Origin of the sequence: Bradyrhizobium sp. BR2003 (genome assembly GCF_009720285.1) — a bacterium.
In the GTDB taxonomy this organism is placed as follows: domain Bacteria; phylum Pseudomonadota; class Alphaproteobacteria; order Rhizobiales; family Xanthobacteraceae; genus Bradyrhizobium; species Bradyrhizobium elkanii.
In genome coordinates this window covers 1-181545 of the sequence record NZ_SMYJ01000017.1, presented here as the reverse complement: position 1 = coordinate 181545, position 181545 = coordinate 1, and the positions used below count along the sequence as shown (strand labels likewise).

The 181545-nt window shown below is 63.5% G+C and carries 178 protein-coding genes and 6 pseudogenes; 125 read left to right on the top strand and 59 right to left on the bottom strand.

Going from position 1 to position 181545, the window contains the following annotated elements; translation table 11 throughout:
- Nucleotides 1-1097: 1097 nt before the first annotated feature.
- Complete coding sequence (locus E2I15_RS12470) at nt 1098-1355, bottom strand: hypothetical protein (RefSeq protein ID WP_137479183.1); 258 nt, start codon at nt 1353-1355, stop codon at nt 1098-1100.
- A gap of 233 nt (nt 1356-1588) precedes the next feature.
- Here E2I15_RS12470 and E2I15_RS12465 point away from each other — a divergent pair, with 233 nt between their 5' ends.
- Nucleotides 1589-1816, top strand: a complete 228-nt coding sequence (locus tag E2I15_RS12465) for a hypothetical protein (protein ID WP_137479182.1) — start codon at nt 1589-1591, stop codon at nt 1814-1816.
- A 220-nt stretch (nt 1817-2036) separates the two neighbouring features.
- On the opposite strand, the gene E2I15_RS12460 is transcribed toward E2I15_RS12465, so the two are convergent.
- Nucleotides 2037-2381, bottom strand: a complete 345-nt coding sequence (locus E2I15_RS12460; RefSeq protein ID WP_137479181.1) for a hypothetical protein — start codon at nt 2379-2381, stop codon at nt 2037-2039.
- Between the two features lie 464 nt (nt 2382-2845).
- On the bottom strand, nt 2846-2995 hold the full coding sequence (locus E2I15_RS12455) for a hypothetical protein (RefSeq protein WP_155262340.1): 150 nt from the start codon (nt 2993-2995) through the stop codon (nt 2846-2848).
- 35 nt (nt 2996-3030) lie between these two features.
- On the opposite strand from E2I15_RS12455, the gene E2I15_RS12450 reads away from it, so the two are divergent.
- Nucleotides 3031-3219, top strand: a complete 189-nt coding sequence (locus E2I15_RS12450; protein ID WP_155262339.1) for a hypothetical protein — start codon at nt 3031-3033, stop codon at nt 3217-3219.
- Between the two features lie 75 nt (nt 3220-3294).
- Here the strand turns inward: E2I15_RS12450 and ligD are convergent.
- A pseudogene (gene ligD, locus E2I15_RS12445) lies at nt 3295-4214 on the bottom strand (non-homologous end-joining DNA ligase).
- 156 nt (nt 4215-4370) lie between these two features.
- On the opposite strand from ligD, the gene E2I15_RS12440 reads away from it, so the two are divergent.
- Nucleotides 4371-4592, top strand: coding sequence for a hypothetical protein (locus E2I15_RS12440; protein ID WP_137479179.1), 222 nt, complete (start codon nt 4371-4373; stop codon nt 4590-4592).
- A 918-nt stretch (nt 4593-5510) separates the two neighbouring features.
- Nucleotides 5511-6080: a peptidase S14 gene (locus E2I15_RS12435; RefSeq protein WP_137479178.1), complete on the top strand. Its 570-nt coding sequence runs from the start codon at nt 5511-5513 to the stop codon at nt 6078-6080.
- A 236-nt stretch (nt 6081-6316) separates the two neighbouring features.
- Here the strand turns inward: E2I15_RS12435 and E2I15_RS12430 are convergent, their stop codons facing one another.
- Complete coding sequence (locus E2I15_RS12430) at nt 6317-6511, bottom strand: hypothetical protein (RefSeq protein WP_137479177.1); 195 nt, start codon at nt 6509-6511, stop codon at nt 6317-6319.
- Between the two features lie 699 nt (nt 6512-7210).
- The gene (locus E2I15_RS12425; RefSeq protein WP_137479176.1) at nt 7211-7474 is read right to left on the bottom strand and encodes a hypothetical protein; all 264 of its coding nucleotides are present in this window, start codon (nt 7472-7474) and stop codon (nt 7211-7213) included.
- 429 nt (nt 7475-7903) lie between these two features.
- Between E2I15_RS12425 and E2I15_RS12420 the strand changes: the two genes are divergently transcribed.
- On the top strand, nt 7904-8236 hold the full coding sequence (locus tag E2I15_RS12420; RefSeq protein ID WP_137479174.1) for a nuclear transport factor 2 family protein: 333 nt from the start codon (nt 7904-7906) through the stop codon (nt 8234-8236).
- 204 nt (nt 8237-8440) lie between these two features.
- Here the strand turns inward: E2I15_RS12420 and E2I15_RS39845 are convergent, their stop codons facing one another.
- Both E2I15_RS39845 and E2I15_RS12415 read right to left on the bottom strand, forming a co-directional pair.
- Nucleotides 8441-8542 (bottom strand): hypothetical protein, encoded by a 102-nt coding sequence (locus tag E2I15_RS39845; protein WP_422109842.1) that lies wholly within the window; start codon nt 8540-8542, stop codon nt 8441-8443.
- Nucleotides 8543-9033: 491 nt separating this feature from the next.
- Nucleotides 9034-9400 (bottom strand): annotated as a pseudogene (locus tag E2I15_RS12415) (hypothetical protein).
- Between the two features lie 107 nt (nt 9401-9507).
- Here E2I15_RS12415 and tnpA point away from each other — a divergent pair.
- Both tnpA and tnpB read left to right on the top strand, forming a co-directional pair.
- Nucleotides 9508-9903 carry an IS66-like element accessory protein TnpA gene (gene tnpA / locus E2I15_RS39840; protein ID WP_137479173.1) on the top strand — a complete coding sequence of 132 codons (396 nt, stop codon included), beginning with the start codon at nt 9508-9510 and terminating at the stop codon, nt 9901-9903.
- Nucleotides 9900-10265 carry an IS66 family insertion sequence element accessory protein TnpB gene (tnpB, locus tag E2I15_RS12405; protein WP_137479172.1) on the top strand — a complete coding sequence of 122 codons (366 nt, stop codon included), beginning with the start codon at nt 9900-9902 and terminating at the stop codon, nt 10263-10265. The genes tnpA and tnpB overlap by 4 nt, the downstream gene beginning before the upstream one ends.
- 49 nt (nt 10266-10314) lie before the next feature.
- Here the strand turns inward: tnpB and E2I15_RS12400 are convergent, their stop codons facing one another.
- Nucleotides 10315-11265: a LysR family transcriptional regulator gene (locus E2I15_RS12400; RefSeq protein WP_246668089.1), complete on the bottom strand. Its 951-nt coding sequence runs from the start codon at nt 11263-11265 to the stop codon at nt 10315-10317.
- Nucleotides 11266-11557: 292 nt separating this feature from the next.
- On the opposite strand from E2I15_RS12400, the gene E2I15_RS12395 reads away from it, so the two are divergent.
- From E2I15_RS12395 to E2I15_RS12345, 11 genes and pseudogenes are all read left to right on the top strand, one after another.
- Nucleotides 11558-12733, top strand: a complete 1176-nt coding sequence (locus tag E2I15_RS12395) for an ABC transporter substrate-binding protein (protein WP_246668115.1) — start codon at nt 11558-11560, stop codon at nt 12731-12733.
- Nucleotides 12709-13434, top strand: coding sequence for a nitroreductase (locus tag E2I15_RS12390; RefSeq protein WP_137479171.1), 726 nt, complete (start codon nt 12709-12711; stop codon nt 13432-13434). The genes E2I15_RS12395 and E2I15_RS12390 overlap by 25 nt, the downstream gene beginning before the upstream one ends.
- Before the next feature lie 27 nt (nt 13435-13461).
- On the top strand, nt 13462-14001 hold the full coding sequence (locus E2I15_RS12385) for a 4-hydroxylaminobenzoate lyase (protein ID WP_137479170.1): 540 nt from the start codon (nt 13462-13464) through the stop codon (nt 13999-14001).
- 428 nt (nt 14002-14429) lie between these two features.
- Nucleotides 14430-15365 (top strand): NADP-dependent oxidoreductase, encoded by a 936-nt coding sequence (locus E2I15_RS12380; protein WP_170991545.1) that lies wholly within the window; start codon nt 14430-14432, stop codon nt 15363-15365.
- A gap of 69 nt (nt 15366-15434) precedes the next feature.
- Entirely contained in the window at nt 15435-16085 is a 651-nt protein-coding gene (locus E2I15_RS12375; protein WP_137479168.1) for an HD domain-containing protein, read from the top strand.
- A gap of 142 nt (nt 16086-16227) precedes the next feature.
- On the top strand, nt 16228-16677 hold the full coding sequence (locus E2I15_RS12370) for a cupin domain-containing protein (RefSeq protein WP_137479167.1): 450 nt from the start codon (nt 16228-16230) through the stop codon (nt 16675-16677).
- Between the two features lie 138 nt (nt 16678-16815).
- A pseudogene (locus E2I15_RS12365) lies at nt 16816-16992 on the top strand (phosphohydrolase); the annotation flags it as partial.
- Nucleotides 16993-17278: 286 nt separating this feature from the next.
- Nucleotides 17279-18253: an AraC family transcriptional regulator gene (locus tag E2I15_RS12360; RefSeq protein ID WP_137479166.1), complete on the top strand. Its 975-nt coding sequence runs from the start codon at nt 17279-17281 to the stop codon at nt 18251-18253.
- Nucleotides 18254-18357: 104 nt separating this feature from the next.
- Nucleotides 18358-19038, top strand: a complete 681-nt coding sequence (locus E2I15_RS12355; RefSeq protein ID WP_137479165.1) for a nitroreductase family protein — start codon at nt 18358-18360, stop codon at nt 19036-19038.
- 34 nt (nt 19039-19072) lie between these two features.
- On the top strand, nt 19073-19618 hold the full coding sequence (locus E2I15_RS12350) for a carboxymuconolactone decarboxylase family protein (RefSeq protein WP_137479164.1): 546 nt from the start codon (nt 19073-19075) through the stop codon (nt 19616-19618).
- Nucleotides 19619-19667: 49 nt separating this feature from the next.
- The gene (locus E2I15_RS12345; RefSeq protein ID WP_137479163.1) at nt 19668-20585 is read left to right on the top strand and encodes an NADP-dependent oxidoreductase; all 918 of its coding nucleotides are present in this window, start codon (nt 19668-19670) and stop codon (nt 20583-20585) included.
- A gap of 615 nt (nt 20586-21200) precedes the next feature.
- Here the strand turns inward: E2I15_RS12345 and E2I15_RS12340 are convergent.
- Nucleotides 21201-21485 (bottom strand): annotated as a pseudogene (locus tag E2I15_RS12340) (SDR family oxidoreductase); the annotation flags it as partial.
- Nucleotides 21486-21851: 366 nt separating this feature from the next.
- Here E2I15_RS12340 and E2I15_RS12335 point away from each other — a divergent pair.
- Genes E2I15_RS12335 through E2I15_RS12305 form a run of 7 tightly spaced genes read left to right on the top strand, consistent with a single transcriptional unit; the run spans nt 21852 to nt 29453 of the window.
- Complete coding sequence (locus E2I15_RS12335; protein ID WP_246668088.1) at nt 21852-22628, top strand: enoyl-CoA hydratase-related protein; 777 nt, start codon at nt 21852-21854, stop codon at nt 22626-22628.
- Nucleotides 22629-22660: 32 nt separating this feature from the next.
- Nucleotides 22661-23521 carry an FAD binding domain-containing protein gene (locus E2I15_RS12330; RefSeq protein WP_137479161.1) on the top strand — a complete coding sequence of 287 codons (861 nt, stop codon included), beginning with the start codon at nt 22661-22663 and terminating at the stop codon, nt 23519-23521.
- Between the two features lie 10 nt (nt 23522-23531).
- Nucleotides 23532-24008 (top strand): (2Fe-2S)-binding protein, encoded by a 477-nt coding sequence (locus tag E2I15_RS12325; RefSeq protein ID WP_481128104.1) that lies wholly within the window; start codon nt 23532-23534, stop codon nt 24006-24008.
- Complete coding sequence (locus tag E2I15_RS12320; RefSeq protein ID WP_137479159.1) at nt 24005-24766, top strand: N-acyl homoserine lactonase family protein; 762 nt, start codon at nt 24005-24007, stop codon at nt 24764-24766. Before E2I15_RS12325 ends, E2I15_RS12320 begins: the two co-directional genes overlap by 4 nt.
- Nucleotides 24759-27149 carry a xanthine dehydrogenase family protein molybdopterin-binding subunit gene (locus tag E2I15_RS12315; protein WP_137479158.1) on the top strand — a complete coding sequence of 797 codons (2391 nt, stop codon included), beginning with the start codon at nt 24759-24761 and terminating at the stop codon, nt 27147-27149. The genes E2I15_RS12320 and E2I15_RS12315 overlap by 8 nt, the downstream gene beginning before the upstream one ends.
- Nucleotides 27149-27898 (top strand): SDR family NAD(P)-dependent oxidoreductase, encoded by a 750-nt coding sequence (locus E2I15_RS12310; protein ID WP_246668087.1) that lies wholly within the window; start codon nt 27149-27151, stop codon nt 27896-27898. The genes E2I15_RS12315 and E2I15_RS12310 overlap by 1 nt, the downstream gene beginning before the upstream one ends.
- Before the next feature lie 10 nt (nt 27899-27908).
- Complete coding sequence (locus E2I15_RS12305) at nt 27909-29453, top strand: class I adenylate-forming enzyme family protein (RefSeq protein ID WP_137479156.1); 1545 nt, start codon at nt 27909-27911, stop codon at nt 29451-29453.
- 11 nt (nt 29454-29464) lie between these two features.
- Here E2I15_RS12305 and E2I15_RS12300 read toward each other — a convergent pair whose 3' ends face one another.
- Entirely contained in the window at nt 29465-30442 is a 978-nt protein-coding gene (locus E2I15_RS12300; protein WP_246668086.1) for a winged helix-turn-helix transcriptional regulator, read from the bottom strand.
- Nucleotides 30443-30686: 244 nt separating this feature from the next.
- On the opposite strand from E2I15_RS12300, the gene E2I15_RS12295 reads away from it, so the two are divergent.
- The 3 genes from E2I15_RS12295 (at nt 30687) to E2I15_RS12285 (ending at nt 34057) form a co-directional block, all read left to right on the top strand.
- A complete protein-coding gene (locus E2I15_RS12295) occupies nt 30687-31913 on the top strand; it encodes an ABC transporter substrate-binding protein (RefSeq protein WP_137479154.1) in 1227 nt (408 codons plus the stop codon).
- A 66-nt stretch (nt 31914-31979) separates the two neighbouring features.
- The gene (locus E2I15_RS12290; RefSeq protein WP_137479153.1) at nt 31980-33533 is read left to right on the top strand and encodes a 4-hydroxyphenylacetate 3-hydroxylase family protein; all 1554 of its coding nucleotides are present in this window, start codon (nt 31980-31982) and stop codon (nt 33531-33533) included.
- Between the two features lie 83 nt (nt 33534-33616).
- Entirely contained in the window at nt 33617-34057 is a 441-nt protein-coding gene (locus tag E2I15_RS12285) for an SRPBCC family protein (protein WP_137479152.1), read from the top strand.
- Between the two features lie 311 nt (nt 34058-34368).
- Here E2I15_RS12285 and E2I15_RS12280 read toward each other — a convergent pair whose 3' ends face one another.
- Genes E2I15_RS12280 through E2I15_RS12270 form a run of 3 tightly spaced genes read right to left on the bottom strand, consistent with a single transcriptional unit; the run spans nt 34369 to nt 35625 of the window.
- Nucleotides 34369-34782 (bottom strand): MAPEG family protein, encoded by a 414-nt coding sequence (locus E2I15_RS12280; RefSeq protein ID WP_137479151.1) that lies wholly within the window; start codon nt 34780-34782, stop codon nt 34369-34371.
- Between the two features lie 44 nt (nt 34783-34826).
- A complete protein-coding gene (locus tag E2I15_RS12275; RefSeq protein WP_137479150.1) occupies nt 34827-35312 on the bottom strand; it encodes an SRPBCC family protein in 486 nt (161 codons plus the stop codon).
- Nucleotide 35313: 1 nt separating this feature from the next.
- Entirely contained in the window at nt 35314-35625 is a 312-nt protein-coding gene (locus E2I15_RS12270) for an ArsR/SmtB family transcription factor (RefSeq protein WP_137479149.1), read from the bottom strand.
- 422 nt (nt 35626-36047) lie between these two features.
- Here E2I15_RS12270 and E2I15_RS12265 point away from each other — a divergent pair, with 422 nt between their 5' ends.
- The 12 genes from E2I15_RS12265 to fahA all read left to right on the top strand — a co-directional run bounded on the left by E2I15_RS12265 (nt 36048) and on the right by fahA (nt 49431).
- The gene (locus tag E2I15_RS12265; protein ID WP_137479148.1) at nt 36048-36923 is read left to right on the top strand and encodes an AraC family transcriptional regulator; all 876 of its coding nucleotides are present in this window, start codon (nt 36048-36050) and stop codon (nt 36921-36923) included.
- A 139-nt stretch (nt 36924-37062) separates the two neighbouring features.
- Nucleotides 37063-38259, top strand: a complete 1197-nt coding sequence (locus E2I15_RS12260; RefSeq protein WP_246668085.1) for an ABC transporter substrate-binding protein — start codon at nt 37063-37065, stop codon at nt 38257-38259.
- A 25-nt stretch (nt 38260-38284) separates the two neighbouring features.
- Nucleotides 38285-39163, top strand: coding sequence for a branched-chain amino acid ABC transporter permease (locus E2I15_RS12255; protein WP_137479147.1), 879 nt, complete (start codon nt 38285-38287; stop codon nt 39161-39163).
- Nucleotides 39160-40158, top strand: a complete 999-nt coding sequence (locus E2I15_RS12250; RefSeq protein WP_137479146.1) for a branched-chain amino acid ABC transporter permease — start codon at nt 39160-39162, stop codon at nt 40156-40158. The genes E2I15_RS12255 and E2I15_RS12250 overlap by 4 nt, the downstream gene beginning before the upstream one ends.
- Nucleotides 40155-40904: an ABC transporter ATP-binding protein gene (locus E2I15_RS12245; protein WP_137479145.1), complete on the top strand. Its 750-nt coding sequence runs from the start codon at nt 40155-40157 to the stop codon at nt 40902-40904. The genes E2I15_RS12250 and E2I15_RS12245 overlap by 4 nt, the downstream gene beginning before the upstream one ends.
- Nucleotides 40891-41592, top strand: coding sequence for an ABC transporter ATP-binding protein (locus E2I15_RS12240; RefSeq protein WP_137479144.1), 702 nt, complete (start codon nt 40891-40893; stop codon nt 41590-41592). Before E2I15_RS12245 ends, E2I15_RS12240 begins: the two co-directional genes overlap by 14 nt.
- Before the next feature lie 47 nt (nt 41593-41639).
- Nucleotides 41640-42860 (top strand): CaiB/BaiF CoA transferase family protein, encoded by a 1221-nt coding sequence (locus tag E2I15_RS12235; protein WP_137479143.1) that lies wholly within the window; start codon nt 41640-41642, stop codon nt 42858-42860.
- Nucleotides 42853-43593, top strand: coding sequence for an SDR family NAD(P)-dependent oxidoreductase (locus E2I15_RS12230; protein WP_137479142.1), 741 nt, complete (start codon nt 42853-42855; stop codon nt 43591-43593). The genes E2I15_RS12235 and E2I15_RS12230 overlap by 8 nt, the downstream gene beginning before the upstream one ends.
- A gap of 1 nt (nt 43594) precedes the next feature.
- Nucleotides 43595-44242 carry a glutathione S-transferase family protein gene (locus tag E2I15_RS12225; protein ID WP_137479141.1) on the top strand — a complete coding sequence of 216 codons (648 nt, stop codon included), beginning with the start codon at nt 43595-43597 and terminating at the stop codon, nt 44240-44242.
- 1801 nt (nt 44243-46043) lie between these two features.
- Nucleotides 46044-46361 carry a DUF485 domain-containing protein gene (locus E2I15_RS12220; RefSeq protein WP_170991536.1) on the top strand — a complete coding sequence of 106 codons (318 nt, stop codon included), beginning with the start codon at nt 46044-46046 and terminating at the stop codon, nt 46359-46361.
- The gene (gene actP / locus E2I15_RS12215; protein WP_137479139.1) at nt 46358-48052 is read left to right on the top strand and encodes a cation/acetate symporter ActP; all 1695 of its coding nucleotides are present in this window, start codon (nt 46358-46360) and stop codon (nt 48050-48052) included. Before E2I15_RS12220 ends, actP begins: the two co-directional genes overlap by 4 nt.
- A gap of 23 nt (nt 48053-48075) precedes the next feature.
- Nucleotides 48076-49431, top strand: a complete 1356-nt coding sequence (gene fahA, locus E2I15_RS12210; protein WP_137479138.1) for a fumarylacetoacetase — start codon at nt 48076-48078, stop codon at nt 49429-49431.
- 130 nt (nt 49432-49561) lie between these two features.
- On the opposite strand, the gene E2I15_RS12205 is transcribed toward fahA, so the two are convergent.
- Complete coding sequence (locus tag E2I15_RS12205; protein WP_137479137.1) at nt 49562-50638, bottom strand: AraC family transcriptional regulator; 1077 nt, start codon at nt 50636-50638, stop codon at nt 49562-49564.
- A 248-nt stretch (nt 50639-50886) separates the two neighbouring features.
- Here E2I15_RS12205 and E2I15_RS12200 point away from each other — a divergent pair, with 248 nt between their 5' ends.
- Together E2I15_RS12200 and E2I15_RS12195 are read left to right on the top strand one after the other, a co-directional pair.
- The gene (locus E2I15_RS12200) at nt 50887-51654 is read left to right on the top strand and encodes an enoyl-CoA hydratase/isomerase family protein (protein WP_137479136.1); all 768 of its coding nucleotides are present in this window, start codon (nt 50887-50889) and stop codon (nt 51652-51654) included.
- A 2-nt stretch (nt 51655-51656) separates the two neighbouring features.
- The gene (locus E2I15_RS12195) at nt 51657-52868 is read left to right on the top strand and encodes a CaiB/BaiF CoA transferase family protein (RefSeq protein ID WP_137479135.1); all 1212 of its coding nucleotides are present in this window, start codon (nt 51657-51659) and stop codon (nt 52866-52868) included.
- A 1195-nt stretch (nt 52869-54063) separates the two neighbouring features.
- Here E2I15_RS12195 and E2I15_RS12190 read toward each other — a convergent pair.
- A complete protein-coding gene (locus E2I15_RS12190; protein ID WP_137479133.1) occupies nt 54064-54663 on the bottom strand; it encodes a TetR/AcrR family transcriptional regulator in 600 nt (199 codons plus the stop codon).
- A 342-nt stretch (nt 54664-55005) separates the two neighbouring features.
- Between E2I15_RS12190 and E2I15_RS12185 the strand changes: the two genes are divergently transcribed.
- The 13 genes from E2I15_RS12185 (at nt 55006) to E2I15_RS12125 (ending at nt 67743) form a co-directional block, all read left to right on the top strand.
- Nucleotides 55006-56202, top strand: coding sequence for an LLM class flavin-dependent oxidoreductase (locus E2I15_RS12185; protein WP_137479132.1), 1197 nt, complete (start codon nt 55006-55008; stop codon nt 56200-56202).
- Nucleotides 56203-57057: an enoyl-CoA hydratase/isomerase family protein gene (locus E2I15_RS12180; RefSeq protein WP_137479131.1), complete on the top strand. Its 855-nt coding sequence runs from the start codon at nt 56203-56205 to the stop codon at nt 57055-57057. It abuts the gene before it with no gap.
- Nucleotides 57058-57079: 22 nt separating this feature from the next.
- Entirely contained in the window at nt 57080-58987 is a 1908-nt protein-coding gene (locus tag E2I15_RS12175; RefSeq protein ID WP_137479130.1) for an AMP-dependent synthetase/ligase, read from the top strand.
- A gap of 13 nt (nt 58988-59000) precedes the next feature.
- Nucleotides 59001-59777 (top strand): creatininase family protein, encoded by a 777-nt coding sequence (locus E2I15_RS12170; protein WP_137479129.1) that lies wholly within the window; start codon nt 59001-59003, stop codon nt 59775-59777.
- 38 nt (nt 59778-59815) lie between these two features.
- On the top strand, nt 59816-60271 hold the full coding sequence (locus tag E2I15_RS12165) for a flavin reductase family protein (RefSeq protein ID WP_246668084.1): 456 nt from the start codon (nt 59816-59818) through the stop codon (nt 60269-60271).
- A gap of 95 nt (nt 60272-60366) precedes the next feature.
- Nucleotides 60367-61161 (top strand): enoyl-CoA hydratase/isomerase family protein, encoded by a 795-nt coding sequence (locus E2I15_RS12160; protein WP_137479127.1) that lies wholly within the window; start codon nt 60367-60369, stop codon nt 61159-61161.
- Between the two features lie 65 nt (nt 61162-61226).
- Nucleotides 61227-62453 (top strand): ABC transporter substrate-binding protein, encoded by a 1227-nt coding sequence (locus tag E2I15_RS12155; protein WP_137479126.1) that lies wholly within the window; start codon nt 61227-61229, stop codon nt 62451-62453.
- Between the two features lie 731 nt (nt 62454-63184).
- Nucleotides 63185-63916, top strand: coding sequence for an autoinducer binding domain-containing protein (locus E2I15_RS12150; protein ID WP_137479124.1), 732 nt, complete (start codon nt 63185-63187; stop codon nt 63914-63916).
- A 196-nt stretch (nt 63917-64112) separates the two neighbouring features.
- Nucleotides 64113-64751, top strand: a complete 639-nt coding sequence (locus E2I15_RS12145; protein ID WP_246668083.1) for an acyl-homoserine-lactone synthase — start codon at nt 64113-64115, stop codon at nt 64749-64751.
- Nucleotides 64752-64783: 32 nt separating this feature from the next.
- Nucleotides 64784-65317: a cysteine hydrolase family protein gene (locus E2I15_RS12140; RefSeq protein ID WP_137479123.1), complete on the top strand. Its 534-nt coding sequence runs from the start codon at nt 64784-64786 to the stop codon at nt 65315-65317.
- 391 nt (nt 65318-65708) lie between these two features.
- Nucleotides 65709-66704 carry an ArdC family protein gene (locus tag E2I15_RS12135; RefSeq protein WP_137479322.1) on the top strand — a complete coding sequence of 332 codons (996 nt, stop codon included), beginning with the start codon at nt 65709-65711 and terminating at the stop codon, nt 66702-66704.
- A gap of 205 nt (nt 66705-66909) precedes the next feature.
- Nucleotides 66910-67056 (top strand): hypothetical protein, encoded by a 147-nt coding sequence (locus tag E2I15_RS12130; RefSeq protein WP_155262338.1) that lies wholly within the window; start codon nt 66910-66912, stop codon nt 67054-67056.
- 258 nt (nt 67057-67314) lie between these two features.
- Nucleotides 67315-67743: a thermonuclease family protein gene (locus E2I15_RS12125; RefSeq protein WP_349629375.1), complete on the top strand. Its 429-nt coding sequence runs from the start codon at nt 67315-67317 to the stop codon at nt 67741-67743.
- A 76-nt stretch (nt 67744-67819) separates the two neighbouring features.
- Here the strand turns inward: E2I15_RS12125 and E2I15_RS38715 are convergent, their stop codons facing one another.
- Nucleotides 67820-68161, bottom strand: a complete 342-nt coding sequence (locus E2I15_RS38715) for a hypothetical protein (protein ID WP_170991534.1) — start codon at nt 68159-68161, stop codon at nt 67820-67822.
- Nucleotides 68162-68425: 264 nt separating this feature from the next.
- On the opposite strand from E2I15_RS38715, the gene E2I15_RS12115 reads away from it, so the two are divergent.
- From E2I15_RS12115 to rlxS, 7 genes are all read left to right on the top strand, one after another.
- On the top strand, nt 68426-69235 hold the full coding sequence (locus E2I15_RS12115; protein ID WP_246668114.1) for a DUF2285 domain-containing protein: 810 nt from the start codon (nt 68426-68428) through the stop codon (nt 69233-69235).
- Between the two features lie 157 nt (nt 69236-69392).
- Nucleotides 69393-69611, top strand: a complete 219-nt coding sequence (locus E2I15_RS12110) for a helix-turn-helix domain-containing protein (protein ID WP_035633119.1) — start codon at nt 69393-69395, stop codon at nt 69609-69611.
- Nucleotides 69601-70140 (top strand): S26 family signal peptidase, encoded by a 540-nt coding sequence (locus tag E2I15_RS12105; protein ID WP_196238901.1) that lies wholly within the window; start codon nt 69601-69603, stop codon nt 70138-70140. Before E2I15_RS12110 ends, E2I15_RS12105 begins: the two co-directional genes overlap by 11 nt.
- 421 nt (nt 70141-70561) lie before the next feature.
- The gene (locus E2I15_RS12100; protein WP_137479120.1) at nt 70562-70972 is read left to right on the top strand and encodes a hypothetical protein; all 411 of its coding nucleotides are present in this window, start codon (nt 70562-70564) and stop codon (nt 70970-70972) included.
- 89 nt (nt 70973-71061) lie between these two features.
- Nucleotides 71062-71313, top strand: a complete 252-nt coding sequence (locus E2I15_RS12095; RefSeq protein WP_170991532.1) for a PilZ domain-containing protein — start codon at nt 71062-71064, stop codon at nt 71311-71313.
- 836 nt (nt 71314-72149) lie between these two features.
- On the top strand, nt 72150-72461 hold the full coding sequence (locus E2I15_RS12090) for a DUF736 domain-containing protein (RefSeq protein WP_137479117.1): 312 nt from the start codon (nt 72150-72152) through the stop codon (nt 72459-72461).
- A 587-nt stretch (nt 72462-73048) separates the two neighbouring features.
- Complete coding sequence (rlxS, locus tag E2I15_RS12085; RefSeq protein WP_137479116.1) at nt 73049-75016, top strand: relaxase/mobilization nuclease RlxS; 1968 nt, start codon at nt 73049-73051, stop codon at nt 75014-75016.
- Nucleotides 75017-75040: 24 nt separating this feature from the next.
- On the opposite strand, the gene E2I15_RS12080 is transcribed toward rlxS, so the two are convergent.
- Together E2I15_RS12080 and E2I15_RS12075 are read right to left on the bottom strand one after the other, a co-directional pair.
- The gene (locus E2I15_RS12080) at nt 75041-75631 is read right to left on the bottom strand and encodes an RES family NAD+ phosphorylase (protein WP_137479115.1); all 591 of its coding nucleotides are present in this window, start codon (nt 75629-75631) and stop codon (nt 75041-75043) included.
- Entirely contained in the window at nt 75628-76290 is a 663-nt protein-coding gene (locus E2I15_RS12075; RefSeq protein ID WP_137479114.1) for a hypothetical protein, read from the bottom strand. The genes E2I15_RS12080 and E2I15_RS12075 overlap by 4 nt, the downstream gene beginning before the upstream one ends.
- A gap of 189 nt (nt 76291-76479) precedes the next feature.
- Between E2I15_RS12075 and E2I15_RS12070 the strand changes: the two genes are divergently transcribed.
- The 14 genes from E2I15_RS12070 to E2I15_RS12005 all read left to right on the top strand — a co-directional run bounded on the left by E2I15_RS12070 (nt 76480) and on the right by E2I15_RS12005 (nt 89309).
- A complete protein-coding gene (locus E2I15_RS12070) occupies nt 76480-76737 on the top strand; it encodes a hypothetical protein (protein ID WP_137479113.1) in 258 nt (85 codons plus the stop codon).
- Nucleotides 76738-76844: 107 nt separating this feature from the next.
- The gene (locus E2I15_RS12065; RefSeq protein ID WP_137479112.1) at nt 76845-78872 is read left to right on the top strand and encodes a conjugal transfer protein TraG; all 2028 of its coding nucleotides are present in this window, start codon (nt 76845-76847) and stop codon (nt 78870-78872) included.
- A gap of 12 nt (nt 78873-78884) precedes the next feature.
- Nucleotides 78885-79439, top strand: coding sequence for a CopG family transcriptional regulator (locus E2I15_RS12060; RefSeq protein WP_137479111.1), 555 nt, complete (start codon nt 78885-78887; stop codon nt 79437-79439).
- Nucleotides 79432-80415 (top strand): P-type conjugative transfer ATPase TrbB, encoded by a 984-nt coding sequence (trbB, locus tag E2I15_RS12055; RefSeq protein ID WP_170991531.1) that lies wholly within the window; start codon nt 79432-79434, stop codon nt 80413-80415. Before E2I15_RS12060 ends, trbB begins: the two co-directional genes overlap by 8 nt.
- A 19-nt stretch (nt 80416-80434) precedes the next feature.
- Nucleotides 80435-80791, top strand: a complete 357-nt coding sequence (locus tag E2I15_RS12050) for a TrbC/VirB2 family type IV secretion system protein (RefSeq protein WP_137479110.1) — start codon at nt 80435-80437, stop codon at nt 80789-80791.
- Nucleotides 80791-81048 carry a VirB3 family type IV secretion system protein gene (locus E2I15_RS12045; protein WP_028343946.1) on the top strand — a complete coding sequence of 86 codons (258 nt, stop codon included), beginning with the start codon at nt 80791-80793 and terminating at the stop codon, nt 81046-81048. The genes E2I15_RS12050 and E2I15_RS12045 overlap by 1 nt, the downstream gene beginning before the upstream one ends.
- Nucleotides 81042-83603 (top strand): conjugal transfer protein TrbE, encoded by a 2562-nt coding sequence (gene trbE, locus E2I15_RS12040; protein ID WP_137479109.1) that lies wholly within the window; start codon nt 81042-81044, stop codon nt 83601-83603. Before E2I15_RS12045 ends, trbE begins: the two co-directional genes overlap by 7 nt.
- A 26-nt stretch (nt 83604-83629) precedes the next feature.
- Nucleotides 83630-84382, top strand: a complete 753-nt coding sequence (trbJ, locus tag E2I15_RS12035; protein ID WP_137479108.1) for a P-type conjugative transfer protein TrbJ — start codon at nt 83630-83632, stop codon at nt 84380-84382.
- An 11-nt stretch (nt 84383-84393) separates the two neighbouring features.
- The gene (trbL, locus tag E2I15_RS12030; RefSeq protein ID WP_137479107.1) at nt 84394-85551 is read left to right on the top strand and encodes a P-type conjugative transfer protein TrbL; all 1158 of its coding nucleotides are present in this window, start codon (nt 84394-84396) and stop codon (nt 85549-85551) included.
- Nucleotides 85552-85554: 3 nt separating this feature from the next.
- Nucleotides 85555-86259 carry a conjugal transfer protein TrbF gene (gene trbF, locus E2I15_RS12025; protein WP_137479106.1) on the top strand — a complete coding sequence of 235 codons (705 nt, stop codon included), beginning with the start codon at nt 85555-85557 and terminating at the stop codon, nt 86257-86259.
- On the top strand, nt 86256-87281 hold the full coding sequence (gene trbG, locus E2I15_RS12020) for a P-type conjugative transfer protein TrbG (protein ID WP_137479105.1): 1026 nt from the start codon (nt 86256-86258) through the stop codon (nt 87279-87281). Before trbF ends, trbG begins: the two co-directional genes overlap by 4 nt.
- Nucleotides 87282-87367: 86 nt before the next feature.
- Complete coding sequence (locus E2I15_RS12015; RefSeq protein ID WP_246668079.1) at nt 87368-88567, top strand: TraB/TrbI/VirB10 family type IV secretion system protein; 1200 nt, start codon at nt 87368-87370, stop codon at nt 88565-88567.
- Nucleotides 88568-88570: 3 nt separating this feature from the next.
- On the top strand, nt 88571-88798 hold the full coding sequence (locus E2I15_RS12010) for a DUF2274 domain-containing protein (protein ID WP_137479103.1): 228 nt from the start codon (nt 88571-88573) through the stop codon (nt 88796-88798).
- Nucleotides 88799-89093: 295 nt separating this feature from the next.
- A complete protein-coding gene (locus E2I15_RS12005; RefSeq protein WP_137479102.1) occupies nt 89094-89309 on the top strand; it encodes a hypothetical protein in 216 nt (71 codons plus the stop codon).
- A gap of 368 nt (nt 89310-89677) precedes the next feature.
- Here E2I15_RS12005 and E2I15_RS12000 read toward each other — a convergent pair whose 3' ends face one another.
- Nucleotides 89678-90775: a site-specific integrase gene (locus tag E2I15_RS12000; protein WP_170991530.1), complete on the bottom strand. Its 1098-nt coding sequence runs from the start codon at nt 90773-90775 to the stop codon at nt 89678-89680.
- A 148-nt stretch (nt 90776-90923) separates the two neighbouring features.
- On the opposite strand from E2I15_RS12000, the gene dusA reads away from it, so the two are divergent.
- Nucleotides 90924-91919 carry a tRNA dihydrouridine(20/20a) synthase DusA gene (dusA, locus tag E2I15_RS11995; protein ID WP_137479101.1) on the top strand — a complete coding sequence of 332 codons (996 nt, stop codon included), beginning with the start codon at nt 90924-90926 and terminating at the stop codon, nt 91917-91919.
- A gap of 69 nt (nt 91920-91988) precedes the next feature.
- Here the strand turns inward: dusA and E2I15_RS11990 are convergent, their stop codons facing one another.
- The 5 genes from E2I15_RS11990 to E2I15_RS11970 all read right to left on the bottom strand — a co-directional run bounded on the left by E2I15_RS11990 (nt 91989) and on the right by E2I15_RS11970 (nt 96407).
- The gene (locus E2I15_RS11990; RefSeq protein ID WP_338134468.1) at nt 91989-92906 is read right to left on the bottom strand and encodes a LysR family transcriptional regulator; all 918 of its coding nucleotides are present in this window, start codon (nt 92904-92906) and stop codon (nt 91989-91991) included.
- 165 nt (nt 92907-93071) lie between these two features.
- A complete protein-coding gene (locus E2I15_RS11985; RefSeq protein ID WP_137479100.1) occupies nt 93072-94250 on the bottom strand; it encodes a muconate/chloromuconate family cycloisomerase in 1179 nt (392 codons plus the stop codon).
- 66 nt (nt 94251-94316) lie between these two features.
- Nucleotides 94317-95186, bottom strand: coding sequence for an intradiol ring-cleavage dioxygenase (locus E2I15_RS11980; RefSeq protein ID WP_137479099.1), 870 nt, complete (start codon nt 95184-95186; stop codon nt 94317-94319).
- Nucleotides 95187-95256: 70 nt separating this feature from the next.
- Nucleotides 95257-95781, bottom strand: coding sequence for a flavin reductase family protein (locus tag E2I15_RS11975; RefSeq protein ID WP_137479098.1), 525 nt, complete (start codon nt 95779-95781; stop codon nt 95257-95259).
- Nucleotides 95778-96407 (bottom strand): FAD synthetase, encoded by a 630-nt coding sequence (locus tag E2I15_RS11970; protein WP_246668077.1) that lies wholly within the window; start codon nt 96405-96407, stop codon nt 95778-95780. Before E2I15_RS11970 ends, E2I15_RS11975 begins: the two co-directional genes overlap by 4 nt.
- 272 nt (nt 96408-96679) lie before the next feature.
- On the opposite strand from E2I15_RS11970, the gene E2I15_RS11965 reads away from it, so the two are divergent.
- Nucleotides 96680-98257, top strand: coding sequence for a 4-hydroxyphenylacetate 3-hydroxylase N-terminal domain-containing protein (locus E2I15_RS11965; RefSeq protein WP_246668076.1), 1578 nt, complete (start codon nt 96680-96682; stop codon nt 98255-98257).
- Between the two features lie 108 nt (nt 98258-98365).
- Nucleotides 98366-98656 (top strand): muconolactone Delta-isomerase, encoded by a 291-nt coding sequence (catC, locus tag E2I15_RS11960; protein ID WP_137479097.1) that lies wholly within the window; start codon nt 98366-98368, stop codon nt 98654-98656.
- A 21-nt stretch (nt 98657-98677) separates the two neighbouring features.
- Here the strand turns inward: catC and E2I15_RS11955 are convergent, their stop codons facing one another.
- The 3 genes from E2I15_RS11955 to E2I15_RS11945 all read right to left on the bottom strand — a co-directional run bounded on the left by E2I15_RS11955 (nt 98678) and on the right by E2I15_RS11945 (nt 101349).
- The gene (locus tag E2I15_RS11955; RefSeq protein ID WP_137479096.1) at nt 98678-99268 is read right to left on the bottom strand and encodes a TIGR02281 family clan AA aspartic protease; all 591 of its coding nucleotides are present in this window, start codon (nt 99266-99268) and stop codon (nt 98678-98680) included.
- Between the two features lie 25 nt (nt 99269-99293).
- Nucleotides 99294-99497, bottom strand: coding sequence for a DUF1289 domain-containing protein (locus tag E2I15_RS11950; protein ID WP_026192618.1), 204 nt, complete (start codon nt 99495-99497; stop codon nt 99294-99296).
- A gap of 244 nt (nt 99498-99741) precedes the next feature.
- Nucleotides 99742-101349 carry a sensor histidine kinase gene (locus tag E2I15_RS11945; protein ID WP_137479095.1) on the bottom strand — a complete coding sequence of 536 codons (1608 nt, stop codon included), beginning with the start codon at nt 101347-101349 and terminating at the stop codon, nt 99742-99744.
- Nucleotides 101350-101696: 347 nt separating this feature from the next.
- Between E2I15_RS11945 and E2I15_RS11940 the strand changes: the two genes are divergently transcribed.
- Complete coding sequence (locus tag E2I15_RS11940; protein WP_155262337.1) at nt 101697-103091, top strand: ISNCY family transposase; 1395 nt, start codon at nt 101697-101699, stop codon at nt 103089-103091.
- Nucleotides 103092-103358: 267 nt separating this feature from the next.
- On the opposite strand, the gene E2I15_RS11935 is transcribed toward E2I15_RS11940, so the two are convergent.
- Nucleotides 103359-104231, bottom strand: coding sequence for an NAD(P)-dependent oxidoreductase (locus tag E2I15_RS11935; RefSeq protein WP_137479564.1), 873 nt, complete (start codon nt 104229-104231; stop codon nt 103359-103361).
- 200 nt (nt 104232-104431) lie between these two features.
- On the opposite strand from E2I15_RS11935, the gene E2I15_RS11930 reads away from it, so the two are divergent.
- The 7 genes from E2I15_RS11930 (at nt 104432) to E2I15_RS11900 (ending at nt 111728) form a co-directional block, all read left to right on the top strand.
- The gene (locus E2I15_RS11930) at nt 104432-104869 is read left to right on the top strand and encodes a VOC family protein (protein WP_137479565.1); all 438 of its coding nucleotides are present in this window, start codon (nt 104432-104434) and stop codon (nt 104867-104869) included.
- A 109-nt stretch (nt 104870-104978) separates the two neighbouring features.
- Entirely contained in the window at nt 104979-106109 is a 1131-nt protein-coding gene (locus tag E2I15_RS11925; RefSeq protein ID WP_170991574.1) for an Mrp/NBP35 family ATP-binding protein, read from the top strand.
- Between the two features lie 216 nt (nt 106110-106325).
- Nucleotides 106326-106562: a hypothetical protein gene (locus E2I15_RS11920; RefSeq protein ID WP_137479567.1), complete on the top strand. Its 237-nt coding sequence runs from the start codon at nt 106326-106328 to the stop codon at nt 106560-106562.
- Nucleotides 106563-106869: 307 nt separating this feature from the next.
- Nucleotides 106870-107958, top strand: a complete 1089-nt coding sequence (locus tag E2I15_RS11915; protein WP_137479568.1) for a TRAP transporter substrate-binding protein — start codon at nt 106870-106872, stop codon at nt 107956-107958.
- Nucleotides 107959-108253: 295 nt separating this feature from the next.
- Nucleotides 108254-109342, top strand: a complete 1089-nt coding sequence (locus E2I15_RS11910; protein ID WP_155262345.1) for a TRAP transporter substrate-binding protein — start codon at nt 108254-108256, stop codon at nt 109340-109342.
- 377 nt (nt 109343-109719) lie between these two features.
- A complete protein-coding gene (locus E2I15_RS11905) occupies nt 109720-110394 on the top strand; it encodes a response regulator transcription factor (RefSeq protein ID WP_137479569.1) in 675 nt (224 codons plus the stop codon).
- A 2-nt stretch (nt 110395-110396) separates the two neighbouring features.
- A complete protein-coding gene (locus E2I15_RS11900; RefSeq protein ID WP_137479570.1) occupies nt 110397-111728 on the top strand; it encodes a sensor histidine kinase in 1332 nt (443 codons plus the stop codon).
- 153 nt (nt 111729-111881) lie between these two features.
- Here E2I15_RS11900 and nhaD read toward each other — a convergent pair whose 3' ends face one another.
- The 6 genes from nhaD to E2I15_RS11870 form a co-directional block, all read right to left on the bottom strand.
- Nucleotides 111882-113159 (bottom strand): sodium:proton antiporter NhaD, encoded by a 1278-nt coding sequence (gene nhaD, locus E2I15_RS11895; protein WP_137479776.1) that lies wholly within the window; start codon nt 113157-113159, stop codon nt 111882-111884.
- Between the two features lie 69 nt (nt 113160-113228).
- Nucleotides 113229-114884, bottom strand: a complete 1656-nt coding sequence (locus E2I15_RS11890; RefSeq protein WP_137479571.1) for a TRAP transporter large permease — start codon at nt 114882-114884, stop codon at nt 113229-113231.
- 29 nt (nt 114885-114913) lie between these two features.
- Nucleotides 114914-115495: a TRAP transporter small permease subunit gene (locus E2I15_RS11885; protein ID WP_137479572.1), complete on the bottom strand. Its 582-nt coding sequence runs from the start codon at nt 115493-115495 to the stop codon at nt 114914-114916.
- Nucleotides 115496-115671: 176 nt separating this feature from the next.
- Nucleotides 115672-116706, bottom strand: coding sequence for a GTP 3',8-cyclase MoaA (gene moaA / locus E2I15_RS11880; RefSeq protein ID WP_137479573.1), 1035 nt, complete (start codon nt 116704-116706; stop codon nt 115672-115674).
- A gap of 256 nt (nt 116707-116962) precedes the next feature.
- A complete protein-coding gene (locus tag E2I15_RS11875) occupies nt 116963-117448 on the bottom strand; it encodes a PEGA domain-containing protein (protein ID WP_018271062.1) in 486 nt (161 codons plus the stop codon).
- A 161-nt stretch (nt 117449-117609) separates the two neighbouring features.
- Nucleotides 117610-118293, bottom strand: a complete 684-nt coding sequence (locus tag E2I15_RS11870) for an HAD hydrolase-like protein (protein ID WP_246668145.1) — start codon at nt 118291-118293, stop codon at nt 117610-117612.
- Nucleotides 118294-118366: 73 nt separating this feature from the next.
- Here E2I15_RS11870 and E2I15_RS11865 point away from each other — a divergent pair, with 73 nt between their 5' ends.
- The 6 genes from E2I15_RS11865 (at nt 118367) to E2I15_RS11840 (ending at nt 123216) form a co-directional block, all read left to right on the top strand.
- Nucleotides 118367-119200 (top strand): SDR family NAD(P)-dependent oxidoreductase, encoded by an 834-nt coding sequence (locus E2I15_RS11865; RefSeq protein WP_137479574.1) that lies wholly within the window; start codon nt 118367-118369, stop codon nt 119198-119200.
- 107 nt (nt 119201-119307) lie between these two features.
- Nucleotides 119308-120006 (top strand): ribose-5-phosphate isomerase RpiA, encoded by a 699-nt coding sequence (rpiA, locus tag E2I15_RS11860; RefSeq protein WP_137479575.1) that lies wholly within the window; start codon nt 119308-119310, stop codon nt 120004-120006.
- 23 nt (nt 120007-120029) lie between these two features.
- Nucleotides 120030-120563 (top strand): DUF2059 domain-containing protein, encoded by a 534-nt coding sequence (locus tag E2I15_RS11855; RefSeq protein ID WP_016848262.1) that lies wholly within the window; start codon nt 120030-120032, stop codon nt 120561-120563.
- A 171-nt stretch (nt 120564-120734) separates the two neighbouring features.
- On the top strand, nt 120735-122120 hold the full coding sequence (gene gor / locus E2I15_RS11850) for a glutathione-disulfide reductase (RefSeq protein WP_137479576.1): 1386 nt from the start codon (nt 120735-120737) through the stop codon (nt 122118-122120).
- Between the two features lie 475 nt (nt 122121-122595).
- Entirely contained in the window at nt 122596-122805 is a 210-nt protein-coding gene (locus E2I15_RS11845; RefSeq protein WP_137479577.1) for a DUF2934 domain-containing protein, read from the top strand.
- A 57-nt stretch (nt 122806-122862) separates the two neighbouring features.
- Nucleotides 122863-123216 (top strand): cupin domain-containing protein, encoded by a 354-nt coding sequence (locus E2I15_RS11840; RefSeq protein WP_137479578.1) that lies wholly within the window; start codon nt 122863-122865, stop codon nt 123214-123216.
- A 266-nt stretch (nt 123217-123482) separates the two neighbouring features.
- Here E2I15_RS11840 and E2I15_RS11835 read toward each other — a convergent pair whose 3' ends face one another.
- Entirely contained in the window at nt 123483-124409 is a 927-nt protein-coding gene (locus tag E2I15_RS11835) for an alpha/beta hydrolase family protein (protein WP_137479579.1), read from the bottom strand.
- A 151-nt stretch (nt 124410-124560) separates the two neighbouring features.
- Between E2I15_RS11835 and E2I15_RS11830 the strand changes: the two genes are divergently transcribed.
- From E2I15_RS11830 to E2I15_RS11820, 3 genes are all read left to right on the top strand, one after another.
- A complete protein-coding gene (locus E2I15_RS11830) occupies nt 124561-125949 on the top strand; it encodes a class II 3-deoxy-7-phosphoheptulonate synthase (RefSeq protein ID WP_137479580.1) in 1389 nt (462 codons plus the stop codon).
- Nucleotides 125950-126002: 53 nt separating this feature from the next.
- The gene (locus tag E2I15_RS11825; protein ID WP_137479581.1) at nt 126003-126356 is read left to right on the top strand and encodes a diacylglycerol kinase; all 354 of its coding nucleotides are present in this window, start codon (nt 126003-126005) and stop codon (nt 126354-126356) included.
- A gap of 149 nt (nt 126357-126505) precedes the next feature.
- On the top strand, nt 126506-128257 hold the full coding sequence (locus E2I15_RS11820; protein WP_137479582.1) for an NAD+ synthase: 1752 nt from the start codon (nt 126506-126508) through the stop codon (nt 128255-128257).
- 7 nt (nt 128258-128264) lie between these two features.
- On the opposite strand, the gene E2I15_RS11815 is transcribed toward E2I15_RS11820, so the two are convergent.
- Both E2I15_RS11815 and E2I15_RS11810 read right to left on the bottom strand, forming a co-directional pair.
- A complete protein-coding gene (locus E2I15_RS11815) occupies nt 128265-129434 on the bottom strand; it encodes a DUF2865 domain-containing protein (RefSeq protein WP_155262335.1) in 1170 nt (389 codons plus the stop codon).
- A 143-nt stretch (nt 129435-129577) separates the two neighbouring features.
- The gene (locus E2I15_RS11810; RefSeq protein ID WP_170991582.1) at nt 129578-129901 is read right to left on the bottom strand and encodes a hypothetical protein; all 324 of its coding nucleotides are present in this window, start codon (nt 129899-129901) and stop codon (nt 129578-129580) included.
- A 294-nt stretch (nt 129902-130195) separates the two neighbouring features.
- Between E2I15_RS11810 and cysS the strand changes: the two genes are divergently transcribed.
- From cysS to E2I15_RS11790, 4 genes are all read left to right on the top strand, one after another.
- Complete coding sequence (gene cysS, locus E2I15_RS11805; RefSeq protein ID WP_137479584.1) at nt 130196-131611, top strand: cysteine--tRNA ligase; 1416 nt, start codon at nt 130196-130198, stop codon at nt 131609-131611.
- The gene (locus E2I15_RS11800; RefSeq protein ID WP_016846291.1) at nt 131608-132114 is read left to right on the top strand and encodes a GNAT family N-acetyltransferase; all 507 of its coding nucleotides are present in this window, start codon (nt 131608-131610) and stop codon (nt 132112-132114) included. The genes cysS and E2I15_RS11800 overlap by 4 nt, the downstream gene beginning before the upstream one ends.
- Nucleotides 132111-133709 carry a citramalate synthase gene (cimA, locus tag E2I15_RS11795; protein ID WP_137479585.1) on the top strand — a complete coding sequence of 533 codons (1599 nt, stop codon included), beginning with the start codon at nt 132111-132113 and terminating at the stop codon, nt 133707-133709. Before E2I15_RS11800 ends, cimA begins: the two co-directional genes overlap by 4 nt.
- A 101-nt stretch (nt 133710-133810) precedes the next feature.
- The gene (locus E2I15_RS11790; protein ID WP_137479586.1) at nt 133811-134188 is read left to right on the top strand and encodes a VOC family protein; all 378 of its coding nucleotides are present in this window, start codon (nt 133811-133813) and stop codon (nt 134186-134188) included.
- Nucleotides 134189-134341: 153 nt separating this feature from the next.
- Here E2I15_RS11790 and E2I15_RS11785 read toward each other — a convergent pair whose 3' ends face one another.
- On the bottom strand, nt 134342-134947 hold the full coding sequence (locus E2I15_RS11785) for an LOG family protein (protein ID WP_018271077.1): 606 nt from the start codon (nt 134945-134947) through the stop codon (nt 134342-134344).
- 213 nt (nt 134948-135160) lie between these two features.
- On the opposite strand from E2I15_RS11785, the gene E2I15_RS11780 reads away from it, so the two are divergent.
- From E2I15_RS11780 to E2I15_RS11765, 4 genes are all read left to right on the top strand, one after another.
- On the top strand, nt 135161-137149 hold the full coding sequence (locus E2I15_RS11780; RefSeq protein ID WP_155262334.1) for an ABCB family ABC transporter ATP-binding protein/permease: 1989 nt from the start codon (nt 135161-135163) through the stop codon (nt 137147-137149).
- 53 nt (nt 137150-137202) lie between these two features.
- Nucleotides 137203-137901, top strand: coding sequence for a phosphatidylserine decarboxylase (locus tag E2I15_RS11775; RefSeq protein ID WP_016846296.1), 699 nt, complete (start codon nt 137203-137205; stop codon nt 137899-137901).
- A 77-nt stretch (nt 137902-137978) separates the two neighbouring features.
- Complete coding sequence (gene pssA / locus E2I15_RS11770) at nt 137979-138860, top strand: CDP-diacylglycerol--serine O-phosphatidyltransferase (RefSeq protein WP_137479587.1); 882 nt, start codon at nt 137979-137981, stop codon at nt 138858-138860.
- Between the two features lie 297 nt (nt 138861-139157).
- Nucleotides 139158-139877, top strand: coding sequence for an RraA family protein (locus tag E2I15_RS11765; RefSeq protein ID WP_026192631.1), 720 nt, complete (start codon nt 139158-139160; stop codon nt 139875-139877).
- Between the two features lie 59 nt (nt 139878-139936).
- Here the strand turns inward: E2I15_RS11765 and E2I15_RS11760 are convergent, their stop codons facing one another.
- Together E2I15_RS11760 and E2I15_RS11755 are read right to left on the bottom strand one after the other, a co-directional pair.
- Nucleotides 139937-140569, bottom strand: coding sequence for a TerC family protein (locus E2I15_RS11760; protein ID WP_018271081.1), 633 nt, complete (start codon nt 140567-140569; stop codon nt 139937-139939).
- Between the two features lie 178 nt (nt 140570-140747).
- Nucleotides 140748-141041, bottom strand: a complete 294-nt coding sequence (locus E2I15_RS11755) for a hypothetical protein (RefSeq protein WP_028344571.1) — start codon at nt 141039-141041, stop codon at nt 140748-140750.
- Nucleotides 141042-141369: 328 nt separating this feature from the next.
- Here E2I15_RS11755 and E2I15_RS11750 point away from each other — a divergent pair, with 328 nt between their 5' ends.
- Entirely contained in the window at nt 141370-142197 is an 828-nt protein-coding gene (locus E2I15_RS11750) for an SDR family NAD(P)-dependent oxidoreductase (protein ID WP_016846301.1), read from the top strand.
- Here the strand turns inward: E2I15_RS11750 and pdxR are convergent.
- Nucleotides 142175-143626, bottom strand: coding sequence for a MocR-like pyridoxine biosynthesis transcription factor PdxR (pdxR, locus tag E2I15_RS11745; protein WP_137479588.1), 1452 nt, complete (start codon nt 143624-143626; stop codon nt 142175-142177). The two genes, E2I15_RS11750 and pdxR, sit on opposite strands and share 23 nt — an antisense overlap.
- 88 nt (nt 143627-143714) lie before the next feature.
- Here pdxR and E2I15_RS11740 point away from each other — a divergent pair, with 88 nt between their 5' ends.
- The gene (locus E2I15_RS11740; protein ID WP_137479589.1) at nt 143715-144122 is read left to right on the top strand and encodes a cupin domain-containing protein; all 408 of its coding nucleotides are present in this window, start codon (nt 143715-143717) and stop codon (nt 144120-144122) included.
- Nucleotides 144119-144559 (top strand): annotated as a pseudogene (locus E2I15_RS11735) (carboxymuconolactone decarboxylase family protein); the annotation flags it as partial. The gene E2I15_RS11740 and the pseudogene E2I15_RS11735, both read left to right, overlap by 4 nt.
- Before the next feature lie 20 nt (nt 144560-144579).
- On the opposite strand, the gene E2I15_RS11730 reads toward E2I15_RS11735, so the two are convergent.
- From E2I15_RS11730 to E2I15_RS11715, 4 genes are all read right to left on the bottom strand, one after another.
- On the bottom strand, nt 144580-145182 hold the full coding sequence (locus E2I15_RS11730) for a GrpB family protein (protein ID WP_246668146.1): 603 nt from the start codon (nt 145180-145182) through the stop codon (nt 144580-144582).
- The gene (locus E2I15_RS11725) at nt 145183-145779 is read right to left on the bottom strand and encodes a DUF2889 domain-containing protein (protein WP_137479590.1); all 597 of its coding nucleotides are present in this window, start codon (nt 145777-145779) and stop codon (nt 145183-145185) included. It abuts the gene before it with no gap.
- Between the two features lie 193 nt (nt 145780-145972).
- The gene (locus E2I15_RS11720; protein ID WP_137479591.1) at nt 145973-147529 is read right to left on the bottom strand and encodes an acyl-CoA synthetase; all 1557 of its coding nucleotides are present in this window, start codon (nt 147527-147529) and stop codon (nt 145973-145975) included.
- Nucleotides 147459-148274 carry a TetR/AcrR family transcriptional regulator gene (locus E2I15_RS11715; protein ID WP_137479780.1) on the bottom strand — a complete coding sequence of 272 codons (816 nt, stop codon included), beginning with the start codon at nt 148272-148274 and terminating at the stop codon, nt 147459-147461. Before E2I15_RS11715 ends, E2I15_RS11720 begins: the two co-directional genes overlap by 71 nt.
- A gap of 94 nt (nt 148275-148368) precedes the next feature.
- On the opposite strand from E2I15_RS11715, the gene E2I15_RS11710 reads away from it, so the two are divergent.
- From E2I15_RS11710 to E2I15_RS11690, 5 genes are all read left to right on the top strand, one after another.
- Nucleotides 148369-149553, top strand: coding sequence for a lipid-transfer protein (locus E2I15_RS11710; protein WP_137479592.1), 1185 nt, complete (start codon nt 148369-148371; stop codon nt 149551-149553).
- Between the two features lie 8 nt (nt 149554-149561).
- A complete protein-coding gene (locus E2I15_RS11705; protein ID WP_137479593.1) occupies nt 149562-150017 on the top strand; it encodes a MaoC family dehydratase N-terminal domain-containing protein in 456 nt (151 codons plus the stop codon).
- Complete coding sequence (locus E2I15_RS11700; RefSeq protein ID WP_137479594.1) at nt 150014-150418, top strand: MaoC family dehydratase; 405 nt, start codon at nt 150014-150016, stop codon at nt 150416-150418. The genes E2I15_RS11705 and E2I15_RS11700 overlap by 4 nt, the downstream gene beginning before the upstream one ends.
- Before the next feature lie 8 nt (nt 150419-150426).
- Nucleotides 150427-151254 (top strand): SDR family NAD(P)-dependent oxidoreductase, encoded by an 828-nt coding sequence (locus E2I15_RS11695; RefSeq protein WP_137479595.1) that lies wholly within the window; start codon nt 150427-150429, stop codon nt 151252-151254.
- 79 nt (nt 151255-151333) lie between these two features.
- Nucleotides 151334-152479, top strand: a complete 1146-nt coding sequence (locus E2I15_RS11690) for an acyl-CoA dehydrogenase family protein (RefSeq protein ID WP_137479596.1) — start codon at nt 151334-151336, stop codon at nt 152477-152479.
- A gap of 147 nt (nt 152480-152626) precedes the next feature.
- Here E2I15_RS11690 and E2I15_RS11685 read toward each other — a convergent pair whose 3' ends face one another.
- A complete protein-coding gene (locus E2I15_RS11685; RefSeq protein WP_137479597.1) occupies nt 152627-154117 on the bottom strand; it encodes a methyl-accepting chemotaxis protein in 1491 nt (496 codons plus the stop codon).
- An 878-nt stretch (nt 154118-154995) separates the two neighbouring features.
- On the opposite strand from E2I15_RS11685, the gene E2I15_RS11680 reads away from it, so the two are divergent.
- Nucleotides 154996-156657 carry a thiamine pyrophosphate-binding protein gene (locus E2I15_RS11680; protein WP_137479598.1) on the top strand — a complete coding sequence of 554 codons (1662 nt, stop codon included), beginning with the start codon at nt 154996-154998 and terminating at the stop codon, nt 156655-156657.
- Between the two features lie 42 nt (nt 156658-156699).
- The gene (locus E2I15_RS11675) at nt 156700-157971 is read left to right on the top strand and encodes an NAD(P)/FAD-dependent oxidoreductase (protein WP_137479599.1); all 1272 of its coding nucleotides are present in this window, start codon (nt 156700-156702) and stop codon (nt 157969-157971) included.
- A 20-nt stretch (nt 157972-157991) separates the two neighbouring features.
- On the opposite strand, the gene E2I15_RS11670 is transcribed toward E2I15_RS11675, so the two are convergent.
- Nucleotides 157992-158225, bottom strand: coding sequence for a hypothetical protein (locus E2I15_RS11670; RefSeq protein ID WP_137479600.1), 234 nt, complete (start codon nt 158223-158225; stop codon nt 157992-157994).
- Between the two features lie 186 nt (nt 158226-158411).
- Here E2I15_RS11670 and E2I15_RS11665 point away from each other — a divergent pair, with 186 nt between their 5' ends.
- Entirely contained in the window at nt 158412-158759 is a 348-nt protein-coding gene (locus E2I15_RS11665) for a hypothetical protein (RefSeq protein WP_246729384.1), read from the top strand.
- Here the strand turns inward: E2I15_RS11665 and E2I15_RS11660 are convergent.
- Both E2I15_RS11660 and E2I15_RS11655 read right to left on the bottom strand, forming a co-directional pair.
- A complete protein-coding gene (locus E2I15_RS11660; RefSeq protein WP_137479601.1) occupies nt 158752-158940 on the bottom strand; it encodes a hypothetical protein in 189 nt (62 codons plus the stop codon). The two genes, E2I15_RS11665 and E2I15_RS11660, sit on opposite strands and share 8 nt — an antisense overlap.
- An 808-nt stretch (nt 158941-159748) precedes the next feature.
- On the bottom strand, nt 159749-160729 hold the full coding sequence (locus E2I15_RS11655) for an NADPH:quinone oxidoreductase family protein (RefSeq protein ID WP_137479602.1): 981 nt from the start codon (nt 160727-160729) through the stop codon (nt 159749-159751).
- Nucleotides 160730-161103: 374 nt separating this feature from the next.
- On the opposite strand from E2I15_RS11655, the gene E2I15_RS11645 reads away from it, so the two are divergent.
- The 7 genes from E2I15_RS11645 to E2I15_RS11615 all read left to right on the top strand — a co-directional run bounded on the left by E2I15_RS11645 (nt 161104) and on the right by E2I15_RS11615 (nt 169587).
- A complete protein-coding gene (locus E2I15_RS11645) occupies nt 161104-161877 on the top strand; it encodes a motility protein A (protein WP_016848416.1) in 774 nt (257 codons plus the stop codon).
- Nucleotides 161878-161905: 28 nt separating this feature from the next.
- Nucleotides 161906-162736: an OmpA/MotB family protein gene (locus E2I15_RS11640; RefSeq protein ID WP_028334286.1), complete on the top strand. Its 831-nt coding sequence runs from the start codon at nt 161906-161908 to the stop codon at nt 162734-162736.
- 112 nt (nt 162737-162848) lie between these two features.
- A complete protein-coding gene (locus E2I15_RS11635; protein WP_137479604.1) occupies nt 162849-164747 on the top strand; it encodes a potassium transporter Kup in 1899 nt (632 codons plus the stop codon).
- 153 nt (nt 164748-164900) lie between these two features.
- Nucleotides 164901-166826 carry a potassium transporter Kup gene (locus E2I15_RS11630; RefSeq protein ID WP_137479605.1) on the top strand — a complete coding sequence of 642 codons (1926 nt, stop codon included), beginning with the start codon at nt 164901-164903 and terminating at the stop codon, nt 166824-166826.
- Nucleotides 166827-166963: 137 nt separating this feature from the next.
- Entirely contained in the window at nt 166964-167293 is a 330-nt protein-coding gene (locus E2I15_RS11625; RefSeq protein ID WP_137479606.1) for a rhodanese-like domain-containing protein, read from the top strand.
- An 8-nt stretch (nt 167294-167301) separates the two neighbouring features.
- Nucleotides 167302-168471, top strand: coding sequence for an aminotransferase (locus E2I15_RS11620; RefSeq protein WP_155262332.1), 1170 nt, complete (start codon nt 167302-167304; stop codon nt 168469-168471).
- Nucleotides 168472-168477: 6 nt separating this feature from the next.
- Nucleotides 168478-169587, top strand: coding sequence for a polyamine ABC transporter substrate-binding protein (locus tag E2I15_RS11615; protein ID WP_137479608.1), 1110 nt, complete (start codon nt 168478-168480; stop codon nt 169585-169587).
- Between the two features lie 141 nt (nt 169588-169728).
- Here E2I15_RS11615 and E2I15_RS11610 read toward each other — a convergent pair whose 3' ends face one another.
- The 6 genes from E2I15_RS11610 to E2I15_RS11585 form a co-directional block, all read right to left on the bottom strand.
- Nucleotides 169729-170664: a lipid A biosynthesis lauroyl acyltransferase gene (locus tag E2I15_RS11610; RefSeq protein ID WP_137479609.1), complete on the bottom strand. Its 936-nt coding sequence runs from the start codon at nt 170662-170664 to the stop codon at nt 169729-169731.
- 17 nt (nt 170665-170681) lie between these two features.
- A complete protein-coding gene (locus tag E2I15_RS11605; RefSeq protein WP_137479610.1) occupies nt 170682-171959 on the bottom strand; it encodes a beta-ketoacyl-ACP synthase in 1278 nt (425 codons plus the stop codon).
- A gap of 27 nt (nt 171960-171986) precedes the next feature.
- Nucleotides 171987-173171, bottom strand: a complete 1185-nt coding sequence (locus E2I15_RS11600) for a beta-ketoacyl-ACP synthase (protein ID WP_137479611.1) — start codon at nt 173169-173171, stop codon at nt 171987-171989.
- Nucleotides 173164-173640, bottom strand: a complete 477-nt coding sequence (locus E2I15_RS11595) for a 3-hydroxyacyl-ACP dehydratase FabZ family protein (protein ID WP_137479612.1) — start codon at nt 173638-173640, stop codon at nt 173164-173166. Before E2I15_RS11595 ends, E2I15_RS11600 begins: the two co-directional genes overlap by 8 nt.
- 9 nt (nt 173641-173649) lie before the next feature.
- Nucleotides 173650-173949, bottom strand: coding sequence for an acyl carrier protein (locus tag E2I15_RS11590; protein ID WP_024582229.1), 300 nt, complete (start codon nt 173947-173949; stop codon nt 173650-173652).
- 181 nt (nt 173950-174130) lie between these two features.
- Nucleotides 174131-174472, bottom strand: coding sequence for a hypothetical protein (locus E2I15_RS11585; protein ID WP_137479781.1), 342 nt, complete (start codon nt 174470-174472; stop codon nt 174131-174133).
- Nucleotides 174473-174893: 421 nt separating this feature from the next.
- On the opposite strand from E2I15_RS11585, the gene E2I15_RS11580 reads away from it, so the two are divergent.
- A complete protein-coding gene (locus E2I15_RS11580) occupies nt 174894-175520 on the top strand; it encodes a ParB-like protein (RefSeq protein WP_137479613.1) in 627 nt (208 codons plus the stop codon).
- Here E2I15_RS11580 and E2I15_RS11575 read toward each other — a convergent pair.
- The 3 genes from E2I15_RS11575 to E2I15_RS11565 form a co-directional block, all read right to left on the bottom strand.
- Nucleotides 175481-175993 carry an MgtC/SapB family protein gene (locus E2I15_RS11575; RefSeq protein ID WP_137479614.1) on the bottom strand — a complete coding sequence of 171 codons (513 nt, stop codon included), beginning with the start codon at nt 175991-175993 and terminating at the stop codon, nt 175481-175483. The two genes, E2I15_RS11580 and E2I15_RS11575, sit on opposite strands and share 40 nt — an antisense overlap.
- A gap of 8 nt (nt 175994-176001) precedes the next feature.
- Nucleotides 176002-176580 carry a peroxidase-related enzyme gene (locus tag E2I15_RS11570; RefSeq protein WP_137479615.1) on the bottom strand — a complete coding sequence of 193 codons (579 nt, stop codon included), beginning with the start codon at nt 176578-176580 and terminating at the stop codon, nt 176002-176004.
- Between the two features lie 98 nt (nt 176581-176678).
- Entirely contained in the window at nt 176679-178427 is a 1749-nt protein-coding gene (locus tag E2I15_RS11565; protein WP_137479616.1) for an ATP-binding protein, read from the bottom strand.
- A gap of 493 nt (nt 178428-178920) precedes the next feature.
- Here E2I15_RS11565 and E2I15_RS11560 point away from each other — a divergent pair.
- Both E2I15_RS11560 and E2I15_RS11555 read left to right on the top strand, forming a co-directional pair.
- A pseudogene (locus tag E2I15_RS11560) lies at nt 178921-180711 on the top strand (putative bifunctional diguanylate cyclase/phosphodiesterase); the annotation flags it as partial.
- Between the two features lie 180 nt (nt 180712-180891).
- A partial coding sequence (locus E2I15_RS11555) for a VOC family protein (protein WP_155262329.1) occupies nt 180892-181545 on the top strand: 654 nt, incomplete at its 3' end.

The window sequence follows — 181545 nt, the reverse complement described above, 5'->3', positions numbered from 1 at the left end:
GCCTGGCGCTCGTCATGGCAAGCCGAGAGATGATACTTTCCAGCACCGTCAACATTCGAGTTTCGAAAGTCGTTGAAGATAAGCGATGCCATGGCCTGTGAGTTCCTCGGGATCGTCCTCGCAGACCTTCCGCCCTCGCAGATGACGTTCGAGCAAGCTGCGGCGACGATCCGATTCATCGATGTCACGCTGCGTTGCGCAATAAATCGTCCACGCCGCATCTGTCGCTATTTCTGAGCGCTATTTCCTGGCACAGCGTATCTCCGAGCAACATCCGTCCAACGTTTCGTTGCGTGGAAGGTTGCCACTTTATCCCGGAGCGCGTTGGGTCTGTCGCTTCAATGCTCGGAATTTGGGCGCCAGAGTCTCGGCTTAGAATCGCGGCTCGATCATCACTCCAGACGGCGGACGTGGCCAGCAGCGGGGCTCAATCTAACCTATGTCAATGTAAGTTGTAGGAGCGGGCGGCAGCACCGGCGTGGGCCGTGCATCTGGGCGGCCGGCGAGAAATGATCGCGCGTCAGTCAGGAGAGCAGAGGTAGGCATGCTGACACCGGATGATTCCGCCGGACGGGCAGCTCGGTGGGCTGATGGTGAGAGAAAATCCCGTGGCGGCCGTTATCCGGCCGGACCATTTTGAGCAAGGTGTCGGTGGTCATCCGGCTGTCCTGGACGTCCGTGACGTTGTTTTTCAGCCGGTCGAGGAGAAGCCGACGAGTGCCGGAGCATAGCAGAAGGCGTTGAAGAAACTGTACGGCGCGAGGTTGACGTTTGCCCTTTGCGTGACACGAGGAACCCAGTCGACGGGTCGCGACGCCACGATGGCGTCGAAGGGCCGTGCTTCAGCCCGTGTCCCTTCGCCGGCTCTTAGAAGGGTACCCTCCGACTTACCGATGTCCCCTCAAATGGTTACCAAGTAAATAACGTGAGATGGTTGCAGGTCCAGGATCTGAGTCTACTCGCGCTCTAGACCGCGAGCGGTAGCGCTTGTCTCGACGCTCTCCGGCTTCGAAGATCTGCTCGCTGAGGCAAAGCGGACGAGGGCAGGGCGACGCCAAGCTTTTTATGACCCTTGGCGGACCGCACGCGAATGCCCCTCATGCGAAGCCGTCAAAGTCTTCAGGCACAGCATGACCATCTTCCTGGTCGAGCGTCACGAACTCGATCTCGTGAATAGACACACCAGGCCGGTCATGTTCTCGCCACCAGCCGTTCGCGATGGACGTCCGAAAGACGCCGCGCGCGGCCGCAATCGTTGGCGCAACGTCATTCGAACCTGCGACATCGAGCCCATAGCCGAAATCCTCCTCGATCAGTTCGACCGGAAACTGCAGCGAGAAGTCGCCGGCCAGCATGCTGCCCGACAGATTGTTCGCGGCCGCACTCCAGCTCGAAGCGGTTCTGGGCAAAGCTTGTAGAGGATGATCGCTGCGGGCCGCTGTCTGATTCGGGTAAAATCGGCAATCGGTCTACCGCTGCGGCCACATTGCCTCGATTGCCGATTGATACGGACCGGGAAAATTAGGAACCTTCGACCTAAGTTGTTGTTGGCAATGGCTACTTTGAAGTCCATTGGAGGAGACTGGAAATGAAGAAGCTCATTGTATGCGGTGCCCTCGCAGCGTTCGCATTTGCTGCGCAGTCCGCTAGCGCAGCTGAGTTCTATATCGTGCGCGACGCCAGCACCAAGAAGTGCACCGTGGTCGACAGCAAGCCAACAACCACAACCACGACCGTGGTGGGCGATGGCGTTTACAAGACGAAGACGGAAGCCGAGTCCGCAGTGAAGACCACGAAGGTCTGCACCGAGCAGTAAACCCTTCTCGCCCATAGTGGAGACTTAGAAATGCCCGTAATCTTGTTGTGGGGGATCCCCACGCTTATTGTTGTTGGCGGTGCTGGATACTGGTTAGTTCACATGCACTGATGCTATTCGATTAGAAGCGGCTTGTCCTGAATGGACGGGCCGCTTCGGCGCGCGAGGGTGTTGCCGCAGCTCGGGCGGTTGTGACAGCGCGTCAGCTAAGAGTTAGTCTCTATGGCTTTGGGCTTGGTGAAGGTGTGGGCGAAAGTGGCTGAGGCGCCGGCGCGGGTTGATCCAGAGAGGTGATTGGTTGATCCGTGCCATTATGCGGAATGCAGGTCCCGGCATTCGCCAGTTTCCGGACGGCTTCCTCTCGAGCTCGGCGGTGGTGGCGGCCACGGCGCCTGTCGAATTCGTCGTTATCCATCATTGAGCGTTGACTCAAGGCGCTGTATGCGTTCGCATAGGTTTGTTGCAGCTGCTCCTCGGCGATCAAGCAATCGGAGAGCTTCTCGAACACAAGATCGGTCTGAACCGGCGCAACGCCACCAACCAATACGACTAGAATCCATTTCATGTCTTCGCGATCCCACGGTCGGGCCTCCCCCGCAAACGCTCGGAGCAAGCGTATCTTTAAGCAATGTGGCTCCAACGGAAGTCATGCCTGCTCAAAAAGGAATGGGCACCATATTGAAAATGAGAAAGGCCGCCGACGTGGGCGGCCTTGAATGCCTAATAGCAGCTAGTCGCAACGGCGGATCCTGCGCACTGATCCGTCGTCACGTTCGATCGTGACGGTGCGGCAACCGCGATAGCCGCGATCGTATCCGTAAGCACGATAAGCCGGCCGATCGTAGTCGCGGTAATACCCTCGCTGCGGTCCCACCGCCACTCCACCAAACGGGGTCTCAACTGCAACTTGAGCCGATGCAGGTGTGGTGGTGATTGGCGGGACGACAGCAAACCCCGTAACCGCCAACACGCCTGTTAGCAAAAACGTTCTCATGGTGCTCCTCCTGGTCATTGAACCGCCGTGTAACATCAAAGGTCGAGCAAAGTTCCCGTGGTCCGATCACCTGCGATGGTGGTGGTGATGTCCCCATCCATAATGATGCCCTCGGTGCCACCCGCGGTGGTGACCGTGGCCCCAGCCGTAGTGATAGCCTCGGCCGCCATGATGACCCCAACCATGTCCGTGTCCGTGCCCATGTCCGCCTTTGACTTGAATGACGGCACTGTCGTCGCCGGTCAGCGAATTTGGTGTTGCAACGGGTGGTGCAGCTGCTGACATGACCGGTGCCAGCAAAAGAACGCAGGCGGAAAACCCGCTAATCAAAATTCTCTTCAACACAGAACTCCCTCCCTTGATTGCAGCCGTCAATGATCTTCCGTTCAGCTACTACAACGACGGCTGAACGGTGCGTTCAGGCGGCGTTCAGCGAAGGCAGGACAAGGGGAGACATTGCCCTCCGGTTCGGTCGATAGCTCATTCATAAGTCCTCCCGCACACCATGAAAGAACGGGAGGCGCACCTTGCCCTCGGCGGATTTGGCCCGATACTCGATCTCAGCCAGCAGCTTCGGCTCGACCCAGATTCCGTTATGCTTGATGCGCTTTGAATAGGGCTGGGTCTTTCGGATCGGTGGCGTCAAGCGTTTGCGAAGGTCGGCGGCCGAGGCCTTGTCAAAGCCATGATCTACTTTGCCGGCATAGATCAACGCGCCACCCTGGCGCCGGCCGACGAAGATGCCGTCCCAGTCGTTGCCATCGAGCGCGAAGCCGGCGATTGCCAGCGTCTCGCGCTGGGCGCAGGTCTTCTTGACCCAGTCGCGGCTGCGGGTGCCGGTCGGGTAGGCGCTATCCGCTACCTTCGACACCACGCCCTCTTAGCCGAGCTTGCAGGTATGGGCGAACTTCTCGGGCCCGTCGACCTCAAAGCTCTCGCTGAACTGGATGTCCATGCCAGCGACGAGTTTCTTCAGCACGGCCTTGCGTTCGGTCAGCGGCAGCTTCCGCAGATCGCGGCCGTTGAGATAGAGCAGATCGAAGGCCACCAGCACGATCTTGGTCGAGTGCCGCGTAGCTCGTTCTGTAGCACCGAGAAGTCGCGCCGTCGACCGCCGGCACCACAATCTCGCCGTCGATAATCGCCGATGCGGCCGAGATGTGCCAGGCGTCCTCGGCGACTTTCTTGAACCGCTTGGTTCAGTCGTGACCACGGCGGGTGCAGATCTTCACCCTCGTCGTTGGCGAGGTGGACCTGGACGCGGTAGCCGTCGAATTTGATTTCGTGGATCCAGCGTGTGCCACGCGGCGCCTTGTCGATCGGCGACGCCAGCGGCGGTGCGATAAAGCCGGGAAGGAGCGCCTTCGTCCCGACCGCCGCCAACTTCTTCCGCTGAAACGCCACAACGCAACTCCACAAACGACGAGCTGATTCAAGCGGGCATGGTCGCGATCGTTCGGCCGGAGGTGCGCAATTGGAACTGGCGATCTTGCCTTGCGTTTCGAAGCTGACCGGCAGGCCGACGCGGAAGTCCGCCTGACCTGTAAATAGGAGAGCCGCATGGATATGAAAGAAGCCTCGGCGATGACAGAAGCTTCGGGCCTAACCGAGGAGCAGGACGGCACCGATCGGACTTCCGAAGCGCCTCGTCGACAGCCGTACCTCTCGCAGGACGTTTCGCTGCGCTTGGGCGAGCGGTTGCGTGAGGTTACCGTGAAAGCGCCCTTGCAGTCGCTCTTCGTTGCCTTCCTGATCGGCATCTGGGTTGCGCGCCGGAGCTAACAGAATGCGCGAACGGGCCCGCCCCGTGGCCAGCCAGCTCATAACGTTCAGAGCCCATAGGTCTCAGCCGCTGCATCGCTGACCAATTGACGCGGTCCAGGACGTTCGCGAGATGGTCAAGAATGTCGCGGCTCAATGGCATCGTTCCGGCCGGCGGGCGCGCGTATCACACGTCCCGAATGAACGGCCCCGGCGTTCTTTGGAGCCGGGGCTATAATTTCAGGTCAGGGTATCACTACATCGATCTCTTATGACGCTTGTGGCGCTTATGAGGACTGCTCTTCATGCCCGCTCCGCTCCTCATCCCACCCTTTTCGGCAGTGTCATTGGCCGTTGCGCCGGGATTTGCCGACGACGGGCTGCTCGAAGCGCCCTGACCGCTCTTTTGGGAGGGCGAGTTGCCTCCACCACCACCACCTTGAGCGGACGCGGCTGCAATTGATCCAAAGATAAACGCAGTCGCCAGAACCACTTTCGTAATTCTCATAGGTATCCCTCCGAATGTGCCCCATCCGGCAAACCGGTAGGGTTCGAGTCGTTCCTAAAAGGGCCAGTGAAGGGAGCGCAGCACGGCATGGCTAACAGCCGCACGCGCCGCCGGGTACTTTGGAGCCACCGCTAGCGCTGCGTCCCTCTTATCACTCTGGAACGGTCCGGACGCTGATGAATTTTCCGGTCATGAGCGCGGACAATTTTCTGGAGAGGGCAGAACACTACCCGCGGGCCAAAGAGACCGCCGACGACACGTTCACCCGCCATCTTCTAGAGCGGATGGAGCGCAGCTATCGGGTCTTGGCTGCCAGCGAATCAGCCTTGGCGGCTTCGCAAGAAGTGGAAGAGGAATTGAGCAATCGACACGACGGACAGGACACTTCAGCCGCAGTTAGTCAGAGACCAAAGCCGCGAAAGGATTGTTAGATGCAACTCGCAACGCTACCGGCCACCGCCTTCAAGTCGCCGGCCATTAGCCTCTCTGGCATTGTTGACTATAATATGTACACCGCCTTTCGAACGCAGTTCGACAACGCGGCCGATAAAGACCTTGTCGTGATCGAACTGTCGACCTTGGGCGGCGACCCCGAGGTCGCCCGAATGATGGGGGAGGACGTGCGGTTCGCGAGTGAGACGGAGCCGCAACGTCGCTTCGTATTCCTCGGTAAGGCTGTGATTTATTCGGCCGGCGTTACGTTCATGAGCTTCTTCGCGCGGCCGAACAGATACCTCGCCCGCGGCACGCGACTGATGATCCATGAACGCAAGCTTTCGAAGAGCCTGGTCATCGATGGCCCTTTAACAACATGCATTGCGGTTGTGAGAGCGACGCTCAACGAAATCGAGTGCTCGATCGCCATACAGAATGAGGGCTTTCAAAATCTAATCCTGGGCTCGAACGTGACAATCGATGAGGTCATGCAGAAGGCGCCGTCAAACTGGTATTTGGAGGCGCAGGAGGCGAAGACGTTGGGTCTGATCGAGACGGTTCTGTAACGGGTCTGATAGACACGGTTCTGTAACGCCCCGACACGATGCGACAACGTGGTAGCAGCGAGGCCCCGAGTAGGGGCTTCGCCCGTCGTTGCTCCGCGGACGCTGCAATGGAATCCTGTCGCTCACAAATCGAATCGGACCGAATACCGCTGCTTCAGCCTCAATTCGGTGGTCTTTACCGACATGAGGACCTGCGCTTGACCAGCGCCATCACGCATGACTGGCTGCCCTGCCCGTCACATCCCCGCAGGCGACGACAGCCATTCCGTCATGCTCGCGCCAGCCTCAGCCTGGTGTGCCCGTTTCAGCAGCGCTTCCTTCTCGATACCCGGGGCGAGCGTTTCGGCCTGATCGCGCAGCTCTTTGGCTCGCTCGATAAGACGCTCTTCAAGCGAGTTGGTTTGTTTGACGCGACGGCGTACTTGACCCATGTATTGCCCTCTAGGTTCCTGCGCGGACGGGAATGTAAGTTCGGTGTAAGCCGGAGGTTCCTCAATCTTTGGACCGAAACCCATTCAAGGTGCGCTCGACCTCATCGGCCAACGGCCGGTGACGTTCGGCCAGTTTGGCGAACAGCTCTTCTTTGTGGGGTTGGTCGCCAGCCTGCTAATTAGCTCGCGCTCTTCCGCTTCGACGCGTAGCTTCTCCAGGTCCGCTCTCACGTCCTGCATTGATGCCTACCCGCCCCTCGATCGTGGGCGTGCGGAGCCAATCTTAGCGTGCGCCCCGAAAGACCGGAACTCCGTTCACCCACGGAGAACCCCGGTGATCCACTATGGAATGAGAACGAATGGGGGGCGATCAGAATCTATATGCCTAGAGGAAAGATCATGCCACTCGGTGGTCCTAGTGCGACACCGGCCAAGCTACAGTGTCCGTTCGCTTATTCCGAACTAGCACACTCCCAAAATCGACTTAAGGCGCTGAGGGGGCAGTACGCGTGCGGCCTTCTTTCATTCGGCGGCGGGCGAACGGCTCAGCTGGGCCGCTTCCATGATCCGGACGGCACCGGCCTGGCCCGGGTAGGGGCATCGAGGCCTCGCCTTGCGGCGGTGGCGCCCCGGCCTTGGAAGAGCTGGGCAGATGCTATCCCAAGCTTCTTCCGGCGGCCCGTCAAGAACTCGAAAGGATTACGCGAGGAGGTCCTTGCCTGGCTGGAGCACCCTCACGAACGTCCCGCTCTCGTGGTACTCGAGCCAGCCCTGGTCCCTGGCGTACTGCAAGCCAGCCCAGTATTCGGCCGGCGTAGCCTTGTCCCGATAGAGCATCGGATAGTTGATCTTCTCGATGTAAATCCGACCGTCCTGGATCGGCTCGAACGCTCGCGCGTGCTCCATGATCCGGCGGGCGGCTTTCTCGGGGTCGGAGTAGGGGCGGCCGCCGGCGTATCTCATTCTCGCTTGGCCTTAGTTGATGGAAGCACCGAAGCGATTCTCCATTCGATGTAGTCGTAGAGCCCGGCCCAGTGGTGAACAAGCTTTCCGCATTGCCGGCAAGCAAAGGACCCGGACGTGTTGGTGTGGGTCGCACTCCGCTCCTGGACCGCTGAATAGAGGATGCCGCAGTCGGTACAGCTAAAATGAATGGTGACGAGAGGTGCCATAATGGCTGCAAAACTATCGAACTCACTTAGGGTTCCTCAAATCGGCCGAAGCGTCCCTTTGCCCGTTGCTCTTCATCTAGAGTGAGCATGAAGCGCTGGAGTGCGGCAGCTGCCTGTTAGAGAGCCGAAACAAAAAGTCAGACCGCACTCGGGTTTATTCGGTATGCGATTCTTATAGAAACGTTCTAAGCTTGCCTCTTAGGGCACTGAGGTGAGGGATATGTCCTGTGACCCGATGGCCGCTACGGTGAACTGGCTTGATGCTTACCGCGCTGGCGACCTTGAAGAAATCCTTGGCATGTTTGCCGACAACGCAGTGATCCATTGTGATTGCGGAGGCCAAAAGACCCTGACTGGTAAGAACGCGCTCCGAGCTTATTGGTTGGACCGGCTAAAGCGCTATCCGGCCTTCGGGCTGAATGACCTGAAGCCAAAGCACGGTGATGTGGCGATATCGTACATTACCACCAGCGGCATTGTTGGTGCCGTCCTGACGTTCGACGCAACTGGGCGGATCAAGTCTGTTAGCTGCGGTCCTGCAGTCCGAGATTGACCACGAGATCTTTGTCGGGGTCAGTCGACAATCCGTACGCGACGGCGCAGGCTACGCGCTTGCGCAACTCCAACACCATCGCCGGTAGGGGCGCTGGTGTTTCATGAAAGCGCTTCGTTCGCTGACATGGTCAATGCTTTAGATGGCTCATCTCTAACGTGAATGCTGCTTTGAAGATAAAGCCGCGTTCCGTGCGGACTTCAATTACAACGTCCGTGCGTTCATCGTCTGGTTCAACGTCTTGACTATCTCGCCCAAGGTGCGGGCGGCCTCGATTTCTGCCGCTCGCGGGTCGTCAAACTCCATGCCCCTCTTCATCGGGATACAGGCCCGTCATCCGTGATGTCGAAAAAGTAGCGCGTCATTCGGACCTCCATTTGCGGAGACGGATGCTAGCCAGCCGGGGCACGGAAAGCTTTGTTCCTGGCCCGATTAAGAGGGGTAGCTATTAGGATCTAAAGGGCTCTGTCCGTAATCCGCTTGAACAGAAAGGGACCGGCTCAGAGGGCAGCAGCACGCGTCTGTCTTCCGGATGCTCGTCAATAGTCTTCTTTGCTACAGCTATTGCTTGCCGCGTACTTTGATAGGTCATCGTTCTGATGATTTGACTGCCCGCTAGAGGCGCGATCTCAACCAAGAACCCGCCGCCGGGTTGCTCGACGACCACCAGCCGGTTCGCTGAATATTCGAGATTGTCTCTCACGTCCGTGGTCCCGTTCCGTGTCAAACAAACAATTGCTAGGGGCGTAGGGTTCCTGCCGAGTGGGCATGCTTCGTTGCGGCGGCGCCGCAATTCGTCACCGCTCTCCCGGCCACCAGGTCCACGGCGGGTTCATGGTCGAGATCTTCGTAGTCCGCAGCGCCACCAGGTGGCTGCGCTTGAACGGATGACCGGCGCGTCGGGAACATTCCTTGCGCCGCATGTACCGGTCCAGCTCGTCGATCGGCGTCCACTGGGGTCGGCGGACGATATCCAAGGCGACCGTCTGATGGGTTTCGCAGCCGAGGCACTTCACCTCGAGATAGCGATAGCCGGCGTTGAGGGCATCGCCGAGTGCAGGGACGGTTGGGGCCAGCATGCGGGCATTCCAAGCCTGGCAGGCGAGCGTGTCGGCACCCGGCGTGCCTCTGTTCAGCCAGATGCCAGACGGTGTCGCCGGACATGTATTCCCGAGATTTCGATCGTATCTCTCCGGCGAAGGCCGCCTTGTGTAGTTTGCGAGGCGGCCTGAGGATTTGGCCTTAAGTCTAGCTTTAAGGTCACATCAGGAATGCAGGTCAATGTGTTGGGCGCCGAACGTCGGCGGCGATGGAGTTACGACGAGAAGGTCCGCCTTGTCGAAAAGACCTTGCAGCCCGGCGAGACGGTTTGCGGGGTGGCACGCCGGCACGGGGTGGCTCATAGCCTGCTGTTCACCTGGCGTCGACAAGCGCGCCAGGGGCGACTGGGCGGAGATCCTGCGCCTGCTCTTGTTCCCGTCGAGATCACGCCTGTAGCGGCTCCGATATCGAGCGGCGCACCACAACTGGCGTCTTCACCGCCTGCGCAGCGTGCAAGGGCTGGAATCATTGAGATTGAGCTCGGGGGCGGCTGTCGTGTTCGCGTTGACCGTGACGTGGACGTTGAGGCGCTGCAGCAAATTCTTGAGCTCTTGCGACGACGATGATCCCGATTCCGAGCGGCGTCAGGGCCTGGATCGCCACTGGCCACACCGATATGCGTCGCGGCATGCGAAGCCTGGCTCTAACAATTCACGAGAGCCTGAAGCGCGATTCTCATGCTGGCGATCTCTACATCTTCCGGGGTCAGAGCGGCGATCTGGTCAAGATTCTTTGGCATGATGGCATGTGGCTCTATGCCAAGCGCCTGGACCGAGGCAAGTTCTTGGGCGCGGTATCGATCTCTGCGGCGCAGATGGCGTACATGATGGATTGGAGCGAGAGTGCGGGTCTTTCAATCGGTTTAGAAGGCAGCGAGTGCACGACATGTGCACGGGAGTTCAAGAGAAATCTTCGCAAGCCAATGTGAGGATGGCTTCCAAATCGGGGTTGCCGCTCGATCGGAAGCCGCAATCCTCCTAGCGCCCGCGTCTGAGGTCCTCGGCCGCGCGTCGGAGGATCTCGTGAAGCCAGTCGTGCGATGGTTCACCCTCGACACGTTCATGCCACAACAGGCGGACTTCGACCGCCGTAGTGGTGTAGGGCAGCTCGTAGGTCGCAATTGCATGATGTTGCGCGAGCGCCGCTGCTAGTGGACGCGGGACGATGGCCGCCAATTCGGAATCCTGGAGCAGCGCGGGCAGGGCAAGAAAATGCGGCAATGAAACCGCGATCCGCGGCGGTCGGTCGCTTTCGGAGAGCGCCCGCTCAAGCGCCGCGCGGTCATACATCTCAGAGCGCCGGGCAAGACCTCTCTCCGAAATGAAGCCGTCGATCGCGCCCTCCTGCTCACCACCGAAGGAGACGACGACGAGCGACAGGCGCGCAAGTGTTGCTTTGTCCAAACGGCCGAGTTTACGTTTTCCGCCGACAATCAGCACGTCGTCATACTCGAATAACAGCGACGTGCGGAAGCGGCTCGGCGGAGCCGAGAAGACCCCGATAGCGACGTCGATGCGAGCGAGATCGATCTGCTCGGCAAGGTCGATCCGGGTCACCGGCTTGATAGCGAGGTCGACGAATGGAGCTTCCCGGCTGAGTAGTTTCAGGAGGGGAGACGCTAGGACCATCGTCGTGAAGTCGTTTGCGGCGAGCGTGAACTGCTTGGTTGACGTCGCCGGAACGAAATTCGGCAGCTCGACCGCCGCCTCGAGGCTTCGCAGCGCTTCGCGAACTTGGGGTGCCATCGTCAGCGCGCGGGCCGTGGGCTGCATGCCGGTGGCCGTGCGCACGAACAGATCGTCCTCCAGCATCTCGCGAAGCCGGGCAAGCGAATGACTGACGGCGGACTGGCTCAGCGCAACCTTCTGGCTGGCGCGCAGCACGCTGCGTTCCTCCATCACGGCGTCGAACACCTTGAGCAGGTTCAAGTCTAATGCCTTGAAGGAAACGGGCACGGCGAGGATCCTGTCGTCAGCCAGCCGCGTGCGCACATGCCGCGGTGGAATCCAGTTAAAGCCAGCCGCACGCTGGAAGCAACCGTGGAGCCAGCGTAGACATGCTGCCGCCCGTGCAACCAATCTGAAGGATGTTCAGGACATATCTGCAAAGGTTTCACTTCCGTCGCTGTTCGATCCCGTCATTATCCCCTTGCCTCTCTGGAGGAGGGGCGTAATGGGATCCAGCGAGATGTCGGGTGTCAGGCGCAAGATGGTCGTTGCGATGGTGGCGGCGCTGGTTGGGATATCATCGGCGGATGCGCAGGATGCTCCTCTCAAGCTCGGCGTCCTGACCGACATGTCCTCCCTTTACGCCGACAACGGCGGCCAGGGCTCGGTCGTCGCGGCGCAGATGGCTGTTGACGATTTTGGGGGCAAGGTGCTCGGGCGATCTATTGAGATTGTCGCCAGCGACCACCAGAACAAGGCGGACGTCGGTGCGGCGATCGCACGGCGCTGGTTCGATAACGAGGGCGTCGAGGCGATTCTTGACGTGCCGAATTCCGCTGTTGCGCTTGCGGTCCAAGGCATTGCGCGTGACAAGAAGAAGCTGTTTCTTGCCACAGGCGCTGCAACATCGCGCCTGACGGGAGACGAGTGCTCGCTCACAGGAATTCACTGGACCTACGATACCTATGCCCTGTCTCAGGGCACAGCCAAGGCGATCTCACGTCTTGGCGCAAAGAGCTGGTTCTTTCTCTCGGCAGACTATTCGCTCGGCGCGCAGCTCGAGGCCGACAGCCGCAAGGTTATCGAGGCGACCGGCGGCAAGTTCATCGGCGCAGTCAAGCATCCGGTCAACACGCCTGATTTCTCTTCCTTCCTGCTGCAGGCGCAGTCTTCAAAAGCGGACGTGATCGCACTTGCCGATGCCGGGGGAGATTTCATCAACGCGGTCAAGCAGGCCGGGGAATTTGGAATCACGCGTCAACAAAAGCTTGCCGGTCTGATCGTCTTTATTGCCGACATCCATAGTCTTGGATTGCAGACTGCCAAGGGCTTGATGCTCAGTTCGGCATTCTATTGGGATCTCAACGATGGGACGCGGGCCTGGTCGAAGCGTTTCATCGAGAGGACGCAGAAGGTCCCGACAATGATTCATGCCGGCACCTATGGAGCGGTGATGCACTATCTGAAGGCGGTTGAAGCGGCAGGCACGCTGGATGGAGCGGCGGTGGCCGCCAGGATGCGCGAAATGCCGGTGAACGATTTCATGACGAAAGACGGCCGCATTCGGGAGGACGGACGGCTGGTCCGCGACATGTATCTTTTCCGCGTCAAGTCACCAGCAGAGTCGAAATATCGGTTCGACTACTACGAGTTACTCGCGACCATTCCCGGGGAGGAAGCGTTCAGGCCGATGGAGGAAGGAGGATGTCCGCTCCTGACGAAGCCGTGACTGGCGAAAGCGTAGTGCCGCTTGCCCATAGGGGCATCGACGAGATCATGATGGGCCGAACCGCATGCCGCGAATTCTGCGGCGATCCGGTCCCGCGGCGGACCTTAGAGCAGATTCTCGGCGCAGCGCGGTTCGCACCAAGTGGCGCGAACATCCAGCCCTGGCAGGTCTATGTGCTCGCGGGCGCGGTCAAGGACAGGGTGTCGGCGGCTCTTCTGGAGGCGCACCAGACGTCGCGCGACGAGCACGTGTCAGAATACAAATATTACGCCGGCGACCTGCCTGAGCCGTACCTCAGGCGCCGACAGCAGTTCGGTCAATTGTTCTATGGCGCGCTCGGGATCGCGCAGACTGACTCCGAGGGTCGGGCAAAGCAGACCGCGAAAAACTATACGTTCTTTGGCGCGCCGGTCGGACTGATCGTAACCATCGACCGCCGTCTGGAAGTCGGAAGTTGGCTCGACCTCGGAATGTTCGTGCAGAACGTGATCCTAGCAGCGGCAGGGCGCGGCCTTCAGTCCTGTCCGCAGGAAACTTTCGCAAAATACCACCGGATCCTGCGCCCGCTGCTGTCGATCCCGGCGGAGCAAATGGTGGTCTGCGGCGTTTCGATCGGCCGTGCCAAGGTTGTGGGGGCGGAAAGATTGATGCCGCGAGCGGACGTGAACGAGTTCGCTACGTTTGCGGGCTTTGAAAGGTGAGATCCAATCGAGAAGGAGGACAGGACCATGGGAAGCCGGGAAGAGCTAATTCAACGCAGTATTCCGTTCTTGCGGGAGGTCAAGGATATGACGCCGGGCGCCGAGATGGAGCGCTGGCTCAACGAGAAATACGGCGAGCAAAGCGCGCTCTACCAGGATCTGAGCCGCCTCGTTAAAATCGGGGTCGAGGAGGGCTGGGCGGCGAACCAGGAAGTCGACGGTCCGAACTACCGGCGCAGCCGTATCCTGGAGCCAACCCCCGAGACGTTCCAGTTCAGCATCACCGCCGTGTACATGAATAGCGCCGATCCGCGTCGCTTCAAGGACGAGGATGATAGCGACGTTCTACGCGGCCAGTATCACGGCCACCCCTATGGCGAGCTCAATCTCGTGGCGCCGCTGAACAAGGGCGCACAGTTGAAGGGACTGCAGGGCTGGCAAGGACCCGGCTGGACGGCGCCCGACCCTGGCAGCCGGCACTATCCGGAGGTGAGGGGTGGCGCTGTCATCGCTTTGTTCTATCTGCCAGCCGGACGCATCTCGTACGATTTCAAGGCTCCGGCCTGACGGCCGAGCCATCGTGCGCGGCCACCTGTACGACCAGGGTGACCGAACACGCTCGTCTAAATCGGCCAAGCGAATGTCCATGAACTCGAGCGGCGTCGGATGCTGGTCCCAGTGATCAACATAGCTGCGGGTTCTAGCCAGCCGGCCGCCAGAAGCGGCCGGCGTTATCGGTCAGAGCCCCCATCGACCGCCGTTGTCAGGAAACGACGTACGCCTGTCCTGATCCAAAGGATGCCGTTTCTTGTCCCAAGCAGGATTGATTGCAAAATATGGGGCAGAGCTATTCGTCAATTCCATTGGGGAAGGCTCCGCCCATTGCACTCTTCAGGACGAGCATGGGCGATAGTCACGGCGAGCGGAAGGGAGCGAGTGAGATGACCCCCGGCAGCGTCAATCCTCAGGCTAGTCACGAGCAAACTCGTTCAACAATGATGGCCTGGCGTGTCCACGAGTTTGGGCCACCTGAGGTCATGAAATTCGAGCGCGTCCCGCGGCCGGAACCCGGCCCTGGCGAGGTCCTGGTCAAGGTTGAAGCCGCAGCGGTCGGGCCGTGGGACGGATGGATCAGGGCCGGAAAGAGCGCTCTGCCGCAACCGCTCCCTCTCACGTTGGGCTCTGACCTTTCGGGGGAAGTCGTTGATGCGGGCCCCGGCGTTTCCGAGCTGCGCGTGGGAGATCAGGTTTATGGCGTTACGAATCCGAGGTTTGTCGGGGCTTACGCCGAATACGCGTTGGCTTCTGCCGGAATGGTCTCTAACAAGCCCGCTTCGCTGACCCACGTTGAAGCCGCTTCTGTTCCCGTCATTGCCGTCACCGCGTGGCAGGCTCTGTTTGATCAGGCCCAGCTCAAGGAAGGCCAAAAGGTGCTCATCCATGGAGCGGCAGGGAACGTCGGGTCCTATGCGGTTCAATTGGCCCGGCGCGCAGGTCTGAAGACCATCGCGACTGCCGCGGCTCACGACATTCCATTGGTGCGCGACCTCGGCGCAGATGCCGTGATCGACTATCGCGCTCAACGGTTTGAGGAGCACGTTCACGAGGCGGACGCGGTCATCGATCTGGTCGGCGGCGAAACACAAAGCCGTTCATTCGAGGTGATCCGTCGCGGCGGCAAACTGATCTCCGCGGTTTCTCATCCGGATCAGGATCTTGCAAAGCGCCACGGTGTCGAAGCCAGCTTTTTTCTGGTCAACGTAACGAGCCGATATCTGATGCAGATCGCCCGCCTTGTCGAAGATGGAAAGTTGCGAACCAAGGTAGGAGCTGTCTTGCCCCTCGCAGATGCGCTTGAAGCTCATTTAATGCTTGAGCGCGTGCGGCCCCAGCCGAAAGGAAAAATCGTCCTTGCGCTTACTTCCACTTGATCACAGGCGTTGGGCTCGCGAGCCATTGTGTGCCGTCTGCCCTCGGCCGCTCCTGAAAGGAAAAATGAAATGACCACGCGTAATATCGCCCGTCCTCCCCTCATTCCCGATTCCGTGCTCGCGAAAGAGGCGACAGACGTTCTACGTGAGAATTCAACCGATCTGCTGTTCAATCACTCGATCCGCGTCTACCTGTTCGCGGCTGAGCAGGGGCATCAAAGAAAGCTCAGCTTTGACCCCGAGCTCCTTTACGTCGCCGCAGCATTTCACGATCTCGGCCTGATCAAAAAGTTCTCGAGCCCGGACGAGCGCTTCGAAGTTGATGGGGCAAATGCCGCCCGTCAGTTCCTCAGCACCCACAATATCCCTGAAGATCAGGTACAGACCGTCTGGGAGGCAATCGCGCTGCACACGACGCCCGGCATCCCAAAGTATATGCGACCGGAAGTCGCGCTCCTCAATTCAGGTGTTCTTCTCGATGTGATCGGGGTGGGATTCGATCAGTTTCCCGCGGATGTCCTGCAAGAAATCATCGCCAAGTACCCGCGAACGAACTTCAAGAACGGCTTCATTCAGGAGTATTTCGCGGGGTTTGCGCATAAGCCGGCGACCACGTACGGCACGGTTAACGCCGCCGTCTGCGAGCGTTTCATTCCGGGGTTCAAGAGCCCGAACGCGTGCGATCTGATTGCTGCATCTCCCTTGCCGGATTCTCCATAACGACGTTCAACATCATAAACAGGAAAGTGTGATGCTCCTAGAACTCATATCCGCGTACGGGCGAATTGCCAGCAGCGAGGGACTGGCGTTTCTTCGCTGGCTAACTCTGAGCGCGTTTTCTGTCGACACAAAGTGTTACAACATGACCGGGCTGCTGGCCAGAAGTGCGGTGCGAGCAGCGGCTGCTCCGCTGCTGGCATCAGCGATCGCTCTGGCAACCTCTCCCGCGATCGCTCACGACGGGGAGCAGGTGAAGGTTGTCTTCGAGCACGCAGTGCCTAATCTCGAAGGAAAGAGATTGGTTTCGGTCCTTGTGAGTTATCCGCCCGGAGCAAAATCGCCGGCTCATCACCACGCGGCGTCCGCATTCATCTACGCTTACGTACTGTCGGGAGCGATCCGCAGCCAGGTCGATAATGACCCGCCGAAGGTCTACCATCAAGGGGACGCGTTTTACGAGATGCCGGGCTCACATCACACGATCAGTGAGAACGCGAGCAAGACGGAGCCCTCCAGTTTACTCGCGATTTTCGTCGTCGATGCCAAGGACGATGCCTTGACGACACCAGACAAGGCGTCAGGATCGCCATAAAGCGCCTCAAGCGGGCGTCCCGGATCGCGCCAGCCCCTTTGCAGTATCCGGACGACTTGCACAAATGAGGACGCCAGACTGGAGAGGCAGTAAGGAGTGCCTGTACAAGCTGTTGCGATCGTAGTCTACGAGGGGGTCCATCCGCGGGAGGCCAACTTCAAGGAGAACATCATCGATCACTTCGCCAACGGCATCATCAAGAAGCCTCTTACAACGTTCGGAAACGTCAAGGCCGACGTACTGTCCCTGAAGGAGATGAACTATGTGCGCGGAAACTTCTGCTCGATCATCCTTAGCTCGGCATGGCCGAACTGAAGGTCGTTGCTGGAGTGCAGCAAGGGCGCAAATCGCAGCTCTTGGCTCGGCGGCGACAGAATCGGCAACCGCCGCCGGGCCGACCGCTGCCCAACCCAGCTTCGCGCGCACGGGACATTCAGGGACGCGGGTCTCAATCCCAAGACGGCGGCGGCCGCAGACGGCAGTCAGCAAGTGAGCGTCCCGGCCTTCATCGCCCCGATCGATGAAGGCGGAACGCCAATCGTTTCGCCGAGCGGCCGCTAAATTGGTATCCTGCATCGGCGATTCACCTTCTCGAGGTGTCATGTCTCAAGCCGACTGGTTAAGTCATCTCCTGCATATCATAACCGTTACCGGCCAACTCGAGGTCCGCTGCGCGTATGGCGCACCCTGGCGTATTATGTGGCCCAGGGCAGCAGCGAACGAGATCCCCTACCACGTCATCGTCAAAGGCCATGCCATCCTCGAGGACCCTGATTCGAGAACGGTGCGGGAGCTGGGAAGCGGCGATATCGTGCTGCTCCCGCACGGTTCAGCGCATGTGCTGCACGACGGCAGCGGCGAAACGCCAATCAGCACGCACGAAAGCACGCGCTCTGCAGGATGGGTGTTGAGCGAGAACGATGGCGGGAGTGAGCAACTGGATCTGCTGTGTGGACGGTTTTTCGTTGTGCCACCCCATGATCGGCTGGTCCGCAACTACCTGCCGGCAAATCTGGTGGTGCGCGCCAGCGGAAGCCAAGGAGAAGATGACAGCTCGTCCGCATCTCGTCAGCTTTCTGGACTGGTCGGCCTGATGCGAATGGAATCCGCAGGTGACAGAGCCGGAGCGTGCGCCATTCTCAACGCGCTCTCCGCGGTCCTGTTCACTCTGGTTCTGCGCGCCGTGAGTGAAGCCGGGAAATCAACTGAAGGCTTGCTGGCGCTTGCCGGCCATCCAAGATTGGCACCTGCCATTGCTGCGATGTTCGCTGATCCGGCGCGACCCTGGAAGCTTCCCGATCTGGCCGATTTATGTGGCATGTCACGCGCGACATTCATGCGCCATTTTCAGGACAAGCTGGGTCGCTCCGCCCTCGACCTGTTGACCGATCTTCGCATGAGCATGGCCGCCAACGAACTCAAGAACCCAAGGATCAGCACAGAAGCTGTGGCCGAGACGGTCGGGTATCAATCCGTTGCGGCCTTCCGGCGTGTATTTACGGACAAGATGGGGATGACACCGGCGGACTGGCGCCGGCTGGTGCAGAGCGGCGAACAGTCGCGGAACGCTTTCTAACGGCACGATGATCCTTTTGAGCATCAGTTTGAGCAAATCGAGGCTCGAAATAATCAACTGCATCAGTAGGTTCGCTCCGTAATCACTTGATGAGGAGTCACCCAATGCACAACACCGCCGCAACCGCTGCCAATCGCGAAACCTCCCGGTGGCTCGCGGGACCGCTGCCGACAAACGCCGTCATCGAAACCATTCTGAGCCGCAGCGCTGCGAAGTACTATGACTCGACTGTCACCCTGAGCGATGAGCAGATCCGTGATCTGGTGCGGATCGGTACTTCTGCGCCGACATCTTTCCATCTGCAGAACTGGCGCTTTATCGCGGTGCGCTCAACCGAAGCGAAGGCGCGGCTGCTTCCGATTGCCTGGAATCAGCCCGCAATCAGCGAAGCAGCCGTTACCTTCATCATCATCGGCCAATTGGCGGATGCAAGCACGGTCCCTGAGCGCCTGGCGCCCGTCGTAGAAGCCGGAATCATGCCGGCTCATATGGTGCCGGAGTGGGAGGGGCCAGCTCGCGGCCTGTATGACAATCACCCGCAGCGCCAGCGCGACGAGGCCGTGCGCTCCGCCACCTTCGGCGCTGCAGCTATCGTCTATGCAGCCCGCTCGCTCGGACTGGGATCGACACCGATGATCGGTTTCGATGCAGAGGCCGTGCACAGAGAGTTCAGCCTGGCCGAACACGAAGTCCCGGTCATGCTGCTGACGGTCGGGCCAGAGCGGCCTGGCAATTGGCCGCAAAAGCCGCGCCTGCCCGTGGCCGATGTGCTGCGCTTCGCCTAACCAACCTGAAGCCAATCATTCAAGGAGAAATATCATGGCCAGAGCTGCCGCTCTGAAGCCGGAACAGGTGCCGGCCGCTTCGAAACCGACGCTGGACATGTTTACCAAGAACATCGGGTTCACGCCAAACATGATGGCGACCTTAGCCCAAAGCCCGATCGCGTTTAACGCATGGGCCGCTCTGCTCGGCTCCTTGAGTAAGGCGCTCGACGTCAAGACCCGCGACAGCATCGGACTTGCCGCCTCAGAAGTGAACGGCTGCGACTATTGCCTGACGGTGCACAGCTTCACGGCGGAGCGCATGGCCAAGCTCCCGGCCGAGGAGATCATTCTCGCCCGAAAGGTGCATGCCCCCGATCCAAAGCGGGATGCAGCCGTTCAGTTTGCCCACAAGATCATCGAGAGCCGGGGCCATGTCACGGAGGCAGATCTGCAAGCCGTCCGCGACGCGGGCTACACGGATGCGAATATCATGGAGATCGTCGCGCTTGTGGCCATGTACTCGCTAACGAACTTCTTCAACAACGTGTTCCACCCCGACAAGGACTTCCCCGCGGTGGCACCGGCCGGCTCGATCTGAGCAGGATCGGGAAGTTCAATCTGAAAAATCACACCGAAAGGAGTCGAAGATGAAAGCGATTATTGTAACGGACCAAGCTACCGGCTTTGCCGGGATGAAGCTGGTGGAACGGCCCGAAGCTCAACCAGCGATAAACGACGTTATTGTAGAGGTTCACGCATCGGGATTCGTTCCGACCGAACTGGAATGGCCCTCGACATGGACCGATCGCCGCGAACAGAACCGAACTCCGTCGATCCCTGGGCACGAATTCGCCGGCATTGTCACCGCTCTTGGCTACGGCACGACGGGGCTGTCGGTCGGGCAACGCGTATTCGGCTTGGCCGACTGGTATCGCGATGGCACGCTCGCTGAATATATTGCCATCGAGGCGCGCAATCTGGCGCCATTGCCCGGTGACGTCGATTTCACGGTAGGCGCCAGCCTGCCGATCTCGGGCTTGACCGCGTGGCAGGGGCTTTTCCAGCACGGCCGCCTTCAGGCAGGCCAAAGCGTGCTCGCACATGGCGCGGCGGGCGCGGTCGGCTCTATGGTAGTTCAACTCGCACGAGAAGCGGGCGCCTATGTCATCGGAACAGGACGCGCGGCCGACCGACAGAAAGCGCTCGACTTCGGCGCGAACGAATTCGTCGACCTGGAGCACGACGTTCTCAAAGATGTCGGCAGCGTCGATCTTGCATTCGACGTCATCGGCGGCGACATCCAGAAGCACTCTGCAGCCATTGTCAAAGCCGGAGGGACGCTGGTGACTGTCGTCGGCCCGGCGCAGGCTCGGCCGGCGGACGGTTTGGCCATCGACTTCGTTGTGGAAGCCGATCGAAGTCAATTGAGTGAAATCGTCCAGAGGGTACGGGACGAAAGACTGCGGACAAACATTGGAAAGGTCTCCTCCTTCCACGACGCCATCGCTACCTTCAACTCAGCCCAGCGCCGCCAGGGCAAGACGATCATTCAGGTTCGCTCGTAAGAGCTCAGGCGGGAGGAGGGTTCTCCCCAAGGAGTTTATCGTTCCGCTTCTGGATCGTGGCGAGTGCCTTGGCACGATCCAGACGGAAGAAGCAACTGAGCGGTGGGCAGAGATGTCTGGACAAGCAACGCCGATGTTCGATTGACTCCCATGGTTGGCGGGATCGCCAACGATGCCGTCGGCTCGGATTTCCTGTGAATTCAGGACCCACAAGATGCGGCGGGCATACCGTCGGGATTTATCCGTCAGACCTGGAGATTGCACTTGCAAATCAAGGATGAAGCTTCGTCCAAAATGATTGAGTGGGAGCAGGGCGATCGGCCGTTGTTGCGCGCCTTGGAGTAGTCAGAGCGGTGGTCTCGTTTGCTTTGCTCCGACATTCCGGCGCTGAGGAGTTCTGGGTCTCGACTTAACGGATCCGAACCGGCATTTCAGCTCAGTTTCGCTGACCGCGTACTGTGGCGAAGCTTAGCGTGCAGAAAGGCTGAGGGCGTGGACGGCTTTTTGGAGGAGTAGCGCACGCGACGCTAACCCGTGCGGCAGGACGATGTCATTGCCGCGCTCGCTACGTTCGAAGCGGCACCGCGATCATGCGCGCGGGATATCTAGCGAAACTCAGCTTCCCGCGCTCTGTCCGCCATCGACATGCAGGATCTCGCAAGTGGTGAAGCCTGCTCCCTCGAGGTACATCACCGCATCGACAATTTCGCTCACTTCCCCCATTCGTCCGATCGGATGCAGCCCGGCCACGAACTCATGCATTTCAGGCGCATGCATGGGCGTTTTGGTCGCGCCCGGCGCCACGGCGTTGACGCGGATTCCTCGACTTGCATATTCAACTGCGAGCGACTTCGTTGCTGCGTTCAAGCCGCCTTTCGTCAAGGCTGCCAAGACGGACGGCGCGCGCCTGACATTGCGCGACATTCCGGTCTTTAGTCAGGCGCTAAGCTGTCGGCCAGAAGGGCGACATGTAACCTAGCGATCGATGACCCTAACGATGCGGGTGGGGTGCGTCGGAGAGCAGCGGAAAATCGCTTCGAATGTGTCGAGCGGACAAATTGGGCTCTACCTAGCTGTGGGTTGCGGTGGCGATCCGCCGGTTCCGGTAAATCCGACCGGCCGATCATCTACTTAATTGGAAGCGAGGCAGAGTAACCATTGCAACTTGACGCGGGCAATCGAAATAGTCTATTTATGCAAGTAACAATTTGAATGGTCGACTACGAGAAAACCATAGTTTCGTCGGCCAAATGCCAAAGAGGTTACGTGTCGGAGGAAATTTACATCGAGCGGCGCGACGGCATCGCCCACGTCGTTCTGAACCGGCCCTCGGCCAAGAATGCCGTGACGCTTGCGATGTGGAGCGAAATGGCCGCGATCTTCTCGGGCCTGGCCGGCGAAGGGGAGGTCCGCGGCGTCGTCCTGAAGGGTGCGGGAAAGGACTTTTCCGTCGGCGCCGACATTTCCGAATTCGAGAGCATCCGCGACGACAGGCACCAAAGCGCCGCCTATGAAGTGGAGGTCGATGCCTGCTCGAGCGCGATCGCCGCGCTCGGCAAGCCAGTCGTGGCCGCGATCTCCGGCTACTGCCTTGGCGGAGGCTGCCACCTTGCTTTGGCGTGCGACTTTCGTTTCGGCGACCGCACCGCGACGGTCGGGATACCCGCAGCCAGGCTGTCGATCGTCTACGGCCTGCACAGCGTGCAACGGCTGCTCGCCCTCACGGGCGTTTCGAATGCGAAGCGTATCCTCTACTCGGCGGACCGCCATTCCGCCGAGCAAGCCATCTCGGTGGGGCTGCTCGACGAATTGCACGAGAATCCCAGTCTCGCGGCCGAGCAATTCCTGCGGCGGCTTTCCGTCAACGCACCGCTGTCGATCGCCGGCGCGAAGCACATGCTGAACGGTCTTTCGATGGGCGTCGGCGGACTCGATCGGGCCGCGGTACAGCGGCTGATCGACGAAGCCTCCGACAGCGAAGACTTCAGGGAAGGCCGCCGCGCGTTCGCGGAGAAGCGGCCGCCGCAGTTCCGCGGCGCGTAGGTCCGGAAACGAGCAGCCCTGGAGGGCATCGGATGAAGCCTGCGCAGTTCGAATACGTTTCACCGTCGACGATCGACGCCGCCATCGCGGCGCTGGTTGCGTCGAACGGCGAGGGCAAGGTGCTGGCCGGCGGTCAGAGCCTGCTGCCGCTGCTGAACTTCCGGATGGCTCGTCCCGCCGTGCTCGTCGATCTCAACGGCATCGATGGATTGTCGTACATCGAAGACCGCGGTGACCGTATCGCTATCGGCGCGCTGGCCCGCCATCGTGAGCTGGAGCATTCGCTGCTGATCGCGTCCAAACTGCCGGTGATGTCGGCGGCGATGCGCCACGTCGCGCATCTGGCGATCCGCAATCGCGGCACCATCGGCGGCAGTCTGTCGCATGCCGATCCCGCCGCCGAGCTGCCGATGCTCGCGACGTTCTACGAGGCTGAAATCTCGGTGCAGGGGCCGTCGGGCCGCAGGACGATCGCGGCAGGAAACTTCTTCGTCGACGCCCTGACGAATTGTCTGGAGCCCGAGGAGATTGTGGTCGAGGTCGAATTCCCGGTCCTGAAGCAGGATGGCTGGGCGTTCGAGGAAGTCGCGCGGCGCTTCGGCGACTTCGCGCTCGCGAGCATCGCCGTCTCGGTCCGCCGCGGACCGGCCAGGTTGGAGGCCGCGCGCGTCGCGGTGATGGGTGTGGCCGACACGCCGCGGCGGCTGAGGGAGGCTGAGGACGAGCTCGTTGCGATGGCGCTCGACGACACGACGCCGGATCGTTTCGCGGAGATTGTCGTCTCGCTGGTCGCCCCGAACGACGATCTGCATGCGTCGGCCGATTACCGCAAGCATCTGCTCGCGCAACTCGCCAGGCGCGCGTTGCGGACCGCATTGGCCATGAAGGGCTGATCCGATGACGATGCACGTATCTGTGACCGTGAACGGCGAGACATACGACGTCTCTGATGTCGAACCGCGCATGCTGCTTTCCGACTTCCTGCGCGACCGGCTCGGACTGACCGGGACCCATGTCGGATGCGAGCATGGCGTGTGCGGCGCCTGTACGGTGCTGGTCAACGGCGACAGCGTGCGCGCCTGCCTGATGCTGGCGGTCCAGGCCAACGGCGCCGAGATCGTCACGGTCGAAGGACTCGGATCACCCCATGAGCTCAATATGCTGCAGGCCGAATTCCGAGAGCATCACGGGCTGCAGTGCGGCTTCTGCACGCCCGGCATGCTGATGACCGGCGAAGATCTGCTCCGGAAATATCCGCTCGCGACCGATGAAGACATTCGCGAGGGGCTCTCCGGGAATCTCTGCCGCTGCACCGGATATCAGAACATCGTCGCGGCGATCAGAAGCGCCGCGGCCAAGCGCACGGAGAAAGCGTCATGAAGCTCAATTTTCTCCCCGCCGGCCGCGTCCGCATGAAGAAGAGCATCTACGTGCCGGGCGCCGCTCGCAGCGAAACCATCGACCTTCCTGTCAGCAGCGCGCTGATCCGGCACAAGCAGGGCAATGTGCTGTTCGACACCGGCTGTCATCCCGCGGCGGTCGACCATGCAGAGGAGCGTTGGGGACCGCTCGCCAAGGTCATGAAGCCGCTGATGAGCGCGGAGGAAATCTTGCTGCCGAGCCTGGCATGCACCGGGCTCGGGCCTGATGACATCGACATTGTCGTCAACTCGCACTTCCATCCCGATCATTGCGGCTGCAACCAGTTCTTCAGGAAGGCGACGATCCTGGCGCACGCGAAGGAGATCGAAGCCGCGCAGGCTCCGAACGCGGAAGCGGCCGGCTATCTCAGGAACGATTGGGACTACGGGCAGCCGATCGATGCGCTGCATGGAGAGAAGGATCTGTTCGGCGATTCCAGCGTCGTGCTGCTGCCACTGCCGGGCCACACGCCGGGGATCGTCGGCGCGCTCGTCAGCCTCGATCGCGATGGCCAGTTTCTGCTGGCGTCCGACTCGGTCAGCCTGCGGCTGCATCTCGACACCGACACGCCGCCGCGCAACACCTGGAACGTCGACCTTCAGTTGAAGACCTATGCGGAGGTTCGCCGGTTCAAGAACAGCGGCGCCACCGTGGTCTGCGGCCACGACGACACGCAATGGCAAGGCCTGCGCAAGGGATCCGAGGGCTATGAGTAGCGACTGGCGCGTAAGTCCCTCCGATGTCGTGAGGCCGCGGAACGTCGGTGCGCCGATTAAGCGCACCGAGGACCCGCGTCTTCTGACCGGCAATGGAGAGTATACGGCCGACCGGAAACCGGATCGGCTGTTGCATCTCGCGTTCCTGCGCAGCGGTCAGCCTCACGCGCGGATCGTGCGGATCGACGCCGCCGACGCGCGGATGGCGCCGGGCGTGGTCGCCGTATTTGCCGCGGAGGACATCGCCGACGACTTCAAGCCGGTCGTTCCATTCTCCCGGATGCCGAACTACTACGCGACTCCGATCCTGCCGCTGGCGTCCGGGAAAGTCCGCTACGTCGGCGAGGCCGTGGTCGCTGTCATCGCCACCTCGCGCTACCTTGCCGAGGACGCGCTCGACCTGATTGACGTCGACTATGAACCGCTCGGCGCGCTCGCCTGCGCCGAACTGGCGCTCGCCGATAACGCTCCGCTCCTGCACGAAGCGGCCGGCACCAATGTCCTGATCGCGCGCGAATTCAGGAAGGGCGACGTCACAGCCGATCTCGCGGCCGCGACGGTCAGGGTGGGCGGGCGCTTTGAAATGACGCGCAAGGCGCCGCTGGCCATGGAGCCGCGCAGCTACGTGGCGGAGTACGACAAGGGCCGCGATGCCATCACGCTCTACACTTCGTCGAACATTCCCGGCATCGTTCGCGACGCCGTCTCGGAATCGCTGGGTGTCCCGGGACACCGCATGCGGGTGGTCGCGCCTGACGTGGGCGGGAGTTTTGGTTCGAAGGGCTCGCTTTATCCGGAAGAGCTTCTGATCTGCATCGCCGCCCGAAAACTGCGCCGGTCGGTCAAGTGGACGGCGGACCGGCTTGAGGACGTGAGCAGCAGCAGCCAGGCCTTCGCCGAGATCGTCGATGCGGAGATGGGGTTCGACGCCAACGGCATCGCGACGTCGCTGCAGGCTGACGTGATCGGGGACGTCGGCGCCTACTCGATCTATCCCTGGACCTGTGGCCTGGAGCCCGTGCAGGTCGCGAGCTTTCTGCCGGGGCCCTACAAGATCGGATCCTACAGGGGCGCCGTGCGCGGCGTCGCGACCTGCAAGCCGCCGACCGGTCCCTATCGGGGTGTCGGCCGGCCGATCTCGACCTTCGTCGCCGAGCGTCTGATGGATCTCGGCGCGGCGGCGCTCGGGATCGATCCGCTGGAGATCAGGCGGCGCAATCTGGTCCGGGCCGAGGAGTTTCCGTACCGGATCGCGTCCGGCATCATCTGGGACAAGGCAGGCTTCATCGAGTGCCTGGATGCCGCCGCCGAAGCGGCCGGTTACGACCGGCTGCGCAAGGAGCAGGCCGAAGCGCGCACGCAGGGGCGACTGTTCGGCATCGGCATTGCATCCTATGCCGAGCTGACCGGCATCGGGTCCCGGATCGCGGTGGCGCCGGGCATGCCGATCAACACCGGCTCGGAAACGGCGAAGATCACGATCGACTCGACGGGCGCCATCACCGCGGCATTCGGTGTCGCGTCCCACGGCCAGGGGCTTGAGACTACGCTGGCCCAGATCGTCGCCGACGATCTCGGCGCCCGGTTCGAGGATGTGCGCGTGATCCAGGGCGACAGCGACGAAGTCCCGATGTCGACCGGAACCTACGCCAGCCGCAGCGCCGTGCTCGGCGGCGGCGCGGCGAAGCACGCTTCGAAAATCCTGCGGGAGAAGATCAAGCGGGTCGCCTCGCATCTGCTCGAAGCCAACGCTAACGACATCGAGGTCACCGAGGGCCAGGCCGTCGTGCTCGGCACCGATCGCGCGGTGAGCTTCAAACAGATCGCTAAGGCGGTCTATTCCGACATGAAGACGCTGCCCGTCGAGGCGCGCGAGGAGCTGAGCGCGACCTATACCTACGATCCGGTCAACGGAACGACCGCGGCCGCCACCCACATCGCCGCCGTCGAGATCGATCCGGCGACATGCTTCGTGCGGATCCTTAAATTCGTCGTCGCCGAAGACTGCGGCCGGATCATCAACCCGATGATCGTCGATGGCCAGGTGCATGGCGGGGTGGCGCAAGGCATCGGCGCGGCGCTGTTCGAGGAACTGATCTACGACGAGGACGGCCAACTGCTGACCGCGAGTCTCGTCGACTACATGATCCCGTCCGCGCCCGAAGTGCCGGTCATGGACGTCGTCCATGTCGAGAGCGAATCCGCCGTTGCCGGCGGCTTCCGGGGCATGGGCGAGGGGGGAACGATCGGCGCGCCCGCTGCGATCGCGAACGCGATTGCCGACGCGCTGTCGCCACTCGACATCGGCGTCTCGATCCTTCCGATGACGCCGGAGCGCATCTTCAGGCTAATGGAACTAGCTAAAATCAAGAGGAAGAGCTGATGAGTGACTTGAAAGGACGCGTCGCGCTGGTGACGGGCGGTGGACGAGACGTGGGTGCAGCCATCGCCACGATGCTCGCTGAACGTGGTGCAAGCGTTGCGGTGAACTACCACAGCTCGAAGGCCGAGGCGGAAGCGGTGATCTCCGAGATCGAGAAGGCCGGCGGCCGGGCGAAGGCCTATCAGGCCGACATCGCGGACGCGGATATCGTCAGGAAGATGGTCGCGGATATCAAGAGCGACTTCGGTGGCCTCGACATTCTGGTAAACAACGCCGGCCTGGTGTTCCGCAAACGCTTCAGCGAGAGCACGCCCGAGGATTGGAAAAAGCAGATCGATACCTGCCTCTACGGCGCGCTGAATTGCTGCCACAGCGCGGGCCCGCTGCTGGAGGCGTCGGGCCGCGGACGGATCATCTCGATCATGGGCGACTCCTCGAGGGTCGGCGAATCCGGGCTGGCGCTCGCGGCCGCGGCGCGCGCGGGAACGATCGCGCTGATGAAGTCGCTGGCGCGCGAATGGGGGCGTTCGGGCGTGACCGCCAACTCGATCTCGCTCGGCCTGATCGAAACCGCGCACGACAAGACCTGGGTCGATGCGAACCGCGACAAGCTGGTCAAGGCCTACGCGATCCGGCGGCTTGGCCTGCCGTCCGATGTCGCTCCGCTGGTCACGCTGCTGGCCTCCAATGCCGGAAGCTGGATCACCGGGCAGGTGATCAGCGTCAACGGCGGATACAGCATGGTCTAGGGAGGCAGGCATGCTTCACGTCGATCTGATCGCACCCGTCTCGACACTGCTCGAACGCCACGCGACACAGCGTCCCGACAAGGTCGCGTATTGGGACTCGTCGCGATCGGTCACTTACGCGGACCTCGCCCGGCGGACTGCTTCGATCGCGGCCAACCTGACCAGGGCTGGTCTGCGAGACGGCGATAGGATTGCAATCTATCTGCCGAACGGCGTGGATTGGATCGAAGCATGCTTTGCCGCGTTGCGCGCCGGCGCGGTCGTGGTTCCCATCAGCTATGATGCGGCAGAAGGCGAGATCAGCTATCGCCTGACCGACGCGGCTTGCGGATACGTCCTCACGACGGCCACGCGGAAGGATCTGATCGACAAGGTCTGCCGTGATGCTGCGATCGCGCCGATCTCGATCTTCGCGGGTCCGGACACAGAGAGGGCGGGCGTCTCACTGGAGGCGCTCGCATCCACTGGTCCCGCGTCGCCCTCCGATCCCGACGACATCGACCGTTCGTCCTTCATCATCTACACGTCCGGAACGACCGGGCGGGCGAAGGGCGTGCTGCTCTCGCTGCGCGGCATGTTGTGGATCGCCGCCTCGTGCTGGGCGCCGATCGCGGAACTGAGCGAGAAGGACATCGTGCTGTCGCCGTTGCCGCTGTTCCACTCCTACGGCCTCAATCTGTCCGTGCTCGGCGTGCTCGCCGTGGGCGCGAGCCAACGCATCATGGAGAAGTTTTCCCCGCAACAGGCGCTCGATCTGCTGCGGACTGGAACGTATTCGGTTCTTCCGGGCGTGCCGACGATGTTCCACTATCTCCTGCTCCGCGCGCAGGAGAGCGGCGTCGAACGCCTCGGTGGACTCCGTCTTTGCATCTCCGCCGGCGCAATCATGCCCGCGACCCTGAACAGGGCGTTCGAGGAGCGCTTTTCGATCCGGCTGCTCGACGGGTACGGCATTACCGAAACCTCGACCATGGTGACGATGAACTGGCTGCACGGCGCGAGGCCGATGGGCTCGTGCGGCCTGCCGGTGCCGGGTCTTGCCGTGCGCATCGTCGATCCTTCGTCGGCCGAGGACGTACCGATCGGCGAGGAAGGCGAGTTGATCGTCCGCGGCCCGAACCTGATGCAGGGCTACCACAACAAGCCGGCGGAGACGGCGTCGGCGCTGCGCAAGGGCTGGTATCACACCGGTGATCTCGCAAAGTCTGATCCGGCTGGCTACCTGACCATCACGGGAAGGATCAAGGAGTTGATCATCCGCGGCGGCCAGAACATCGCGCCCGCCGAGATCGAGGAGGTCGTGGTTCGGCATCCCCAGGTCAGGGATTGCGCCGTCGTCGGCTTGAAGCACGCGACGCTGGGAGAGGTGCCTTGCCTGTTCGTCGTGGCAAAGGAGAACGGGTTGGACGTCGCTTCGCTGATGGATCACTGCCGGGCGCAACTGTCGGCCTACAAGATTCCCGAGGCGACCCATCTTGTCGGCGAAATTCCGCGGACCGGCTCGGGGAAGATCATGCGCTTCAAGCTGGTCGAAATGCTGAGCCAGGCGTCGTAGGTCGAGACCGCTCAGTCGACCGACCGCGGCGCCGAGGCACCGAACGATTTTGGATCGTACGCCAGTCGGTAGCGCATATCGGCGGCGACGATCGGCTTGTGGCAGCGATCGCAGTCCACCGAAGGCTCGAAGTCGTGTCCGCACTTGAGATGGGTCAGGATCAGCGGCGGCTTGCCCTTGGAGAGCCAGCGGTCGCCCCACCTCAGCATCGCGATGAACGGACCGTAGAGATCGCGTCCCATGTCGGTGAGAAGGTATTCGTAGCGATCCGGCGAGCGCTGATATTGCCGTCGCTGGAAGACGCCGCTGGCGACCAGGCGGTTGAGCCGGTCGGTGAGGATGTTCGGCGCGATCGCGAGCTCGTTCAAAATCTTGTCGTAGCGGCGATTGCCGAAGAAGCCCTCGCGGACGACCATGAAGCTCCATTTGTCGCCGATGATCTCGAGCGCGCGCGACACCGAGCTCGGGCGGCCGCGGACGAATTGGCTTCCGTCGGAAGCCCGCCTGGTGTTGCGGCCCGGCTTGGCGGGGCAGCGTCCTGCACCGGGGCCGTCGCGATATTTCGCGTCGCGCGCGCCGACGCTCTCGCCGCAATGGGAGCAGGTGACGACCGGATGGCTGTCGCAGCCGCATGTCGCATGGATCAGCGTCAGCGGAGGAGGCTTGCCCTTGGACAGCCAGCGGTCGCCGAATTGCATGAGCGCGATGAAGCTCGGATAGAGATCAAACCCCATTTTGGTCAGGCGGTATTCCTTGCGCAGGGATGATCCGGGCGCGACCTGACGGAAGATGGCGAGCTGGGTCAGCTTCCTCAGCCGATCGGTCAGCGTGGCCCGCGGGATACCCAGCGCCGAGCGGAACGCTTCGAACGTCTGCGTCCCGAAGAATGCCTCGCGAATAATCAGGAACGCCCACGCGTCCGAAACGATGTCCAGGGTGCGCGCGACCGAACAGTTGCGCTCGGTCCGCGCGTCGACTTTCCGGGCCACGGGCTCTGCGGCCCGCGGCTTCGCAGATGGTTTCGTCGTCTGGATCTTGGCGGCGGCAGGCATTTTCAAATCAGTCCGTTCACGCGGCCGCGTGACGGCGGCCTTCGAAGGTTGCGCACCACTAGCACAACGGTGCCGTTGACTCGTTGGAAAAATAAGTCTAGTTATGCAAGTAACATTGGTCTAGTTATGCTAGTGATAAGAGCGCGAACGCGCAAGCCGAGCAACCCTGGGGAGAAGTGACATGAAGCTGAATATTCGAAGCGTCCTGGTTGCGACAGCGGCGATCCTGATGTTCGACAATGCGGCGGACGCGCAGACCGCGCGCATCTCGGACGACGTCGTGAAGATCGGCGTGCTCACGGATATGTCGGGACAATTCTCCCACGAATCCGGCGAAGGCGCAGTGACGGCGGTCAAGATGGCCGTCGAGGATTTCGGCGGCAAGGTGCTCGGAAAGCCGATCGAGGTCCTCGTCGCCGATCACCAGAACAAGCCCGATACCGCCTCGGCGCTGGCGCGAAAATGGTTCGACGTGGACCGTGTCGACATGATCGCCAACCTCATCAATTCCTCGATCGCGCTCACCGTGTCCGGTCTCGCGAAGGAGAAGAGCCGGATCGCCATCATCAACGGCTCCGGGTCGTCGCGTCTGACGGGAGATGCATGTACGCCCAACAGCATTCATTATGCCTACGACACCTACGCGCTCGCGCGCGGGACCGGCGCTGCGCTGGCCAAGGCAGGCAAGAAGTCGTGGTACTTCCTGACGGCAGACTACGCGTTCGGGCACGCGCTCGAAGCCGACACCTCGGCGGTCGTCAAGTCGTTGGGCGGCGAGGTTGTCGGGGCGACCCGTTATCCGCCTGACGCGTTCGACCAGTCCTCGTTCCTGCTGCAAGCGCAGTCCTCGAAAGCGCAGGTCGTGGGGCTGGCCGGCTCCGGCAACGTGCTGGTGAACTCGATCAAATCGGCGCACGAATTTGGCATCCCGGATGGCGGCCAGACTCTCGCCGGGCTGCTGGTCTGGATCACCGACGTCAAGAGCCTGGGGCTCTCGGCCGCGCAGGGGCTGGTTCTCACCAATGCGTTCTACTGGGACCGCGACGATGAAACCCGAGCCTGGTCCAAGCGCTTCTACGAACGCATGAAGCGGATGCCGCACATGGGCGACGCCGGCGACTATTCGTCGACCATGCACTACCTCAAGGCGATCGAAGCCGCGGGCACCGACGAGGCCCAGGCGGTGATGAGCAAGATGCGCGAGCTTCCGATCAACGATTTCTTCGCCAAGGGCGGACGGATCCGCGAGGACGGGCGCATGGTGCACGACATGTACGTCTACGAGGTCAAGAAGCCGTCCGAATCCAAGGCCGACTGGGATTTCTACAAGCTTCGCGAAGTGATCCCCGGCGACCAGGCGTTCCGTCCGCTCAAGAACAGCGCCTGCCCGCTGGTCAAGAAGGATTGACGCAGGTCGACGACACAGGGCCCGGATGCGGTCGCATCGCGGGCCCGCACCAATGGAGGCATCGAGATGGATCAGGACGTCTTAACAGCGGGCTCGGCTCCGTCGCGGAATCCGATCCGGTCCGGTGCCGAGTACATCGAGAGTCTGAGGGGCCGGAAGCTCAAGGTTTATCTGATGGGCGAATTGGTCGCGGAACCGGTCGAGCATCCCATTATCAGGCCGTCGATCAACGCAGTTGCGGAGACCTACGATCTCGCCAACGAGGAGCCCGAACTTGCGTCGGCCGTCTCGCCGCTCACGGGCGGGCGCGTGAACCGCTTCCTTCACATCTCCGGCAGTGCCGGCGACCTCGTCATGCAGAACAAGATGCAGCGCCGGCTCGGGCAACTGACCGGCACCTGCTTCCAGCGCTGCGTTGGCATGGACGCGCTTAACGCGTTGCATTCCGTGACACACGATCTGGACCGGAAGTACGAGACCGATTACCACGCCCGGTTCGAGCGGTTCCTTGCGCGCGTGCAGAGCGCCAACCTGGTCATCGGCGGCGCGATGACGGACGTGAAGGGCGATCGCGGCAGGTCGCCGTCGCAGCAGGCCGATCCGGATCTCTTCCTTCACGTCGTGCGCCGCACGTCCGAAGGCGTCTACGTCAGCGGCGCAAAGGCGCATCAGACCGGCTGCCTGAATTCGCATTGGCTGATCGTGATGCCGACCATGAGGCTGGAGGCGGCCGACAGGGACTACGCCGTCGTCGGCGCGATCCCCGTTGACGCCGAGGGCATCACCTACATCTACGGCCGGCAATCCTGCGACACCCGCAGCGCCGAAGGCGGCGACATCGACGCCGGCAACGCGCGCTTTTCCGGCCAGGAGGCGATGATCGTGTTCGACAACGTGTTCATTCCGCGTGAGCTCGTCTTCCTCGACGGCGAGTTCGAATTCGCCGCCACGCTGGTCGAACGCTTCACCTGCTATCATCGCCGCAGCTATGTCTGCAAGACCGGCGTCGGCGACGTCCTGATCGGCGCCGCGGCGACGATTGCGGACTACAACGGCGTCGAGCGCGCCTCGCAAGTCCGTGACAAACTGGTCGAGATGACCCATCTCAACGAGACGATCTACGGCGCCGGCATCGCCGCGAGCCATCAGGGCATCGCGATGAAATCCGGAGCGTACCTGCCGGACGAGATGCTCGCGAACGTCTGCAAGCATCACGTAACGAAAATCCCCTATGAGATCGGGCGGCTGGCGCAGGATCTCGCCGGTGGATTGATGGTGACGCTGCCGTCGGAGCGGGAGCTGCGGCACGACACCATCGGACCGATCGTCGAGAAATATCTCAAGGGACGGCCGGAGATCGCGACCGAGGACAGGATCCGCATCCTACGCCTGGTCGAGAATATGACGCTCGGCCGCAATGCCGTCGGCTATCTGACGGAATCCATGCACGGCGCCGGATCGCCGCAGGCGCAGCGCATCCAGATCGCCCGATCGATGCAGCTCGATTTCAAGAAGGAACTTGCGAAGTCGCTGGCCGGTGTGGCCGCCGCGTCGCGCGCCGAGATCGTGGATGACCTGTCGACCTACATGGCGCGGGTATTCGCGCCCGTCGCGGAATGACCCGCTGCCGCCGTTACATCCCAGCTTCGAGGCGTCATCGTTGAAGGAGACGCCGGAGCCCGACGAACCTTGGAGACACTTCGATGGCGATGACGATGATGGGCGAGATCGAGCTTGCGGCGCCGCGCGAAGTGGTCTGGGCGAAGCTGAATGATCCGTCCGTTCTGAAAGTCTGCATCCCGGGTTGCGAGGAGCTGGAGCCGACCGAAGACGGCGGCTTTCGCGCCGTTGCGAGGATGAAGGTCGGGCCGGTCTCCGCGCGCTTCAAGGGCAGGGTCGCCTTGAGCGATCTCGATCCGCCGAACGGCTACAGGATATCGGGCGAAGGCGAGGGCGGCGTTGCAGGTTTCGCGAAGGGCGGTGCCACGGTCGCGCTGGCCGACAAGGACGGCGGCACGCTCCTGAGCTACAGCGTCGAAGCACAGATCGGCGGCAAGCTGGCGCAGCTCGGCCAGCGCCTGATCAACGGAACGGCCAAGAAGCTTGCCGACGAGTTCTTCGCCAATTTTGCGCGAGCGCTTTAGCGAGGGTAGGTTAGCGGCAGCTTGAATGCGCCATGTGACCTTTATGTACGATGCAATGTGCCACTGTACTCACCTGTCGCAAGCAGGATGGAACTCCAACCGCGATACAATGGTGTGGAAGTCACCAATTTTGAGAGCGCTCCGCCGACACGCCGTATACGCCGACCAATACCAGCCCGCGTGATGCACAGCTTGGCTGGCCCATCTTGGGTGGAGGGGAGGCGGCTCTTGGCGAAAAGCGGACAGCGGGACGAATGCGGGGAGAGCAAGTAGCCAAATTTGTCGCGATCTCAGTAGCCGCACTGTTTATTTCAACGGATAGCTGCGACGGTGGTCGTAGCAATGAGAATAACAGTTACGAGCGCTCCCGAAACATAGAGAATGGTTCTGACGCTGCCGCCTTTGGCAGCTTTGCCGCCGCGCAAATAGACCACAACGTGTATCAGACGAATCGCAACGTAGATCCATACGAGGGCCGCAAGTATACTTGGTCTGACTCCCACCATCATGGCCAACAGTGCTGGCACGACAAAAGGTGGCAGCGCCTCCACCACGTTCATGTGCACGCGATCAATCCGGTATAGCAAGTTTTCGTCGTCGGCCGGCAGGACAGGTCCGGAGAGGACGCCCGCTCTGCCTTTGGACGATCCTGAATGAATCGCCAGCAAAATGGAAACGAGGCAGAGGACAAGCACTCCGATCACACTAAAAGAATAGGCTGCCATAAGGGCCTCCGCATTATGATAGGGGCGCATGGGGAAGGCGAGCATCATGGCTCGCTGGCGATCCGCTCGGCGAACCTTTTCAGATAGAGCCGCCAGCCCTGTTCGCCCTTGATGCCTTCGCGCACGCCTTCCCAACCTTCGCCATGGCGTTCGAGGTGACGATGCTCAAGCTCCAGGCGGGTACGGTTTTGCGTCTCGGCGATGAACCGCACCTCCCACTCACTGGTCTTGTCGGGATTGGTTTCGAGTAGCCAACGCGGGCTGATGTCCCAGCTCAGAAGCACGCGATTAGGCGGCTCAAAAGCCAACACTCGCGCCCAGCGGCACTCGCTGCCATCGACACCTCGATCATAAATGTGACCGCCCACACGTGGCTCGAACACCGTCTCTGCTATGGGAACAGAGAGCAGATTGTGCTCGCGCGGCTTGAAGCTGCCGAAATCTTCAGTGAAAACCTTGAACGCACGCTCGATAGGGGCATCAACCACGATAGATTGTTTGATAGGGGCGGCCGATATGTGTCTGCTCATGTTAGTCCGCTCGTGATTTCTCGACAGCTACCTTGTAGGCCGCCAGCGTGTTGCTCCAGAACCGGTCGAGCCAGGCGCGCATCTGGCCGAGCCCGACTGGATCAATGTGATAGACGTTGCTGGCACCTTTCGGCTCGGCACGCACCAGACGAGATACGCGCAGAACCTTGAGGTGTTGGGAGACGGCTGATTGGGAGACAGTTAGTTCTCGAGTGATTTCAGCGACAGTGCGAGGCCGCGTTCCCACGAGTTCGAATATTCGCCTTCGCGTGGGATCCCCCAGAGCGGCAAGCTGCGCATTATCTTTGACCATGGCTAAGCTCTGATGCCGGCAATCGGGGAGAGGCCTTGTCCATCGCCAAACTGCATTCTTTGGAATGTTATAAGCTGTCACTAATGATTAGCATACACTGATTATCCGGTCAAACGGGGCTGAATTGCACGCGCGAACAGCCCTGGGTCGATGGTCCCTCCTTTGACTGCGGGGGTAGGGCTGACAGAGCGCGCTTGGGTCCGCCTGAAAAAATATTGCGCGGGCGTGTCACGAAACCGGCGTCCACCTCGCCAGTGTTTTTGATCAAGCGCTGTCCCTTCCGTGTTTCGGAGGTTTAGATTTGTCGAGGGGACGTGCGTGCTGATAAATAACTGGATTAGTGAGTGATTTTGTGCATTCTATATTGGAACTGACGTCGGCGTAGCGATCCCAAAGAAGGACGCGTCGAAAGGGAGGAAGGCATGACCGCGTTTCATGCGCCCAATTCATTCGTGCGGTTGGTCGGGGGTGATCTCGTTTCGTCGAAGATCACCAACACCGATGCCATGCGGATCGAGGTTCTGCGTCGGGTTTCACGGCCAAAGATGGAGTGGCACTTCCGGCAGCCAGAGGTCACGCTGTTCTGGTTTCGACGTGGCGCCGAGAATCTCAAAGGTATGATCGACGGATGCAATGCCGTCCATCGTTTCAGCGGAAGAGCTAATCTCGCGCTGTTTCCGGCCGGTATGGAGATCCAAGGTCAATGGAGCGTCGGCCCGTCGCTCGACTACGTCGTCGTATTTCTCGATCCGGAGTTCGTGCATGGCCGCCTCAAGGCCAACATCGATCGTCCGCTGGTGGGCTTTGCCCACGAGCAGTTGACGAGGGGCCTGGAAGAGCTTTGCCGGGAAGCTTTGGCGCCGGACAATGTGTTTGAACTTTTTGCTGAGGGATGGGGTGCCCAGGCCTTGGCCCATTTGGCGCGGGTCACCCAGATCGCCGGCGCGGAAAAGATCGTGTCGCGTGGCGGCCTGAGCGCGCGGGTTTTGGCGCAACTGGATGAGTATATCAGGGTTCGTCTGTCGGAGCCCATTTCGCTGGAGGATTTGAGTGGCGTTGCCGGGCTGAGCAAGCGCCACTTCCTCCGAGCCTTCCAGGAAAGCACGGGGACAACCCCGCACCGTCACGTGCTCAATCTGCGAATAGAAGACGCCAAGCAGCGGCTGACAGGCTCGGACGCAGATCTTACGAGCATTGCCTGCGCATCCGGCTTCAGTCATTCACAGCACTTTTCCACCAGTTTCCGACGTGCAACGGGAATGACTCCATCGGCGTTTCGCCGAAGCCGGCTGTCCTAAGCACGAGGTCCCTTTGCGGCGCTTTTTGGCAAATGGCGGCACTCTGACGGAAGTATTGCTTCACTTGTCCTTGTAGAGCTCGGACGTGGCAGCCCGCAGAAGACGGGCAACACGGGAGATGAGCTGCAGGAGGACGCGGATGAAGCGTACAGGCGTTTTGGTGGCTTCAATGCTGTTTGCCGCGGGGCCTGCGTCGCAGGTCGCGCTTGCCGCGGATCTGCCTCCCCTGAAGATCGGCCTCATGCTTCCGTACAAGGGGGTTTACGCGGTTCCAAGCGAAGGAATCGATCGAGGCTTCCAGGTCGCTCTCGCCGAGTACGGAAACAGTGTCGGAGGTCGACGCATTGAAGTTATTCGGGCCGATGACGAATTGACACCGAACGTGGGCGTTCAGCAGTTCAATCGCCTGATTCAACTTGAGAAGGTCGACCTGGTCGCGGGTGTGGTCAGCTCGAGCGTTGGCATCGCGGTTTCGGGATTGGCAGATAAGGCGGCAACGCCGCTGGTTCTCGTGAACACTTTCGCGGACGAGATCACAGCCAAGTTCTGTAGCCCTTACGTGGCCCGCACCTCGTTCAGCGCCAACGGGTTTCAGTATAACTCGGGCAAGTACTGGGCGACCCACGGCATCCGTACCGCCGTTGTCATGGGACCCGACTACTCCGCAGGACACTCTTTCCTTGATGCGTTCAAGCGCGGTTTTCAGGAAGCAGGTGGCAAGGTCGTGCAGGAAATCTGGACGCCGTTCCAGAAAACCAAGGATTGGGGCGCAGCGCTGACCCAGGCGAGCAATTCGGGCGCGCAAATCATCTACTCGTTCTACGCCGGTGCTGAGGCAGTCCAGCTGGTCAAGCAACATGCCGACTTCGGTTTGCGCGAGAAGCTCCCGCTGGTGGGCGATCACTGGATATACGACCAGCTCAACTGGTCGGCTCTTGGCGATCTGATCGTTGGGCCGGAATTCATCACAACCTACCTCTCGACCGCCAAGAACGAGGCGAACGAAAAGTTCGTCGCGAGATACCGCGAGATGTTCAACCAGGATCCGGAAGTCAATGCCGAACTCGGCTACGACAACGGAAAGGCCATCATGCTCACCCTGGAGAAGCTGGGCGGCAGGATGCCGGCGGACAAATCTCAGTTCATCGCGACGATGCGAAGCCTTGTCTTCGAGTCCCCGCGGGGAAAGCTCCGCTTCAATGCGAGCAATAGCGCGCTGCTTGAGAAAGTCTACGTCGTGAAGATCAAGAAGGATTCGGCAGGCAATCTCCTGCCGACATATGTGGACGAGTTCGCGGGCGCCGAGGATCTGCCGGGATGCACGAAGTCGTTCTGAACCGACTGCAAGAAAGCGCAGCCAAATGCAGGTGTTCCTGACACAGGTACTGAATGGCCTCCAGCTCAGTATGCTGGTGTACCTTCTTGCCGTGGGCCTCACCTTGATTTTCGGTTTGATGAACATCCTGAATCTCGCGCACGGTGCGTTTTTCACGCTGGGGGCCTATTGCGGCGTTGTCGTTGCAAATGCCACGGGCTCATTCTGGCTCGCGTTGCTGCTGGGGCCGCTGTTGCCGCTTGTGCTGGGTGCCGTCCTCCAGTCGATGCTTTTGCAGCCGCTCGCGGAACGTGGTCGATCCACCCATCTTGATCTCGCGCTGCTCACGTTCGGCCTGCTGTTCGCGACGGCCGGGGCCGTTGAATGGTTGTTCGGGTCCGCTTTTCTTGCCGTTCCGACTCCGCCGGTGCTGGCGGGCCATGTTAGCCTGCTTGGTATTTCCTACCCGGTCTACCGCCTGTTCATTATCGGCGTCGGACTCGCGGTCGCCACCGGGGTGACCTTCGTCTTCGACCGGACGCTGCTCGGGGCAACGCTGCGCGCCGGTGTCGACGACCGCGCGATGGTGACCGCGTTGGGCGTGAACATCAACGCGCTGTTTGCGGTGGTCTTCGGCCTCGGCGCGGCCCTGGCCGGCCTCGCTGGGGTCATCGCTGCACCGCTCACCAGCGTCTATTCGCAAATGGGTATCACCATTGTGGTCGAGACGTTTGTCGTGGTGGTGGTTGGCGGTCTGGGCAATCTCAGAGGCTCGTTCTATGCGTCGCTGATCGTCGGGATGACGAATGCGATGTCGCAGGCCTATCTGCCCGAGGTCGAGATGTTCGCGATCTATGCCCTTTTGATTGGCGTCATGATCGTCCGCCCGCAGGGCATGTTCCGCAATGTGGAGCGCGTGGCATGAGCGACGAGGTCACCATCGTTCAAACGACGGCGCCAGACAGAATCTCTCCCGCGGCCCAAGTCCGCCGAGCTACGCTTGTGCTGGCCGCTTCGGCCGTTCTGGGCGCACTGGCGCTTCCCTGGCTGTCGACCTCCTACGCCACAACGCTGGCGATCGAGATCATGGTCGCAGGAGTATTTGCTTCGGGGATAAACCTGCTTGTCGGCACCACCGGGCTGGTTTCGTTGGGGCAGGGAATGTTCCTGGGCCTCGGCGGCTACGGCATCGGACTCGGGACGACAGTGCTCGGGCTGCCGTTGTGGCTATCGGTCCCTGCGACCCTGGTTCTGGTTGCGCTGCTGGCAGCCGGGATTGGCGCCGTCTGCACGCGTACCCGCGGCGTCGAATTCCTGCTCATTACGCTCGCGTTTTCGCAGATGATCTACGGTGCCGCGATCAAGCTCCGGTTGACCAACGGTTCGGACGGAATGTCGGGCATCCCACGCCCCGATCTTGGCTTCCTTGGGCTGAATGCCGATAGCCCGGTGGTCTTCTACTACTACATTCTCGTGGTTACGGTTCTAGCCGTCGCAGCCGTTTGGCGGGTCGTGGAGTCGCCGTTCGGGAGCGTCCTGGCCGCCATCCGCGAAAGCGAACGACGCGCGGTAGCCATGGGGTACACGGTGAGCAGCTACAAGATCGGCGCCTTCGTTGTTGCAGCCGTCACCTGTGCCGTCGCCGGCATCCTTCAGTCTCAATATACCTACTTCATCAATCCGGATTCGATGAGCTGGCAATTGAGCGGCGAGGGCGTCCTGATGGTCATCATCGGCAGTACGACGACGGTGGCTGGTCCGCTGGTTGGCGCGGCCGTCTTCGTCCTGGCGAAGCAGGGGCTCAGCGTCCTTACCACCGAGTACATGCTGTTCTTCGGGATTTTCTTCATGCTGGTGGTCGCGTTCTTTCGCAATGGCGTGGTTGAGGCATTGAAATCGGCCTTTCGGAGCAGGCCATGAGCACGCTCGAGGTCAGAAATCTGCACAAGGCGTTTGGCGGGCTCGATGTCATCTCGAACCTCAATTTGGCGGTACCGCCAGGGCAGCGGCGCGCCGTGATCGGGCCGAATGGCGCGGGAAAGACCACCTTCCTCAACCTGATCACCGGTTGGCTGACACCGACCAGCGGTGAGGTGCTGGTTGACGCGCAAGTCGTCGCAACTCATCCGGAGAAAGTAACCCAAGCCGGCATTGCACGCTCGTTCCAGCGCAACATGCTGCTTGAGAATCTGACCGTTATGGAGAATCTCAGGGTCGCCTGCCAAGCCTTTGATCCGCGCCGCCGCGTCTTCTGGCGTTCGAAGCGAGAATTCGGAGGTCTGTTCGAGAAGGCCCGGCAGGCCGCAGAACGGATGCACCTGGCCGACATCCTCGAGGTACCGGTCACACATCTTTCCTACGGCCAAAAGCGGCAGCTCGAGGTGGCGCTGGCACTGTGTGCGAATCCCAAGATCCTGCTCATGGACGAACCCGCGGCCGGGACTTCGCCGCAAGAACGGGCCCGGCTGATCGATCTTATCAATAGATTGCCGAAGGAGCTGACGATCCTGCTGGTCGAGCACGACATGGATGTCGTTTTTGCGACCTGCGACATCATCACCGTGCTCAGCTATGGCAAGGTGCTGGCCACAGGCACCCGTCGCGAGATTCAGGAGAATCCGGCAGTCATCGAGGCTTACCTGGGGCGCCGTCATGCTAGAGGTTGAAGACCTCCACGCCTATTACGGCGACAGTCATGTGGTCCAGGGCGTGTCACTTAGCGTCGCCTCGCGCGAATGTGTGGCGCTTCTGGGCCGCAATGGGGCCGGGAAAAGCACGACCCTGAAGGCCATCGTCGGCCTCGTTCCGTCACGCAAGGGCAAAGTGGTGTTTGGCGATCGCCGGATCGAGCGGTTGCCGACCTATCGGGTTGCGCGGACAGGCATTGCTTATGTCCCGGAAGATCGCGGCATCTTTCCGTCGGTAACGGTCGATGAACACCTCGGCATGGCGCTGAAAGCGGCCCGCGGTCGCCGGTCGAGAAAGACCGCGGAGTATGTCTACGGGCTATTCCCGCGGCTCGCCGAGCGGCGCAGCAGTCTCGGCGGCCAGTTGTCTGGCGGGGAGCAACAGATGCTGGCGATCGGACGGGCACTTGTTTGCGGTCCCGACCTTCTCATCCTGGATGAGCCGAGCGAAGGATTGGCGCCGGTGATCGTCGACCATCTGGCCGACGTCCTTAAACTGATCAGGGACGAGGGCACGCCCATTCTGCTGGTCGAGCAGAACTATCAGCTCGCACTGCGGCTCGCGCGCCGAGCCTATGTGCTGAGCCAGGGTTGCGTTCAATTCGCCGGAGCGATGGCTGCGCTGGATTCCGATGAAGCACTGCGCCGCACGTATCTGAGCATCTGACAATTCGAGGCACTTACAGAGTTCTGAAGCCAAAAAAGGAGAGTTCAATGCCGGGACCACTGAACGGCGTTCGTGTGCTGGACCTGACCGGTGTCGTATCCGGGCCATTTGCGACGATGTTTCTCGCAGATCAGGGGGCCGATGTCCTGAAGATCGAGCCGATCGGAGGCGACATCACGCGCCGCAGCCGGGCGACCATTGACCGGGCGGGCGAGTTTTCCGCGCTGTTCATCTCTTCCAACCGAGGCAAGCGCTCGCTCTCCGTCGATGTCAAGTCCGGCGCTGGGCGCGACATCCTGGCGCGGCTGGTCGCCCAAGCGGATGTCCTGGTACAAAATTTCCGCCCGGGAACCATGGAGCGGCTCGGCCTCGGCGCGGACGACCTGCGGACGCGCCATCCCCGCTTGATCTACGTGTCGATCAGCGGGGTGGGGGACCATGGCCCCTACGTCAAGAAGCGGGTTTATGACCCGATCGTCCAGGGCCTGTCCGGCTTCGCGGACATCCAATCGCAGCCGGTGACCAACCGGCCGCAGATGATCCGCACAATCGTCTGTGACAAGACGACAGCGGTGATGACCGCGCAGGCCGTGGCCGCTGCTCTGTATGCGCGGGAAAAATCGGGACATGGGGATCACATCCAGATCGCGATGCTGGATGTCATGATCTCCTACCTTTGGCCGGAGGGCATGATGCAGTACACGGTCGTCGGCAAGGAGCAGACCGCCGCCGACCCCAACGACCGGCCCGATCTGGTCTTCAAGACGCTCGACGGCTTCCTGACCTGCGGCACCATCTCGGACTCGGAGTGGCAGGGGTTCTGCAACGCCTCGGGCGATCCGGAACTCGTCAAGGACGAGCGCTTCGCGACGCCGACCGCTCGCTCGTTGAATGCCACGGCGCGGATCAACAAGATGCAGGAGTATATCGGCCAGCGCACCACGGCAGAATGGCTCGAGCGGCTAGACGCGGCTGATGTGCCGTGCGCGCCTATCCTGCGCCGGTCGGAAATCGTCGAGAACGAGCAGGTGGTCGCCAGAGGCATCATTACCGAGTTCGAGCAACCGGGCGTTGGGCGTGTTCGGCAGCCGAAGCCAGCTGCCCAGTTTTCTTTGAATCAATCCGCGATCGGCGGACCGGCGCCGCGGATCGGCGAGCACAGCCGCGAGGTGCTTTCCGAGCTCGGATATTCCGATGCCGAGATCGAAAGAATGATCGCGGACAAGGCCGTACGGGTTGCGATCATAAAGGAGCACGAACATGCCTGAGGCAAAAAAAGTTGCATTGCTGGTGGGCGCAGGCGACGCCATCGGAGCTGCCGTCGCAAGGCGCTTCGCGCTGGGCGGCTTTGCCGTCTGCGTGGCGAGGCGGGATGCCGCGAAGTCGGATCAACTCGGCGAAGAGCTCAGGCGTGAGGGCTCTGACTTCCGGGCCTTCTCGGTCGATGCGCGCAGCGAGGAGGCGGTCCAAGGACTGTTCACGAAAGTGGAACAGGAGGTGGGACCAATCGAGGTCTGCCTGTTCAATGCCGGATCAAACGTGAACAAGCCGTTGCTCGAAACCACCGAGAAGCTCTTCACCAGAGCTTGGGAGCTCGCCTGTTACGCCGGATTTCTCGTCGGCCGGGAAGCCGCACGGCACATGATCCCGCGCGGGCGCGGTACGATCCTGTTTACGGGGGCGACCGCCAGTCTGCGCGGCGGAAAGGGCTTTGCGGCGTTCTCCGCAGCCAAATTTGGACTGCGAGCCGTTGCGCAGGCCATGGCCCGTGAACTTGGGCCGAAGGGCGTTCACGTCATGCACCTCATCATAGACGCAGGCGTCGATAGCGCGGCCATCCACGAACGCATGAAAGCTGCGGGTGTGGATCTCGCCACCATCAAACCTGACAGCTTGACCAGAACATCCTCGATCGCTGAGGCTTATTGGTTCGCCCATCAGCAGAGCCGCGATGGCTGGACGCATGAGCTCGACTTACGGCCGAGCGTGGAGGCCTGGTGACATGGATCCCAATATCATCCTTTGGGGAGTCGGGACGTCTCGCACGATCCGCCCGCATTGGGCGTTGCATGAGCTCGGGCTCAAATACGAAATGCGCCCCATTCAACCGCGCACGGGTGAGACCAAGACGGCTGAATTTACCGCACTTAGTCCGCGACAGAAAATTCCACTGCTTCAGGACCACAACCTCACAATCGGCGAAAGTGCCGCGATCGTTGCCTACCTCGCGCGTCGCTATGGGACCTGCGAGAATCCGCTGATGCCGCTGGATGCCGATGGTTACGCCAAGTGGCTGGAGTGGTGCTTCTTCATCGTCACCGAGCTCGATTCAACGAGCCTGTATGTGATGAGGCGGCATGGTACGGTGAAGGGGTTGGCGCACATCTACGGTCATGCGCCAGAGGTCGTGCGGCAGGCCGGTGAGTACTTTCGTGGCCAGCTACGAAACGTCGATGTCGCATTGCGCGATGGGCGAACCTATCTCATGGGCGACCAATTCACGACGGCGGACATCCTTCTCACGACGTGCCTTACCTGGGCGATCGACTATGGCGTAGGGATTTGCGATAGCGCAGTCCCATACCTTGAACGAACAACAGCGAGGCAAGCTTACCTCGCCAGTGAGAAGACGAACTGTGCGGCATCATAGGTGGCTTCTTGATGGACTCGAGCGCGGGCTTAAGCTCGATCGGTTAGGAGGACCCGACTTCACGACGTGTGCACCGGTAGATCAAGAGCAATCTCACGACAGCCAACGTGAGCAGGCTGGTGACACATGTGCAGGACCTAAATTTCTAACCTCTGGAAGTCGCGCGCCGGGTGTCGGCGGATCATCGGAAGCGCGGGTTTGACTCCCACTCTTCCCGTCCCAGGACGCATCTTGCACGGTCCAAAGCCCAAGCAGCAGGGGTGCAGCAGGGGCGGCCTAGCGATTGGAATCGGGACTCAGAGCTGGACCGTGCAACGTGCTAGAAACCATCATGTCGGTTGGTAGCCGACCCAAAGCAGACATCCGGGCCAGTAACGATTGTTAGTCGAAGCAACGCAGGTATCCGCCCACGTCTCCCTACTTTCGTCAATTTTGTTGGCCAAGTCAGATGCGGACCTTTTGCCGTAGCGTGGCCGTTGAAATCACGCGATCGATGTTTTCATTCCAAATGATTTGCAGGACGGATAATGAGGAACGCAACACTGGTTGCCCTCGGCTTGCTGGCGGCGGGAATGTGGTCACAAGACAGCGCGAGATGTCAGACCTCGCTTTCCCCTCCGCTTTCGATTGCGCCGCCGCCGTCGAACGAGGGAGCGGCATCTAGGGCCGCAATTAACAGCGTCTGGGCCCCGACAGCGACTGCCAAGAGTTCGGCGCCCCGAGCCGCTCAAGATTTACTGCCGCGCTCGACTGTCCCACGATCTGCCACTGTCGAGCAAACGCCCTTGGAGCCCGACAGCGCTCTGCAAGCACAAGTGACCGATAGGTCGCCGCCGTCGGCCAAACTTGCCCCCGATTATGATGGTTTTAGCGTCGGCATCGACGACGATACGTCAGGCCGGGCGACGCGGCCGGTTAGCTCGCACCGGGCAAAGCGTCCCGCGCTCGACCAAGAAGCCGATCATGTCTCCGGGGACCAATCGGTCGATTCTGGGGACGATAACAAGCTAAAGGGCAAGCTCACGATTTGCCGCGGCTGCAAGTAATAGGTGTCGCTCCAGGCTGAGGGTAGATTGGCCCCTCATTGTTCTGGAAGTCTTTTCGGCGCGCGAGTTATCGCGCGGAGCGGATTTCGAAGCGACTACGGGGCGTCGCTTGTTGACTCAACGAGCCCCGTTGTTTCCTCGATGGGGAACAAGTTTCCAATAGATCACAGCCATCCGAGGGAATGTCGGTTGCTCGCTTTCTCGTGGCGGCGCTCTCGTTCGCGGCCTATTGGTGGAGGACTGCAATCAATGATTTTGAGTCCAGTATTTTCGTTCTGACGTGCTGACTGATCACAGCGGGAAATGACAACGGGGCCAATTCCTTCGAGCCGTGGGGCAAATCGCGACATGAATTTTGAAGCGCCAGCGCACTGGGCACCACCTGCGTGCCAACGTCGCCCCCCTTGCGTCAGTTGGGGCGGTGCAGCGGTTTGTCGGAGAATAGACCTGAAGTAATTGGCCGATGCAAAGACAAAGCGACTGATGCAGTGCGGACGTCAACCCGCCTGCTTATCCCACCTTCTCAGGCAAAATCGTGGGGCGCGGAAAAGCGCCTCGCTGGTCCAGACAGCGCAATGGCACACCCGGCATGGCATGAAATCACCCGGAGTTTGGCAGGATATCACCTTGCCGGATGGGGTCCGTATTCTAATGCTCCGAGCCTGGAGAGGAGACAGCCCGAGCCTTGAATCTAAGCGGCGTAACGCGCGCAGATGGGCACGGCGATCAGCAAATGTCTCGGGAGGAGGAATCGGATGCTTCAACTGTCGCCGGACCGCACGCGAAAAATCCTTGCCGATGCCGCGTTCAGGGAGCTCGTCTCGGGACGCGCGCGGCTGCGGTGGGGGCTGTCCATCCTGACGCTGCTCATGTTCTTCGGCTTCATCGCCTTAGTCTCGGCCGCGAACGCCGCGCTCGGCGCGAGTGTCGCCGGTAGCGCGATGCCGCTCGGCTTCGCGCTCGCGCTTCTCATGGTCGCGGCGGTCATCGCTTTCACGGGCTTCTATGTTCAACGCTCGAACACGCACTTCGACGAACTCGCGCGCACCGTCAGGCGGGAGCTCGGACTATGATCGCCAGATCGCTGCTGATCGCGCTGAGCGTGGCGTTTCCGTTTGCCGCGGCGGCTGACGAAGTATCCCCTGCAAGGGCGCGCGGGCCCGACTGGATCGCGGTCGCAATGTTTCTCATGATCGTCGCCGTCACGCTCGTCATCACCTGGCGCTCGGCCGGCAGCACCGGATCGAAGGCCGGCTTCTACACCGCCGGACACGCGATCACGCCGGTGCAGAACGGCCTCGCGACCGCCGGCGATTTTCTGTCGGCGGCAGCCTTCCTTGGCATATCCGCGCTGGTCTATGCCAACGGGTTCGACGGCTTCATCTACGCACTCGGGTTTCTCACGGGATGGCCGATCGTGCTGTTCCTGATGTCGGAGCGGATGCGCAATCTGGGCAGCTACACGTTTGCGGATGCTGCCGCGTTCCGCCTGAAGCGGACACCGGTCCGGCTGGTCGCAGCGACCGGAAGTCTCGTCGTCGTCCTGTTCTACCTGATCGCGCAGCTGATCGGGGCCGGCAAGGTGATCCAGCTCCTGTTCGGCATCAACTACATCTTCGCCGTGCTCGGGGTCGGCGTGCTGATGATCCTCTATGTGATCGTCGGCGGTATGCAGGCAACCACCTGGGTGCAGATCACCAAGGCCGTGCTGCTGCTGTGCGGCGGAACGCTACTCGCGCTGGCGGCGCTGTGGCATTTCGACTTCAGCCTCGGACGGCTGCTTTCGGCCGCAAGCCACGTCCATCCCAAGGGGGCTGCCATTCTCGTCCCGGGCGGCCTGTTTGCCGAGCCGGTGTCCGCCATCTCGCTTGGTCTCGCTTTGGTATTCGGCACAGCCGGCCTGCCGCACATCCTGATGCGGTTCTTCACGGTGAAGGATGCCGCGGCCGCCCGCAAATCGGTGTTCTATGCGACCGCCTGCGTGGCGTATTTCTGCTGGATCATTCCGGTTCTGGGCTTTGCCGCCGCGGCGATCCTGATGACCGAACCGAGCTACTTCAATGTCGCGGCGTCCGGGCAGTTCAACAAGATTGCCGACTTGGTTGGCGGGCCGAACATGGCGTCGATCCATCTCGCCCATGCGATGGGCGGCCCGCTGCTGCTCGGGTTCATCTCGGCCGTGGCATTTGCGACCATCCTCGCCGTCGTCGCCGGCCTGACGCTCGCCGGCGCGTCCGCCGTCAGCCATGACATCTATGGCCAGGTGCTAGCGGGCGGCAAAGCACCGGAAGCGCGCGAGTTGTTGGTCTCGAAGATATCGGCCGTCGCCATCGGCGTCGTTGCGGTTCTCCTCGCCTATGCCTTCGAGAACCAGAACGTGGCGTTCATGGCAGGACTTGCGTTGTCGGTGGCCGCGAGCTGCAATTTTCCAGTGCTTGCGATGGCGATGTTCTGGCGTGGCACCACCACACGCGGTGCCGTCGCCGGCGGCCTCGCCGGGCTGGTCGCATCGGTCCTGCTGGTCGTGCTCAGCAAGACGGTCTGGGTCGCCGTCCTCGGTTTTCCGACCGCGCTGTTCCCGTACGACAATCCAGCGCTGGTCTCGATGCCGCTCGCCTTCCTGTTCGTCTGGCTGTTCTCGGTAACGGACTGCAGCGAACGCGCGGCGCGCGAACGCGAGGCGTTCGCGGCGCAGTTCATCCAATCCGAGATCGGAACGGCTCTGGCCAGCGAACGCCCGGCGCTCGCCGCCGCGGCCTCGTGACATCGGGGAGCCTGGAAGACAGCATGGCCAACGCGTCTCAACTCGACGAGACCCACGACCCGGCACGGCGCAGCTTTGTCGAGGCGGCAAATAGCGACGCGACCGACTTCCCGATCCAGAATTTGCCACTCGGCGTCTTCAGCACCGCGGCTGACCCCCAGCCGCGGACCGGCACCGCAATTGGGGATTTAGTCTTCGACCTGAAGCGAGGGCTCGGTTCGGATGAGCGCCTCGCGGCGCCGATCCGCCAGGCCCTCGGGCAGGGGACGCTCAATGAGTTGTTCGCGCTCGGACCTGTGGCGATGCGGGAGCTGCGCCGCCGTGTCGCCGATCTGCTTGGCCAGGGCAGCGCGGCCAATGACACCAGGCGCTGCGCGTCCGAGCTGCTGACGCCGCTCGCCGACGCGACGCTGTATCTGCCCACACGGGTCTCGAACTACACGGACTTCTATGCCGGCATCTATCACGCAAAGGCGGCGGGTGCGCTGCTGACGCCGGAGAACCCGCTTCCCGCGAACTACAAATGGGTGCCCATCGCCTATCACGGCCGTGCATCGTCCGTGCAGGTCGGCCGTGGGATCGTGCGGCGGCCGCTCGGGCAGCGTCCGCCCACGGTAGCGGGCGGTGCGCCGGGCTTCGGCCCGTGCGAACGGTTGGATTTCGAGCTCGAGATGGGCTTCTACGTCGCTGCTGGCAACCGGCTCGGCAAGCCCGTCCCGATTGCCGAGGCATCGCAGCAGATCGTCGGCTATTCGCTGCTGAACGATTGGTCAGCGCGCGACATCCAGCGCTGGGAGATGTTTCCGCTCGGACCGTTCCTCAGCAAGAGCTTTGCCACCTCGGTGTCGCCTTGGGTCGTCACGTCCGATGCGCTGGCGCCGTTCCGCATCGCGGCGCTGGCGCGGCCGGACGGCGATCCGCGTCCGCTCGATTACCTGTTCGACACGACCGATCAGTCGCTCGGCGGGCTCGACGTTCATCTCGAGGTCCTGATCTCGACGGCCAAGATGCGCGCTGCGAACCAGCCCGCGGCGGCAATTCTCACATCCAATACCAAATATTTGTATTGGACACCTGCGCAGATGGTCGCGCACCACAGCATCAACGGTTGCAATCTGCAGCCGGGCGACCTGATCGGCACCGGCACCATCTCGGGACCGAGTGCGGCCCAGCTCTCGAGCATGCTCGAGTTCACCGCCGCAGGAGCGAGGCCGGCCGTGCTTGCGAACGGCGAGCGCCGCGGCTTCCTCGAGGACGGCGACGAGGTGACCTTCCGCGGCCGCAGCAGCCGGGAAGGTTTTGCGAGCATCGGGTTCGGCTCATGTGTCGGCCGGATCGGCCCAGCCGATGCCGTTATGGCCGGAAGTAACCACGCCTGACAGCGCGAGGCTAATATGGAGTGTCAATCGCTGCTCATCCACGCACATCTTCAGATGGGAGCGGTCGACCCGGACGATGTCCGCTTGGGACAGCTCGTGACCTTGGCGGTTGGACTGTCGCTGCTCCTGGTCACGCGTCTGGCGATGCTGCTGCTCGCGGCTCTGTAGGGTGACGGAAGTCGGACGGCGAACGGCTTGTCCATTTCTTGAACGCCTTACGAAAGCTGGTCGCATCGGCAAAGCCGACGCGCTCGGCGACCTGATCGATGGCCAGATGGGTATTCTCCAGCAGTTCCGTCGCAATCGACCGCCGCATCTGATCGACGATCGACTGGAACGACTGCCCGTCCTCCGCAAGCCTGCGGTGGAAGGTTCGCAACGACAGCCCGAGCTGCGATGCGATCTCCGGCGCGCCGGCAAATCGGTTGGGACTGTTGAGGCAGGCGGCCCTGATCCGCCTGACCAGCTCGGATTCGCCGGGCCGCTCGGTCATGACGACGTCGCAGAGCTGGTGGCAGATCTTCGCGGTGATCGGGTTCGCGTTGGGGCAGGGCAGATCGAGCACCTTGGCATCGAAATGCCATTCCATCCGATCGGCGCCGAAGTCGATCGGGCAGTTGAACATCCGCTCATAGTTGCGCCAGTGCACGGGGGCCGCGAACGGAAAGATCATCCGTTTGCTCGGAAACGGCGATTCGAGGATACGGCTGAACACCGCGGTCATCGAGCTGCGCCAGAATTCCGCGGCGAACGGCAGCAGCTCGCCCAGGGGATCGAGCCCATGGCTGCGCAGGATCGCCGTGGTTCCGTGCTCGATCCGGAAGCTGATCTGCCGCACCGCCGGCCCCGCCATCGTGACGTGATCGAGCGAGAACATCAGCGCTTCGCCGAATGTGCGGCTCGACACCAGCGCATAGCCGTAAATGCCGTAATCGCTGATGCGTTGCCGGGCTCCGGCGAGCAGCCCGATGTCGGATCGCTTCGCCAGCCGCATCGCGTTGCGGTAGATCGCCAGCCGCTGGCGGTGCGAGATCCGGGCGTGGGGATCCTCGAGCTGGGACGCGTCGAGACCGGTCCGCGCAAACAGCTCGCGAACCGACACGCCCTGCGCCGCGAGCTCGGCGGCCAGCGCGCCGAGCCCGAGCAGGCTCTGCGTCGGCGCATCGGGATCGCTTGAGATCGGCATCACGATCTTGATCGGCTTCATGGCACGTCCTCCACGTCCGGCTGGCACAAATTGACAGGCCGACGAACGGCTCTTCCGGCCGTTTGGCAATTTTCGACATCATAATTGGCAGAGCTTGACGTTGTCACGCTTGTTATGACGGGCGACATTCAAATGGTCGGAACCGCGGGAGCTGTACGGAACGGCCCGCAAGAGGAGACGTCTGGCCGCCGTGACGCCGCGCCGAAAGCGGGGCCGGCCGGCTTTTGCATCGAGCGGAGGGAACCCAATTGGCGACGGTACTTCATGAGATGGACGGCAAGGTCGGCGTGGTAACGCTTGCGAAGCCGCCGCACAATTTGCTCGACGACCAGCTCATCAACGAGGTGGTCGGCGCCTATCACGCGGTCGTCGGCGCGGGCTGCCGCGCAATCCTGCTGCGCAGCGCGATGCGGCACTTCTGCGCCGGCGCGGAGATGGCCTCGTGGGGAACCGGCACCAAACTTCACACCGATCAGGCTGGGCTCGAAAGAGTCTGGCGCAGTCTCGAGGATGTACCGGTCCCGACCGTTGCAGCCGTCAACGGCGGCGTCCTCGGCGGCGGGCTCGAACTCGCCTTGACCTGCGACATGATCATCGCCGCGAACACCGCGTTCCTCGGCCAGGTCGAGGTGGCGGTGGGACTGTTGCCGCTGCTGGGCGGCACGCAGCGCATCGCGCAGCGGGCCGGCATCGCACGGGCCAAGGAGATCGCAATGCTCGGCCGCCGTCACACGCCGGAGGCGTTCGAGCGCTGGGGCATCATCAACCTCGTCGTGCCGGAAGCGGAATTGGGCGCATCATCGATGACCATGGCCCGACAGCTCGCGGCCGGCCCGACCAAGGTCATCGCGGGCGTCAAGATGCAGGCCAACCTGCAGGCACGCGGCGGCGTCGCGGCGGCAGACGCGCGGCAGGTCGAGATCAACGACATGATTTGGAAAGCGAAGGATCGCCAGCGCGGCGCCGATGCCTTTTTCGCGTCGGGTCCGGCAACGGCCGTCTTCGAGGGAGACTGACGATGTCGGCTGCGCCGCTTCAAGGACTGCGGGTGGTCGACTTCACCCGCGTGCTGGCCGGTCCGCACTGCACCAAGGCGCTGCGGGATCTCGGTGCCGACGTCACCAAGATCGAACCGCCATCCGGCGACATCGGCCGCGCCGGACTTCCCTATGTCGGCGGCATGGGTCTCTATTTCGTGCAACAGAACGCCGGCAAGCGGAATCTCAGCATCGACCTGAACTACGCGGAGGGGCGCGAGATCGTCGCTCGTCTGTGTAGGGATGCGGACGTCATCGTCGAGAATTTCCGTCCCGGCACCTTGGCGCGATTCGGCTTTAGCTATGATGACGTCCGCGCCTTCAACCCCGGCATCATCTACGTCTCGCTGAGTGGCTACGGGCAGTCGACCTCCTGGCGCAATCGTCCGGCCTTTGCGCCAACGGTACAGGCCGAGACCGGGCTGACCTCGATCGTGCAGGATCACTTCGGCGAGGCGCTGTCCGAGCCGCGTGGCGATTCCTGCAGTCATGCCGATGTCTACACCGGGCTGCAGGGCGTGATCGCCGTGCTCGCCGCGCTTCAGCATCGCAACCGCACCGGCGAGGGACAGCACATCGACGTGTCGATGGCCGCGACGATGCTGTCGGTCAACGAGCGCGCCGGCGCGATGATGTCGGGAATTGATACCGACGGCGAGCCGATCGCTCTGTCGGCGAACGAGTCGCACATCTTCGAGATGTCCGACGGCACCCGGCTGACGATCGCCGCCAGCCCGATCTATTCGCCGATGTTCACGCGCTACTGTGCGATGATGCGGAGAAGCGATCTGCTGGCGGATCCGCGCTACGCCACCGCCTGCCTGCGCCGGCAGAACCTCGCGCCGCTGCTCGCCGAAATCCGCGCATGGATCACGACGTTCGAGAACCTCGAGCAGTTGCAGGCGCAGGTCAGTGAAGCCGGCCTGGCGGTCGGGCGCGTGCGTACCGTCAACGAGTTCGTGGAGACCGAATGGGCCAAGGAGTGGAACGCCGTGGTCGAGGTCGATGACCGCGCGGGCGGCCTGGTCCGCATGCCGGGCAATCCCTGGATCTTCAGCCGCTCGAAACTGCCGCCGCCCGGTGTGCCAGCTCATCAGGGTGAGCACAACGAGGACATCCTTGGCCAGCTCGATTATGCGTCGGAGAGGATCAAGGATCTACAGCAGCGGAACATCCTGCTAAGCCGGCGATAGGCGTAACTTGTCCGGGCATAGCTAGAAGAGGACTTATTCTGCCGCGAAGAGAAAGGAAGCCACGGAAATCGAGAGAGGCCGCCAATAGCGGGCCTTACTTCGTGGCCTCTCCGTTTGTCTTGAGTTGACTGGGTGCGGGCTCTGCTCACGTCAAGAGCCAATCCACGCTGGCGATCGGCGGCACGAACGACACCGCCGCGACGCAGAGAAAAGCAACGCCAATGCTGTCGACGTGGCACGCCGGCATGGTACCCCTCCCACATGGTGCGCGTATCCAGGTGCCCCCTTCTTCTTGGATTGTGAGGGTCACCGGCATGGCTTTCGGATGGATCGGCTCAACCACGGCGTTGGGGTGCGTCGTAGTTGTTGCGCGGGCCGGGGATTGGCTTCGACTTTAGATTCGCTTGTGAAAGGAAGTGCGTTGATCCTGCTGCTCTCTTCCCGCGAGGCACGCAGCCTGCCATAAAGAGCGGCCATAACGGCCTCAAGGCTGTCGAGCCGCATGCGGCTGAAGAGACGATCCGACACGCGCAGCTTCTTTCTGTCCTCCGTCAACGGAAGCGTAGCGGTTGGCAAAAGAAAATAGTCGCAGATGCGGCTATTGCCACTGTCTACGTCAAAGGAGATCACGTATCGATGATGAGCCCACCGCATGTTGAGATGATTGCGAAGCGATTACGCGGCGAGATTGATCGCTAGTTTGTCACTCGTGGCTCGCATCGAGAAACGGCTCGCTCACGGACCAGAAGATCGAGCCATATACTTGGCAGTTCGAGCGGAGTGTTATCGTGTTTGCAAGACACAAGGACGAAACCAATCCATCAGCGCCAGAGCATAACCTTCAGGGACCAGACAGGGAATTCGGTGCGGCAGATCGTTAGATTTATTGGCTATCTGGGCGGTACGCTTCTCATCCTTAGGGGGTGCTTTACTTGGCGGCTTTTGGCGACCAGCCGCAGCTTCGTCGCAGCGCCTGGGCTTGAGGACGCCTCGCGCGCCCGACTTGCGGAAGCTTGCAAAGTCAAGCTCAACACGCGCCCGCAGCTATGGGCGAGGGGAATTAATCAAAACCTGGCTCGCACGAGGCGCGTCAATCACATTCGATCTCTCATGTGCACCCATGGCTGATACGCGGGATTCTGCGGCCGCGGGGTCGTCTTTGATTGGGTTTGCACATGCAGGGCAGGGGTGCGGGTCAGAGGTCGCCGCGGCCGAGCAATGCGTGCAGTGCAGCCTGCCGCATGACGGAGACGATTGACGCCTCATCCAACCCCTTCTTGAGCGTCGCAGCCGCGTTGAGCATGGAGAACACGCCCTGCGTTAGCAGTCGTGCTTCGGGCTCGGACAGGTCGGGCCGCAGCGGGATTAAGACGGCAACCCACTCTTCGGCGTACAGCGTCATCTCGCGCCGGATTCGTCTGTGGTCGTGTTCCGGAAGAGCGTGCTCGCTCTTCGTGAATATGAGCGTGCTCGGTGGTCCTTTGAGAATCAACCGGATGTGAGACTCGACCATCGCCACGAGGGCTGCCTTGGGCTCCGTCGTCGTCTCCGCGATCCGTTTTGCGATGTCGTGCACGATTTGCGTCGGCTCCTCCAGAACTGCGATCAGGAGTGCCTGCTTGTTCTGGAAGTGGCGATAAAGTCCGGGGCCGGTGATGCCGGCGCGTGCAGCGATCATCTCGACAGTGACGGCGTCGTACGAGTGCTGCAGGAACAGCTCAGCGGCGACCGCGATCAACTGCTGACGGCGCCCGCTGCTGTATGCCCGCTTGATCGGTAATGACTTCATGCTCATCGGGACGAACCGTACCACGCAGCGAGCGCGAAGCAGCGTGTGATCCCTCGCGTCCGCGTCGTCTGTCCTAAGCTGAATGAACGGATCACGTAAACATCTCGTTTTGCCCGAATGTAAATATAGAATAACTAAAATGAGTCTCCAGCAGGTCTTGAGATGAGCGTCCTGGCGTCTCATAGCACGCATTAGATCTCACGAAACTCTGATTATGTAGGTATTATATAAGCGATGCGTTCTGAGGTGCATTTGTTCGAGGGGCAGTTGACAAGGCGATTCATCGAGTCCAATGTTAGTTGAAATTAACATCTAGGTTCGAAGCTAGGTCCGAAGGAGGTGCGACGCATGCGGTTTATCTTCTTTAGCGAGGGAGAGACCCCGCCGAGGCATACCCACGCGCAGCGATACCGCGAGCTCATTGACGAGGTTTTGCTGGCGGAAAAGGTGGGATTCGACGCGTTCGGGTGCTCGGAGCAACACGTCGCGATTGGCACGGCCTCGACCTCAGCCCCCGAAGTGATCTTTCCGTACTTGATGGCGCTGACCAGCAGGATCCAATTCATCCACCTGATCACGCCGCTGCCCAAGAAGATCAATCACGCGCTGCGCGTTGCAGAGCGCCTGGCGACCGAGGATATCCTGTCCAACGGCCGCGTCGCGCTCGGCGTCGGACGCGGGAACACCACCCTCGCACTACGCGCCTTTGAGGTCTCCCCCGACGAGACTCGGGGCCAGCAGATCGAGGGCATCGAGGTCATTCGCCGAGCCCTCGCGAACGACACGTTCTCCTTTGTCGGAGAGCACTACAAGATCCCGCCGCGCAGCCTGGTTCCCAAGCACGTCCAGCAGCCCTATCCGCCGATCCTGATGGCGACCGGAAGCCCGGAGTCGGTCACCGCTGCAGCCCGGATGGGTATCGGCGCCATGATCGGTGGCGGATATAGCGGGTTCGGCTCTGTGCAGAGGATGGCCGACCTCTACGACAAGGAGCTGGCGAGCGCCGAGCACGTGTACCCCGTGCAGGCGCAGAAGGTGGCGGTCGTGTCCGGCGGAATGCACTGCGCTGAGACGAGCGAGGAGGCAGAGCGGTGGGCGGCCACCCTGGCCGAGAGCGTCGCCTTGTCCATAGATGCCTACGAGCGGCTCTCGAAGCTGTCCCGCGACTACGCCAGCCTCGGCAAGATCAAGAATGTCGACTTTAGAAACCAACGCTACTTGTTCGATGAGTCGGCCAGCTTCATCGTCGGAGATCCGAAGATTTGCGTGGCCCAGGTCCAGCGGTTCGTCGACATAGGCATCGACGCGATCGCGATGCGCGTCGACGGCCTCCCGCATCGGGAGTTGATGAAGTCCATCGAGCTGTTCGGCAATTACGTCATCCCTGCTTTCAAGAACCCTAGGTCGGTGGTGCGCAGGTCAGAGGAGATCCTTGCCGACATTCGAACTGCTCGCCCCGCCCACTACGCCGAGGTCGAGGCCTACCAGCGTGCCGCCGGCAGGACCGACGAGACCGCCGCTAAGAATGGCGTCGAGACGCATTAGATGATGGCTCCATCCACACCACATGAGAGCAAGGCGGCAACCGGGCTGCGGACGGCCAACCACGACCGCGTCGTGGTCGCGACGCTTGACAGGCCGCCCGCCAATGCCTTGAACCGTCCGCTGCTGCTCGCCATGATGGCGCTGTTCCGAGATCCTGGCGAGCGCGAGCCGCCACCGCTGGTGATCACTGGCGCCGGCGAGCGGTTCTTCTGCGTCGGCGGCGACATCAAGGAGGCGGATGCACCCGCCGCCGACCTGATCGCAGATCGGATGCGCGGATTCCACAACCTGCTCGTCGCAATGGAGCGATACCCGGCTCCGGTGATCGCCGCCGTCAACGGTGACTGCGTCGGCGGCGGCGTGGAGTGTGCGCTCTTTGCGGACGCGGTGCTCGCGGTACCTCACGCCCGGTTCGGATTTCCGGAGATCAGGCACGGCCTTCTGCCTGCGGACAAGGGCATCCAGCGCCTCATCCGACTGATCGGGACACGGGCCGCGCGTGACCTGCTGCTAAGCGGTGAACTCATCGGGGCTGATCAGGCGGCGCGGTTGGGTCTTGTCGACGCCATCGTCGAGCCGCACCGATTGATGGCGGAGGCGTTCGACCGGGCCCACGAGGCTAGGCGGCGAGCGCCTGTCCTCTATGCGGCGCTCAAGCATGCCGTCAACGACTGCAACGACATCGAGGATCAACGGCGGGCCGAAACGACGCTCGCCAAGGCTGCCGCCTGGTTCGACGACCCCGTGGCCCGGGACCTGCGTGAACGATGGAGGCAGGGCCGGGCGTCGTCGCGGCCTTCCGACGGAGCGCCGCCAGCACTCAACACCACGCCACTCCATACGCAGGCCCGGTAGACCCACTTCACGAATCGGAGCGATGACGATGATCACAAATTCAGTTTCCCCGGCCACTGCTCGCAAACGGCAGGTGCCAGTGTTGAGCGGCGTCATCGATAGTGGCATCGCCAACTTCGAGGCCGTCGAGCGAACCTTCGCCCAGATGGTGCAGGATCGAGCGGAGGTCGAGCCCGAGGAGGTTGCGTTCTGCCAATGGGACGGGATGCGCGCGATCCCGACCACGTGGGCCCAGTACGCCTCGGCTGTATGCGAGGTTGCGCTTGGCCTGGCGGCTCTCGGCATCGCGCGCGGGGACAGGGTCGCCATCATGGCGACGGGCCGGGGCGAGTGGGTCGTCACGGCGCTCGCCATCCTCTCGGCCGGGGCGATCCCGGTGGGCGTCTACCCCACGAGCGCCGCCGCCGAGGTGAGGCAGCTCGTCAGGCACAGCGAAGCTGTCGCCATGGTCGTCGGGGACGAGGCCGACGTCGCAAAGGTCGCCGCGGTCGCCCCGGAGCTTCCGGCGCTGCGGGCCGTAATCAGCTTCGACGGCGCTCCGTCAGGGTTGCCCGAGACCGTCGTCTGCAAGACTTGGACCGGCCTGCGCGAAGCCGGCCGAGCCCTCGACGAAACCAACCCGGCGCTGCTCGACTTCCTCCTCGACGGTGGGCACATCGATCAAACAGCGGCCTTGTTCTACACCTCCGGCTCCACCGGAGACCCCAAGGGGGTCATCCACACTCATCGTACCCTGCAGTACTCGATACTCGGCTCCGCCGTCCTCAACCCCGAGCTGACCAAGACCCGCCGAGACTCGGTCAGCTTCCTCGGCCTGTCACACGTCTCTCCGGCCTTGTCCGGCGTCTTCGCGCCGATCATGACCCGGTCGGTGGTGACCTTCTGCCGCCTGGACCAGAGCTCCGAGGTCCTCCGCAGCGTACGTCCTACCGGAATCGTTTGGCCCCCTCGGCTGCATGAGAAGCTGCTCAGCGCGGCACTGTCCGCCATCAAGGCGTCGCCGGCATCGTTCCAGAAGTCATACGAGGACGCGATGGCGGTGGCCAGAGAGGTCGCTGCCGCGCGCCGCCGCGGCGACGCGGTTCCTGCCGATCTGCAAGCACGCTATGATCAGGCCCATGAGCAGGTGTTCGTGCCTCTGCGCGCGAAGTTGGGCGTAGATCGCGTCAATGTCGCCTGGACCGCGTCGGGAGCAATGACTCCCGAGGTGCACGCCCTGTGGCAGATGTGGGGCGTGGATTTGCGTGAGCTGTACGGCACCACCGAGACCTGCGGCTGGGTCCTTGCGCAGTGGGACCGCGCCTTTCCACCTCCAGGATCCGTCGGCAAGGCGATGCCCGACCCGCGATTTGCGATCAGGACCAGCAGCGAGGGCGAACTGCTGGTGAAGGGGCCTCTGTTGTTCCGCGGTTACTGGAATAACCCGGAGGCGACAGCGGAAGTGATGGACGGGGAGTGGTACCGCACCGGCGACCTCGTCGAGATCGATGCCTCCGGAGAGGTCAAGCTGATCGGTCGCGCCAAGGACATCATCGTCACCAGTGGCGGCAAGACCGTTAGCCCGCAGCCCATCGAGGGGCGCCTCAAGGCAGGTCCCCTCGTCGAGGAGGCCGTGGTCGTCGGCGATGGCCGCAATTATCTCACTGTCCTCATTTGGCCGACCGAGAAGGGCGGCAGGCTCGACAGGGATGCGCTGCGTGAGGGTCTGCGAGAGTGGATCGAGCAGCTCAATGCAGAGTTGGCGCGCCCCCTTCAGCTCAAGGACTTCCGTATTGCGCCACGGGCGCTCTCGCCCGACGCGGGTGAGCTCACTTCCAAGGGCACGATCCGTCGAGCTGCGGTGCTCACCTCGTTCAGCGCACTCGTCGACGAGATGTACAGCGCCGCGGAGCACAACGAGTTCGCTGGCCAGGCGCGGCTCCAGGGGTGAGGAGGAAGGTGAGATGAAGCATCCCGAGCGACCGCGGGAGTTGCGCATCGACCACTTGACCAGCGACGAGATCGCTCGGGCGATCGCGGCTGGCGCCTGTACGGCGATCCTTCCGCTGGGCGCGATAGAGCAGCACGGACCTCATCTCCCGCTGTCAGTGGACAGCGATCACGCCGACGCCCTTGCGCTCCGTATCGCCGAGAGGTTTGGCACCGCATTGGTCCTTCCCACGGTCAGGGTGGGATGCTCGCCCCACCATCTCGGCTTCGCCGGCACCCTCTCGGTGCATCCCTCCACCTTGGAGGCGATCTGCCTGGACTATTGCAGCAGCCTGGCTGCGCACGGGTTCGCCCGTGCCGTTCTCTTCTCCGGCCACATCGGCAACTACCCGATCATGCGCGACTTCGAGCCGCGGCTGGCTGCGGCGCTCGCCCCGACGCTTCAAGTCATCATCTATGGAGACAGCGCCGCGATCCTCGACGCGTGGCGGAAGTCCGCGCAGTCGGTCGCCGGTCTGGGAAGCTGCGTTGGTGGCCACGCAGACGTGGCAGAGACCTCGGTGATGCTCGTCCTGCACCCCGAGAGGGTTCGGGCCGACCACGCGGCGGCGGGCTACCGGGGCACGGTCGATGAGGAGTTCCTGCATCGGACGTTCGTCGAAGGTATCGAATCAGTTTCGCCCAACGGTGTCCTCGGCGACCCCACAGGGAGTTCGACGTCTATCGGCCACGCCGCGTTAGACGCCGTGACTGATCTCATCCCCGAATACGTCATCGCACACGGAGCATGAGTCGCATGCCATGCATAAGCGAGCAGATGGATAGAAGAATGCTGCGCGACGCCTTCGGCGCATTCCCGACGGGCGTGGTGGCCGTGGCGGCACAGGTCGACGGCAGCCTGGTGGGTCTTGCCGCCTCCTCGTTTACCTCGGTCTCTCTCGAACCGCCGCTGGTGTCATTCTCTGTCGCGAAAGGGTCGACCACGTGGCCCGAACTGCGCCGAGCCCGCCACCTCGGAGTCTCCGTGCTTGCCGAGGACCATGGCGCACTATGCCGTCAACTCGCGGGCCCGGCCCAGGAGCGGTTCACCGGCGTTGCTTTCGAGATCACGGACAGCGGTGCGGTGATGCTCGCCGAGGGGATCGCCCAGTATGACTGCACTCTCCGCGAGGAGTTGGAGGCGGGAGATCACGTCATCGTGCTGCTCCAACTCCATGCCGTCGTCGTCCGTAGCTGCGGGCAGCCCCTCATCTTCCACCGTAGCGAGTTCGGAAGGCTTGCGTAGCTTACGAATCGTGCGGTCGATGGAAGACGTTCTTGCGCAAATTCGATTTATGCGGCCGCAGAAGTAACCCGACAAGGAAACAGAGGAAGAAATCAATGACACAGCACAGCTACAAGTATTTGATCGTCGAGAAGCGCGACAGCGGCGTCGCCGTTGTGACGATGAACCAGCCGGAAATTCTGAACGCGATCAACTGGGAGATGCATGAGGAACTGGAGCAGGTCTTTGTGGATCTCGACAAGGACGAGTCCGTCCGTGCGATCGTTCTCACCGGTGCGGGCCGCGGCTTCTGTTCGGGTGGCGATCAGAAGTCGCTCGACACGGGGCTCGGCAAGAGCAAGGGGCCGTCGCCAACGAGGGGCGGACGCCACCTGATCCGCAATATGCTTGAGGTCGAGGTGCCGATTATCGGCGCCGTCAATGGCGTTGCTGTCGGTCTAGGCGCAACACTTGCATTGTTCTGCGACGTCATCTTCGCAAGCCCGACCGCGCGATTTGCCGACACCCATGTGACGGCGGGCGTGGTGGCCGGAGATGGCGGTGCCGTGATCTGGCCACTGCTGATGGGACCGGTGCGAGCGAAGCACTACCTCATGACGGGCGAGTTCATTTCCGCAGAGAAGGCGGCGTCGATGGGGATGATCAACGAAGTCATTTCCGGCCGGGACGTCAAGGACGCAGCGATCGAGTACGCCGAGATGCTCGCCGGCGGCCCCCAGAAGTCGATCGTCTGGACGAAATACAGTGTCAACAAGATCATCAAGCAGTACGCGCACCTGCTGCTCGATACTTCGATCGCACTGGAAGCGCTGACTTTCACGTCGCCAGAGCGACGCGAGGCTGTTGCCGCATTTGCAGAGAAGCGGAAACGCTTCGCAGAGCGAGGATGAACGTCGAATCCGTTGATGCACCAGGGAGACATTACGTGAAGAATTGCGTCGGAAACGAAACGGGAATGAAGAATGGGGCTTTGCATCTGGCCATCGCAATGGTGATGACGATTGCGCTGTCGGCCTCACCGGCGAAAGCCCAGAAAAAATATGCCCCCGGCGTCAGCGATACGGAGATCAAGGTTGGTCAGACCATGCCGTTCTCTGGACCGGCATCGGCCTATGCCTCGATTGGCAAGACCGAGGCCGCCTATTTCAAGATGATCAACGATCAAGGCGGCATCAACGGCCGCAAGATCAACCTGATCCAGTATGACGACGCCTATTCGCCGCCGAAGGCGGTGGAGCAGGTGCGCAAGCTCGTCGAGAGCGACGAGGTACTTCTGACCTTCCAGATTGTCGGTACGCCTTCGAACGCAGCCGTGCAGAAATATCTCAATTCCAGGAAGGTGCCGCAGCTGTTCGCGGCCGCCAGCGCCCTGAGGTTCTCCGATCCGAAGAACTATCCGTGGACCATGGGCTATGACCCAAACAACTTTGTCGAGGGGCGTATTTACGGCCAGTACATCCTGAAGGAACATCCGGACGTCAAGATCGGCGTGCTCTATCAGAACGACGACTTCGGCAAAGACTATCTGAACGGCATCAAGGCGGGGCTCGGAGACAAGGCAGCCAAGATGGTGGTCGCGGAAGCTGCCTATGAAGTGACCGAGCCGGCCGTCGATTCGCAAGTCCTCAGGATCAAGGATGCCGGCGCCGACCTGTTCTTCATTGCCGCCACCCCGAAGCAGGCGGCGCAGGCGATCAAGAAAACCGCCGAGATCGGCTGGCATCCGGTGCAGATCGTCGATATGAAGGCTAGCTCGGTCGGCGGCGTCCTGAAACCGGCCGGGCTTGAAAACGCAAAGGGTCTCATCAGCACCAACTACGGCAAGGAGCCGCTCGATCCGCAATGGAAGGACGATCCGGGCGTAAAGCGCTATCTCGCCTTCATGGAGAAGTACTATCCGGACGGGGATAGGAGCTCGAACTTCAACACCTATGCTTACGGTGCAGCACAGCTTCTGATCTACGTGCTGCAGCAGTGCGGCGACGACCTGACGCGCGAGAACGTCATGAAGCGGGCAGCCTCGCTTGAGAATGTCACGGGCGATCTCTCGCTGCCCGGGATCACAATCAACACCTCGCCAACCGACTACCGCCTTCACAAACGGTTGCAGATGATGCGCTTCAACGGCGAACGCTGGGAGCTGTTCGGCGCAATCCTGGAGGCCACAGGGCCTGCGGGCTAGTCGCCGAGCTCCGAGGTCAAGTCGGCGGCCCGTGGGCCGTCGGTTGTTTTCTGAGGCGTCGGGATCTCACGAAGGGTCTTGCCGATCGACAGCATCGCGTGCCCGATCAGGCGCGAAACCTCGACCCCGAACCGGAACGGGCTCAGCAGCGTATGATCTTCTTGAGGATTTCGGTAAGTGTTCGAAATTCTTCCCGGATCAAGGGAGCGAATGTCTCGCTTGAACTCTCACCGACAGTTTCGATTGTGGCGTCCGCTGGTCGTCTGCCCGTGCCGTTTCGCGACGGGTATTTTTTCTGGGCATTGTCATGCACTTCAGAAAACGGGGCAGGTATTTCAATTGGCGGATGACATGCGACCAAAGATAAAGGCCACTCAGGGAAGCGACCGACGGCAATTTGCCCATTTTCTGTGAGGTTCCGGGCGCGAGGCTGTTTCTTGTTCGGTTCAGATCTCGACGCCTCCGATGCAGGCGCATGCGCAAGCGATGGGTTGCCCGCTTCGATGGAGAGGCGCTCGTGACTTTGGATCAAGCTGTTACTTTACATGGCACTTCGGATCTTGGCACAAGCGGGGAAACAAGGTGGCAATCAGCAAGACGGGTTCCGAGGATAAGGGCGGCCTCTATGGGTGGGCGAGGTTGCCGACCATTTGATTGTGTCTCGAAGTGCACGCCGCTGCGCGCTGACCAGAGATTGCGCAGCGCAATGTCCTGGCAGACGGTCCAACCGAATGAATTCAATCGAGAACACTTTCCAGGAATTTATTGACGCAATCCAGACGGCGGGCGATGCGACCGCATTTGAACGCGTTGCTGCGAGGCTAGCGCAAAGGCTCGGGTTTCAGCGATTTGCCTATCTGCGCTTGGCCGGCGACAATCCCATGCTGATCTCGTCCTACCCGAAATCCTGGACTGGTCGCTACTTTGATCTCGGATATCAGCGTCTCGACCCCGTCGTTCTTCGTGCGAGGGTTGAACGTGACCTCTTCAGTTGGGGAGGGGTGGCTCGCGCGCCCGCAGGGAATCGGGAGCAGCGCCATTTTTTCGATGAAGCGAGCACATTTGGCATCCGATCTGGAATTACTGTACCGATTCGGGGCGGCTTCGGTCGCGTGGCCGCCTTCACGCTGGCGACCAGCGAGCGCGAGATTGATCCCGACCGTCTCATTGGCGAGTGGAGAGATATCGTCCATCAGGTGGGCCTCTATTTCCATGTCCACGTCGGGGCCAGGCTTGATGCGGCGTTTGTCGCACAGCAGTCTGCCGGAAGTGAGCTGACCCAGCGCGAGCGTCAGTGCCTTGCCTGGACGGCGCAGGGAAAGACCGCCGCCGACGTTGCGGTGCTCGTGGCGATCGCCCCGCGTACTGTCGTTTTTCATCTTGAAAACGCGCGCCGGAAGCTCGGCGCAACGTCGATTGCCCAATGTGTCGCGGTGGCCTTGCGCCGGGGCCTCTTGAGCTGATCGATTTCGTTTGCCTGCACCATGGCCGACCAAGACGAGGAATGCGCTGGCGCGGGCCTGGCCAGTTGATCGTCGCATTATGCTTCCAAAATGGTCTAACGTGATCGAGCAGGGCGGATGCCACCTGAAGAATCTGACAGGCGATCACGGGATCATTTTCTGATCTCAAGACCTCCCCTAACTCGAGGAGGTCGGCATGCATGCCATTGCACTTCAAACGTCCCAATTTGGTTGTCATCTGGATTTCCTAGCTTCGATGTATCGCCTCCGCCGTCGTGTCTTCAGGGATCGGCTCGACTGGAGCGTGTCGGTCTCGGGTGACCTGGAGATCGATATTTATGATGCTCTCAGCCCGACATATCTGCTCGCCGTGTCAGACGAGAGGGAAGTACTGGGCTGCGTCAGGCTCTTGCCAACCGTCGGCCCAACGATGCTTGCTGAGACGTTCGCCGGTCTGCTCGGCAACCGCGCTGCGCCGAGGGACGAGCGCATCCTCGAAAGTTCGCGATTTTGCGTGGACACCGAGCGCACCGTCGAACTTGGTCGAAAGGGGTTCAATCGGGCAACCTTGGTCCTGTTTGCCGCGATGCTCGAGGCGATCCGGGCCAGGGGAGCGCGGTCCATCGTGACCGTCACCGATGCGCGAATGGAGCGCATTCTAAGGCGTGCCGGTTGGCCCTTGGAGCGTTTATGCGAGCCACAGCCGCTTGGACAGACCATGGCGCTGGCGGGATTTCTTCACGATTCGGATCAGGCGCTTGAGGCCATGTATCGTCAAGCCGAGGTCGATGGGCCGGTTCTGGTCGCAATGGACTTGGAGCGCAGGGCCGCCTGAGGTCTCCGGGCCTCGCCGGGAAGTCTCGTATCATGCTCGCCGATCCGCGCCATAGCTGCGTCATTCTCTTGAACTTGTCGCGAAAGAGCGGGGTGGGCGTTTCGGCGCCTGTCCTCCGCGACGGTAGGAATGTGGCTCTGCTGGCGGCCTGTCAGGAGGTGTTTGGGATCCCCCTGATTGCTGTTGGTGAGTACGATCGAAGTGCTCTTTCGGATCGGATTTCGGCCTGCATCGAGCATTTGGATACCGATGCCTTGTCCTTGTGGCAGCATCCGCGCATCGCGGCACGGCTTGCAACATCGGACCCTGGTGTCATCTTCCTCGGCGGCGCGTTCCTGGAGGAAGAGGTGCTGATCGCGGCATTGGAGGGAGCGAGGCACGGCTACGACATCCGCCTACTCGCGGATCTTTCGGTCGGACGGTACGAAGCCGATCGTGCTCTTGTGCTCACTCGTCTCGGCCATTACGGCATCCTCGCGACCACGATCCGGCAGACCCTGTTCGAATGGGCTGTGTCCCTGGGTGACCAAGCCAAAAGCGAGCGCGTCCAAGATCTGCTTTCGTAACAGGGCGCAGCCCGCAAGCGTCTCGCTTGCGGGCCCGGCTCTCGTGAAACGAACCCGCTTCGCGGTCTCGCCCTCCGGCTTCGATCCCTGGCGCACACACCGTGCTCTTATCGACTCTGGCGCCGGCGGGCCCATGGCCAACAATCAGACACGACCGATACACCAACGGGTCGACCGAGTCGCAGGAGGTCGCAGGAGCCGGCACTTGATGGAGCCGGCCGCAAGCGGCCGGCGCATGTTGATTGCCCCCGGAAGGCGGCGTGGGCGGCGCTGGCGCATAGCCCCGAACCGGCAGTCCGCAACCGCACTCTCCTCAGATCTCTCAACGACGATTGTTTTCGTGGCGCGGTCCTCCGCTTGCGCTCCGGCCGTACCGGTGCGGCCCGCCTCTATGTTCGGGGCTTTCCGGTCGGTCTTCGCCGCCCACCCCGCCTTTCGGGGGCAGGGGGCGGAAGAAGAGCGAGCGGCCTACGAGGAAATCACGGCCCACATCATCGCCGACCTTGAGGCCGGCATTTTCCCATGGGCCCGGCCTTGGGGGACGGGCGGCGGCAGTCAGTTTGCATTGCCGAGGAACGCGGCGACGGGGAAGGCCTATTCGGGGATCAACGTTCTGATCCTGTGGGAGCGGCTGTTCGAAAGAGGCTTCATTTCCCAGCGGTGGCTCACCTTCCGGCAGGCCTCCAGCCTCGGCGGCACGGTGCGCAAGGGCGAACCTGGCGCCACCGTCTGTTACGCCGACCGCTTTGTTCCGAAGCGTGAGCGGGCGTGCGCAAGGGGCGCCGGTCAGGATGAGCCGGTGAGAGAAGAGGCGTCCGTCCCGTTTCTGCGCCGCTATACGGTGTTCAACGTCGGCCAATGCGACGGCCTGCCGGAGCATGGCCATGGCGCGCACGCGCCATTGCCGGAACGCGAGATCGTGCCCGAAGCCGAGGCACTAGCCCGCGCAACGCTCGCCGATATCCGCCACGGCGGAGTCGAGGCCTATTACGAGTGCGAGCGGGACTACATCCAATTGCCGCCGCAGGCGGCATTCTTCGACCCGATCAACTACTACCGCACCCTGTTTCACGAACTGGGGCACTGGACTGGCGATCGCAGCCGGTTGAAGCGCGATCAGACCGGCGGCTTCGGGTCGAAGCCCTATGCCAGGGAGGAACTGGTCGCCGAGATGACGGCGGCCTTTGTCTGCGCGACGCTTTCGATCTGCCCCACCGTTCGACACGCCGACTACATCGGCAACTGGATCGACGTCCTGCGCGGCGACAACCGTGCAATCTTCCACGCGGCAAGCAAGGCATCCAAGGCCGCAGACCTGCTGCTGGCCTTTCGCGCTCGGTCTGTCGCCGGCGCCGGTTGCGACCTCGCCGACGAGCAGGAGGCATGATGCTTCCGTTCCTGGCTTTATGATGCGCCAGGGCGCTGCAGGTTGCGGAGAATGGTTGGCTGCGGAGGCAGCAGCCGTAGCCATGGCCGGGAGCGCCCGAGTCGTGAATCAAACCTTAATACCCTCGGAAATAAGCCTGTGCCGCCAGTCCTGCGACTCAGACTATGAGTCCGGCTCGATCGCGAGAATCCGACGGAGCCGGACCATGCAGAATGCATTCAGCGTCTTTGTTGATGGCCGTGCCATGCTGAAGCGTTGCATCGCGCAGGTGGTGGTCGGCGGGGCAACACTGACCGGGACCGTCTTGGTGCTGGCGCGCCTGGTTTCCTCGCTGACCGTTGGTGCGCCCTGAGGTCCGGCGGGAACCGCATGCCTATGCGTCCACCACTGCCGCCAGACAGGATACCGCCCGAACCGGTCCTGATCCGGCCAGGCCGGACACGTCGGTGCCAGACCTGGTTGCGCCGGATGCGGCCGGAGCGGGACAGCCGGAGCCGGACTTGCCGGCGGTTGCCGTTTGCCGATATCGCTGTCGCGATGCTGCTTATCGCGACGGCACCGGTCAGCCAGGCACGCGCCGCCGACATATCCGGGCAGGCGAGCGTGATCGATGGCGACACCATCGACATCCATGGCGCGCGCGTGCGGCTCTACGGCATCGATGCGCCCGAGCATGATCAGCTATCGGCACGGCGGCGGCTATCGCTGTGGCCAGGTCGCTGCCAATGCGCTGTCTGGATTGATCGGCAGACAGGCAGTGGCTTGCGTGGAGGTCGACCGCGACCGGTACGGCCGATTGGTGGCGGTCTGCAGCGTCGGCAAGGTTGACCTTGCAGACTGGCTGGTGCGGAGCGGGCTTGCGGTCGACTGGCCGCGCTACAGCAAAGGCGACTACGCCGCCGCCGAGGCCGAGGCGCGCGGCAAGCAGAGCGGCATATGGGGCGGACGTTTCGTTAAGCCCTGGCACTACCGGCAATGTCTCAGCGCGGGCGGCCGCCCGGGCGGCTGCTCCGGCGAAGGAAGCGGTGCGGGGCGATAGCGACCGACGCGCCGGGGCGGATCGAGCGAATCTGAGCTGTCCAATGCGGTAAGAACGTTGGTCAAGAAGAGTGCGTTCAAAGTGGGACCGTGAAAACCAGCCCCATGTACATCAATCGAATCGAAGGCTGTTTGAGCCGTGTGCACATGGGGCCGGTCTGATTGTCGCCGCGGTTCGGCGGCGCATCTTTCGATGCGTCCGGCGCCGCCATCCGATGATGGTCGGAGTGATCGCCATGCCGCGGCGGCTGGGCGCGGAAAAGCCGCGCGCCTACTTCTTCATCTTCTTGGTCTTCTTGGCGACCTTCTTGGTCGCCTTCGCCGTCTTCTTCGCCTTCTTCGCTTTCTTGGCCATGTCGTCCTCGTGGTTTGGTTGGCTTGACGAATATGCGAACGCCGTGAATCTGCGCGCGCACCATCAGGCTAGTCTCAATCTAGCAAAATTGATACCAAGTTGGCTTAACACGTTGCCTCGAGCGTCGCGGACTGATCAGCGAAGTGGCGCATGCTGCGCATGCAGGGCATCCATCGTCGGCGATAGCGCTTGCCTATTGATCGACGGCACACCGGCCCTTCGCGCGTGACTTGCGCTCGGCAACCAAGGCGAAGGCGGCCGCGCTCTTGCGCCAACCGGCCGGAACGATCATAAGCGCAGTCGCAAGGCGTGGTGGGCCCTCGTGAACATGTCGCATCACAGGCAAGCTCGGCGCGATGGCGGCGAACGGATTTCCGGTCAGGCCGGCTTCGACGCCGCTGACTGGGCATGGGAGTTCCTCCGGCGCAACGCCGACTACGCCGCAGACTGGCGGAGCTCGGTTCCGCGTCATCTTCCGTGTCTCACGCTGACCGACGGCACACGGTTGCTGCGCCTGCCGCGCCGGTTCCCGCTTGCCGAAAAATGGGGTCTGCTGGCGTTCTCAGACCCCACGCTCGCCGCGCGCGATGCGCTGGTGTTCTGGCATGCGCGCGCATTGAAACGCGTGGTGCGGCTGAGGGCGTTGCCGGCGCGCCAGGACGACGAGGAGGCAGCGCAGCTGCTCGCCGACTTCAAGGTGGAGCGCCATGCGGTGATCGACGCCGTCGGCCGGCCGCTTGTGCTGATGAAGGGCAGGGGCATGCATGTCGCAGTCGAGCTCCGTGATCTCCCGGTCCTGACCGGACGGTTCCGCCCGGTGTTCGAGCTCGAGAGGCTGTCCGAACTTGCGGCCCAGACGGAGCTCCTGAAGCGACTGCAGCGCTTCATGGCGAGCGAGGCTCCGGCGCCCGAAACCCCATTCTTCGGCGCCGACGAGCGGCTTCGCCAGGCGCTGCTTGCGCTCGACGAAAGCCTGAATGGCAAGACTTACCGGCAGATTGCGACCACGATCTTCGGCGCGAAGATGGTCGCCGACGAGTGGCAGGGAGCGAGCCAGTTTCTCAAGGACCGGACGCGGCGGCTGGTCGCCAAGGGCACCGAGCTGATGAAGGGTGGATACCGCGATCTGCTCGGCTGAACGGGCGGCCTGCCTCTCGCTGTACGAGACCTGCCCGCGCGGGGTGGCAAACCGCGGCAGCTGATCTTCGCCACTCGGATTCCAGCGCGATCTGACGACGCTTCTCCTCGCATCCCGCGCCTTGCGCGGGCTCTCGCGAGAAGGAGTGCCGGACAACATGACGAAAATGGAAGACAAGCAGCCTGACAAGCCGTTCCTCAATACGGCGGAGGCTGCCGCCTGGCTCAGGCTTACCAAGAACACGCTGGAGAAAATGCGCGTGCAAGGGCGCGGACCTGCCTACCGCAAGCACGGCCGCTATGTTCGCTATCACATCGAGGACCTTGTCGAATTCTCGCAGGCCAGCAAGCGGAGGTCGACCTCAGATGCGGATTGATCCACGCCGTTGCTTTGGCAAGAGCGCAATTATTACGACCATGTGCTGTGGCATCGTCGCGCTGTGCATGGCCTTCGCTGATCGCGCGCCGCTCGTGATCTACAATGCCTCGGGCAGCGCGCCGCTCGGCTTCTATATTGTCGAGCAGCGCTTGCCGGTGCGGGGGGAGCTTGCGGTGCTGAGGCCGCCGCCTTCGATCGAGCTGTTGATCGTGGCGCACCAAATCGCGCCGCCATCCGTGCCGCTGCTCAAGCAGGTTGTGGCAGTTCGAGGCGACGAGGTCTGCCGCACAAAGGACCCGACGGATGCGATTACGATGGGTGGCAACGTCATTGCCGAAGTGCAGGAGAAGGACCACGCAGGCCGGCCCTTGCCGTCCTGGGAGGGCTGCATGCGGCTCGTCGATGGTGAGTATTTTCTGCTGCAGCCGCATCCGCTGTCGTTCGATTCGAGATATTTCGGGCCGGTCTTGCGGTGCGACATCGTCGGCGTCGCGCGTCCGCTCTGGACGTGGAAGCCGGATGTTTGAGTGGCGGGTCGCGGTGCGCGTTCCAACGGAGCGCGTGCCCTTCCTCCATTCCTTGGCCTGGCAGGATCGGCGGGGCCTTCAGCCAAGCTCTTCCAATGAGATCCGATGCCGATCGCAGCGTTGACGGCTTCGCCATCCTGGACCCGAGGGATGGCAAAATGCGGTTCTCCAACCTCTGATCGCTTGTCGAAATCAAAGCTATCGAGCTCGCGCGCGAGGCTTGATATCGAGTGGCGAGGTTGAATCCGGATCCTCGCTACTCGAATTGGCTGACCCGGTTCAGGTCAAGCTTGGGCAGTCGTCGACGCCCGCCCGTTGTGCCCGATCCATTATGCCCTTAGCCATTTGGTAATTAGTCTTTGGTCGGACGTTAACCTCTCTGGTCGAGACTTCTCAATCAGCCTGACCGGAGACGTGGAAGTTGTCCTTCCAGCTGACCGTCCTGAAAGTGCTGGCCGGCCAGCCCGCCGGACGGGCCTCCGTTGCCGAAGTTCGGGACGCGGTCGAAATACTGATGAACAGCGGCAAGGACTGGACCGATCGCATGAAGCGATTGGCCGAGCATGCGCCTGACCTGAATATCTTCTCGGCCAGATTTGTGGTTCGCGATGCGGACGGTTGGGAGATCACGGAAGAGGGACGGCAATTCCTCGGCGCGCTTCAAACGGCGGTGGCTGTTCGAAGGTCGCCACTTCGCCCAGTCGACGACCCGCCGGCAAGCGGGCCCACCGCAGGGAAAGCGACGAAATTGTCTGATCCTCCGCGGGGGCACCGTCGTAACGGCCCACGGCGCCGTCGCGGGAAAGGTCGCTCCAATCGGCGCACCGCGTGAAGCGGGCAGCCAGCTCGGTTGTTAGTAGAAATGCAACGTTTCTCACACAGCATCGATCTTATTTGCATTAGTTATTGATGGATACGGACATGATTGTTCTTCCGGACAGGCGAAAGTCTGCGCGCAATCCATCGCTGGACAATGCGTTGATCCGGTTTGGTGACCTGTCATTGTGCTGCGTTGTGCGCGATATCACGGAGAGTGGCGCAGCGCTCAAGGCGGACGACCCGCTATCCACTCTTCCCGACCAATTCACGCTCATCGTTCCGCCCAGCAAGACTTACTCGTGCAACGTCGTTTGGCGTGAAGGCGATTGGGTTGGCGTCACATTCGTTGTGTAACGACCACTTGCCAAAGGCACGCGAATTGCGTGGAAAAGCCATGGCAATATGATCTACGTCACACGTGGCCGCCCAACAGGCACTATCCTGCTGTGATCTCAGCGGGACACTATGGACAACGAATTTTGCAAAGAGAGAGCGCGAACGGTGCGGGCGCTCGCCGAACAGGCGGATCCCTTCATCAAGAAGCGTCTATTGCAGCTAGCCGATCATTACGAACGGCGCGTTACGATTCAGCCAGATGGTGCCGATAGCGATCCGAAGCGAGGCACGGGGCAGCAAACTGCATTTGCGGGCTGCGCAGAAAAGCCAGCGCAGGGGCCGCGTGAGCAACTCGGTAGGCTCTCCTAGAACCGGCCGCGCGCCTTTTGGAGCGCGCGATCTAGCGGATGTTCCCAGCGGTACCGTCGGTTCAGGCCCGCGAAAATGAGGCTGGGTTCCATTGCGTTGGTTCGGCTGCGTCGCCGCCGTGATTGACATGCGGACATCGGCTTATCATGCGCCAATCCAGCCGTCTTCTGGCGCTGCCCAGCGGGCGGTGCCCGGGTCATCTCCGTCAGTTCGGTGGTGGGCTCGCGTCCAACGCAGTCACGATTGGGCTGATCAAGCCCCGGGGGACGGCAAGCGCCTCGATCGCCTTCCCGCAACGGCTCACGCCTGCTTTTTTCCCCTGCCGCGAAGTGGCGGCATTCCTCGCGAAGGACAAAAAAGCAGGCTTGTCGCCGTCCTCCGCTGGCGCTGCGGGCCATGCGGCTGCGGGCCGATCGCTTCCCGGGCAAGGGATCGCCATCGAGGCTGCGATGGACGCGGCCCGAGCAAAACAGACGGAGATCATCATGGCGACCATCGGTACGTTCACCGCTTCCGACAACGGCTACACCGGCTCGATCAAGACGTTGACGCTCAACATCAAGGCCAAGCTTGTCGCATCCGAGAAGGACAACGACAAGGCTCCCGACTACCGCATCTTTGCAGGATCCACCGAGTTCGGCGCCGCCTGGAAGAAGACCGCCCGCGACAGCGAGCGCGAATATCTCTCGGTCAAGCTCGACGATCCGAGCTTCCCGGCCCCGATCTACGCCTCGTTGGTCAAGGTCGAAGGCGAGGAGGGTTTCAGCCTGATCTGGTCGCGCCGCACCGGCGATTGATCGGCCGGAACCAGCGGCCCCGCCTCTTCGGAGGCGGGGCTTTTTTTGCGTTTCTTGCGCCGCGCTCGCGAAGCAGTGGACCGGCAATCTGCACACGGAAGACGCGCTTCGCCGCCGGCCGAGCCGTGATCGGCCGGCTGGATTTTTGGACAGCATTCTGCGCCGATCTCTTGGAATGTTGCGTCGCGTTGAACTCCATTTCTCGATTTCGGCGGCGCTGTGTCGCCACGTCCATCGGCCGGCCGCGCCCTTCGCGTGGCTACACTCGGAGCCTGAATTGCCGCTCGTGCGACGAATGAAATTCAGCTGGCCGTTTCACTTGCACATTCGACCCGCGGCAATTTGAGCAAAACGAGGGTCGCCAGGGCAGAGCACTGTGTGGGGGAGGGCCTAGGGCAAGATTAAAGCATTGGCGCTCGACGAGCTCCAAGTCGCTGTCTGCACATCCAGGAGTTGGCGATACGGCGCAACGCGATGTCGCCACTGGGGCATCAAGGTGATGCCAGCGCTCATCGTTCGCGTCTGCGACTTGGCGAGGGCTCATTGGCGTCCCATATCCGCGGTCTTCTCAAGGGAAAGCCCGCGTCATGCATGGTGTCGACGACGACGAACTCGAACCGAAGCTCGGCCGGATCGGCGACCGCAAGGCCAGAAAGCCGGCTGGATATCTCCGGCGCGTTCGGCAGGCCGCCGAACGCGCCGGTCATGCGGCTCATCGCACGTCGAGTTTCTCGGGCGGCCGGATCGGCTGCGGATATGCGCACGGCGTGGTGCTCGCCGGGCGGGGCGGGAGCAAGGGGCAGCGCCGCGTCGTGGTCAAGGCGCGGATCGTGCGCATCAAGGCCGGCGACACGGGCGCCGTCCGCGCGCATCTGCGCTATGTGCAACGCGACGGCGTGACGCGAACAGGCGAACCGGGCGAACTCTATGATGCGGGGAACGACCGCGCCGACGCCAGGGCGTTCACTGAACGCAGTGCCGGAGATCGCCACCAGTTTCGCTTCATCGTCGCGCCAGAGGACAGCGCCGAACTCTCCGACCTGAAGCCCTTCATCCGTGACCTGATGCGCCAAATGGAGCGCGACCTCGGCACCCGGCTCGACTGGGTCGCGGCGGATCATTTCAACACGGGGCATCCGCACAGCCATGTCGCGCTTCGTGGCAAGGATGATGCCGGGCATGACCTCGTGATCGCGCGGGACTATATCGCCCACGGCCTGCGGGCGCGAGCCTCCGACCTCGTCACCCGCGAGCTGGGTCCTGAAACCGAGATCGACGCCGCGCGCAAGCTTCAGCAGGAGGTTTCGGCCGAGCGGTTCACGCGGCTCGACCGGGCCATCCTGCGTGACGCTCCGGATGGTTTCCTTGAGTCTGCACAGGGTGCGCTGGATCCGGTCCGGCACACGCTGAGGATGGGCCGGCTGCGGACGCTTGAGCGGATGGGATTGGCGGAAGAAGGTGATTCCGGCCGTTGGCGGCTCGATACCGAGCTCGAACCGAAGCTCAGGCGGATGGGCGAGCGCGGCGACATCATCAAGACGATGCATCGCGAGCTGAAAGCGGCTGGAATTTCCAGGGCGCCAGCAAGCTTTGCGATCATCGATCCGCGTAGCGACGGCGAGCGCCTGATCGGGCGCGTCGTTGGCGAAGGGTTTGCGGATGAGCTGACGGAACGCCGCTATCTGGTGATCGACGGGATCGACGGGCGGGCGCATTACGCCGAGGTCGGTCCCCTCGGCGCCAGCAACGAGCTGCCCGCGCGGAACACGATTCTGGAGCTCAGGCCGCGTTCCGCGGAGCTGCGCCAGCTGGATCGGACGATCGCTGCGGTGGCCGCGAGCAATGGTGGGCTGTACAGCGAGCGCCTGCACCGGGAATTGGATCCGCAGGCATCGGCCGACTATATCGGAGCGCATGTCCGGCGACTGGAGGCGATGCGCCGGCAGGGGACGGTAAGCCGCCTCGCCGATGGCGGCTGGAAAGTCGGCGAGGACTATCTCGATCGGGCGCTGCGGTATGAAGAGCTCCAGCGCGCGCGCAATCCGTTCCGTATCACGGTGCTGTCCTGGCAAGGGCTCGACGAGCTGCCGCAGGCGGTCGGGGCAACCTGGCTCGATCGAAAGCTGCTTGCAAAGGAATCGGATCGGCTCGCGTCAACCGGCTTCGGCGCGGAGGTCGAGACGGCATTGCGGACGAGGCGGCAATGGCTGATCGAACAGGGGCTCGCGCGAGAAGACGGAGGGCGGATGCGGTACGCCCGCGACATGCTGCATACCCTTGAGGCGCGTGAGCTGGCGAAAACGGCGGCGGACATCTCCGCTCGCACCGGGCTTGAATTTCGCAAGGTCGGGGCCGGCGATAGTCTCAGCGGCGTCTACAAGCGGATGCTGACCCTCAATAGCGGCCGGTATGCCCTGATCGAGCAGTCGCGCGAGTTCACGCTGGTGCCCTGGCGGCCGGTCCTGGAACGCGCGCGGGGGCAAGTCGTCAGCGGCAGCGTCGGCGGGGAGGGGATTTCCTGGTCGATCGGAATGAAGCGCGGCATCGGACGCTAGTCGAGGCTGTTGGTTTCGAAGAGGCTAGCCGGGTGCAAGGCCGACCCTGTATCGCTGTGCAAGGCGCCAGAACCAGTCCTGATCGAGATTGGTCTGTCGATCGATTTCTCTGACTGAGCTGCAAGCGCGATCGAACAGCGCATAGCAAAGCGCCTCGTCGTCGTGGCGGGCGTAATAGGCGATGCCGTCGGGATTGAGCGGGTGGCTGAAAAGCGCCTTCGACCAGGCCTGCGGCACGTCGTAAGGCAGTCCGCCATGCACCACCTCGGCGGTTGCGCCAACAATGGCCAGCGAGGGGCCGGCGAGTCTGATCAAGGAAAGATCTGCAGTGATCTCGAGGCGAGCATAGGCCTTGCGGCTGAGCAGACCGGTATCGAGCAGCGTCCGGCCAGGCACGCGAAGGAACGTCTCCGCGAAGGCGCCAAACGGCTCCCGCGCTGCATAGAGAATGCCATAGCTCGCGTCAGGAGCGTTCAGCCGGCCGAGACGCGAGGTGTCGAAGTAGATCGGATCGTACGCGGCGGCGTAGAACCGGTGAACGAGCGTCCCCGCCCGCAGCCGGACCTGACGGGGACGGCGGCGATCGAGATCGTCCGGCGGCAGCGGAGCGGTCACGCGCCTTGCTGAGCCATGCGCCGGGCGGCCTCGACCACAAGTTCAACCTTGCCTTCCCTCAGCAGGTCGATCGGCTTGCAGCTGCCCAGCCGGTCGTCAGGCTGGGCCAGAAAATTCAGGACCATCCAGGGATTGTTGGTTGGCAGTGCCTCCTGGACAGACTTGAGACCTTCGACGACGGTGCCATCGACGTTGAACTGAAGCGTCGGAAAGCTCCGGTGATTGCTAGGACCGGGAACGGCAAGGAGGCTGCCTTCTTGCACGCGCTTGTCGACCGCCTGCCGCGAGATGCCCCGCAGGAGCGTTCTGACCTGGTCCAGATCATAGGCGCCGCCGGAACGCCGAAGATCCTCCTGCGCAATGCGGACACCCTCGAGAACCGCGAGCGCGCGGGCATCGGGCGCGAATGCGTCCCTGTTGACGACCGCGGCCTTCTTCGCTGTCTCGGAGAAGAAACGGAACGCTTGCCCCGTCAATTGCTTGTTCCGTTCGCGCACCTTCTGTAGCGCTGTCGCGCTTTTTGAAACGATGGCGACCTGCGCGTCAGCGGGCAGCGCCAAGCTCTTCAAAGCGGCGGGCCTCTGCTTAAGTACCATCATCACGCCGTCCTTGTGGACGGACGGATCCTCGGTACCCGAGGGCTTTTGTGCCTTGGACATGAGCCGAACTCCGCCTTGAATATCGGGACTATGCGCAACTTTGTCAACTTTGACAAAGTCCGATAGTGGTATTATAGTAGTAAACGCGCGGGCTCGATTGCGGATTTCTGGCGGCATTCTCCGCAAATCATGCGGAAAATGGAGCCGTCAATCTCCGCACGGGATCGTGGCGCGAGGTCGGATAGCGACTTGGGCAGTCCGTCGCGCAGCGATACTGGTTTCGTCGAAGCCCTTTTTCAGGCCACAGTCGATGCGACCGTCGACGTTGAAGCACAACCAGCTCTGGTTCGATTCGTCCACTCGCTGCGGCATGCACATGTGATCGCCGATCCGGAGGGCGAAGCCGAAACAGTGATCCAGTTTGATCATGCTGTTCACCTTCTATTGAAGGGCTTCCTCACCCACGCCGAGATTGCCGCAGCAGCGATCTTGTTTCGATGGGTTTGATCGAGCCGGCTCTCGTTGCCGGCGACGATTTTTATTCAGGTTGAATGCGAGGCGCCATCCCGCTTTTCATCTCGCCGCGCTCGTTGCGAGCGGAGCGGGGCTGAAAAATGTTTCCGGCGAAAATCTACGTCGGCCAGATCGCGGTCGTGTTCGGCATCGTCATCGCGTCGACATGGGGAGCGACGCAATGGACGGCGGCGGCGCTCGGATTTCAGGCGCGGCTTGGCGCACCGTGGTTCGCCGTGAGCGGTTATCCGGTCTATCTGCCCTGGCGGTTGTTCGAATGGTGGCTCGCCTATGAGGCCTACGCACCCGAGATATTTGAGGAGGGCGGGGCCATCGCTGCGGCCGGCGGCATTGCGGGCGCGCTGTTTGCAATCGTCAATTCGGTGTGGCGGGCGCGGCAAAACCAACTCGTCACGACCTACGGCTCGGCGCGCTGGGCCAATGTGAAGGAGATCCGCGCGGCCGGCCTGTTCGCGGGCAGAGGCGTGTTCCTCGGACGATTTGAAGACCACTATCTACGTCATGACGGGCCCGAGCACGTCATGTGCTTCGCACCGACGCGGTCAGGCAAGGGTGTGGGGCTGGTGCTTCCGACGCTACTGTCCTGGACTTCGTCAGCGGTGGTGCATGACATCAAGGGTGAAAACTGGCAACTGACGTCCGGCTGGCGCTCGACCTTCTCGCATTGCTTGCTGTTCAATCCGACCGATCCGGCAAGCGCGCGCTACAATCCGCTGCTCGAGGTCCGCAAGGGGGCGGCCGAAGTCCGCGATGTCCAGAACATCGCCGATATCCTCGTGGACCCGGAAGGTGCGCTGGAGCGCCGAAGCCACTGGGAAAAGACCAGCCACTCGCTGCTCGTCGGCGTCATCCTCCACGTCCTCTATGCAGAGCAACAGAAGACGCTGACACGCGTCACCGAGATCCTGGCTGACCCGGCGCAGTCCTTTGAAAAGACGCTGCGGGTCATGCTCGCCACCAACCACCTCGGAACAGAGGCCGAGCCGAGGGTCCACCCTGTCGTCGCCGCGACCGCGCGGGAGTTGCTCAACAAATCGGAGAACGAGCGTTCCGGCGTGCTCTCCACAGCCGTGAGCTTCCTTGGCCTCTATCGTGATCCGGTTGTGAGCCGCAATACCGAGAGCTGCGATTGGCGCATCGCGGACCTCGTCGGTGCTGATAAGCCGGTCACGCTTTACCTGGTCGTGCCACCGTCAGACATCAGCCGTACCAAGCCGTTGATCCGGCTGATCCTCAACCAGATCGGCCGCCGGTTGACCGAGTCCTTGAACGTCAAGGCGGGTACGGCGAACCATCGCCAGCTGCTCCTGATGCTGGATGAGTTTCCAGCGCTCGGCCGGCTTGATTTCTTTGAGAGCGCGCTCGCCTTCATGGCCGGCTATGGGATCCGGGCCTATCTCATCGCGCAGTCGCTCAATCAAATCGCCAAGGCCTATGGCGAGAACAATGCGATCCTGGACAATTGCCACGTCCGCATCGCCTTTGCGGCCAATGACGAGCGAACCGCGAAACGCATTTCTGATGCACTCGGCACTGCGACCGAATTGCGGGCACAGCGCAACTACGCCGGTCATCGGCTCGCTCCCTGGCTCGGCCATGTCATGGTGAGCCGCCAGGAAACTGCTCGTCCGCTGCTCACACCGGGTGAGGTGATGCAGCTGCCACAAGATCAGGCCATCGTGCTTGTCTCGGGGCTGGCGCCCGTACGGGCTCGCAAGCTCAGGCACTATGACGACGCAAATTTCGTGACGCGCCTGCGTCCGTCGCCTCACCTTGCCGCTGGCCAATATCGCGATCGGCCGGCAGCACGTCCCGGGGATTGGGGGCGCCAAGTCCGGACCGTCGATCTCCGGTTGGCGACGCTTCCATACCGCGACCTCATGCAGGCGGGTGCGGAGGAGGGCGGTCTCACACAGGAATTGCCGCTGTTTGAGGAAACCGCTCCTCAAGCCGATGCGACGCGCTTTGCCGAGGTGCGGCTGCTCGACGACGACGCGGATGCCGTGGCGGATCGTAGTCAGATGCAGCGCGCGGCGAACGCCTCCAGCGCCATCCGCAGCGCGCACGCCGTCACGCGCGACGACGACGATCTCCTTCCTGCATTTTGAGAGGCACTGCCAATGAAGCCAAAACTATCCGCCTATGTCTCCGACAGCGTGGCACAACGGCTCGAACTCGCAGCCAGGCGGCCGGGCACCAACAAGTCGGCGATCGTCGATGCCGCGCTCGATCGCTTTCTCAATCCAGAGCGGGATGCGAGCGGAGACGCAGCCCTTATCCGAAGGCTCGACCGGATGAGCCGGCAGCTCGATCGTGCAGATCGCGATCTCGCGATCATGGCGGAAACCATCGCACTGTTCGTCCGCTACTACCTGACCATCACGCCGCCGCTGCCGACCGGAGACCAGGATGCCGCGCGCGCCTTGGGGCGCGAGCGGTTCGAGATGTTCGTCGCGCAGGTTGGCAAGCGCGTCGCCTCGGGCGTCCGGCTGGTCGCCGACGTCATGGAACAGGTTTCGACGTCGAATCCGGACCTCTTCATGCGACATCTTGAGGAGGGCGCGCCGCTCGGCGCCAATAAGGGACAGACTACGACAGAATCCCGCTCGCACGATGCGGCGGGCCAGCAGCCGGAGCCGTCTCCAGCTGGGCGAGAGGAGGTTGGCAATGTCTGACCTTCTCTCGCCCGAAACCCGCGAGCGCCGTCGCAGCATGTTGCGCACCGCGATGGGGCCGGCGATCGCGCTGGCCCTGGAAGAAGCCGAGGTCGTCGAGGTGATCGTCAATCCCGACGGCAGGCTTTGGCTCGAGCGGCACCGGTCGGGACGCGCTGATACCGGCGTCATTCTGACACCGCAGGAATCGGAGCGAATAATCCGCCTGGTCGCAAGCCATGTCCGGGCCGAGGCCAGTGCATCCGCCCCGATCATCTCGGCCGAGCTTCCCGAGACCGGCGAGAGATTCGAAGGCGTGCTGCCGCCGGTTTCGCTTGCGCCGTGCTTTGCCATCCGCAAGCCCGCAACGACGACGTTCCTTCTCTCCGATTACGTCAGAGCGCAGATTGCCTCGCCCCTGATCGCCAAGGTGCTGGCGGCAGCCGTTGTCGAAGGCCGCAGCATTCTGGTTGCGGGCGGCACCGGATCGGGCAAGACGACGCTCGCCAATGCGCTGCTGGCCGAGATCGCGCGCCTCGAAGAGCGCATCGTGATCATCGAAGACACCCGCGAGCTGCGCTGCGAGGCAAGGGACGTCGTCACGCTCCGTACCAAGCCGGGCGTCGCGAGCCTTGCCGATCTCGTGCGCTCAACGCTGCGTCTTCGTCCTGACCGCATCATTGTCGGTGAGGTGAGGGGCGCCGAGGCCCTAGACATGCTCAAGGCCTGGAACACGGGCCATCCCGGCGGGATCGCGACGGTGCATGCCAACTCGGCGCGCGCCGCGCTCTACCGGATCGAGCAGTTGATCCAGGAGGCGGTCGCCACCGTGCCGCGCCGGCTCATCGCCGAGGCGATCGACCTTGTCGTCTTCATCAGGGGACGTGGCCCCGCGCGCCGGATCGAGGCGGTCGCCGAACTCAAGGGCCTCGATCCTTCCGGCGACTACCTTCTGGAGACGCCGCCTGGCCTTCCAACTACATCGCATCGTCCCTGACACGCACGGAGAGCAACACATGCCTGGTTTGCCGCGCTTAACGGCGTACTTCCACTTTCGCCGAGTTCAGAGGCGTTTCCTCGACTTCGGAGCCGGCGTCGCGTGCGTGCTGCTTACTACCCCGGTTGCCCACGCCGCCGGCTCAGGCATGCCGTGGGAGGCGCCGCTCGAACGCATCCTGGAGTCGGTGCAGGGCCCGGTCGCCAAGATCGTCGCCGTCATCATCATCACGGTGACCGGCATTTCGCTCGCCTTCGGCGACACCTCGGGCGGCTTCCGCAAGATGGTCCAGGTCGTCTTCGGCCTCTCGATCGCGTTCGCGGCGAGCTCGTTCTTCCTTTCGTTCTTCTCGTTCGGCGGCGGAGCGCTGATCTGATGCGTCCCGACGGCTTTGAACTCGTGCTCCATCGCTCATTGACCGAGCCCATTCTGCTCGGCGGTGCGCCGCGCTCCGCGGCGATCCTGATCGGCACCCTGTCCGCCGTGCTGGCGCTCGGGCTGCGGCTCTGGCTTGCAGGCGTCGTGCTCTGGATCGTCGGGCACGCCATCGCGGTGTGGCTTGCCAGGCGCGATCCCGCCTTTGTCGAGGTCGCAATCCGTCACACCAAGCACAAGGGGTGGCTCGCATGCTGAATTTGAGAGAATTCCGTCCTCATGCCTATCGCCTGGCCGACTGGTTACCCTGGGCGTGCCTTGTCGCGCCTGGCGTGATCCTGAACAAGGACGGCAGCTTTCAGCGCACCATCCGCTACCGAGGCCCGGATCTCGACAGCGCGACAGAGGCCGAGCTCATGAGCGTGGTCTCGCGGGTGAACAACGTCTTAAAGCGCTTTGGCTCGGGCTGGGCGCTGTTCTTTGATGCAACGCGGGTTCCTGCGTCGGAGTATCCGCGCTCACGGTTTCCCGACGCTGTGTCTTGGCTTGTCGACGAGGAGCGGCGTGCCGCCTTCGAAAGCCAATCCGAGGCCTCCTGGGACGATCGATCACGTCCGCGCGGACAGCATTTTGAGAGCGTGCTGCATCTCACCCTGATGTATCTGCCGCCGGCCGAGCGCGTATCGCGGCTGGAGGGGCTATTTCTGGAGCGTTCGCGAGACGCGCGGAGCGCCCGACGACTTCGCCGTCGGCCGCATGCGCAGCAAGCTTCCGAGGCTGATCCAGTCGCCACGACCGGTCGTTTAGCAGGTAATCCTGTGCCGTCGCGGCAGCACAGCTACCGTGATCATCTCGAGCGCTTTGTCCAGGAAACGGACCGGGCGATCGACCTCCTGTCTTCGGTCCTGCCAGAGATCTGGCCGCTCGATGACGCGGAGACGCTGACCTACCTGCATAGTTGCGTCTCGACCAAGCGGCATCCGGTCGCCGTGCCCGAGATTCCAGCCTATCTGGATTGCTTCCTGAGCGATGAACCGTTGACCGGTGGATTGTCGCCGGCGATCGGCCGAAGCCATCTTCGTGCGCTGACCGTGCTGGGCTTCCCGCACGTGACGTTTCCCGGATTGCTGGATGAGCTGAACCGGCTCGGCGTCGCCTACCGCTGGGCCACGCGATTTTTGCCGCTCGACCGGACACAGGCGCATTCCTCGCTATCGCGGTACCGCCGCCAGTGGTTTGCCAAGCGCAAATCGCTGGGAGCAATCGTGAAGGAGGTCATGTTCAATGAACAGGCCGCACTTGTAGACACAGATGCCAGCAACAAGGCCGCCGACGCGGACGTTGCGCTGACCGAGCTCGGCGACGATCTCGTGGCGTTCGGCTACATCACGACGACCGTCACTGTCAGCGACGAGGACGCGCGCGCCGTCGACGACAAGATCCGGCTCGTCGAACGGGTGATCAACAGTCGAGGTTTCACCACAATCCGCGAGAGCGTCAATGCGGTTGAGGCGTGGCTCGGCGGTCTACCGGGACAGGCCTATGCGAATATCCGCCAGCCCATCGTACACACGCTCAATCTGGCTCACATGTGCCCGTTGTCGGCGGTGTGGGCGGGCCCGGCGCGATGCGAGCATCTCGATGGGCCGCCGCTTCTGATCGCCAAGACCAAGGGTGCGACCCCGTTCCGGCTTTCGCTTCACACCGGCGACGTCGGGCACTCGATCGTCGTTGGTCCGACCGGCGCCGGCAAATCTGTGCTGCTCTCGATGCTGGCCCTGCAGTTCCGGCGCTACCCGAACGCCCAGCTGATCACGTTCGACAAGGGCCGCTCCGCACGCGCCACCACGCTTGCGCTGTCCGGTGCGTGGTACGAACTCGGCGCCAAGGGCGGTATCGCGTTTCAGCCCTTGAAGGATGTTGCGGAGGAGGGAGCGCGACTCTGGGCGCTCGACTGGCTTTGCGGCGTGCTCGCCCACGAGCGCGTGACCGTGACGCCCGAGGTCAAGGAGACCCTTTGGTCGGCACTCAAGAGCCTGGGTACGGCGCCGGTTTCCCAGCGCACCATGACCGGTCTCGTGGCCTTGCTTGCGCGGGATGCCCTGCGTCAGGCGCTCCAGCCTTACACCCTGGAGGGACCTTACGGCCGTTTCCTCGATGCCGACGCCGACCGGCTTTCGAGCGCCGATGTTCTGACCTTCGAGATGGAAGAGTTGATGGCGCTGCCGGGGCTGGTCGCGCCCGTGCTGACCTATCTTTTCCATACCCTGGAGGCGCGTTTCGATGGGCGCCCGACCTTGCTGGTGCTCGATGAGGCCTGGGTCTTCCTTGATGACCCGCTGTTCTCAAGCCAGATCCGTGAATGGCTGAAGACGCTGCGCAAGAAAAATGTGGCGGTGGTCTTTGCCACTCAGTCGCTTGCCGACATCGGGGACAGCGAAATCGCGCCTGCGATCATCGAGTCCTGTCCGAGTCGCATATTCCTGCCCAATCCTCGTGCCCTCGAACCGACCCAGACCGAGACCTATCGGCGCTTCGGCCTCAACGACACGCAGGTGCGGCTGATTGCCGAAGCCTTTCCCAAGCGCGACTACTATCTGCAGTCTCGCGCCGGCAACCGGCTGTTCGAGCTTGGCCTTGGACCGGTGGCGCTCGCACTCGTCGGGGCGTCCTCCCCGGAAGATCAGCGCGCCATCGACGCGGTTCTGGCCCGTTCGGGACCCTACCATTTCGCCGAGCGCTATTTCGCTGAACGCGATCTGCACTGGGCCGCCAATCTGATCAGCACCTTCGAACAGGCTCACAAGGCCTGACCCAACCACAATCCCTGGAGTCTTCCATGCCCGAAAGCATCGGTCGCTTGTCCGTACGTACAACTACAAGAATTGTCGTGACAATAGCGCTATCTGCCGTCGTTGCCGTGAATGGATCACGACGGGTCGGGGCGTTCGATATCGTGTTCGACCCCTCGAACTACAGCCAGAACCTCCTGACGGCCGCTCGCGCGCTCGAGCAGATCAACAACCAGGTCAGGAGCCTCGAAAATCAGGCTCAGTCGCTTCTCAATCAGGCAAAGCATCTCGCAAGCCTCCCGAATAGTGTCGTCGGCCAGCTCACGTCGACCATCGGTCAGACGAACAGCCTCATCACACAGGCAAAAGGCATCTCGTTCGACGTTCAGAAGACCCAACAGGATTTTGCCCAGCTCTATCCCCGGCAGTATGGCGCCGCCACCTCCTCGGACAGGATAGTGCAGGATGCGACCGCCCGCTGGAATAATAGCTATGAGGGGCTCAAGCAGGCGCTCACGATCCAGTCGGCCATCGTCAGTAATCTGGATCAGGACGGCCAGACGCTTCGCACACTGATGGCGAGTTCGTCAGCTTCGGTCGGCTCCTTGCAGGCCCAGCAGTCCGGCAACGAGTTGCTGGCTTTGCAGATCAAGCAGGCATTGCAGACGCAGGCGCTACTGGCAACTCAGGCCCGTGCCGACACGTTGAGAGCGGCTGAGGAACGCGCGTCCGCGGCGGCGGGCCAGGAGCGGTTTATCCGCTTCATCGGCGATGGCCATGCCTACGCCGGCGGCAGATAGGAGAGGGCGCCATGGCTGATCTCTCTGTCATCGATCGTTTCACCGAGACGTTCTCGCGCTACATCGATTCTGGCTTTGGCCTACTGTCAGGCGAAGTCTCGTTCTTGAGTTCGACACTCGTGGTCGTCGACCTCACGCTCGCCGGGCTTGCCTGGAGCATGCGGGCCGACGACCAGATCCTTGTGACGCTTACCAAGAAGATCCTCTACGTCGGCGCGTTCGCCTTCATCATTGGCAACTTCAAGAGCCTTGCCGACATCATATTCAGTTCGTTTTCGGGGATCGGCCTGAAGGCGTCCGGAGGCACATTGAGCGCAGCCGATCTGGCCCGGCCGGGTTTTGTTGCCGCCGCCGGGTTCACCGCTGCCCATCCGCTTCTGGAGGAGGCCAGTCAGTTCTCGGGTTTCGATGTGCTGACGAACCTGCCGACGATCGTGATTCTCTTGTTCTGCTGGATCGTGATCGTGCTCGCGTTCTTTGTGCTGTCGGTTCAGCTCTTCGTGACGCTGATCGAGTTCAAGCTCACGACGCTCGCAAGCTTCATCCTGGTGCCGTTCGCGCTCTGGGGCAAGACGGCCTTTCTTGCCGAAAAGACGCTCGGCAATGTGGTTGCTTCCGGCGTCAAGGTGATGGTGTTGGCGATCATCGTCGGCATCGGCTCGACCATTTTCGGTCAGCTTGCGAGCACATTGACGCGACCGGTCGATATTGCGTCGGCGATGAGCCTGCTGCTCGCGGCGCTCTCCCTGTTTGGGCTTGGGATCTTCGGTCCGGGCATTGCCGCCGGTCTCGTGTCCGGTGCGCCTCAACTGGGGGCCGGGTCGGCGGCGGGCACGGTAGCTGGCGCTGCCGCTGTCGCGTTCGGAGGCGGAGCGGCCGCCATGGGCGGGCTTCGCATGGCCGCCGGTGGATCGATGGCGGCGGTTCGTTCCGCGGCGTCGCTGAGTGGAGCGTCGTCGGTTGGCGGCGGTGCGGCCCGCTCGGCCGCGGCCGAGCAGACGCCCGGCGGAAGCGTCGGAGCAGCGAGCGGAGCTGCACCTTCCGGCTCCCCGCGCGCAGCTGCGACGCCAGCACGGCATGCCAGGGAAGCGGCACAGATTGCTGCCCATACCCTGAAAGAAGGGGACAAGGGCGGTCATTCCTCGGGTCCGAAGCTTGGGGAGGACTGAGATATGGCCGGTCATCCCTTTCAACGCGTATCGGTTCGGTACGGCGAAACGCCGGAGCCCGTGACGCCTTACCAGAAGGCGGGACAGGTCTGGGACGAGCGGCTCGGGTCCGCGCGAGTTCAGGCGAGCAACTGGCGGCTCGCTGCGCTCGGCGTCACTGGAGTGTGCGGTGTTCTCGGCTTGACCCTGCTCGCCGTGATCGGTCGCTCAGGAATCGTCCCTTATGTGGTCGAGGTCGACCGGTTAGGCGAGGTCCGTGCAGTCGGCCCTGCGCTGGAGGCCTATCAGCCCTCGGATGCACAGATCGCGCACTTCCTTGCGCGGTTCATCGAAAACGTGCGTTCCTTGTCGATCGATCCCGTGATCGTCCGCACCAACTGGCTGCACGCTTACGATTTTGTCACCGATCGGGGCGCGCAAGCCTTGAACGACTATGCGCGCGAAACCGATCCGTTCGCCAAGATCGGCTCCAGGACGGTCACCGCAGAGGTGACCTCGGTGGTCCGTGCGTCCAGCGACAGCTTCGAAATCCGCTGGAAGGAGAACAGTTTCGAGAACGGCTCGATCGCCAAGACCGAGCGATTCACGGGTCTCGTGACCACGGTTCTCAAACCGCCGGCGGACGCCGAGACGTTGCGAAAAAATCCTCTCGGCCTCTACGTCCATTCCCTCAACTGGTCGCGCGACCTGATCGGAGATCAGAAATGAAATCTACCACCCTAGCCAAGCTTGCGTCGGCCAGCGTCCTGACACTGTCGCTCGTGCTCGGAGGATGCGCCACAAAGCTCAACCTCGAAGCGCCTTACGACGAAATGACATTCGAGCCGGCGCTCCCCGAGGCGGATCCGCCGAAGCCCGTCGAGATCGTCGAAGCGCCGAAAGTCTTGCCATTGCCTGGCCAGCTCAAGCCCTATCCCAAGAAGGGCGTCAAGGAAGAAAAGCTGCCACCGGAGCAGGCGATCGCCAAGGCGAACAAGGCTGCGCGGATGGAGCCGACCCGGGCGGGCTACATTAATGCAATTCAGGTCTATCCATGGACCGAAGGAGCCCTCTATCGACTCTATGCCAGCCCCGAAAAGGTCTCGACCATCGCCCTTCAGGCCGGCGAGGAGCTGATCGATGTCTCGACGGGCGACACGGTTCGTTGGGTGGTTGGCGATACCTCCAGCGGTCAAGGTGGCAGCCGGCGTGTCCATATCCTCGTCAAGCCGACGCTGCCCGATATCCAGACCAACCTGGTGGTCTTGACCGACCGGCGCGCCTACCACCTCGAGCTCGTTTCCACCAAGCAGACCTATATGGCCTCGATCTCCTGGACGTATCCGACGGATACGTTGGTTGCGCTTCACAAGCAGAACGCGATCGCCCAGGCAAACGAGGAGCGGGTCGCCGATCGTGGCGTGCGGCTCGACAGCCTGAACTTCCGCTACCGCATCGAAGGCGATGATCCTCCGTGGCGGCCGGTGCGTGCATTCGACGACGGTCGCAAGGTCTATATCCAGATGCCATCCGGCCTGTCGCAGGGCGAGGCGCCGCCGTTGTTCGTCGCGGGCGCCGACGGTCGTCCAAATCTCGTGAATTATCGTGTCCGAGGCTCCTATTACATCGTCGACCGCATGTTTGGCGCCGCCGAACTTCGTCTCGGTGAGGATCCCCAGCGCATCGTCCGGATCATTCGCATTGATGCGCGGCCGGTGTCGCAGGCCGTCGGCAGTGGGAGCGCCTCATGACGAGTGGGTTGGATCGGGAGCCGCCAGAGCCCCTGGAGCTGCGGGCACGGCCGCGGTCCATCCGGCGGTTGAACAGGCGTGCGCTCATGATCGGTTGCGCGTTTACCGCCCTGTTCATCGCGGGAGCGTCGATCGTGGCGTTGCGCCCCCTAAGGACATCGAAGCATTCGGACCGGACGGAGCTGTACAACACCGACCGCAAGCAAACTGCAGAGGGCCTGAGCAGGCTGCCGAGATCTTATGAAGAACTTACGCCGTCGACGCCGCGGCTTGGACCGCCATCTCCGGGCGATATTGGCCGGGCCTTTGCCGAGAACGAAAAGAAAGCCGGCATCGCGCCATCATCGGATCCAGGTTTTCGCAGCAACCCGGAAGAGGACGCGGAAAGGGCGGAGCGCATCCGGCAGGTGCGCGTCGCGCAACAGGCAAGAGAATCGGGCCTGTTCTTCCGCCTGTCGGAAAAGCAGGACAAGCAAAAGCAGGCTGGTGTCACGGAGGTGGCCACCAGCCAGCCGTCCGCGTTTCGGCCACAGGCAACCGATCCCGGGCCGTCCGCGGTTGAGCTTGCGAAAACTGCGCGGGCAATGATCGATCGATCAGGCGAGATCGTCCCCTCGTCGCAGGCACGGAAGCTTGCCTTTGTGGGAGCGAAGGCGGACACCGAGACTATCAACCCACACGCGTTGGCGCCGCCGCCTTCAAGCCATGCTGTTATGGCAGGGACGATTATTCCGGCGAGCCTGGTCACGGGGCTGAACTCGGATTTGCCGGGTGCCACGATCGCTCAGGTCACGGAGAACGTCTACGACACCGTGACGGGCGAGCATCTGCTTGTGCCGCAGGGGACGCGGCTCCTCGGCAAATACGATAGCGTGGTAGCCTTCGGCCAGAAGCGGGCGCTTGTCGTTTGGACGCGGCTGATCTTGCCCAACGGCAATTCCATCGTGATCGAAAACCTTCCAGCTACTGATGTTGCGGGTTACGCCGGGCTAGAGGATGAGGTGGACTTCCATACCTGGCAGTTGCTCAAGGGTGTGGCCTTGGCGACCCTGATCGGGGTCGGAACCCAGCTGTCGATCGGCAATGACGAAAGCGATCTCGTGAAGGCGCTGCGGGAAAGCACGCAGCAGACAACCAATCGTGCGGGCCAGCGCCTGGTGGAGCGCGAGCTCGACGTGCAGCCGACGATCACCGTGCGGCCGGGATGGCCACTGCGGGTGATTGTTTCGAAGGATCTGGTACTGAAGCCGTACCAGGACGCTCAAGTCGTAGCGAAGAGCAGGTGAGGGATGAAGCTGGCAAAGCTACCGGAGCGGACACCGGTCAAGATGACCATCGTGCTTTCGCCGAGCCTCCTGCAGCGGCTGCGCGAATACGCTCTCTTCTACGCAGAAACCTATGGCGACAAGGAAGAGGTGGCCGAACTGATACCGTTCATGCTGGAGGCATTTCTCGACAGCGATGCAGATTTTCGCAAGGCGAGAAGGGCGGCGTCTTTGGGTGTCACCGCATCCTAGATGCCGACCTCTCAGCTCGTTGCGGCTTTCGTTCAAAGCAGCTCAGCCAGAGCGTTGGCGGTCTCCTGTGCCGCTTCTCTTGCAGATTCATTTCGGGACGACGGAAGGGAACGACAGCCGTAGTGCTGGTCACCATCCGGACCGTGACGTTAGTACACCGCCGGAGTGGGCGGCGATTGGTCCGCGAGCAGGGCGTTTTCCCCGATGTTCACCAGCGGCTTTCAAAGAGGCGGTTGCATTCCTGTGAGCCTCGTTCTGTTCTTGAACAGTGCTTTCAAGCATTTTTGGAGACGACATGGTCGAGGTATATTTGAACGTCAGGCGCGATTTGCTCGTCGTGAGAAAGGGATTTCCGGTGCCGGCTATCAGCGCTCAGGGCAAGTGGCGCAAGAGTAAGAAGAGGGTCGTCAGGATAAGTGAGGAGATCAGGCAGGCGGTCCAGAGCGAAGGCTACTACGTGCGCAAGTTGAGAGATTTCAAGAAGAACTGCACAGCTGATCAACGCGCGTGACGCCCGCGCGCAAAGCCCGGCCGCCAATAGAGACGGTCGCGCGAGACGCAATAACACGATGAACGCTGCGCATATGCTGCGGTGCGCGGCGAACGTCCAATCCAAATGAATACGGGTGGTTTGTCGGGCCCCGGCTCACCGAAATGAGGTGCGGCCCTAGCTCAGGTTGCTAGGGCCGCTGAGAGCCCAGGGCGCGGTACACCCCCTGCGCTCAGCCTTACTAGAGCCGAAAAACTCAGGGTTGCATAGCACGCCCTTCACCAAAAAGGCCTGGATGGGTGGCTCCGCCACCACAGCGAGACATGGCCCTAGCGGACGTACCGACCTTTTTAGCCGCTGTCTGCTTCAGTGGCGGACGCGCCGTGATTCTAGCGCACGGCGAGCATTGCCATGAACTGCTCCACGGACGGTTGCTCGGCTTTTTGCATCTTGTGCAGATCCTCGGGTTTCAGATTCGTATACCGCCGCAGCATTCGCCAATCCTTGTGGCCCGTTACCATAGCAACTTGTTGGATCGAAAAGCCTGCTTCGAACAGGCGACTCGTGCCTTCATGTCGCAGATCATGAAAACAAAGATCGTCGAGATCGATGTTTTTGCACGATCTGCGGAACGCGGCTCCGACCGATTTCGAATGATGGGGAAACACCCGCCCAATTCCGCGCGTGACGACCCGTTGCTCCAAAACCAGTTGCCACGCGTCATAGCCCGTCGAATTTAGGAGGGGAATGATTTGGTGATTTCCTTCTTTCCGCCGAGGGTCCTTGCGATCGCGGATGGTGACCGTTCGTTTCGCCATGTCGACATCAGACCATTCTATTCGGCAGATCTCGGCCTGGCGCATTGTGGTCGCAACCGCAAAGCGGATAATTCTTCCAAGCGGGATGAATTGTAGGGGGTTGGATTCAGTGTATTCGATCAGCCGATTGAGTTCGTCTTGAGTGGGGCGACGGTCGCGCTCGTTGGACTTTCCAACGAGATCGAGGTGCTTAAGTGCCGCGCGGGCCAGCTGAACGTTTTCAACGGACACAGCAATGCCGTGGACCGCGGCTGCGTGCAGGAGCACGGCTCGGATGAACGAAAAGTCGATCGCAAGGGTTGCCGGCCCGGCGCCCTGCGCAGCTCGTTTCTTTCCAAAGTCGATCAGCTTCTCGCGGGTAATGTCCTTGATGTTCACTCGCCCGAGAGAAGTCTTAAGCGCTTTCAGCACCATGGCCTTCGAGCGTCTGACTGGCTTACCGACCTGGGCAAGATCATCGAGATGCAACGCGATTAAATCGGAAAAGATGCGCGGTTGCTCGCGGGACCGGGAGCGTCGGATTGGAGTGCCTCGATCGATCGAGCGCTCAACGTCAATGGCCCACTCTTCGGCGTCACGCCGCCGGATGAATGTGTTCGCGACGTACTCGTTTTTCCTTCTGACTTGAACGCGCCAGCTTCCCGATTTCAGCTTTGTGAAGGTCGGCATTGCGTGTGCACTCCACCGCGATTTCGTGTGCGCTACGTGTGCACCGCGAGATCAAATGCGGTACAAGCGTGTGCAGTTTTGGCTAGTTTGGAGTGCACACGTGTGCACTTGTTCCCGGTCTAGTCTTTTGAAACGATAGGGTAAGTTATTGGAATATCAAGACTATCGCTTTTCCGTGGCACCCATGATGGACTGGACCGACCGGCATTGCCGGGTCTTCCATCGGCTGATGTCGCGGCGGGCGCGGCTCTATACGGAGATGCTGACGACCGGCGCCATCATCCATGGCGACCGGGCGCGGCTGCTCGGCTTCGACGTCAGCGAGCATCCGGTGGCGCTGCAGCTCGGCGGCTCCGATCCGCGCGATCTCGCGACCGCCGCGCAGATCGGCGAGGATTTCGGTTACGACGAGATCAACCTCAATGTCGGATGTCCCTCCGATCGGGTGAAGGATGGCCGCTTCGGCGCCTGCCTGATGGCGGAGCCCGCGCTGGTCGCCGAAGGCGTTGCGGCGATGAAGCGTGCGGTGCGGATTCCCGTGACGGTGAAGTGCAGGATCGGTATCGACGACCAGGATCCGGAAGTCGCGCTCGATACGCTGGCCCGCAGTGTGATTGCCGCGGGCGCGGATGCGCTGGTCGTGCACGCGCGCAAGGCCTGGCTCAACGGATTGTCGCCGAAGGAGAACCGCGACATCCCGCCGCTCGACTACGATCGGGTCTATCGCCTCAAGGCGGCATGGCCGGACGTGCCCATCATTATCAACGGCGGCATTACGAGCCTTGCCGAGGCGAAGCGGCATCTGGCGCATGTCGATGGCGTGATGCTGGGGCGGGCGGCCTATCAGGAGCCATGGCGGCTGCTTACCGTCGATTCCGAGCTGTTCGGCGAAACGCCGCCGCACGCCACGATGAAGGACGTGTTCGCGGCGATGTTTCCCTATATCGAGCGGCAGCTTGCCGAGGGCACCCGGCTGCATTCGATCACGCGACATTTCGTCGGCGCCTTCCATGGCGTCCCCGGCGCGCGTGCGTTCCGCAGGCACCTCGCGGAGAACGCTGTTCGGCCGGGTGCTGACATCGATGTGCTGCGCGAGGCGATCGCACGCGTTGACGATCGCGCGCCGGCGGCGGTCGCGGCCTGAGACCGCGGGTTTAGAGCCCCGTTCCGATGGAACCGGTACGGGGCTCTATCCACTTCGCTCGAAAACGCTCTAATGCTTGCGCTGCCGCCGCGTGACGTCCTGTGCGACCTTCAGGAAATTGAACAGATGCGGCATCCGGTTGTCGCGCCGGTAGTTCAGCGACAGCGCAGTGCCCGGATTGTGTCCCTCATAGGCGCGGTAGGCGACGCCGGGCCGCTCCGCCTCCGAGACCGATTTCGGCACCAGCGCGATGCCGACGCCGACCGACACCAGGCTGATCGCAGTCTGATAGTCCTGGGCCAGCACCTGCGATTTCGGAATGAAACCCTCTTCGAGGCAGATGTTGAGGATGTGGTCGGCGAAGCTCGGGCGCGGCTTGCGCGGGTAGAGGATGAATGTCTCGGCTTTCAGCGCCGCCAGTCGCGGGACCTGCTGCTCGAGCAAGGGGGAAGTGTCTGACAGCGCGAGGATCAGCGGCTCCTGCAGCAGCGGCTCCGACTTCAGCTCCTCGTCGTCGAGCGAGGGGCGGGCGATGGCGATATCGATCTCGCGCTGGATCACCGCGCGCTTCTGTTCGGCATTGTTCATCGCCGACAGCGCGAGCTCGACGTCGGGATAGGCCGAACGAAACGCCTGGATCACGCTCGGCAGCACGCCATAGGTCGCCGATCCGACGAAGGCGACGCGCAGGTGACCGGAAAAGCCTTCGCCGATCCGCTTGATCTCGCGGTGCGTCCGGTCGAGCCGCTCCAGCACGTCGCGCGCCCGCTCCAGCAGAACGCTGCCGGCCTGGGTGAGCCGGATCTGGCTGCGGCTTCGGTCGATCAGCATGACGCCGAGATCGCTCTCGAGTTGCGCGATCTGCCGGCTGAGCGGCGGCTGCGCGATCGCAAGCCGCGATGCGGCACGGCCGAAATGCAATTCCTCGGCGACGGCGACGAAATAGACCAGCCGCCTGAGATCCATGACATCGTCGCGATCAGTCACGGCTAGCCGAACGCCTGTTCGCGCGCTTCCGGGAAAGCCGCGGAAAAATCCTGCCGGGTTTGATATCGCGTGGTCATCAGCGCACGATCGAGACGATGGTTCCAGCGCGAAGACTGGGCGTGGGTCCCTGGATTGTCAATTGTCCGCGGGAACGACGCCATCCGGCTAGTCCTTCCGGGCGAAGGCGCGGATCTTGTCCTCGTCGACCTCTACGCCGAGACCGGGGCCATCAGGCGTGCAGATCTCGAACTCGTCGAATCTGATCGGGTTGACGACCAGATCCTCCACGAGGATTCGCGGACCGAAATGTTCGGTGCCCCATTCGAGCCTCGGCAGGGTGGCGAAGGCGGCTAGATGCGCCGCCGCGCCGATGCTGCTCTCCAACAGGCAGCCGCCATAGAGCTCCAGCCCGTGCGCGGCCGCGACCGCAGCGGCACGCTTCATTTCGAACAGGCCGCCGCTCTTCACGAGTTTCAGCGAGTAGACGCTGCCGCAACCCATCGCCCCTGCGCGCGCGATGTCCTCCTTGGTGAAAGCCGCTTCGTCGACCAGCAACGGAATCGAGGTGCGGGCCGCGACACGCGCCATCGCTTCCAGTTGCAGCGCCGACACCGGTTGTTCGATCAAGGCAACATCCAGCTCCTCCAGCGCGGGCACGAAACGGATGCATTCGGCCTCGGTCCAGCCCTGGTTGACATCGACGATCAGGCGCACCTCGTCGCCGAGGCCGGCGCGCAATGCTTGCAGCCGCTTCAGATCGGCCTGCGGCCGGTTGAACCCGAACTTGATCTTGAATTGGCGGTGTTCGCGGCGCCGCAGCTTCTCTTTCGCTTCTTCCACCTCCTGGCTGCTGTCGCCCGAGGCCAGCGCCCAGATCACCTCCATGCGTTCGCGCACCGCGCCGCCGAGCAGCGCGCTGGCGGGCAGGCCGAGCGTCTTGCCGGCGGCGTCGAGCAGGGCGGACTCGATCGCGCCCTTGGCGGCAAAATTGCGGGTGGCGGCCTTGCTCATGCGCAAGGCATTGGCTTCGAAGGCGAGGGCAGGCTGTCCGAGCAGCGCCGGCGCCAGATAATTCGTGACCGCGGCCTTGATCGACTCCACGCTCTCCTCGGCCCAGCGCGGCCCGCCGAGCGTCGAGGCTTCGCCGATGCCCGTCACGCCGTTATCGAGCAGGACGCGCACCAGCACGTAACCCTGATGCGTGACTTCCGTGTTCGCGAGCTTGTGCCGGCGGCGGGTCGGCGCCTCCACGATGGTGGCGCGGATGCTGCGGATCGCAGTGTCCTTTGCGTGAGCCTGCACTCGCTCCACGGGCTCGGCGATTTCGATCACGGCACGACTCATATGTCCTCGCAGGTCAGTTCGGAATGAGTCCTGCCAGGCTGGTGGAGCCTGGCAGGACGTAACGCATTATTCGGCGGCGACGAGCCGTTCGACGGCCGCTTTCTTGAGCCTGAAGTCGAAGTTGAGAACCAGGTCGGTGTCGGCGCCGGCGGGCGCCTTGGCGAACTTGCCGATCAGGCTCTGCTTCACGGCGAACACCGAGTCGTTGTCGAGATACTTGGTCTCGGAATCGTAGATCTGCGAGATCAGCGATTGATAGCCGTCCTTCGAAAGCATGAAGTGGATGTGGCCCGGACGCCAGGGATGGTGGCCCATATACTTCAGCAGCTCGCCGCCGGCGCCGTCGTAGGGGATCGGGTAGGGCTCGGGGCGGAGCGCCACGAAGGCATATTCGCCGTTGGCGTCGGTCGTGAAGCGTCCGCGCAGATTGTAGGCCGGCTGTTCCGGATCCTGCAGGTCGTAAAGGCCGTTCGGCGCGTCTTCCCAGACGTCGATGGTGACGCCCTCGATCGGCCGCCCCGCCGTGTCGCTGATGCGCCCGCTAACCTTGACGGTCTGCGCGTTGTCGAACGTCTTCTTGATGATGGAGGCGCCCTTGGGCAGCACCGGCGGGTTTTCCCGATAGAACGGCCCGAGCACGGTGGATTCGCTCTCGCCGTCGGTGACCCGGTGGTCGAGCATGTCGACCAGCACCTCGACGCCGAGAATGTCGGCGATCAGGATGAACTCGTTGCGCTTCTCATCCGAGATATCGCCTGCGCGGCGCAGGAATTCGCACGCGGCGAACCACTCGGCGAAGGTCAGGTCGACTTCCTTGCAGAAGTCGTGCATGTGGCGGATCAGGCTCGTCATGATCTGCCGGTTGCGATCCGGAATGTCCTTCGAGAGCGCAGCGATCACGTGGTCGGTGATGGTGTCCTTGTTGACGTTCAGCATGGTCGTTTCCTCCTTTTCTTGCAGTTGCTCAAACTTGCATCCCCGTTTTCGGGAATATCGGTCGCTGGCCTCACCAGACAAATTCGTAAGCGGCATTCTCCAGCGCCGCGGGCGCAGGGTGCGGGTCGGCAAGGCCGCCGAAGCGGCCGCGGAAGAACAGCAGCGGCTTCTTGCTGGGCTCCAGCGACATCTCGCGGACGCGGCCAAGGAAGATCGTGTGGTCTCCGGCGACGATCTCATCGGCGAGATCGGTCACGAAATATGCCGCCGCGTCGGCGATCACAGGCAGGTCGTTGCGGCGTTCGAAGACGTCGCAGAGGTCGAGCCTTGGCTTGCCGGCGAAATGCCAGGCGAAATCCTCCATGCCCTCGGCGAGGATGCTGACCGCAAAGCGGCCGGTCTTCTGGATGTTGCCAAGCATCTTCGCGCTTTTCGCGATCGAGATCGCGACCAGCGGCGGATCGAGCGAGACCGACATGAAGGCGTTGGCCGTCATACCGTGATCGCGGCCCTCGCAATGCGTCGTGATGATGGTGACGCCGGTGCCGAACTGGCCGCAGGCATTGCGCAATTCTCGCGGATCGATGGCGGTCATTGGCTTGCGACCTCGAGGTGGGCCATACCGGATCGGTTGGCTGGTGGCGCGGTCACGATATCTCGCCAGTTTTCCAGCGTCGCCGCGGCGGCGGCAAGGCCGGATCGTCGCAAGGCGCGAATCCGGCTGCTGGAGACGATCTCGCCATTGCCACAGCGCACCGGCGGCAGGATGCTAGTGTTGAAGTGCTGGCGCAGCAGCAGCGCAGTGCCGCCCTTGCAGGACCCGAAGCGAAAATCCTCGCCGACGATCACCTCGCGCGGTTGCAGCTTATGCAACTCGGCGAGGAAATCGAGCGCGGTGCGCCGGACGTAGATCTGGTTGAAATCGGCGACGACGACGTGGTCGGGCGCGAATGTTGCAATGCGCTCGAGCTTTTCGCGAAGCGAAATCAGCGGCTCGGCCTGGCCGAAATACACCTTTGGCGGCGGATCGAAGGTGTAAACCACGGCTGGAATGCCGCGGCGCCGCGCTGCGGCGATGGTCTGCCGCAGCAGTTCCTGATGGCCGCGGTGGACGCCGTCAAATGCGCCGATGGTCACGACGCAGGCGTCGAGGGCCAATTCCCCATCGCGATAGAAAGCGACTGCGCTGCTGTCAAAACCCGTGCCTAAACCCGCGGCCATGGCTCGCTCCGGCTTCGCTCCCCTGCCGTGCTGCGCATGGCTGCGTCAGCTGCGGCATTGCGTCGGCCGGACGATCCTTGCCGTCCGGTCCGTGCCATCGAGTCATAGCCCGAGCCGGGCCGGTCCGCGCGGTATGGTGTGATACCTTTCGCCCGCTCCGGGTGAGCGCGTAGCGTTTCCTCCGATGTCACGCCGTCCAAGAGCGTGACGAGATGGTCTTAGGGCCGCTGTGGCAATGCCACCGGTCCACGACACCAGCGGAGGAGAAACCCATGACTACTGCGGCAGCCCTGCGAGCCGACATGCCTGCGTCAACCACCAGCGTCTATACCGGTGCGGAATTCCTGGACAGCATCCAGGACGGTCGGGAAATCTACATCTACGGCGAGCGCGTCAAGAACGTCACCCAACATCCCGCCTTTCGCAATTCGGCGCGGATGGTGGCGCGCTGGTACGACCGCTTCCACGAGAAGAAGGATCGGATCGGCGTCCTGACCGACACCGGCTCGGGACAGCTGACCCATCCGTTCTTCCTCGGCTCGAAAACGGCCGATGACCTCGTCAAGGGCCGCGATGCGATCGCCGAATTGCAGAAAGTTGCTTTCGGCTGGATGGGCCGCTCGCCGGATTACAAGGCGTCGTTCCTCGGCACGCTGGGGGCGAATTCGAGCTTCTATGGCGACTACGCCGGCAATGCGAAAAAGTGGTATGCCCGGACCCAGGAGCGTCTGGACTTCTGGAATCACGCCATCGTCAATCCACCGATCGATCGCGACCGTGCGATCGAGGAGGTGCGCGACGTCTTCATGCATGTCGAGAAGGAGACCGACGCCGGCCTGATCGTGTCGGGCGCGAAGGTGGTGGCGACCGGCTCGGCGCTGACGCACTACAATTTCATCGCGCATTACGGTATCCCGATCAAGGACAAGTCGTTCGCGCTGATCTTCACGGCGCCGATGGATGCCAAGGGCATCAAGCTGATCGCCCGCTCGTCCTACGAATTCACCGCGGCGGCGACCGGCTCGCCGTTCGACTATCCGCTGTCCAGCCGCTTCGATGAGAACGACTCGATCCTCGTGTTCGACAAGGTGCTGGTGCCCTGGGAAAACGTCTTCATCTATGGCGACATCGACAAGATCAACCAGTTCTTCCCGGCCTCGGGCTTCATCCCGCGATTCACGCTGCACGGCGTGACGCGGCTTGCCGTCAAGCTCGACTTCATCGCCGGCCTGTTCTCGATGGCGGTCGAGGCGACCGGGTCGAAGGATTTTCGCGGCGTGCAGACGGCGGTGGGCGAGGTGATCGCCTGGCGCAATCTGTTCCACGGCATTGCCGACGCGATGGTGAAGTCGCCGATCGCATGGCAGGGTACGGAGGGCTACAATCTGCCCAACCTGAACTACGGGCTGGCCTATCGCGTGTTCGCGCCGATGGCCTATCCGCGGATCAAGGAGTTGATCGAGCGTCATGTCGCGAGCGGCCTGATCTATCTGCCGTCGAGTTCGGCCGATCTGGAGAGCGAGGCGATCCGGCCCTATCTCGACCGCTTCGTGCGCGGCTCCAACGGCTACGCCGCGATCGACCGGATCAAGCTGCTGAAGCTGCTCTGGGACGCGGTCGGCTCCGAGTTCGGCGGCCGGCATGAGCTCTACGAGCGCAACTATGCGGGCAATTACGAGAACCTGCGCGTCGAGACGCTGATGGCCGCGAGCGCCACCGGCGACCTCGGCGCCATGCAGGATTTCGTGCGCAACTGCATGAGCGACTACGACGTCTCCGGCTGGACGGCGAAGGACCTCGTCAACCCCGACGACATCAACCTCGTCAGCCGTGGTCTGGTGCAGGGCTGACGACGAGGCTGAGCATCTGATAGACCGATCAATGGAGCCGCCGCGATCGCGCGGCGGCTCCACGCCGTCTTCGCGTCCCGTTCATCCTTGCAGAAAGAGATCATCGTCATGCTGTTTCACGTCGAAATGGAGGTGCGGATTCCGCACGATCTCCCGGCCGAGCGAACCGATGCGCTGAAGGCGGCGGAACGCGTCCGCGCCATGGAGCTGCAGCGTATGGGGGCCTGGCGCCATCTGTGGCGGGTGGCCGGGCGCTACGCCAATGTCAGCATCTTCGACGTGTCTGGCGCGCAGGAATTGCACGATATCCTGTCCAGCCTGCCGCTGTTTCCGTTTATGGAGATCCAGGTCACGCCGCTGTGCCGGCACCCGTCGTCGATCCACGACGACGATCGATAGCGGTGGGTAGGGGCCGTCGCGCTAATCGACCGACGTGCGCGGGCGCCGGTGGCGGCTTGAGGTGTTGATGCTGCCGGTGACGTCGGGGTAGCCGGTCAGGCTCAGCGTGTCGGCGCGGACACCCCAGCTCTCGAGCCGGTCGAGGAAGCTCATGCCGAGCAGGTTGGTCTTCATCTGCCCGCGTTGCACCACCAGCGCCGGCACCGATTTCTCGACCAGCTTGCCGACCGCGAGCCGATCGAGCGTCAGCCGCGCCGCCTTGGTGTGACCGCCGGCGGTCTCGAGGTCGACATTGTATTCGAGCATATCGATCGGCAGCCCGATCGCTTTCGCGGTTTCCCAGGTGAGCACGACCGAGGTCGCGCCGGTGTCGATCACCATCGGGGCGCTGACGCCGTTGATCTTGGCACGGAACGCGAACTCGCCGCCCTGGCCGCGCGCGATCTGCACCGCGGGGGCGGAGCTGGGGGTGGAGGCTGAGGCGGTGATGCTGCGGCCGAAGATCTGGGTAAGATTTTCCCTGGCGCGGGCGATCTGCTCGGGGTCGCCATAGGCGACGACGGCGCCGGCGGTTGCCATCAGCAGCACGATGACGAGGAGGATACGGGTCACGGCGCAACTCCCGCCGCAACGCCGATCACGCGCGCTTCGGACGCGGCTCCATGCGCTCGAGCCCGGCCTCGGCCATGCGCGCCGGCAGCGTCGCCATCACCGACAGCCGCTCCGTGCGGTCCATCTTGTGCCAGCGCGCGATTTCCGGAAGCGTGCGGCCGCAGCCGAAGCAGAGCTTCGTCCTGGGGTCCATCATGCAGACTGCGATACACGGCGTCTCTGAGCTCATTGTTCAAGTGTTGACCGGTTTCGGCGGCCGGTGCAAGCCGGTTGACGTGGGATGCTGCATCACGCCTCGGCATCTTGTCGCGAGCATGGTCCCGGCGCGAACGCCTTGGGTTTATTGCCGAAGCGTTTTCGAGCGAAGTGGATACCGGTTCGCGTAAAGAACCAAAGCCTAGAGCCTCGTTCCGAATCCATCGGAACGGAAAGGGCTCTAGCGATAACCGCGTCACGATCTTCCGCGACATGCTCTACAATCCGGTGCCGGCACTCATGATCGACTTGCGGCGCACGCGTTTCCGGTCGGCGCCCATCGTGGGCTCGACGGGCTCCGGCGGCTGCATCGGCGGCGCTTCTTCCGCCATCGGCGCCAGCGCGCTCATCACCCGTTCCGGCGGCAAGGTCACGATTACCTCGGTGCCGATGCGCAGCTTCGATTTCAGCGTGAAGGTGCCGCCATGCATGTCGATCAGGCTTTTCGCGATCGGCAGGCCAAGGCCCGCGCCCTGTTCCGCCGACTTGATCGAGTTGGAGCCCTGGCCGAAGGAGGCCAGCACGACCGGGATCTCGTCTTCGGCGATGCCGCTTCCGGTGTCCTTGACGCTCAGATATTGCCCGCCCGACGCGGTCCAGCCGACCTTCAGCCAGATTTCGCCGCCCTGTGGCGTGAACTTGATCGAGTTGGAGAGCAGGTTGAGCACGACCTGGCGGATGGCGCGCTCGTCGCCCCAGATCCTGGGCATGCCGTGCTCGAACACCTCGTGGATGGTGATGCCGCGGCTGGAGGCGCGCAGCTTCAACAGATGGTGGCAGTCGGCGACGACATGCACCAGCGCCACGGCCTCTTCGTTCAGCTCGTAGCGGCCGGCCTCGATCCGCGACAGGTCGAGGATCTCGTTGATGAGATTGAGCAGGTGCACGCCGGAATTATGGATGTCGGCGGAATATTCCTTGTAGACCGGCACGGTGTGCGCGCCGAAAATCTCGCTCTTCATCACCTCGGAGAAGCCGAGGATGGCGTTGAGCGGCGTGCGCAGCTCGTGGCTCATCTGGGCGAGGAAGCGCGACTTGGCGACGTTGGCGGACTCGGCACGGTGGCGCGCCTCGTCGGAGATCGCCTTGGCCTGCTCCAGTTCGCCGATCAGCGCGTCCTTTTCGGCTCGGGCTTCCAGCGTCGCCAGCGTGGTCGAATGCAGGCGGTGCGCGAGCAGGGCGAAATAACCTTCGGCGGCCAGCGCGAGCAGCGCCAGCACGTAATTGTCGAATGCGCCGTTGAGCACGAGGTCGAGCGCGATCCCGACCGTCACCGGAACGGTCGCCGCAAGGGCTGCGATCGGCAGGCTCGCGGCCAGCATGCTGGAGACCGCGATCACCAGCAGCATCAAAAACATCATCAGCGTGTTGGAGGCGAGATCGCGCCCGGCGGGGTGGATCAGGATCGCGGTCCAGCACAGGCCGTAGAGCAGGTCGAGCAGCACGAAGCGCGTCCGCCATTTGCGGGTGACCGCGACCGAGGTGGGTTCGGCGAGGAAGCGGGAACAGCTGCGGATGATGGCGAGATGGACGCAGAGGATGCCGACCGTCCAGGCGCCGGCCACGATCGGCTTCATCCAGAGGCCAAACAGCACGCCGGTTGCCACCACGAGCAGCATCACGACGTAGGACGCCGAGATCCGGGTCTGGGCGTATTGGCGGAGCAGTTCGGCGTCGAACGCCGGGCGGGTTCCACTTGACGACGTTAACCGATCCCGCGCCTCGCGCACCCGCTGCGCGGCGACGCGCCGGCTGTTCACCGGCACCGTCACCTGAGGTCCTGCCGGAAGCGCTACAACTTCAGGCTTTTCTGCGGGATTACTCATAAACAACACAAATCCTGCCCGCGAACCGCGCGGGCTTTTTGCATTGTCTATCTGTGACGCTAATTCATTAAGCGTTACCTTAAAGAGCTAAAGAAAGGCGTTAACGGGAGGTTAAATTAACTTTTGCGCGGGGCGCTGCGCGGTCGGTCCGAGGAGAGCCACGGCGACGACCGAATCCATTTCCGGCTCCAGGCAACCAGGAGAGAAGGATGCTAAGGGTGGAGACAGATTTTGAGGGTGTTCACACAATTTCGGAATAATGGAAGTGTGCCCCTGATTTGCCCGACATGTCAAGTCGACAAATCGGATGTGTCAGTAGCTCGTGATCTGTCGCCTGATTGTAGCTCGTGAAGTGTCGTGTTTTCGGTGCCCCGGAACAAAGGGGGCACGATGGGCACGGCATCCATTCACGAGGGAGTACGACGGATGCGGTTTTCAAGTTTGTTGGAGCGGACGGAGGCCAAGGAGCTGACGCAGGAGGCGGCTGCAGAGGTTCTGGGATCAGCGTGCGGACATTTCAACGTTGGGCAGAACGCTACGAGGCAGAGGGCGATGACGGGCTTGTCGACCGGCGGATGGGTCGGCGCTCGCCACGGCGAGCGCCGCAGAAAGAACTTGAGCGGATGCTGGGGCTGTTCCGGGACAAGTACGCGGACTTCACGGTGAAGCATTTCCACGAGCAGCTGCAAAAGCGGCATGGCTATATGCTGGGCTATACGGTGACCAAGCTAGCCTTGCACGCGGCGGGGTTGGTGCGGAAGGCGCCGAAGCGTTCGGCGCACCGCAAGAAGCGCCCACGCCGGCCGCTTCGGGGCATGCTGCTGCACCAGGACGGATCGCGCCACGTTTGGATCGAAGGTCTGCCCGCGAGGGACCTGATCGTCACGATGGACGATGCGACCAGCGAGGTCTACTCGATGGTCCTGGTCGAGGAAGAAGGAACGGCCTCGACCTTCCAGGCCTTGCGCGAAGTGATTGGCGAGCATGGCCTGTTCTGCGCGCTCTATACCGACCGCGGCAGCCATTATTTCCTTACCCCAAAAACCGGCGAGAAGGTCTCGAAGACGCAACAAACCCAGGTGGGACGGGCTTTATCGCATCTTGGGATCGAGCATATCGCAGCCTATTCGCCGCAGGCGCGCGGGCGCTCCGAGCGGCTGTTCGGCACGTTGCAGGATCGGCTGCCGAAGGAGCTGCGGCTTGCCGGGATCAAGACGGTCGAAGCCGCCAATGCGTGGCTGAAGGCGCATTACATCGCCGGGCACAACGCCGCGTTTGCGATCAAGCCCGAACAGGAAGGCTCGGCATTCGTGGCCGACCGGCATGAGGCCTGGCGCGAGGCGCTGTGCGTGATCGAGGAGCGTACCGTCGCCAACGATAATACCGTTGCATGGAACGGTCGGCGGCTGCAGCTGCCGCAGAGCCGGCTCAGGCCTCACTTCGTCAAGGCCGTGGTGCGGCTCCATGAGTATCCCGATGGCGCCGTCAGCGTGTTCCTCGGACCGCATCGGTTGGCGGTGTTTAGCGCCAACGGACAGCAGATCAGCCCCGACGCGCCTCAGCCTGGCAGCGTGCTCGGAGCCGTCAAGGACAAGCCCTTGCGGGCGCGCAAGCGCGCGTCCTTGACCGCTCCTGCGCGCGCCGCCGTCAAGATCGCGCGGGTCGGGGCGGAGAAACGGGCTTCAAGTCGAACAAAGAAACACACCCGCAGGGCTAAAACCGCCGCAACAGCCGTGGCATGATCAATCAGGCAAAGCCGTCCCCGCCTTCCGGCTCCCCTGCAAATCACAAACGAAGGCGACAGATCACGAGCTACAAAAACACGACATCTTCACCCGCTACGGACAGTCGACAAATCGGATGCCGGCGGCCGACCAGCTCCTTTGCATGGGGTTGTTTTCGATATTTTGGCAGCGCGACCTTCAAAGGGGGCTTCTCCTTTGCGGGGCGACGCTGCATGGCAGGTGACCCGCGGGCGCGGGTCACCCATGGCCGTAGGCGAGCAAGCGTTAGCGCTGCAGACGGGCGAGCAGGCTTGACGTATCCCAGCGCTTGCCGCCCATCTTCTCGACCTCGGCATAGAACTGGTCGACCAGCGCGGTGGCGGGCAAAGTGGCGCCGTTGCGGCGGGCTTCCGCCAGCGCGATCGAGAGGTCCTTGCGCATCCACTCGACCGCGAAGCCGAAATCGTACTTGCCCTCGTTCATGGTCTTGTAGCGGTTCTCCATCTGCCAGGATTGCGCCGCGCCCTTGGAGATGGTCTCGATCACGTCGGCGACGTCGAGGCCACTCTTCTTGGCGAAGTGGATGCCCTCCGACAGGCCCTGAACGAGGCCCGCGATGCAGATCTGGTTGACCATCTTGGTGAGCTGGCCGGCGCCGGCCGGCCCGAGCAATTTGCACATCCGCGCATAGGCGCCGGTGATAACAGGCTCCGCGCCTGCATAGGCGTCTTTGCTGCCGCCGCACATCACCGTCAGCACGCCGTTCTCGGCGCCGGCCTGGCCGCCCGACACCGGCGCGTCGACGAACTTGAAGCCGGCCTTGGTCGCGGCAGCATCGAGCTCGCGGGCGACCTCGGCGGAGGCGGTGGTGTGGTCGACGAAGGTCGCGCCCTTCTTCATGCCGGCGAAGGCGCCGTCGGGGCCGATCGTGACCGCGCGCAGGTCGTTGTCATTGCCGACGCAGCACATCACGAAATCCTGGCCTTCGGCGGCGGCCTTCGGGGTCGGCGCGGTCTTGCCGCCGAACTTGTCGGCCCACTCCTTCGCCTTCGCCGCGGTCCGGTTGTACACGGTGACCTCATGGCCGCCTTTTTTCACGAGGTGTCCCGCCATCGGGAAACCCATCACGCCGAGACCGAGAAAAGCGACTTTAGCCATATCTGTTACCTTGTGATTTGCCGTGGTGATGGCCCTTCGCCTGCCGGCAAATTCGCGGCGGGCAGGGCATTCCGTCCATGGAAGGAGCCGCACCATACCCCCTGTGCAGCGGAGGGCAACGGCCTTGGTGGGATGGCAGAAAGCGGTTTTGTGCTAGGATCGGCCCACCAACGAACTTCACAAAAAAGGGAGTGTCTCGCATGGGCATGAGCGTCGGTGTGCTCGATCATTTCAATATCCGGACCCGGAATCTCGCCGCCACGGTGCGGTTCTATGAGGACATTCTGGGCCTGGAAAAGGGCGCGCGGCCGAACTTCGCGTTCCCCGGTGCGTGGATGTACAGCGAGGGCAAGGCGGTCGTGCATCTGGTCGATATTTCGGCGACCGACGAGGCACAAAAGCCTGACTCGGGCGTCGTCCATCACGTCGCCTTTGCCAGCCAGGGCTTCGATGGGATGCGGCAGCGGCTTCAGTCCAAGGGCATGGAATTCGACTCGCGCCAGGTTCCCGGCGGCGATCTCTGGCAGATCTTCGTCAGCGACCCCAACGGGGTCATGATCGAGCTGAACTACGAGGCCGCCAAGGAAGGCGGCTCGGCGGCGCCGGCCGAGCGGCGGGACGACGTCGGAGCGAGGTAGCCTTTTGCGCTGCAACGCTCTATGGGTCGGTCTCTTGGGCATGATCCGGAAAAGTGCGAAGCGGTTTTCCGAACAAGATCATGCCGGGAAAATGTCCAGGAGATGCGCGGTGAGCGTGACGCAGCAACAGGTTCTCGATTGCCTTGCCAAGGTGATGTCGCCACGCGGCACGGCCTTGACCAACGCCAATGTGCTGTCGGCGATCACGGTCACCGACGGCAAGGTGTTCTTCTCGATCAATGTCGATGCCGCGGAGGCTCGCGCCTGGGAGAGCGTGCGTGCGCAGGCCGAGAACGCCGTGCGCGCCATTCCCGGCGTCAGCGTCGCGATGGTCGCGCTGACCGCGGAACGCAAGGCGGGCGGCGCGGCACCGGCGCCGCGGCCGGCCGGCGGCGTCCCGCCGGCGTCCGCCCATCGCCATCCGCATCCGCCCGGCGGGCAATCGCCGATGGCCCGGCAGGCCGAGATCCCCGGCATCTCCGCCGTCATCGCCGTCGCCTCCGGCAAGGGCGGCGTCGGCAAGTCGACCACGGCGCTCAACCTCGCACTCGGCCTGCGCGACCTCGGCCTGCGCGTCGGACTGCTCGACGCCGACATCTACGGCCCGTCGGTGCCGCGGCTGACCGGCATCCGCGAGAAGCCGCAGCTCAATGACGACAAGAAGATGGTCCCGCTGCAGCGCTTCGGCCTGTCGATCATGTCGATCGGCTTCCTGGTCGAGGAGGATACCGCGATGATCTGGCGCGGGCCGATGGTGATGTCGGCGATCACGCAGATGCTGCGCGACGTCGCCTGGGGCACGCTCGACGTGCTCGTGGTCGACATGCCGCCCGGCACCGGCGATGCCCAGCTCACGCTGGCGCAGAACGTCCCGCTCAAGGGCGCCGTCATCATCTCGACCCCGCAGGACCTCTCGCTGATCGACGCCCGGCGCGGGCTTGCGATGTTCAAGAAGGTCAACGTGCCGGTGCTCGGCATCGTCGAGAACATGAGCTATTTCCAGTGCCCGCATTGCGGCACCCGCTCGGATATCTTCGGCCATGGCGGCGCCCGCCACGAGGCCGAGAAACTGGGGGTGCCGTTCCTCGGCGAAATCCCCCTGCACATCGCGATCCGCACCGCCTCCGATTCCGGCAACCCTGTGGTCGAGAGCGAACCGGACGGCCCGCACGCGGCGATCTACCGCGCGATCGGCGGCAAGGTCCGCGAGCAGCTGCAAGGCGTCATCGCGGCAGCCTGAGCCTGCGCTGCTGTTCCGCTGGCTCGATTGGCCTCGAAGCGTCGGGAAGCCCGGCGAGCCTTCTTCACAGGCCAGTGGCCTTTGGTGCCTTTGGACGATTGCTGAATCGGTTCCGGCCTGTATGTTTATGCTGGAGTGGCCGAATCGTACCGATCAGCGGAAGGCGGCCACGGGTGAAGCCAAAACTGCGGAAGGGGCCGTGAGGCGACCATCGACATGGCAGCATCACGCGACGCAAACAAACAGCACCGCAAACATCTGACGCGGGAGAAGCGCGCAGAGGCCTCCCGGCTGGCATTCAACATGGCCAAGAAGTCCGACTCGATCGGCGAGGCTGCCGAGGTGATCGCCAAGACGTATGGCGTCAGCAAGACAACCGCGCAAAGCTGGATCCGGCGGGGGCGGTATTTGGCTGATCAAGCCAAGAAGGCGCGGGACACGACGCGGCGCTGATTGCTCCGGTGACCCGGTGGTCGAGAGCGGACCGGGCGGCCCGCACGCGGCGATTTACCGCGCGGTCCGCGGCGGCTCCGCGGCCACCTGCCAGGCGTCATCGTCGCCGCCTGAAGGCGCGTTTTCCGGCTGATTTCCAGCCCCATCAGACTTTCGTTTAATTGGCGCGGTCATGCCATTGTCGCGTTTCCGTGACGCCACCTTCCGTGTTAAAGGGCCGACCCAGAGCGCCTCGGCAGGCCTTCACGCGCCTGCCGGAGAACTGCTTGCGGTCACTGGGAAACGCCCCTGAAGGAGAAGTCTTACGATGAAGCGTCGTGATTTTTTGAAAGTTTCTGCGGCCGGTGCTGCCGCGACGGCGGTTGCTGCGCCGGCGATCGCGCAGTCCTCGCCTGAAATCAAGTGGCGCCTGACCTCGAGCTTCCCGAAGTCGCTGGACACCATCTATGGCGGCGCCGAGCAGGTGTCGAAGTACGTCGCCGAAATGACCGACAACAGGTTCCAGATCCAGGTGTTCGCGGCTGGCGAACTCGCGCCTGGCTTGCAGGCCTTGGACGCGACGTCGAACGGTACTGTCGAGATGTGCCACACGGTCTCGTACTACTATGTCGGCAAGGATCCGACCTTCGCGATCTATGCGTCGGTGCCGTTCGGCCTCAACGCCCGCATGCAGAACTCCTGGTGGTACCAGGGCGGCGGCCAGGAGCTCGGCAACGAGTTCTTCAAGAAGTTCGGCGTGATCGGCTTCCCGACCGGCAACACCGGCACCCAGATGGGCGGCTGGTTCCGCAAGGAGATCAAGACCGTCGCCGACATGTCAGGCCTCAAGATGCGCATTGGCGGCATCGCCGGCCAGGTGCTGCAGAAGGTCGGCGTGGTGCCGCAGCAGCTCGCCGGCGGCGACATCTATCCGGCGCTCGAAAAGGGCACCATCGACGCGGCCGAGTGGGTCGGCCCCTATGACGACGAGAAGCTCGGCTTCGCCAAGGTCGCCAAGTATTACTACTATCCGGGTTTCTGGGAGGGCGGCCCCACGGTGCACGCCTTCGCCAATCTCGAAAAGTGGAATGCACTGCCGAAGGGCTATCAGGCCATTCTGACCAACGCGTGTGCCAACGCCAACAGCTGGATGGCCGCGCGCTACGACATGCAGAACCCGACGGCGTTGAAGCGGCTGGTTGCCGGCGGCACGCAGCTGCGGCCGTTCACCAACGAGGTGCTTGAGGCCTGCCTCAAGGCGACCAACGAGCTGTGGGGTGAAATCTCGGCCAAGAACGCCGACTTCAAGAAGTCGATCGACGCCATGCAGGCGTATCGCTCCGACCAGTATCTATGGTGGCAGGTCGCCGAGTACACCTTCGACAGCTTCATGATCCGCTCGCGCACCCGCGGCTGATCAGCGCAGCGTTCGCGTAAGGAGAACGCGTCAGGAGAATTGAGGCTTCGATCTCGCGATCGGAGCCCTTCTGAGAATTCGACTTAAGTAGCCCGGCCTTCACAAGAAGGCCGGGCTTTTTGCGTCTGGCGTTCGCCGAGGGGATGTTCCATGCTCGCCCCAAGCCTCGGCACGAAGGCGGCGTACGATCTCTCGTCGATCGCGACGGCCAAGAAGAGTGAGCGCGACGATCGGAAAATCCCGGCGGCGCTCCGGCAGCACAAGCGAAAACACAACCAAAGGGCAGGATTCAAAAATGAAGCGCAGAGAATTCATCAAGGTCACGGGCTTAGGCGTTGCCGGAGCAGCAGCCATCGCGGCGCCGGCGATTGCGCAGTCGATGCCGGAGCTCAAATGGCGAATGCCGACGAGCTGGCCGAAATCGCTCGACACGCTCTACGGTGGCGCCGAGATGATGGCCAAGATGGTCGGCGAGGCGACCGACAACAAATTCCAGATCCAGACATTCGCAGCGGGCGAGATCGTTCCCGGACTGCAGGTGCTCGACGCCGTCCAAAACGGCACCGTCGAAATCGGGCACACGGCGTCGTACTACTACTTCGGAAAGGACCCGACCTTCACGTTCGGCTCGGCCGTGCCCTTCGGCCCCAACATGCGCATCAACCAGGCTTGGTATGTGCTGGGCGGCGGCAGGGACCTGCTCAATGCGTTCTACAAGAAGTACAACGTTGTCTCGCTCCTCGCCGGCAACACGGGGTGTCAGATGGGCGGTTGGTTTCGCAAGGAGATCGCCAGTGTTGACGACCTGAAGGGCCTCAAATTCCGCATTGGCGGCTTTGCCGGGCGCGTGATGCAGAAGCTCGGCGCGGTGCCGCAACAGATCGCCGGCGGCGACATCTATCCGGCGCTGGAGAAGGGCACCATAGACGCGGCGGAATGGGTCGGTCCCTACGACGATGAGCGGCTGGGCTTCGTCAAGGTGGCTCCCCATTATTACTATCCGGGTTGGTGGGAAGGCGGTCCCATGCTGCTGTCCCTCGTCAATCTCGACAAATGGAACGCGCTGCCGAAATACTATCAGTCAATTCTCGAACAGGCAGGTCACTACGCCAACAACTGGATGATGGCGAAGTATGACCAGACAAATCCGCCGGCCCTGAAGCGCTTGCTTGCAGCGGGAGCCAAGCTGCATGCTTTCCCGGGGCCGGTGATGGAGGCCTCGTTCAAAGCGGCAAAGGAACTGCACAACGAGGTCTCTGCGACCAACGCGGACTTCAAGAAAGTCTACGAATCCCTCAACAGCTTTTCCAGCAACGGCTATCAGTGGTTCCAGGTCGCCGAGGTCGGCTACGACAATTTCATGGCGCGCCACGCGCAGAGCTGAGCGCTGCGAGTTGGACAGGACGTCGGCCTCGGAGCGAGGGCTCCGGGGCTTTTTCTATGCCGCGATCACGACTTCGACGCGGCTTGCAAATGCGATCGCTGGTCGTGGCGGTGATTGCCAGTTCTCGATCTCCGGGGCTTGAACGAGCAAGCTGCTATCAGGGCTAGCTGACGTCAGCCTTACAGGGGCTCGATCAATGGTCCGCCTGGAGCGGATTTTGATTGCACCGGGTAGGCGGCTATCTATTTTCGAGGCGGCGGCGCCCGCCGGAGCGCGCAACATGGCGCTAGTGTCGCCATCGAGACGTCACCTTCGCATGCGTCTTGTTCTGACGACAGCAAACGGAAGATCGATCGAATGAGGATTGGGTTGCCGCGATGCGCCTTCTGATCGTCGAGGACAATGTCGAGCTCTCGCGGCTGCTCGCCAGCGGGCTGACGGCGGCGGGATATGAATCCGACATCGTCAACAGCGTTGCCGAGGCGCGCGACGCGCTGCGCAGCGTCAGCTATGCTGCCATGATCCTCGACCTCGGGCTGCCCGACGGCGATGGCTTGTCGGTGCTGTCGGAGCTGCGCCGCAAGACCGACCCGCTGCCGGTCCTGGTGCTGACCGCGCGGGGCGGCCTGCAGGATCGGGTCAGCGGCCTGCGCAGCGGCGCGGACGACTATCTGGCGAAGCCGTTCGCGCTGGAAGAGCTGGTGGCGCGGCTCGAGGCCATCCTGCGCCGGCCAGGCCAGCTGCTCGGTTCCTCGCTGAAGCTTGCCAATCTGGTCTACGACACCGAGAGCAAGCAGGTGTTCGTCGACGGCGCTCCGCATGTGTTCTCCGCGCGCGAAACGTCGGTGCTGGAGATTCTGCTGCGGCGGCAGGGGCGGGTGGTGCCGAAGAAGAATGTCGAGGACCACATCTTCGGCCTGTCCGGCGAGGTCGCCTCGAACGCGGTCGAGGTTTACGTGTCCCGCCTGCGCAAGCTGCTCGCCGAGCACCGCGCCAAGGTCATCATCCATACCATTCGGGGCGTCGGTTATCTGATGGCGGAGGAGAAGTAGGCGTGTTCCGCTTCCAGTCGCTGACGTCGCGCATCGTGTTCCTGCACATCGTGGCGGTCGCGGTCGCGGCAATCTTCCTGCCGCTGCTGCTGCTGTGGCTATTGAATTCGGAGATCAATCAGCTGCATCGCGAAGCGATGCGCGACCAGGCGGCCGATCTCGGCCAGAACCTCTCGGTCGATGCCGCGGGCAAGGTGAAGCTCAACCTGCCGGACAGCCTGAGGGGGCTCTATTCCGACGCCTATGGCCGCTACCGCTACGACATCTACGATGCCGACGATCATCTGCTGTTCTCGTCGCATCGTGAGGCGCCGCGACTACCTGCCTTGGCCAACCGGATCTCCGGTGCCAGCGTCACCAGGCTGCTCGGCGGCCAGACGCTGCGCATCCTGGTCGCCGAGGACCTGTCGCATCGCGACGTCATCATCGACGACATCGTCTCCAATTTCTTCCGGCGGGTTGGTTGGATCACCATCCCGATCCTTCTGATCCTGCTTGCCACCGACATCCTGATCTTCCGCCGCGCGGTGATTCCGCTGTTGCGGGCCTCGGAGGAGGCGAGGAGCATCGGGCCGGCAAGGATCGATATCCGCCTTCCGACGACGGGGATTCCGAGCGAGATCCTGCCGCTGGTGACGGCCGTCAACCAGGCGTTCGATCGCCTCGAGGAAGGGTTTCACGTGCAGCGCCAGTTCACGGCCGATGCCGCGCATCAGCTGCGCACGCCGCTTGCGATCCTCCGGACCCGGATCGAGACGCTCGATGCGGCCAAGGGGACCAGGGAGCTGCATGCCGACATCGAGAGCATGAGCCGCATCGTCAGCCAACTGCTCGAGATCGCCGAGCTCGACACGCTGGTGCTCGATCCCGGCGAGACTGCGGATTTGCGCGCGGTGTGCGCCGAGGTGGTCGGCTCGATCGCGCCCTACGCGTTGGCGCAGCACAAGGACATCGCGCTGCGCGGCACCGACAGTCCGGTGCAGGTCAGGGGCAATGCGCAGATGCTGCAGCGGGCGATCTTCAATCTGGCCGAGAACGCCATCAAGTACACCGCCGACAAGACCTCGGTCGATGTCGAGGTGCACGATAACGGTTCGGTGCAGGTGCGCGACTGCGGGCCGGGGATTGCGCCTGCCGAGCAGGGCCTGATCTTCCAGCGCTTCTGGCGCCGCGATCGCCAGCGCACCGACGGCGCGGGGCTCGGCCTCTCGATCGTGCGCGGCGTCGTCGACGATCACGATGCGACGGTCAGGGTGGAGAACCTGCCGTCCGGCGGCGCCCAGTTCACGCTGAGCTTCCGCCTTGCAAGGCAAGAGCCGGCAGCCGCCCGCTGACCGCGAGGTCGCGGCCCTCGCACAGCCGGCGACGAGGCTCCGGAACGATCACCCTCAAGCCACGAGCCAAAGCACGATGACGGTTCAACCCGTTCCCATCGCGCTTTGGGACAGAGCACACCGGTTCTCGCTGTGAATGCCGACGCCCGTCGGTCAGTGAAGCAGCCAGTATTGAATGATGTAGGCGGCGACGCCTCCGAAATAGCCCAAAAGCGCGAGGCCACTAATGCGGCGGACATACCAGAAGAACTCGATCTTCTCGAGACCCATCGCGGCGACGCCGGAAGCCGAGCCGATGATCAGGATCGAGCCGCCGGTACCCGCGCAGTAGGCAACGAACTCCCATAGGAAGCTGTCCGGAGGATGCTGGTTCAAGCCGTACATGCCCATCGAAGCTGCCACCAGCGGAACATTATCGATGACCGCGCTGAGCAGGCCGAGCACGATAACGATGATGTCCAGTCGCCCGAAGGTGGCGTCCAGCCATTTGGCCAGCATTTCGAGCACATGGGTGTGCTCAAGCGCGGCCACCGCCAGCAAGATCCCGATGAAGAACACGATTGAACTCATGTCGATCCGCGTCAAGGCGTGAACCAGCGTCAGGCGTTTCTTTTCGTCCTCTTGCTTGTCGCGATGGATCAGTTCGCCGACCGTCCAGAGCACACCGAGACCAAACAGAATTCCCATGAAGGGAGGCAGATGGGTGACCGCTTTGAAGGCCGGGACCATGATCAGGATGCCGAGACCGAGAAAGAAGGTCACATTGCGCTCGAACACGCTGGTCGAGACGGCCCTGGTTTGTCTCTGCGGTGCCTCCACGATTTTTCCCCGTAGTGTGGCGCTGACGACGAGAAGCGGCACGATAAGGTTGATGAGGGAGGCGAGGAACACACCCTTGATGATTGCAATCGGGGTGATCTGGCCACCGATCCACAGCATCGTGGTCGTGACGTCGCCGATTGCCGACCAGGCGCCGCCCGCATTGGCGGCGATGACGATCATCGCAGCAAAGAAAAGGCGGTCGCTTTGACGGTCGAGCAGCTTGCGCATCAGTGAGATCATGACGATCGTGGTCGTCAGATTGTCCAGCACGGCGCTGAGAAAGAACGTCACGAACCCGACGAGCCACATCAAGGTGGCCTGCTTCCTCGTGTTGATCATCGAGGTGATGACCTCGAAGCCATTGTGGGCGTCGATAACTTCGACAATCGTCATGGCGCCGATCAGGAAGAACACGATCTGGGCAGTAGAGGAAACCGACTCGCTGAGCTGCTTGTCGATCCGAGCAGGATCGCCGCTCCACATCGCGTAGACCGCCCAGATCAGCCCTGCGCCGAGCAGCGCCGACGCCGATTTGTTGATCCCGATCGGATGCTCGAGCGCGATCGCGGCGTAGGCGATCACGAAAATTGCGACAATTGCGGCGGCCAGCATTGAGCTCCCCTGGACTTGCGGGCAGCCCGGCCGGCGCCTGGCGAGGCACCGGCCGGGCTCGACCGCTCAGTTCTTCGGCTGACCAAAGTCCAAAGGCGGCAGGTCGATCTGCGGCACCTCGATCTTGACCGAGTTCGGATCGATCGTGGATGCGGAGCCCTTGTAGTGCATCACCATCGAGGGGAACAGAATGACAAGCAGAACCATGATGATCTGGATCACGACGAACGGCACCGCGCCCCAGTAGATCTGTCCTGTGGTGACCGGCTCCATGCGCTTGCCGGTGATGCGGTCGAGATAGGAATCCTTTGGCGCCACCGAACGCAGATAGAACAGCGCAAAGCCGAACGGCGGATGCATGAACGAGGTCTGCATGTTGACACCGAGGATGACGCCGAACCAGATCAGGTCGATGCCGAGCTTTTCCGCGGCCGGTCCGAGCAGCGGGATCACGATGAACGCCAGCTCGAAGAAGTCGAGGAAGAAGGCGAGCACGAACACGAAGGCGTTGACGAAGATCAGGAAGCCGACTTGTCCGCCGGGCAGCGAGGTCAGGAGGTGTTCGACCCAGACGTGGCCATTCACGCCGTAGAACGTCAGCGAGAAGACGCGCGCGCCGACCAGGATGAAGACGACGAAGGCGGAAAGCTTGGCCGTCGATTCCGTGGCCTGGCGGACCAGATCCCAGCTCAGCCGGCGCTTGAATGCGCCAAGGATCAGGGCACCCGTAGCGCCCATCGCACCGCCCTCGGTCGGGGTGGCGATGCCGATGAAGATGGTACCGAGCACGAGGAAGATCAGGAACAGCGGCGGAACCATCACGAAGGTGGTTTGCTGCGCCATGGCGGAGAGGAAGCGGAAGCCGGTCAGCCTGTTGACGACCCAGTTCACGACCGCGACGAAGAACGCGAACAGGATACCGAAGAACATGGTGAGCACGACGAAGTCGGCGCCATGCGTATCCGAATTTCGCATCATGAACCAGCCGAACACGCAGCTGGCCAGGAACAGCGCGCCGAGCGACCACAGACCGCGGCTGCCATCCTTCTCGCGAAAGCCAATCGCCTCTGCGGGCAGGCCGGGAGCCGCCTTCGGAAATATCAGCGTCACGAGGAAGGCGTAGCCGGCATAGAGGCCGGCCAGCACCAGTCCCGGAATGAACGCGCCCTCATACATGTCGCCAACCGACTTGCCGAGCTGGTCGGCCATCACGATCAGCACGAGCGACGGCGGAATGATCTGTGCCAGCGTGCCGGACGCGGCGATGATGCCGGTCGCCATGCGGCGGTCGTAGCCGTAGCGCAGCATGATCGGGAGCGAGATCAGGCCCATCGAGATCACGGAGGCCGCGACCACGCCCGTGGTCGCCGCCAGAAGGGCGCCGACGAACACGACCGCATAGGCGAGGCCGCCGCGGATTGTGCCGAATAACTGCCCGATCGTGTCGAGCAGATCTTCCGCCATCCCGGACCGCTCCAGGACAAGCCCCATGAATGTGAAGAACGGAATCGCGAGCAGCGTGTCGTTGTTCATCACGCCGTAGACGCGTTCGGGCAGCGCCTGCAGGAAGTCGGGCCGGAATTCCCCGAGCTGAATGCCGACGACGGCATAGATCAGGCCGACCGCACCGAGCGAAAACGCCGCCGGGTAGCCAAGCAGCAGCATGACCACCAGCGACGCGAACATAATCGGCGCCATGTTCTCGATTAGAAAAGCAGTCATCCAGTCCCCCTTGCGATCGCGACCGACGATCAGCGTTTTTCGATCGCTTCGACGAGGTGCTCGACTTCGGCCTCGATCGCCGTCACCTGGGATGCGTGCGGATCGGGAATGAGCCCGCGCATGACCGCGATGCGTTTGATCAATTCAGAAATGCCCTGAACGAAAAGAAATGCGAATGCGATGATGATCAGCGACTTGGCCGGCCATTGCGGCAGCCCGCCCGCGTTGCCGGACTGCTCGTTGATCTGGTACGAGCGCCAGAAGAACGGGCCGCCCGTGACGATCATGACGACGCACAGCGGCAGCAGAAAGAATAGATGACCGATCACGTCGATCATGTCGCGTACGCGCTTCGGCAGAAGATTGTTCACGATATCGATTCGGATGTGCTCGTTGTCGAGCAAGGTCCAGGGTGAGCACAGCAGGAAGACGATGCTGAACAGCACCCATTGCAGCTCGAGCCAGGAATTGGACGAGACGTCGAGGGTCTTGCGGACGACCGCGTTGATCGCGGAGATGATCACAGCAACAAGGATCAGCCAGGCCAGACGTTTTCCCGACCAGCGCGTGAACGCGTCGATTCCGCGGCTCAATTTCAAGAGCGATTGCAACGATAGTCCTCCCCACGTGGGCCCCAGCAGTCTTGACCACGCCTGTGAGGCGCAGCGGCCTATCCAGCCGAGCTAGCATGAAGCGAGCGCAACAAACCAGCGGGAAGCCCCGCCGTCAATTGGAAGTTTGTTGATATTGAAGGAGATTTCGTCCGAGCCGCAGCCGGGAGGTTTCCCTAGCCGCCGGTCACGCTCATGTGGCGGCTGACGCTCGGACGGTTGTGGCGGCGGTCGATGATGAAATCGTGCCCCTTCGGCTTCAGTCCGATGGCCCGGTCGATGGCCGCCGCCAGCAGGTCGTTGTCGGCGGAGGCGCGCAGCGGCCGGCGCAGGTCGGAAGCGTCCTCGTGGCCGAGGCAGGTGTGCAGCGTGCCGGTGCAGGTGATCCGCACCCGGTTGCAGGATTCGCAGAAATTATGGGTCATCGGCGTGATGAAGCCGAGCTTGCCGCCGGTCTCGGCGACCCGGACGTAGCGGGCGGGGCCGCCGGTGTCGTCGGAAAGATCGGTCAGCGTGTAGTGCTTCTCGAGCCGCGCGCGCATCAAGGACAGCGGCACGTACTGATCGATCCGGCCTTCGCCGATGTCGCCCATCGGCATCACCTCGATCAAGGTGAGGGCCATGCCCTTGCCGTGCGCCCATTCCATCAGCGCGGGAATCTCGTCCTCGTTCATGTTCTTCAGCGCGACCGCGTTGATCTTGACCGCGAGTCCTGCCGACCGCGCCGCCTCGATGCCCGACAGCACCTTGTCGATGTCGCCCCAGCGGGTGATGGCCCGGAATTTTACGGGGTCGAGCGTGTCGAGCGAGACGTTGACGCGACGTACGCCGCAATCGGCCAGCTCCTGGGCGAAGCGCGCCAGCTGCGAGCCGTTGGTGGTCAGCGTCAATTCGTCGAGTGCGCCCGTGGTCAGATGGCGCGACAGCGAGCGGACCAGGCCCATCACGTTGCGGCGGACCAGCGGCTCGCCGCCGGTGAGGCGGATCTTGCGCACGCCCTTGGCGACGAATGCCGAGCAGAGCCGGTCGAGCTCTTCCAGCGTCAAGAGATCGGCCTTCGGCAGGAAGGTCATGTCTTCTGACATGCAATAGAAGCAGCGCAGGTCGCAGCGGTCGGTGACGGAGACGCGCAAATAACGGATGGTCCGGCCGAACGGGTCGGTCATTGGACGAAACAGCGTGTCGGAATGCGCTTGCGTGGATCCGTTCATTCAGTTCGGGCCTTGCAATCTGTTTCCTGCCTGCCGCGCCGTGATCCGGCTCCGGCATCCGCAATCTATGCATGTTGGCGCGTTGTCACAATGCGTCCCAAGGGATGATCGTATGGATGATCCGCAACATGCAAAGCGATAGGCGAGGCATATCGCGCGATGCATGATCGCAATCGCGGATGTGTCTCGACCAAATACAAAAACCCGGCTTTGGGCCGGGCTTTTGTGCAGTGCAAATCCGATGCAGCCGCCCCCGCTAGCGCGACGGAGCGGCGGCGGGCGCCGGCGCTGCCGCGCTCGGGGCGGGGAACGCGGAGTCCGGAGCGGCGGCAGGCGCCGCAGCGGCTGCCGGCTTCGGCTTCTTCTTCCGCACCGGCTTCTTCGCCGCGCGCGGCGGCGGGCCGGCCGGCTGCAGCTCGGCGAACACCGGACTGGGATCCAGCGTGGTGGTGGCCGGCGTGGTGAAGTCGCCGGGAACGCGGGTCACGGTGACCGGCACAGTCGCCGGCTGGAACTTCGGCATGTTGAAGGTGACGGAGAAGTTGGTCTCCGGCGCCGGGATCGACACGGTGCAGGGCGTCTTGCAGCCCGGTCCGAGCGAGGTCACGGCGTCGGCGCCCGGCGGGTTCGAGTCCAGCTGTACCGGCATCGGCGGCGGCGCCGACTTGAACGAATCCAATGAGAAGGAGGAGCAGCCGGCCAGGCTCAGCCCGGCGGCCGCAATTACGATGATACGACGCATGATCCACACTCTACTGCGGCAATCAGCCACAATCCCCGGAGCGGACCATAGGTGCGTCGGAACAGAGGCGCAACAGCGGGGGCCCTGCTCGTTAAAGGATGGTTAATGGCGGAATCGCATGGCTAGATATTACCAAGCGATATCAGTGTATTGCGGAAAGTCTATGCCGCGCTCAGGCTGCCGACGGCGTCCGGCAGATCGCGCATATGGCTGATCAGCCGGTCCGGCTTCAGCTCGGTCATCGGAACGTCGGTATAGCCAAAATCGACACCGATCACCGGGACCTGGGCGCGCCGTGCCACCCCGACATCGGGGCCGGCATCGCCGACCATGATGGCGCCCGGCAGCCGGCCGCCGGCGCGGGCCACCGTCTCGCGCAGGAACGTCGGATCGGGTTTTGCGATGCCGAAGGTATCGGCGCCGCAGATCGCGGCGAAGCGCTTGGTCAGGCCGAGCCGGTCGAGCAGCAGCTTCGACAGCCATTCCAGCTTGTTGGTGCACACCGCAAAGCGATGGCCCTTTGCCTCGAGCCGGTCGAGCGCGCCCTCGAGCCCGTCGAACGGCCGCGAGCCGTCGACGATATGCTCGGCATAATAGTCGACGAAATCCTTCGTCAAGCGATCGAGATCACCGATGCTGGCCGCGCGTCCTTCCACCTCGAGCCCGCGTTCGAGCAGCTTGCGCGCGCCGGCGCCGATCATGTTGCGCGCGGCCGCCAGCGGCACCGGCCGCAGGCCCTCGCGGTCGAGCACATGGTTCAGCGCGGCGATCAGATCGGGCGCGGTGTCGACCAGCGTGCCGTCGAGATCGAATACGACGATGAGGGGAGAGGAGGCGGACATCATGCTTTTGGCTATCGGGCCGGGCGCTGCGATGCAAGAGTAGATGTGGGCACGTCATGAAATAGGGGAGGCTGAGATGCGGGAACTTGCCGGAAAAGCCGCTTTTGTCACCGGCGCCGCCAGCGGAATCGGACTTGCGATGGCAACCGCCTTCGCCCGCGAGGGCATGAAGGTGATGCTCGCCGATATCGAAACCGGTCCGCTGGACAAGGCCGTCGATGCGCTGCGCGCCGGCGGCGCGGATGTCCAAGGCGTGGTCTGCGACGTTGCCGATCCCTTGAGCGTCGATCGCGCGGCAGAGGCATCGTTCCGCGCCTTCGGCAGGGTTCATGTCCTCTGCAACAATGCCGGCGTCGCGGCCGGCGGCGGCATTGACCCGATCTCGGTCGACGACTGGCGCTGGGTGATCGACGTCAATCTGATGGGTGTCGTGCACGGCATCAGGAGCTTCCTGCCGCACATCCGCCAGCACGGCGAGGGCGGTCATATCGTCAACACGGCATCGATGGCCGGGATGAATGCAGGGCTTGGCCTGAGCCCGTATTCGGCGACCAAGTTCGCCGTGGTCAGCCTGTCCGAAGGGCTTGCCATACAACTCAGGCCGCTCGGGATCGGCGTCAGCGTGCTCTGTCCGAGCTTTGTGCGGACCCGGATCGGCGAGAGCGGGCGCAACCGCCCCGAGCAGTACGGCCCGGCCCGTCAGCTCGATCCGGCAAGCCCGATGGCCGCTGTCGTCGCCGAGATCGCGCGCCGCCTGGAGGCCGGTCTCGATCCGGCGTCGGTTGCGGGGCAGGTGCTGGCCGCGATCCGCGACGACCGATTGTACATTTTCACCCACCCCGGGATGCGGGCCGAGGTCGAGGAGCGCTTTTCGGCGATTTTGGCCGCGATGGACGCCGTTTCGGCCTAAAGACTGGTCCGCTTGCCGCTATTCCTGCCCGCAAAACGACGCTAGATATGCGCCCGCCGGGCCACCCGATGGCGGCCCGTAACCGACAACCGAGGGGCTATCGGCACGTGGACATGGACGTACTGAAACGCCAGGCGGCGGCGCGCGCGCTCGAAGAGGTGCGCGACGGCATGAAGCTCGGGCTCGGCACCGGATCGACCGCCAGGCACTTCGTCGAGCTGCTCGGCGAGAAGGTCCGTGCGGGCATGAAGGTGATCGGCGTGCCGACCTCGGAAGCGACCCGCGCGGACGCGCTCCGCTGCGGCGTTCCGCTGACCACGCTGGACGAGATCGACCATCTCGACCTCACCATCGACGGCGCCGACGAGATCGACCCGGCGCTCAACCTGATCAAGGGCGGCGGCGGTGCGCTGCTGCGCGAGAAGATCGTCGCGGCCGCCAGTGATCGCATGATCGTGATCGCCGACGACAGCAAATGGGTCGACGTGCTCGGCCGCTTCCCGCTGCCAGTCGAGGTGATCCCGTTCGGGCTGGCTGCAACGCAGGCCGCGATGGCGCGGGCATTCGCCAAGGCCGGCGTGTCTGGCGAAATGCTGATCCGGAAGGGCAAGGACGGTCACGTTTTTGTCACCGATGGCGGCCACTGGATCGTCGATGCCCATCTCGGCCGGATCGGCGATCCGCCGCGTCTTGCCAGTTTGCTCAGCGTGATTCCGGGCGTGGTCGAACACGGCCTGTTCATTGGGCTTGGCAGCGTCGCCGTGCTGGCCGGCGCGCAGGGAATTCGGGTTGTTGAACGGCCATGAGGCCGCAAGCAAGGAGACTTGGAATGAAGCGTTTTTCGGGACTTTTGTCGGCTGCGGCCCTGGCGGCTGGACTGGCGCTCGCACCGGCGATGGCGCAGCAGCCGCAGTTGCCCGCCATGCCCAAGGACGTCAAGCAGTCGACCCCCGCGGCGATCGGATACGCCAAGGAAATCCTGACGATGAAGAACGTCGCGGTGATGTATGCCGGCGCCGTTCCGGGAATCATCGAGAAGACCAAGACCGGCCTGCTGCAGCAGTACCTGAACTACCAGAAGGATCTCAACGAGGTTGCGCTGGTCGTCGCCAAGAACCTGGCTGGCAGCGAAAAGGAAATCGGCGAGGGCATGGCGCAGCTCTACGCCGCCGAGTTCACCGAGCAGGAGCTCAAGGATCTCGTGATCTTCTACAAGACGCCGCTCGGTCAGAAGCTTTTGACCTCCGAGCCCAAGGCAATCAACGATTCGCTGCAATATATGCAGCAGTGGGCGCAGCAGTTTGGCGTGATCGTCAACGCCCAGTTCAAGGCCGAGATGAAGAAGCGCGGCAAGGATATCTGAGCGCGCGGCGCTATTGGACCCTCATGGTGAGGAGCGCGGAGCGCGTCTCGAACCATGAGGCCTCTCTGTGGCCTCCATCCTTCGAGACGCCCGCTTCGCGGGCTCCTCAGGATGAGGGGAACCAGTTGCAAGAGCCGATTTTCGGCGTGGTTGCCAAGGTTGGGTGCAAAAATGGCCGAGTTTGACGTCGACCTGTTTGTCATCGGTGGTGGTTCGGGCGGCGTTCGTGCCGCCCGCATCGCCGCGGGCTACGGCGCGAAGGTCATGGTCGCCGAAGAGTACCGGATGGGCGGCACCTGCGTGATCCGCGGCTGCGTGCCGAAGAAGCTGTTCGTGATCGGCAGCCACGTCCACGACGAGATCGAGGACGCGGCCGGCTTCGGCTGGAGCATCGGGCAGGTCTCGTTCGACTGGGCCACTCTCGTCGCCAACAAGGACAAGGAGATCGCCCGGCTTGAGGGCGCCTATACCAGCAATGTCGAGAAGTCAGGCGCACGGATCGTGAAGACCCGCGCGGTGCTGGAGGATGCCCACACCATCAGACTTGCCACCGGCGAGAAGGTGACGGCGAAATACATTCTGATCGCCACCGGCGGCGCGCCGAATCACGGGCCGATCGTGCCCGGCATCGAGCACGTGATCTCCTCCAACGAGGCGTTTCACCTCAAGGAGCTGCCGAAGCGGATCGTGATCCAGGGCGGCGGCTACATCGCGCTGGAATTCGCCGGCATCTTCGCCGGCTTCGGCTCCGACGTCACGGTGATCTATCGCGGCGACAACATCCTGCGCGGCTTCGACGAGGACGTACGCAAGCATGTCCGCGCCGAGATGGAGAAGCGCGGCATCACCATCATCACCGGCTGCACGGTGGCGAAGATCGACAAGCACGGCCATGACTTCACCAGCCACCTGTCGAACGGCTCGAGCATCGCCTCCGACCAGGTGATGTTCGCGATCGGCCGGCATCCCAATGTCGCCAATCTCGGGCTGGAGACCGCCGGCGTCACCATCAATCCCGCCAATGGCGGCATCCAGGTCGACGGCTGGTCGAAGACCTCGGTCGACAACATCTACGCGGTCGGCGACGTCACCCACCGCACCAATCTGACCCCGGTGGCGATCCGCGAAGGCCATGCCTTCGCCGACACGGTATTCGGCAAGCGCCCGGTCCAGGTCGACCACGCGACGATCCCGACCGCGGTGTTCTCGCAGCCGGAGGTCGGCACCGTCGGACTCACGGAAGAGGAGGCACGGGCGCAGTTCAGCCACGTCGACATCTACAAGACCGATTTCCGCCCGATCAAGGCGACGATGTCCGGCCGCGACACCCGCGTGCTGATGAAGCTCGTGGTCGACGGCGCGAGCGACCGCGTGCTCGGCTGCCACATCGTCGGCGATGGCGCCGCCGAGATCACCCAGGCCGTCGCGATCGCCGTCAAGATGAAGGCGACCAAGGCGGATTTCGACGCCACCATCGCGCTGCATCCGACCGCCTCCGAGGAGCTGGTCACGATGCGGACGCCAACCGCGCGCTACGTGCGCCAGGCGGCAGAGTAGCGGTAACCCGCGGGCCGGCGCTGCCGTGCTGGTGCTCTCTGGCGATCGCGAGCGGGGAACGAGCCCTGCCTGACAGCCCAACGCCGCCCGCTTAAAATACATGCGGACGGCGCTGTCTCTAGCCCCAGGAAGGTCGTGACAAAATCCTGATGAGTTTTTGTCTGCGGAAGCGGGCAAAAGGTTTCATACCTCAGAAGGGGTAGCCTGCCTCCGCAAGACCGGCGCCGACGGCCGCGCTTCGTTGCCCGGGATAGGGCACCCTTGTTGACATGCATATCCATCGGCGGCTTTTCCCCGGGGTCGCTGTTCGCGCGCGCGCAATCAAGACGGTTTTCGGCGAATGGCCCGCGCAACGGCGCTTGTGCACAGGCGACGCGGCATCGGCGCGCGGCCGTCTCGCGCGCCTTGGAACCTTGCGCTATGCTGGCAGTTCCACTCTCAAACAGTTTGATATCTCAAATTGAGGGAGCCGCGCATGAGAGGCCCAACCGAGCAGGAGATCCGGACCCGCGCCTACGAATTGTGGAAGGACGCCGGCGAGCCACCGGGCAAGATGGATCAGCTCTGGTATCAGGCCGAAAAGGAACTGCTGGCGCGGCGAGCCACCAACGGAGAAGCGCCTTGCGATATCAAGGGGCACAATGGGCCGAGTGCTTATCCGGAGAGATTAAGGGGCGTGCATTGAGTGCGTCGCACGGCTGAGCTAACGAGTCCCGCAGGCTGGCCCGGACCCGGAGGCATCATGAGCGGCGCGATCGATCTTTCGCAGAAACTGTCGACATTCTCCGATCACTGGTCGCCGCGCACCGTCGCGCAATTCAACGCCTGCGACGTCATGGGGGTGAAGGTGCAGGGCGAGTTCGTCTGGCACAAGCACGACGACACAGACGACTTCTTCCTCGTCCTGAAAGGCATCCTCGACATCGAGCTGCGCGACCGCACCGTGACGCTAACTCCCGGGCAGATGTACATCGTGCCAAAAGGCGTCGAGCATCGTCCGGTCGCAAGGGAAGAGGTGCATCTGCTACTGATCGAGCCGACGGGCACGCCGAACACGGGCAATACGGCGACGGCGGCGCCGCGCAAGGTGGTGTGAGACTGGCAGGATGGGTCGAGCGAAGCGATACCCATCATTTCGACCGCTGATCCAAGTTGAAGAGCAAGGCTCGGGCGATTCATGTCGCGACAATGCGAAAGTATGACTCACCGGCAGCGCAATACATCCGGTGTCGTCCCGGCGAAAGCCGGGACCTATTACCCCCAAATCCCAATTGTTGCGCGAGACTGGGGCCGCGGTCCCGTTCACAACCCAATGCGGTGGTTATGGCTTTTCGCCAGGACGACGGCGGAGAATGCCCGCGTTTATCCCTCCGCCTCGAGCCACTCCGCGGCGCCGCGCCACAGCGCATCGCGGTGTTCGCTGCGGAAGAAGCCGAGATGGCCGATCGCTTTTGCGCCGGCGTCGGCAGGACGGATCGAGATGATCTCGGGCGTGATCGACGTGAAGGCGGAGCACAGCAATTCGACCGCCGGCCGCGTCGCCCAGCTGTCGTCGGTCATGACAAGCGCGCGGAGCTTGCCCTTGAACTTCGGAAAATTTTCGCGCGCCGTCAGCGTGGCATCGTCGAGCAGATAGCGCTCCCGCATCACCCAGCTCCGCCATTGCTCGAACGCGCCCCTTGGCAGGTCCATGCCGAGGCCGGCCCAGGCAGGCAGATAGCCGAGCGTGCGCGCCAGCGGCAGACCGACGCCGTTCATGAAGGCAACGACGCGGTAGCGCTCGGGCGAGGCCATCAGCTTCCAATAGGCCGCCTGCGAGGCGATCAGGAGCGCGCGCGGGATCTCGGCATTGTTGGCCAGCAGCCCGAGCGCCTGGCCGCCGAAGGAGTGGCCGACATAGGCGAAGGGGAGGTTGCGGTAGCGCTCGCGCATCCAGTTCACCGCCGCGGTGGTGTCGAGCGCAGCCCAGTCCGCCATCGTGGCTTCGAAGCCGGCCAGCGATTTCGGCTTGTTGAGGCCGGTCGCCGCCATCGGCCGGCTGTCGCCGGTGCCGCGGTAGTCGTAGGTCAGCACCGCCGCGCCGCGGCGGGCGAGGTAGCCGGCAAAGCCGCGATAGACCTTGCGGGGCACTGCGGTCGCCGAATTGATCAGCACGGCGTGGCGCCGCGTGCCGCGCGGCAGGAACAGCGTCGCGGCGAGCGGATAGCCGTCCGCGGCCGGCACGACGATGTCGTCGCTAAAAACGTCGTCCAGCGCGGCGGAGGCCACGGCGATTTCCACGGCATTCATGCTATGCTCTACCAAATGCGAATTCGGATTTCCCTGCAAGGGCTTGACCAGATTGCAGGAATCCTTCTAGCGGGAAAGCGGGGCCCTGTGTATAAGCCGGGCTTTCCTCATGCCGTGATTAAGTTGCGGTTTTTGCTCAGGAGTTGACCTTATGTCCGAGCGGTGGACACCCGATAGCTGGCGCGCCAAGAAGGTGCTGCAGGTGCCCGATTATCCCGATGCCAAGGCATTGGCCGATGTCGAGGCCCAGCTGGCGACCTTTCCGCCGCTGGTGTTCGCGGGCGAGGCGCGCAGCCTGAAGAAGGCGCTGGGGCGGGTCGCCGCTGGCGAGGCCTTCCTGCTGCAGGGCGGCGACTGCGCCGAGAGCTTTGCCGAACACGGCGCCAACAACATCCGCGACTTCTTCCGCGTGCTGCTGCAGATGGCGGTCGTGCTGACCTATGCCGGCGCGCTGCCGGTGGTGAAGGTCGGCCGCATCGCCGGCCAGTTCGCCAAGCCGCGCTCGTCGCCGACCGAAAAGCAGGGCGACATCGAGCTGCCGAGCTATCGCGGCGACATCGTCAACGACATCGCCTTTACCCCGGAAGCGCGGGTTCCCGATCCGCAGCGCCAGCTGATGGCTTATCGTCAATCCGCCGCGACGCTGAACCTGCTGCGCGCCTTCGCCACCGGCGGCTTCGCCAATCTCGGCAGCGTACATCAGTGGATGCTCGGCTTCCTGAAGGATTCGCCGCAGTCCCGCCGCTACAAGGAGCTGGCCGACCGCATCTCGGATGCGCTGAACTTCATGCGCGCCTGCGGCCTCGACCTCGAGAGCCATCCCGAGCTGCGCGCCACCGATTTCTACACCAGCCACGAGGCGCTGCTGCTCGGCTACGAGCAGGCGATGACGCGGGTCGATTCCACCACCGGCGACTGGTACGCGACCTCCGGCCACATGATCTGGATCGGCGACCGCACCCGCCAGCTCGATCACGGCCATGTGGAATATTTCCGCGGCATCAAGAACCCGATCGGCCTGAAATGCGGTCCGTCGCTGAAGCCGGACGAGCTGCTGAAATTGATCGACGTGCTCAGCCCCGACAACGAGCCGGGACGCCTGACGCTGATCAACCGCTTCGGCGCCGACAAGGTCGGCGACCATCTGCCCGGCTTGATCCGCGCCGTACAGCGGGAAGGGCGCAAGGTGGTGTGGTCGTGCGATCCGATGCACGGCAACACCATCACCTCGACCTCGGGCTACAAGACGCGGCCGTTCGACCGCGTGCTGTCGGAGGTGAGGTCGTTCTTCCAGATCCACGCCGCCGAAGGCACCCATGCCGGCGGCGTGCATCTGGAGATGACCGGACAGGACGTCACCGAATGCATCGGCGGCGCGCGTGCCATCACCGATGAGGACCTCAACGACCGCTACCACACGGTCTGCGATCCCCGCCTCAACGCCGAACAGTCGATCGACATGGCCTTCCTGATCGCCGAGCTCTTGAAGCAGGAGCGCGCCGGCAAGGTCAAACCGATGCCGGCCGCTGCGGGGTTGTGATTTGGGGCGGTGACCTGGTGCAGTGACTTGGGACGTGACTTGGGGGCAGTGACTTGCTGAGGTTCTGGCGAGCCACCATCAACTCGCGCAACGGGCTGGCCTTCGCCATTCGCTCGGAGCAGGCGATTCGCGAGGAGGTGGTGGCACTGGTGCTGTCGCTGCCGCTGGCCTGGCTGGTCGGCGCCACCGTAATGCGCCGGGTCGAATTGGTCGCAACCGTAGTGCTGGTGCTCGTCATCGAGCTGCTCAACACCGCGATCGAGAAGCTCGCCGATCGCCTGACCATGGATCACGATCCGCAGATCGGGCGGGTCAAGGACATGGGCTCAGCCGCGGTCGGCGTCGCGCTTGTCATGGCCGGGGTGTTCTGGCTGTTCGCCCTCGCCGAACGCATGGGCGCGTTCTGATTCCCGAGCATGATCCGGAAAAGTGGGAACCGGTTTTCCGATCAGATCATGCTCAAAAGAAGCTCCCGCCGGTCATGGTGCGATTTCTGCAATCGCACCATGACCGGAAGGTGATTGAAGTTTGCTGTTGTGCAGGACAACTTAAGCGTATGAGCGAACAACAGATCAAGATCACCCTGGCGCAACTCAATCCGACGGTCGGCGACGTCACCGGCAACGCCGCGAAGGCGCGCGCCGCGCGCGAGAAGGCAAAGGCCGACGGGGCCGACCTCGTGGTGCTGTCGGAGCTGTTCATCGCCGGCTATCCGCCCGAGGATCTGGTGCTCAAGCCGGCGTTCCAGTCGGCCTGCCGCGCCGCGATCGAGGAACTGGCGCGCGAGACCGGGGATGGCGGCCCGGCGGTTCTGATCGGCACGCCCTGGGTCGAGGACGACAAGCTCTATAATGCCTGCGCGCTGCTCGACGGCGGACGCATCGCGGCGCTGCGCTTCAAGGCCAACCTGCCGAATTACGGCGTGTTCGACGAGAAGCGGCTGTTCGCGCGCGGTCCGGCGCCGGGCCCGGTGACGGTGCGCGGCGTGCGCATCGGCGTGCCGATCTGCGAGGACATCTGGCTCGAGGAGTCCGAAGATTACGAGAACGTCGTCGAATGTCTCGCCGAGACCGGCGCCGAGATCTTGGTGGTGCCGAACGGCTCGCCCTATGCCCGCGACAAGGCCGACCTCAGGCTGTCGATCGTGGTGGCGCGCGTCACCGAGAGCGGACTGCCGCTGGTCTATCTCAACGAGGTCGGCGGCCAGGACGAACTGATCTTCGACGGCGCCTCGTTCGCGCTGAATGCCGATCTTTCCGTCGCGGCGCAGCTTCCGGCGTTCGCGGAGAACATCACGACGCTGACCTGGCGCAAGACCGCCGACGGCTGGCGTTGCAACGGGCCGATCGCGGCGCAGCTCGAGGGCGACAAGGCCGATTACGCGGCCTGCGTGCTCGGACTGCGCGACTATGTCCGCAAGAACGGTTTTCCCGGCGTGCTGCTCGGCGTCTCCGGCGGCATCGATTCGGCGTTGTGCGCGGCGATCGCGGTCGATGCGCTCGGCGCCGACAAGGTGCGCGGCGTGATGCTGCCGTTCCGCTACACCGCGCAGGTGTCTATCGACGATGCCGCCAAGCTCGCCGCGGCGCTCGGCATCCGCTACGAGATCCTGCCGATCGCCGATGCCGTGAACGGCTTCGAGACGATTCTGGCGCCGGTGTTCAAGGGGTTGGAGCGCGACATCACCGAGGAGAATTTGCAGGCGCGCGCCCGCGGCACGCTGCTGATGGCGATCTCCAACAAGACCGGCGCCATGGTGGTGACCACCGGCAACAAGTCGGAGATGTCGGTCGGCTACGCCACGCTGTATGGCGACATGAACGGCGGCTTCAATCCGATCAAGGACATCTACAAGACCGAGGTGTTCCGCCTGTCGAGCCTGCGCAACGGCTGGAAGCCGGACGGCGCGCTCGGCCCGTCAGGCGAGGTGATCCCGGTCAACATCATCATCCGGCCACCGACCGCGGAGCTGCGCGAGAACCAGACCGACCAGGATTCGCTGCCGCCCTACGACGTGCTGGACGCGATCCTCGAACGGCTGGTGGAGCGCGAGGAGCCGCTGGCGACCATCATCGAAGCCGGCTTCGACCGCGATGTGGTGGCCCGGGTCGATCGCCTGCTCAACATCGCCGAATACAAGCGGCGGCAGGCGGCGCCGGGGGTGAAGGTGACGCGGAAGAATTTCGGCCGCGACCGCCGCTATCCCATCACCAACCGCTTCCGCGATTTCGGCAAGGCGCTGCCGGCGCCCGACGAGACGCTGGTGGCGCGCACCTCGCGCGCGTCGGCGGAAGCGTTCGAGGGCTGAACTCCTCTTACCGCTTGGGGATGAAGGTCGGGCCGACGGTGCGGATCTGGCCGTCGCTTGCCGTCGCGGCCGCCGGTGCCGTGGCGTCAGCGGCTGCGGGCTGCTGTTGAGCTGCGGTTGCTGGCGCGCCCTTCTTGCCGGCGGCGGCCTTGGTCTGGGCGCGCTGCTGCATCTTCCGCGCGCTCTCCTCGGTGACGATGATGTCGCCCTGCTGCTCGGCGGACGCCTTGTCGTCGACCGCCTTCAGCGCCTCGGCCCAGCTCTGGCCGGCCGGCTTGCAGGAGCAGGACGGATTGAACTCGGTGCGGTACTTGAAGGCGTTCGGCAGCGACGAGTAGGACACACCGCTGATCGAGACCGCCTGGTTGATGTCCTCGCCGGGGTTTCGGTAGGTGAACAGGCTGGCATCCGCGGCAGGGCACTGCGCCTTGCAGACTTGCTCGTCGGCGGCGAAGCGCGCCTGCACCGTTGCGAACGAGATCGGGAAATAGGCGCCGTCGCAGGTGCGGACGCAGACGGTGCGGAAGGTGCCGGACTGGGCGCCATACTGCGCATCGGGCGGGGGCAGCGGATTGTTGGGATTGCCGCCACCGCCGCCGCCGAACAGGTTCTCGAGGAAGTTGCCGGGGCCACGCGCGGCCGCGGCATATTGCGGGCCGCAATTGTTCTGCGCCAGCGCGGTCAGGACCGAGCGGCGCTGGTTTTCGCGGTCGGCGCCGCCGAGCCCGCCGGAGCGCAGCCGCTCGAGATTGGCTGTGATCTGGTCGAGATTGGCGCGCATCTGCTGGATCTGGGTGTTGACCGGACCGCACTGCGCCGAATTGTTATTGAAGAGCGAGAAGAACCCGGAGCTGTCGCAGCCCATGCGCCGGGCCTGCGCCGTCACGCGATCGAGTTCGCCCTGCTGGCGGGTTGCCGCGTCCTGATAGCGGCGGATCTGCTCGTCCTTGGCCGGGTCGCCGGAGCCGCCGCCGCGGTCGATCGCCGCCAGCTGGCCTTCGAGCCGGCCGCACATCGGATTGGCCTGCGGATTGGGCTGCGGCGCGCCTTGCGGAGCCGGACCGGGCGGGCCGGGCGGCACTTGCGCCAGGGCATGCGTGGCGGGCAGCGCGATGCCGGCCAGCACGGCGCACGTCAGAAACCAGCGGGAGAAGCGAAAACGGGAGCTATTGGGCATATCCGGCCATTAAAACGACGCCGCGCGGCGATCAACGCCAAAGCGCGCGGGCAAGGCCGCTGCAATAGCCGTTTCTCGGGGCAGCGTCACGTCGTTTCCGGGGCGCCGGTGTGGCAATAATCCCGTCTGGCCAGCGGCTTGGCTCAGCGCTGGCAGGTGATGGCGACGAATTCGCCGCAGCTGTTGCCGCTGCATTTTTCGTTGGCGGCGTGCGGAACGGCACCGGTGATCTCGTCGGGATCGACGCGGCGGTAATTGGTGGCTTGCGCAAAATCGCGTGACCGGCAATAGGCGCGGGCAGCAGAGGCGCCGCAGCGGTCGCCGCGGGCGAGGCACTGGTCGATGCCGTAGCCGTCCGCCTGGTTGGCGACGATGAAGACGCGGCTGTCGGCCAGCGCGGCCGAGGAGGCAAGGAAGGACGGAGCAAGGAAGAGCGTGCAGGCAATCAATGCTGAAATGGGCCGCATGGTGCACCGGTGAAAATGGCGAGGAATCCGCAGGCCACCGGATACGCCCAAATCCTTAATAATGATTAACCATGAGGGTGTTGACGTGATTTCGGTGCGGGCCGGGTGGCAAACCGCCCGAAAACAGCCCCTTGACGCAATAATGGGGCCGTGAGACATGGTGGAACCATGAACGGCCACCTCGCCATCTGCAGCATTTGCCGCGAGATTATGAGCTAGCGATTCGCTGGCTGAGGCCGTCTTTTCTCAACACATGAGAGCATTGGACCGCCCGGCCGCAAGGGAACGGTTTCCATGGATGTGCGCCTCTACGATACGCTGACCCGGGAGAAGCGGCCGTTCGTGCCGCTCGATGCCACCAACGTCCGCATGTATGCCTGCGGACCGACGGTCTATGACTTCGCCCATATCGGTAACGGCCGCGCCGCCATCGTCTTCGACGTGCTGTTTCGCCTGCTGCGCCATCGCTATGGCACGGGCCACGTGACCTATGTCCGCAACGTCACCGACGTCGACGACAAGATCAACGTCCGCGCCGCGCGGGATTATCCCGGCGTGCCGCTGAACGAGGCGATCCGCAAGGTCACCGAGCTGACCTATCAGCAATATCAGGACGACGTCACAGCGCTCGGCTGCTTGCCGCCGACCGTGCAGCCGCGCGCCACCGAGCACATCCCGGAGATGCGCGCGATCATCGAGAAGCTGGTCGCCGGCGGCTTTGCCTATGTCGCCGAGGATCACGTGCTGTTCTCGCCGCAGGCGATGAACGCGGCCAATTCGATGCTGCCGCGTTACGGCGCGCTGTCGAAGCGTTCGCTCGACGAGATGATCGCCGGCGCCCGCGTCGATGTTGCGCCCTACAAGCGCGACAACACCGACTTCGTGCTGTGGAAGCCGTCGAAGCCGGGCGAGCCGTCTTGGCCGTCGCCCGCCGGCATCAGGGTCGAGGGCCGCCCCGGCTGGCACATCGAGTGCTCGGCAATGGCCTGGAAGCATCTCGGCGAGAAGTTCGACATCCATGGCGGCGGCATCGACCTGGTGTTCCCGCACCATGAGAACGAGCTCGCCCAGACCTGCTGCGCGTTCCACTCTGACCGCATGGCCAACGTCTGGATGCACAACGGCTTCCTGCAGATCGAAAGCGAGAAGATGTCGAAGTCGCTCGGCAACTTCTTCACGATCCGCGATCTCTTGGCCGATTGGCCCGGCGAGGTGCTGCGGCTTGCCATGCTGAAGACGCATTATCGTTCGCCGCTCGACTGGACCGCGAAGGCCACCGAGGAGGCCGCGAAGACGCTCGACGACTGGTACGCGGTCGCGGCCGACGCCGAGCCCGGTGCGCCGTCGCCGGCGATGGTCGAGGCGCTTTACGACGACCTCAACACGGCGCAGGCGATGGCCGTGCTGCACGGCTTGCGCAGTACTGCGTCGAGCAGCGAACAGAGCCGCAAGGAGTTTGCCGGCTCGCTCCGGCTGCTCGGCTTCTTGTCTGAGAGCGCGGCCGCATGGGAGGCCCGCAAGCAGCAGGCGAGCGGCGTCGATACGGCTGCCGTCGAGGCGTTGATCGCCGAGCGCACCGCGGCGCGGGCGCGCAAGGACTTCAAGGAGTCAGATCGGATCCGCGATCAGCTCGCCGCGATGGGCGTGGCGATCAAGGACGGAAAGGATGCCGAAGGACAGCCGATCACCACCTGGGAGGTCGCGCGATGAGCCGTTCCGCACCCGCACTGCGCCCGTATCTGCCCGACGACGCGCCGCTGCTGGCGGCGATCTTCGCGGCCTCGATCATGGACCTGACCGGCGACGACTACAGCGAGGCGCAGCAGGAAGCCTGGGCGATGGCCGCCGACGACGAGGCGGCCTTCGGCAAGAAGCTCGCCGGCGAGCTCACGCTGATCGCGACCTTGCAGGGCGCGCCGGTCGGTTTCGCCTCGCTGAAGGGCGCCGATCTCATCGACATGCTCTATGTGCATCCGAGCGCGGTCGGGCAGGGCGTCGGCAGCGCGCTGTGCGATGCGCTGGAGAAGATCGCGAGCGCCCGCGGCACCAAGACCCTGAAGGTCGATGCCAGCGACACTGCGCTGGAATTCTTCCGCAAGCGCGGCTACGTCGCCCAGCAGCGCAACTCGGTCACCATCAACGACGAGTGGCTTGCCAACACCACGATGCAGAAGCAGCTCGATGGTGTCGCCACCCCGGGAGGCCACGCGTGAGCCGCGAGCGCCTCTATCTGTTCGACACCACGCTGCGCGACGGCGCGCAGACCAACGGCGTCGACTTCACGCTGCAGGACAAGCAGGTGATATCAGGCATGCTCGACGCGCTCGGCATCGACTATGTCGAGGGCGGCTATCCCGGCGCCAATCCGACCGACAGCGAGTTCTTCAGCAGGAAACCCGCCTTCGCGCACGCGCGCTTCACCGCCTTCGGCATGACGCGGCGGCCGGGCCGCTCGGCGTCGAACGATCCCGGGCTTGCCGGCATCCTCGAGGCCAAGGCGGACGCGATCTGCTTCGTCGCAAAATCCTCCGCCTACCAGGTCCGTGTCGCGCTCGAGACCACGAATGAGGAGAACCTCGCCTCGATCCGCGACAGCGTCGCGGCCGCGAAGGCGCTCGGCCGCGAGGTGATGGTCGACTGCGAGCATTTCTTCGACGGCTACAAGGAGAACCGCGACTACGCGCTTGCCTGCGCCAAGGCGGCCTATGAGTCCGGCGCCCGCTGGGTGGTGCTGTGCGACACCAATGGCGGCACCATGCCGCATGAGATCGAGACCATCGTCGGCGACGTCGTCAAGCACGTGCCGGGTGCCAACATCGGCATCCACGCCCATAACGACACCGAGCAGGCGGTCGCCAATTCGCTCGCCGCGGTGCGCGCCGGCGCGCGGCAGATCCAGGGCACGCTCAACGGCCTTGGCGAGCGCTGCGGCAACGCCAATCTCTGCTCGCTGATCCCGACCCTGAAGCTGAAGCAGGAGTTTTCCGACAAGTTCGAGATCGGCGTCACCACGGAGAAGCTGGCGACGCTGATGAAGGTGTCGCGCACGCTCGACGACATGCTGAACCGCGCGCCCAACCGCCATGCGGCCTATGTCGGCGAAAGCGCGTTCGTCACCAAGACGGGCATCCATGCTTCCGCTGTCATGAAGGATCCGCAGACCTACGAGCACGTGCGGCCGGAACTGGTCGGCAATCACCGCAAGGTGCTGGTATCGGATCAGGCCGGCCGCTCCAACGTGATGGCCGAGCTCGACCGGGCCGGCATCGCCTATGACAAGAGCGATCCGCGGCTGACGCGGCTGGTCGAGGAATTGAAGGAGCGCGAGGCCGCGGGCTTCGCCTATGAATCCGCCAACGCATCGTTCGATCTGCTGGCGCGCCGCACCCTCGGCAAGGTGCCGGAATATTTCAAGGTCGAGCAGTTCGACGTCAATGTCGAGCAGCGCTACAACGCCAACGGCCAGCGCGTCACGGTGGCGCTCGCGGTGGTGAAGGTCGATGTCGACGGCGAACGGCTGATCTCGGCCGCCGAAGGCAACGGCCCGGTCAACGCGCTCGACGTCGCGCTGCGCAAGGACCTCGGCAAGTACCAGAAATATATCGATGGCCTGAAGCTGATCGACTACCGCGTGCGTATCCTCAATGGCGGCACCGAGGCGGTCACGCGCGTCTTGATCGAAAGCGAGGACGAGACCGGCGAGAGCTGGACCACCGTCGGCGTCTCGCCCAACATCATCGACGCCTCGTTCCAGGCGCTGATGGATTCGGTGTTTTACAAGCTGGTGAAGTCGGGCGCGCAGGCGTGAGACTGTAGCCCGGATGAGCGAAGCGATATCCGGGCGCGTCTCGATCGGTTTCCCCGGATGTCGCTTCGCTCATCCGGGCTACAAGTCCGGGAGGAGGGCCCATGATCGACCACGTCTCCGTCGGTGTCCGCGATCTCGAACGCGCCGCGCGGTTCTACGAGCCGACGCTGGCCGCGCTTGGCCTGAGCCGCCTCGTCACGCGGCCGGCGACGATCGGCTTCGGCAAGGCCTATCCGGAGTTCTGGATCAATCTGCGCGCCGCGATGGCGCCGGTCGCGCATGAGAATGGCACCCATATCTGCCTGCGCGCGAAGACCACCGCCGAGGTCGATGCCTTCCACACGGCGGCGCTGGCGTCAGGCGGCCTCTCCGACGGCCCTCCGGGCCTGCGCCCGCACGACCGCGTGCGCTACTATGCGGCCTTCGTCCTCGATCCCGACGGCAATCGCATCGAGGCCGTGACGTTTCCGAGCGAGTAGTAAGGATTTCAGGCCGGCACTTATCTCGACCCGTCATCCCGAGGAGCGCGTTTCCAAGGATGCGCGGCCACCGGCGGGGCCGTCGTGCTTCGAGACGGCCGCTCTGCGGCCTCCTCAGCATGACGGTGATGGAGCCGAAAGTGCGGCGAACAGTTACAGCCGTCGCGCCACTTCGGGCGCGAGATCCTTCGCGGCCTCGGGCGTGCGTGCCACCGCCGAACGCAGCCGCGGCAGGATCTCGTCGACGCGGTCGGCCATCAGGACGTTGATCGGCAGAGTCGGGCGGATGAACTCGGTCATGCGCATGTGGTTCAGCAGCGAGAGCAGGGGTTCCCAGAAGCCATCGACGTTGGCGAGCAGGATCGGCTTGTGGTGACGGCCGAGCTGCTGCCAGGTCAGTTGCTCGACCAGCTCTTCCAGCGTGCCGATGCCGCCGGGCAGCGCGACGAATGCATCCGAGCGCTCGAACATCAGGCGCTTGCGCTCATGCATGTCGGGCGTGACGATCATCTCCTGGACCGAGGTCAGCGCGTTCTCGCGCGCGCGCAGGAATTCGGGAATGATGCCGGTGACGGAGCCGCCGTGGTCGAGCGTGGATTTCGCGACCGCGCCCATCAGGCCGATCGAGCCGCCGCCATAGACCAGGCGCACGTTGTTTTCGGCAAAGCTCTTGCCGAGCGCGACGGCAGCTTCAACGAAACGGGGATTGTTACCGGGGCCGGAGCCGCAATAAACACAGACAGTCTTGATTTGGTTCATACGATCCTTGTGGCACTGCAGCGTAAACAGGGTCAAGAGTCGGATATGGGGATTGAGAGGCGAAAAATCCCGTAAACTCCCGCGAATCGCGAACAATTTTCATCATATGCCTGTACGCCGCGTTCAAACGATCTATATGACGGGCACAATGGCAAACCGTGGAAAAGATGTGGCAGCGGACCGCCGCGCCGTGACCGCGCGGGCGGGCGCCTGATGGTGCCGCCGCAACAGAATGTGACCGGCGCCGCACAGCCCACGGCGACGCCGCCGGCTGCCGAGAAGGGGACGCTGCTCGGCACCCTCGTTCATCTCTGGCCCTATATCTGGCCCGGCGATCGCGCCGATTTGAAGATGCGCGTGATCTGGTCGGTGGTGCTGCTGCTGTTCGCCAAGCTTGCCACGCTGTCGGTGCCGTTCACCTTCAAATGGGCGATCGATGCGCTGAACGGCACGGGCTCTGCGCCGGTTGCGGCCTCGAACTGGGCGATCTGGCTGATCGCCTCGCCGGTGCTGATGACCATCAGCTACGGCGCGGTGCGCATCATCATGGCGGTGCTGACGCAGTGGCGCGACGGCATCTTCGCGCGCGTCGCGATGCACGCGGTGCGGCGGCTCGCCTACATCACCTTCGTGCACATGCACGAGCTGTCGCTGCGCTTCCATCTCGAGCGCAAGACCGGCGGCCTGACCCGCGTGCTGGAGCGCGGCCGCTCCGGCATCGAGACCATCGTGCGGATGGTGATCCTGCAGCTGATCCCGACCATCGTCGAGGTCGCGCTGCTGGCGGCGGTGCTGCTCTGGCAGTTCGACTGGCGCTACGTGCTCGCGGTGCTGCTCACGGTCGTCGTATTCATGTACTTCACCTATATCGCGACCGAATGGCGGATCGAGATCCGCCGCAGGATGAACGATTCCGACACCGAGGCGAACACCAAGGCGATCGACTCGCTGCTCAACTACGAGACGGTGAAATATTTCGGCGCCGAGGAGCGCGAGGCGCGGCGCTACGACCGCTCGATGGAGCGCTACGAACAGGCCAGCGTGAAGACCTACACCTCGCTCGCCGTGCTCAACACCGGGCAGGCGATCATCTTCACCGCGGGGCTGACCGCGACCATGCTGATGTGCGCGTTCGGCATCCGCGACGGCACGCACACCGTCGGCGATTTCGTGCTGATCAATTCGATGATGATCCAGCTCTACCAGCCGCTGAATTTCATGGGCATGGTGTATCGCGAGATCAAGCAGGCGATCATCGACATCGAGAAGATGTTCGACGTGCTGGCGCGCGATCCCGAGGTGAAGGACCTGCCGGGGGCCAAGCCGCTCGCGGTATCCGCCGGCAGCGTGCGGTTCGAGGATGTTCGCTTCGCCTATGAGGCGGACCGGCCGATCCTGAAGGGCCTGAGCTTCGAGGTGCCGGCCGGCAAGACGGTCGCGATCGTCGGTCCCTCCGGCGCCGGCAAGTCGACGATTTCGCGGCTGTTGTTCCGTCTCTACGACGTCTCGAGCGGCCGCATCCTGATCGACGGTCAGGACATCAAGACCGTGACGCAGGCCTCGCTGCGCTCGGCGATCGGCATGGTGCCGCAGGACACCGTGCTGTTCAACGACACCATCCGCTACAACATCCGCTATGGCCGCTGGGACGCCGGCGACGACGAGGTGGAGGAGGCGGCGCGCCTCGCGCAGATCGACGGCTTCATCCGGATGTCGCCGCAGGGCTATGAGACGCAGGTCGGCGAGCGCGGCCTGAAACTCTCCGGGGGCGAGAAGCAGCGCGTTGCGATCGCGCGCACGGTGCTGAAGGCGCCGCCGATCCTGGTGCTGGACGAGGCGACCTCCGCGCTCGACAGCCACACCGAGCACGAGATCCAGGGCGCGCTGGAGCGGGTCTCGCGCAACCGCACCTCGCTGGTGATCGCGCACCGGCTGTCGACCATCGTCGGCGCCGACGAGATCATCGTGCTGGACCAGGGCCGGATCGCCGAGCGCGGCACCCACGCGCGGCTTTTGGCCGCCGACGGCCTCTATGCCAGCATGTGGAACCGGCAGCGTGAGGCCGAGGAGGCCCGCGAACGGCTCGCCCAGGTCGATGACGAGGGCACCGCGCCGAATCGGCTGCCGCCGGCGGTCACTGAATCGTCGGAGGATTCCACCCCTGACGCGGGTGAGAAACCCTTGCCGACCGCCGCGGAATAGTCGATTTAGGGCCTCTCCCGCCAAATGGGGCGGGGAAACGCAAGCGAGCTCTGATGTCGATCGCCAATTCCATCCGCGCGCAGATCCCGCCGATCCACCCGGAGGGCTATCCCTTCATTGGCGGCTTCGCTCTGGCGAGCCTGATCCTGTTCTGGATCTGGACCCCGCTGGGCTGGATCGGGACGCTGCTGACGGTCTGGTGCGCGCTGTTCTTCCGCGATCCGGTCCGGGTGACGCCGCTGCGCGACGGCATCGTGGTGTCGCCGGCCGACGGCCGCGTCTCGATGGTGGTGCAGGCGCTGCCGCCGGCCGAACTCGGGCTCGGCGACAAGCCGCTGCCGCGGGTCTCGGTGTTCATGAGCGTGTTCAACTGCCATGTGAACCGCAGCCCGGTGGTCGGCCGCATCGACCGCATCGCCTACCGTCCCGGCGCGTTCATCAATGCCGAGCTCGACAAGGCGAGCGAGGACAATGAGCGCAATTCGCTCGTCATCTCGACCTCGAACGGGCGCATCGGCGTGGTCCAGATCGCAGGCCTCGTGGCGCGGCGCATCGTCTGCTTCGTCAAGGAGGGCCAGTCGATCGGCGCCGGCGAGCGCTTCGGCCTGATCCGCTTCGGCTCGCGGCTCGACGTCTACCTGCCCGAAGGCACCAAGGCGCTGGTCTCCGAGGGGCAGACCGCGGTCGCCGGCGAGACAATTCTGGCGGATTTCCGCAATGCCGATCCGGGCCGCACATACCGCGCCGATTAACTCTGTTTCGCCAGCCCCATCAGCCGGTTCCCGCCGCAATGGCGGAGCCGGGCGGCGCTTGCTATATTCATTGGGCCATGACGCCATTCGATCCGAATTCCACCGAGTATCGCCGCCGCCGGTTCCGCCCGATCCCGGTGCGGATGCTGGTGCCGAACATGATCACGCTGCTGGCGATCTGCGCCGGCCTCACCGCGATCCGGCTGTCGACCGAAGGGCGGATGGAGCTGGCGGTCGCCGCGATCGTGTTCGCCGCGATCCTCGACGGCATCGACGGCCGCGTCGCCCGCATGATCAAGGGCCAGTCGAAATTCGGCGCCGAGCTCGACAGTCTCGCCGACTTCGTCAATTTCGGCGTTGCGCCTGGCCTGATCCTGTATTTCTGGCAGCTGCATGAGCTGAACAACGGCGGCTGGATCGCCGCGATGGTGTTCGCGATCTCGGGCGGCCTGCGGCTTGCGCGTTTCAATGCCTCGATCGACGATCCCAACAAGCCGGCCTTCGCCGCCAACTATTTCACCGGCGTGCCGGCGCCGGCCGGTGCGATCACCGTGCTGCTGCCGATCTATCTCGCCTTCCTCGGCGTGCCGATGCCGCCGGCGACGCTGACGGCGTTCTACACGCTCTTGATCGCCTTCCTGATGGTGTCGCGGCTGCCGGTGTTCTCCGGCAAGACCGTGAAGATGCGCGTGCCGCCGGAAATGGTGCTGCCCGTGTTCGTTGCCGTGGTGTTCTTCGTCGCGCTGCTGATCGGCTATCCCTGGCACATCCTGTCGGCGGGCTCGGTTGCCTATTTGATCAGTCTGCCCTGGGGCTGGAAGTCCTATCGCGACCAGGAGCGCCAGCTTGCCGCGCAGACGCAAGCCGCGGGCGCGCCGGTGGTGGCATCACCTGCGGCTCCCTATGCGGCGCCGGTCGCGGACAGTGACCACGACGATCGTCCGACGCATCTGCATTGATGCCTCTGCGTAACCCGTCATCCTGAGGTGCGAGCCTTGCGGCGCAATTGCGCCGCTGGGCGAGCCTCGAAGGATGCACGGCCCGGCTCCGAGATCGGAGCCGTGACCCTGCGAGGGCCGCTGAAGAAGCGGCCATCTCCAGCGACAAGGATTTCGCCGTTGCGCGGGGGTGACGGCGATAGAGTGGTTTCATTCCAGCAAATATCAGCCATGAGCGTGCCTCGGTTGGGTTCGCCTGCGATCTCGGCTATAGGCTGAGACGGCCCAGCGAACGCCAAAAATCAGGAGAGAAACGCCGTGACGACATCCGCTTCCGCCCCGCTTCCTGCTTCCGTCCTTGAAGCGTTGGCGCGCTACGACACGCCGACGATCTGCAACGCGATGGAGATCGTCGCGCCGGAGCGCCGTCTGATCGGCTACACCGTGAAGCCGCTGGTCTGCCCGTTCCCGACGCTGCCGCCGATGGTGGGCTACGCCCGCACCACGACGATCCGCTCGGTGCTGAAATCCGGCCTCTCGGCCGAGGAGCAGTCGAAGCGCCGCATCGACTATTACGAATATGTCGGCACCGGCTTCGGCCCGCGCATCTCTGTGATCCAGGACATCGACGGTCCGGACGTCGGCTACGGCGCGTTCTGGGGCGAGGTGCAGAGCAACGTGCACAAGGCGCTCGGCTGCCTCGGCGTCATCACCGACGGCTCGATCCGCGACATCCCGCAATGGGCGCCGGGCTTCCAGGCGCTGGCCGGCTCGATCGGCCCGTCGCATGCCTGGGTGCATGCGGAGAGCTTCGGCGGCGAGGTCCGCGTCGCCGGCATGACGGTGCGATCCGACGATCTGATCCACGCCGACAGCCACGGCGCCATCGTGATCCCCTACGAGGTCGCGGCGAAGCTGCCCGAGGCCGCCGAACTCTGCGGCCGCCGCGAGACCCCGATCCTGGACATTGCGCGCAGCAAGGATTTCTCGCTCGAGAAGCTGAAGGATGCGCTGAAGCGTTCGGCGGAAATCCACTGAGCGCGCGTTGTCGATTTGCGGAACGGCGGGCCGAAGGGCCCGCCGTTTTGCTTTCGGTGTCAGGCCGGCGCAACCTTCGCGATCTCGTTAGCACCGCGAACCGTCATATCGATGGCGACATAGAGGATCACGGCGAGGCCGACATAGGCGATCCAGCGGTGGTTCTGCAGCAGCCGCGCGATGAAGGAAGCCGCTGCGCCCATCATCGCGATCGAGAGCGCGAGGCCGAACACCAGCACGATCGGCTGTTCCCGCGCCGCGCCCGCGACCGCCAGCACGTTGTCGAGCGACATCGAGACGTCGGCAACGATGATCTGCGTGGTGGCCTGCCACAGCGTCTTGCGCTGGCCCTTTGCGCCATCGGCATGTTCGGCCGTGGTCTCGTGCGCGTCGGCGCGCAGCTCGCGCCACATCTTCCAGCACACCCACAATAGCAGGATGCCGCCGGCCAGCAGCAGGCCGACGATCTGCATCAGCTGCGTGGTGACCAGGGCGAACAGGATGCGCAGCAGTGTCGCGGCACCGATGCCGATCAGGATCGCCTTGCCGCGCTGCTTCGCCGGCAGGCCGGCCGCGGCAAGGCCGATCACGACGGCATTGTCGCCGGCCAGCACGAGGTCGATGACGACGACTTGCAGCAATGCGCTGAGGGCGTCGAGTGAAAGCAATTCGGGCGAAAATAGTTCGGACATGGTCGCATTCCCCTTGAGGTCGGGGAGCGGACCCTTGCGACGAAACCGGCTCTTGCCGTCATGCGGACGGCAAATCCACCGCGACGCTTATCCGCGTCGCGGGTCGAAGCAGGGCCACTCCAACTGAGTTCCAGTCCGACATCGCAGCTTGTGGCTGCCAGAGGGGCCCGGCCTGGGATTACGGTCGTGACACCGGACGCATTGCCGCTTCCTCCTCGAAGAACAGCGCCGCCTGATCCGGTTCGCCGAGGATCGCCGCTGCGCACCCCATGAAGGTGAACGCGCCGGCAAAATCCCACAGCGTGAGGTTCGCCACGCTTGTGCGCACGTGGATCACGCGCGCCGCAATCGCGGTAATGGCTGCCTGAACGAACAGCAACAGGCTGAGCACGGGCAGCACGAGTGCGGGCTCAACCAGACGAAGCGTCAGGACGATCGGCAGCGCGGTCAGCGCGCCGAACAACAGCAGCATGCCGAACGGCTCCAGCGAGGGAGTCTTTCGCAATATCCTGTCTGGAATGGTCGAGGACATTCCAGTCCTTTGCCGATCTTGTGCCGATTTTGGCTTGTCGTTCATATTGAAGATATCAGAACGGGATCTCCCTGACGCGCGACGCGGCGCCGCGCGACCGCCGGCCGCGCGACAAGATGTACGTAGGCGGTTCCCGAGAAGGCCGGTGCCCGGGGCGACTTTGGACGCCGTTTTGGCGGCACCGGCGCGGTGGCATGCCATGGCAAAGTCCGCGCGGCGCCTTTATCTTTGCTGACAGCGCTGGGTGAACGATCGAAAGGCAATTTCGATGAATATGGCAGGCAAGACGGTGCTGATCACCGGTTCCACTGACGGCGTCGGCCGCTACGTCGCGATGAAGCTGGCGTCGGCCGGCGCCCGCGTCCTGATCCATGGCCGCGATACCAAGCGGGCGCAGACGCTCGCCGACGAGATCAAGCGCCTCAGCGGCCGCGAGCCGATGTTCTACCAGGCCGATCTGTCCTCGCTGGCCGAGGTCCGCGAGTTCGCCCAGCTGGTACTCGACGACCAGGAACGCCTCGATGTGTTCGTCAGCAACGCCGGCATCGGTTCGCAAAACGAGGGGCCGGCGCGGCAGACCAGCAAGGACGGCCACGAGCTGCGCTTCGCGGTCAACTATCTCGCCGGCTTCCTGCTCGCGCATCTGTTGCTGCCGCGGCTCAAGGCGAGCACGCCGGCGCGCATCGTCAATGTCGCGTCGCTCGGCCAGCACCCGATCGATTTCGGCGACGTGATGATCACGAAGAACTACAGCGGCGCGCGCGCCTACGCGCAGAGCAAGCTGTCGCAGATCATGTTCACCATCGACCTGGCCGCGGAGCTCGAAGGCTCCGGCGTGACCGTCAATTCTCTGCACCCTGCGACCTATATGAACACCACGATGGTGCGCGCCAGCGGCGCGACGCCGATCTCGACCGTCGAGCAGGGCGGTGATGCCATCCTGCGTCTGGTCCAGGATGACGATGTGGCTGGCCGGAGCGGGCTGTTCTTCGACGGCAAGCGCGAGGCCCGCGCCCATGCTCAGGCCTATGACGCCGAGGCGCGCAAGCGGCTCAAGGCGTTGAGTCTTACGCTCACCGGGTTGCGGGCTTCCTGATCCGGAGCGGCGCCGGCCCCCCTTTGCGACCTTGGGCGCGGATCGCCTCGAACAGGCGCTTGCATGCGGCCGGAATGCCGCGATCCGGCACCGTTGCAATGCCGAGCAAGAGACCCGGCTGTGCGCGCTTCGGTGAAACATACCAGGGCGAGAGCGGGGCGGGCGCCAGCCCGTGCGCGAGCAGTGCCCTGGCGATCTCGACATCGGCGGTCTTGTCCGGCAGCGTCAGCATGACCGCGAGTCCGGCAACCCGCGCGTCGTTGCTCCAGCTCCGTAGCGTCGTCGTCAGCACATCGCGCCTGTCGCAATACGCCCGCTTGGTTCGCCTGAGATGGCGAATATAGTGGCCGTCGCGCATGAACTCGGCGGTCGACAGCTGCACCGCCGGGCCGGGAGCAGGGACGAGGCACGTCGCGACATCGGCGAACTGCGCCGCCAATGGCTCCGGAGCAACCAGAAAGCCGAGGCGAAGCGTCGGCGAGATCGTCTTGCTGAAGGAGCCGAGATGGATCACCCGGCCGGCGCGGTCGAGCGAGGCAAGCGCCGGCGCGGCGCGGCCGTCGAGCTGCAACTCACCGAGATAGTCGTCCTCGATGATGAAGGCTCCGGATTGCGCGGCCCAGTCGAGCAGCTGCGCGCGCCGTTTCGGCGACAATGGCGGACCGAGCGGCGCCTGCTGGCCCGGCGTCACGACCGCGAGCGCCGCGTCGGGGGCATGCTTGAGGCCGTGCTCGACATCGACGCCATTAACATCGACAGGGATCGGGACGACCTCCAGCCGCGCGAGCTCGAGGCCCTTTCGCGTCAATGGAAATCCCGGGTCTTCCATCCACACGCGGCGGCCTTCGAGGCCGAGCACGCGGAGCGCGAGGCCGAGTCCGCCGCTGAATCCCGAGGTGATGACGATTTGCGCTGGCGAGCATTCGAGCCCGCGCGCGATCGCGAGGTGCGCCGCGATCTCGCGTCTCAATTCGAGCTCGCCGCGAGGATCGATGGTGCGTGTCACCGCGCTCAATTCCGCCCGGACGGCGCGCGCGCGGATTCGCGCCAGCAGCTTGGCAGGGAGGCTATCCTGTGCGGGGACGCCCATCCGGAAGTGTCCCTGACCGCTCAGATCCCGAAACATCTCCACGACCGATCCGGGAGCGACCGGCGCATCGGGTTTGGCGGCCTTCCTTGGCCGCCTCGCGACGGTGGTGCCGCCTGCCTTCGATGACACGATGTGCTGGGCGTCCGACAGCTTGTCGTAGGCCGCCCGCACGGTGCCGCGCGCAACGCCGAGCTGCGCGGCGAGATCGAGCCAGGAGGGCAGCCGGGCGCCCGGCACCAGCACGCCATTGTCGATCGCCGCCGCGATCGCCTTGCGGATCTGCTCGGAGAGCGGCGTCCTGGCCGACCGGTCAAGCGCGATGGGAAGCGGGTTGGGCATGGCTCGTGGTACACCAATTCGGTTCATTCTTGGTGCTTCTTTTTGGCGAAGCGTGCCCGCATCTATCGGTTAGCGATGGAGGCACGAGATGAAGACCTTGATGACGACGCTGCTGGCCTGCGCCGCGTTTGCGACCCCCGCTTTGGCGCAATCGGTGACGCCGAAGTTCGAGCATATGATCACGAGCATTCCCGGCAAGTCGCTGATCGCGGTCGAGGTCAACTTCCCGCCCGGCGAGCCCTCGGCGCCGCATCATCACGCCAAATCGGCGTTTCTCTATGTCTACGTGCTCCAGGGCGCGATCGAGAGCCAGCTCGAGGGCGAAGCCGCGAAGATCTATCGGGCTGGCGACAGCTTCTTCGAGCCGCCCGGCGCGCATCACGTGCTCGGGCGCAACGCCAGCGCGACCGAGCCGGCGAAGCTGCTTGCGGTGTTCGTCGTCGACAGCAACGACAAGGCGCTGACCGTCTTCGACAAGGAAGGCCACAAGCAATGAGCATGCGGATCGATTACAACAAGGTCGCGCCCGCGGGCATCAAGGCGCTCGGCGGCGTCTATGGCTACATCACGCAAAGCGGCCTTTCCGCGCAGCTCGTCGAACTGGTCTATCTGCGGATCTCGCAGATCAACGGCTGTGCTTATTGCCTGGACTCGCATACCCGCAGCCTGCTGAAGATGGGAGTCAGGGTCGAGAAGCTTGCGCTGCTGCAGGTCTGGCGCGAGGCGGAGGCGTTGTTCGACTCCGGGGAGCGCGCCGCGCTGGCCTGGGCCGAAACCGTCACCCGCGTGGCGGAGACCGCGATCCCGGACGACGCGTATGAAGCGGCGCGCGCCGTCTTCAGCGAGAAGCAACTCGTCGACCTGACCATCGCGATCGGCCTGATGAACACCTACAACCGGATCGCGATCGGCTTCCGCAACCCGCCGCAGGCGGTAAAGTCGGCTAACCCACCCTACGGTTCTGTCGCTGCACGCCATGCGCGCGCCTTTGCCGTCGTCTCCTGGACGAATGCATCCTTGCCGGTTCGATAGGCTTCGATGTCGTCCTTTGAGGCGGCGGCGAGGGCGCGCTTGATGTCGGAATAGGCGCGGGCCGCGTCCGAGTGCGCGCGCAGATAATCGCGAAACACCAGGCGTGCTTCCCAGCGCGGATGGGACGGCTCCATCATATGCAGATGGTGGGTCCATGGACCCGGCGGCCCCTTGCGGAAGAACAGCTCGCCGGGAAGCCATTGCGCATATTCCGGCATGTAGATGTAGCCAAGTGGCGCGAGCGGCTCGATGCATCGTTGCCTGGCCTCTTCGAGCCTCCGCACGCCAACCAGCAGGTCGATGATGGGTTTCGACGGGAGACCCGGAACGGCGGTGCTGCCGATATGCTCGATGGCCAAGGCGAACGCGCCGAGCGCTTGCTCGATTCGCACGCGCTCCTGCGCGAACAGAGCGGGCCAGCTGGGGTCATAGTCGAAGATGATAATCGATCCGGCGCCATACTTCTCCACGTTCACCCCTGATTGCTTCTCACAGAGTATCCGTGGGCCGCGGCCAAGCGTCACTCACGAATCCTGCTTCACCTCAACAGGCTTCTGCGCGAACTGCGGAAAGATCTCGGCGACGACCGGCCCATCCAGTCGCCACGAATAGCAGCCGCCGACGAAGAATGGCGGCTCGGTGACATCGCGCTGGTGATCGAGCGCGCCGCGGCCCTGCGGGTCCTTGCCGGAGGTCGCGGTCTGGAACAGCGTCGTCACCGCCGGTCCCAGCAGCTCGGCGAGATGGGTGCAGGTCTCGAGCTTGCCGATCTTGCGACGGACCAGTTCGCGCCAGCCCTTGCCGATGCGTTCGCCGACCAGGCGCTGCAGGATGCCTTCGACGTCGAGGCAGGACGGATAGGGAGTCGAGGCCATCGTGGTGCCGGTCTCGCGGATCGTAAAACTGTCGTCGACCGCAAGCCGCAGGCGGATGTCGTGCACGGGATCGTCGGGCTGGTGCAGGCCGCGATGCTTGTCCTGTCGGGCATAGGGTTTGGTGTCGACCAGTCGCGCCTCGACTTCCCACAATCCGTCGTCACGGAGATAGCCGAGACATTCGACGGAGCGGCGGTGCATCAGGCGGCGGGGCTTGCCGTCGGCATTGGTATCGGGTGCGGACATCGGAACTCGCTGGATTGAATCTAGTGCCGATCCAATCGGCCGCGTGCGCCGATGTCAACGCTCGGGCTTGAATGGCGTCATGAGACGTCGTCATTCCGGGATGGCGCGTGAGCGGCAGACCCGGAATCTCTAGATTCCGGGTTCGATGCTTCGCATCGCCCCGGAATGACGGGGGTGACGTCGAGAGCTGCCCTCAGCTCACGCGCCGTTCGCGGTTCTCCCAATACGGCTTGCGCAACTCGCGCTTCAAAATCTTGCCGGCGCCGGAGAGCGGCAGCGGGGTCGCTGTGATGTCGACGCTGCGCGGGCACTTGTAGCCGGCGATCAGCGCCTTGCAGTGCTCGATCAGCTCTTCCGGCGTGGCGCTGGCGCCGCTCTTCATCACCACGACGGCGTGAACCTGCTCGCCCCAGCGTTCGCTCGGAATGCCGATCACGGCGCATTGCGCCACCGCCGCGTGCTGGGCGAGGGCGTTCTCGACCTCGGCCGAATAGACGTTCTCGCCGCCGGAAATAATCATGTCCTTGACGCGATCGACGACGTAGACGAAGCCGTCCTCGTCCATGTAGCCGCCGTCGCCGGTGTGCATCCAGCCGTCGATCACGGCGCGCGCGGTCTCTTCCGGACGCTCCCAATAGCCCATCATCACCATGTCGCCGCGCACCGCGATCTCGCCGACGGTGCCGGTCGGGACCACCTTGTCCTCCGCGTCGACGATCTTGACCTCCGCGCCGAGCGTGGCGCGGCCGGCGCCGCGATGCCGGCCCTTGGCGCGGCCGTCGCCGATATGCTCCTTCCAGTGCAGCAGGGTCGCGATCGGCGACAGCTCGGTCATGCCGTAGGCTTGCGTGAACTCGACATGCGGCAGCGCCTCCATGGCGCGCATCAGCACGGCGTCGCTGATCACGGAGGCGCCGTAGGAGATCCTCTTCAGGGACGACAGATCGTAATTGCCGAGCGTCGGGTGATCGACGAACATCTGGATCATGGTCGGAACCAGCAGCACGTCGGTGATGCGCTCCTTCTGCACGGCGGCCGCGACGCCGTCGGGCGTAAAGCCCTGGATCACGACGTTGGAGCCGCCGGACAGCAGCACCGAATACATCGCGGCGCCATTGGCGAGGTGGAACATCGGCGCCGCGTGCAGATAGATCGTGCTGCTCGGCCACAGGCCTTCGCCGAGCGCGTTGAGCGCATTGGCCATCAGATTGCCATGGCTCAGCATCACGCCCTTGGAGCGGCCGGTGGTGCCGCCGGTGTAGAAGATGCCGGCGAGATCGTCACGGCTGCGCATGGCATCGGCCATCGGCGGGCTGCGCGCGATCAGCGTCTCGTAATTCTCCATGCCGGCCGGCGTCTCGCCCTCGTCGGCATAGACCAGCTTGAGGCCGGGGATGGCGCCTGCCAGCGCCGTGCCGACCGGCGCAAACGCCTTGTCGACGAACAGGATCGTCGCTCGGCAGTCGCGCAGCGCGTCCTCGTTCTCCAGCGGAGACCAGCGGATGTTGAGCGGCACGATTACGGCGCCGGCCCAGCCGACGGCGAGGTAGAGCTCGAGATAGCGGTCCGAGTTCAGCGACAGGATCGCGACGCGGTCGCCGTCCAGCGCACCGAGGCCGCGGATCGCGGCGGCAAGGCGGGCGACGCGGTCGCCGACCTCGCGCCAGTTGCGCCGCCGCTCACCGCAGACGACTGCGAGCCCGTTTGGATTGACCTGCAGCGCGCGCCGCAGTCCGTGCGTGATGTTCACTCGTCTCCTCCCTTGATGCGTTTCTCCTGCGAGGCGGTTTGTCCGCCTTCTCTGCAGCCGGAACGGCTGCTTTGTGCGCTGTTGTCTTGCGCGTTGATGTCACTTGCATTGTTGTCTTGGCGATGCCTTCGGTGAGGCGGATCGCAAATTCCTCGGCGACGGCGCGTCCGCTCAGTTCGCCGCCCGGCTGGAACCAATGGCCAATCCAGTTCAGCGAGCCGGCAATGGCGAAAGCCGCGAGCTTCGGGTCGCAGGGTTTCACCGAACCGTCCGCGACGCCCTGTGAGATATAGTCGCGGAAGGCGCGGTCGATCCGCCGCTTGGCGGTCTGCACGATCTTGCGGTTGTCCTCGCTGAGATCACGGATGTCGAAGCGAACCAGGCTCTTGCCATAGTCCGCGGTCATCAGCTCGGCATAGCGGACGGTGAGCTTGCGCAGCTTATCGAGCCCTGAGCCGCCGCCGGCCGAAGTTTCGGCAATGCAGTCGTCGACCAGCTCGTTGCCGATCGACCAGCACTCGTACAGGATCTCGTCCTTGCCGCGGAAGTAGTTGTAGAGTGCAGGCTTGGTGATGTTCAGCCGCTTGGCGACTTCGTTCAGCGTGGCGCGGTGATAACCCTGTTCGAGGAACAGTGCGACCGCGGTGCGCAGCACCGCCTCGCGCTTCTCGTCGCGGGCGCGGCGCCGGCTCTCGAACGGCAGCCAGGGTGACTCGGTGTTGGAGGAGGGAGGGCTGGCGTCCATCGCGTGGCTGTTGTCGCATTGACTCCGGAAGGTTGCCCGTATATTACCCGTGGGTAATAAATAGTCCAGTGGGTAATTTCCGGGAGGACACGCGATGACGTCACGCACCTATGTTGCCGGGGTCGGCATGATCCCGTTCGTCAAGCCTGGCGCCAATGCGCCGTATCACGTGATGGGCGCGGAGGCTGCGAAGCTGGCGCTCGCCGACGCCGGGCTCGACTACGGCCGTGTGCAGCAGGCCTATGTCGGCTATGTCTATGGCGACTCCACCTGCGGGCAGCGCGCGCTCTATCCGGTCGGCATGACCGGCATCCCGATCGTCAACGTCAACAACAACTGTTCGACCGGTTCGACCGCGCTGTTCCTGGCGCGGCAGGCGATCGAGTCAGGCGCGGCCGATTGTGTGATGGCGCTCGGCTTCGAGCAGATGAAGCCCGGCGCGCTCGGGGCCGTGTTCACCGACCGTCCCAGCGCGTTCGACGATTTCGACGCCGCCGCCGACAAGTTGGTCGACGCGCCCGGCGTGCCGCTGGCGCTGCGCTATTTCGGCGGCGCCGGCCTCAGCCATATGAAGAAATACGGCACGCCGCTCTCCGCCTTTGCAAAGGTGCGCGCCAAGGCGAGCCGTCATGCCAAGAACAATCCGCTGGCGCTGTTCCGGAAAGAGGTCACCGCCGACGACGTGATGAACGACCAGGTGATCTGGCCCGGCGTGATGACGCGGCTGATGGCGTGTCCGCCGACCTGCGGCGGCGCTGCCGCGATTCTGGTCTCGGAGAAATTCGCCGACCAGCACGGCCTCAACAAGCAGGTCCGCATCGCGGCGCAGGCGATGACCACGGATACGCCGTCGACCTTCGGTGCCTCAGACATGATGCAGGTGGTCGGCTACGACATGGCGCGCGATGCCGCCAAAAAGGTCTACGAGGCCGCCGGCATCGGGCCTGATGATCTCGACGTCGTCGAGCTGCACGACTGCTTCGCGCACAACGAGCTGATCACCTATGAGGGACTCGGCCTGTGCGGCGAGGGCGAGGCCGCGAAATTCATCGACGACGGCGACAACTCCTATGGCGGCAGGATTGTCACCAACCCGTCCGGCGGGCTGCTGTCGAAGGGCCATCCGCTCGGCGCCACCGGGCTTGCGCAGTGCTATGAGCTGACGCGGCAGCTGCGCGGCAGCGCTGCGGCGACGCAGGTGGAGGGCGCGCGGATCGGCTTGCAGCACAATCTCGGCCTCGGCGGCGCCTGCGTCGTGACGCTCTACGAACGCGCCTGAGGTCGCCCATGGTCGATCAATCCGCTGTCGGGCGTACATTTACGCCGGTGACCGCGCGCGTGGAGCCGGGGCGCCTGCGCTTCTTCCTCGATACGCTTGGCGAGACGAATGCCGTCTATCGCGGCGAGGCGGCCGCGCAGGCAGCCGGCTTCACGGCGGCACCGGTGCCGCCGACCTATCTGTTCTGCCTCGAGATGATGGATGCACCTGACCCGTTCGAGTTCCTCACGGCGCTCGACATCGATCTGGCCCGCGTGCTGCACGGCGAGCAGCGCTTCGACTATTACGCGCCCGTCGTGGTCGGCGACACCTTGACCTTCCACCCGCGCGTCACTGGCGTGACCGACAAGAAGGGCGGGGCGATGACGCTGATCGTGGTCGACACCCCCGTCACCAACCAGAACGGCGTTCATGTCGCCGACGTCTCGCGCACCGTCGTGGTACGTAATGCGAGGCCGTCATGAGCAGCTCCCCCTCTGTCGGTGATCGTCTTGTCCACAAGGAGTTTCCGCCGATCACCCGCCATCGCCTCGCGCTGTATTGCGGCGCCTCCGGCGATCACAACCCGATCCATGTCGATATCGATTTCGCGAAGGCGGCCGGCTTCCCCGACGTGTTCGCGCACGGCATGCTGGTGATGGGCTATCTCGGCCAGGCGCTGACCGACGCGGTGGCGCCGTCGTGCATCCGCTCATTCTCGACCCGCTTTGCCGCGATCACCCAGCTCGGCGCGAAGCTGACCTGCGAAGGCACGGTGACGGAGCTGATCGAGCAGGGCGGTGAGAAGCGGGCAAAGCTCGCGCTGACGACGAAGGACCAGAACGGCGAGGTGAAGCTCGCCGGCGAAGCGGTTATCGCGCTGTAGGAGAGATTATGTCGAAGCTGAAAGGGAAGGTCGCGCTCGTCTCAGGCTCCGGCCGCGGCATCGGGCGCGCGATTGCGCTGAAGCTCGCCAGCGAGGGCGCGCGCGTCGTGGTCAACGATCTCGATGCCGAGCCGGGCGATGCGGTCGTCGCCGAGATCAAAGCCATGGGCGGCGAGGCGATCGCGGTCAATGGCAGCGTGACCGAGGCCGGGTTTGCCGATCGCTTCGTCGGCAGCGCGATCGATCGGTTCGGCGGTCTCGACATCATCGTCAACAATGCCGGCTACACCTGGGACTCGACGATCCAGAAGATGACCGACGAGCAGTTCCAGGCGATGCTCGACGTCCATCTGGTCGCGCCGTTCCGCATCATGCGCGCGGCGTCGGAGCCGATCCGGGTGATGGCGAAGAGGGAGGCCGAGGCGGGCCGCGAGGTGTTCCGCAAGGTCGTCAACATCTCCTCGATCGCGGGCCTCTACGGCAATGCCGGGCAGGCGAGCTATTCCTCCGCCAAGGCCTCGCTGATCGGGCTGACGCGCACGATGTGCAAGGAGTGGGGCCGCTACAGGGTCAACGTCAATTGTGTGGCGTTCGGCCTGATCAACACCCGCCTGACCCAGCCGATCGAGAGCCAGCAGAAAACCATCGACGTCGCCGGCCGCGACATCAAGGTCGGCGTCCAGCCGCAGATGCTGGAGGCGATGGGCCGCATGATCCCGCTCGGCCGCGGCGGCACGCCGGAGGAGGCGGCGGATGCGGTCTATCTGTTCTGCGCTCCGGAATCGAACTACATCAGCGGTCAGGTGATCGTCGCCGGCGGCGGTCTGCTGATCTGACGAGAGCGTTTTCAGGCGAAGCGGGTGCCGGTTCGCGCCAGGAAAACGCGTCAAAGAAAGAATGCGCAGCGAGGGAATGATGCACTACCGATCGTCCTGGATGACCGAGGAGCTGGACACCTTCCGCGACCAGTTCCGCAAATTCCTCGCCAAGGATCTCGCGCCGCACGCCGAGAAATGGCGCGAGCAGAAGCTGGTCGACCGCTCGGCCTGGCGTGCGCTCGGCGAAATGGGCGCGTTGCTGCCGAGCGTGCCCGAGGCGTATGGCGGCTTGGGGGCCAGCTTCGCCTATGACGCCGCCGTGCTCGATGACCTCGAGAGCACGGTGCCGGAGCTGACCACCGGCGTCTCCGTGCACAGCGCGATCGTCGCACATTACATCGTCAACTATGGCTCGGAGGAGCAGAAGAAGCGCTGGCTGCCGAAGATGGCGTCGGGCGAGATGGTCGGCGCCATCGCGATGACCGAGCCTGGCACCGGCTCCGACCTGCAGGCCGTCAAGACCACGGCGAAGAAGCAGGGCAACTCCTACGTCATCAACGGCCAGAAGGCATTCATCACCAATGGCCAGGCCGCCGATCTCGTCATCGTGGTGGCGCGGACCGGGGCGCCGGGCGCCAAGGGCATCTCGTTGATCGTCGTCGAAACCGCGGGTGCCGAGGGCTACCGCCGCGGGCGCAACCTCGACAAGATCGGGCTGCACGCGTCAGACACCTCGGAGCTGTTCTTCGACAACGTCACGGTGCCACGGGAGAACCTGCTCGGCGCCGAGGAAGGCAACGGCTTCGTGCAGCTGATGCAGCAATTGCCGCAGGAGCGGCTGTCGCTCGCGATCGGCGCGGTCGCCTCGATGGAGCGCGCGGTCAGGATCACCGCCGAATACACCAAGGAGCGCACTGCGTTCGGTAAGCCGCTGCTCGAATTTCAGAACACCGCCTTCAAGCTCGCCGAGCGCAAGACCGAAGCGATGATCGCCCGCGTGTTCGTCGACTGGTGCGTCGAGCGCCTGGTCGCCGGCGACCTCGATACCGTGACGGCGTCGATGGCGAAATGGTGGTGCTCGCAGAAGCAGGTCGAGACCGCCGACGAATGCCTGCAGCTGCATGGCGGCTACGGCTACATGCAGGAATATCCGATCTCGCGCATGTTCATCGATTCCCGCATCCAGAAGATCTATGGCGGCACCAACGAGATCATGAAGCTCCTGATCGCGCGCTCGCTTTGAAATTTCTTCACTGTCATTCTGGCGCATGCGAAGCATGAACCCGGAATCCCGAGTCGCAACCACGAGATTCCGGGTTCGATGCTCGCGCATCGCCCCGGAATGACGCAGAGGGGCGAGTGCGCGCTCATCTCGTTCGACTGCGCGCCGCTACATCGCGCGTACGTTCTTGAGGAATTTGTCGACCTGAACCTCCAGCTCGGAGGCGTTGCTGGCGAGCTCGCCAGAGGCCGCCAGCACGTTCTCGGCGGCCTTGCTGGCGTCGTCGATCGCCTTGGTCGTGCCGTTGATGTTGGCGGTGACCTCCTTGGTGGCCGCGGCCTGCTCCTCGACGGCGCTGGCGATCACGGTCGAGATCTCGCTGATCTGGACGATGACCTGGGAGATCGCCTTCAGCGCCGTGGCGGTGTTGCCGGTCGCGGTCTGCATCTCGTTGATCTGCGCCGAAATGTCTTCCGTGGCTTTGGCGGTCTGGTTGGCCAGCGCCTTCACCTCGGAGGCGACGACGGCGAAGCCGCGTCCGGCCTCGCCGGCCCGCGCGGACTCGATGGTTGCGTTGAGCGCAAGCAGGTTGGTCTGGCCGGCGATCTGGCTGATCAGCGCGACGACGTCGCCGATCTTCTGCGCCATGGTCACGAGGCCCGCGACCAGCTTGTCGGACTTCTCGGCTTCGTCGACCGCCATGCGGGCGATGCGGCTCGCCTCGGTCACCTGGCGGCTGATCTCGTTGACCGAGGACGACAGCTCCTCGGACGCGGACGCCGCGCTCGCCGAGCGCTGATTGACGAATTCGGCGGTCGTCGTCAGCGATCGCGCCGTGCCCTGCATTTGCGTCGAGGCCGACGCCAGCATCCCCGCAAGTCCCTTCACATCCTTCTCGAAATCGTCGGCCAGCTTCACATTGCCTGTCACGACCGACCAGCTCAGCATCGCGCCGGTGTAGTTGCCGCGCTTGTCGGTCAGCCCGGAGACCCGCAGATCGAGCGTTTCCGGTCCGAGCTTGATCTTGGCCGCATGTGGCAGGTTCTTGGGATCGCCGACGATGCGGCGCTGATGCGCCGGGTTCTTGTGGAAGATGTCGAACGAGTTGCCGAGGATCTTGTCCGGCGCCACCGGAAGCAGGTGCTTCACGGTGTCGAGGGTCTTGAGGCTGGTCTGGTTGATGTAGGTGATGTTGAAATCGGTATCGCACATCATGATGTTGATCGGCATGTTGTCGAGCATCTGCAACAGCCGTTCGGTCTGGGTTTCAAGCCGCGCTTTCTCGGTCGCGAGCTCCCAGGTCAGCATCGGGCCGGTGTAGCGGCCGCGCGAATTGGTCATGGCCGTCACGGTGAGATCGAGCGTCTCGCCGCCGATGGTGATGCGCGCCCTGTGCGGCAGGTTCTTCGGGTCGGAAAGCAGCCGGCGCTGATGCTGCGGGTTCTTGTGAAAGATATCGATCGATTGCCCGATCAGCGCGTCGACCTTCACCGGCAGGACGTGCTCGATCTTCTTCAGGTTCTCCCGCGTCGACTCGTTGATGTAGGTGATTTTGAAATTGTCCAGCTCGCAGAGCATGACACTGATCGGCATGTCGTCGAACAGCCGGTACGAACTGTCCGAGCCGATCACGCTTGCGACGCTCTTCATCCCCAACATGCATTGTCCTCCAGCCTTGATAATGATCTTGGTGAATTGAAACGGTGCACCTGATCGGCAGCGGAATGCCTTCCACGGCCGGCCCACGCAGGTGCGCTACACAATTTACAATTTCTGACTGCGTGGAACGGTAGGCGATTCGAATTCCATCAAGAAGGGCGTGCAATGCTCCGCGTGCGCTCGCGCAAAACGCGCAACGCGCGATGCAGCGATGAGTGCAGTCGAAATCGCTGCGCAACACCGCGATTTGCTGCGTAATCCGCGCGATCCTGCGCTGAAAGGTGCGAAGCGACCGATCGCTGCACCGTAGTCTTACGGAAGCAGACGCGTGCGCTCCTAATGATTGTTATCGTGCACATGACGCGTTGGCTTATGCAGATTGTGCCACGCCATCGCGCGCAGCGGAGCGCTTCTGACCGCAATCGTCGCGGCGGCCGCGCGCTGTCGGTCTTGGCGATGTGGCTTGTTCCGCCTGCGCTCTGTGGCGGCGATCGGCAACCTCGCGATGATCGCGAGGTCGCCGCATCGTCGATAGGAGTACCAATGAAAGAAGCACGCACAGGTAGAGTCCCTCGCGCGAGGCCCGATCGAGGCCGCGGACCGGCTCGTGACATCGGTCCCGCGAGCGCGACGAGATCGCCCTGGAGCCGGACGACGGTGACCTGCTCGCCGGCCGGCGGCTTCAATCCTGCCGGCGATCCTCCGCTCTGCGGAAATCGATGATGAAACCGCGTTGCCCATTGCCTACCGCATGGCTTGGCGCCGCTGCGCCCGCGAGACGCAGCTTCGGCCTTGCACCCCATTTCCGTCTATCATACCCCGTGGGACCACGATCCGCGCGAAGCCCAAACGTGCGCCAGTACTTGCAGGGAGCCCTTATGACCAAAAGCAATGCCCGCACCGGAGGCCAGATCCTGATCGACCAACTGGTCGCGCAAGGGGTGGAACGCGTCACCTGCGTGCCGGGCGAGAGCTATCTGGCGGCGCTCGACGCCTTGCACGACAGCCCGATCGACGTCGTGATCTGCCGCGCCGAGGGCGGCGCCGCGATGATGGCGGAAGCCTATGGCAAGCTGACGGGACGTCCGGGCATCTGCTTCGTCACCCGCGGTCCGGGCTCGACCAATGCCGCCCATGGCGTCCACATCGCGATGCAGGACTCCACTCCGATGATCCTGTTCGTCGGCCAGGTCGACACCGGTATGCGCGAGCGCGAGGCGTTTCAGGAACTCGACTACAAGGCGGTGTTCGGCACGATGGCGAAATGGGCGGTCGAGATCGATCGTCCGGATCGCATTCCGGAACTGGTCGCGCGCGCCTTCCGCGTCGCACTGCAGGGCCGGCCCGGTCCGGTGGTGATCTCGCTGCCTGAGAACATGCTGACTGAAACCGCCGCGGTCGCCGACGCGCCGAAGGTCGAGCCTGCGGCGACCTGGCCGGCGCCGGCCGATCTCGAGCGCCTCGGCAGCATGCTCGCCGGCGCCAAGGCGCCGATCGTGGTGCTCGGCGGCTCGGCCTGGACCGCGGAGGCCGCCAAGGGCATCGCGCGCTTCGCCGAGCGCTTCGACCTGCCGGTTACAACCTCGTTCCGCCGCGCCTCGCTGTTCGACGCCGACCACTCGCATTATGCCGGCGATCTGGGCATCGGACCGAGCCCGAAGCTCAGGGATCGCGTCACCGGCGCCGATGTCATTCTTTTGATCGGCGGCCGCATGTCGGAAATGCCGTCCTCGTCCTACACGCTGCTTGACATTCCGGTGCCGAGCCAGAAGCTGATCCATGTCCATCCCGGCGCCGAAGAGCTCGGCCGCGTCTACCAGCCTGCGCTGGCGATCCAGGCGACGCCTGCGGCCTTTGCCGCCGCGGTCGAGACCATGAAGCCCGCGGCCGCGCCGGCCTGGAAGGGCGAGGCGGCCAAGGCGCACGCGGATTACCTCGCCTGGACCGACAAGCCGCGCGAGCTGCCGGGCAGCTTCCAATATGGCGAGGTCGTGACCTGGCTGCGCGATCGGCTGCCGAAGGATGCCATCGTCTGCAACGGCGCCGGCAATTATGCCGGCTGGATTCACCGCCACCATCGCTTCCACGCTTTCGCCGCCCAGCTCGCGCCGACCTCGGGTTCGATGGGCTACGGCGTGCCGGCGGCCGTGATGGCCAAGCGGCATCATCCGGACCGCGTCGTCGTGGCGTTCGCCGGCGACGGCTGCTTCCTGATGAACGGGCAGGAGTTCGCCACCGCCGTGCAGTACGACGCGCCGCTGATCGTCGTCGTCATCGACAACGCGCAATACGGCACCATCCGCATGCATCAGGAGCGCGATTATCCGGGCCGCGTCGTCGGCACCCAGCTCAAGAACCCGGACTTCGCGCTTTATGCCAAGGCGTTCGGCGGCCATGGCGAGCGTGTCGAGCGCACCGAAGACTTCGCGCCCGCGTTCGAGCGCGCGCTGGCCTCCGGCAAACCCGCGATCCTGCACTGCCTGGTCGATCAGCGCGCGCTGTCGGTCGGCAAGGACTTTGTGCCGCAGGCCACGCGCTAGGGCATGATCCGGAAAAGTGCGGAGCGGTTTTCCGAGGAGATCATGCCCAAACAAGAATCCCGTCACGTCGCGATCATCGGAGCCGGCGCGGTCGGCGTGATCAGCGCCATCGAGGCGCTGCGTGAGGGCCACAGCGTCACCTTGATCGATCCGGGCGAGCCCGGCGGCACCCAGGCGGCGAGCTACGGCAATGCCGGCTGGCTGTCGTCGCATTCGGTGATCCCCCCGGCCGAGCCGGGCACCTGGAAGAAGGTGCCGGGCTATCTGATGGATCCGCTCGGTCCGCTGGCGATTCGCTGGTCGTATTTGCCGGAGGCCTTGCCCTGGCTCGTCAAGTATCTGCTGTCGAGCCGGACCGAGGCGCAGGTCGAGGCCACCGCGTGGGCGATGCGCGATCTGTTGAAGGATGCGCCGCTGCTGCACCGGCAGCTCGCCGAGGAAGCCGGCGTGGGCGAATTGATCGAGCGGCGCGGGGTGATGCATGTGTTTCCCTCGCGCGCGCCGTTCGACCGCGATCTCGGCTGGCGCATCCGCAAGCGTGTCGGCATCGAATGGCTGGAGCTCGATGAAGATGAGATGCGCCAGCGCGAGCCCGATCTGCATCCGCGCTACAAATTCGGCGTCGTGGTGGAGGAGGCGGGACGCTGCCGCGATCCCGGCGCCTATGTCGCGGCGCTCGCTGCCCACGCCATCGCGAACGGCGCCGAGCGCGTCGCCGCCAAGGCCACGGGCCTCAGGCTTGCCGGCAACAAGCTGGTCGCCGTCGTCACCGAGAGCGGCGAGATCGCCTGCGACGCGGCTGTCGTCGCCGCGGGCGCGCGCTCCAGGCAACTGACCGCGTCGATCGGCGATCCGCTGCCGCTGGAGACCGAGCGCGGCTATCACGTCATGATCGAGAATCCGGAATGCGGCCCGCGCAATTCGATGATGGCCTCCGATGCCAAGATGGTCGTCAACTGGACCGACAAGGGCCTGCGCGCCGCCGGTACTGTGGAGATCGCGGGGCTTGACGCCGCGCCGAACTGGAAGCGCGCCGAGATCCTGCGCGAGCATCTCTTCAGCATGTTCCCGAAGCTGCCGAGGGATATTCCGCCAGCGCGGATCAAGACCTGGTTCGGCCATCGGCCGAGCATGCCCGACGGGCGCCCCTGCATCGGTTATGCCCGTGCGACGCGCGATGTGGTTTACGCCTTCGGCCACGGCCATGTCGGCCTGGTCGGATCGGCGCGCACCGGCCGGCTGGTCGCGCAACTCCTGAGCGGCAAGGCGCCGGAGATTGCGCTCGCCCCGTTTGCCCCCTCGCGCTTCCTGTAGGAAGCAACGGCGGCGAAGCCTCAGCTGTCGCCGGCCCAGGCCGTGATCGCGGCCGGCGCGATCACGCGTCTCGGTATGTGCGGATTGATCGTTCCGGCGCTGATGTCCTGCGTCTGAACGAGCAGCGAGCGCGCAAACGCCTTGGCATCCTGCTCGGTCGTGAAGGTACGGGTCTGGCGCGCGAAACGGTGATGTCCGGCGTCAGGATTTCGCATGGCGAACGAGACGTACCAGATGGCCTTGTCGGTCTTCATCGCGCCTCTTTGGTGGTAATCCGCCCGCGCGATCGCGACGTCCTGCTCGATGCTCGATGTGCAAGAAGTGCCAAGATAAAGAATCCTGAAATACAACACATTGCGGCGAATAGACTCCTCGGCGAACCAGCAATGCTACCGGATCGGCACGTCTACCGATACTGGCGGCATATTACCTGTCAACCGATGGGTGAAATGACAATGCGCCGTTGCGACGTTGGTTCCATCCGGCAAATTGCCACGCCCTCCCAGGACTTGGGCCAGGACCACGGTTCGATCGTCGAGATCACCAGCGAAGCGGATAGTCGCATCGAGGGGACGTTTCGAACCGCGCTGGCCGATAGCGGCTTCTACGGCCAGACGGTCGCGATCGTCGGCGTCCACCAAGGCAATTGCATCGGATTTTCGTCGGTCGGTTCGTCGGCGACTGGCGATCCCGAGGGGGGAGCGGCGGCCCTGACCCGTGAACTGGTGGCGAGCTGTCACGACCAGTGTCGATACGTTCGAACGGACGACGTAGGCCTCGCTAGATGACCTGGTCCTCCTTGCGTGCGGCGTTGATGGTCCCCTCCACCTCGGCGGCAAGGGCCGTGAGATGTTCGGCGAGCTTGCTGAACAACTCGCGCTTTCGCATGTCAGTCGCCAGGTCGCGGATCAACGCACACTCCGCCGCGTCGCGGCGAAGCTTTTCGAGATGCGTCAGCATGTCCTGCATTTTTGTCCCCGAATGCCGTATTCCGCAACGCTAAGGCGGCACGGAACCTTGCAACAATAACCTGTGATAATTCTGGTGAACCCTGGCGCCGTTTCGCGAATCCTCTGGGCCTTGAGGCAAGCTTGGCTTGTTTCGCTTCGCTCCACCCACCCTGCGGCTCAATCAATTTGTTCTGATTTTCGGAATTTGGCTTGACGGCGGACCCAACTCAGATGTTCAATACGTCCGTCTCACCCGATCGAGGGGCGCTTTGCGGTCGTCACGAACGTGGGTCGAGATGCGGTGGACGCTGATTGCGCAGTTGACGAACGCGCATGAGGCGGACGGCGAAGTCGTGTGGTCCTGACGCCCTAGCGGCAGGTGTCTTTTCGCATTGCGCGATGCGCGTTGTGAAGACGGTGACAAGCAAGCCCAGTCTCACCGGGGAGAGCACGTATAAGCCGTAGCCCATCGCGCAGGGAAAGCCGGGATGTTTCCGGTTACACCTGTGGTCCTACCTCCCGCGTTTTTTACTACGCGGGACCCATGGGTGCGATCGGCACCCGGCTTTCCCTGCGCCCTCTGATCAAGAGAGGGCGGAACGAAGAGCAAGACTCGGACGATTCATGTCGCGAGAATGCGGTTGTTTGACTCACAGACCGCGCAACACATTCGCCGTCGTCCGGGCGAAGGCCGGGACCCATTACCACGAATGCGAATTGTTGCGCGACGTCGGCGCCACCGCCTTCTTCAACAACTCGACCCTGTGGTTATGAATCCCTGCTTTCGCAGGGACGACAGCGAGGATAAGGCGATAGCGCTGCCTCTCTCACGACCCGATCCGCACCACCATCTTGCCGAGCGCCGCACGGGTTTGCATCGTTGTGAAGGCCGCGCGAAAGTCCTCGAATGCGAACACCTTGCCGACAACCGGCGTCAGTCGGCCATCGTTCAGCCATCCCGACAATTGCGTCATCACGCGCGCCTGCGCTTCGGGCTCGCGCCGCGCGATCTGGGCGGCGTCGACGCCGATCAGGAGGCCGCCCTTGAGGAGCGGCAGATTGAACGGCAGCGCGGGGATGTTGCCGGCCGCGAAGCCGACCACGACATGGCGGCCGTTCCAGGCGATCGAGCGGAACGCCTGCAGCGAGACCTCGCCGCCGACCGGATCGAAGATCACGTCGGGGCCATGGCCGCCGGTCGCGTCCTTCAGCGCGTCGCGCCAGTCGGGCTTCGTGTAGTCGACGACCGCGTCGGCGCCGAAGCTTGCGGCGAAGTTGCGCTTCTCCTCCGTCGAGGCCGCGGCGACGACGCGCGCGCCGAGCAGCTTGCCGACTTGAATGGCGGCGATGCCGGTGCCGCCGGCAGCGCCGAGCACCAGCAACTGCTCGCCGGCCTTGAGCGAACCGCGCTCGCCGAGCGCATAGAGCGCGGTGAGGTAATTGGTGCGAAAGGCTGCGGCGGCCTCCATCGACAATCCGTCGGGCATGATCTCGACGGCATCGGGCGGCACCACGATGTGCTCGGCCAGCGCGCCCGAGCGCGCCGCGCCCATCACCCGCATGCCCGGCGCGATGCCGGCGACGTCGCCTGCGACCGCATCGACCACGCCGGCGAATTCCGCACCCGGCGTGAAGGGCAGGGCATCCTTGGTCTGATAGCGGCCCTCGACCTTCAGCCCATCGACGAAGCCGATGCTCGCGGCGTGGACCCGGACTCGGATCTGTCCGGGGCCGGGTTCGGGGGTGCCGATCTCTCTCAGCCCGATCTGATCGATGGGTGCGTATTGCTCGACGACGACCGCCTTCATCCTGTCCTGCTCATTGGTTGGTTTCCTCGATGGCCTTTTCCGTTCCGATTGAATCGGAACGGGGCTCCGGATTCTTGTGTTGACGCGTTTTCTTCACGCGAGCCGGTAGCCGGTTCGTGCGAAAACGCTTCCGGCAAACCTATCCCATGTCCGTTGTTCTACGGGGAGGGGTCTTGTGCATGCAACGGCAGGCTCGCTTGCGGAAAGCCAGCATCTTCAACGACATCGCGAAAAGGCCGACGTTTACCCGTTGTTATCCCTACCAAATTCGGTAACGCGTCCTTAATGGCGTTAACGCTAGGGTTTTCCACGCGGCCCGCCTTGGGCTGCGCGCCGTCCAGGACGGGCAGGTTGCGTACGCGTTGGAGTCTCCTATGGATATCATGACTGGCGCCGGGCTGTTGGCTGGCATCATCGTCATCGCGGTGATGATGTTCATGGGCGGCGACCTGCACATGTTCATCTCCGAACACGCCATGATCATCATCTTCGGCGGCTCGATCGCAGCGACGATGATCCGTTTTCCGCTCGGCGTGATGCTGCACGGCCTGCCGCTCGGCGCCAAATTCGCCTTCACCATGAGCCGGCTGTCGGCCCGCGACCTCGTCGACGAACTCGCCCGCATCGCCGAGATCGCCCGCAAGCAGGGCCCGGTTGGGCTGGAGAAGGTCGAGACCGACGAGCCGTTCCTCGCCAAGGGCATCCGTTACGTCGCCGACGGTTACGACCTCGAATTCATCCGCGACAACATGGAACGCGACCGCGACAACTTCCTGATGCACCTTGACGAGGGCAGCAAGATCTACCGCGCGATCGGCGACTGCGCGCCGGCGTTCGGCATGATCGGCACGCTGATCGGCATGGTGCAGATGTTCGCCAACATGACCGACCCCTCCAAGCTCGGCCCGTTCATGGCGACCGCGCTGCTCGCGACGCTGTACGGCGCGCTGGTCGCCAATTTGTTCTGCCTGCCGATCGCCGACAAGCTGCATGGCAAGCTGCTCGACGAGGAGACCAACCGCACGCTGATCATCGACGGCATCCTGATGATCCGCGACTCCAAGAGCCCCGCGCTGGTGCGCGAGATGCTGCTGGCCTATCTGCCGGAGAAGCATCGCCAGGAGGAAGGCGAGCCGGTTCCGGCCTGACCGGACCGCGCTTTCGGGAAACGCAGCGATGGCCAAGAAAAAGCGCGGCGACGCCCATACCGGAGGTCACGGCTGGTTCGTGACCTTCGCCGACCTGATGGGCCTGATGATGAGCTTCTTCGTGATGCTCGTCGCGTTCTCCACCATGGACAACAACAAGCTGAAGATCGTCGCCGGCTCGATGCGCGATGCTTTCGGCGTGCAGACCAATGTGCGCTATTCCGGCATCGTCGAATCCGACGGCCTGCCGACCCGGCCGAAGCTGAAGAACGTCGAGCACATCTCGCCGGAGGAATCTTCGGCCAATCCGACGCCGGACGAGAAGGAGCGCAGCCAGATCAACGGCGCGCGGCTGAAGATCGACCGCGAATTCGCGCTCGCCTCGGCCTCGCTCCGCCAGGCGCTGCAGGACATGCCGGAGCTGACCGAGATCTCCAAGAACATCATGTTCGAGGAGACCAAGGAGGGGCTCAACCTCGAGATCGTCGACCAAGACGGCCGCTCGATGTTCGCCGACGGTTCCAGGGAGCCGTATGACCGCACCCGCCGGCTGATCCAGAAGCTGGCCGCGCCGCTGAAGGCGACGCCGCTGCGGGTCGCGATCGTGGGGCATACGGCCGCAGGCTTCGTGCCGGCGCGCAGCGATTATGACGGCTTCGACCTGTCCGCGGACCGCGCCAACGCGGTGCGGCAGATCCTGGAGCGGGAAGGGCTGCCGCCGTCGCATATTTTCGCGGTTTCCGGCAAGGCCGACGGCCAGCCGCTGTTTCCCGACGATCCGACGCTGCCGGCCAACCGTCGCGTGACCATCACGTTGATGCGGGAAAATCCGCCACTGCCGCCGGATCTGAAGCCGTAGCTCCGGGTTACCATACTACCGTCAACTACCACTGTTGCGCGGTTGACACGCGAAGCGGAAGCGTCGATAGCCGCGCGCATCAAATCAACCGATCGGGCGTCCCAACCTCGCCATGGCTGTCAGCGTCTCATCTACCGAAGCTCAGGAAGGGCAACCCACCTCCAGCTTCTGGGCCCTGACACTCGGCAGCATAGGGGTGGTGTTCGGCGACATCGGAACTTCGCCGCTCTATGCATTCCGTGAGGCGGTCGGCGGCGCCGCGCACGGCCAGCCGGTCACCCGCATTATGGTGCTGGGCGTGCTCAGCCTGATCCTGTGGGCGCTGTTCACCGTCGTCACCGCGAAATACGTGCTGCTGCTGCTGCGCGCCGACAACAATGGCGAGGGCGGCACGCTCTCGCTGATGGCGCTCGGCCAGCGCGCGATCGGTCGGCGCAGCTGGCCGCTGCTCGCGCTCGGCGTGGTCGGCGCCTCAATGTTCATCGGCGATTCCATGATCACGCCGGCGATCTCGGTGCTGTCGGCGGTCGAAGGCCTCAAGCTCGCCACCCCGCATCTCGAGCACTATGTGGTGCCGCTGACGATCCTGATCCTGGTCGTGCTGTTCTCGGTGCAGAGCTCTGGCACCGCGCGCGTCGCTTCCGCCTTCGGTCCGGTGATGGTGGTGTGGTTCGCCTCGCTGGCGGTAATGGGGCTCGTCCACATCATGGACGACCCGTCGGTGCTGGCGGCAATCAATCCCTATTACGCGCTCCAGTTCATGCTGACCCACGGCACCATCGGTCTGGTGACGCTGGGCGCGGTGTTCCTCGCGGTGACCGGCGGCGAAGCGCTGTATGCCGATCTCGGCCATTTCGGCCGCAAGCCGATCCAGTCCGGCTGGCTGTTCTTCGTGCTGCCCTCGCTGCTGCTGAACTATTTCGGACAGGGAGCGCTGGTGCTGTCCGATCCCAGCGCGATCGAGAACTCGTTCTACCGCATGGTGCCCGACGTGCTGCTGCTGCCGCTGGTCGGGCTCGCCACCGCCGCGACGGTAATCGCGAGCCAGGCGGTCATCACCGGCGCCTATTCGCTGATCAGCCAGGCGGTGCAGCTCGGGCTCTTGCCGCGCTTCGAGGTTCGCTACACCTCGGAGACCCATGCCGGTCAGATCTACCTGCCGCGCGTCAACCGGCTGCTGCTGATCGGCGTGCTGCTGCTGGTGCTGCTGTTCCGCACCTCGAGCGGGCTGGCGTCGGCCTATGGTATCGCCGTCTCCACCACCATGGTCGCCGACGGCATCATGGGCTTCATCGTGATCTGGAAGCTGTGGAATTGGCGTGCGGCGTCGGCGGCGGCCTTGATCCTGCCGTTCGTGATCGTCGACATGACCTTCTTCAGCGCCAATCTCCTGAAGCTGTTCGAGGGCGCCTGGGTGCCGCTGCTGTTCGGCGTCGTCATGGCGACGATGATCTGGACCTGGCGCCGCGGCGCCGCGATCCTGGTCGCCAAGACCCGACGCATCGAGGTGCCGCTGCGCGACCTGATCCACAGTCTGGAGAAGCGGCCGCCGCATATCGTCAAGGGCACCGCGGTGTTCCTGACCAGCGACCCGAGTTTCGTGCCGACCGCGCTGCTGCACAATCTCAAGCACAACAAGGTGCTGCACGAGCACAATGTGATCCTGACCATCGAGACCGCACCGACGCCGCGCGTCGATCTGTCCGAGCGGGTCAACATGGAGAAGGTGAGCGACAAGTTCACCGCGGTGCGGCTGCGCTTCGGCTACATGGAATCGCCCAACGTGCCGAAGGCGCTGGCGGTCGCGCGCAAGCTCGGCTGGCAGTTCGACATCATGTCGACCTCGTTCTTCGTGTCGCGCCGATCGCTGAAACCGTCGGCACAATCCGGGATGCCGCAATGGCAGGACCACCTGTTCATCGCGATGAGCCGGTCCGCCAATGATGCCACCGACTATTTCCAGATCCCGACCGGCCGGGTGGTTGAAGTGGGTACCCAGGTAACTATCTGATCCGGCGCGGGATTCTGAAATGATCGACGGTAATCCATGCGTGACATGCATGGCGGAGACCTGAATCCGGGCTAACCTATGCATTCCTGCCGGGAGTATAGCGCTGCAACCCGGCATTGTGCGGTGCGGCAGAAGACAGAGGCACAGCTTCCCATGTCATCCGAGAGTGCGATCACCGCGGCGGAAACGCCGGCGGCAAACGGCAATGGCGAGGCGCATTCCACCGCCACCTTCAAGGCCCTGATGCTCGGCAGCATCGGTGTCGTCTATGGCGACATCGGCACCAGCCCGCTCTACGCCTTGCGCGAAGCCGTCGTTGCGGCCGCCGGCGGCGAAGGCGCGGTGACGACGCATGCGGTGCTCGGCGTGCTCTCGCTGATCCTCTGGGCACTGATCATCGTCGTTACGCTGAAATACGTCGTGATCCTGCTGCGCGCCGACAACAATGGCGAGGGCGGCACGCTGGCGCTGATGGCGCTGGCGCAGCGTGCGGCGACCAAGGGCGGCGCCGCGATCGTGCTGCTCGGCATCATCAGCGGCGCGCTGTTCTATGGCGACGCCGTCATCACGCCGGCGCTCTCGGTGCTTTCGGCAATCGAAGGCATCAAGCTCGTCACCTCGACATTCGATCCCTATGTCGTGCCGCTCACGGTGGTGATTCTTGTCGTTCTGTTCGCCGTGCAGTCGCGCGGCACCGCGCGCGTCGCGGCCTTCTTTGGCCCGGTGATGTGCGTGTGGTTCGCCCTGATCGCGGTCGCGGCGCTGCCGCAGATCGTGCGGCATCCCGAAGTGCTGTACGCGTTCAATCCGATCCTCGCGGTGTCGTTCATGCTGCATCACGGCGTGATCGGCTTCATCACGCTCGGTGCGGTCTTCCTCGCGGTGACCGGCGCCGAGGCGCTCTATGCCGACCTCGGCCATTTCGGCAAACGACCGATCCAGACCGCGTGGCTGTTCATCGTGCTGCCGTCGCTGGCGCTGAACTATCTGGGGCAGGGCGCGCTCTTGATCGGCAATCCCAAGGGCATCGAGAACCCGTTCTTCCTGATGTTCCCGGACTGGGCCCTGATCCCGATGGTCGCTCTGGCGACCATGGCGACCGTGATCGCGAGCCAGGCCGTCATCACCGGCGCGTATTCGCTGACGCGGCAGGCGATCCAGCTCGGCCTGTTGCCGCGGTTCGAGATACGCCACACCTCGGAAGCGCATTCCGGGCAGATCTACATGCCGCGCATCAACCGCTTCCTGTTCATCGCGGTGATCGTGCTAGTGCTGATGTTCCGCTCCTCGAGCGCGCTGGCGTCGGCTTACGGCATCTCGGTGACCGGCACCATGGTGGTGACGGCGATGATGGGTTTTGTCGTGATCTGGAAGGTCTGGCGCTGGTCGCCGATCGCCGCCGCCGCGCTGGTCGCGCCGTTCCTGTTCCTGGACATCACCTTCCTGGCCGCCAACCTGCTCAAGGTGTTCGAGGGCGGCTGGGTGCCGCTCGCGCTTGGCGGCGCCATGATCGTGGTGATGTACACCTGGCGGCGCGGCAGCCGGCTGTTGTTCGAGAAGTCGCGCAAGTTGGAATTCCCGCTCGCCGATCTCGTCGCGATGCTGGAGAAGCGGCCGCCGCAGCGGGTCTCCGGCACCGCGGTGTTCCTGACCAGCGACCCCGTCAGCGCGCCGACCGCGCTGATGCACAGCCTCAAGCACTACAAGGTGCTGCACGAGAAGAACGTCATCCTGACCATCGAGACCGCGCCGACGCCGCGCATCGATCCGTCCGAGCGGGTGCGAATGGAGCAACTCAGCGAGACCTTCTCCAAGGTGACGCTGAAGTTCGGCTTCATGGAACAGCCGAACGTGCCGAAGACGCTGGCGATCGCCCGCAAGCTCGGCTGGCAGTTCGACATCATGTCGACCTCGTTCTTCCTGTCCCGCCGTGCGCTGAAGCCGGCGGCGCATTCGGGCATGCCGAGTTGGCAGGACCATCTGTTCATCGCGCTGAGCCGCTCCTCGAACGACGCCACCGACTATTTCCAGATCCCGACCGGGCGGGTGGTCGAGGTCGGCACGCAGGTCACGATTTAGGGTCTGCGAACCAGCGTTTCGGCGTGGCATCTAACCCGTTTCGGACGCTTGATTTTCTCTGCGCGAGAGGCGACTTTGCGGCCCGGAACGGCGAGCCGCGCGACGCTCGCCAAAGATGATTTCGGGAGGATATTTCCGTGGCGGACCACAAGGTGGAAGATTTGTTTCCGGACGAGGTGTCGAAGGGCATAGCGGAAGGCCGCTATCTGCTGGTCGACGTCCGTGAGCCCAATGAGGTCGCCGTCGAGGCCTATCCCGAGGGCGTCGTGGTGCCGCTGTCGACGTTCGATCCGGCGGCGATTCCCGATCCGCAGGGCAAGCAGGTGGTGTTCGCCTGCCGTTCCGGCAAGCGCTCGGTGACGGCCTCGCTTGCCGCCCAGGCCGCGGGCCTGCCCTACGACAAGCATCTGGCGGGCGGCATCATCGGCTGGAAGGCGGCGGGACTGCCGACCAAGACCGGCGGCTGATCCCTGACATGACCTCCATGAACAAGGTCTTCGCGGACCTTCCTGTCACCATCTTCGAGGCGATGTCGCAGGCCGCGCGCGACAACAACGCCATCAATCTCGGCCAGGGCTTTCCCGACGATCCGGGTCCGGAGGACATCCGCCGCGCCGCCGCGGACGCCTCGATCAACGGCTATAATCAATATCCGTCGATGATGGGCATCCCGGAGCTCCGTCAGGCGATCGCATCGCATTACGGCCACTGGCACGGGCTCGAGCTCGATCCGATGGCCGAGGTGATGGTCACCTCCGGCGGCACCGAGGCGCTGACCTCCTCGATCCTCTCCGTGGTCGAGCCCGGTGACGAGGTGGTGTGCTTCCAGCCGGTCTATGATTCCTATCTGCCGATCATCCGCCAGGCCGGCGGCATTCCGCGGCTGCTGCGGCTCGAACCGCCGGACTGGCGGCTGAGCGAGGAGATGCTGCGCAGCGTCTTCAATCACAAGACCAAGGCGGTGCTCTTCAACAATCCGCTCAATCCGGCGGCGGTGGTCTATCCGCGCGAGGACCTCGAACTGCTGGCGAGGTTCTGCCAGGAATTCGACGTGGTCGCGATCTGCGACGAGGTCTGGGAACACGTGGTGTTCGACGGCCGCGAGCACGTCCCGCTGATCACGATCCCGGGCATGCGCGACCGCACCATCAAGGTCGGCAGCGCCGGCAAGATCTTCTCGCTGACCGGATGGAAGATCGGCTTCGTCTGCGCCGCGCCGCCGTTGCTGCGCGTCGCTGCGAAGGTGCACCAGTTCCTCACCTTCACGACGGCGCCCAATTTGCAGGCGGCGGTGGCATATGGCCTCGGCAAGCCCGACGGCTATTTCCTCGACATGCGCAAGGACATGGCGCGGAGCCGCGACCGCCTGACCAAGGGGTTGGAGAGCATCGGCTTTCCGGTGCTGAAGTCGCAGGGGACCTACTTCCTCACCGTGGACCTGTCGCCGCTCGGGCTCAACGAGACCGATGCGGAGTTCTGCTGGCGGATCGTGCAGGACTACAAGGTTGCGGCGATCCCGGTGTCGGCGTTCTACGAGCAGGATGCGGTGACGTCGGTCGTGCGTTTTTGTTTCGCCAAGAAGGACTCGACGCTCGACGCCGCGCTGGAGCGGTTGTCGGACGCCGTCCACCGCCGCAAGAGGTAGACCAGAATGCGAGAGCAGAACCGTCGTCTCGTCAGCTTCGTCGGCGCGGTCGCGACGGTCCTGCTGCTCTCGGCCTCCGCTGACGCCGAGGAGCGCACGGTCAACTTCTACAATTGGTCGAACTACATGGCGCCGGGAGTCCTCGAGGACTTCACCAAGGAAACCGGCATCAAGGTCGTCTACGACACGTTCGACGCCAACGAGACGCTGGAGACGCGGTTGCTCGCCGGCAAGTCGGGCTACGATGTCGTGGTGCCGACCGGCTACTTCCTGCAGCGCCAGATTACCGCGAAGGTGTTCCTCAAGCTCGACAAGTCGAAGCTGCCGAACCTCGCCAACGCATGGCCCGTGGTGACGAGCCAACTTGCCACCTACGATCCCGGCAACAATTACGGCGCCAACTACATGTGGGGCACCACCGGCATCGGCTACAACGTCAAGATCGCGGAGAAGATTCTCGGTCCCGACCCGAAGATCGACAGCTGGGACATGGTGTTCAAGCCGGAGAACCTCGCCAAGTTCAAGGATTGCGGCATCCACATGCTGGATTCCGCCGACGACATCCTGCCGGCGGCGCTGAGCTATCTCGGCCTCGATCCGAACTCGACCAAGCAGGCCGACCTCGAGAAGGCCGCCGATCTCGTCATCAAGATCCGGCCCTATGTGCGCAAATTCCACTCGTCCGAATATCTCAGCGCGCTGGCCTCGGGCGAAATCTGCTTCGTGGTCGGATGGTCGGGCGACGTCATGCAGGCGCGCAGCCGGGCGGCGGAAGCCAACACCGGCGTCGAGATCGGCTACACGATCCCGAAGGAGGGCGCGCAGATGTTCTTCGACAATCTGGCGATTCCGTCGGATGCGAAGAACGTCGCAGAGGCCTATGAGCTGATCAACTACCTCTACCGTCCCGAGGTCGCGGCGAAGAACTCGAACTTCCTGTCCTACGCCAACGGCAATCTGGCGAGCCAGAAGCTGATCGATCCGAAGATCTTCAACGACAGGAACATCTATCCCGACGAGGCGATGCAGAAGAAACTGTTCGTGATCACCGCGCGCGATCCGGCGACGCAGCGGATCATCAACCGCCTGTGGACAAGGGTGAAGACCGGGAAGTGACGCGTCATTCCGGGATGGTGCGTCAGCACCAGACCTGAGATGCGCAATTGCGCATCGGGAAATCTCGAGATCCTCGGTGCGCAATTGCGCACCTGAGGGGTCGATGCTTCGCATCGCCCCGGAATGACAAGTTGGATGAGCCTACCGCCAGCGCCGGTGCAGCCAGAGCCATTGATCGGGATACTCACGGACCCAGCCCTCGACGACGTCGGTGATCACCTGCATGGTGCCCTGGATATCGATCTGGCCGGATGCGTCGAACACCGGCTTGACTTCCTCGGTGACCTCGCCGCGGAAGCGGCCGTCGGGCAGGCGGATGATCCGCGTGCCGTGGATCGGGCAATCGATCTGCCGGCGCAGGCGCGCCAGCAGTGGATTAGCCGTGGTCTTGCGGCCGAAGAAGGTGACGGGGACGCCGTTGGTCAAATACTGATCGACCAGCATCGCGACGTGCTGGCCGTTCTTCAGCGCCTGCGCAAGCTTGAGCGGCGCGTCGCGGCCGGCCGGCACCAGTGTGCCCAGGTTGACTGCGCGGATGCGCTCGATCGCGCGGTCGGCGGCTTCGATGTTCGGCCGCCGAAACAGGATGGTGGCGTCGAGCCCATGCGCTGCGGCGGCAATTGGAGAGAGCTCCCAGTTGCCGAGATGTGCGGCGAAGAACAGTGCCGGCTTGCCGTCGTCACGCAACTGGTCGAACAGCTGTTTGCTGCGCGCCGAGAATTCGACGCGACCCGGCTTGTCGGGATTCTGGGGATCGTGGTCCCAGATGCGGTCGATGTGCGCGAATTCAGCGCCGATGCGTCCGAGGTTGTGCCAGACGCCCGTCAGGATCTCCTCGATCTCCGCCGGTGACTTTTCCGGGAAGGCGGCCGTGAGGTTCTCGCGACCGATGCGATCCTCACGCAGCCGGCGGCCGATGAAATGGGCGGCGCGGCCGAAGAACCTTGCGGTCTTCTCGGGATCGAAATAGCGCGTTGTACGCAGCAGGCCGATCGTCAGCCCGCCGATCGCCGCGTCGGTCACGGGCTTCGCGGCGTCACGCAGGTGCGCCCTGGTGCGAAGGAGCAGACGTTTCATCTGATGAGGCGAGGGCGCTAGGCCGGCTCGCGCGTCAAGATCAGTGAGGCGTTCTGCCCGCCGAACCCGAACGAGTTCGACATCACGGCGGTCACCTTGGCATCGCGCGCCTTGTTACCGACCACGTCGAACGGGATCGCGGGATCAGGCACCTCGTAGTTGATCGTCGGCGGAATCCGCTGATGCTCGAGCGTGAGCAGCGAGAAGATCGCCTCGACTGCACCGGCGGCCGAGATGGTGTGGCCGACCATCGACTTGTTCGACGACACCGGAATGTTTTTGGTATGTTCGCCAAACACGGCCGACGTCGCAAGATACTCCATCTTGTCGTTTTCCGGCGTCGAGGTCCCGTGCGCGTTGATATGATCGATTTGCTCGGGCTCCATTCCAGCATCGGCGAGTGTCTTGCGCACGCAGCCGATCGCCGGCTTGCCGTCCGGGGCCGAGCGGGTGCGATGGAAGGAATCGGTGAGCTCGCCGCAGCCGGCAACGACGCCGAGGATGCGCGCGCCGCGCGCCATCGCGGCCTCGTAGCTCTCGAGCACCAGCGCGCCGGCGCCTTCGGCCATCACGAAGCCGTCGCGGTTCTTCGAGAACGGCTTTGAGGCGGCTTGCGGCGGATCGTTCTGGGTGGAGAGAGCCGACAGCAGCGAGAAGCGCACCATGGCTTCCGGGTTCACCGAGCCGTCGGTCGCGACGCACAGCGTTGCATCGGTTTCGCCGCGGCGGATCGCCTCGACGCCGAGCTGGATCGCGGTCGCGCCGGACGCGCAAGCCGTCGACAGCGAAATCGGCGAGCCTTTGGTGCCGAAGGTCTCGGCGAGGTGGAGCGCGACGGAGCCGAAGGTGAAGCGTCGGTGAAAGTGCGCGAACTTCCCGCCGCTGCAGGTCGCCAGGTATTCGATGATTCCAAAGTCCTTGGTCGGAACCTCGCGCGCGACTTCGAGCCGCTGCGGCCACTCGGTCTCGATCGGTGCGACTGCCAGGAACAGCGGGCCTGGAAAGTCGCCCCTGCTGCCGATGCCGGCTTGCTCGAGCGCTTCCTCGGTCGCGATCTCCGCCAGACGCTGCGACAGGCTGGTCGAGGAGAACGGGTCGACGGTGACGAAATCGACGGCGCCGGCCATCGTCGTCTTCATGCCGTCGAGCGGGAAGCGTGTCACGGTCTTGATGCCGGACTCACCCGCGGTGAGGCGCTTCCAATTGTCGGTCTTGCCGCCGCCGAGCGACGTCACGATTCCCATGCCGGTCACGACGACGATCGGTCGGCCGAATTTATCGCGTGGTGCTGTCATGGTGTCCCCGTCGGTGCTTGCGCCGAATTACTTGACGGCCTCGACCAGTGCCATGCCTTCGCCCTGCCAGTGGCCGACCCCCAACACGACAATCTGGGTTGGCGCTTCGGTATTTTCAACCTCCAGCCCGGTCGGGTCGTTGGCCGGATAGAGCGCGCCGCGCGAGATCGACAGCGCGGCCAGCGCGAGCCCGAGCGGGAACTGCGCCTCCATGGTATGGCCAAAGGTCGTTCCGGTGGCGCGGACGGCAAAGCCGGCATGCTGGCTGAGGAATGCGCGCTCTTCGGCGGTCGCAGGCTCGGCACCGGTCGCGCCCGTGATCAGGATACCGTTGTCGCCGCTGACGCCGAGCTGCGGCCACAACGCCTGCAGCGATCTCGTCACGGCGCCCGGCTCCTTGCGTCGGGCGAGGTCGGCGACCACCTTGGTCAGCTTGGCGTACGGCTTTGCGCCGCGGGCCTCGGCATGTTCGCGCGATTCCATCACCAGGAAGGCGCCGGCGGAGCCGATAGCAAAGCCCGGGTTGTTCCTGCGGGCCCAGACCGAGCTATGCTGGTCCTTGAGGGCGAGATCGCCGAATGCATAAAGCATCAAGAGGTCGCCGCGATCGCCGTTATGAGCGGCACCGACCAAGGCGATGTCACTCTGGCCGGCCCCGATGCGCGCGACCGCGATCCGTGCCGCGTCGATGCTTGAGGCTTCCTCGCCCATGAAGGTGCGCGAGGTCCCGCACACGCCGTGAACGATCGCGATGTTGCCGGCGAGCAGGTTGGAGAGCTGCGCCAGGAACAGCGTCGGGCGCAGCTCGTTCATCAGCTTCTCGTTGAGCAGGGCGGGCGGCAGCTTGCCCTGCGCGTCGGCGTTCATGATCGCCAGGTCGACATTGAGGTCACGCTCGCCGCCACCGGCTGCGATGATCATGTCCATCCGCGACAGGATTTCCTGATTGCCTTTGACGCCGGCGGAATCGAGCGCCAGCCCGGCGGCATAGGTACCGATCCGCTGCCACGTCTCCATCTGACGCTGATCGCCTTTCTTCGGGATCTGGGCGTCGAAGCTGACGGGGGCGATCGGATGGATCACGTATGGCGCGAGACGCTTCTCGTCGGCATTGACGCGCCGGGCGCCGAGCGCCTCCCAATGCGCATCCAGCCCTTCGCCAAGCGAGGAGAGCAGGCCTACGCCGGTGATCCAGACTTCCTTCTCAGCCATTGCTCATTGCCTGCTGCGGAAACCCGATCTTGGTGGCCATCGCATCCATGTGCACGCGCAAGTCCGGGCTGGGGAAGGGGATATGACGGAAGGTCAGCTCGGCATTGCACTTGAGCTCCTTGCCGACGCGAACCTTCGCCGAGGTCACGGCGAATCCTGAACCTTCGTGTTCGATCTTGGCCTCGATGGTCAGGAGCGAACCGGGGCTGACGAAGCCGCGCATCTTGGCTTCCTTGACCATGGCGAGGAAGGGCATGCGCTCGAACTTGGTCAGACCGAGGATCAGCCAGCCCGAACTCTGGGCCATTGCTTCGGTCAGCAGCACGCCGGGCATGATCGGATAGCCCGGGAAGTGCCCCGCGAACACCGAATGGCTGTCGGGCGGGACCTCCGCCTCGACGACAATGGTCCTTGCGTCGAGGTTGAGGTCGACGATCCGATCGATCAGCTGAAAGATCTCGAGCTGCATGATGGGCGATTACGAGCCCGTGCCCGTGCCCGCGTTCTTGGCTGCAACCAGCTCGTCGATGCGGTCGGCGAGATTCTTCAACACGAAATACTGCTCCGTCGTGGCCTTGCCGTCGTTGACCTCCTGGGTCCACTTTTCGAGCGGCATCTTGATCCCAAAGGCCTTGTCGATGGCAAACGCGATGTCGAGGAAGTCGAGGCTGTCGATCCCCAGATCGTCGATCGCGTGGCTCTCCGGCTTGATCGTGTCGCGCGGGATGTCGCAGGTCTCCGCGATAATGTTGGCGATCTGCTCGAATGTGGAAGACATCATTAAGCCTTTGATATATTGAAGGTAATTCCGGGTCGGCTCAGAGGAGGCGGGCGCATTGCCCCGGAATGCCCGATTGCTGGTGCCGGAGTCGTGTGCCCGTATATCGGAGCGGGGCCGTTAGTTCAATGGAGCTTGGCCAGCCTCGCAAGGACGGTTTTTGGGCAGGGTTCCGGCCAGCTTAGCCGCGCGGCATCACCGTAATCTTCGCGCAATCCCGGCGGCCCATCAGCACGCAATCCTGGGTCTTGCGCAGATCGGCGATGCTCATGGCAAGCCAGATGCCGATCGCGGTGAGCGCCACCGTGAAGGCGAAGGCGGCGATGTTGGCGAGCATGCGCTGGCGGAAATCGTCCGGCTCCTCGCGCGGCTTCTCATAGCGAGAGAGATCGTTCGCAACGGAAGCCGGGCGAGTCGATCGGAGCGGCCCCTCGCGCTTGCCGGGCGGCTGCGCCGAGGTACGCGGCCGGAATTTGAGCACCACGTGCTCGTCATCCGAGGAAATTGGCCGCTGCGTCTTCACTGTTGTCAGTCCGGTCGCGTCGCCGGTTATGTTTAGCATGTTCGCTGCACTTCACACCTAAAATCTTGGTGCGCGCAGAGGTGGTATTCATGCTTCGATCGCCTCCAGGAACTGGCTTGCCGTCGAGGCGACTGCTGCGCGGCGGCGCGCGGGATGTTCGGCATTGCGATGACCAGGCCGATGTCGACACATTCGTTCGACCTTCGCGCATGCACAGTTTGCGCTGCAACGCCGGCACGGAGGTTGAAGCTGCACGCCGGGCATTGGCAGCCTGCGCATTGACAACCGAGGCCGAACCATCCGGCCGTCGGCCCCACCGCTTCGTGAAGCCATTCCGACACACCGGACTCTTTCACCCGCCTGCGGGCTCATGACATAGTGGAACCCGTTCGGGAGTGCCGGTCAAAAGGGAGCATGAATCATGGCCCACACGCGCGAGCCTTACGTCAAACCGGTCCCGATCCTGTCGCTGCGGCCGACCCAGATGACGGTCGGCATGCAGGAGGTGAAGGAGAAGCGGAAGCGCTGGCGCGAGCACAGGTCGGACAAGAAGCGCGCTGAGCTGCTGGGCAAGCACATGATCCCGGTCGTCCATGGTCCCGACGATCGCTACTACGTGATCGATCACCATCACATGGCGCGGGCGCTGCACGACGAGGGCGTCAAGGACATTCTGGTCACGGTGATCGGCGATCTCACGATGGTCGAGCGTGACGTGTTCTGGGGCGTGATGGACAACAAGCGCTGGGTCTATCCCTACGATTCCAAGGGCGAGCGCCGCCACTTCAAGGACATTCCGAAATCGATCAAGGATCTCAGGGACGATCCGTTCCGCAGCCTCGCCGGCGAGATGCGCCGGGCGGGCGGTTTTGCCAAGGACACGACGCCGTTCAGCGAATTCCTGTGGGCCGATTTCCTGCGCCGCCACATCCCGCGCAAGACGGTGGAGAACAATTTCGCCAAGGCGCTGGAGAAGGGACTGGCGCTCGGCCGCAGCAAGGACGCGGTCTATTTGCCCGGCTGGTGCGGGCCGGCATCCGATGACTGATCTGCCGCGGCCTCCGGCCTGTGCGGATCCTCCCTGCCACCGAGCGCGTGGTGCAGCCACCGCTCGGTCCGCTTGCCGAAGGTCAGCAGCAGGAATGCCAGCGCGAGGGCGGTGAGGACGATCGGCCAGTGTCCGGCGCCGCAGACGATCCCGACGCATGCGGCGAAGAACGCGCATGCGGCGCTGGTCAGGCCGTGGACGTGATATTGGTCGCCCCGCCGGACGATCACGCCGGCGCCGAGAAAGCCGATGCCGGTCAGCACGCCCTGGATCACGCGGCTCACCGCATCGGTGAACGTTCCGGGCTCGACCGCCTGCAGCGCCAGCAGCACCACCGTGGCCGTCGAGAGGCTGACGAGACCGAGCGTCTTCAGGCCGATCGGCTTGCCGCGCAGGTCGCGGTCGAGCCCGATCGCGCCACCGGCAAGGGTGGCGGCGCCGAGACGCAGGATGATCTCGCTCCAGTCCGCCAAGTCGTCCTCTATTTCGACTGCCGGCCGAGCATGTAGAACTCGCCGTTCGGCCGCATGCCGGTGACGTTGGCGAGCCGGTTCGACAGCGCGAAGAACGCCGCAACCGCGGCGATGTCCCAGACGTCGTCGTCGCTGAAGCCGTGGGCGGCAAGCGCGGCGAAGTCCGTCTCCGAGACTTCCTCGGCAGCGCGGCTCACCTTCATGGCGAAGTCGAGCATCGCGCGCTGCCGCGGCGTGATGTCGGCCTTGCGGTAGTTGACCGCGATCTGGTCGGCGATCTCGGGATTCTTGGCGCGGATGCGCAGGATCGCGCCGTGGGCGATCACGCAATACTGGCACTGGTTGGCGGCGCTGGTCGCCACCACGATCATCTCGCGCTCGGCCTTGGAGAGGCCGGAGTCCTTTTCCATCAGCGCGTCGTGATAGGCGAAGAAGGCGCGAAACTCGTCGGGGCGATAGGCCAGGGTGAGGAAGACGTTCGGCACGAAGCCGGATTTCTCCTGCACCGCCAGGATGCGGGCGCGGATGTCCTCGGGAAGCTTGTCGAGGGCGGGCGTCGGGAAACGTTTTGCGGTCTGCTGCGTCATGAGATGGTTCCGGCGTGCCGCCGGGATGCGGCATCACGCGAGACCATAGTCGATGACGGGTCGGGCGCAAGGCGCATCGGCACCCTGCGGCACTGACGTCAACGCAGCGGCTTCTTCAGCAGCGAGAAGCGGTCCGGATCGAGGCCGAGCGAGGGCTGCAGCATCGGCGCCTCGGCCGGTGCCATGGTGCGCGCCGGCGCCGGAGAGTTGAAGTTGGCGTCGCCGCTCGGGCTGTCGCGATGCGAGGTGGCGCCTCGCCAGCGCTCCAGCACGGCGCTGACGAAATGCATGTCATGGCCGGCGGTGACCGACGGTACCGTGGCAATGGTGGCCTCGCCGCGCGGCAGCTGGTGCGGCGGCACCTCCTTGAAGCGCAGCCGGGTCGGCAGCGCCACGCCTTCGCCGAACGCCAGCACCTCGCGGGTGCCGAGCGAGGGCACGAAGGACAGCAGGTTGGCGGCGGCGTCCGAGACCGCGGAGCGCAGCAGCGCCTGGTCGCGGTCGTTGGCGAGGCGCATCGTGAACAGCGTGTTGCACTGGGAGATGATGGTCGCGTCGAGCTCGGCCGGACGCTGGGTGATTAGGCCGAGATAGACGCCGTATTTGCGGCCTTCCTTGGCAATGCGCGACACCGCCTTGCGGGTCGGCCCGAAGCCGATATTGCGGTCGGCGGAGGCGTAGCGGTGCGCTTCCTCGCAGACGAACAGCATCGGCGAGACGCCGTCGCTCCACAGCCCGAAATCGAACGCCATGCGGCACAGCACCGACACCACGGAATCGACGACTTCGGCGGGGAAGCCGGCGAGCTGCATGATGGTCATCGGCTTGCCGTTGGCGGGCAGGCGGAACAGATGGCTGATCACCTCGGCCATGGTATCGCCGCCGACATTGGCATTGTCGAACATGAAGGCATAGCGCGGATCGTTGCGCACCGCGTCGATCCGCGAGATCAGCTTGTGATAGATGATGCGCGAGGAGCGGTTCTCCAGCTTGCCCATGCGCTCGTCGATCAGCGAGATCAGGTCGACCAGCCGATAGGGCACCGGCGTATCGACGGTGTAGCCGACCTGCTTGGGATCGATGCGCTTCAGCCCGAGACCGACCCGGTCGGAGTTCTGGTACTGGGTGTAGATGCCCTTCGCCATCGGAATCACTTCGGCGAGGATGTCGAGCTCCTCGGGCACGCCGGGCCGGCCGCCGAACAGCACGTCGACGATCTCTTCGAAGTTGAACAGCCAGAACGGCAGCTTCAGGTTTCGCGGGTTGAGCACCTGAGCGCGCTCGCCGAAGCAGCGGCCATATTCGTTGTGTACGTCGAGCAGGAAGATGCGCAGGTTCGGCCGCGACTTCAGGATCTCGTTGAGCAGCAGCGACACGCCGGTCGATTTGCCGACGCCGGTCGAGCCGAGCACCGCGAAGTGCTTGGACAGCATCTCCTCGACGTCGACATAGGCGATCACAGAACGATCCTGCTGCAGCGTGCCGACATTGATCTGGTCCGAGCCGCTCGGCGCATAGACCGTGCGCAGCTCCTGGTTCGTGATCAGATCGGTGCTGTCGCCGATGGTCGGATAATGGGTGACGCCGCGCTGGAATTTCGGGCGGTCGCCGCCCAGGATCTCACCCAGCAGGTCGACCGAGGCGGTCGCCATGTATTCGTCGGACGCCGGCAGGTTCTCGCACGTCACTTCGGTGATCATGGCGACGATGACCGAACTCGCGCAGCGGATACTGACGAACCGGCCGACGGTCGCTCGCATCTCTGAAAGTTGCATCTGGCCGCCCGCCAGCAGCCCAACCCGGGCCTGCGAGCCGCGCACAGAGATCACACGTCCGAAGGGTGTCACAGTTCCAGCCTGGCTCGTTCTCAAAATCTAAATGTCCGGACCAATATGCCCGCCCGGGATTGGAAAAACCGTTAAATCGCCGGGGTTCCGCATCCGCTAAATCTACACCTTCCCGGTGACGATTTGTTTCTATCGTGCCGCGAGATGACGCCCCCTCGTGTGCATCGGCGGCGGAATCGTCGCTTTCCGGCACAGCCGCGTTTGTTTCCCGATTTTTCCGTTAACGCGGGATTCACCATCTCCAAGGAGTGCATCGGCAGCTCCGTAGGTTCGCGGGGAATTGGGCGCGATTCGTCATGCGCTGTCGCCCGGTATCGCGTAACCGATTGCTAACTGCGAGTTGTAACGACCTTTCCATTTGTGCTGCGTAACGATGCCGCGCCCGGGAGAGATCAGCGTGCGCATCGAACACCGCAATTCAGGACATGCCGACGCCGGCTCGACCAAGGGGCTGGCGTTCTGTGCCGGCCTGTTGGTCGGCAGCCTGCTCGGAAGCGCGACCGCGCAATGGAGCGAGCGCGAAGGCCTGCTGATGGCGGCATTCGCGATCATGGCCGTGATCGTCTTCCTGTTGCTCAAGCGGCACGAAATCTCCGACGAGCGGCTCGCCACCGAACGTCGCAATCTCATGACCGCCGTGAACAACATTCCGCAGGGGCTCGTGCTCTACGATGCGTCGGCGCGCATCATCATCTGCAACCGTCCCTACATCGAGATGTTCGGGCTTTCGCCCGACGTCGCCAGGCCCGGCTGCACCATGCACCGCCTGATCGCGCACAGGCAGGAGACGGGCTCGTTCGACGGCGATGTCGACGACTTCTGCGACGCCATTATCGGCAACGTGAAGCTTGGCCGCGCCACGCGTCAGCTGACGCAGGCGCCGGGCGGGCGCGCGATCGAGATCGTCAACAAGCCGCTGCCGGAAGGCGGCTGGGTGGCGACCATCCAGGACATCACGGAGCGCACGCGGACCGAGAACAAGATCGCCCACATGGCGCATTATGATGCGCTGACCGACCTGCCGAACCGGGTGCTGTTCCGCGAGCGCCTGGAGCGGGCGCTGAAGGCGATCCGGCCGGATCAGCAGCTCGCGGTCATGTATATCGACATCGACGAGTTCAAGGCCGTCAACGACGCGCTCGGCCATCAGATCGGCGACGAATTGCTCAGGGCGATCGCCGACCGCCTGCGCGGTTGCGTCGGGGACACCGACGTCGCGGCGAGGCTCGGCGGTGACGAGTTTGCCGTGATCCAGACCGTCGTCCGCGATCAGACCGAGACCATGCAGCTCCTCGCTGCTATCTATCAGGCGATCCGCCGGCCGATCGACTGCAGCGGGCATTTGATCACCACCGACGCCAGCATCGGCATCGCCGTTGCGCCCGCCGACGGCCTCGACATCGATCAATTGCTGCGCAATGCGGACCTCGCGCTCTACGGAGCCAAGAGCGACGGCCGCCGCACCTACCGGTTCTTCGAGGTCGGCATGGACGCACGCGCCAAGGCGCGGCGCAGCCTCGAGCTCGAGCTGCGCCAGGCGATCGCCGACGGCAGCTTCGAGCTGCATTATCAGCCGTTGCTCCATCTCGAGGAGGGCCAGGTCAGTTGCTGCGAGGCGCTGGTGCGCTGGCGTCATCCGGAACGCGGCACCATCTCGCCGGCGGATTTCATCCCGATCGCCGAGGACACCGGCCTGATCAACGATCTCGGTCACTGGGTGCTCAACACCGCGTGCCGCGAGGCGATGAACTGGCCGGAGCACGTTCATGTCGCGGTCAATGTGTCTCCGATCCAGTTCAAGAGCCAGACACTGGCACTCAACGTCGCCGCCGCGCTCGCCGCGACAGGGCTTGCACCTTCGCGGCTCGAGCTGGAGATCACCGAGGCGGTGCTGATCCGCGACGACGAGGCTGCGCTCGATATCCTGCATCAGCTGCGCGAACTCGGCGTCCGTATCGCGCTCGACGATTTCGGCACCGGCTATTCCTCGCTGAGCTATCTGCAGCGCTTCCCGTTCGACAAGATCAAGATCGACCGCGCCTTCATCAAGGATCTCGCCGGGACCGGCGCGTCGTCCACGATCGTCCAGGCCGTCGTCAACATCGCCGCCGCCAGCGACATGACCACGACCGCGGAGGGCGTCGAGACCGAGCAGCAGCGCAACCTGCTGCGCATCCTCGGTTGCACCGAGATGCAGGGCTATCTGTTCAGCCGGCCGGTCTCATCGGCTGACATCCGCAAGCTGCTGTCGTCACATCGCGAGACGGCCGTCTCGGTCGCCTGACCGCCTGCCTCGACCGCTTTCACGAGGTGATTCCGGCTACGGAATGCCGTGCGAGCGCAATTGCCGTCGCCAATCATTTGTTGACGGGACCTAACCATTTGTACACTAGTACAAATCGACGCGCCGCTCACCTCCAGCCGCAAGCCGGCGATCCGGCGTCGTCGCGGAGGGAGACCGTCCATGCAGCCGGAACCGATCTTCGATCTCGCGCATCTCGGGCACTTGGAGCTTTTGACGCCGAAGCCGGACGAGAGCCTGAAATTCTTCGTCGACGTCATGGGCATGACCGTCAGCGGCCGCAAGGGCGAGTCGGTCTATCTGCGCGGCTGGGATGATTACGAGCGCTATTCGCTGAAGCTGACGGCATCGAAGACTTCAGGAATGGAGCACATGGCGCTGCGGGCGCGCAGCCCGCAGGCGCTCGAACGCCGTATTGCCGCGCTGAAGGGCTCGGGCTTCGATATCGGCTGGATCGATGGTGACATGGGGCAGGGGCCGGCATTCCGCTGCCGCGATCCCGACGGCCATGTCATCGAGCTCTATTACGAGACCGAGTGGTACGAGGCGCCGTCCGAGCTGAAGCCCGCGCTGAAAAACCAGGCGCAGCGCTTTCCGGCGCGCGGCGTCAATGTCCGCAGGCTCGATCATCTCAATTGCCTCGCTGTCGATATCAAGGCCAACCGTCTATTCTTCGAAGACTACCTCGGCTGCCGCACCACCGAGCAGATCGTGCTCAACGACGGTACGGAAGCCGCGATGTGGATGACGATGTCGAACAAGAGCTACGACTTGGCCTATACGCGCGACCATTACGGCAAGCGCGGCCGGTTTCAC

Bases quoted from the DNA above. Each gene is read 5' to 3' on its own strand.
- E2I15_RS12470 (WP_137479183.1), bottom strand. From the start codon at position 1,355: ATGCTGGCCGGCGACTTCTCGCTGCAGTTTCCGGTCGAACTGATCGAG.
- E2I15_RS12465 (WP_137479182.1), top strand. From the start codon at position 1,589: ATGAAGAAGCTCATTGTATGCGGTGCCCTCGCAGCGTTCGCATTTGCT.
- E2I15_RS12460 (WP_137479181.1), bottom strand. From the start codon at position 2,381: ATGAAATGGATTCTAGTCGTATTGGTTGGTGGCGTTGCGCCGGTTCAG.
- E2I15_RS12455 (WP_155262340.1), bottom strand. From the start codon at position 2,995: ATGGTTGGGGTCATCATGGCGGCCGAGGCTATCACTACGGCTGGGGCC.
- E2I15_RS12450 (WP_155262339.1), top strand. From the start codon at position 3,031: ATGACGGCACTGTCGTCGCCGGTCAGCGAATTTGGTGTTGCAACGGGT.
- E2I15_RS12440 (WP_137479179.1), top strand. From the start codon at position 4,371: ATGGATATGAAAGAAGCCTCGGCGATGACAGAAGCTTCGGGCCTAACC.
- E2I15_RS12435 (WP_137479178.1), top strand. From the start codon at position 5,511: ATGCAACTCGCAACGCTACCGGCCACCGCCTTCAAGTCGCCGGCCATT.
- E2I15_RS12430 (WP_137479177.1), bottom strand. From the start codon at position 6,511: ATGGGTCAAGTACGCCGTCGCGTCAAACAAACCAACTCGCTTGAAGAG.
- E2I15_RS12425 (WP_137479176.1), bottom strand. From the start codon at position 7,474: ATGAGATACGCCGGCGGCCGCCCCTACTCCGACCCCGAGAAAGCCGCC.
- E2I15_RS12420 (WP_137479174.1), top strand. From the start codon at position 7,904: ATGTCCTGTGACCCGATGGCCGCTACGGTGAACTGGCTTGATGCTTAC.
- E2I15_RS39845 (WP_422109842.1), bottom strand. From the start codon at position 8,542: ATGGAGTTTGACGACCCGCGAGCGGCAGAAATCGAGGCCGCCCGCACC.
- tnpA (WP_137479173.1), top strand. From the start codon at position 9,508: ATGCAGGTCAATGTGTTGGGCGCCGAACGTCGGCGGCGATGGAGTTAC.
- tnpB (WP_137479172.1), top strand. From the start codon at position 9,900: ATGATCCCGATTCCGAGCGGCGTCAGGGCCTGGATCGCCACTGGCCAC.
- E2I15_RS12395 (WP_246668115.1), top strand. From the start codon at position 11,558: ATGGTGGCGGCGCTGGTTGGGATATCATCGGCGGATGCGCAGGATGCT.
- E2I15_RS12390 (WP_137479171.1), top strand. From the start codon at position 12,709: ATGTCCGCTCCTGACGAAGCCGTGACTGGCGAAAGCGTAGTGCCGCTT.
- E2I15_RS12385 (WP_137479170.1), top strand. From the start codon at position 13,462: ATGGGAAGCCGGGAAGAGCTAATTCAACGCAGTATTCCGTTCTTGCGG.
- E2I15_RS12380 (WP_170991545.1), top strand. From the start codon at position 14,430: ATGATGGCCTGGCGTGTCCACGAGTTTGGGCCACCTGAGGTCATGAAA.
- E2I15_RS12375 (WP_137479168.1), top strand. From the start codon at position 15,435: ATGACCACGCGTAATATCGCCCGTCCTCCCCTCATTCCCGATTCCGTG.
- E2I15_RS12370 (WP_137479167.1), top strand. From the start codon at position 16,228: ATGACCGGGCTGCTGGCCAGAAGTGCGGTGCGAGCAGCGGCTGCTCCG.
- E2I15_RS12360 (WP_137479166.1), top strand. From the start codon at position 17,279: ATGTCTCAAGCCGACTGGTTAAGTCATCTCCTGCATATCATAACCGTT.
- E2I15_RS12355 (WP_137479165.1), top strand. From the start codon at position 18,358: ATGCACAACACCGCCGCAACCGCTGCCAATCGCGAAACCTCCCGGTGG.
- E2I15_RS12350 (WP_137479164.1), top strand. From the start codon at position 19,073: ATGGCCAGAGCTGCCGCTCTGAAGCCGGAACAGGTGCCGGCCGCTTCG.
- E2I15_RS12345 (WP_137479163.1), top strand. From the start codon at position 19,668: ATGAAAGCGATTATTGTAACGGACCAAGCTACCGGCTTTGCCGGGATG.
- E2I15_RS12330 (WP_137479161.1), top strand. From the start codon at position 22,661: ATGAAGCCTGCGCAGTTCGAATACGTTTCACCGTCGACGATCGACGCC.
- E2I15_RS12325 (WP_481128104.1), top strand. From the start codon at position 23,532: ATGCACGTATCTGTGACCGTGAACGGCGAGACATACGACGTCTCTGAT.
- E2I15_RS12320 (WP_137479159.1), top strand. From the start codon at position 24,005: ATGAAGCTCAATTTTCTCCCCGCCGGCCGCGTCCGCATGAAGAAGAGC.
- E2I15_RS12315 (WP_137479158.1), top strand. From the start codon at position 24,759: ATGAGTAGCGACTGGCGCGTAAGTCCCTCCGATGTCGTGAGGCCGCGG.
- E2I15_RS12310 (WP_246668087.1), top strand. From the start codon at position 27,149: ATGAGTGACTTGAAAGGACGCGTCGCGCTGGTGACGGGCGGTGGACGA.
- E2I15_RS12305 (WP_137479156.1), top strand. From the start codon at position 27,909: ATGCTTCACGTCGATCTGATCGCACCCGTCTCGACACTGCTCGAACGC.
- E2I15_RS12295 (WP_137479154.1), top strand. From the start codon at position 30,687: ATGAAGCTGAATATTCGAAGCGTCCTGGTTGCGACAGCGGCGATCCTG.
- E2I15_RS12290 (WP_137479153.1), top strand. From the start codon at position 31,980: ATGGATCAGGACGTCTTAACAGCGGGCTCGGCTCCGTCGCGGAATCCG.
- E2I15_RS12285 (WP_137479152.1), top strand. From the start codon at position 33,617: ATGGCGATGACGATGATGGGCGAGATCGAGCTTGCGGCGCCGCGCGAA.
- E2I15_RS12280 (WP_137479151.1), bottom strand. From the start codon at position 34,782: ATGGCAGCCTATTCTTTTAGTGTGATCGGAGTGCTTGTCCTCTGCCTC.
- E2I15_RS12275 (WP_137479150.1), bottom strand. From the start codon at position 35,312: ATGAGCAGACACATATCGGCCGCCCCTATCAAACAATCTATCGTGGTT.
- E2I15_RS12270 (WP_137479149.1), bottom strand. From the start codon at position 35,625: ATGGTCAAAGATAATGCGCAGCTTGCCGCTCTGGGGGATCCCACGCGA.
- E2I15_RS12265 (WP_137479148.1), top strand. From the start codon at position 36,048: ATGACCGCGTTTCATGCGCCCAATTCATTCGTGCGGTTGGTCGGGGGT.
- E2I15_RS12260 (WP_246668085.1), top strand. From the start codon at position 37,063: ATGAAGCGTACAGGCGTTTTGGTGGCTTCAATGCTGTTTGCCGCGGGG.
- E2I15_RS12255 (WP_137479147.1), top strand. From the start codon at position 38,285: ATGCAGGTGTTCCTGACACAGGTACTGAATGGCCTCCAGCTCAGTATG.
- E2I15_RS12250 (WP_137479146.1), top strand. From the start codon at position 39,160: ATGAGCGACGAGGTCACCATCGTTCAAACGACGGCGCCAGACAGAATC.
- E2I15_RS12245 (WP_137479145.1), top strand. From the start codon at position 40,155: ATGAGCACGCTCGAGGTCAGAAATCTGCACAAGGCGTTTGGCGGGCTC.
- E2I15_RS12240 (WP_137479144.1), top strand. From the start codon at position 40,891: ATGCTAGAGGTTGAAGACCTCCACGCCTATTACGGCGACAGTCATGTG.
- E2I15_RS12235 (WP_137479143.1), top strand. From the start codon at position 41,640: ATGCCGGGACCACTGAACGGCGTTCGTGTGCTGGACCTGACCGGTGTC.
- E2I15_RS12230 (WP_137479142.1), top strand. From the start codon at position 42,853: ATGCCTGAGGCAAAAAAAGTTGCATTGCTGGTGGGCGCAGGCGACGCC.
- E2I15_RS12225 (WP_137479141.1), top strand. From the start codon at position 43,595: ATGGATCCCAATATCATCCTTTGGGGAGTCGGGACGTCTCGCACGATC.
- E2I15_RS12220 (WP_170991536.1), top strand. From the start codon at position 46,044: ATGCTTCAACTGTCGCCGGACCGCACGCGAAAAATCCTTGCCGATGCC.
- actP (WP_137479139.1), top strand. From the start codon at position 46,358: ATGATCGCCAGATCGCTGCTGATCGCGCTGAGCGTGGCGTTTCCGTTT.
- fahA (WP_137479138.1), top strand. From the start codon at position 48,076: ATGGCCAACGCGTCTCAACTCGACGAGACCCACGACCCGGCACGGCGC.
- E2I15_RS12205 (WP_137479137.1), bottom strand. From the start codon at position 50,638: ATGAAGCCGATCAAGATCGTGATGCCGATCTCAAGCGATCCCGATGCG.
- E2I15_RS12195 (WP_137479135.1), top strand. From the start codon at position 51,657: ATGTCGGCTGCGCCGCTTCAAGGACTGCGGGTGGTCGACTTCACCCGC.
- E2I15_RS12190 (WP_137479133.1), bottom strand. From the start codon at position 54,663: ATGAGCATGAAGTCATTACCGATCAAGCGGGCATACAGCAGCGGGCGC.
- E2I15_RS12185 (WP_137479132.1), top strand. From the start codon at position 55,006: ATGCGGTTTATCTTCTTTAGCGAGGGAGAGACCCCGCCGAGGCATACC.
- E2I15_RS12180 (WP_137479131.1), top strand. From the start codon at position 56,203: ATGATGGCTCCATCCACACCACATGAGAGCAAGGCGGCAACCGGGCTG.
- E2I15_RS12175 (WP_137479130.1), top strand. From the start codon at position 57,080: ATGACGATGATCACAAATTCAGTTTCCCCGGCCACTGCTCGCAAACGG.
- E2I15_RS12170 (WP_137479129.1), top strand. From the start codon at position 59,001: ATGAAGCATCCCGAGCGACCGCGGGAGTTGCGCATCGACCACTTGACC.
- E2I15_RS12165 (WP_246668084.1), top strand. From the start codon at position 59,816: ATGCTGCGCGACGCCTTCGGCGCATTCCCGACGGGCGTGGTGGCCGTG.
- E2I15_RS12160 (WP_137479127.1), top strand. From the start codon at position 60,367: ATGACACAGCACAGCTACAAGTATTTGATCGTCGAGAAGCGCGACAGC.
- E2I15_RS12155 (WP_137479126.1), top strand. From the start codon at position 61,227: ATGAAGAATGGGGCTTTGCATCTGGCCATCGCAATGGTGATGACGATT.
- E2I15_RS12150 (WP_137479124.1), top strand. From the start codon at position 63,185: ATGAATTCAATCGAGAACACTTTCCAGGAATTTATTGACGCAATCCAG.
- E2I15_RS12145 (WP_246668083.1), top strand. From the start codon at position 64,113: ATGCATGCCATTGCACTTCAAACGTCCCAATTTGGTTGTCATCTGGAT.
- E2I15_RS12140 (WP_137479123.1), top strand. From the start codon at position 64,784: ATGCTCGCCGATCCGCGCCATAGCTGCGTCATTCTCTTGAACTTGTCG.
- E2I15_RS12135 (WP_137479322.1), top strand. From the start codon at position 65,709: ATGTTCGGGGCTTTCCGGTCGGTCTTCGCCGCCCACCCCGCCTTTCGG.
- E2I15_RS12130 (WP_155262338.1), top strand. From the start codon at position 66,910: ATGCAGAATGCATTCAGCGTCTTTGTTGATGGCCGTGCCATGCTGAAG.
- E2I15_RS12125 (WP_349629375.1), top strand. From the start codon at position 67,315: ATGGCGACACCATCGACATCCATGGCGCGCGCGTGCGGCTCTACGGCA.
- E2I15_RS38715 (WP_170991534.1), bottom strand. From the start codon at position 68,161: ATGGTGCGCGCGCAGATTCACGGCGTTCGCATATTCGTCAAGCCAACC.
- E2I15_RS12115 (WP_246668114.1), top strand. From the start codon at position 68,426: ATGTCGCATCACAGGCAAGCTCGGCGCGATGGCGGCGAACGGATTTCC.
- E2I15_RS12110 (WP_035633119.1), top strand. From the start codon at position 69,393: ATGACGAAAATGGAAGACAAGCAGCCTGACAAGCCGTTCCTCAATACG.
- E2I15_RS12105 (WP_196238901.1), top strand. From the start codon at position 69,601: ATGCGGATTGATCCACGCCGTTGCTTTGGCAAGAGCGCAATTATTACG.
- E2I15_RS12095 (WP_170991532.1), top strand. From the start codon at position 71,062: ATGATTGTTCTTCCGGACAGGCGAAAGTCTGCGCGCAATCCATCGCTG.
- E2I15_RS12090 (WP_137479117.1), top strand. From the start codon at position 72,150: ATGGCGACCATCGGTACGTTCACCGCTTCCGACAACGGCTACACCGGC.
- rlxS (WP_137479116.1), top strand. From the start codon at position 73,049: ATGCATGGTGTCGACGACGACGAACTCGAACCGAAGCTCGGCCGGATC.
- E2I15_RS12075 (WP_137479114.1), bottom strand. From the start codon at position 76,290: ATGTCCAAGGCACAAAAGCCCTCGGGTACCGAGGATCCGTCCGTCCAC.
- E2I15_RS12065 (WP_137479112.1), top strand. From the start codon at position 76,845: ATGTTTCCGGCGAAAATCTACGTCGGCCAGATCGCGGTCGTGTTCGGC.
- E2I15_RS12060 (WP_137479111.1), top strand. From the start codon at position 78,885: ATGAAGCCAAAACTATCCGCCTATGTCTCCGACAGCGTGGCACAACGG.
- trbB (WP_170991531.1), top strand. From the start codon at position 79,432: ATGTCTGACCTTCTCTCGCCCGAAACCCGCGAGCGCCGTCGCAGCATG.
- E2I15_RS12050 (WP_137479110.1), top strand. From the start codon at position 80,435: ATGCCTGGTTTGCCGCGCTTAACGGCGTACTTCCACTTTCGCCGAGTT.
- E2I15_RS12045 (WP_028343946.1), top strand. From the start codon at position 80,791: ATGCGTCCCGACGGCTTTGAACTCGTGCTCCATCGCTCATTGACCGAG.
- trbE (WP_137479109.1), top strand. From the start codon at position 81,042: ATGCTGAATTTGAGAGAATTCCGTCCTCATGCCTATCGCCTGGCCGAC.
- trbJ (WP_137479108.1), top strand. From the start codon at position 83,630: ATGCCCGAAAGCATCGGTCGCTTGTCCGTACGTACAACTACAAGAATT.
- trbL (WP_137479107.1), top strand. From the start codon at position 84,394: ATGGCTGATCTCTCTGTCATCGATCGTTTCACCGAGACGTTCTCGCGC.
- trbF (WP_137479106.1), top strand. From the start codon at position 85,555: ATGGCCGGTCATCCCTTTCAACGCGTATCGGTTCGGTACGGCGAAACG.
- trbG (WP_137479105.1), top strand. From the start codon at position 86,256: ATGAAATCTACCACCCTAGCCAAGCTTGCGTCGGCCAGCGTCCTGACA.
- E2I15_RS12015 (WP_246668079.1), top strand. From the start codon at position 87,368: ATGATCGGTTGCGCGTTTACCGCCCTGTTCATCGCGGGAGCGTCGATC.
- E2I15_RS12010 (WP_137479103.1), top strand. From the start codon at position 88,571: ATGAAGCTGGCAAAGCTACCGGAGCGGACACCGGTCAAGATGACCATC.
- E2I15_RS12005 (WP_137479102.1), top strand. From the start codon at position 89,094: ATGGTCGAGGTATATTTGAACGTCAGGCGCGATTTGCTCGTCGTGAGA.
- E2I15_RS12000 (WP_170991530.1), bottom strand. From the start codon at position 90,775: ATGCCGACCTTCACAAAGCTGAAATCGGGAAGCTGGCGCGTTCAAGTC.
- E2I15_RS11985 (WP_137479100.1), bottom strand. From the start codon at position 94,250: ATGAGTCGTGCCGTGATCGAAATCGCCGAGCCCGTGGAGCGAGTGCAG.
- E2I15_RS11980 (WP_137479099.1), bottom strand. From the start codon at position 95,186: ATGCTGAACGTCAACAAGGACACCATCACCGACCACGTGATCGCTGCG.
- E2I15_RS11975 (WP_137479098.1), bottom strand. From the start codon at position 95,781: ATGACCGCCATCGATCCGCGAGAATTGCGCAATGCCTGCGGCCAGTTC.
- E2I15_RS11970 (WP_246668077.1), bottom strand. From the start codon at position 96,407: ATGGCCGCGGGTTTAGGCACGGGTTTTGACAGCAGCGCAGTCGCTTTC.
- E2I15_RS11965 (WP_246668076.1), top strand. From the start codon at position 96,680: ATGACTACTGCGGCAGCCCTGCGAGCCGACATGCCTGCGTCAACCACC.
- catC (WP_137479097.1), top strand. From the start codon at position 98,366: ATGCTGTTTCACGTCGAAATGGAGGTGCGGATTCCGCACGATCTCCCG.
- E2I15_RS11950 (WP_026192618.1), bottom strand. From the start codon at position 99,497: ATGAGCTCAGAGACGCCGTGTATCGCAGTCTGCATGATGGACCCCAGG.
- E2I15_RS11945 (WP_137479095.1), bottom strand. From the start codon at position 101,349: ATGAGTAATCCCGCAGAAAAGCCTGAAGTTGTAGCGCTTCCGGCAGGA.
- E2I15_RS11935 (WP_137479564.1), bottom strand. From the start codon at position 104,231: ATGGCTAAAGTCGCTTTTCTCGGTCTCGGCGTGATGGGTTTCCCGATG.
- E2I15_RS11930 (WP_137479565.1), top strand. From the start codon at position 104,432: ATGGGCATGAGCGTCGGTGTGCTCGATCATTTCAATATCCGGACCCGG.
- E2I15_RS11920 (WP_137479567.1), top strand. From the start codon at position 106,326: ATGGCAGCATCACGCGACGCAAACAAACAGCACCGCAAACATCTGACG.
- E2I15_RS11915 (WP_137479568.1), top strand. From the start codon at position 106,870: ATGAAGCGTCGTGATTTTTTGAAAGTTTCTGCGGCCGGTGCTGCCGCG.
- E2I15_RS11910 (WP_155262345.1), top strand. From the start codon at position 108,254: ATGAAGCGCAGAGAATTCATCAAGGTCACGGGCTTAGGCGTTGCCGGA.
- E2I15_RS11905 (WP_137479569.1), top strand. From the start codon at position 109,720: ATGCGCCTTCTGATCGTCGAGGACAATGTCGAGCTCTCGCGGCTGCTC.
- E2I15_RS11890 (WP_137479571.1), bottom strand. From the start codon at position 114,884: ATGACTGCTTTTCTAATCGAGAACATGGCGCCGATTATGTTCGCGTCG.
- moaA (WP_137479573.1), bottom strand. From the start codon at position 116,706: ATGAACGGATCCACGCAAGCGCATTCCGACACGCTGTTTCGTCCAATG.
- E2I15_RS11875 (WP_018271062.1), bottom strand. From the start codon at position 117,448: ATGCGTCGTATCATCGTAATTGCGGCCGCCGGGCTGAGCCTGGCCGGC.
- E2I15_RS11870 (WP_246668145.1), bottom strand. From the start codon at position 118,293: ATGATGTCCGCCTCCTCTCCCCTCATCGTCGTATTCGATCTCGACGGC.
- E2I15_RS11865 (WP_137479574.1), top strand. From the start codon at position 118,367: ATGCGGGAACTTGCCGGAAAAGCCGCTTTTGTCACCGGCGCCGCCAGC.
- E2I15_RS11855 (WP_016848262.1), top strand. From the start codon at position 120,030: ATGAAGCGTTTTTCGGGACTTTTGTCGGCTGCGGCCCTGGCGGCTGGA.
- gor (WP_137479576.1), top strand. From the start codon at position 120,735: ATGGCCGAGTTTGACGTCGACCTGTTTGTCATCGGTGGTGGTTCGGGC.
- E2I15_RS11845 (WP_137479577.1), top strand. From the start codon at position 122,596: ATGAGAGGCCCAACCGAGCAGGAGATCCGGACCCGCGCCTACGAATTG.
- E2I15_RS11840 (WP_137479578.1), top strand. From the start codon at position 122,863: ATGAGCGGCGCGATCGATCTTTCGCAGAAACTGTCGACATTCTCCGAT.
- E2I15_RS11835 (WP_137479579.1), bottom strand. From the start codon at position 124,409: ATGAATGCCGTGGAAATCGCCGTGGCCTCCGCCGCGCTGGACGACGTT.
- E2I15_RS11830 (WP_137479580.1), top strand. From the start codon at position 124,561: ATGTCCGAGCGGTGGACACCCGATAGCTGGCGCGCCAAGAAGGTGCTG.
- E2I15_RS11820 (WP_137479582.1), top strand. From the start codon at position 126,506: ATGAGCGAACAACAGATCAAGATCACCCTGGCGCAACTCAATCCGACG.
- E2I15_RS11815 (WP_155262335.1), bottom strand. From the start codon at position 129,434: ATGCCCAATAGCTCCCGTTTTCGCTTCTCCCGCTGGTTTCTGACGTGC.
- E2I15_RS11810 (WP_170991582.1), bottom strand. From the start codon at position 129,901: ATGCGGCCCATTTCAGCATTGATTGCCTGCACGCTCTTCCTTGCTCCG.
- cysS (WP_137479584.1), top strand. From the start codon at position 130,196: ATGGATGTGCGCCTCTACGATACGCTGACCCGGGAGAAGCGGCCGTTC.
- E2I15_RS11800 (WP_016846291.1), top strand. From the start codon at position 131,608: ATGAGCCGTTCCGCACCCGCACTGCGCCCGTATCTGCCCGACGACGCG.
- E2I15_RS11790 (WP_137479586.1), top strand. From the start codon at position 133,811: ATGATCGACCACGTCTCCGTCGGTGTCCGCGATCTCGAACGCGCCGCG.
- E2I15_RS11785 (WP_018271077.1), bottom strand. From the start codon at position 134,947: ATGAACCAAATCAAGACTGTCTGTGTTTATTGCGGCTCCGGCCCCGGT.
- E2I15_RS11780 (WP_155262334.1), top strand. From the start codon at position 135,161: ATGGTGCCGCCGCAACAGAATGTGACCGGCGCCGCACAGCCCACGGCG.
- E2I15_RS11775 (WP_016846296.1), top strand. From the start codon at position 137,203: ATGTCGATCGCCAATTCCATCCGCGCGCAGATCCCGCCGATCCACCCG.
- pssA (WP_137479587.1), top strand. From the start codon at position 137,979: ATGACGCCATTCGATCCGAATTCCACCGAGTATCGCCGCCGCCGGTTC.
- E2I15_RS11760 (WP_018271081.1), bottom strand. From the start codon at position 140,569: ATGTCCGAACTATTTTCGCCCGAATTGCTTTCACTCGACGCCCTCAGC.
- E2I15_RS11755 (WP_028344571.1), bottom strand. From the start codon at position 141,041: ATGCTGCTGTTGTTCGGCGCGCTGACCGCGCTGCCGATCGTCCTGACG.
- E2I15_RS11750 (WP_016846301.1), top strand. From the start codon at position 141,370: ATGAATATGGCAGGCAAGACGGTGCTGATCACCGGTTCCACTGACGGC.
- pdxR (WP_137479588.1), bottom strand. From the start codon at position 143,626: ATGCCCAACCCGCTTCCCATCGCGCTTGACCGGTCGGCCAGGACGCCG.
- E2I15_RS11740 (WP_137479589.1), top strand. From the start codon at position 143,715: ATGAAGACCTTGATGACGACGCTGCTGGCCTGCGCCGCGTTTGCGACC.
- E2I15_RS11725 (WP_137479590.1), bottom strand. From the start codon at position 145,779: ATGTCCGCACCCGATACCAATGCCGACGGCAAGCCCCGCCGCCTGATG.
- E2I15_RS11715 (WP_137479780.1), bottom strand. From the start codon at position 148,274: ATGGACGCCAGCCCTCCCTCCTCCAACACCGAGTCACCCTGGCTGCCG.
- E2I15_RS11710 (WP_137479592.1), top strand. From the start codon at position 148,369: ATGACGTCACGCACCTATGTTGCCGGGGTCGGCATGATCCCGTTCGTC.
- E2I15_RS11705 (WP_137479593.1), top strand. From the start codon at position 149,562: ATGGTCGATCAATCCGCTGTCGGGCGTACATTTACGCCGGTGACCGCG.
- E2I15_RS11700 (WP_137479594.1), top strand. From the start codon at position 150,014: ATGAGCAGCTCCCCCTCTGTCGGTGATCGTCTTGTCCACAAGGAGTTT.
- E2I15_RS11695 (WP_137479595.1), top strand. From the start codon at position 150,427: ATGTCGAAGCTGAAAGGGAAGGTCGCGCTCGTCTCAGGCTCCGGCCGC.
- E2I15_RS11690 (WP_137479596.1), top strand. From the start codon at position 151,334: ATGCACTACCGATCGTCCTGGATGACCGAGGAGCTGGACACCTTCCGC.
- E2I15_RS11685 (WP_137479597.1), bottom strand. From the start codon at position 154,117: ATGTTGGGGATGAAGAGCGTCGCAAGCGTGATCGGCTCGGACAGTTCG.
- E2I15_RS11680 (WP_137479598.1), top strand. From the start codon at position 154,996: ATGACCAAAAGCAATGCCCGCACCGGAGGCCAGATCCTGATCGACCAA.
- E2I15_RS11675 (WP_137479599.1), top strand. From the start codon at position 156,700: ATGCCCAAACAAGAATCCCGTCACGTCGCGATCATCGGAGCCGGCGCG.
- E2I15_RS11670 (WP_137479600.1), bottom strand. From the start codon at position 158,225: ATGAAGACCGACAAGGCCATCTGGTACGTCTCGTTCGCCATGCGAAAT.
- E2I15_RS11665 (WP_246729384.1), top strand. From the start codon at position 158,412: ATGGGTGAAATGACAATGCGCCGTTGCGACGTTGGTTCCATCCGGCAA.
- E2I15_RS11660 (WP_137479601.1), bottom strand. From the start codon at position 158,940: ATGCAGGACATGCTGACGCATCTCGAAAAGCTTCGCCGCGACGCGGCG.
- E2I15_RS11655 (WP_137479602.1), bottom strand. From the start codon at position 160,729: ATGAAGGCGGTCGTCGTCGAGCAATACGCACCCATCGATCAGATCGGG.
- E2I15_RS11645 (WP_016848416.1), top strand. From the start codon at position 161,104: ATGGATATCATGACTGGCGCCGGGCTGTTGGCTGGCATCATCGTCATC.
- E2I15_RS11640 (WP_028334286.1), top strand. From the start codon at position 161,906: ATGGCCAAGAAAAAGCGCGGCGACGCCCATACCGGAGGTCACGGCTGG.
- E2I15_RS11635 (WP_137479604.1), top strand. From the start codon at position 162,849: ATGGCTGTCAGCGTCTCATCTACCGAAGCTCAGGAAGGGCAACCCACC.
- E2I15_RS11630 (WP_137479605.1), top strand. From the start codon at position 164,901: ATGTCATCCGAGAGTGCGATCACCGCGGCGGAAACGCCGGCGGCAAAC.
- E2I15_RS11620 (WP_155262332.1), top strand. From the start codon at position 167,302: ATGACCTCCATGAACAAGGTCTTCGCGGACCTTCCTGTCACCATCTTC.
- E2I15_RS11615 (WP_137479608.1), top strand. From the start codon at position 168,478: ATGCGAGAGCAGAACCGTCGTCTCGTCAGCTTCGTCGGCGCGGTCGCG.
- E2I15_RS11610 (WP_137479609.1), bottom strand. From the start codon at position 170,664: ATGAAACGTCTGCTCCTTCGCACCAGGGCGCACCTGCGTGACGCCGCG.
- E2I15_RS11605 (WP_137479610.1), bottom strand. From the start codon at position 171,959: ATGACAGCACCACGCGATAAATTCGGCCGACCGATCGTCGTCGTGACC.
- E2I15_RS11600 (WP_137479611.1), bottom strand. From the start codon at position 173,171: ATGGCTGAGAAGGAAGTCTGGATCACCGGCGTAGGCCTGCTCTCCTCG.
- E2I15_RS11595 (WP_137479612.1), bottom strand. From the start codon at position 173,640: ATGCAGCTCGAGATCTTTCAGCTGATCGATCGGATCGTCGACCTCAAC.
- E2I15_RS11590 (WP_024582229.1), bottom strand. From the start codon at position 173,949: ATGTCTTCCACATTCGAGCAGATCGCCAACATTATCGCGGAGACCTGC.
- E2I15_RS11580 (WP_137479613.1), top strand. From the start codon at position 174,894: ATGGCCCACACGCGCGAGCCTTACGTCAAACCGGTCCCGATCCTGTCG.
- E2I15_RS11570 (WP_137479615.1), bottom strand. From the start codon at position 176,580: ATGACGCAGCAGACCGCAAAACGTTTCCCGACGCCCGCCCTCGACAAG.